The 224,902-nt window shown below is 71.8% G+C and carries 188 protein-coding genes and 38 pseudogenes (2 of these 226 running past the window's edge); 105 read left to right on the top strand and 121 right to left on the bottom strand.

Annotation, left to right across the window (positions count from 1 at the left end):
• Both ACEXOX_RS30695 and ACEXOX_RS30690 read left to right on the top strand, forming a co-directional pair.
• On the top strand, positions 1 to 1,774 hold the 3' portion of the coding sequence (locus tag ACEXOX_RS30695; RefSeq protein WP_406524319.1) for a SpoIIE family protein phosphatase. Its footprint begins 383 nt before the window's first position; 1,774 of the gene's 2,157 nt are visible here — the last part of the coding sequence; its start codon lies off the left edge, out of view; its stop codon occupies positions 1,772 to 1,774.
• A gap of 162 nt (positions 1,775 to 1,936) precedes the next feature.
• Positions 1,937 to 3,400: a catalase gene (locus ACEXOX_RS30690; RefSeq protein WP_406524318.1), complete on the top strand. Its 1,464-nt coding sequence runs from the start codon at positions 1,937 to 1,939 to the stop codon at positions 3,398 to 3,400.
• Between the two features lie 84 nt (positions 3,401 to 3,484).
• On the opposite strand, the gene ACEXOX_RS30685 is transcribed toward ACEXOX_RS30690, so the two are convergent.
• The gene (locus ACEXOX_RS30685) at positions 3,485 to 5,734 is read right to left on the bottom strand and encodes a transglycosylase domain-containing protein (protein WP_406524317.1); all 2,250 of its coding nucleotides are present in this window, start codon (positions 5,732 to 5,734) and stop codon (positions 3,485 to 3,487) included.
• Between the two features lie 291 nt (positions 5,735 to 6,025).
• Between ACEXOX_RS30685 and ACEXOX_RS30680 the strand changes: the two genes are divergently transcribed.
• The 8 genes and pseudogenes from ACEXOX_RS30680 to ACEXOX_RS30645 all read left to right on the top strand — a co-directional run bounded on the left by ACEXOX_RS30680 (position 6,026) and on the right by ACEXOX_RS30645 (position 16,997).
• A complete protein-coding gene (locus ACEXOX_RS30680; RefSeq protein WP_406524316.1) occupies positions 6,026 to 7,003 on the top strand; it encodes an SPFH domain-containing protein in 978 nt (325 codons plus the stop codon).
• 143 nt (positions 7,004 to 7,146) lie between these two features.
• Positions 7,147 to 7,398 carry a hypothetical protein gene (locus ACEXOX_RS30675; RefSeq protein ID WP_406526517.1) on the top strand — a complete coding sequence of 84 codons (252 nt, stop codon included), beginning with the start codon at positions 7,147 to 7,149 and terminating at the stop codon, positions 7,396 to 7,398.
• A 219-nt stretch (positions 7,399 to 7,617) separates the two neighbouring features.
• Complete coding sequence (locus tag ACEXOX_RS30670; RefSeq protein WP_406524315.1) at positions 7,618 to 8,304, top strand: ABC transporter ATP-binding protein; 687 nt, start codon at positions 7,618 to 7,620, stop codon at positions 8,302 to 8,304.
• Positions 8,301 to 10,713, top strand: a pseudogene (locus ACEXOX_RS30665) (FtsX-like permease family protein). Before ACEXOX_RS30670 ends, ACEXOX_RS30665 begins: the two are co-directional and overlap by 4 nt.
• A gap of 105 nt (positions 10,714 to 10,818) precedes the next feature.
• Entirely contained in the window at positions 10,819 to 11,343 is a 525-nt protein-coding gene (locus tag ACEXOX_RS30660; RefSeq protein WP_406524314.1) for a PadR family transcriptional regulator, read from the top strand.
• Positions 11,340 to 12,029, top strand: coding sequence for an ABC transporter ATP-binding protein (locus ACEXOX_RS30655; RefSeq protein ID WP_406524313.1), 690 nt, complete (start codon positions 11,340 to 11,342; stop codon positions 12,027 to 12,029). The genes ACEXOX_RS30660 and ACEXOX_RS30655 overlap by 4 nt, the downstream gene beginning before the upstream one ends.
• An 82-nt stretch (positions 12,030 to 12,111) precedes the next feature.
• Positions 12,112 to 14,549: pseudogene (locus ACEXOX_RS30650) on the top strand (ABC transporter permease).
• Positions 14,550 to 14,555: 6 nt separating this feature from the next.
• Positions 14,556 to 16,997: an FtsX-like permease family protein gene (locus tag ACEXOX_RS30645; protein ID WP_406524312.1), complete on the top strand. Its 2,442-nt coding sequence runs from the start codon at positions 14,556 to 14,558 to the stop codon at positions 16,995 to 16,997.
• 105 nt (positions 16,998 to 17,102) lie between these two features.
• Here the strand turns inward: ACEXOX_RS30645 and ACEXOX_RS30640 are convergent, their stop codons facing one another.
• Together ACEXOX_RS30640 and ACEXOX_RS30635 are read right to left on the bottom strand one after the other, a co-directional pair.
• Positions 17,103 to 18,059 (bottom strand): LysR substrate-binding domain-containing protein, encoded by a 957-nt coding sequence (locus ACEXOX_RS30640; protein WP_406524311.1) that lies wholly within the window; start codon positions 18,057 to 18,059, stop codon positions 17,103 to 17,105.
• A 564-nt stretch (positions 18,060 to 18,623) separates the two neighbouring features.
• Entirely contained in the window at positions 18,624 to 18,974 is a 351-nt protein-coding gene (locus ACEXOX_RS30635) for an Lsr2 family protein (RefSeq protein ID WP_030020694.1), read from the bottom strand.
• A gap of 360 nt (positions 18,975 to 19,334) precedes the next feature.
• Between ACEXOX_RS30635 and ACEXOX_RS30630 the strand changes: the two genes are divergently transcribed.
• From ACEXOX_RS30630 to ACEXOX_RS30620, 3 genes are all read left to right on the top strand, one after another.
• Positions 19,335 to 19,889: a peroxiredoxin gene (locus ACEXOX_RS30630; protein WP_030020693.1), complete on the top strand. Its 555-nt coding sequence runs from the start codon at positions 19,335 to 19,337 to the stop codon at positions 19,887 to 19,889.
• A gap of 35 nt (positions 19,890 to 19,924) precedes the next feature.
• A complete protein-coding gene (locus tag ACEXOX_RS30625; protein WP_406524310.1) occupies positions 19,925 to 20,458 on the top strand; it encodes an alkyl hydroperoxide reductase in 534 nt (177 codons plus the stop codon).
• 93 nt (positions 20,459 to 20,551) lie between these two features.
• Entirely contained in the window at positions 20,552 to 22,267 is a 1,716-nt protein-coding gene (locus ACEXOX_RS30620; protein WP_406524309.1) for an alpha/beta hydrolase, read from the top strand.
• A 79-nt stretch (positions 22,268 to 22,346) separates the two neighbouring features.
• Here the strand turns inward: ACEXOX_RS30620 and ACEXOX_RS30615 are convergent, their stop codons facing one another.
• The 4 genes and pseudogenes from ACEXOX_RS30615 to ACEXOX_RS30600 form a co-directional block, all read right to left on the bottom strand.
• Entirely contained in the window at positions 22,347 to 23,831 is a 1,485-nt protein-coding gene (locus tag ACEXOX_RS30615; protein WP_406524308.1) for an AI-2E family transporter, read from the bottom strand.
• Between the two features lie 207 nt (positions 23,832 to 24,038).
• The gene (locus ACEXOX_RS30610; protein WP_031000815.1) at positions 24,039 to 24,740 is read right to left on the bottom strand and encodes a transglycosylase SLT domain-containing protein; all 702 of its coding nucleotides are present in this window, start codon (positions 24,738 to 24,740) and stop codon (positions 24,039 to 24,041) included.
• Positions 24,741 to 25,144: 404 nt separating this feature from the next.
• Positions 25,145 to 26,466 (bottom strand): annotated as a pseudogene (locus tag ACEXOX_RS30605) (PhoH family protein).
• 369 nt (positions 26,467 to 26,835) lie between these two features.
• Positions 26,836 to 27,633, bottom strand: coding sequence for an isoprenyl transferase (locus tag ACEXOX_RS30600; RefSeq protein WP_406526516.1), 798 nt, complete (start codon positions 27,631 to 27,633; stop codon positions 26,836 to 26,838).
• A gap of 170 nt (positions 27,634 to 27,803) precedes the next feature.
• Between ACEXOX_RS30600 and mgrA the strand changes: the two are divergent.
• A pseudogene (gene mgrA / locus ACEXOX_RS30595) lies at positions 27,804 to 28,792 on the top strand (L-glyceraldehyde 3-phosphate reductase).
• A gap of 235 nt (positions 28,793 to 29,027) precedes the next feature.
• Here mgrA and ACEXOX_RS30590 read toward each other — a convergent pair.
• On the bottom strand, positions 29,028 to 29,555 hold the full coding sequence (locus ACEXOX_RS30590) for a prepilin peptidase (protein ID WP_406524307.1): 528 nt from the start codon (positions 29,553 to 29,555) through the stop codon (positions 29,028 to 29,030).
• Between the two features lie 371 nt (positions 29,556 to 29,926).
• Here ACEXOX_RS30590 and ACEXOX_RS30585 point away from each other — a divergent pair.
• A pseudogene (locus tag ACEXOX_RS30585) lies at positions 29,927 to 30,240 on the top strand (DUF192 domain-containing protein).
• Positions 30,241 to 30,627: 387 nt separating this feature from the next.
• On the opposite strand, the gene ACEXOX_RS30580 reads toward ACEXOX_RS30585, so the two are convergent.
• The 3 genes and pseudogenes from ACEXOX_RS30580 to ACEXOX_RS30570 form a co-directional block, all read right to left on the bottom strand.
• Positions 30,628 to 30,816, bottom strand: coding sequence for a DUF397 domain-containing protein (locus ACEXOX_RS30580; RefSeq protein WP_406526515.1), 189 nt, complete (start codon positions 30,814 to 30,816; stop codon positions 30,628 to 30,630).
• A 9-nt stretch (positions 30,817 to 30,825) separates the two neighbouring features.
• Positions 30,826 to 30,984 (bottom strand): annotated as a pseudogene (locus ACEXOX_RS30575) (DUF397 domain-containing protein); the annotation flags it as partial.
• Between the two features lie 42 nt (positions 30,985 to 31,026).
• Complete coding sequence (locus ACEXOX_RS30570) at positions 31,027 to 31,839, bottom strand: helix-turn-helix domain-containing protein (protein WP_406524306.1); 813 nt, start codon at positions 31,837 to 31,839, stop codon at positions 31,027 to 31,029.
• A gap of 10 nt (positions 31,840 to 31,849) precedes the next feature.
• Here ACEXOX_RS30570 and ACEXOX_RS30565 point away from each other — a divergent pair, with 10 nt between their 5' ends.
• Positions 31,850 to 31,981, top strand: coding sequence for a hypothetical protein (locus ACEXOX_RS30565; protein WP_406524305.1), 132 nt, complete (start codon positions 31,850 to 31,852; stop codon positions 31,979 to 31,981).
• Between the two features lie 9 nt (positions 31,982 to 31,990).
• On the opposite strand, the gene ACEXOX_RS30560 is transcribed toward ACEXOX_RS30565, so the two are convergent.
• The 15 genes and pseudogenes from ACEXOX_RS30560 to ACEXOX_RS30490 form a co-directional block, all read right to left on the bottom strand.
• Positions 31,991 to 33,223, bottom strand: coding sequence for a Cmx/CmrA family chloramphenicol efflux MFS transporter (locus ACEXOX_RS30560; RefSeq protein WP_406524304.1), 1,233 nt, complete (start codon positions 33,221 to 33,223; stop codon positions 31,991 to 31,993).
• A 105-nt stretch (positions 33,224 to 33,328) separates the two neighbouring features.
• Positions 33,329 to 33,910, bottom strand: a complete 582-nt coding sequence (locus ACEXOX_RS30555) for a TetR/AcrR family transcriptional regulator (RefSeq protein WP_406524303.1) — start codon at positions 33,908 to 33,910, stop codon at positions 33,329 to 33,331.
• A 105-nt stretch (positions 33,911 to 34,015) separates the two neighbouring features.
• Positions 34,016 to 34,645, bottom strand: coding sequence for an OmpA family protein (locus ACEXOX_RS30550; protein ID WP_406524302.1), 630 nt, complete (start codon positions 34,643 to 34,645; stop codon positions 34,016 to 34,018).
• Positions 34,646 to 34,648: 3 nt separating this feature from the next.
• Positions 34,649 to 35,230: a hypothetical protein gene (locus ACEXOX_RS30545; protein ID WP_406524301.1), complete on the bottom strand. Its 582-nt coding sequence runs from the start codon at positions 35,228 to 35,230 to the stop codon at positions 34,649 to 34,651.
• Positions 35,231 to 35,363: 133 nt separating this feature from the next.
• Complete coding sequence (locus ACEXOX_RS30540; RefSeq protein WP_406524300.1) at positions 35,364 to 35,918, bottom strand: pilus assembly protein TadG-related protein; 555 nt, start codon at positions 35,916 to 35,918, stop codon at positions 35,364 to 35,366.
• Between the two features lie 65 nt (positions 35,919 to 35,983).
• Entirely contained in the window at positions 35,984 to 36,154 is a 171-nt protein-coding gene (locus ACEXOX_RS30535) for a membrane protein (protein ID WP_030020674.1), read from the bottom strand.
• A gap of 703 nt (positions 36,155 to 36,857) precedes the next feature.
• Positions 36,858 to 37,759 (bottom strand): annotated as a pseudogene (locus ACEXOX_RS30530) (DUF5936 domain-containing protein).
• A 56-nt stretch (positions 37,760 to 37,815) separates the two neighbouring features.
• On the bottom strand, positions 37,816 to 38,760 hold the full coding sequence (locus ACEXOX_RS30525) for a type II secretion system F family protein (protein WP_406524299.1): 945 nt from the start codon (positions 38,758 to 38,760) through the stop codon (positions 37,816 to 37,818).
• 51 nt (positions 38,761 to 38,811) lie between these two features.
• The gene (locus tag ACEXOX_RS30520) at positions 38,812 to 40,149 is read right to left on the bottom strand and encodes a CpaF family protein (protein WP_406524298.1); all 1,338 of its coding nucleotides are present in this window, start codon (positions 40,147 to 40,149) and stop codon (positions 38,812 to 38,814) included.
• Positions 40,146 to 40,571, bottom strand: coding sequence for a TadE/TadG family type IV pilus assembly protein (locus ACEXOX_RS30515; RefSeq protein WP_406524297.1), 426 nt, complete (start codon positions 40,569 to 40,571; stop codon positions 40,146 to 40,148). The genes ACEXOX_RS30520 and ACEXOX_RS30515 overlap by 4 nt, the downstream gene beginning before the upstream one ends.
• On the bottom strand, positions 40,568 to 40,984 hold the full coding sequence (locus tag ACEXOX_RS30510) for a TadE/TadG family type IV pilus assembly protein (RefSeq protein ID WP_406526514.1): 417 nt from the start codon (positions 40,982 to 40,984) through the stop codon (positions 40,568 to 40,570). The genes ACEXOX_RS30515 and ACEXOX_RS30510 overlap by 4 nt, the downstream gene beginning before the upstream one ends.
• Positions 40,985 to 41,020: 36 nt before the next feature.
• Positions 41,021 to 41,554, bottom strand: a complete 534-nt coding sequence (locus ACEXOX_RS30505) for a hypothetical protein (protein ID WP_406524296.1) — start codon at positions 41,552 to 41,554, stop codon at positions 41,021 to 41,023.
• Entirely contained in the window at positions 41,500 to 42,405 is a 906-nt protein-coding gene (locus tag ACEXOX_RS30500; RefSeq protein ID WP_406524295.1) for a P-loop NTPase, read from the bottom strand. Before ACEXOX_RS30500 ends, ACEXOX_RS30505 begins: the two co-directional genes overlap by 55 nt.
• Positions 42,406 to 42,418: 13 nt before the next feature.
• Positions 42,419 to 43,141, bottom strand: a complete 723-nt coding sequence (gene cpaB / locus ACEXOX_RS30495; RefSeq protein WP_406524294.1) for a Flp pilus assembly protein CpaB — start codon at positions 43,139 to 43,141, stop codon at positions 42,419 to 42,421.
• Between the two features lie 181 nt (positions 43,142 to 43,322).
• A complete protein-coding gene (locus tag ACEXOX_RS30490; RefSeq protein ID WP_406524293.1) occupies positions 43,323 to 44,354 on the bottom strand; it encodes a hypothetical protein in 1,032 nt (343 codons plus the stop codon).
• Positions 44,355 to 44,678: 324 nt separating this feature from the next.
• Between ACEXOX_RS30490 and ACEXOX_RS30485 the strand changes: the two genes are divergently transcribed.
• A complete protein-coding gene (locus ACEXOX_RS30485; protein ID WP_406524292.1) occupies positions 44,679 to 45,716 on the top strand; it encodes a chitinase in 1,038 nt (345 codons plus the stop codon).
• A gap of 149 nt (positions 45,717 to 45,865) precedes the next feature.
• On the opposite strand, the gene ACEXOX_RS30480 is transcribed toward ACEXOX_RS30485, so the two are convergent.
• Complete coding sequence (locus ACEXOX_RS30480) at positions 45,866 to 46,795, bottom strand: serine protease (protein WP_406524291.1); 930 nt, start codon at positions 46,793 to 46,795, stop codon at positions 45,866 to 45,868.
• A 204-nt stretch (positions 46,796 to 46,999) separates the two neighbouring features.
• On the opposite strand from ACEXOX_RS30480, the pseudogene ACEXOX_RS30475 reads away from it, so the two are divergent.
• Positions 47,000 to 48,351: pseudogene (locus tag ACEXOX_RS30475) on the top strand (M14 family metallopeptidase).
• Positions 48,352 to 48,399: 48 nt separating this feature from the next.
• Here ACEXOX_RS30475 and ACEXOX_RS30470 read toward each other — a convergent pair.
• Both ACEXOX_RS30470 and ACEXOX_RS30465 read right to left on the bottom strand, forming a co-directional pair.
• A complete protein-coding gene (locus ACEXOX_RS30470; RefSeq protein WP_406524290.1) occupies positions 48,400 to 48,966 on the bottom strand; it encodes a class IV adenylate cyclase in 567 nt (188 codons plus the stop codon).
• Positions 48,967 to 48,983: 17 nt separating this feature from the next.
• Positions 48,984 to 49,832 carry a helix-turn-helix domain-containing protein gene (locus tag ACEXOX_RS30465; RefSeq protein ID WP_406524289.1) on the bottom strand — a complete coding sequence of 283 codons (849 nt, stop codon included), beginning with the start codon at positions 49,830 to 49,832 and terminating at the stop codon, positions 48,984 to 48,986.
• A gap of 98 nt (positions 49,833 to 49,930) precedes the next feature.
• Between ACEXOX_RS30465 and ACEXOX_RS30460 the strand changes: the two genes are divergently transcribed.
• The gene (locus ACEXOX_RS30460; RefSeq protein WP_406524288.1) at positions 49,931 to 50,326 is read left to right on the top strand and encodes a recombinase family protein; all 396 of its coding nucleotides are present in this window, start codon (positions 49,931 to 49,933) and stop codon (positions 50,324 to 50,326) included.
• A gap of 1 nt (position 50,327) precedes the next feature.
• Here ACEXOX_RS30460 and ACEXOX_RS30455 read toward each other — a convergent pair.
• The 4 genes and pseudogenes from ACEXOX_RS30455 to ACEXOX_RS30440 all read right to left on the bottom strand — a co-directional run bounded on the left by ACEXOX_RS30455 (position 50,328) and on the right by ACEXOX_RS30440 (position 54,218).
• A pseudogene (locus ACEXOX_RS30455) lies at positions 50,328 to 51,855 on the bottom strand (GntP family permease).
• A gap of 124 nt (positions 51,856 to 51,979) precedes the next feature.
• Positions 51,980 to 52,390: a RidA family protein gene (locus tag ACEXOX_RS30450; protein WP_406524287.1), complete on the bottom strand. Its 411-nt coding sequence runs from the start codon at positions 52,388 to 52,390 to the stop codon at positions 51,980 to 51,982.
• Positions 52,387 to 53,169 (bottom strand): IclR family transcriptional regulator, encoded by a 783-nt coding sequence (locus ACEXOX_RS30445; protein ID WP_030020659.1) that lies wholly within the window; start codon positions 53,167 to 53,169, stop codon positions 52,387 to 52,389. The genes ACEXOX_RS30450 and ACEXOX_RS30445 overlap by 4 nt, the downstream gene beginning before the upstream one ends.
• Entirely contained in the window at positions 53,166 to 54,218 is a 1,053-nt protein-coding gene (locus ACEXOX_RS30440; RefSeq protein ID WP_406524286.1) for a sugar kinase, read from the bottom strand. Before ACEXOX_RS30440 ends, ACEXOX_RS30445 begins: the two co-directional genes overlap by 4 nt.
• Before the next feature lie 339 nt (positions 54,219 to 54,557).
• Here ACEXOX_RS30440 and ACEXOX_RS30435 point away from each other — a divergent pair.
• Positions 54,558 to 55,897 (top strand): annotated as a pseudogene (locus ACEXOX_RS30435) (amino acid deaminase).
• 234 nt (positions 55,898 to 56,131) lie between these two features.
• On the top strand, positions 56,132 to 57,748 hold the full coding sequence (locus ACEXOX_RS30430; protein ID WP_406524285.1) for an amidohydrolase family protein: 1,617 nt from the start codon (positions 56,132 to 56,134) through the stop codon (positions 57,746 to 57,748).
• Here the strand turns inward: ACEXOX_RS30430 and ACEXOX_RS30425 are convergent.
• Positions 57,684 to 59,516, bottom strand: coding sequence for a P-loop NTPase fold protein (locus ACEXOX_RS30425; RefSeq protein WP_406524284.1), 1,833 nt, complete (start codon positions 59,514 to 59,516; stop codon positions 57,684 to 57,686). The two genes, ACEXOX_RS30430 and ACEXOX_RS30425, sit on opposite strands and share 65 nt — an antisense overlap.
• Positions 59,517 to 59,715: 199 nt before the next feature.
• Between ACEXOX_RS30425 and ACEXOX_RS30420 the strand changes: the two genes are divergently transcribed.
• Together ACEXOX_RS30420 and ACEXOX_RS30415 are read left to right on the top strand one after the other, a co-directional pair.
• Positions 59,716 to 60,927, top strand: coding sequence for a pyridoxal phosphate-dependent aminotransferase (locus tag ACEXOX_RS30420; protein WP_030020654.1), 1,212 nt, complete (start codon positions 59,716 to 59,718; stop codon positions 60,925 to 60,927).
• A gap of 166 nt (positions 60,928 to 61,093) precedes the next feature.
• Complete coding sequence (locus ACEXOX_RS30415) at positions 61,094 to 61,510, top strand: hypothetical protein (RefSeq protein WP_406524283.1); 417 nt, start codon at positions 61,094 to 61,096, stop codon at positions 61,508 to 61,510.
• A 208-nt stretch (positions 61,511 to 61,718) separates the two neighbouring features.
• On the opposite strand, the gene ACEXOX_RS30410 is transcribed toward ACEXOX_RS30415, so the two are convergent.
• Entirely contained in the window at positions 61,719 to 63,542 is a 1,824-nt protein-coding gene (locus ACEXOX_RS30410; RefSeq protein ID WP_406524282.1) for a phosphoenolpyruvate carboxykinase (GTP), read from the bottom strand.
• A gap of 243 nt (positions 63,543 to 63,785) precedes the next feature.
• Here ACEXOX_RS30410 and ACEXOX_RS30405 point away from each other — a divergent pair, with 243 nt between their 5' ends.
• Complete coding sequence (locus ACEXOX_RS30405; protein ID WP_406524281.1) at positions 63,786 to 64,514, top strand: hemolysin III family protein; 729 nt, start codon at positions 63,786 to 63,788, stop codon at positions 64,512 to 64,514.
• Here ACEXOX_RS30405 and ACEXOX_RS30400 read toward each other — a convergent pair.
• Complete coding sequence (locus tag ACEXOX_RS30400) at positions 64,499 to 64,765, bottom strand: hypothetical protein (RefSeq protein WP_406524280.1); 267 nt, start codon at positions 64,763 to 64,765, stop codon at positions 64,499 to 64,501. The genes ACEXOX_RS30405 and ACEXOX_RS30400 overlap by 16 nt on opposite strands.
• 155 nt (positions 64,766 to 64,920) lie before the next feature.
• On the opposite strand from ACEXOX_RS30400, the gene ACEXOX_RS30395 reads away from it, so the two are divergent.
• Positions 64,921 to 65,544 (top strand): TetR/AcrR family transcriptional regulator, encoded by a 624-nt coding sequence (locus ACEXOX_RS30395; RefSeq protein WP_406524279.1) that lies wholly within the window; start codon positions 64,921 to 64,923, stop codon positions 65,542 to 65,544.
• 48 nt (positions 65,545 to 65,592) lie between these two features.
• On the opposite strand, the gene ACEXOX_RS30390 is transcribed toward ACEXOX_RS30395, so the two are convergent.
• The 3 genes from ACEXOX_RS30390 to ACEXOX_RS30380 form a co-directional block, all read right to left on the bottom strand.
• Complete coding sequence (locus tag ACEXOX_RS30390) at positions 65,593 to 66,036, bottom strand: MerR family transcriptional regulator (RefSeq protein WP_406526513.1); 444 nt, start codon at positions 66,034 to 66,036, stop codon at positions 65,593 to 65,595.
• Positions 66,037 to 66,187: 151 nt separating this feature from the next.
• Positions 66,188 to 67,222, bottom strand: coding sequence for an MDR family NADP-dependent oxidoreductase (locus ACEXOX_RS30385; RefSeq protein WP_406524278.1), 1,035 nt, complete (start codon positions 67,220 to 67,222; stop codon positions 66,188 to 66,190).
• Between the two features lie 107 nt (positions 67,223 to 67,329).
• Complete coding sequence (locus ACEXOX_RS30380) at positions 67,330 to 69,369, bottom strand: thioredoxin domain-containing protein (RefSeq protein ID WP_406524277.1); 2,040 nt, start codon at positions 69,367 to 69,369, stop codon at positions 67,330 to 67,332.
• Positions 69,370 to 69,722: 353 nt separating this feature from the next.
• On the opposite strand from ACEXOX_RS30380, the pseudogene ACEXOX_RS30375 reads away from it, so the two are divergent.
• A pseudogene (locus tag ACEXOX_RS30375) lies at positions 69,723 to 70,288 on the top strand (Uma2 family endonuclease).
• A gap of 45 nt (positions 70,289 to 70,333) precedes the next feature.
• Positions 70,334 to 70,561 carry a hypothetical protein gene (locus tag ACEXOX_RS30370; RefSeq protein WP_406524276.1) on the top strand — a complete coding sequence of 76 codons (228 nt, stop codon included), beginning with the start codon at positions 70,334 to 70,336 and terminating at the stop codon, positions 70,559 to 70,561.
• Here ACEXOX_RS30370 and ACEXOX_RS30365 read toward each other — a convergent pair.
• Positions 70,525 to 70,683, bottom strand: coding sequence for a hypothetical protein (locus ACEXOX_RS30365; protein WP_406524275.1), 159 nt, complete (start codon positions 70,681 to 70,683; stop codon positions 70,525 to 70,527). The genes ACEXOX_RS30370 and ACEXOX_RS30365 overlap by 37 nt on opposite strands.
• A gap of 239 nt (positions 70,684 to 70,922) precedes the next feature.
• Between ACEXOX_RS30365 and ACEXOX_RS30360 the strand changes: the two genes are divergently transcribed.
• Positions 70,923 to 74,210 carry a tetratricopeptide repeat protein gene (locus ACEXOX_RS30360; protein WP_406524274.1) on the top strand — a complete coding sequence of 1,096 codons (3,288 nt, stop codon included), beginning with the start codon at positions 70,923 to 70,925 and terminating at the stop codon, positions 74,208 to 74,210.
• Positions 74,211 to 74,321: 111 nt separating this feature from the next.
• On the opposite strand, the gene ACEXOX_RS30355 is transcribed toward ACEXOX_RS30360, so the two are convergent.
• Positions 74,322 to 74,678 (bottom strand): hypothetical protein, encoded by a 357-nt coding sequence (locus tag ACEXOX_RS30355; protein WP_406524273.1) that lies wholly within the window; start codon positions 74,676 to 74,678, stop codon positions 74,322 to 74,324.
• Positions 74,679 to 74,682: 4 nt separating this feature from the next.
• Positions 74,683 to 75,555, bottom strand: coding sequence for a mycothiol conjugate amidase Mca (gene mca, locus ACEXOX_RS30350; protein ID WP_406524272.1), 873 nt, complete (start codon positions 75,553 to 75,555; stop codon positions 74,683 to 74,685).
• Positions 75,556 to 75,649: 94 nt separating this feature from the next.
• On the opposite strand from mca, the gene ACEXOX_RS30345 reads away from it, so the two are divergent.
• Both ACEXOX_RS30345 and greA read left to right on the top strand, forming a co-directional pair.
• Entirely contained in the window at positions 75,650 to 76,057 is a 408-nt protein-coding gene (locus ACEXOX_RS30345; RefSeq protein ID WP_361160184.1) for a DUF4307 domain-containing protein, read from the top strand.
• Positions 76,058 to 76,296: 239 nt separating this feature from the next.
• Positions 76,297 to 76,794: a transcription elongation factor GreA gene (gene greA / locus ACEXOX_RS30340; RefSeq protein ID WP_406524271.1), complete on the top strand. Its 498-nt coding sequence runs from the start codon at positions 76,297 to 76,299 to the stop codon at positions 76,792 to 76,794.
• 98 nt (positions 76,795 to 76,892) lie between these two features.
• Here the strand turns inward: greA and ACEXOX_RS30335 are convergent, their stop codons facing one another.
• The 3 genes and pseudogenes from ACEXOX_RS30335 to ilvA all read right to left on the bottom strand — a co-directional run bounded on the left by ACEXOX_RS30335 (position 76,893) and on the right by ilvA (position 80,549).
• Positions 76,893 to 77,693, bottom strand: a complete 801-nt coding sequence (locus ACEXOX_RS30335) for an ABC transporter permease (RefSeq protein ID WP_406524270.1) — start codon at positions 77,691 to 77,693, stop codon at positions 76,893 to 76,895.
• A 73-nt stretch (positions 77,694 to 77,766) separates the two neighbouring features.
• Entirely contained in the window at positions 77,767 to 78,930 is a 1,164-nt protein-coding gene (locus ACEXOX_RS30330; protein ID WP_406524269.1) for an ATP-binding cassette domain-containing protein, read from the bottom strand.
• Between the two features lie 213 nt (positions 78,931 to 79,143).
• Positions 79,144 to 80,549: pseudogene (ilvA, locus tag ACEXOX_RS30325) on the bottom strand (threonine ammonia-lyase).
• 156 nt (positions 80,550 to 80,705) lie between these two features.
• On the opposite strand from ilvA, the gene ACEXOX_RS30320 reads away from it, so the two are divergent.
• The 3 genes and pseudogenes from ACEXOX_RS30320 to ACEXOX_RS30310 all read left to right on the top strand — a co-directional run bounded on the left by ACEXOX_RS30320 (position 80,706) and on the right by ACEXOX_RS30310 (position 82,411).
• Entirely contained in the window at positions 80,706 to 81,206 is a 501-nt protein-coding gene (locus ACEXOX_RS30320) for a MarR family winged helix-turn-helix transcriptional regulator (protein ID WP_406524268.1), read from the top strand.
• Positions 81,207 to 81,482: 276 nt separating this feature from the next.
• Positions 81,483 to 81,992 (top strand): annotated as a pseudogene (locus ACEXOX_RS30315) (sigma factor-like helix-turn-helix DNA-binding protein); the annotation flags it as partial.
• A 167-nt stretch (positions 81,993 to 82,159) separates the two neighbouring features.
• Positions 82,160 to 82,411, top strand: coding sequence for a hypothetical protein (locus ACEXOX_RS30310; RefSeq protein ID WP_406524267.1), 252 nt, complete (start codon positions 82,160 to 82,162; stop codon positions 82,409 to 82,411).
• Between the two features lie 108 nt (positions 82,412 to 82,519).
• On the opposite strand, the gene ACEXOX_RS30305 is transcribed toward ACEXOX_RS30310, so the two are convergent.
• Positions 82,520 to 83,680, bottom strand: coding sequence for a cystathionine gamma-synthase (locus ACEXOX_RS30305; protein WP_030020633.1), 1,161 nt, complete (start codon positions 83,678 to 83,680; stop codon positions 82,520 to 82,522).
• Positions 83,681 to 83,854: 174 nt separating this feature from the next.
• Here ACEXOX_RS30305 and ACEXOX_RS30300 point away from each other — a divergent pair, with 174 nt between their 5' ends.
• From ACEXOX_RS30300 to ACEXOX_RS30290, 3 genes are all read left to right on the top strand, one after another.
• The gene (locus ACEXOX_RS30300) at positions 83,855 to 84,961 is read left to right on the top strand and encodes a hypothetical protein (protein WP_406524266.1); all 1,107 of its coding nucleotides are present in this window, start codon (positions 83,855 to 83,857) and stop codon (positions 84,959 to 84,961) included.
• 139 nt (positions 84,962 to 85,100) lie between these two features.
• Complete coding sequence (msrA, locus tag ACEXOX_RS30295; protein WP_406524265.1) at positions 85,101 to 85,766, top strand: peptide-methionine (S)-S-oxide reductase MsrA; 666 nt, start codon at positions 85,101 to 85,103, stop codon at positions 85,764 to 85,766.
• Between the two features lie 146 nt (positions 85,767 to 85,912).
• Positions 85,913 to 86,329 carry a hypothetical protein gene (locus ACEXOX_RS30290; RefSeq protein WP_406524264.1) on the top strand — a complete coding sequence of 139 codons (417 nt, stop codon included), beginning with the start codon at positions 85,913 to 85,915 and terminating at the stop codon, positions 86,327 to 86,329.
• On the opposite strand, the gene ACEXOX_RS30285 is transcribed toward ACEXOX_RS30290, so the two are convergent.
• Positions 86,323 to 86,679 (bottom strand): DUF1330 domain-containing protein, encoded by a 357-nt coding sequence (locus ACEXOX_RS30285; protein ID WP_406524263.1) that lies wholly within the window; start codon positions 86,677 to 86,679, stop codon positions 86,323 to 86,325. The two genes, ACEXOX_RS30290 and ACEXOX_RS30285, sit on opposite strands and share 7 nt — an antisense overlap.
• 140 nt (positions 86,680 to 86,819) lie before the next feature.
• Between ACEXOX_RS30285 and ACEXOX_RS30280 the strand changes: the two are divergent.
• A pseudogene (locus tag ACEXOX_RS30280) lies at positions 86,820 to 86,981 on the top strand (acyl-CoA thioesterase); the annotation flags it as partial.
• A gap of 88 nt (positions 86,982 to 87,069) precedes the next feature.
• On the opposite strand, the gene ACEXOX_RS30275 reads toward ACEXOX_RS30280, so the two are convergent.
• On the bottom strand, positions 87,070 to 87,987 hold the full coding sequence (locus ACEXOX_RS30275; protein WP_406524262.1) for an NAD(P)-dependent oxidoreductase: 918 nt from the start codon (positions 87,985 to 87,987) through the stop codon (positions 87,070 to 87,072).
• A gap of 59 nt (positions 87,988 to 88,046) precedes the next feature.
• On the opposite strand from ACEXOX_RS30275, the gene ACEXOX_RS30270 reads away from it, so the two are divergent.
• A complete protein-coding gene (locus tag ACEXOX_RS30270) occupies positions 88,047 to 88,517 on the top strand; it encodes a MerR family transcriptional regulator (RefSeq protein ID WP_406524261.1) in 471 nt (156 codons plus the stop codon).
• A 60-nt stretch (positions 88,518 to 88,577) separates the two neighbouring features.
• Here the strand turns inward: ACEXOX_RS30270 and ACEXOX_RS30265 are convergent, their stop codons facing one another.
• The 3 genes from ACEXOX_RS30265 to ACEXOX_RS30255 all read right to left on the bottom strand — a co-directional run bounded on the left by ACEXOX_RS30265 (position 88,578) and on the right by ACEXOX_RS30255 (position 91,821).
• Positions 88,578 to 89,849: a DUF2786 domain-containing protein gene (locus tag ACEXOX_RS30265; protein ID WP_406524260.1), complete on the bottom strand. Its 1,272-nt coding sequence runs from the start codon at positions 89,847 to 89,849 to the stop codon at positions 88,578 to 88,580.
• 77 nt (positions 89,850 to 89,926) lie between these two features.
• Positions 89,927 to 91,171: an Ig-like domain-containing protein gene (locus ACEXOX_RS30260; protein WP_406524259.1), complete on the bottom strand. Its 1,245-nt coding sequence runs from the start codon at positions 91,169 to 91,171 to the stop codon at positions 89,927 to 89,929.
• 248 nt (positions 91,172 to 91,419) lie between these two features.
• Complete coding sequence (locus ACEXOX_RS30255) at positions 91,420 to 91,821, bottom strand: hypothetical protein (protein WP_406524258.1); 402 nt, start codon at positions 91,819 to 91,821, stop codon at positions 91,420 to 91,422.
• A 115-nt stretch (positions 91,822 to 91,936) separates the two neighbouring features.
• Between ACEXOX_RS30255 and ACEXOX_RS30250 the strand changes: the two are divergent.
• Positions 91,937 to 92,271 (top strand): annotated as a pseudogene (locus ACEXOX_RS30250) (hypothetical protein).
• Between the two features lie 160 nt (positions 92,272 to 92,431).
• Here ACEXOX_RS30250 and hutH read toward each other — a convergent pair.
• From hutH to ACEXOX_RS30225, 5 genes and pseudogenes are all read right to left on the bottom strand, one after another.
• Positions 92,432 to 93,975: pseudogene (gene hutH, locus ACEXOX_RS30245) on the bottom strand (histidine ammonia-lyase).
• Positions 93,976 to 94,186: 211 nt separating this feature from the next.
• Positions 94,187 to 95,344: a diguanylate cyclase domain-containing protein gene (locus ACEXOX_RS30240; RefSeq protein WP_406524257.1), complete on the bottom strand. Its 1,158-nt coding sequence runs from the start codon at positions 95,342 to 95,344 to the stop codon at positions 94,187 to 94,189.
• Positions 95,345 to 95,462: 118 nt separating this feature from the next.
• Complete coding sequence (locus ACEXOX_RS30235) at positions 95,463 to 96,257, bottom strand: enoyl-CoA hydratase/isomerase family protein (RefSeq protein WP_406524256.1); 795 nt, start codon at positions 96,255 to 96,257, stop codon at positions 95,463 to 95,465.
• Between the two features lie 127 nt (positions 96,258 to 96,384).
• Positions 96,385 to 97,481: pseudogene (locus ACEXOX_RS30230) on the bottom strand (adenylate/guanylate cyclase domain-containing protein).
• Between the two features lie 487 nt (positions 97,482 to 97,968).
• Complete coding sequence (locus ACEXOX_RS30225) at positions 97,969 to 98,898, bottom strand: biotin--[acetyl-CoA-carboxylase] ligase (protein WP_406524255.1); 930 nt, start codon at positions 98,896 to 98,898, stop codon at positions 97,969 to 97,971.
• A 141-nt stretch (positions 98,899 to 99,039) separates the two neighbouring features.
• Here ACEXOX_RS30225 and ACEXOX_RS30220 point away from each other — a divergent pair, with 141 nt between their 5' ends.
• The 7 genes from ACEXOX_RS30220 to ACEXOX_RS30190 all read left to right on the top strand — a co-directional run bounded on the left by ACEXOX_RS30220 (position 99,040) and on the right by ACEXOX_RS30190 (position 104,694).
• A complete protein-coding gene (locus ACEXOX_RS30220; RefSeq protein ID WP_406524254.1) occupies positions 99,040 to 100,629 on the top strand; it encodes an acyl-CoA carboxylase subunit beta in 1,590 nt (529 codons plus the stop codon).
• Positions 100,630 to 100,709: 80 nt separating this feature from the next.
• Positions 100,710 to 100,925: an acyl-CoA carboxylase subunit epsilon gene (locus ACEXOX_RS30215; protein ID WP_030020617.1), complete on the top strand. Its 216-nt coding sequence runs from the start codon at positions 100,710 to 100,712 to the stop codon at positions 100,923 to 100,925.
• Positions 100,926 to 101,070: 145 nt separating this feature from the next.
• Positions 101,071 to 101,202, top strand: coding sequence for a morphogenic membrane protein MmpB (mmpB, locus tag ACEXOX_RS30210; protein ID WP_406524253.1), 132 nt, complete (start codon positions 101,071 to 101,073; stop codon positions 101,200 to 101,202).
• 254 nt (positions 101,203 to 101,456) lie between these two features.
• Positions 101,457 to 102,926, top strand: coding sequence for a peptidoglycan D,D-transpeptidase FtsI family protein (locus ACEXOX_RS30205; RefSeq protein ID WP_406524252.1), 1,470 nt, complete (start codon positions 101,457 to 101,459; stop codon positions 102,924 to 102,926).
• 96 nt (positions 102,927 to 103,022) lie between these two features.
• Complete coding sequence (locus ACEXOX_RS30200) at positions 103,023 to 103,643, top strand: Maf family protein (protein WP_406524251.1); 621 nt, start codon at positions 103,023 to 103,025, stop codon at positions 103,641 to 103,643.
• A 56-nt stretch (positions 103,644 to 103,699) separates the two neighbouring features.
• Positions 103,700 to 104,395, top strand: a complete 696-nt coding sequence (locus ACEXOX_RS30195; RefSeq protein WP_406524250.1) for a TetR/AcrR family transcriptional regulator — start codon at positions 103,700 to 103,702, stop codon at positions 104,393 to 104,395.
• Between the two features lie 11 nt (positions 104,396 to 104,406).
• Positions 104,407 to 104,694: an antibiotic biosynthesis monooxygenase gene (locus ACEXOX_RS30190; protein WP_406524249.1), complete on the top strand. Its 288-nt coding sequence runs from the start codon at positions 104,407 to 104,409 to the stop codon at positions 104,692 to 104,694.
• A 124-nt stretch (positions 104,695 to 104,818) separates the two neighbouring features.
• Here the strand turns inward: ACEXOX_RS30190 and ACEXOX_RS30185 are convergent, their stop codons facing one another.
• Positions 104,819 to 105,028, bottom strand: coding sequence for a DUF2180 family protein (locus tag ACEXOX_RS30185; protein ID WP_361160271.1), 210 nt, complete (start codon positions 105,026 to 105,028; stop codon positions 104,819 to 104,821).
• Between the two features lie 258 nt (positions 105,029 to 105,286).
• A complete protein-coding gene (locus ACEXOX_RS30180; RefSeq protein WP_406524248.1) occupies positions 105,287 to 106,141 on the bottom strand; it encodes a helix-turn-helix domain-containing protein in 855 nt (284 codons plus the stop codon).
• 311 nt (positions 106,142 to 106,452) lie between these two features.
• Between ACEXOX_RS30180 and ACEXOX_RS30175 the strand changes: the two genes are divergently transcribed.
• Positions 106,453 to 107,208, top strand: coding sequence for an IclR family transcriptional regulator (locus tag ACEXOX_RS30175; protein ID WP_406524247.1), 756 nt, complete (start codon positions 106,453 to 106,455; stop codon positions 107,206 to 107,208).
• A 134-nt stretch (positions 107,209 to 107,342) separates the two neighbouring features.
• A complete protein-coding gene (locus ACEXOX_RS30170) occupies positions 107,343 to 108,179 on the top strand; it encodes an MOSC domain-containing protein (protein ID WP_406524246.1) in 837 nt (278 codons plus the stop codon).
• Here the strand turns inward: ACEXOX_RS30170 and ACEXOX_RS30165 are convergent.
• Positions 108,151 to 108,627 (bottom strand): hypothetical protein, encoded by a 477-nt coding sequence (locus tag ACEXOX_RS30165; RefSeq protein ID WP_406526512.1) that lies wholly within the window; start codon positions 108,625 to 108,627, stop codon positions 108,151 to 108,153. The two genes, ACEXOX_RS30170 and ACEXOX_RS30165, sit on opposite strands and share 29 nt — an antisense overlap.
• Positions 108,628 to 109,116: 489 nt before the next feature.
• On the opposite strand from ACEXOX_RS30165, the pseudogene ACEXOX_RS30160 reads away from it, so the two are divergent.
• Together ACEXOX_RS30160 and ACEXOX_RS30155 are read left to right on the top strand one after the other, a co-directional pair.
• Positions 109,117 to 110,884: pseudogene (locus ACEXOX_RS30160) on the top strand (acetyl/propionyl/methylcrotonyl-CoA carboxylase subunit alpha).
• A gap of 96 nt (positions 110,885 to 110,980) precedes the next feature.
• Positions 110,981 to 111,316 carry a hypothetical protein gene (locus ACEXOX_RS30155; RefSeq protein WP_406524245.1) on the top strand — a complete coding sequence of 112 codons (336 nt, stop codon included), beginning with the start codon at positions 110,981 to 110,983 and terminating at the stop codon, positions 111,314 to 111,316.
• Positions 111,317 to 111,339: 23 nt separating this feature from the next.
• On the opposite strand, the gene ACEXOX_RS30150 is transcribed toward ACEXOX_RS30155, so the two are convergent.
• Positions 111,340 to 112,521, bottom strand: a complete 1,182-nt coding sequence (locus ACEXOX_RS30150; protein ID WP_406524244.1) for an alpha/beta hydrolase — start codon at positions 112,519 to 112,521, stop codon at positions 111,340 to 111,342.
• Positions 112,522 to 112,856: 335 nt separating this feature from the next.
• Here ACEXOX_RS30150 and ACEXOX_RS30145 point away from each other — a divergent pair, with 335 nt between their 5' ends.
• Positions 112,857 to 113,411 (top strand): TetR/AcrR family transcriptional regulator, encoded by a 555-nt coding sequence (locus ACEXOX_RS30145; protein WP_406524243.1) that lies wholly within the window; start codon positions 112,857 to 112,859, stop codon positions 113,409 to 113,411.
• Between the two features lie 193 nt (positions 113,412 to 113,604).
• Here ACEXOX_RS30145 and ACEXOX_RS30140 read toward each other — a convergent pair whose 3' ends face one another.
• Both ACEXOX_RS30140 and ACEXOX_RS30135 read right to left on the bottom strand, forming a co-directional pair.
• Complete coding sequence (locus tag ACEXOX_RS30140) at positions 113,605 to 114,585, bottom strand: DeoR/GlpR family DNA-binding transcription regulator (protein ID WP_078623926.1); 981 nt, start codon at positions 114,583 to 114,585, stop codon at positions 113,605 to 113,607.
• Between the two features lie 285 nt (positions 114,586 to 114,870).
• Positions 114,871 to 116,316 carry an NAD(P)H-quinone dehydrogenase gene (locus ACEXOX_RS30135; protein WP_406524242.1) on the bottom strand — a complete coding sequence of 482 codons (1,446 nt, stop codon included), beginning with the start codon at positions 116,314 to 116,316 and terminating at the stop codon, positions 114,871 to 114,873.
• A 96-nt stretch (positions 116,317 to 116,412) separates the two neighbouring features.
• Between ACEXOX_RS30135 and ACEXOX_RS30130 the strand changes: the two are divergent.
• The 4 genes and pseudogenes from ACEXOX_RS30130 to ACEXOX_RS30115 form a co-directional block, all read left to right on the top strand.
• Positions 116,413 to 116,849 (top strand): annotated as a pseudogene (locus ACEXOX_RS30130) (gamma-glutamylcyclotransferase).
• Between the two features lie 228 nt (positions 116,850 to 117,077).
• Positions 117,078 to 117,899, top strand: a complete 822-nt coding sequence (locus ACEXOX_RS30125; protein WP_406524241.1) for a purine-nucleoside phosphorylase — start codon at positions 117,078 to 117,080, stop codon at positions 117,897 to 117,899.
• 321 nt (positions 117,900 to 118,220) lie between these two features.
• Positions 118,221 to 119,894, top strand: a complete 1,674-nt coding sequence (locus ACEXOX_RS30120) for a phospho-sugar mutase (protein ID WP_406524240.1) — start codon at positions 118,221 to 118,223, stop codon at positions 119,892 to 119,894.
• A gap of 187 nt (positions 119,895 to 120,081) precedes the next feature.
• Positions 120,082 to 120,834: pseudogene (locus ACEXOX_RS30115) on the top strand (hypothetical protein); the annotation flags it as partial.
• Positions 120,835 to 121,704: 870 nt separating this feature from the next.
• On the opposite strand, the gene ACEXOX_RS30110 reads toward ACEXOX_RS30115, so the two are convergent.
• The 3 genes from ACEXOX_RS30110 to ACEXOX_RS30100 all read right to left on the bottom strand — a co-directional run bounded on the left by ACEXOX_RS30110 (position 121,705) and on the right by ACEXOX_RS30100 (position 124,243).
• Positions 121,705 to 122,346 (bottom strand): PH domain-containing protein, encoded by a 642-nt coding sequence (locus ACEXOX_RS30110; protein WP_406524239.1) that lies wholly within the window; start codon positions 122,344 to 122,346, stop codon positions 121,705 to 121,707.
• A 110-nt stretch (positions 122,347 to 122,456) separates the two neighbouring features.
• Positions 122,457 to 123,104 carry a class F sortase gene (locus ACEXOX_RS30105; RefSeq protein WP_406526511.1) on the bottom strand — a complete coding sequence of 216 codons (648 nt, stop codon included), beginning with the start codon at positions 123,102 to 123,104 and terminating at the stop codon, positions 122,457 to 122,459.
• Positions 123,101 to 124,243: a hypothetical protein gene (locus tag ACEXOX_RS30100; RefSeq protein ID WP_406524238.1), complete on the bottom strand. Its 1,143-nt coding sequence runs from the start codon at positions 124,241 to 124,243 to the stop codon at positions 123,101 to 123,103. The genes ACEXOX_RS30105 and ACEXOX_RS30100 overlap by 4 nt, the downstream gene beginning before the upstream one ends.
• A gap of 436 nt (positions 124,244 to 124,679) precedes the next feature.
• On the opposite strand from ACEXOX_RS30100, the gene deoC reads away from it, so the two are divergent.
• The 3 genes and pseudogenes from deoC (at position 124,680) to ACEXOX_RS30085 (ending at position 127,989) form a co-directional block, all read left to right on the top strand.
• Entirely contained in the window at positions 124,680 to 125,675 is a 996-nt protein-coding gene (gene deoC, locus ACEXOX_RS30095; protein WP_406526510.1) for a deoxyribose-phosphate aldolase, read from the top strand.
• 4 nt (positions 125,676 to 125,679) lie between these two features.
• Positions 125,680 to 127,115: pseudogene (locus ACEXOX_RS30090) on the top strand (aldehyde dehydrogenase family protein).
• Positions 127,108 to 127,989: pseudogene (locus ACEXOX_RS30085) on the top strand (aldehyde dehydrogenase family protein). Before ACEXOX_RS30090 ends, ACEXOX_RS30085 begins: the two co-directional pseudogenes overlap by 8 nt.
• A gap of 76 nt (positions 127,990 to 128,065) precedes the next feature.
• Here ACEXOX_RS30085 and ACEXOX_RS30080 read toward each other — a convergent pair.
• Positions 128,066 to 128,284: a hypothetical protein gene (locus ACEXOX_RS30080; protein ID WP_406524237.1), complete on the bottom strand. Its 219-nt coding sequence runs from the start codon at positions 128,282 to 128,284 to the stop codon at positions 128,066 to 128,068.
• Between the two features lie 319 nt (positions 128,285 to 128,603).
• Between ACEXOX_RS30080 and ACEXOX_RS30075 the strand changes: the two genes are divergently transcribed.
• On the top strand, positions 128,604 to 129,284 hold the full coding sequence (locus tag ACEXOX_RS30075; protein WP_406524236.1) for a uridine kinase: 681 nt from the start codon (positions 128,604 to 128,606) through the stop codon (positions 129,282 to 129,284).
• Between the two features lie 156 nt (positions 129,285 to 129,440).
• On the opposite strand, the gene ACEXOX_RS30070 is transcribed toward ACEXOX_RS30075, so the two are convergent.
• The gene (locus ACEXOX_RS30070; RefSeq protein WP_406524235.1) at positions 129,441 to 130,241 is read right to left on the bottom strand and encodes a SigE family RNA polymerase sigma factor; all 801 of its coding nucleotides are present in this window, start codon (positions 130,239 to 130,241) and stop codon (positions 129,441 to 129,443) included.
• Between the two features lie 218 nt (positions 130,242 to 130,459).
• On the opposite strand from ACEXOX_RS30070, the gene afsQ1 reads away from it, so the two are divergent.
• The 5 genes from afsQ1 to ACEXOX_RS30045 all read left to right on the top strand — a co-directional run bounded on the left by afsQ1 (position 130,460) and on the right by ACEXOX_RS30045 (position 134,540).
• A complete protein-coding gene (afsQ1, locus tag ACEXOX_RS30065) occupies positions 130,460 to 131,137 on the top strand; it encodes a two-component system response regulator AfsQ1 (RefSeq protein WP_004571966.1) in 678 nt (225 codons plus the stop codon).
• Positions 131,134 to 132,918: an ATP-binding protein gene (locus tag ACEXOX_RS30060; protein ID WP_406524234.1), complete on the top strand. Its 1,785-nt coding sequence runs from the start codon at positions 131,134 to 131,136 to the stop codon at positions 132,916 to 132,918. The genes afsQ1 and ACEXOX_RS30060 overlap by 4 nt, the downstream gene beginning before the upstream one ends.
• A 62-nt stretch (positions 132,919 to 132,980) precedes the next feature.
• Positions 132,981 to 133,598, top strand: a complete 618-nt coding sequence (locus ACEXOX_RS30055) for a hypothetical protein (protein ID WP_406524233.1) — start codon at positions 132,981 to 132,983, stop codon at positions 133,596 to 133,598.
• Between the two features lie 173 nt (positions 133,599 to 133,771).
• A complete protein-coding gene (locus ACEXOX_RS30050; protein WP_406524232.1) occupies positions 133,772 to 134,284 on the top strand; it encodes a VanZ family protein in 513 nt (170 codons plus the stop codon).
• Between the two features lie 49 nt (positions 134,285 to 134,333).
• Positions 134,334 to 134,540: a PspC domain-containing protein gene (locus tag ACEXOX_RS30045; protein WP_030017495.1), complete on the top strand. Its 207-nt coding sequence runs from the start codon at positions 134,334 to 134,336 to the stop codon at positions 134,538 to 134,540.
• Positions 134,541 to 134,690: 150 nt separating this feature from the next.
• Here the strand turns inward: ACEXOX_RS30045 and ACEXOX_RS30040 are convergent, their stop codons facing one another.
• Both ACEXOX_RS30040 and ACEXOX_RS30035 read right to left on the bottom strand, forming a co-directional pair.
• Positions 134,691 to 134,960 carry a hypothetical protein gene (locus tag ACEXOX_RS30040; protein ID WP_030017496.1) on the bottom strand — a complete coding sequence of 90 codons (270 nt, stop codon included), beginning with the start codon at positions 134,958 to 134,960 and terminating at the stop codon, positions 134,691 to 134,693.
• Positions 134,961 to 135,099: 139 nt separating this feature from the next.
• Entirely contained in the window at positions 135,100 to 136,260 is a 1,161-nt protein-coding gene (locus tag ACEXOX_RS30035; protein ID WP_406524231.1) for an adenosine deaminase, read from the bottom strand.
• Positions 136,261 to 136,363: 103 nt separating this feature from the next.
• On the opposite strand from ACEXOX_RS30035, the pseudogene ACEXOX_RS30030 reads away from it, so the two are divergent.
• A pseudogene (locus ACEXOX_RS30030) lies at positions 136,364 to 137,130 on the top strand (alpha/beta hydrolase).
• Positions 137,131 to 137,247: 117 nt separating this feature from the next.
• Positions 137,248 to 137,658, top strand: coding sequence for a VOC family protein (locus ACEXOX_RS30025; RefSeq protein WP_406524230.1), 411 nt, complete (start codon positions 137,248 to 137,250; stop codon positions 137,656 to 137,658).
• A 21-nt stretch (positions 137,659 to 137,679) separates the two neighbouring features.
• Here the strand turns inward: ACEXOX_RS30025 and ACEXOX_RS30020 are convergent.
• Positions 137,680 to 138,713 (bottom strand): annotated as a pseudogene (locus ACEXOX_RS30020) (LysR family transcriptional regulator).
• Positions 138,714 to 138,748: 35 nt separating this feature from the next.
• Here ACEXOX_RS30020 and ACEXOX_RS30015 point away from each other — a divergent pair.
• Positions 138,749 to 140,082: pseudogene (locus tag ACEXOX_RS30015) on the top strand (MFS transporter).
• A gap of 78 nt (positions 140,083 to 140,160) precedes the next feature.
• Here the strand turns inward: ACEXOX_RS30015 and ACEXOX_RS30010 are convergent.
• The 15 genes and pseudogenes from ACEXOX_RS30010 to ACEXOX_RS29940 all read right to left on the bottom strand — a co-directional run bounded on the left by ACEXOX_RS30010 (position 140,161) and on the right by ACEXOX_RS29940 (position 156,288).
• On the bottom strand, positions 140,161 to 140,748 hold the full coding sequence (locus ACEXOX_RS30010) for a Uma2 family endonuclease (protein ID WP_406524229.1): 588 nt from the start codon (positions 140,746 to 140,748) through the stop codon (positions 140,161 to 140,163).
• A gap of 144 nt (positions 140,749 to 140,892) precedes the next feature.
• Positions 140,893 to 141,387, bottom strand: a complete 495-nt coding sequence (locus ACEXOX_RS30005; protein ID WP_406524228.1) for a Uma2 family endonuclease — start codon at positions 141,385 to 141,387, stop codon at positions 140,893 to 140,895.
• A gap of 27 nt (positions 141,388 to 141,414) precedes the next feature.
• On the bottom strand, positions 141,415 to 141,756 hold the full coding sequence (locus ACEXOX_RS30000; RefSeq protein WP_406524227.1) for a DUF3140 domain-containing protein: 342 nt from the start codon (positions 141,754 to 141,756) through the stop codon (positions 141,415 to 141,417).
• Positions 141,757 to 141,761: 5 nt separating this feature from the next.
• Positions 141,762 to 141,986, bottom strand: coding sequence for a DUF2945 domain-containing protein (locus tag ACEXOX_RS29995; protein ID WP_406524226.1), 225 nt, complete (start codon positions 141,984 to 141,986; stop codon positions 141,762 to 141,764).
• Positions 141,987 to 142,095: 109 nt separating this feature from the next.
• Positions 142,096 to 143,373, bottom strand: a complete 1,278-nt coding sequence (locus ACEXOX_RS29990) for a thymidine phosphorylase (RefSeq protein WP_406524225.1) — start codon at positions 143,371 to 143,373, stop codon at positions 142,096 to 142,098.
• Positions 143,374 to 143,520: 147 nt separating this feature from the next.
• Positions 143,521 to 143,958 carry a cytidine deaminase gene (locus tag ACEXOX_RS29985; protein ID WP_406524224.1) on the bottom strand — a complete coding sequence of 146 codons (438 nt, stop codon included), beginning with the start codon at positions 143,956 to 143,958 and terminating at the stop codon, positions 143,521 to 143,523.
• Between the two features lie 14 nt (positions 143,959 to 143,972).
• Positions 143,973 to 145,256: an ABC transporter permease gene (locus ACEXOX_RS29980; RefSeq protein ID WP_406524223.1), complete on the bottom strand. Its 1,284-nt coding sequence runs from the start codon at positions 145,254 to 145,256 to the stop codon at positions 143,973 to 143,975.
• Complete coding sequence (locus ACEXOX_RS29975) at positions 145,253 to 146,383, bottom strand: ABC transporter permease (RefSeq protein ID WP_406524222.1); 1,131 nt, start codon at positions 146,381 to 146,383, stop codon at positions 145,253 to 145,255. Before ACEXOX_RS29975 ends, ACEXOX_RS29980 begins: the two co-directional genes overlap by 4 nt.
• On the bottom strand, positions 146,380 to 147,891 hold the full coding sequence (locus tag ACEXOX_RS29970) for an ABC transporter ATP-binding protein (protein ID WP_406524221.1): 1,512 nt from the start codon (positions 147,889 to 147,891) through the stop codon (positions 146,380 to 146,382). Before ACEXOX_RS29970 ends, ACEXOX_RS29975 begins: the two co-directional genes overlap by 4 nt.
• A gap of 311 nt (positions 147,892 to 148,202) precedes the next feature.
• Entirely contained in the window at positions 148,203 to 149,234 is a 1,032-nt protein-coding gene (locus ACEXOX_RS29965; RefSeq protein WP_406524220.1) for a BMP family protein, read from the bottom strand.
• Positions 149,235 to 149,977: 743 nt separating this feature from the next.
• The gene (locus ACEXOX_RS29960; protein WP_406526509.1) at positions 149,978 to 151,201 is read right to left on the bottom strand and encodes an amidohydrolase; all 1,224 of its coding nucleotides are present in this window, start codon (positions 151,199 to 151,201) and stop codon (positions 149,978 to 149,980) included.
• Positions 151,202 to 151,328: 127 nt separating this feature from the next.
• Positions 151,329 to 152,630 (bottom strand): annotated as a pseudogene (locus tag ACEXOX_RS29955) (hypothetical protein).
• 83 nt (positions 152,631 to 152,713) lie between these two features.
• A pseudogene (locus ACEXOX_RS29950) lies at positions 152,714 to 153,645 on the bottom strand (N-acetylneuraminate synthase family protein).
• Between the two features lie 21 nt (positions 153,646 to 153,666).
• Complete coding sequence (locus ACEXOX_RS29945) at positions 153,667 to 154,911, bottom strand: cytidylyltransferase domain-containing protein (protein WP_406524219.1); 1,245 nt, start codon at positions 154,909 to 154,911, stop codon at positions 153,667 to 153,669.
• 52 nt (positions 154,912 to 154,963) lie between these two features.
• A pseudogene (locus ACEXOX_RS29940) lies at positions 154,964 to 156,288 on the bottom strand (DUF6716 putative glycosyltransferase).
• Positions 156,289 to 156,475: 187 nt separating this feature from the next.
• Here ACEXOX_RS29940 and ACEXOX_RS29935 point away from each other — a divergent pair.
• From ACEXOX_RS29935 to ACEXOX_RS29925, 3 genes are read left to right on the top strand one after another with little or no spacing between them, the layout of a single operon-like run.
• Entirely contained in the window at positions 156,476 to 157,453 is a 978-nt protein-coding gene (locus ACEXOX_RS29935; RefSeq protein WP_406524218.1) for a glycosyltransferase family 2 protein, read from the top strand.
• A gap of 49 nt (positions 157,454 to 157,502) precedes the next feature.
• Positions 157,503 to 158,834: an alpha-2,8-polysialyltransferase family protein gene (locus ACEXOX_RS29930; protein WP_406526508.1), complete on the top strand. Its 1,332-nt coding sequence runs from the start codon at positions 157,503 to 157,505 to the stop codon at positions 158,832 to 158,834.
• Positions 158,831 to 160,069: an acyltransferase family protein gene (locus ACEXOX_RS29925; RefSeq protein WP_406524217.1), complete on the top strand. Its 1,239-nt coding sequence runs from the start codon at positions 158,831 to 158,833 to the stop codon at positions 160,067 to 160,069. The genes ACEXOX_RS29930 and ACEXOX_RS29925 overlap by 4 nt, the downstream gene beginning before the upstream one ends.
• Positions 160,070 to 160,108: 39 nt before the next feature.
• Here the strand turns inward: ACEXOX_RS29925 and ACEXOX_RS29920 are convergent, their stop codons facing one another.
• Complete coding sequence (locus tag ACEXOX_RS29920; RefSeq protein ID WP_406524216.1) at positions 160,109 to 160,771, bottom strand: TetR/AcrR family transcriptional regulator C-terminal domain-containing protein; 663 nt, start codon at positions 160,769 to 160,771, stop codon at positions 160,109 to 160,111.
• Between the two features lie 68 nt (positions 160,772 to 160,839).
• Here ACEXOX_RS29920 and ACEXOX_RS29915 point away from each other — a divergent pair.
• Positions 160,840 to 162,355, top strand: a pseudogene (locus tag ACEXOX_RS29915) (FAD-dependent monooxygenase).
• Here ACEXOX_RS29915 and ACEXOX_RS29910 read toward each other — a convergent pair.
• Positions 162,336 to 163,550 (bottom strand): MFS transporter, encoded by a 1,215-nt coding sequence (locus ACEXOX_RS29910; protein ID WP_406524215.1) that lies wholly within the window; start codon positions 163,548 to 163,550, stop codon positions 162,336 to 162,338. The pseudogene ACEXOX_RS29915 and the gene ACEXOX_RS29910 sit on opposite strands and share 20 nt — an antisense overlap.
• A 54-nt stretch (positions 163,551 to 163,604) precedes the next feature.
• Between ACEXOX_RS29910 and ACEXOX_RS29905 the strand changes: the two genes are divergently transcribed.
• A complete protein-coding gene (locus ACEXOX_RS29905; RefSeq protein WP_406524214.1) occupies positions 163,605 to 164,432 on the top strand; it encodes an AraC family transcriptional regulator in 828 nt (275 codons plus the stop codon).
• On the opposite strand, the gene ACEXOX_RS29900 is transcribed toward ACEXOX_RS29905, so the two are convergent.
• Positions 164,368 to 165,765 carry a gluconate:H+ symporter gene (locus tag ACEXOX_RS29900; RefSeq protein ID WP_406524213.1) on the bottom strand — a complete coding sequence of 466 codons (1,398 nt, stop codon included), beginning with the start codon at positions 165,763 to 165,765 and terminating at the stop codon, positions 164,368 to 164,370. The two genes, ACEXOX_RS29905 and ACEXOX_RS29900, sit on opposite strands and share 65 nt — an antisense overlap.
• 141 nt (positions 165,766 to 165,906) lie before the next feature.
• Positions 165,907 to 166,406, bottom strand: a pseudogene (locus tag ACEXOX_RS29895) (gluconokinase).
• Positions 166,407 to 166,567: 161 nt separating this feature from the next.
• Here ACEXOX_RS29895 and ACEXOX_RS29890 point away from each other — a divergent pair.
• Positions 166,568 to 167,275, top strand: a complete 708-nt coding sequence (locus tag ACEXOX_RS29890; protein ID WP_406524212.1) for a FadR/GntR family transcriptional regulator — start codon at positions 166,568 to 166,570, stop codon at positions 167,273 to 167,275.
• A gap of 130 nt (positions 167,276 to 167,405) precedes the next feature.
• On the opposite strand, the gene ACEXOX_RS29885 is transcribed toward ACEXOX_RS29890, so the two are convergent.
• Positions 167,406 to 169,133, bottom strand: a complete 1,728-nt coding sequence (locus ACEXOX_RS29885; RefSeq protein ID WP_406524211.1) for an alpha-keto acid decarboxylase family protein — start codon at positions 169,131 to 169,133, stop codon at positions 167,406 to 167,408.
• A 93-nt stretch (positions 169,134 to 169,226) separates the two neighbouring features.
• Here ACEXOX_RS29885 and ACEXOX_RS29880 point away from each other — a divergent pair, with 93 nt between their 5' ends.
• Both ACEXOX_RS29880 and ACEXOX_RS29875 read left to right on the top strand, forming a co-directional pair.
• Positions 169,227 to 169,388, top strand: a complete 162-nt coding sequence (locus ACEXOX_RS29880) for a hypothetical protein (protein ID WP_406524210.1) — start codon at positions 169,227 to 169,229, stop codon at positions 169,386 to 169,388.
• Positions 169,385 to 169,717, top strand: coding sequence for a hypothetical protein (locus tag ACEXOX_RS29875; RefSeq protein ID WP_406524209.1), 333 nt, complete (start codon positions 169,385 to 169,387; stop codon positions 169,715 to 169,717). Before ACEXOX_RS29880 ends, ACEXOX_RS29875 begins: the two co-directional genes overlap by 4 nt.
• Before the next feature lie 26 nt (positions 169,718 to 169,743).
• Here the strand turns inward: ACEXOX_RS29875 and ACEXOX_RS29870 are convergent, their stop codons facing one another.
• On the bottom strand, positions 169,744 to 169,953 hold the full coding sequence (locus tag ACEXOX_RS29870; protein WP_030024141.1) for a hypothetical protein: 210 nt from the start codon (positions 169,951 to 169,953) through the stop codon (positions 169,744 to 169,746).
• A 249-nt stretch (positions 169,954 to 170,202) separates the two neighbouring features.
• On the opposite strand from ACEXOX_RS29870, the gene ACEXOX_RS29865 reads away from it, so the two are divergent.
• Positions 170,203 to 171,081 carry a L,D-transpeptidase family protein gene (locus tag ACEXOX_RS29865; RefSeq protein WP_406524208.1) on the top strand — a complete coding sequence of 293 codons (879 nt, stop codon included), beginning with the start codon at positions 170,203 to 170,205 and terminating at the stop codon, positions 171,079 to 171,081.
• A 311-nt stretch (positions 171,082 to 171,392) separates the two neighbouring features.
• On the opposite strand, the gene ACEXOX_RS29860 is transcribed toward ACEXOX_RS29865, so the two are convergent.
• Both ACEXOX_RS29860 and ACEXOX_RS29855 read right to left on the bottom strand, forming a co-directional pair.
• The gene (locus tag ACEXOX_RS29860; RefSeq protein WP_406524207.1) at positions 171,393 to 172,532 is read right to left on the bottom strand and encodes a hypothetical protein; all 1,140 of its coding nucleotides are present in this window, start codon (positions 172,530 to 172,532) and stop codon (positions 171,393 to 171,395) included.
• Positions 172,532 to 173,245 (bottom strand): RNA polymerase sigma factor, encoded by a 714-nt coding sequence (locus ACEXOX_RS29855; protein ID WP_406524206.1) that lies wholly within the window; start codon positions 173,243 to 173,245, stop codon positions 172,532 to 172,534. Before ACEXOX_RS29855 ends, ACEXOX_RS29860 begins: the two co-directional genes overlap by 1 nt.
• Before the next feature lie 581 nt (positions 173,246 to 173,826).
• Here ACEXOX_RS29855 and ACEXOX_RS29850 point away from each other — a divergent pair.
• Positions 173,827 to 174,114: pseudogene (locus tag ACEXOX_RS29850) on the top strand (Uma2 family endonuclease); the annotation flags it as partial.
• Positions 174,115 to 174,246: 132 nt separating this feature from the next.
• Here ACEXOX_RS29850 and ACEXOX_RS29845 read toward each other — a convergent pair.
• Positions 174,247 to 175,875, bottom strand: a complete 1,629-nt coding sequence (locus ACEXOX_RS29845; protein ID WP_406524205.1) for a beta-N-acetylhexosaminidase — start codon at positions 175,873 to 175,875, stop codon at positions 174,247 to 174,249.
• 284 nt (positions 175,876 to 176,159) lie between these two features.
• Here ACEXOX_RS29845 and ACEXOX_RS29840 point away from each other — a divergent pair, with 284 nt between their 5' ends.
• The 5 genes from ACEXOX_RS29840 to ACEXOX_RS29820 all read left to right on the top strand — a co-directional run bounded on the left by ACEXOX_RS29840 (position 176,160) and on the right by ACEXOX_RS29820 (position 180,460).
• Positions 176,160 to 176,762 (top strand): 2-oxo-4-hydroxy-4-carboxy-5-ureidoimidazoline decarboxylase, encoded by a 603-nt coding sequence (locus tag ACEXOX_RS29840; protein ID WP_406524204.1) that lies wholly within the window; start codon positions 176,160 to 176,162, stop codon positions 176,760 to 176,762.
• Positions 176,763 to 177,046: 284 nt separating this feature from the next.
• Positions 177,047 to 177,427 carry a succinate dehydrogenase, cytochrome b556 subunit gene (gene sdhC / locus ACEXOX_RS29835; RefSeq protein WP_030024133.1) on the top strand — a complete coding sequence of 127 codons (381 nt, stop codon included), beginning with the start codon at positions 177,047 to 177,049 and terminating at the stop codon, positions 177,425 to 177,427.
• 9 nt (positions 177,428 to 177,436) lie between these two features.
• Entirely contained in the window at positions 177,437 to 177,907 is a 471-nt protein-coding gene (locus tag ACEXOX_RS29830) for a succinate dehydrogenase hydrophobic membrane anchor subunit (protein ID WP_360136365.1), read from the top strand.
• A gap of 25 nt (positions 177,908 to 177,932) precedes the next feature.
• The gene (sdhA, locus tag ACEXOX_RS29825; protein ID WP_406524203.1) at positions 177,933 to 179,687 is read left to right on the top strand and encodes a succinate dehydrogenase flavoprotein subunit; all 1,755 of its coding nucleotides are present in this window, start codon (positions 177,933 to 177,935) and stop codon (positions 179,685 to 179,687) included.
• Positions 179,687 to 180,460 (top strand): succinate dehydrogenase iron-sulfur subunit, encoded by a 774-nt coding sequence (locus ACEXOX_RS29820; protein ID WP_030024128.1) that lies wholly within the window; start codon positions 179,687 to 179,689, stop codon positions 180,458 to 180,460. The genes sdhA and ACEXOX_RS29820 overlap by 1 nt, the downstream gene beginning before the upstream one ends.
• Here ACEXOX_RS29820 and ACEXOX_RS29815 read toward each other — a convergent pair.
• Together ACEXOX_RS29815 and ACEXOX_RS29810 are read right to left on the bottom strand one after the other, a co-directional pair.
• The gene (locus tag ACEXOX_RS29815) at positions 180,444 to 181,340 is read right to left on the bottom strand and encodes a hypothetical protein (protein WP_406524202.1); all 897 of its coding nucleotides are present in this window, start codon (positions 181,338 to 181,340) and stop codon (positions 180,444 to 180,446) included. The genes ACEXOX_RS29820 and ACEXOX_RS29815 overlap by 17 nt on opposite strands.
• A 208-nt stretch (positions 181,341 to 181,548) precedes the next feature.
• Positions 181,549 to 181,989: a MerR family transcriptional regulator gene (locus ACEXOX_RS29810; protein WP_406524201.1), complete on the bottom strand. Its 441-nt coding sequence runs from the start codon at positions 181,987 to 181,989 to the stop codon at positions 181,549 to 181,551.
• 205 nt (positions 181,990 to 182,194) lie between these two features.
• On the opposite strand from ACEXOX_RS29810, the gene ACEXOX_RS29805 reads away from it, so the two are divergent.
• Both ACEXOX_RS29805 and ACEXOX_RS29800 read left to right on the top strand, forming a co-directional pair.
• A complete protein-coding gene (locus ACEXOX_RS29805) occupies positions 182,195 to 183,025 on the top strand; it encodes an alpha/beta fold hydrolase (protein ID WP_406524200.1) in 831 nt (276 codons plus the stop codon).
• 253 nt (positions 183,026 to 183,278) lie between these two features.
• Positions 183,279 to 184,079, top strand: coding sequence for a TetR family transcriptional regulator (locus tag ACEXOX_RS29800; RefSeq protein ID WP_406524199.1), 801 nt, complete (start codon positions 183,279 to 183,281; stop codon positions 184,077 to 184,079).
• A gap of 307 nt (positions 184,080 to 184,386) precedes the next feature.
• Here the strand turns inward: ACEXOX_RS29800 and ACEXOX_RS29795 are convergent, their stop codons facing one another.
• The 3 genes from ACEXOX_RS29795 to ACEXOX_RS29785 all read right to left on the bottom strand — a co-directional run bounded on the left by ACEXOX_RS29795 (position 184,387) and on the right by ACEXOX_RS29785 (position 186,110).
• Positions 184,387 to 184,890: an FBP domain-containing protein gene (locus tag ACEXOX_RS29795; protein WP_406524198.1), complete on the bottom strand. Its 504-nt coding sequence runs from the start codon at positions 184,888 to 184,890 to the stop codon at positions 184,387 to 184,389.
• Positions 184,891 to 185,031: 141 nt separating this feature from the next.
• Positions 185,032 to 185,388 (bottom strand): S8 family serine peptidase, encoded by a 357-nt coding sequence (locus tag ACEXOX_RS29790; RefSeq protein WP_406524197.1) that lies wholly within the window; start codon positions 185,386 to 185,388, stop codon positions 185,032 to 185,034.
• Positions 185,298 to 186,110, bottom strand: a complete 813-nt coding sequence (locus ACEXOX_RS29785) for a S8 family peptidase (RefSeq protein ID WP_406524196.1) — start codon at positions 186,108 to 186,110, stop codon at positions 185,298 to 185,300. Before ACEXOX_RS29785 ends, ACEXOX_RS29790 begins: the two co-directional genes overlap by 91 nt.
• A gap of 121 nt (positions 186,111 to 186,231) precedes the next feature.
• Between ACEXOX_RS29785 and ACEXOX_RS29780 the strand changes: the two are divergent.
• A pseudogene (locus ACEXOX_RS29780) lies at positions 186,232 to 186,351 on the top strand (TetR/AcrR family transcriptional regulator); the annotation flags it as partial.
• Between the two features lie 39 nt (positions 186,352 to 186,390).
• Here the strand turns inward: ACEXOX_RS29780 and ACEXOX_RS29775 are convergent.
• From ACEXOX_RS29775 to ACEXOX_RS29765, 3 genes are all read right to left on the bottom strand, one after another.
• A complete protein-coding gene (locus ACEXOX_RS29775) occupies positions 186,391 to 187,593 on the bottom strand; it encodes a S8 family serine peptidase (RefSeq protein ID WP_406524195.1) in 1,203 nt (400 codons plus the stop codon).
• Between the two features lie 167 nt (positions 187,594 to 187,760).
• The gene (locus ACEXOX_RS29770) at positions 187,761 to 189,224 is read right to left on the bottom strand and encodes a WXG100 family type VII secretion target (protein ID WP_406524194.1); all 1,464 of its coding nucleotides are present in this window, start codon (positions 189,222 to 189,224) and stop codon (positions 187,761 to 187,763) included.
• Positions 189,225 to 189,272: 48 nt separating this feature from the next.
• Entirely contained in the window at positions 189,273 to 189,584 is a 312-nt protein-coding gene (locus ACEXOX_RS29765) for a hypothetical protein (RefSeq protein ID WP_406524193.1), read from the bottom strand.
• 424 nt (positions 189,585 to 190,008) lie between these two features.
• On the opposite strand from ACEXOX_RS29765, the gene ACEXOX_RS29760 reads away from it, so the two are divergent.
• The 4 genes from ACEXOX_RS29760 to ACEXOX_RS29745 all read left to right on the top strand — a co-directional run bounded on the left by ACEXOX_RS29760 (position 190,009) and on the right by ACEXOX_RS29745 (position 193,554).
• A complete protein-coding gene (locus ACEXOX_RS29760; protein WP_406524192.1) occupies positions 190,009 to 190,692 on the top strand; it encodes a hypothetical protein in 684 nt (227 codons plus the stop codon).
• A gap of 210 nt (positions 190,693 to 190,902) precedes the next feature.
• Positions 190,903 to 191,160, top strand: a complete 258-nt coding sequence (locus ACEXOX_RS29755) for a WXG100 family type VII secretion target (RefSeq protein ID WP_406524191.1) — start codon at positions 190,903 to 190,905, stop codon at positions 191,158 to 191,160.
• A 13-nt stretch (positions 191,161 to 191,173) separates the two neighbouring features.
• Positions 191,174 to 192,385 (top strand): putative T7SS-secreted protein, encoded by a 1,212-nt coding sequence (locus tag ACEXOX_RS29750; protein WP_406524190.1) that lies wholly within the window; start codon positions 191,174 to 191,176, stop codon positions 192,383 to 192,385.
• A gap of 68 nt (positions 192,386 to 192,453) precedes the next feature.
• A complete protein-coding gene (locus tag ACEXOX_RS29745; protein ID WP_406524189.1) occupies positions 192,454 to 193,554 on the top strand; it encodes a hypothetical protein in 1,101 nt (366 codons plus the stop codon).
• 116 nt (positions 193,555 to 193,670) lie between these two features.
• Here the strand turns inward: ACEXOX_RS29745 and ACEXOX_RS29740 are convergent, their stop codons facing one another.
• Positions 193,671 to 193,949: an SCO4848 family membrane protein gene (locus ACEXOX_RS29740; protein ID WP_406524188.1), complete on the bottom strand. Its 279-nt coding sequence runs from the start codon at positions 193,947 to 193,949 to the stop codon at positions 193,671 to 193,673.
• Here ACEXOX_RS29740 and ACEXOX_RS29735 point away from each other — a divergent pair.
• Positions 193,948 to 195,351, top strand: a complete 1,404-nt coding sequence (locus ACEXOX_RS29735; protein WP_406524187.1) for a D-alanyl-D-alanine carboxypeptidase family protein — start codon at positions 193,948 to 193,950, stop codon at positions 195,349 to 195,351. The two genes, ACEXOX_RS29740 and ACEXOX_RS29735, sit on opposite strands and share 2 nt — an antisense overlap.
• A gap of 86 nt (positions 195,352 to 195,437) precedes the next feature.
• On the opposite strand, the gene ACEXOX_RS29730 is transcribed toward ACEXOX_RS29735, so the two are convergent.
• The 4 genes and pseudogenes from ACEXOX_RS29730 to ACEXOX_RS29715 all read right to left on the bottom strand — a co-directional run.
• The gene (locus ACEXOX_RS29730; RefSeq protein WP_406524186.1) at positions 195,438 to 196,349 is read right to left on the bottom strand and encodes a YihY/virulence factor BrkB family protein; all 912 of its coding nucleotides are present in this window, start codon (positions 196,347 to 196,349) and stop codon (positions 195,438 to 195,440) included.
• A gap of 9 nt (positions 196,350 to 196,358) precedes the next feature.
• Positions 196,359 to 196,970 (bottom strand): GtrA family protein, encoded by a 612-nt coding sequence (locus ACEXOX_RS29725; RefSeq protein WP_406524185.1) that lies wholly within the window; start codon positions 196,968 to 196,970, stop codon positions 196,359 to 196,361.
• 21 nt (positions 196,971 to 196,991) lie between these two features.
• Positions 196,992 to 197,909, bottom strand: a pseudogene (locus tag ACEXOX_RS29720) (decaprenyl-phosphate phosphoribosyltransferase); the annotation flags it as partial.
• A 103-nt stretch (positions 197,910 to 198,012) separates the two neighbouring features.
• Positions 198,013 to 198,353 (bottom strand): annotated as a pseudogene (locus ACEXOX_RS29715) (phosphatase PAP2 family protein); the annotation flags it as partial.
• 240 nt (positions 198,354 to 198,593) lie between these two features.
• Between ACEXOX_RS29715 and ACEXOX_RS29710 the strand changes: the two are divergent.
• Both ACEXOX_RS29710 and ACEXOX_RS29705 read left to right on the top strand, forming a co-directional pair.
• The gene (locus ACEXOX_RS29710) at positions 198,594 to 200,036 is read left to right on the top strand and encodes an FAD-binding protein (protein WP_406524184.1); all 1,443 of its coding nucleotides are present in this window, start codon (positions 198,594 to 198,596) and stop codon (positions 200,034 to 200,036) included.
• A 31-nt stretch (positions 200,037 to 200,067) separates the two neighbouring features.
• A pseudogene (locus ACEXOX_RS29705) lies at positions 200,068 to 200,822 on the top strand (decaprenylphospho-beta-D-erythro-pentofuranosid-2-ulose 2-reductase).
• A gap of 102 nt (positions 200,823 to 200,924) precedes the next feature.
• On the opposite strand, the gene ACEXOX_RS29700 reads toward ACEXOX_RS29705, so the two are convergent.
• A complete protein-coding gene (locus ACEXOX_RS29700; protein ID WP_406524183.1) occupies positions 200,925 to 201,506 on the bottom strand; it encodes a 2'-5' RNA ligase family protein in 582 nt (193 codons plus the stop codon).
• A gap of 151 nt (positions 201,507 to 201,657) precedes the next feature.
• Positions 201,658 to 202,671, bottom strand: a complete 1,014-nt coding sequence (gene trpS / locus ACEXOX_RS29695) for a tryptophan--tRNA ligase (protein ID WP_406524182.1) — start codon at positions 202,669 to 202,671, stop codon at positions 201,658 to 201,660.
• 333 nt (positions 202,672 to 203,004) lie between these two features.
• Here trpS and ACEXOX_RS29690 point away from each other — a divergent pair.
• A pseudogene (locus tag ACEXOX_RS29690) lies at positions 203,005 to 204,137 on the top strand (cytochrome P450); the annotation flags it as partial.
• 71 nt (positions 204,138 to 204,208) lie between these two features.
• Here the strand turns inward: ACEXOX_RS29690 and glyA are convergent.
• Positions 204,209 to 205,533 (bottom strand): annotated as a pseudogene (glyA, locus tag ACEXOX_RS29685) (serine hydroxymethyltransferase).
• Between the two features lie 248 nt (positions 205,534 to 205,781).
• Between glyA and rocD the strand changes: the two are divergent.
• A complete protein-coding gene (gene rocD, locus ACEXOX_RS29680; RefSeq protein WP_406524181.1) occupies positions 205,782 to 206,999 on the top strand; it encodes an ornithine--oxo-acid transaminase in 1,218 nt (405 codons plus the stop codon).
• A gap of 72 nt (positions 207,000 to 207,071) precedes the next feature.
• Here the strand turns inward: rocD and ACEXOX_RS29675 are convergent, their stop codons facing one another.
• On the bottom strand, positions 207,072 to 208,265 hold the full coding sequence (locus ACEXOX_RS29675; RefSeq protein WP_406524180.1) for a glutathionylspermidine synthase family protein: 1,194 nt from the start codon (positions 208,263 to 208,265) through the stop codon (positions 207,072 to 207,074).
• A gap of 40 nt (positions 208,266 to 208,305) precedes the next feature.
• Complete coding sequence (locus tag ACEXOX_RS29670) at positions 208,306 to 208,731, bottom strand: hypothetical protein (protein WP_406524179.1); 426 nt, start codon at positions 208,729 to 208,731, stop codon at positions 208,306 to 208,308.
• A 126-nt stretch (positions 208,732 to 208,857) separates the two neighbouring features.
• On the opposite strand from ACEXOX_RS29670, the gene ACEXOX_RS29665 reads away from it, so the two are divergent.
• Positions 208,858 to 209,751 (top strand): hypothetical protein, encoded by an 894-nt coding sequence (locus tag ACEXOX_RS29665; protein WP_406526507.1) that lies wholly within the window; start codon positions 208,858 to 208,860, stop codon positions 209,749 to 209,751.
• Here the strand turns inward: ACEXOX_RS29665 and ACEXOX_RS29660 are convergent.
• A pseudogene (locus ACEXOX_RS29660) lies at positions 209,725 to 211,160 on the bottom strand (PLP-dependent aminotransferase family protein). The gene ACEXOX_RS29665 and the pseudogene ACEXOX_RS29660 sit on opposite strands and share 27 nt — an antisense overlap.
• 47 nt (positions 211,161 to 211,207) lie before the next feature.
• On the opposite strand from ACEXOX_RS29660, the gene ACEXOX_RS29655 reads away from it, so the two are divergent.
• The 3 genes from ACEXOX_RS29655 to ACEXOX_RS29645 are packed head-to-tail and all read left to right on the top strand — an operon-like array spanning position 211,208 to position 212,918.
• Entirely contained in the window at positions 211,208 to 211,678 is a 471-nt protein-coding gene (locus ACEXOX_RS29655; protein ID WP_406524178.1) for a carboxymuconolactone decarboxylase family protein, read from the top strand.
• Positions 211,678 to 212,166: a carboxymuconolactone decarboxylase family protein gene (locus tag ACEXOX_RS29650; protein ID WP_406524177.1), complete on the top strand. Its 489-nt coding sequence runs from the start codon at positions 211,678 to 211,680 to the stop codon at positions 212,164 to 212,166. The genes ACEXOX_RS29655 and ACEXOX_RS29650 overlap by 1 nt, the downstream gene beginning before the upstream one ends.
• Positions 212,163 to 212,918, top strand: coding sequence for an isocitrate lyase/phosphoenolpyruvate mutase family protein (locus ACEXOX_RS29645; RefSeq protein WP_406524176.1), 756 nt, complete (start codon positions 212,163 to 212,165; stop codon positions 212,916 to 212,918). Before ACEXOX_RS29650 ends, ACEXOX_RS29645 begins: the two co-directional genes overlap by 4 nt.
• Positions 212,919 to 212,972: 54 nt before the next feature.
• On the opposite strand, the gene ACEXOX_RS29640 is transcribed toward ACEXOX_RS29645, so the two are convergent.
• Entirely contained in the window at positions 212,973 to 213,755 is a 783-nt protein-coding gene (locus ACEXOX_RS29640) for a Clp protease N-terminal domain-containing protein (protein ID WP_406524175.1), read from the bottom strand.
• Between the two features lie 97 nt (positions 213,756 to 213,852).
• Here ACEXOX_RS29640 and ACEXOX_RS29635 point away from each other — a divergent pair, with 97 nt between their 5' ends.
• From ACEXOX_RS29635 to ACEXOX_RS29625, 3 genes are all read left to right on the top strand, one after another.
• Complete coding sequence (locus ACEXOX_RS29635) at positions 213,853 to 214,539, top strand: TetR/AcrR family transcriptional regulator (RefSeq protein ID WP_406524174.1); 687 nt, start codon at positions 213,853 to 213,855, stop codon at positions 214,537 to 214,539.
• Positions 214,536 to 215,300, top strand: a complete 765-nt coding sequence (locus tag ACEXOX_RS29630; protein WP_406524173.1) for a hypothetical protein — start codon at positions 214,536 to 214,538, stop codon at positions 215,298 to 215,300. The genes ACEXOX_RS29635 and ACEXOX_RS29630 overlap by 4 nt, the downstream gene beginning before the upstream one ends.
• A 619-nt stretch (positions 215,301 to 215,919) precedes the next feature.
• Positions 215,920 to 217,380, top strand: a complete 1,461-nt coding sequence (locus tag ACEXOX_RS29625) for a mycolysin (protein WP_406524172.1) — start codon at positions 215,920 to 215,922, stop codon at positions 217,378 to 217,380.
• An 80-nt stretch (positions 217,381 to 217,460) separates the two neighbouring features.
• Here ACEXOX_RS29625 and ACEXOX_RS29620 read toward each other — a convergent pair whose 3' ends face one another.
• Entirely contained in the window at positions 217,461 to 217,874 is a 414-nt protein-coding gene (locus ACEXOX_RS29620) for a hypothetical protein (protein WP_406524171.1), read from the bottom strand.
• A gap of 89 nt (positions 217,875 to 217,963) precedes the next feature.
• On the opposite strand from ACEXOX_RS29620, the gene ACEXOX_RS29615 reads away from it, so the two are divergent.
• The 3 genes from ACEXOX_RS29615 to ACEXOX_RS29605 all read left to right on the top strand — a co-directional run bounded on the left by ACEXOX_RS29615 (position 217,964) and on the right by ACEXOX_RS29605 (position 219,333).
• Positions 217,964 to 218,800 carry a Scr1 family TA system antitoxin-like transcriptional regulator gene (locus ACEXOX_RS29615; RefSeq protein ID WP_406524170.1) on the top strand — a complete coding sequence of 279 codons (837 nt, stop codon included), beginning with the start codon at positions 217,964 to 217,966 and terminating at the stop codon, positions 218,798 to 218,800.
• Positions 218,797 to 218,997 carry a DUF397 domain-containing protein gene (locus tag ACEXOX_RS29610; RefSeq protein WP_406524169.1) on the top strand — a complete coding sequence of 67 codons (201 nt, stop codon included), beginning with the start codon at positions 218,797 to 218,799 and terminating at the stop codon, positions 218,995 to 218,997. Before ACEXOX_RS29615 ends, ACEXOX_RS29610 begins: the two co-directional genes overlap by 4 nt.
• Positions 218,998 to 219,135: 138 nt before the next feature.
• Positions 219,136 to 219,333 (top strand): DUF397 domain-containing protein, encoded by a 198-nt coding sequence (locus tag ACEXOX_RS29605; RefSeq protein WP_406524168.1) that lies wholly within the window; start codon positions 219,136 to 219,138, stop codon positions 219,331 to 219,333.
• Between the two features lie 273 nt (positions 219,334 to 219,606).
• On the opposite strand, the gene ACEXOX_RS29600 is transcribed toward ACEXOX_RS29605, so the two are convergent.
• Together ACEXOX_RS29600 and ACEXOX_RS29595 are read right to left on the bottom strand one after the other, a co-directional pair.
• Positions 219,607 to 220,221 carry a TetR/AcrR family transcriptional regulator gene (locus tag ACEXOX_RS29600; RefSeq protein WP_406524167.1) on the bottom strand — a complete coding sequence of 205 codons (615 nt, stop codon included), beginning with the start codon at positions 220,219 to 220,221 and terminating at the stop codon, positions 219,607 to 219,609.
• On the bottom strand, positions 220,221 to 221,069 hold the full coding sequence (locus tag ACEXOX_RS29595) for an oxidoreductase (RefSeq protein ID WP_406524166.1): 849 nt from the start codon (positions 221,067 to 221,069) through the stop codon (positions 220,221 to 220,223). Before ACEXOX_RS29595 ends, ACEXOX_RS29600 begins: the two co-directional genes overlap by 1 nt.
• Positions 221,070 to 221,538: 469 nt before the next feature.
• Between ACEXOX_RS29595 and ACEXOX_RS29590 the strand changes: the two genes are divergently transcribed.
• Complete coding sequence (locus ACEXOX_RS29590; protein ID WP_406524165.1) at positions 221,539 to 222,204, top strand: class I SAM-dependent methyltransferase; 666 nt, start codon at positions 221,539 to 221,541, stop codon at positions 222,202 to 222,204.
• An 86-nt stretch (positions 222,205 to 222,290) separates the two neighbouring features.
• On the opposite strand, the gene ACEXOX_RS29585 is transcribed toward ACEXOX_RS29590, so the two are convergent.
• The 4 genes from ACEXOX_RS29585 to ACEXOX_RS29570 all read right to left on the bottom strand — a co-directional run.
• Positions 222,291 to 223,457, bottom strand: coding sequence for a trypsin-like serine peptidase (locus tag ACEXOX_RS29585; protein WP_406524164.1), 1,167 nt, complete (start codon positions 223,455 to 223,457; stop codon positions 222,291 to 222,293).
• Positions 223,458 to 223,624: 167 nt separating this feature from the next.
• On the bottom strand, positions 223,625 to 224,323 hold the full coding sequence (locus ACEXOX_RS29580; protein WP_406524163.1) for a response regulator: 699 nt from the start codon (positions 224,321 to 224,323) through the stop codon (positions 223,625 to 223,627).
• Between the two features lie 60 nt (positions 224,324 to 224,383).
• The gene (locus ACEXOX_RS29575; RefSeq protein ID WP_406524162.1) at positions 224,384 to 224,866 is read right to left on the bottom strand and encodes a hypothetical protein; all 483 of its coding nucleotides are present in this window, start codon (positions 224,864 to 224,866) and stop codon (positions 224,384 to 224,386) included.
• Positions 224,836 to 224,902, bottom strand: partial view of a histidine kinase gene (locus ACEXOX_RS29570; RefSeq protein WP_406524161.1) — the 3' portion only. Its footprint extends 1,862 nt past the window's final position; 67 of the gene's 1,929 nt are visible here — the last part of the coding sequence; its start codon lies off the right edge, out of view; it ends in the stop codon at positions 224,836 to 224,838. The genes ACEXOX_RS29575 and ACEXOX_RS29570 overlap by 31 nt, the downstream gene beginning before the upstream one ends.

Below are 224,902 nucleotides of genomic sequence, written 5' to 3'. Positions count from 1 at the left end.
CGCCCGTTCCGCGCACCCCGCGCAGGCCGCCGAGAGCGGCGAGCTGCTGGCGGCGCGTCAGGCGGGCGGTGACCGGCTGCGGTTCATCGGCGCGGCGACCCGGCGGATCGCCCGCGGCATAGACCTCGACGAGATCGTGCTGGGGCTGTGCCGGGCGACGGTGCCGACGTTCGCCGACGCGATCCTGGTCTATCTGCGCGACCCGCTGCCGGTGGGTGACGAGCGCCCGACCGGCCCGGTGGTGCTGCGGCTGCGCCGTACCGACCGGATTCCGGAGGAGCCGGACACCAACGGCGGGCGGCTGCCGATGCTGCCCGCGCAGCCGGATCTGAGCCCGGCGATGGGCGGCAGCGCGGCGGAGCTGTCCGAGGTGCTGCCGGGCGGGCCGCTGGCGGAGGTGCTGCGCGGCGTACGGCCGCTGTTCGGCGAGGTGCAGGCGGCGCGCGCCGCGCTGCCGGAGCTGCTCGGCCCGCTCACCCACCTGCCCGCCGGGCACCGGGTGATCCTGGCGCCGTTGCGCGGCCGCCGGGTGATCGGCGCCGCGGTGTTCCTGCGCCGCCCGGACCGTCCGGCCTTCGAGGCGGACGACCTGCTGGTGGCGGCGCAGTTGGCGACGCACACGGCGCTGGGTGTCGACAAGGCGGTGCTGTACGGGCGCGAGGCGTACATCGCCGACGCGCTCCAGCGCACGATGCTGCCGGACTCGCTGCCGCAGCCCACCGGCGTACGGCTGGCCAGCCGCTATCTGCCCGCCGCCGAGACGGCGCGGGTGGGTGGCGACTGGTACGACGCGATCCCGCTGCCCGGCAGCCGGGTGGCGCTGGTCGTCGGCGACGTGATGGGCCACTCCATGACCTCCGCGGCGATCATGGGCCAGCTGCGCACCACCGCGCAGACCCTCGCGGGGCTGGACCTGCCGCCGCAGGAGGTGCTGCACCATCTCGACGAGCAGGCGCAGCGGCTCGGTTCGGACCGGATGGCGACCTGCCTGTACGCGGTCTACGACCCGGTGGCGCACCGCATCATGGTCGCCAACGCCGGGCATCCGCCGCCCGTGATGCTGCACCGCGGCGGGCGCGCGGAGGTGCTGCGGGTGCCGCCGGGCGCGCCGATCGGCGTGGGCGGGGTGGACTTCGAGGCGGTCGAGCTGGACGCGCCCGCGGGCGCCACGCTCGTGCTGTACACGGACGGTCTGGTGGAGTCCCGTATCCGGGACGTGTGGACCGGCATCGAGCAGTTGCGGGAGCGGCTGATGGAGACGGCCCGGCTGACCGGGCCCAACCCGCCGCCTCTGGAGCCGCTGTGCGACGAGGTGCTGGACATGCTCGGCCCCGGTGACCGGGACGACGACATCGCGCTGCTCGCGGCCCGGTTCGACGGCATCGCGCCGAGCGACGTCGCGTACTGGTACCTGGACCCGAAGGCGCAGACGGCCGGGCAGGCCCGCCGGCTGGCCCGCCGGGCGCTGTCCCGGTGGGGCCTTGAGGAGCTGACCGATCAGCTGGAGCTGCTGGTCAGCGAGGTGGTCACGAACGCGGTGCGGTACGCGGAGCGGCCGATCACGCTGCGCCTGCTGCGGACGGACGTGCTGCGCTGCGAGGTCGGCGACGACGTGCCGCAGTTGCCCAGGCTGCGCCAGGCCCGGCCGTCCGACGAGGGCGGGCGCGGTCTGTACCTGGTCAACCGGATGGCCCGGCGCTGGGGCGCGACGCGGCTGAGCACCGGCAAGGTGGTGTGGTTCGAGCTGTCGATGCCGTTCGGGGGCGCCCCGTAAGCGGTGGTTTCCGGACGCGGCCGCCGGGGCGCCAGGGGGCGCGCCGGCGGCCGGACTTCGTCTCGAACCGGACGGCGTCCAACGGTTGCCGACACCGCGTCGGCGGAGTTGACTTCTGGGGTGCGAAGGGACTGACGACCCACCCCCGGGAGGCGCTCCGCCATGACCAGCTCCGCGCACGACGTCCCGCGTACGACGACCAACGCCGGCGTCCCGGTCGAGAGCGACGAGCACTCGCTCTCGGTGGGGTCCGACGGACCGCTGCTGCTCCAGGACCACTACCTGATCGAGAAGATGGCCCAGTTCAACCGGGAACGGGTGCCCGAGCGGGTGGTGCACGCCAAGGGCAGCGGCGCGTACGGCTTCTTCGAGGTGACCAACGACGTCAGCCAGTTCACCAAGGCGGACCTGTTCCAGCCGGGCCGGCGCACCGGGATGCTGGCCCGCTTCTCGACGGTCGCGGGCGAGCAGGGTTCGCCGGACACCTGGCGGGACCCGCGCGGCTTCGCGCTGAAGTTCTACACCGAGTACGGCAACTACGACCTGGTCGGGAACAACACGCCGGTCTTCTTCGTGCGCGACCCCAGCAAGTTCCAGGACTTCATCCGGTCGCAGAAGCGCCGCCCGGACAGCGGGGTGCGCGACCACGACATGCAGTGGGACTTCTGGACGCTGTCGCCCGAGTCGGCGCACATGGTCACCTGGCTGATGGGCGACCGCGGCATCCCGAAGACGTACCGGCACATGAACGGCTACGGCTCGCACACCTACATGTGGGTCAACGGCGGCGGCGAGCGTTTCTGGATCAAGTACCACATCAAGACCGACCAGGGCATCGACTTCCTCACGCAGGAGGAGGCCGACCGGCTGGCGGGCGAGGACGGCGACCTGCACCGCCGCGACCTGTACGAGTCGATCGCGGCCGGTGACGCGCCCTCGTGGACCCTGTACGTCCAGGTGATGCCGTTCGACGACGCGCCGGACTACCGCTTCAACCCGTTCGACCTGACCAAGGTGTGGCCGCACGGTGACTACCCGCTGACCGAGGTCGGCCGGATGACGCTGGACCGCAACCCCGAGGACTTCTTCGTCCACATCGAGCAGGCGGCCTTCGAGCCGTCCAACATGGTGCCGGGCATCGGCCCGTCGCCGGACAAGATGCTGCTGGGCCGGCTGTTCTCGTACCCGGACACCCACCGCTACCGCATCGGCCCGAACTACGCGCAGCTGCCGCCCAACCGCCCGCACTCGACGGTCAGCTCGTACGCGAAGGACGGCCCGATGCGCTACGAACCGGCGCACACGGCGGCGGTGTACGCGCCGAACTCGTACGGCGGTCCGGCGGCCGACACGCAGAACTTCGGCGACCCGGCGGGCTGGCACGCGGCGGGCGAGATGGTGCGCGAGGCGTACAAGCTGCGCCGCGATGACGACGACTGGGGCCAGGCGGGCACCCAGGTGCGTCAGGTGCTGGACGACGCGGCGCGTGGACGGCTGGTGGACAACGTCGCCGGGCACCTGTCGAAGGGCGTGAGCCGCCCGGTGCTGCTGCGCGCCCTCCAGTACTGGCGCAACGTGGACAAGGCGCTCGGAGACCGGATCGCCGCGCGGTTCAACGGCGGCTGAGCCGGAGCGCGGACAGCGGAACGGAAACGGCCGTGACCCCCACCTGCGCGGTGGGGGCCACGGCCCTCGGCGCGGGGCGCCGGATCAGCCCAGGTCGTCGAGGCCGGGCGGGCGGCCGTTGCTGCCGTTGCCGCCGCTGCCGGTGGTCGGGGTGGCGGGCGGTGTCTCCGGGGGCGTGGGCGTCCGGGACGGCGTGTGCGACGGGGTGCGCGACGGCGTCTGGGACGGCGTGTGCGACGGGGTGTTGCTCGGCGTGTGCGACGGGGTCTGGCTCGGCGTCTGGGACGGCGTGTGCGACGGGGCCTGGCTCGGCGGCGGGGCGTTGGTCGGTGCGACCCCGGCGCCGAGGTCGGTCTCCAGGTCGAACTTGGCCCCGGCGTCGTCGCCGATCGCCGCCGCGGTGTAGGCGGCCCAGACCTCGGCCGGGTAGCCGCCGCCGTTGACGCGGCCGCCGCCCCCGGTGCCCTTGAGCGAGACCTGCTTGCCGCCCTTGGCCTCCTCGCCGAACATGCCGACCGCGGTGACCAGCTTCGGCGTGTAGCCGACGAACCACGCCGACTTGTTGTCGTCGGAGGTACCGGTCTTGCCGGCCGCCTGGTAGTCGGCGCCGCCCATCGCCTTCTTGGCCGTACCGTCGTTGACCACACCGCGCAGTACGGAGGTGACGGTGTCGGCGGTCCCGCGGGTCAGCACCTGGGAACCGACCGGGTCGGGCAGCTCGACCTCCTGCGCGCCGTGCTGCGCCTTGGCGACCAGGGACGGTTCGACCTTCTTGCCGTGGTTGTCGAGCGTGGCGTAGGCGGCGGCCATCTGGAGCGGGCTGGCGCCCATGCTGCCGAGCGTCATCGCGGGCTGGACGTCCATCCGGCTGCCGTCCATGCCGAGGCTGACCGCGGTCTTCTTGACCGCGTCCAGGCCCACGTCGGCGCCCATCTGCGCGAAGACGGAGTTGACGGAGTTGTTGGTGGCCTGCTGGACGCTGATCCGGCCGTAGTTGACCTCGTCCTCGTTCGGCGGGGCGAACGGCTTGGAGCTGTTGACCACCGGGCGGCGGTTGCGGCCGTCGTAGACCGTGTCGGGGGTGATGGGCACCCCGGACTGGGTCTTGGCGTGGTTCTCCAGGGCGGAGGCGAAGATCAGCGGCTTGAACGTGGAGGCGGGCTGGAAGTCGGCCCGGGTGGCGTTGTTCGTGTAGTGCTTGGTGTAGCCCGCGCCGCCGTACATCGCCACGACATGGCCGGACGCGGGGTCGACCGAGACGGCACCGAGCTGGGCGTCCCGGTCCGCCTTGCGCTGGGACGGGTCGAGGTCGTCGGTCAGCTTCGTCTTGACGGCCTTCTCCAGGTCCTGCTGCTTCTTCTTGTCGATGGCCAGGGTGATGGTCCAGCCGCCGGCCATCAGCTCCTTCTCGTCGACGCCCTTGCGGATCAGCTCGTCGTTGGCGGCGTTGATGAAGTACCCGACCTGGCCGGCCACACCGGGCAGCGGCTTGGGCTTGATGGGCTTCTGGAACGTCTGCTTCTGCCGGTCGGCCTCGTCGAGCCACTTCATCTCGACCATGTTGTTGAGCGTGTACGCCCAGCGCTCCTGCACCCGCTTCTTGCCGGCGTCGGAGGCGATGGCCCAGTCGTACTGGCTGGGGGCCTGGAGCAGGGAGGCCAGGTAGGCGCCCTGACTGACGGTCAGCTTGTCGACGTCCACGCCGTAGTACGCCTGGGCGGCCGCCTGGATGCCGTACGCGCCGCGGCCGTAGTAGCTGGTGTTCATGTACCCGGCGAGGATCTCGTCCTTGTCGAGCTTGTTGTCCACCTTGAGGGAGATGACGATCTCCTGGAGCTTGCGGCTGACCGTCTGCTCCTGGCTCAGGTAGTAGTTCTTGACGTACTGCTGGGTGATGGTCGAGCCGCCCTGCTTGCCCTGACCCTTGAGGGTGTTGAGGATGCCGCGCAGGGTGCCCTTCAGGTCGACGCCGGAGTCCTGGTAGAAGGTCTTGTTCTCGGCCGCGACGAAGGCGTGCTGGACGTGCTTGGGGATCTGGTCGATCTTGACGGTCTCGCGGTTCACCGCCTTGTCCGCGCCCTTGCGGGCCATGACCGAGCCGTCGGCGTACTTGTAGACGTTGCTCTGGCTGGTGGCCTGGAAGTTCCCCTCGTCGGGGACGTCCACGTACAGGTACAGCCCGAGGAAGCCGAGGATGCCCAGCAGGCACACGCCGAGGAAGGCCCCGAGGAGCTTCTTCCAGGTGAAGAAGCGGCGCATGCCGCCCTTCTCGCCCTTCGGCTTCGCCCGGCGCTTACGCCCTTGAGCCGCTCGCCTCGCGTCCGCTCGCCCCATCGCTCCCGCAACTCCAGTCGTTCCGCCCCCAATAACTCAACTCACGAAGCTAACACCGCATCTGTCAGCAAATGCTCATCGATCAAGGCTTTTCCCGACGTGACAAAGAGCACCCGGGCCGGGGGAACCGTCCCGTGAGGATGCCGTACCTCTCTGAGAGGCTTCTTAAAGTGCTATCACTTTGCTAGTCTGGCGAAAGCACAGTCGGCCCGTACGGATCCGGCCACCGCACCGACCACGCGGCGGCCCGGCGCGGGCTCCGAGGAATGTCACGAGAAACGGGGAGACGACATGTCCGACCAGACACCGCCCGGCGGCAGCGACAGGACGGGCGGCGGCGCGCAGCTCGCGGCCGACGCCCCGCCGATGCCCCGCCCGCAGGTCCGCGAGACGGTGGCGCACAGCATCCCGGGCGGCCTGGGCCTGCTGCTCACCGTCCTCGGCGTGTTCGCCGGGCTGGGCCTGATCATCGGTGGTGGGCTGCTCGCCGCCGACGGGACCAAGGCGGCGGGCGTGCCGCTGATCATCCTCGGCGTGCTGCTGCTGGTGGGCTCGCTCTTCTGCATGACGGGCGTGAAGATGGTCGCCCCCGGCGAGGCCCGGGTCATCCAGCTCTTCGGGCGCTACGTCGGCACCATCCGCGAGGACGGCCTGCGCTGGGTGAACCCGCTGACCGCCGACCGCAAGATCTCCACCCGTGTCCGCAACCACGAGACCGCGGTCCTGAAGGTCAACGACGCGTACGGCAACCCGATCGAGCTGGCCTCCATCGTGGTGTGGCAGGTCGAGGACACCGCGCAGGCGCTGTTCGAGGTCGACGACTTCCTGGAGTTCGTCGCCACCCAGACCGAGGCGGCGGTACGGCACATCGCCATCGAGTACCCGTACGACGCGCACGACGAGGACGCGCTGTCGCTGCGCGGCAACGCCGAGGAGATCACCGAGAAGCTGGCCGTCGAACTGACCGCCCGGGTGCAGGCCGCGGGCGTGCGGATCATCGAGTCCCGCTTCAGCCACCTCGCGTACGCGCCCGAGATCGCCTCGGCGATGCTCCAGCGGCAGCAGGCCGGCGCGGTCGTGGCGGCCCGCCAGCAGATCGTCGAGGGCGCGGTCGGCATGGTCGAGATGGCGCTGGCCCGCATCAGCGAGCAGGACATCGTGGAACTGGACGAGGAGCGCAAGGCGGCCATGGTCAGCAACCTGATGGTGGTGCTGTGCGGCGACCGGGCCGCCCAGCCCGTACTGAACACCGGGTCCCTCTACCAGTGAGCGAGGGCGGCTCCCAGGACGCACCCCGGGACGCTTCCGGGGCCGCCGGGCCTGATCCCGGGACTGCCGGGCCTGAACCCGGGGCCGCCGGGCCCGCGGACGGCGGCCAGGCGCCGAAGCGGCGGGCGCAGCGGCGCAAGCAGATGCTGCTGCGGCTCGACCCGCTGGTCCACGACGCGCTCGCCCGCTGGGCCGACGACGAGCTGCGCAGCGCCAACGCCCAGGTGGAGTTCCTGCTGCGGAAGGCCCTGGCGGACGCGGGTCGGCTGCCGAAGGGCGCGGGCGGGCTGCCGCGCCGGGGGCGGCCGCCGAAGGCCGCCGGGCCGGAGGGCGCGGAGGGCACGGCGGGCGACAGGGAGCCGGAGCCGCCGGAAGCGGCCGGTCCGGGCGAGTGAACACGAGGGGTGCCGGAGGGCCGGTCCGAACACGGGCCGGGCCTCCGGCCGCTTCCGGCGTGGGTATACACCACAGGTATACACACCATGTAGAGTGGCGGACACGTCCTGCCGGGAAGCTTTCCGGGCGCCGCACACGGCCCCCGCACCGCTCCCGCCGGCGGAGCCCCGTCCCCGCCGCCCGGACCCGTCCCTGCCCGCACTTCCGGAGGCCCTCGTATGACCCCGGCCGGTTCCCTGCTCAAGGCCAGCGCGCTGCACAAGGCGTACGGCTCGACCAACGCGCTCGACGGCGCCGAGTTCTCCATCCACCCCGGCGAGGTCGTCGCCGTCATGGGCCCGTCCGGCTCCGGCAAGTCGACCCTGCTGCACTGCCTGGCCGGGATCGTCCGCCCGGACTCCGGCAGCGTCCTGTACGGCTCGCGCGACCTGACGCAGATGAGCGACGCCCAGCGCAGCGCCCTGCGCCGCGCCGACTTCGGCTTCGTCTTCCAGTTCGGGCAGCTCGTCCCCGAACTGACCTGCGTGGAGAACGTGGCCCTGCCGCTGCGCCTGAACGGCGTCAAGCGCAAGGAGGCCGAACAGCGCTCCCAGGAGTGGCTGGAGCGGCTGGAGGTCGGCGCGGTGGCGGCCAAGCGGCCCGGCGAGGTCTCCGGCGGGCAGGGCCAGCGCGTCGCGGTGGCCCGCGCCCTCGCCGCACGCCCCCGCGTGATCTTCGCGGACGAGCCCACCGGCGCCCTCGACAGCCTCAACGGCGAGCGCGTGATGACCCTGCTGACCGAGGCGGCCCGGGACACCAACGCCGCCGTCGTCCTGGTCACCCACGAGGCCCGGGTCGCCGCCTACTCCGACCGCGAGATCGTCGTCCGCGACGGGCAGGCCCGGGAAATGGCGGGCACCGTATGACCGCCGTCGAGAACCGCCCCGGCCCCACCGACCAGGAGGAGTCCCGGGCCAAGGCCCCGGCCGGGATCGCCGTCTGGTTCCGCGACCTCGTCATGGGGATGCGCTTCGCGGTCGGCAGTGGCCGCGAGGGCTGGACCCGTACGCTGCTGACCGCCGTCGGCGTCGGCCTGGGTGTGGCGCTGCTGCTGGGCGCCTCCTCCGTACCGAGCCTGCTGGGCAACCGTTCCGAGCGGAGCAACGCGCGCAACATCGAATTCGGGGAGCAGGCGCAGCGCTCCGACAGCTCCTTCCTCTTCCAGCGCGTGGGCTCCCAGTTCCGCGGCGACAGCGTGGACGGCGTCCTGCTGCGTCCGGAGGGCGGCAACCCCGCGCTGCCGCCCGGCGTGGACACGATGCCCGGTCCGGGCGAGGCGGTCGTCTCCCCTCGCTGAAGAAGCTGCTGGACTCCCCGGACGGCAAGCTGCTGCACGACCGGCTCCCGTACCGCGTGGTCGGCACCATCGGCCAGGCGGGGCTGATCGGCCCCGCCGAGAACTACTACTACGCGGGCAGCGACCAGCTCTCCCTGAAGAACAGCGGCACCAACCGCGCCTCCGAATTCGGGTGGAAGATCCAGTCTTCCGACATGGACCCCGTCCTGCTGGTCCTGATCCTGATCGGCTGCGTCGTCCTGCTGATGCCGGTGGCCATCTTCATCGCCACCGCCGTCCGCTTCGGCGGCGAGCGCCGCGACCGGCGGCTGGCCGCGCTGCGGCTGGTGGGCGCGGACAACCACATGGTGCGCCGGATCGCCGCCGGGGAGGCCCTGCTCGGCTCGCTGTTCGGGCTGGCCGTCGGCGCCGGGCTGTTCCTGTTCGGCCGGCAGTTCATCGGCGCGGTCGACATCAGCAGCCTCAACGCCTTCCCCACCGACCTGTCGCCCGTGCCCGCCCTGGCCGTCCTGATCCTGCTGGCCGTCCCGGCGTCGGCCGTCGTCGTGACGCTCCTGGCGCTGCGCGGCATCGCCATCGAGCCGCTGGGCGTCGTCCGCAGCGCGGTACCGCGCCGTCGGCGCCTGTGGTGGCGGCTGCCGATCCCGGTCGTCGGGCTGGTGCTGCTGGCGATGTTCGGGACGGTCGACAAGAAGTCGGGGTCCGTCAACACGTACGCGATCGCCGGCGGCGCGGCGCTGACGCTGCTGGGCCTGACCATGCTGCTGCCGTGGCTGGTGGAGGCGGTCGTGGCGCGCTTCAAGGGCGGCCCGGTCCCCTGGCAGCTGGCCGCCCGCCGGCTCCAGCTGAGCAGCAGCAGCGCGGCCCGCGCGGTCAGCGGCATCACGGTCGCCGTGGCCGGTGCCATCGCCCTCCAGATGCTCTTCTCCGCGGTCGGGGACGACTTCACCAAGGACACCGGACAGGACACGTCCCGTGCGCAGATGCAGGTGATGCTGCCTGCCCGGGACGGCGCCACGACGCAGAAGATGATCGACGCGTTCGAGCACACCCAGGGCGTCAGCGGCGTCATCGCGACCATCGCGTCGCGGGTCTCCTCCCCGGCCCGGAGCGCGGCGAGGGCGGCTACCCGCTGAGCACCTCGGTCACGGTCGGCACCTGCGAGACGCTGCAGGAGGTCAGCCGGCCCGGCCCGTGCAAGGACGGCGACGTCTTCGTGATCAAGGGCAGCGGTCCCGGCGCGTTCGTGGACGAGGACCTGCCCAAGGTCGTCCGTCCCGGCGCCCAGGTGCTGCTCAACGGCTTCGACGACGACGGCAAGATCGTGGGCCCGCCCAGCCGGTGGACCCTGCCCCGGACGATCCGCCCCGTACAGGGCCGGCCCGACCCGACCGGCGAGCACGCCACCGGCCTGTACGCCACCATGGGCGCGGTCGACATCAAGAAGCTGGACGTCCCCACGACCAAGGCCATGGTGCGGCTGGACCCGTCCGTCCCGGACGCCGCCGAGCACGCGCGCAACACCGCGGCCCGTTTCGACCTGACGGCCAGCGTCTTCCAGCTCACGGACACCACCGACGACCGGCGCTTCGTCAGCGTGCGCAACGGCCTGCTGATCGCTTCCGTCGCCACCATGACGCTGATCGCCGCCAGCATGCTGGTCACCACCCTGGAGCAGCTGCGCGAACGCCGCCGCCTGCTGTCGGTCCTGGTGGCCTTCGGCACCCGGCGCGGCACCCTCGCCTGGTCCGTGCTGTGGCAGACCGCCGTCCCGATGGTCCTCGGCCTGACGCTCGCGGTGGCCGGCGGCCTGGGCCTCGGCCGGGTGCTGCTGGGCCTGGCGGACAAGAGCGGCGTCGCGTGGTCGGTGGTCTGGCCGCTGCCGCTGTTCGGCGCGGGTCTGATCCTGCTCGTGACGCTGCTCAGCATGCCGCCGCTGTGGCGGATGATGCGCGCGGACGGGCTGCGTTCGGAGTGATCCGGCGCCGCCGTGCCCCGGGGTCCGCCCCGGGTCCCGGGGCACGGCGGCGCTCTGCACGACGCGTATACACCACGGCTGTAGCGACGAAGTAAGGTGGTCGGCATGTCAATCGGTCATACGCTTCTGGGCCTCCTGGAATCCGGGCCCCGCCATGGCTACGACCTGAAGCGGGCGTTCGACGAGCACTTCGGCCACGACCGCCCGCTGCACTACGGACAGGTCTACTCGACCATGTCCCGCCTGCTGAAGAACGGCCTCGTCGAGGTGGACGGCGTCGAGGCGGGCGCGGGTCCCGAGCGCAAGCGTTACGCCATCACGGACGCCGGCGTCACCGACGTCGCCCATTGGCTGGCCCGCCCCGAGAAGCCCGAACCGTACCTCCAGTCCACGCTCTACACGAAGGTGGTCCTGGCCCTGCTCACCGAGCGGGACGCCGCCGAGCTGCTCGACACCCAGCGCACCGAGCACCTGCGCCTGATGCGCGGCCTGACCGAGCGCAAGCGCAAGGGCGACCTCGCCGACCAGCTCATCTGCGACCACGCCCTGTTCCACCTGGAAGCCGACCTGCGCTGGCTGGAGCTGACCGCCGCCCGTCTGGACAAACTGGCCGCGGTGATCGGCCGGTGACGCCCGCGGGTTCGCTGCTGGTCGCCGAGGCCCTGCACAAGTCGTTCGGACAGACGCACGCGCTGGACGGGGTGGACTTCTCCATCCACCCCGGCGAGGTCGTCGCCGTCATGGGCCCCTCCGGCTCCGGCAAGTCGACCCTGCTGCACTGCCTGGCGGGCATCGTCCTGCCGGACTCCGGCACGGTCCGCTACGGCGACCACGAGGTGACGGGGATGAACGACGCCCAGCGCAGTGCCCTGCGCCGCGCCGACTTCGGCTTCGTCTTCCAGTTCGGTCAGCTCGTCCCCGAACTGACCTGCCTGGAGAACGTCGCCCTCCCGCTGCGCCTGAACGGCGTCAAGCGCAAGGAGGCGCAGCGGCACGCCCGTGAGTGGCTGGAGCGGCTGGAGGTCGAGGACACCGGAGCCAAGCGGCCGGGTGAGGTCTCCGGCGGGCAGGGCCAGCGCGTCGCGGTGGCCCGCGCCCTCGCCGCACGCCCCCGCGTGATCTTCGCCGACGAGCCCACCGGCGCCCTCGACTCCCTCAACGGCGAACGCGTGATGACCCTGCTCACGGACGCCGCCCGGGACACCAACGCCGCCGTCGTCCTGGTCACCCACGAGGCCCGGGTCGCCGCCTACTCCGACCGCGAGATCGTCGTCCGCGACGGCAAGGTGAAGGACATGCTGGCGGGCCTGCGGTGACTTCGCCCGCCGCCCCCGCCCCGCCCGGCACCCCCGTCCCGCCCGTTCCGGGCAGGACCGCTGCCCCGTTCGGCACCGCCGGATGACGCTGCTCGGCCCGCGTACCAAGAACGGCGCCGCAGGCTCCGGCGGCCCGCCCGCAGCCCCCGGGGAGGCGGCCGTACCCGGCTCCCCTCCCGCCGGGCCCGCCGTCTGGGCCCGCGATCTCGCCACCGGGCTGCGCTTCGCCGCGGGCGGCGGCCGGGAGGGCTGGATCCGTACGGCGCTGACCGCCGTCGGCGTCGGTCTCGGCGTCGCCGTCCTGCTGCTCGGCTCGTCCGTGCCGTCCCTGATCGACTCCTGGCACGGCCGGGAGAAGGCCCGCGAGAACCTGGGCCAGGCGAACCCGCCGCGCCCCGCCGACGACACACTGCTGTACGCCCACGCCGACACCCGTTACCACCACCAGAACATCCGCGGCCGGCTCGTCGAGCCCGACGGCAAACACCCGCCGAAGCCGCCGGGCGTCGCCGCGCTCCCCGCCCCGGGGACCATGCTGGTCTCCCCCGCCTCAAGGAGCTGCTGGACTCGCCCGACGGCACGGCGCTGCGCGAACGGCTCCCGTACCGCGTCGTGGGCACCATCGGCGACGCCGGGCTCCAGGGGCCGGCCGAACTGACCTTCCTCGCGGGCAGCTCCGCGCTGGACGAACGGCTCGGCGCCGACCGCATCGACCACTTCGGGCTGGAGTTCGTCCAGCGCCCGCTGCGGGCCCCCGCGGTGGTGCTGGTCATCATGACGTGCGTGGCGCTGCTGACGCCGGTCATGGTCTTCATCGGCACCTCCGTACGGTTCGGCAACGAACGCCGCGAACTGCGGCTCGCCGCGCTGCGCCTGGTCGGTGCCGACATCCGCACGACCCGGCGGATCGCCGCCGGGGAGACGCTGCTCGGCTCGCTGGCGGGCCTGGTGCTGGGCGCCGGGTTCTTCCTCGGCGGGCGGCAGTTCGCCTCGCTGGTGACCCTGTGGGACATCAACGTCTTCCCGTCGGACATCACCCCGGACCCGGTGCTGGCCGCGCTGATCGCGGTGCTGGTGCCGTCCGCCGCCGTCCTGGTGACGCTGTTCGCGCAGCGCGGGGTGACGGTCGAGCCGCTGGGTGTCGTACGCAGCCGGCCGCCCGTCCGGCGCCGGCTGTGGTGGCGGCCGCTGGTGCCGCTGGCCGGGGCCGGGCTGCTGGTGACCGTCTCCCGGGACGCCGGCCAGGTGGACAGCGCGCTGAACACCACCCGGCTCGCCGTCGGCGCGACCCTGCTGCTGCTCGGCGTCACGGCGCTGCTGCCATGGCTGGTCGACGCGGTGGTGCGGCGGCTGCACGGCGGCCCGGTGCCCTGGCAGCTGGCCACCCGGCGGCTCCAGTCGCACAGCGGGGCGGCCACCCGCGCGGTCGCCGGCATCACCGTCGCGGTCGCCGGGGCCATCGCCGTCCACATGACCTTCACCGGGATGCAGGCCGGGTTCGCCGAGAGCTACGCCCGCAACGGCCGCCCGGTGGTCGAGATGACCGGGGGCACGGAGGGCTGGGAGCAGACCCGGCAGGCGCTCGCGGTGCTGCGCGGCACCGAAGGGGTCAGCCGGGCGGACGGCGCGCTCGAATCCTCGGTGTCGGCCGCGGGCGACCGGGGCCGGCTGATGGGGGGCAGCGACTTCCGCATGGTGGACGGCGTGTTCGCCACCGTCGCCGACTGCGCCGGACTGTCCCGGCTCGCCGAGATCGGCTCCTGCCGGGACGGTGACGTCTTCCGTACCGACAACCTGCCGGACGACACCTTCGCCACACCGGGCGCCCGGCTCAACCTCGACCCGCCCGAGGGCTTCGGCCCCACCCGCCCGCCGCAGGTGTGGACGCTGCCCGCCACGACCCGTACCGTCCGCGCGAAGACCGCCGACGACGGCCTGCCCGCCCGCGGCATCCTGATCACCCCGTCCGCGGTGGACGTGCACCGGATGCACCGCCCCCTGCTGCACCTGACGGTCCGCTACGACCCCGCCGCCCCGGACGCGGTGGAGCGCATCCGTACCGCGGCGGCGCGCATCAACCCGTCGATGGCCGTGGTCTCGCTGGCCGAGAACCGGCACGACGGGCAGTACGACAGCCTGCGCACCGGCCTGTTCCTCGGCGCGGTGGTCACCCTGCTGCTGATCGGCGCGGGCCTGGTGATCTCCACCGTGGAGCAGTTGTACGAGCACCGGCGGCTGCTGTCGGTGCTGGACGCGTTCGGCACCCGGCGCCGCACGCTGGGCTGGTCCGTCCTGTGGCAGACCGCGATCCCCGTCGCGCTGGGCCTGCTGCTCGCTGTCGGGAGCGGGCTGGCGCTGGGCACGCTGCTGCTGTGGCTGATCGACAGCGCGGCGTTCGTGGACTGGCCGGTGGTGGCGGCGATGGCGGGCGCCGGGGCCGGGGTCATCCTGCTGGTGACGGTGGCCAGTCTGCCGCCGCTGTGGCGCATGATGCGGCCGGACGGCCTACGGACGGAGTGAACGCAGGTGGAGAAGGACCGACGGCACCTGGTCGGGAGCTGGTGCCGTGATCTCGGCATGGGCGTACGGTTCGCGGCCGGTGGCCGGGAGGGCTGGATCCGTACGGCGCTGACCGCGCTCGGCGTGGGGCTGGGCGTCGCGGTCCTGCTGGTCGCCGCCGCCGTCCCGCACGCCGTGTCCACCGCCGTCGCCCGCGACCAGGCCCGCTCCGACACGTTCAGCCCCCGCTCGACCACCGCCACCGACCGCACGCTGCTGGTCGCCCAGACCGACACCGCCTACCGGGACCGGCCCGTCCGCGGGCGCCTGGTGCGCCCGGACGGGGACCGGCCCGCCACCCCGCCCGGTGTGCCGCGCCTGCCGGGGCCCGGCGAGATGGTCGTCTCGCCCGCTCTCGCGGACCTGCTGGCCTCCTCGGACGGCGCGGACCTGCGCGACCGTTTCCGGGGCGTCCGTACGGTGGGACGGATCGGCGCCGAGGGACTGACCGGCCCGGACGAACTGGCGTACTACCAGGGGTCGGACCGGCTCACCGGCGTCCGGGCGGGCACCACGCGGATCGCCTCCTTCGGCGGCGGCCCCGACGCCGCCTTCCCCACCGACCAACCGCAACTGCTGCTGGCGATCCTCGTCGGCAGTGTGGCCCTGCTGGTGCCCGTGGCCGTGTTCATCGCCGCCGCCGTGCGCTTCGGCGGGGAGCGCCGGGACCGGCGGCTGGCGGCGCTGCGGCTGGTGGGCACCGACCGCGCCACCACCCGGCGGATCGCGGCCGGCGAGGCGCTGGCCGGGGCGCTGCTGGGCCTGCTCACCGGTGCCGCCGTGTTTCTGGCCGCCCGGTGTCCGCTGTCGGGGATACGGGTGCTGGACTTCGGAGTCTTCCCCACCGACGTCGTACCGGACTGGCGGCCGGCCGCCCTCGTCGCACTGGCCGTACCCGCGTGCTCGGTGGGTGTCGCCCTGCTGACGATGCGCCGGATCACGGTCGAACCGCTCGGGGTGACGCGCTCGGCACCGCCGGTGCGCCGGCGCCTGTGGTGGCGGCTGCTGCTGCCCGTCGTGGGTGCCGCGCTGCTGTGGCCGGTGACGGTCGGCGACACGGCGATGGTGGGCACCAGGGTCGCGGCCCAGGTGGTCGCGGGCACCTCGCTGCTCCTGCTGGGGGTCGCGGCGCTGCTGCCGTGGCTGCTGGACGCGGTGGTCTCCCGGATCGGCTCGGGCGGCGGGCCGTCGTGGCAACTGGCCGTGCGGCGGCTCCAGTTGAGCACCACCACGGCGGCGCGCTCGGTCAGCGGCATCACCGTGGCGGTCGCCGGTGTCGTCGCCGTGCAGCTGCTGCTGGCCGGCGTCCGGACCAACGAGCTGCCGGACCCGCTCCCGGTACCCCGCGAGCACCAGATGGTGGTCGCGGACCGGGGCGGGGAGCTGCCGGTGGCCGGCGCTCCCGGGATGTTCGACCGGCTGCGGGGGACCAGGGGCGTGCGGAGCGTGTACGGCGCGCTGCTCAGCGAGGCGGGCCCGCTGCCGTCCGCAGGCCACCGGGCCGCCGCGGCGGACGGCCGGGAGGAGATCGCCGATCCCGCGCCCTACCGGCTGGCCGTCGCCGACTGCGACGCGCTGCGCCGGATGGTCCGTACCGACCGGTGTGCCGACGGTGACGTGTTCTACACCCCTCCCCGGGCCTTCCGGGAGGACGGCACGGAAACGGTTCTGCCCGCCGCCGACGCACCCCCGGTCCCCCGGCCCGGCACCCGGCTGGCCATCTCCCCGGACGCCGGAAGCCGTCCGGCCGCCTGGACGGTCCCGCACACCGTACGCACCGTCGACACGCTCCCCAGCTTCTTCTCGCTGCACGAGGCCAACATCCTCGCGACACCCGGCGCCCTGGATCCCGCGCTGCTGCGGTCCCCGTCCGCCGAGTTCGAGGTCCACCTCGACCCTGACCGGCCGGAAGCCGTCGAGTACGTACGCAACACGGCGGCGCAGATCGACCCGCGCCTGGACGCCATGCCCCTGTGGGACACCTCCACCAGGAGCAGCGAGCGGCAACCCGAGCTGTACGACATCGTCCGCGCGGCGCTCCAGGCCGGTGCGGTGGGGGTGCTGTGCCTCATCGGGGCGGGCCTGCTCATCTCCGTACTGGAGCAACTGCGCGAGCGACGGCTGTTGTTGTCGGCCCTGGACGCCTTCGGCACGCCGCGCCGCACGCTCGGCCGGTCGGTGCTGTGGCAGACCGCCATACCCGTCGTCCTCGGCCTGGCCCTCGCGGTCGGCTGCGGCCTGTCGGTCGGCCTCCTGCTGCTGCACCTGGTGCACAAGCCGATGCTGCCGGACTGGCCGGGCATCGCCGCCCTCGCCGGTACGGCCGGGGCGGTGGTCCTCGCGGTGACCGCGCTCAGCCTGCCGCTGCTGTGGCGGCTGATGCGGCCGGACGGGCTGCGTACGGAGTAGGCGGGGCGCCGGGGCGGGGCGGGTACGTGAGCCGGGGCTGAACCGCAGGCCGGGGCAAGGCATCAGGCCGGGGTGGGCCGCCGTACGCCCGGTCCGCGGCCCGGCTCACTCGGCGATCCGTACCGGAAGGCCCTTCATCGCCTCGCGCAGCGCCGCCGCGAACTCCTCGAACTCGCCTTGGCGCGCCGCACCCGACCGCATGGCCAGCGCGATCCGCCGGGACGGCGCCGGGTCGGCGAAGTACCCGGTCGTGAGCTGGTCGTTGCGGGCCGTCTCGACACGCAGCGCGGTGCGCGGCAGCAGCGTGACGCCCAGGCCGCCCGCGACCAGCTGGACCAGGGTCGACAGCCCGGCCGCGCTGGTGGTCACCGGCGCGCCCTCGTCGCGGCCCGCCTCCCGGCAGATGTCCAGCGCCTGGTCGCGCAGGCAGTGTCCCTCGTCCAGCAGCAGCAGGTCCATGTCCTTGAGCGCCTCGCGCGGGATGTCGCCGCGCCCGCCCAGCCAGTGGTCCGTCGGTGCGACCAGCACGAAGTCCTCGTCGAACAGCGGGAGTTCGGTGATGGTCGGGGCGCCCAGCGGCACGGCGAGCAGCAGCAGGTCCAGCCGCCCCTGCTGAAGGCCGTCCAGCAGCGACCCGGTCTGTTCCTCGTGGACCTGGAGCTCCAGGTCGGGGTACGTGTCGCGCACCAGCCGCAGGACGGTCGGCAGCAGGTACGGGGCGACGGTCGGGATCACCCCGAGCCGCAGCACGCCGGTGAACGGCGCACGGGCCGCCTCCGCCTCCTCCATCAGGTCACCCACCGCTTCCAGTACGGTACGGGCGCGGGCGGCGACCCGCTCCCCGGCGGGCGAGAGCAGCACCTTACGGGTGGTCCGCTCCAGCAGCTGCACCCCGAGCGTCTCCTCCAGGGCCGACACGGCGCCGGACAGGGCGGGCTGGCTCATGCCGATCTCCGCCGCGGCCTCCCGGAAGTGCAGGTGCTCGGCCACCGCGGCAAAGGCCCGCAGCTGCGCCAGGCTGGGCTGCCGCGGCCGGGCCCCGGGATTCGTGGGGGATGCCACCGATAGCCACCTCCGATCAGAGTGATCCAGTCTAATCGCGGGGCAGGCTCGTCCCCGGGGAAGGACTTTTCGGCGCAAGGGTCCGGAGCGCGGTGGCCGGGGTAATGCCCCTCCGCGTTACCGACGGGTTTCGGCGCGGGCGCCGGCGGGCACCTTCCAGCAGGCACGCGGCGCGCATTTGAGGGCCGGGAATCCCGTCACCCTATTTCGACGGTCGCCCGCGGGATTGCGGACCGGACGCCCGGTCGGATTCTCCCGGCCCGACAGCGTTTTCCCGCGCAGGGCACCGCAGGTGCCACACGGGCACCCGCCGCCGACGGGATCGGGGATACGGCTTCGCGGGGATACCGCCGGAAGGGATACGGCCGCAGCGGGATACCCCCTGTTCCCGGCAGCCGTGCCGCCGGATTTCCGGCAGCCGCGATCAGCCGCCGTCCGGAGGGCGGCAGCCGACGCCGAAAATCCGGCGCACCGGCCGCCACCAGCACCGTTCTCCAGGCCGGGGGCCTGGACCGGCCGAAATCCGTCCGCCGTCACGACGTCTTCGGCCGGCTCGGGCAACGCCTACTTGGTGGCGTTCTGGTACGCCTCACGGATATCGGCGGACACCCGGCCGCGCTCGTTCACCTCGTAGCCGTTCTCCTTGGCCCAGGCGCGGATCTTCGCGGTCTCACCCGAACCCGAAGCCGCGGCGGAGCCGCTCGCCTTGCGTGCCCCGGCGCCCGCCTTCACCCGTCCGGTACGGCGTCCGGCCTTCAGGAAGGGACCGATCGCCTCCAGCAGCTTGTCGTAGCTGTCCGGGGCGAGGTCGACCTCGTATGCAATACCGTCGACCGCGAGTGCGTGCGTGGCGACCTCCGTGGATTCTTCCCCGGTGAGGTCATCCGTGTAAATAGTGACGATCTTCTGTGCCATGCGGGTGATTGTACGTCTCGCGGCTCGCGCTGGGGCCATTCTTTGGCGAGGTGCGTGAACCGGGGAACATCGTTTCGGAGATAGCCGGTGGATTCCCCGGAATCCCGCCCCTTTTCGACCGATCCGGCATTGTTGTGCACGGCCGCGCATACCCCACGACGGCCCGGCCCGCCAGAGGAGCAGATCGCTCCCGGCCGGATCGCCGCCGCCGGACACACCCCGCCCACTGATAGCCAGCACCGATCAACACTTCTTGATCTGGCTATTTCCCCGATCAATGACCCCTGTGGCAGTGTAGGGAACCGTCCAACCCCTCGCGTAAGCCCTGTATCAGGACTTACGGCACACGAAGGAGAGCCTGTGCTCACTGTCGGTGACAAGTTCCCCGAGTTCGATCTGACCGCCTGCGTGTCGCTGGAGAGCGGCAAGGAGTTCGACCAGATCAACCACAAGACCTACGAAGGCAAGTGGAAGATCGTCTTCGCCTGGCCCAAGGACTTCACCTTCGTGTGCCCCACGGAGATCGCCGCCTTCGGCAAGCTGAACGACGAGTTCGCCGACCGCGACGCCCAGATCCTCGGCTTCTCCGGTGACTCCGAGTTCGTGCACCACGCCTGGCGCAAGGACCACCCGGACCTGACCGACCTGCCCTTCCCGATGCTGGCCGACTCCAAGCACGAGCTGATGCGCGCGCTCGGCATCGAGGGCGAGGACGGCTTCGCGCAGCGTGCCGTCTTCATCGTGGACCAGAACAACGAGATCCAGTTCACCATGGTGACCGCCGGTTCCGTCGGCCGTAACCCCAAGGAGGTCCTGCGGGTCCTCGACGCGCTGCAGACCGACGAGCTGTGCCCCTGCAACTGGAGCAAGGGCGACGAGACCCTCGACCCGGTCGCGCTGCTCTCGGGCGAGTGAAGCGCGGCTAGCAGCGAACCGGAAGGAGATCCGTCATGGCTCTCGATGAACTGAAGTCCGCCGTCCCGGACTTCGCCAAGGACCTGAAGCTGAACCTCGGTTCGGTGATCGGCAACAGCGAGCTGCCCCAGCAGCAGCTCTGGGGCACCGTCCTGGCCTGCGCGATCGCCTCGCGCTCGCCGAAGGTGCTGCGCGAGCTGGAGCCGGAGGCCAAGGCCAACCTCTCCGCCGAGGCGTACGCCGCGGCCAAGTCCGCCGCCGCCATCATGGCGATGAACAACGTGTTCTACCGGACCCGGCACCTGCTGTCGGACCCGGAGTACGGCACGATGCGCGCCGGCCTGCGGATGAACGTCATCGGCAACCCGGGCGTGGAGAAGGTCGACTTCGAGCTGTGGTCGCTGGCCGTCTCGGCCATCAACGGCTGCGGCATGTGCCTGGACTCGCACGAGCAGGTGCTGCGCAAGGCGGGCGTGGACCGCGAGACGATCCTTGAGGCCATCAAGATCGCTTCCGTCCTCCAGGCCGTCGGCGCGACCCTCGACTCCGAGGCCACCCTCGCCGAATAGGTGAACCGGAGGCGTCCCCGCCGGGGCGCCCGGCCGGTACGACAGAGCCCCGTGGACCACGCGTCCGCGGGGCTCTGCGCATAATGAGAGCACATGTCCGTTCTGCACCTCGTCGTCCGGTGGCTCAGACGTCCGTACTGGGACGCCCCGGACCCCGCCCGGGTCGTCCGCCGCTGGCCCGACCTCACCGCCTGCTGCGTCGCGGCGCTCTTCTTCTGGCTCTCCCTCACCCCGTCGCTGCTCCCCCGCCCCTGGTACCTCCAGGGCCTGATCGGCGGCATCACCGCCGCCGTCGGCTACACCGCCGGAGCTGCGGCGAGCGCCCTCTTCCGCGCGCTGTGCCGGTACCGCCCCGCCGAACGCACCCGCGCCCGCTGCTGGCTTGCCTTCCACGTCCTGGGGCTCGTGCTGTCCACGGCGGCCGTCTCCTGGAGCGCCCACGCCCAGCGCCGGCTGCGCCGCCTCCAGGAGGTCGAACCCTCCCTGGTCTGGCACACCCCGATGATCATCCTGATCGCGGTGGCGGTCTGCGTCCTGTTCGTGCTGCTCGCCCGCTGCGTACGGCTGGTGGCCCGGCGGCTCGCCCGGTTCTTCGGCCGCTGGGTGCCGCGCCCCGCCGCGTACGTGATCGGTGCGGCGCTGACCGCGCTGCTGGTCGCGGTCGGCTCCAAGGACGTCCTGTACGAGCGCGGCTTCATCGACCTCGTCGACCGGATCTCCAAGGCCGCGAACCTGAGCACCGCCGACGGCATCACCCAGCCCGCCTCCGCGTACGTCTCCGGCGGCCCCACCTCCGTCGTCGACTGGGAAGAACTCGGGGCCGAGGGCCGCAACTTCATCGGCTCGGTGCCCCGCAAGCAGGACATCACCGCCTTCACCGGCCGCCCGGCCAAGGACCCGGTCCGCGTGTACATCGGCGAACAGGAGGGCGGCGACGCGCACTTCCGGCGCACCGCCGACCTCGCCGTACAGGAGCTGGAGCGCACCGGCGGCTTCGACCGCAAGGTGCTGGCCCTGCTGGGCACCACGGGCAGCGGCTGGGTGGACCCGCGGATGCCGGAGCCGCTGGAGTACATGTACGGCGGTGACTCCGCGATCGTCGCGACCCAGTACTCGTACCTGCCGTCCTGGATCTCCTTCCTCGTCGACAAGGAAAAGGCGGCGCGGGACGCCCGCGCGGTGTTCGACGCGGTGTACGCGAAGTGGTCCGCGCTGCCCGCCGACGACCGCCCCAAGCTGGTCGTGGGCGGCGAAAGCCTCGGCACGTACGCGACCGAGGCGGGCTTCGGCAGTCTGGACGACATGCTCGGCAAGGTGGACGGCGCGCTGCTGGCCGGGCCGCCCAACGTCAGCCCGGTCTGGCGGGAGGTGACCGCCGGGCGCGACCGCGGCAGTCCGGTGTGGCGTCCGGAGTACGACCACGGGCGGCACGTCCGCTTCGCGCAGTACCCGCAACGCGATCTGCGGCGCCCCGACGGGCCGTGGGGGCACCCCCGGGTGGTCTATCTCCAGAACGCCTCGGACCCGGTGGTGTGGTGGTCCCCCGACCTGCTCTTCCACCGTCCCGCCTGGCTGAACCGCCCGCTCGGCCCGGACGTCACCGACGAGATGCGCTTCTGGCCGGTCATCACCTTCTGGCAGACCACCGTCGATCTGGCGGTCTCCTTCGGCGCGCCGCCGCCGCACGGCCACCGCTACGGAACGGGCGCGGTGGACGGCTGGGCGGCGGTCGTCCCGCCGCCTGGCTGGACCGACCGGGACACGGCCCGGCTGCGGGCGTACGAGGGCGCGAAGGACGCGCCGTACTGAGTCGCCCCGTGCTGGGCGGGCGGCCGGACGCCGTACTGAGCGGCCGCCCCGGCCCCGGGTGTCCGGGGCCGACGCCGGGTCAGTCCCGCGGGTCGCCGCCCTTCGGCGGGGACGGCGCGACGTCCAGCGCCGTGGCGCCGTGCGGGGGCGGCGCCATCCTCAGGGCCTGTTCCCGTGAGTACGAGCGCAGATAGCCGACGACCGTGTTGGTGACCGCGACCAGCGGGACCGCGACGACCGCGCCGCCGATGCCGGCCACCAGGCCGCCCGCGGCCACCGACAGGATGACGGCGAGCGGGTGGACCCGTACCGCGCGGCCCAGGATGAACGGCTGGAGGATGTGACCCTCGATCTGCTGCACCGCCAGGACGACCGCGAGCACCATCAGCGCGGCGAAGACGCCCTGGGTCACCAGCGCGACCACGCACGCCAGCGCGCCCGAGACGACCGCGCCCACCAGCGGGACGAAGGCGAACAGGAAGATGAAGACGGCGAGCGGCACGGCCAGCGGCACGTCGAGGAAGTAGAGGCCGATGCCGATGAAGATGGCGTCGATCAGCGCCACTATCACCGTCCCGCGCACATAGGCGGTCAGGGTGCGCCAGGCGCGCGGTCCGGCGCCCGCCACGCCCTCGCGCGCCGCGCTCGGTACCAGCTTGAGCACCCAGTTCCAGATGCGCCGGCCGTCGTACAGCAGGAAGAGCGTGGTGAACATCGCCAGCAGGATGCCGGTGAGCACCTCCAGGACGACCGTGACGCCCTCCAGGCCGGCCGAGGTGATCGCCTCCGTGTTGGCGCCGACGGCGTCCTGGAGGTTCTTGGCGATGTTGTTGATCTGGTCCTCGGTGACATGGAACGGGCTGTCGAGCAGCCAGCCCTTGAGTTCGGTGATGCCTTCCTGGATACGGCTGGACACCGAGTCAATATTGTCCTGAACCTGCCATACGACGAACCATCCGACCAGCCCCATGATGACGAACCCGGCGATGAACGTCAGCGCCGTGGCGAGCCCCCGCGGCACGCCACGGCGCTTGAGCCAGGCGACGGTCGGCTGGAGCAGCGCGGTGATCAGCAGCGCGGCGACGAACGCCAGCACGGCGAGCTGGACGGAGGTGATGACCTTGGCCAGCACCCAGATCGCCGCGGCCAGGATCAGCAGCCGCCAGCTCGCCTCGGCCGCGACCCGGACACCCCACGGCACCGCGGCCACCGGGTCGGGGCGGGGCGCGACGGCAGGCGCGTACGTCGGCGGGGCCGGCACCGAGTCCGGCGGCTGGTGCGCGTCCTCCGGCGCGTCGGGCGCGTCAGCTGCTTCGGGCGCGTGCGGCGCATGGGGCGCGTTGGTGCCGCCGGACGGCCCACCGTCGGGCTGCGCGCCGGTGTACGTACCGGCGTACGCGTCGTCGTGCGGCGCACGGGGCCCGGCCGCGCGCCCGGCAGGCCTCAGCTCCGGGTCGCTCTCTTCCTCCGCGGCCTCCGCGCGGCGGCGCTGGTCCTCCAGCCGCTGCGCGATCCGCGTCAGACCGGCACCGAGGCCACCGACCCACTGAGGCAATCTGGACATGTCGCTTCCTCTTCCCCTCCCGCCCCCGGTGCTGTCAGGACGACGTTACCGGTGCGGGACGCACGAAACCCCCGACGCCGTCGCGGCCGGGGGTTTCGCGTACGAAGCGGAGAGGCGGACCACCTTACGCGGTGGTCCTCCCTCACGTTCCGGTACCTGCGGCTGTTCTCCGGAACCAGCGGTTCATCGCCGGTGCCGGTGGCCGTTCTAGTACCAGTGGTTGTTCTGCCAGAAGCCCCAGGCACCACAGGGGCTGTTGTAGCGGCTGTTCATGTAGTTCAGCCCCCACTTGATCTGGGTGGCCGGGTTGGTACGCCAGTCGGAACCCGCGGAGGCCATCTTGGTGCCGGGCAGCGCCTGGACCAGGCCGTAGGCGCCGGAGGAGGCGTTGGTGGCGCGGTAGTTCCAGCCGGACTCGTGGTCCACGATGTTGCTGAAGCACTGGAACTGGTCGGCCGGCAGCATCTGCCGGGCGATGGCCTGCGTCTCGGCGATCGAGTACGACGCCTTGGCGGTGAAGGTGGACGCGTCGCGCGCGGCGGAGCGGGAGGCTTCCTTCTCCTTCTCGCGCTCCTTGGCGTCCTTCTCGGCCTTCGCCTTCTTGTCGGCCGCGTCCTTCTTGTCCTGCGCGTCCTGGGCGGCTGCCTTGCGGGCCGACTCCTGCGCGGACTTCAGCGCGGCGGCGTCCGCCTGGGTGGACGCGTCGTCCGCCTGCTGCGTAAGGGAGGCCGTCTGCACCTGGGCCTGGAGGCCCGCGGGTACGTCGGCGATCGTCGCGTCGGCCGCGGCGGCCTCGGTGTGGGCGACCGAGCCCTGCTCCTGGCCTGACGCGACGCCGACGACGGCGCCGACGGTGGTGACCGCGGTGGCGGAGGCCACGGCGAATCCCCGGACCGAGATCCGGCTCACACGCTTTCCTTCCAGCATCGTCCGCATAGGTGACCTCGCGGACGCAATCGTGCCCCTGACGCTGGCCTCCCCTTGTTCCGCCCCCGATTGAGCGGCGGGAACGGCTGGTCACGGGAGGCACGGGCCCGGTACGTCCCCCTCGGGGTCCGCGTGGTGCTCGGGCGGCATACGGCGACGCTATGCAGTTCTGGGGTTCCGCACCGCTGGGGGTGCTGGTGTGCCGTATGCGGGGCCTGACAGGACCCAGACTCTGCCCGAACCGGACGCGCGGAATCAATTCATCGTTGCGTGTGAAAGCTCACACCCCGTTTGCCGCGCGCGATCTGCGGAAAACCCCGCGCGACGCGGCGCCGCCCGGCTAAGCTCCTGCGCTTCTGCCGGGCGGCGCCGCGTTCGACAAACGGTCAGATCCTGCCGTCCTCCAGCATTTCGGTCACCAGGGCCGCGATCGGCGACCGCTCCGAGCGGGTGAGGGTGACGTGCGCGAACAGCGGATGGCCCTTCAGTTTCTCGACGACCGCCACCACCCCGTCGTACCGGCCGACCCGCAGGTTGTCGCGCTGCGCGACGTCATGGGTGAGCACGACACGCGAGTTGGCGCCGATCCGGGACAGCACCGTCAGCAGCACGTTGCGTTCCAGCGACTGCGCCTCGTCGACGATGACGAACGCGTCGTGCAGCGACCGGCCGCGGATGTGGGTCAGCGGCAGTACCTCCAGCATGCCGCGGCCCACCACCTCTTCGATCACGTCCGAGGTGGTCACCGCCGACAGCGTGTCGAAGACGGCCTGGGCCCACGGGCTCATCTTCTCCGCCTCGGTGCCCGGCAGATAGCCCAGCTCCTGCCCGCCGACCGCGTACAGCGGACGGAAGACCATCACCTTGCGGTGCTGCTGCCGCTCCAGCACCGCCTCCAGGCCCGCGCACAGCGCCAGCGCCGACTTGCCCGTACCGGCCCGCCCGCCCATCGAGACGATGCCGACCTCCGGGTCCATCAGCAGGTCGAGCGCGACCCGCTGTTCGGCGCTGCGGCCGTGGATGCCGAACGCCTCCCGGTCGCCGCGCACCAGCCGTACGCTGCCGTCCGCCGTGACCCGGCCGAGCGCCTTGCCGCGCTCGGACTGGAGCACCAGCCCGGTGTGCACGGGCAGCTCGGCGGCCTCGGGCAGGTACGCGGTCTCCTCGGCGAAGAGGCCGTCGATCTGCTCCGGCGTCGCGGTCAGCTCCGCCATGCCCGTCCAGCCGGAGTCCGTGATGGCCAGTTCGGCGCGGTACTCCTCCGCCAGCAGGCCCACCGCGGACGCCTTGATGCGCAGCGGCAGGTCCTTGGAGACGACCGTGACGTCGTAGCCCTCGGCCTGGAGGTTGCGGGCCACCGCGAGGATCCGCGAGTCGTTGTCGCCCAGGCGGAAGCCGGCGGGCAGTACGCCCGGGTCGGCGTGGTTCAGCTCGACCCGGAGGGATCCCCCAGGTCCCCGATGGGGATCGGGGCGTCCAGCCGTCCGTGCCGTACGCGGTACTCGTCCAGGAGGCGCAGGGCCTGCCGGGCGAAATAGCCGAGTTCGGGATGATGCCTCTTCGCCTCCAGTTCGGTGACCACGACGACCGGCAGCACGACTTCGTGCTCGTCGAAGCGGGACATGGAGCCTGGATCCGCCAGCAGCACGCTGGTGTCGAGGACATAGGTGCGCCGGCCGTTCTCACGGCGCTGCTTGCTGTTCACCACGGGTGGACGTACCCCTCGGATGAGGTCGGGGTGCGACGGCGTCGCGGAAGTGGAGCCGCCGCGCCGTCAGGCGGCGGGCGACAGGACCGGGCTCGGGCCACGCTGCACGGGCCGAACGCCGGCCCCCCGCGTCGTCCGTGCGGTCCGCACGGTCGTCCGTGATGTGCAAAGGGCCTCCCGGGCGGACGGCCCCGTGCCGTCCGCTGAGATACGGCATCCGATGACTGGTACTGCCGGATACCGACCTGGAAGGGATATTCCCGCGAACGTGCGCACCCATGCAATGGCATATGACGCACGGTCGGTGAACGCTTGGTTACGGATTTGGCGCGGGTGTGCTCCCGCGCCTGGAGGGGCGGCTCGGTTGGCCTAAAACCCGTAACGCCGGTGACGGGCGGCGTAGTCGCGCAGGGCGCGCAGGAAGTCCACCTTGCGGAAGGCCGGCCAGAAGACCTCGCAGAAGTAGTACTCCGAGTGGGCGCTCTGCCAGAGCATGAAGCCGGACAGCCGCTGCTCGCCGCTGGTGCGGATCACCAGGTCCGGGTCCGGCTGGCCGCGGGTGTAGAGGTGCTCGGAGATCAGGTCGATGTCGACGATGTCGGCCAGTTCCTCGAAGGAGGTACCGCGCTCGGCGTGCTCCAGGAGCAGCGAGCGCACCGCGTCCGCGATCTCCTGCCGGCCGCCGTAGCCGACGGCGACGTTGACCAGGATGCCGGTGTGGTCGGCGGTGGCCTGCTCGGCCTCCTTGAGCACCTTCTGCGTGCCGTCGGGCAGCAGGTCGCGGTTGCCGACGTGGTGGACCCGCCAGCGGCCGTCGGCGGCCAGGCCGCGCACGGTGTTCTCGATGATCCCCAGCAGCGGGTTCAGTTCCTTCTCGGACCGGTCGAGGTTGTCCGTGGACAGCATCCACAGCGTGACCACCTCGACGTCGGTCTCGGCGCACCAGCCCAGCAGCTCGCTGATCTTTTCGGCGCCGGCCTGGTGGCCCTGCACGGTGGTGCGGCCGTCGGCCCGCGCCCAGCGGCGGTTGCCGTCGAGGATGACGCCGATGTGCTTGGGGACCTGGTCGTGGTCGAGGCGGCCTTCGACCCGGCGGGCGTAGAGCCTGTAGACGAGGTTGCGCAAAGCGGGCGGGTACGGGATGCGCACCCCGGAAGATCGCAGCATTGTGGTCAAGCCCCTCCGTGCAAATGGCGGTCGCCCCCGTCGCCTCAAGTCGGCAACTTTACGTCGGGGACGACCCGGCGGCCCAATCAGGTGTGTCACAACTCCGTGATAAGGAGATGACCATGACTGATGCCTCTGTCCACATTGCCGCGAATACGCGCTACGACTCCATGGAGTACCGCCGCACCGGCCGCAGCGGTCTCAAACTCCCCGCCGTCTCCCTGGGCCTGTGGCACAACTTCGGTGACGACCGTGGCCTGGCGTCCCAGCGGGCGATCCTGCGCCGCGCCTTCGACCTGGGCGTGACCCACTTCGACCTGGCGAACAACTACGGGCCGCCGCCCGGCTCGGCCGAGCTGAACTTCGGAAAGATCTTCGCGCAGGACTTCCGGCCCTACCGCGACGAGATCGTCCTCTCCACCAAGGCCGGATATCTCATGCACCCCGGCCCGTACGGCGAATGGGGTTCGCGCAAATATCTCCTCTCGTCGCTGGATGCCTCACTGAAGCGGATGGGTGTCGATTACGTCGACATCTTCTATTCGCACCGTTTCGACCCGGACACCCCGCTGGAGGAGACGATGGGCGCCCTGGTGTCCGCCGTCCAGCAGGGCAAGGCGCTGTACGTGGGCGTCTCGTCCTACTCCGCCGAGCAGACCCGCGAAGCCGCCCGCATCCTGAAGGAGATGGGCGTCCGCCCGCTGATCCACCAGCCTTCCTACTCGATGATCAACCGGTGGACGGAGGAGGACGCCCTCCTCGACACCCTGGAGGCGGAAGGCATGGGCTGCATCTCCTTCGCCCCCTCGCCCAGGGCCTGCTCACCGACAAGTACCTGGACGGCATCCCGGAGGGCTCGCGCGCGTCGCAGGGCAAGTCGCTCGATCCGGGCCTGCTCTCGGACGACGTACGGCGGCGGCTGCGCGGCCTGAACGAGATCGCCGCGCGCCGCGGCCAGTCCCTGGCCCAGCTGGCGCTCTCCTGGGTGCTGCGGGACGAGCGGATGACCTCGGCGCTGATCGGGGCGAGCAGCGTGGCGCAGCTGGAGGCCAATGTGGCGGCGGTGGGCGCGCCGAAGATCACGGATGCGGAGCTGTCCGAGATCGAAGAGTTCGCGAAGTCGACCGACGGTGTGAACATCTGGGCCAAGCGCGGCTGATTCTGTTCGGTCCCTGACGCCTTCGCGGGGCGCTCCCCGCATCCCGCAGAGACGTTCGCACGATCCGTGTACGAAACCTGTCCGGTCATGATCATGGCGAGATCCGTACCCGGGCACAAAAAGCGGGCCGGTCCGTGGGGGGATACGGACCGGCCCGAGGGGGGGTTTCCACCATAACCCCGAAGAGGGGGTGCTCAGTGCAACTTCAGGCGGAACGGCGCGCCCGGTTTCTGGATCAAGGCGCCGCCGCGGCCCCGAGAAGCACCCCGAGCAGCGCCCCGATGATCATGAAAGGGCCGTACGGCATGGCCGGTTCAGGCCCATCATCACGGGCTTCCGCGCCCCTGGCGCGCCGCAGCAGCAAGCCGCACCCGTAGAGCGCGCCGAGCAGCAACCCCAGGAACGCGCCAGTGATCAGAATTGCCCAGCCGTACCACCCAAGAGTGACCCCCAGCCCGATCGCCAACTTGACGTCACCGAGCCCCATTCCCGCTGGATTGACCAAATATAGTACGAAATAAAATCCCCCAAGCCCCAGCCCTCCGAGCAGCGCCCCACCCCACACACCCGCCCCTCCCCCACTCAGCGCGACAAGCCCCAGCAGAAGCACGGCACCGGCCGCCAGCGGCAGGGTCAGCACATCGGGCAGCCGCCGCACCCGCCAGTCCACGACGGCGAGCAGCACCGCCACAGGGGCGGCCGCGAGCCAGACCACCAGCTCGGGCCGCGCGCCGGTGGCCCCGGCGAGCAGCGCGCCGGCCAACGCACCGACCAGGGCAGTCCCCACCGCCCCAGGCCCATACGGCCCGCACGCGCGACAACGCCCCAGCCCCACCCACCCCCGCAGAGGCCCAGCGACCGGCCGCCCACACGGGCAGCGGTCCCGCCACCTCTCCCCCGGCTCGACAGCCAGCCGATACGCGGGCCGCGGCACGAGCAACCCCACCGCGCCCCCGTACCCGGCAGCGAGAACCATCAGCATCACAGCCACCCGGTCGACCCTAAGCTGATAAAACGCTCCTCATGCCCCGCTGGCAGAACGGATCAGGAACGCTCCGCTTCGCACAGACCGACGCCGGAGAAACGACGCGCACGCAAGAAGCACCCCTCGAAACGGCTGCGCCGTCCGCCCCCATGACCGCCCTGGCCATCCCCCTGGAGATCGCCGCCTCCTACCGCGCCCGCACCCGCGGCCTGCTGGGCCGCGACGCCCTCGAAGGCGCCCTGCTGCTGACCCCGGCCGGCTCGGTACACACCTTCCGCATGCGCTTCCCCATCGACGTCGCGTACCTCACCCGCGACCTCACCGTCCTGGCCGTACGCACCATGAGGCCGGGGCGCCTCGGCCTCCCCGCCTCCGCGCCCGCCACGTACTGGAGGCGGAGGCCGGCGCGATGGCCCGCTGGGGCCTGCTTCCCGGCACCCGCCTCACGATCGACACCCCCTGACCCTCCAGGCCACCCTTCACCCGCCCGACAGTTCGGCACCGCCCGGACGCCGCATCAGCTGGTGGCTCGTCTCCCTGCCGCGGGCCGGCCTCTCCCAGGGCAGGAGCAGGCAGGCAGGCCCGCGCGATGCGCTTCCAGCTGATCGCGTGTGAGCGGTGCGAAAACGACCATAGGGCACATACCCGCATATGTACTATCTTCCAGCCCCAACCCACCTCGCTTCCCCCCGCAATTACCCCTTCCAGGCGCCACCCCCACCCCCCAACCCCGGAAACAACGCCCTCCCCCGTCAACACGGACATGACCGCGCCACTCCGACCCGCGGGGCGCACCCGCCGGTACGCCGGTACGACGATGTGCCCACCGTCCGTGCCGGCCACCGCGGCCTCACCGGCCGATCACGTCACTCCGCACGGACCGCACCAGCCCACCAAGCACGACGGGACTGACGGTGACGACCACGAAGGGATCGTCACTCTCCCGAAGAAGCACCGCATCTTCCAGGCCCACGGCCAGCTCAAGGCAGTTGTCGCCTTCACTGCTGTAGGTCGACTTCTGCCAGACGAGGGAGGACAGGTACGCACCTCACTTCCCCGCCGCACCGGTCCACACAAAGCGGATAAAGCGCATCAGCGCCGCCGGATTGGTTGCCACCTGCACCAGAGGCTCCTCACTCTCGCGGATGAGCACCGCCTCACCGGACGGCGCCGCTACTTCGACGCAGTTGCTCGCGTTGCCGCTGTACGAAGACTTCTGTCAGTTGGGTATGGACACGTTCTCGTCCTCTCAGAGGTCGTTGACGATGGTGTGGATGACGTCACGCGAAGCGGACTCGCCGAGCGCCATGCCCTCGAAGCGCCGCATAAGCGTGCGGTATCTGTCCAGTTGGGCATCGGCGTACTCGAACACCGCCCCGTGCTCGGTGTCGAGTTGCACCGTATCCAGCTGCGGCACCTGCCCCTCCGCGTAGGTCACCGTCTGCCCCGCACCCGGAAAGATCCCCGCCGAGAACGGAATCACCAGCACCGTGATCCGCTCCCGCTCGCTCATGGCGACGATGTGTTCGAGCTGCTTTCGCGTAAGGGAGTGCCCGCCGAACTCCATCCGCAACGCGGCCTCGTGAATGATTGCCGTGTACGGCACCGGAGAGTCCCGGTACAGGACCTCCTGCCGCTTGATCCGATGGGACACGAGATGCTCCACATGCGGCGGAGAGGGCTCGGGGACGTTCTGCAAGAAGGTCAGGCGAGCATAGTCAGCCGTCTGCAACAGGCCCGGCAGGTGCGAAACTTGCGCGGTGCGTACGGCAGTCGCATTGTGCTCCATCTCCGCGAGGTCGAGCAGGCCCGGAAGCAGCTTCTCCCGGTAGTCCTCCCACCAGCCACGCTTCCCACCGGCGGCCATGACGACAAGCGCCTCCACAAGTGCGGCGTCGGCACAACCGTAAGCTCGCGCCAGGGCTCGCACGCGCTGGGCACTCACACCGATGCGCGCCACTTCGATATTGCTGACTCGCGACTGCCCCAGCCCGGTCAAGGCGCCGGCCTCCGTGGCACTCAACCCGGCTCGCTCACGCAGCCCCGGCGTCGCTCGCGGCACCGTGCGACTCGTGCTGGACCGGTACTCGCTCGACGAGCTCCCAGTTCGTGGCGAGCTCCGAGGCCAGCAGTTGTGCGCGGTCCCCGAGCCGAACCGTCTCGGCGTGGACGGCAAGATCGTGTGGTGCGAGCTGTACCGCTGAACCCACCGCTCAGTCAGCCACCGTCAGCGCCTCCTGCCGGGCGTCCACCGCGTCCACCGCGTGCGGCGCCCGGTCCGTCGTCGTGCGGGCCTTCGCGCGGCGCTGGAGGGTCGCCGCCCAGAGCACGGCGCCCAGGGCCGCCGCGCCCACCGCCGCGCCCACCCAGGCCACCGACGTGAAGCCGAAGCCCGCGTCGATCGTCAGGCCGCCCAGCATCGGGGTGAGGGTGATGCCGACGTTGAAGGCGGAGGTGTTGACCGCGGGGGCCAGGGTCGGTGCGTCCGGGACGAGGGTGAAGACGCGGGACTGGACGACCGGGTTGGTGACGTAGCCGGTGAGGCCCAGGGCGAAGACGAGGGCGATGGTCACGGGCAGGTTCGCGGCCGTCAGGGCGAGCAGCGCGGAGGCCACGGCCAGTCCGCCGACGCCGAGGAAGAGGGTGCGGAGCGGGTGGCGGTCGGCAGTGCGGCCGCCGAGGGTCACGCCGAGGAGGCCGCCGATCCCGTACAGCGCGAGGACGGCCGGCACCAGGCTCTCCGGCAGGCCGCTCACCTCGGTCAGCAGGGGTGCGAGGTAGCTGGAGGTGACGATGGCGGCGCCGAAGCTCAGGGTGGTGACGAGGTAGGAGACCCACAGGGCGGGCTTGGTCATGGCCTTGAGTTCGCGGCGTACGGAGGGGAGTTCGCCCTGGTCCGGGCGGCCGGCGGGCAGTGCGGCCAGCAGGGAGGCCAGGCTGACGGCGGTCAGGGCGACCACGGCCCAGAAGGCCGCGCGCCACCCGGCGTGCTGGCTCAGGACCGTGCCGGCCGGTACGCCGACGATCGTGGCGAGGGTGAGCCCGGTGCCGACGACCGACAGCGCCTTGCCCTTGGCGTCGGCGGGCACCAGGCTCACCGCCGCCGCGGCGGCCACCGCCCAGAAGCCCGCGTACGCGAAGGCGCTGACGACCCGCGTCGCGAACAGCACTCCGTATCCCGGGGCCAGGGCGCCGACCACGTGCCCGGTTACGAAGACGAGCTGGAAGGCGATCAGCGCGGTGCGGCGCGGTATGCGCAGGGTGGCGATGGCGAGGGCGGGTGCGCCCACCACCATGCCGATGGCGAACGCGGACACCAGCATTCCGGCGTCGGGGATGGAGACGCCGAGGTCGGCGGCCACGTTGGGCAGCAGTCCGGCGAGCATGAACTCGGAGGTTCCCTGGGCGAAGATTCCGAGCCCGAGGAGGTAGACGGACAGGGGCATGAGGTGCGTACTCCCGAACGGTAGGTAGGGATGAGCGGTTATGTATTGGTCAGTCCAAAACGGAGCCAAGGAAAGCGCCCCGGTCGGGGCGCGTGGGGCGGCACGTCACAGCGCCGCCATGAAGCCCTCCACGACTCCTTCGAGCGCCGCCCGGCCGACCCCGCAGCGCGCCGACACCCGCAGGCCGCCGACGGCCGCGATGACCAGGTGGGCGAGGGCGCGCGCGTCCTTGCCCGCGTCGATGTCGCCGTCCCGCTGCCCGGCCGCGATCGCGGCGCGGATCGCCTCCAGCCGCAGCCGGTAGTCCCGCGCCAGCTCGCCTGCGACCTCCTCGTCGCGGGCCGCGATCTCGATGGCGGTGTTCACGACCAGACACCCGCGCCGGGTCTCCTCGCTGTCGCACTCCTCGTCCACGACGCGCCGCAGGTGCGTACGGATCTTCTCCCGCACCGGCAGATCGCTCTCCAGCAGCGCGAACAGCTCGCCGTTCCGTTCCGTCATGAAACGGTCCAGCGCCCGCCCGAAGAGGTCGTGCTTGCTCTTGAACGTGTTGTAGATGCTGCTGCGCCCGAGGCCGGTCGCCTCGCACAGGTCCTGCGTGGACGTGGCTTCGTAGCCGGCGGTCCGGAACGCGTCCATCGCGGCACCGACCGCCCGCTCCTCGTCGAACTTCCTGGGACGGGCCATGGGGAAGACGCTACATGTATTGGATCGATCAGTTCAATACCTGCCGGGCCTGCCGTGGCACGCCGGAAGCCGTCGGCCGGTGGCCGATGTCGCGCCACCGGGCCCCTACTGCCCCGTCCGCGGAAAGCTCACCTCGACCCGACGGTTCTTCTTGCGGCCGTCCTCCGTGGCGTTGTCGGCGATCGGGTACTGCTCTCCGTAACCCCGGATCTGGAAGGTGACCGACGCGCCGAGGCCGTCGGCCAGTTCGCGCTGGACCGCGTTGGCGCGTTCCTTGGAGAGGACCAGGCCGTGCGCGTCCGAGCCCAGGTTGTCGGTGAAGCCGAAGACGCGCAGGTTGGTGGCGTGCTGCTTTTTGATCTCGGTGGCGATGGTGGTGATGCGGGACAGCGCGTCGGGGGAGAGTTCGGCGCTGTCCTTGGCGAAGAGGACTTCGGCCTGGAGGGCGAAGGTCACGTTGGAGTTGGTGTCCTGCCGCCGCTCGGCGCCGTCGTCGGTCTCGACGATGGACTTGATGTTGAGCACCTTGGCGGGGGCGAGGGTGGCGCCCTGGACCATCCGGAGGTCGGGGTCCTTCGGGTCGATCTTCACCGGGGCGGTGGTGTCCTCGGAGACGCCGGGCGGGTCGTCGGCGTGGGCGGCCGGCGGGGACGGGGTGCAGGTGAGCAGGAGGGCGGCGGCCGCGGTGACGGCGGCGCGTGCCGTACGGGTTCCGGTCCCGGACGTGGTGGTCATGGGTCAGTCCGAGATCGAGACAGTGGCGGGCGGCATGGTCGGCAGCTGGAAGTCGACCTCGGTCACCTTCGCCGGCGGGGCCGGGAACTGCGCGAAGACGGGCCGGCTCTCGCCCGGTTTCAGGCCGCTCAGCCCGGTGGTGCACAGACACTCGCCCTCGGTGTCCCGCAGCACCAGGTAGCGCTTCTTGCCGGCCTTGTCGACCAGGGTGGCGCCGGAGACCGAGGAGCGGGAGCGCATGCCGGTCTCGTTGGAGCGCCAGTTGATCGCGTTGAAGATCTTGTCGCCGTTGTTGGTGACGGTGCCGCTGACCGTGACGAAGCCGCCGGTGTCCCGGACGGCGGAGTGCAGGGTGACGACCACCCCGTCCGCCCCTTTCACCTCGCCGATGGCCTGCTGGGAGTCGGCGGCCGGGGTGCCGCGCCCGGTGTCCTTCGGGGCGGAGGCCCGCGCGGACGGCTTGCCGTCGGCTGCGCCGCTGCCGCCTTCCTCCCCGCCGCAGCCGCCGACGACGAGAGCGAGGGCCGCGGCGATCGCCGCGGCGGCGACTCTCCTGGTGGCCTTCGAAGGGCGCCCAGTGTCCATGGATGCGATTCCCTCTGCTCGTCGTCGGCTGGTCATTCGGCAAGGCGTACGGAGAACAGGTCGGCGGCTTCGGGCAGGTCGCGGGGGTCGGCCGGATCGACGGTCCGCTCCTTGCCGTCCTCGCAGGTGAGGTTCACGGTCGGGGGACCGGGGGCGGGTCGTTGGTAGGCGGATCGCCGCCGGATGGGTCGTCGGTGGGCGGGTCGTCGGCGGGTGGATCGCTGCCGTCGCCCTGACCGGGCCCGTCGCCCTCCCCCGGTGCCGGTGTCGGCTCCGGCTCCGGCCCCGGTGTGCAGCGTGGTTCGACCACCGCCCTGGCCCGCGCCGAAGCGTGCCTGTTCTCGGTGCCGGGGATCACCGAACGGCCCACGGTCTTACGGGTGTCGGCCTCGACGGCGAACGACGTGGGGTACGACCCGGCCGTGCACGTCGCGTCGGCGTCGTTGCGGCCCGCGAACCACTGGGCACTGGCGCACGCCTCGGCCCCGGGGACGCCGCGGCCGCCCAGCAGGTCCTGCCAGGGCGCGCCCGTACGGATCGCGTCGAGGAGTTCCGTGCTCAGCTGGTCCCGGTACTTCTGCCCGGCGGCCAGCGCGGCCGCGTCGGCCGCGGTCTGCGCGGAGTTGCGCGTCGCGGCGGCCTGCCCGACCGCGAAGAACGCGAAGGCGAGCAGGAGCAGGCCGGCCACGGCCACGATGTAGAGGGGGAACGCCTGGCCGGCATCCCCGTTCCGGCGGCGGGAGGCCGCCCGGGTCAGATTCCCACGACCTCGGAGATCTTGTTGGAGATGGCCGTCGCGATCTGACTGCCGAAGTCCGTGGTCGACAGGACGAGCACGATCGCCACGACCACGGCGATGATGCCCAGGTACTCGATCGAGGTCTGTCCCCGGTCGTCGCCCTTTCCCCACAACCGCTTCGCCATCGTGTTCCCCTCCATGGGCGGCCGGGCCGCTCCGGTCCGGATGGTCTGCCCCCGTGGTGTCGCCCCGCGTGTACACGGCGTACGGCGCGGCACCGTACGGGCGAGAGCCGTACGGGCGCACACCGGACACGCGTACACCGGACGTGAGCACGCTACGCACACGCACGCTCGCGACACGAGAAAAGTACGCCGGAACACCGGTCCCGGAACAGGGCACCCGCCCGCTTTCCTTTCCCGTGGGGACGGGTTGAAGCGTCGGCCGGTGGCGGCGGGTGGCGGTATCGCCCGGTTCGGTCGGTAAGAGGGGTTTTACCGGTGCGGCCGAATCGCCCGATGTGGCTGGCTCGTTCGGCGCGACCGGCTCACCAGGAGTGGTCGGCTCATTCGGCGCGGCCGGATCGTCCGGTACGGCCGGACCCTCTGGTACGGCCGACTCCTCCGGTACGCCCGTCCCGTCCGACGGCATCCTTCCCACCCCCGCCCGTCCTCGCCGGCAGCGCCGTCGCCGCCCGTCCCGGTGTGCCCGGCGGTGCGGCCGGGGCCGGGGAACACATGGATGCCGACTGTGCCACATACCGTTGCGTACGCGAAGGGTGTTTGCCCAACAGGAGCCGTTTCGAGACGCGTAAGAGGGCGTGGCTGTACGGAAGTTGACCCGTACGCCGTACGAACCGCACGGACCGCCCGCCCCGCCCGGCGCGCGTCAGTCGCCCATCAGTGAGCCGAAGTCGGTGCCGGAGCCGAGGAAGAAGCCCGCGACGAGCAGGATCATCGTGGCGGGGACCATGAACGTGGTGACGACCATGGTCGCCTTGGGCACCGCCCGGGCCGCGCGGCGCCGGGCGTTCTGCGCGTCGGTGCGGCGCATGTCGTCGGCGATCTGGATGAGCGTGTCGACGATCGGCGAGCCGAGTTCCTCGCCCTGCTGGAGCGCGGTGACGAACTGGGCGACCTGCTCGGAGTCGTTGCGTCTGCGCAGTTCCTCGAACGCCTCGCGGCGGCTGACGCCCATGTCCAGCTGCCGCAGGGTGATGCGCAGTTCGTCGGCCCAGGGCCCTTCGTACTTGTCGGCGACCCGGTCCAGGGCCTGCCGGAAGCCCAGCCCGGCGCTGACCACGACGGCCAGGACGTCGAGGAAGTCGGGCAACGTGCGTTCGATGGTGTCCTTGCGTTGGCGAATCGCGGCCCAGATGCCGACCTCGTTCCAGAACAGGCCGAAGGCGACCAGGAGGAGGGCGAGCAGGTACTGGGAGCGCAGCAGCATGACGAGCGCGCCGCCGAAGCCGAGGAAGCCGTACACCGCGCGGCGGGCGGCGTAGCGGTCCACGGTCAGGCCGCCGGGGTTGCCCGCCCGATCGATCCGCCTGCGCACTTTGGCCACCCGCTTCTCGCCCATCAGGCGTAGGACGAGGGGCGCGTACCGCATGCCCGTCCGGTCCACCGCCGATCCGACTACGGTGGTACGGGTCGCACCGACCTCCAGGGCGACGGCGATGTCCGGGGGAGCCGGGCCTCGCGGCGGTAGAGGGCGACGCCGTAGCAGATGCCCGCGACGGAGAGGGCGAGCGCGAGGGCGAGGAGCAGCCCGGTCGTTCCGATTCCCATGGTGTTGTGCCTTCGAGGTGGGGGCCGGGGCGGGGGGCGGCGGCCGGCCGGGGCCGTCAGATGTCGATCTTGGAGATGCGGCGGATCACGAAGAACCCGGCGGCGTACAGCACGAAGGCGACGACCACCGCGGCCTGCCCCGGGAAGGTGGCCGTCATCCGGTCGATGGCCCCGGGCGCGATGCGGTTCATCAGCAGCAGCGTGCCCAGGCCGAGGAACGGCACGACGTACGCCGTGACGACGACCTGGGAGAGCTGGGTGCGCACCTCGCGCCGGGTCTCCTTGCGCTCCTCCAGGGTCTTGGTGAGGTTGCGCAGCGAGCCGACGACCGTGCCGCCCGCGCGGTTGGACAGCACCAGGGTGGTGACGAGCACGACGAGTTCGCGCGAGGGCAGGCGGTCGGCGAGCTCGTCCAGGGCCTCGTCGAGGGAGTGGCCGACGGCCAGCTTGTCGGAGACCTTGGCCAGTTCCTCCCCGGCGGGCGCCTCCAGTTCCTCGGCCGCCATCCCCAGGGCCGTCCGCAGCGCCAGCCCGGCCTGGGTGGCGTTGGCGAGGATGCGGGACAGCTCGGGCAGCTGGTTGATGAACCGCTCGATACGTTTCTGCCGCTGCCAGTTGAGGAAGGCGTACGCCGACCAGACGGCCGCCAGGGCCGCGATGGGGCCGAAGAAGGGCGCCAGTACCGCCTGCGCGACGATCCAGACCCCGGCGACCACGGCGAGCAGGCCGACGAAGAACTCGCCGGGGGTCACGTCCAGGCCGGTGGCGGCCAGCCGCCGTTCCAGGCCGCGCCCGAGCCGGGTGGCGCGCAGCCGGCGGTCGACGGCGGCGAAGCGGCGGCCGTGGCCGGGCCCGGTCAGGCCGTGGTCGTCGAAGAGCCGGTCGACGAGGGCCCGGTGCCGCTCGCGTCCGGTCGCGTACAGCCGCAGGCCCACGACGGCCAGCACCGCGCAGAGCAGGGTGACGCCGAGGGTGAGCAGGGCGATGTCGTCCAGGGGCATGGGCGCGGGTCCGTCCTCCGTGGGTGTGCCGCTACGAGGTGTGATGAGTGGTTACGTGGCTTCTCGGGTGGCGAGTCGGTCGTCGGCGGCCGCGACGCCGAAGGCCGGGGGGACGGGTTCGTCGGCGAGGTAGAGGCGTTCGGCGACGCGGCGCGGCAGCGGGTGGTAGCGGAACCGGCCGCGTACGGTGCGATCGGCGCCGCTCGGCTCGGCCACGAAGCGGCAGACGGTGGCGAGGCGGTAACCGGCGTGACCGTGCGAGTCGAGGATGGCGATCTCGCCGATGCGGCGGGAGCCGTCGGCGTGCCGGGTGATCTGGACGATGCAGTCCACGGCACTGTTGATCTGGTCGCGCAGCGCCTCGAAGGGCACTTTCACGTCGGACATGGAGGCGAGCGTCTGGAGGCGCATCAGGGCGTCCTCGGCGCTGTTGGCGTGCACGGTGGCGAGCGAACCGTCGTGGCCGGTGGACATCGCCTGGAGCATGTCGAGGGTCTCGCCGCCGCGGACCTCGCCGACGATGATGCGGTCGGGTCGCATGCGCAGGGAGTTGCGTACGAGGTCGCGGATGGTGATCCGGCCCTTGCCCTCCACGTTGGGCGGCCGGGACTCCAGCCGGATGACATGGGTCTGCTGGAGCTGGAGTTCGGCGGCGTCCTCGACGGTGATGATCCGCTCGCCCTCGGGGATGAGGCCGGACAGGGCGTTGAGCAGGGTGGTCTTGCCGGCGCCGGTGGGCCCGGAGACGACGACGTTGAACTTGGCCCGGACCAGCCCGGCGAGCAGCATCACCATCTGGTCGTCGAGCGTGCCCATGCCGATCAGTTCGGGCAGCGTGTAGGCGCGGGGGAAGCGGCGGATGGTGAGGGTGGCGCCGTTCAGGGCGAGCGGCGGGATGATGACGTTGACGCGCTCCCCGGAGGGCAGCCGCGCGTCGACCATCGGGTTGGACTCGTCCACCCGGCGGTTGACGGTGGAGACGATGCGTTCGATCGTCTGCATGAGCTGTTCGTGGGAGGCGAAGCGGACGGGGACCAGCTCCACCCGGCCGTGCCGCTCGACGTACACCTGGTCGGGCCCGTTGACCATGATCTCGGTGACCGAGGCGTCTTCGAGGAGCGGTTCCAGTACGCCGAGGCCGAGCGCCTCGTCCACCACGCGGCGGATGAGCTGGGCGCGTTCGGCGGTGGACAGGACCGGGCCCTCGCGGCTGATGATGTGGCCGAGGACGCGCTCCAGGCGGGTACGGCGCTCGGCCGCGGCGAGCGCCGACATCTCGGCGAGGTCGATCTCCTCCAGCAGCTTGGCGCGGTAGACCGCGACGAGGTGGCCGTCCTCCCGGCCCGCCGGAGGAGTCTCCGGCGCGGCGATACGGGCTTTGAGACTCATGGGGCGGTGCTTCCTCCGGGTTCGGCGGGCAGGGCCATGGCGGCGCGGCGGGTGGCGGACCCGAAGTCGACGCCGGGGACGACGGAGGGGATCTTGACCGTCGCGGTCGCCTCGACCTCGCCGCCGCCTTCGGACGCCTGGACGTCGGCGTCCGCGGCGACCCAGCCGCTCATGGCCGCCTTGCCCGCCGCCTCCGGGCTCGTCTTCCGGTCGGCCTCGTCGAGGGTGGCCGTACGGGCGGCGGCGCGCGCTCCCGTACCGGCCTGCTGGACGGCGTACGCGGCCAGGCCGAGCTGGACCACGGCGAGGGCGAGGACCAGCAGGATCGGCAGGAAGCCGAGGAATTCGACGGAGACCTGGCCGCGGTCGTCTCGCCAACGGCGCGGCCTTCGCCGTCCCCGGACGCACCCCGTCGTCGTCATGCTCCCTCCTCCTCCGCCGCGCCCGCCGTGCCCACGACGCGCCACGGGAAGTTCACCGCGCCGGGGAAGAGCAACGGCACCTGGAGGCCCACCCGGGCCTTCCACAGGCCGCCCTCGGGAGCGCACGAGATCTCGGCACCGCCCGCCCACGCGCCGGGCAGGTCCTTCCTGGCGGCCGCCTCGCACGCGTCCGGGCCGCCCGTCTCGGTCGCGGTGCCCGCCCGGGCGCCCTTGTCGGCCGAGTTGGCGGCGAGCGTGAACGTGTAGCCGACGAGCACGAACTGCCAGAGCAGGACGAGGACGGCCAGGATCAGCGGGGCCAGTCCGAGGAGTTCGACGGAGACCTGGCCGCGGTCGTCGGCCAATCGGGAGCGGCGCGTCCTTGGGCCGTCACCCAGCCGGAAGCGGCGCATCCCTCGGCCGTCACCCACCCGGAAGCGGCGCACCCCTCAGCCCTCCTCGTACGGGCCGGCCGGCCCGAAGGCCCCCGCGGCCCCCTGGGCGCCCGGCACCCCCGGCGCCCCCGGCTCCCCGGCGGCGGGACCGGCCGTCAGCGCCTTGCGCCGCCGGCCGCTCAGCGGCGTACGGGCGCGGTGGCTGCCCCGCCCCTGCCGTGCCGCGGCCGGCGCGTCGACCAGGCCCAGTTCCCCGGCCAGCGCCCACAGCGCCTGCCGGACCGCGGACCGGGCGTCCAGATCCTGCATCCGGCCGGCGTCGACGTACGGCTGGAGTTCCTTGAAGGCGGCCGGTACGGATGTGCGGGCTACCCGGGTGCCGGTGGCCTTGCCGACCAGCGGCGGCTGGATCTCGGTGTTGCGGGTGAGGCGGTTGACGACGGTTGTGGTGTCCTCCGCCTTGCGGATCTGGAGCCGGTCCCACAGCCGTACGAGGCGCTTGGCGGCCCGTACACAGATCACGTCCGGTGTCGTCACGAGCAGGGCGGTGTCGGAGAGCTCGACGGCGGCGGCGTTGGCGGACTGCATCTGGGAGCCGCAGTCCACCACCACCAGCTCGTAGCGCGAGCGCAGCGCCGCCAGGACCGTACGGGCGGCCCGGTCGTCCACCTCCTCGCCGCGCTCCCCTCCTCCGGCGCCAGCAGCAGGCCCAGGCCGGTGTGGTGGGCGTGCACGGCGTCCTGGAGAACGCGTACGGAGATGTCCTGGATACCGGCGAGGTCGACGATCGAACGGCGGAACTGGACGTCCAGGTAGGAGGCCACGTCGCCGGACTGGAGGTCCATGTCGACCAGCGCGACGCTGCGCCCGGCAGCGCGCGCGGCGAGCGCGAGCTGCACGGCGGTGACCGTCGTACCGACACCGCCCTTGGCGCCGGTGACGGTGACGAGCGTGCCCGCCGGGCCGAACGCTGCTTCCTGCCCGCCGCCCAGGTGCACCCGTACCCCGGCGGCCCACTGGGCCGCGGCCTGCACCCGGGCCGCCAGTTCGTCGTAGCCGAGCGGCAGGCCGATGATGCCGCGCGCGCCCGCGTCCATGGCGGCGGCGAACAGGGCCGGGCCCGCGTCGGTGGTGATCAGTACGACGCCGACGGCGGGGAAGCGCAGCGCGATGTCGCGGATCAGCTCCAGTGCGGGCACCGGGCCGATGCGCTCGTGGACGAGGACGACCTCCGGCAGTTCGTCCACCGCTGACGGCGGCCCCGGCCGGTCCGGGGAGCCGGCGGCGGCCCGGGAAATGGCCTGGTCGAGCGCGTTGAGCAGGGCGGTGGAGTCGGTGACCGGCGGCCCGGGCTCGGCGCCCGGCAACTGGCTGAGCAGCGACGACACGGCACGGGCTGCGTCGGGTTCGCCGACCGCCGGGAGGATGCGGATGGTCACCAGGGCCTCCGGGTCATTTGTCGCCGTCGAGCGTGTAGGTGCGCTCCGCGGGCGGGATGTCGGCCTCGGTGCCGGGGGCGACGAGGGCGAGCCGTACGTGGGTGGCGAAGGACTCCGCGTAGGCGACGCGCTGGGCGTCCTGGGTGCTCAGCGCGAAGGTGATCGGTACGGCGTCGGTGGCGCGGCGGGTGCTGGAGGAACGGGTGTCGCCGGGGTCCTTGTGCTCCAGCGGGGTGAGCTTGCCCCGGTCGATGACCTGGGCGTTCGCCACGATCACCTTGGAGACGGGCCGGTCCTGGGAGCGTTTGCCCTCGAAGGTGGCGTAGATGTTCACCCGGGCCCCGGGGTTGATCTTCCCGGCCACGCCGGTGGCCGCGTCGATCATGATGGCGATCTCCTGCTGCCCCGGCTTGAGCGCGGGGCGGTCGACGACCATGTCGTCCTGGAGGAGCGAGCCCTTGTGCAGCGGTGTCACGGCGATCTTCCCGCGGACCCGGGCCAGGTCCCTGACGGCGGTGGACGGCAGCCAGCGCTCCGGTATCTCCACCTTCTCGAACTGGCCGGGATCGAGCGTCTGGTAGGCGGCCACGTCCGCTTTCAGCCGGTACGCGGTGCGCTCGGGGCCGACCTTGGACTCCACGGTGCGTATCACCGACAGCACGCCGACGAACGCGCCGAGCGCGCAGAGGACCGACAGGAGCAGCAAGATCACTCCGCGGCGCTGGCGTGAGTTCATGGGTGCGGGACCTCGTCGGAATCGGTGCGGGCGGGGGCGGAGGCGGGAAGGGGGAGGGGGACGGTAGAGGGGGCGGGGCGGCCAGGGCCGGGCGGGTCGGTGTCCGGTGGGGCCGTCTCGCACGGGGCGGTCCGCACCGGCGGGACGGAGCCGGTACGGGACAGGGCCGGTACGGAGCGGATCAGCGTGCCCGTACGGCCGCCCGCCGCCCTGGCTCGGGCCCGGGGACCCCGCCCGGCGACACCGGCGCCAGGCCCCGTCGCCGCAGCAGGGACGAAGCGGGCGCGGCGGAGTCCTCCGGTGCCGGGCCCGGCCCGATTCCGGTGCGGGACCGCGCGGACCCGCCCGTAAGGCGCCCGGCGTCCGCCGCCGCATCCGGGGCGGCGGTCGGCGCGCAGCAGAACGCGCACCGGTCGCCGATGAGTTCGAGACCGCACCAGCGGCACTCCTCTCTCCGTACGGACGCCACGAGCTGGTAGAGCACCGAAAGATCCGGAATGGCCGCCGCGAACTCGGCGGCCTTGTGCGTGCCCCACCACACCGCCGACTCGGCGGGCAGCGGCACCTCGTACGTCCCCTGCACCTGCCACGAGCGCGCCAGGACACCGCCGACCCACTCGCCGGACAACTGGCCGCGCGCCCAGACGAGGCGGGTGGCGAAGCCGGGTGCGCGCAGGCCGGCTTCGGCGGCCCGTTCGGCGTGCCGTTCGAGGTGGACCAGCTGCGGCTCCGGGTTGGCGAGCACCGCGAAGTGCGCGCCGGGCACCCAGGAGCGCAGGTGGGAACGGAGGTCCGTCGCCACCCTGTCGAGGCGGGCGACACTGCCCAGCAGGGCGCCCGCGTGCACGTAGTGCGCCAGCAGGCGGGCGGCACAGGCGAGCAGCCCGGGGCTGAAATCGCACAGGGACAACTGCCGGAGCTGGTGGGCCAGCACGGCCAGGCCGAGCGGCGGCAGGTCCACCGGCAGGATCGCGAACCGGTCGCTCTCCAGGACCGCGCGCAGGGTGTGCAGCCGGCGGACGTGGTCCGGCGGGCAGGCGGTGGAGTAGAGCGCCACGAGGTGGCCGTGGTGCTCCAGTACCGCGCCCAGTTCGTTGAGCGCCTCGTCCAGCGGCTGGGCGTGCGGGGGCCGGACGACGACGGCGGCCGGGGTCTGCCGGTCGGTGGCGGGCAGCGCGAGATCGGCGCTGGTGACTGCAATCGCGGTCGGCACGTCGCGTCCCCCACTGCGCTGCTGGCGCTGTCGGCACTGTTGGCGCTGTCGGCACTGCTGTTGGCTCAGCACCTTATCCACGAGTTCCGCCCGGGAGAACACGTTCTGGGGTACTGGCCGCCCGTCTTGGCGTCCGCCCGCCCCCGACGGGCCCCGCCGCCCGGGGAATTCCCGGTTCCGCTCACCCCCTTGACACGCACATTGGTCTGGACCACCTTGTACGCCAGTACGACGCACCACCCGCAACATCAGCACCACAGCAGCTCAGGGGCCCCTGAACGCGCAGCAGCACCACCCTGCCCAACTCCCCCCACGGAGGCACCAGTGGTACGCGCACGATCAGGAAGAGCAGCACACACGGGATGCCCCGCACGGCGCACCGTCAGGGCCCTGGCGGGACTGGCCGCCGCGGCACTGGCCTCGGCCGGCCTCGTCGCGGCGGGCGCCCCGCCCCGCCTCACCGTCCCGCCCCGCGCCACCGCCGTACCGGAGCACGCCGTCACCGGCTACTGGCAGAACTTCGACAACGGCGCCACGGTCCAGAAGCTCAAGGACGTCCCGGACGCCTACGACATCATCGCCGTCTCCTTCGCCGAGGCGACGAGCACGCCCGGCGGCCTGGACTTCCACCTCGATCCGGCGGTCGGCTACGGTTCCGCCGACGACTTCAAGGCGGACATCAAGGCCAAGCAGGCGGCCGGCAAGTCGGTGATCATCTCGGTCGGCGGCGAGAAGGGCGCGGTGTCCGTCGGCGACGACGCCTCCGCGAAGAACTTCGCCGACTCCCTCGGCAGGCTCATGGACGAGTACGGCTTCGACGGCGTCGACATCGACCTGGAGAACGGCCTCGACTCGACCTACATGACCAAGGCGCTCAAGGCCGTACACGCCAAGCACAGCGACGTGGTCGTCACCATGGCACCGCAGACGATCGACATGCAGTCGCCGCAGAACGAGTACTTCAAGACGGCCCTGAACATCAAGGACTTCCTGACGGTCGTCAACATGCAGTACTACAACAGCGGCTCGATGAACGGCTGCGACGGCAAGGTGTACGCCCAGGGCACGGTCGACTTCCTCACCTCGCTCGCCTGTGTCCAGCTGGAGGGCGGGCTCGCCCCGTCGCAGGTCGGCATCGGCGTCCCGGCGTCGTCCCGGGCGGCGGGCGGCGGGTACGCGCCGCCGTCCGTGGTGAACGCGGCGCTGGACTGTCTGACGCAGGGCGAGAACTGCGGTTCGTTCAAGCCGTCGAAGACCTATCCGGGGCTGCGGGGCGCGATGGCCTGGTCCACGAACTGGGACGCGGCGAACGGCGACGCGTTCGCGGGCCAGGTGGGGGCGCACGTGCACGGCCTGCCGTAACCGACCGTACGTATCCGGAAGACGGCCGGCCGCGCGGTGCCCGGAGCACCGCGCGGCCGGCTCACGTCTCAAGGACTGTGCGTGTCAAGGACTGTGCGAGTCAAGGACTGTGCTGGACAAGGACTGTGCGGGCCCTCACCCTTCGGCCGTCACGGCTTCGGCAGGACGCAGCCCGCGCGCCCCAGGTCCAGCTTGTTGCCGGTCCCGAAGCACTTGGGGATGGTGTAGATCTGCTGGGCGTAGTTGATGCCCTTGCGGACGGTGACCTTGCCGTTCTCGTCGATCTCGCACGGGTTGTTCATCGTGCAGCGGCCGCCGCTCTCGTTGCCCGTGTTGTTGATCGCGGTGACCTTGCCGGTGGCGGTGTCGATGACCGGCGAGCCGGACGTACCGCCGATCGTCTTGCAGGCCGGGGTGTAGCGGACCGAGTCCTTCATCAGGTACCCGCCCTCCTTCAACCGCGGGACGAACCCGTCGATGTTGCAGGAGTACGTCTTCTTCCAGTATCCGGACACGACGGTGATACCGGCGCCCTTGGCCGGGTGGCTGGTGGCGATGTCCAGCGCCTTGATGCCGTAGCGCTGCTTTATCTGGGCGTAGGTGGAGGAAAGTTCGTAGAAGGACACGTCGGTGTCGGTCATCGTGCCGTAGACGACCTTGGTGGCGCGTACGGTGCCGAGGTTGCCGGCCGAGGCGTTCAGCACGGTGAAGCTGCGGCTGGAGGGCTGGTCGACGACGACCTCGCCCGGGTCGGGCATGCCGCTCTCCAGGCAGTGGCCGTTGGACATGACCAGGGCCGGGTCGTTGTCGGTCGAGGTGGGCATCCGGACGATCGAACCCGAGCAGTTGCTGAGCGCGACCGTACCCGCGAAGTTCACGGCCTTGGGCTTGGCCTGCGCCCCGGCCTGGGCGGTCCGCACCGGCTGGAGCCGCGGCGCCGTCACGGTCCGGGCCGCGCCCCGGTCCGCCGTGGCCGTCGCGTCCGCCGTCGTGGCGGCGCCTGCCGTGCCGGTGGCGCCCATGAGCGCCGTGGCGCTCAGGACGGCCGTGGCCAGGGCGCCGACGAGAGGTCTGTTCATGTGGGGGTCCTCTCACACTGGTGAGTCCGGCGTGACGCCGGACTTGTCGTGCGCATTGTTGGTGCGGCACAGGCCGCTGGCAAGAATCTTCCGGAAACCCGCGCGAAATTGGCGTGTTTGTGTCAACGCAAAGCATTGACCGAGCCATGCCAAGGCAAAACACTGGCGCCGTCGCCAGCCTCACACCCCCACGGAGGTCACACCATGCGACCACGGTTACGCGGCAGACGGACCACCGTCCTCACCGCGCTCGTCTCCCTCGCACTGGCCGCACCCCTCGCCGCCCGTGCGGAGGACTCCCCTCCGCAGTCCCCGTCCACCAGGACCACCGCGGCCGGCACCGCGGCGGCCGACACCGGCACACCCCGCCAGTACGAGATCACCGGCCTCGCCACCGCGGCCCAGCGCAGCGCCCTCGCCTCGACGGGCGTGTCCATCGACGAGGTGCACGGCCGCACCGTCGTCATCACCGCCGACACCGCGCAGGCCGCCCTCGTACTCAAGCTCGGCCACCGGCTGCGGGCCCTGCCCGCGCCCCCTCGGGAACCGGCGACCGGGTCAAGGACTTCCCCTCCGGCTACGGCAAGTACCACAACAACGCCGAGGCCACCGCCGAGATCAACGCGCTCGTCGCCAAGTACCCGGCCATCCTCGCCAAGCGCGTCATCGGCAAGACCTACGAGGGCCGCGACATCCTCGCCCTCAAGCTCAGCAAGAACGTCGCCCAGGACGAGAACGAACCCGAGGTCCTGTTCACCGCCCACCAGCACGCGCGCGAACACCTCACCGTCGAGATGGCCCTCTACCTGCTCAACGACTACACGTCCAAGTACGGCAGCGACCCGCGCGTCACCAAGATGCTCGACTCCCGCGAGATCTGGGTCGTCCCGGACGTGAACCCGGACGGCGGCGCCTACGACATCGCCACCGGCAACTTCCGCAGCTGGCGCAAGAACCGCCAGCCCAACAGCGGCTCCGCGAACGTCGGCACCGACCTGAACCGCAACTGGGACTACAAGTGGGGCTGCTGCGGCGGCTCCTCGGGCAGCACCGGCTCCGAGACCTACCGCGGCCGGGCCCCGGCCTCCGCGCCGGAGGTCAAGGTCGTCGCCGACTTCGTCCGCAGCCGGATCGTCGGCGGCGTCCAGCAGATCAAGACCGCCATCGACTTCCACACGTACAGCGAACTGGTCCTGTGGCCGTTCGGCTGGACCTACAACGACACCGCCCCCGGCATGACCCAGGACGACCGCGACGCCTTCGCCGCCGTCGGCAAGTCCATGGCGGCCAGCAACGGCTACACCCCCGAGCAGTCCAGCGATCTCTACATCACCGACGGCTCCATCGACGACTGGCTCTGGGGCAACCAGAAGATCTTCGGCTACACCTTCGAGATGTACCCCTCCTCGGCGGGCCAGGGCGGTTTCTACCCCCGCGACTCGGTCATCGCCCGCGAAACCTCCCGCAACCGCGACGCGGTCCTGCAACTCCTGGAGAACAGCGACTGCATGTACCGGTCGATCGGCAAGGAGGCGCAGTACTGCAAGACGGGGTGAGGTGATCCTCCTAGTGGCCGAGGGCCGTCGCACAGCGGCCCCCGGCCGTCAGGATTCCCCGGCTCGCCGGGCCCGTACGGCATCGGTGTACAACTCGGCAGTCAGATCACCTTCTCCGATGCCCAATCCAGCGAGCACCGCCCGCACGTCCCCCAGAGCGTCACACAATTCTCCTCGACCCGCCACTTTCGTCTCCAACTCGACATAGGCCCCGTCGATTTCCGGGACTCGGACGAGAGTGGCGAGCATCGGTCGCTCGTGCGCGGTGAATTCATAGTTCCGGCAGTGCTTCGCAAAGGTGATCGCCTCGATGTATCCGAGACCGTTGAGCATGGCCCGGACGGCTGCCGGATCGCCGATACCCGTCTCGTACTCCGGCTTCGACCCCGACGCTTCGTCGACCCGCGCTTCTTTGTACGTCAGCAGGGACCGCGTCCCGTCCGGTCCGTCCACTGTACGGAGCCTCAACTCCCGGTCAGCCGCCTCCAAATGCGCGCCCGGAGTGTCGAAATACGTGTCCCGATACACCTCGTCACGCCCGGCGGCCAACCGGTCCAAACGCTCCCGCATCACCGCAGGGTCGCGCACATGCGCTTTCAGTTCGGCTTCGATCACGTCCCTGCCCCCAGTCGTCATACCGTACGTTCACCGTCGGCCACGGCCGTTTCCACCATGCGCCGGAAGCCGCGGAACAATGGACCGTACGGCGTCTCCATCACCTTGTATGTCGCGGACTCGTGTCCTTCCCATCCGGAGTCGAAAGCAGACACGAACATGGTGGAGTCCAGTCGGATGATCCGCCACGTGGGCAAGGTTTTGTACCGGTACACCGCTACGTCACCGCCGTCGGCAAGTTCTCGTAGTCGCGCCTCTGCGAGTCGTACCCCGCCGGCCAATGATTGCGCCGACTCACCGATTTCGGCCGCCCGGCGTGCCAGTGCAGGTGACGCAGGGTCCAGCAGGAGAACCCGCACGCGCGGTGACGCTTCCTGCGGCCAGGGCAGGCAAGGGCGCAGTAGCGAGTCCTTCAAACCGATGAGGCCAAGTCCGCGTACGGCCAGTACGTCCCACTCCGACGCGGTACGCGCCTGCTCACGGATGTCCTGGGCCGCTGCCGACTGTGTCTGGTAGACGCGGACCACTTCGGGGTACGACACCAGGTCGAAGGCCGGGCCACCAGTACGGCGTTCCCGGCCTGGCGCCAAGCCGAGCAGGTGGCGTGCGTCATCCGGCAAGTTCAGCCCGTCGGCGATCCGCTCGAACACGTCGAGACGTACGACTTCACGGCGCCCGTTGATGACCTCGTTGACGCGTGCCTGCGTCATGCCCACTGCCATGGCGATACGGGCCTGGCTGGCGCCGCCGTACTGCTGCACGTGCCGGAACACGGCACCGATGTCCCGTGATCTCAACGCCTGGCGTACCTCCGCGTGCTGCCAGGCACAGTCCGGCAACTCGACCGGCATCATCGCCGTCGCCATCGGCGCCCCTCGTGCTCACGGTGGAATGGAAAGTCATCCCACCGTGAGATGACCGGCCGGGTATCGAGATCCGAGTCACAAAGCACGAATCTGACGGGGTGAACACAGCTACCCCGTCACCACTCGTCTTCATCTACGACCGCAACGCGACGCGATCCAGCGCCATCCTGGATCTACGTCTTTCCGGCTGCGTGAACTACGCCGACCGCCATGGCTGGCAGATCGCAGGGCTGTGGGTCGACCGAGGGGACAATGCCCTCAGCACCACCCGGCCGCAGTTCTCAGCGCTCGTCGAGTCGATGGGCGCCCAAGCAGGGCGCCGGGCCACGATCTGCCTCGTGCACCACTGGTGCAGGCTCGCTCATGACGACGCACTGCGCCGTACGCTTCAGCAGCGCGTCGCCCGGGCCCGCGGCTGTACGGCCACGACTTTCGGTGACTCCGACGAGCAGGCGCACGCGGCACTGGCGGGCCTCGGTCGTGGGAGAGGCTGAACTACACCACCAAACTCACCACCGCCGCCACCACGAACCCCACCACCGACAACACCGTCTCCAGCACCGTCCACGACTTCAGTGTGTCGCGTTCGGAGATGCCGAAGTACTTGGCGACCATCCAGAAGCCGCCGTCGTTGACGTGGGAGGCGAAGATCGAGCCGGCCGAGATGGCCATGATGATCAGGGCGAGGTGGGCCTGCGGCAGACCCTGGCCGTCCACCAGGGGGAGGACGATGCCCGCGGTCGTCACGATGGCGACGGTTGCCGAGCCCTGGGCGACGCGGAGGACGACGGAGACCAGCCAGGCGAGCAGGATGACGGGGAGGCCGACGTTGTGGAAGGTGTCGGAGAGGGCGTCGGCGACGCCGCTGCCCTTGAGGACGGCGCCGAAGATGCCGCCCGCGCCGACCACCAGCAGGATGTTGCCGACCGGCTTGAGGGAGGCGGTGGAGACGGTTTCCAGGGACTTGCGGGACCAGCCGCGGCGGATGCCGAGGAGGTAGTAGGCGAGGAGGAGGGCGATCGTCAGGGCCACGAAGGGGTTGCCGAAGAACTCGACGACCGAGCGGAGGGTGGAGGGGGCCAGGGCGATGGAGGAGAAGGTGGCGAGGAGGATGAGGACGAGGGGGTGCCGATGATGGTGAGGACGGTGCCGAGGGCGACCGGCTTCTCGTGGGGCTGGACGCCTGCCGCGGACTGTTCGGCGATCACTGCCGCGCGGGCCTCCTCCGCGGCCTCGACCATGTCCTGCGGTACGGGGACGAAGAGGCGCTTGCCGATCCACGCGGCGTAGGCCCAGGCGGCCAGGACGGCGGGGATGCCGCAGACGAGGCCCATGAGGATGATCCAGCCGAGGTCCACCTTGAACAGACCGGCGGCGGCGACCGGGCCGGGGTGCGGCGGGAGGAAGGCGTGGGTCATGGAGAGGCCGGCGAGCAGCGGCATGCAGTAGAGGAGGATCGATTTGCCGGCGGGGGTCCCCCCTGCACCAAGCTTGTCGGGTGCTTGGGGGAGCTTGGCTGCCGCGTAGACGATGGGGGCCAGGACGAAGATGCCTACGTCGAAGAAGACCGGGATGCCGAAGATCAGGCCGGTCAGGCCCATCGCCAGGGGGCGCGGCGTTCGCCGAAGAGGCCCAGCAGGCGCGCGCTCAGGACTTCCGCGCCGCCGGAGACTTCGAGAATCGCGCCGAGCATGGTGCCCAGGCCGATGATGATGGCGACGTGGCCCAGGATGCCGCCCATGCCGCTCTCGATGAGGGAGGGGAGCGATGACTTCTGGACCGTACCGAAGAGTTCGGTGACCGAGAGGCCGGCTGCCAGGCCTACGGCTATGGAGACGCCCAGCAGCGCCACGAAGGGCTGGAGGCGGACTTTGATGATGAGGAAGAGGAGAAGGAGGATTCCCAGGGCGGCCACCGTGAGGAGGCCGGGGGTGCCCGGTATGAGGGCTAGCAGGCCGCCGGTGTGGGGTGGGGTCGGTGGTGTGGCGGGGGCCGCGATAGCGGTGAGGGCAGCATGGATCATGTGACGACTCCGTTGTCGGACAGGGAAGTTCCAGGCAGGGGGACCGCGGCACGGCGCCCCGGGCGGGTGGGGCGCCGTGCCGTGCGGCGGGTTCAGCGGCGGTAACGGCAAGGGGAGGTCCTGGTCAGCCCAGTACCGCGAGGGCGTCGATCTCGATGAGGAGGCCCTTGGGGAGACCGACGTACACCGTCGTACGGGCGGCCGGCGCCTCCTTGAGGCCCTCGGCCTCGAAGTAGGCGTTGTAGATCTCGTTCATCTCGGCGAAGTGGTCGACGTCGGTGAGGTAGACGCGCATCATCATCACGTCGTCCCAGCGCGCGCCGCCCTCTTCGAGGATCGCCTTGACGTTGGCGAAGGTCTGGAGGGTCTGCTCGCGCAGGGTCGGGCCGGCCGGGGTGGGGGCCTGGCCCTCGACGGCGGGCAGGAAGCCGACCTGGCCGGCGACCTGGAGGATGTTGCCCTTCTTGACGCCGTGGGAGAACTTGGCGGGCGGGGTGGTGTGGGTGGCCGGGGTGAGGGCGGTCTTCTCGGTCATGGGCGGGCTTCCTTCTGGTCTTGCGTGTCGGGTACGCGGGTGTTTCCGGAGTACTCCCGGCTGATGGCGTCCGCGGTGCGGCGTACCAGCGGGAGCAGGGTGAGGAGTTCCTCGGCCGTGACGACGACGTTCGGCGCGGAGACCGACATGGCGGCGACGAGCCGGCCGTCCGCGCCGCGGACGGGGGCCCCGACGCAGTTGATGGACTCCTCATGGCCACCGAGGTCGGTGGCCCAGCCCTGTTCGCGCACCTTGGCCAGCTCGGCCAGGAAGGCCTGGGCGTGGGGTGTCGAACGGGACGTGTAGAGGGGGTAGTCGAGCTTTTCGGCGAGCGCGCGGCGCTCGGGTTCGGGCAGGTCGGCGAGGAGCAGCTTGGCGACGGCGGCGACGGTGATGGCGACGGGTTTGCCGATGCGCGAGTACATCCGTACCGGGTAGCGGCTCTCGACCTTGTCGATGTAGAGGACCTCGTTCTCCTCGTACACCGCGAGGTGCACCGTGTGTCCGCACTTCTCGTTCAGTTCGACGAGGTGCGGATGGGCGATCTCGCGGACGTCGAGGTTCTCCACGGCTTGCTGGGCGAGGGCGAAGAGCCGGGCGCCGAGGCGGTAGCGCTGGTCGCTCTGGCGGTAGACCATGCCGTGCTCGTGGAGCGTGCGCAGCAGGCGCAGGGCGGTGGACTTGTGCACGCCGAGCCGGCCCGCCACCTGTTCGAGGTTGGCCGGGCCTTCCGCCAGCAGGGGCAGGATGCTCAGTGCGCGGTCGACTGTCTGACTCATGGGGTACGGACCTCCACCCGTGGGTTGTGCACCCCGTGGCTGGTGGTGCCGCTGCTGCGGTCAGTGGGTGCGTCACCGTCGGTGGTCCAGCCGGGGCCGAGTCGCAGTCTCCCCCAGGCGGCGGGGTCGAGGCCCGCAAGGTGGTCGGCGAGGTCGCGGGACGGGGGTGTGCCGAGGTCGCCGGGGACGGTGAGGGAGGCGGCGGCCATCAGGTGGCCGTGCCGGAGGCGGGTGAAGACGGGCAGGTCGCGGAGGGTGGCGGAGAGGAATCCGGCGGCGAAGGCGTCGCCCGCGCCGACGGGGGCGACGACGTCGACGGCGAGGGCGGGCGCGGTGGTGACCGTGTCGCTGCCGTCGGCCTGGCGGGCGTACGCGGTGGCTCCGTCGGCGCCCTGTTTGACGACGAGGACGGCGGGCTCGGGGAGGGCGTCGCGTACGGCGTCGGGTCCGTGCAGGTCCCAGGCGGCCGCGGCCTCGTCCTCGCCGACGAAGACCAGGTCGCAGTGGCGGGCGAGGTCGAGGAGGAGTCCGGGGCCGCGTACGGTGCGGTCGCGCCAGAGGCCGACGCGGTAGTTCACGTCGAAGGAGACGAGGGGCCGGCCGGGGGCCGGGGCGGTGAGGGTGCGCAGCACGTCGAGGCAGCTGTCGGAGAGGGCTGCCGTGATGCCGGTGAGGTGCAGGACGCGGGTGTCGTGGAGGGCGTCGGCGTCGAGCAGTTCGGGGGACATGGCGGAGGCGGCGGACCCGGCGCGGTAGTACGCCACCTCGGCCTCGCCCGCCTCGGTCTCCGTACCGGTGGCGCGTTCGCCGGCGGTACGGAAGTAGACGCCGGTGGGGCGGGCCGGGTCGCGCTGGACGTGGGAGACGTCCACGCCGCAGGCGGCGACGGCGTCGCGGACGTGGTCGCCGAAGGCGTCGGCGCCGAGGCGGGAGATCCAGCGGGTGCGGTGGCCGGTACGGGCGAGGGCGCAGGCGACGTTGGACTCGGCGCCGCCGATGCCACGCTCGAAGGAGGATACGTCGGCGAGTCGCCCGGGCCCGGTGGGCATGAAGGTGACCATGGTTTCGCCGAGGCAGACGACATCGACGGCGCCGGCTCGCGGCCGGGCGGGCGGCGGGCCGTCCGTGGTCCCGTCGCGGGCGGGGGCGGGCCGTCCGTCGCGTCGTCGCGGGCGGGCGCGCTGCCGTCCGCCGCGTCGTTGCCGCCGGCGCTGACGTTGCTGGACGTGGTCACGATTACCTGCACTCCTTTGCGTACGGGCCGTGTTGAGCCGTTCCGCGACGTGTTACGCACCATTGACCCGGCGATGGCTCGGATGTTAGACAGCAGTAAGCGATATGCGCAATGGGTGTTGCACAGAGTGCAACAAGAACTTGAGGAGGCCCCCATGGCCGCCGCGCCCCACGCCGACCGCAGCGCCACCGGCGCCGCACCCGGCGCCGACGCAGCCACCGCCGAGCGGCGTGCGACGACCCTCGCGGACGAGCGGGTCGACCACCGCTTCAAGGGGCTTCCCCGGATGCCGAGGGCCGTACCGTCGGCGAGCTGGCGGCCGACCGCCGGAACCTGTTCACCGGCGGCTTCACCACCCCCGTCCTCGCCCTGTCCGCCGAGTCGCTGGAACACAACCTGGCGCTGATGGAGACCTACGCCGACCGGCACGGCCTGGCCTTCGCCCCGCACGGCAAGACCTCGATGGCCCCGCAGCTCTTCGCCCGCCAGCTCGCGCACGGCGCCTGGGGCATCACCGCCGCCGTCCCCCACCAGGCCCGCGTCTACCGCGCCTACGGCATCCAGCGGATCTTCCTCGCCAACGAGGTCGTCGACGCCGCCGCGCTGCGCTGGCTCGCCGCCGAACTGGACGCCGACCCCGGCTTCCACTGCGTCTGCTACGTCGACTCGCTGCGCGGCATCGAGCTGATGGACGCCGCCCTGCGCGCGGCGGGCGCCACCCGCCCGGTGGACGTGGTCATCGAGCTGGCCGCGGGCGAGGGCGCCCGTACCGGCGTGCGGACCGACGAGGAGTGCGTCGAACTGGCCGACGCCGTGGCGGGGGTGGACACCCTGCGCCTGGCCGGCGTCGCCGGGTACGAGGGCGAGGTGCCCGACGCGACGCACGAGCGGGTGACCGCCTGGCTGCGCCGCCTCCTCGCGCTCACCGTCGCCTTCGACCGTTCCGGGCGCTTCGCCGACCTGGACGAGATCGTGCTCAGCGCGGGCGGCAGCGCCTGGTTCGACGCGGTCGCCGAGGTCTTCGACGAGGCGCCCGAGCTGTCCCGGCCGCTGCTGAAGCTGCTGCGCTCCGGCGCGTACGTCTCGCACGACGACGGCCACTACCGCCGCCTGACCCCGTTCAACCGGGTCCCGGACGAGGGCGCCCTGCAGTCCGCCTTCCGGCTCTGGTCCCAGGTCGTCTCCCGCCCGACGCCGGAGCAGGCGTTCCTGAACGCGGGCAAGCGCGACGCGGCGTACGACCTCGACCTGCCGCAGGCCCAGGTCGTACGCTCCGGCCGGGACGGTTCCGTACGGCCCGCGGACGGCGTCACCGTCACCAAGCTGTCCGACCAGCACGCCTGGGTCAGCACGGAGCGGGCCGGTGACCTGGAGGTCGGCGACTGGGTCGGGCTGGGCCTGTCGCACCCGTGCACGATCTTCGACAAGTGGCAGCTGATCCCGGTGGCCGAGGCGGACGGCACGGTCGTGGACTACGTCCGGACGTTCTTCTGACGGAACCCGTACGACGGCCCTCCCCTGAAGGCCGCGAGACTTCGGCGCGGGGCACCACCCCCGAGTCCCGTGCCGAACACCGGGGGCACCCCCGCCCCCGGCCGGCGCGTCCCACCCCGGGGCGCGCCCGGGTCCCGCTCCGGCTCATCCCCCCGACGCCGGAGCGGGGCCCGTACGCCATGGCCGCGCGGCGCGGCCCGGCTCGAAGCCTTCGACAGGAAAGGCAGTTCGGTTATGGACACCGTGGTCCGCGACGTACGCGTCATCGACGGCACCGGCACCCCCTCCTACCGGGCGGACGTCGCCCTCGACGGCGGCCGGATCGCCGAGATCCGCCGGGAGACGGACTCCGGTCCGCGGCCCGGCGCCGCCCGGGTGGTGGACGGCGCGGGCCTGGCCCTCTCCCCCGGCTTCATCGACATGCACGCGCACAGCGACCTGGCGCTGCTGCGCGACCCGTCGCACGAGGCGAAGGCGGCGCAGGGCGTCACCCTCGAAGTGATCGGGCAGGACGGCCTGTCGTACGCGCCGGTCGACGACCGTACGCTCGCCGAGGTCCGCGCCCAGATCACCGGCTGGAACGGGGACGGCTCGGACATCGACTTCAGCTGGCGCACGGTCGGCGAGTACCTGGACCGCCTCGACCACAGCTTCGACGGCCAGGGCATCGCCGTCAACGCGGCGTACCTGATCCCGCAGGGCACGGTCCGGATGCTCGCCCTCGGCTGGGACGACCGCCCGGCCACGCCCGACGAGATCGCCCGGATGCGGCAGCTCGTCGCCGAGGGCCTGGAGCAGGGCGCCGTCGGCCTGTCCTCCGGCCTCACCTACACCCCCGGCATGTACGCGGACGACGCCGAACTCACCGAGCTGTGCCGGGTCGTGGCCCGCTACGGCGGCTACTACTGCCCGCACCACCGCTCGTACGGAGCGGGCGCGCTGGGCGCGTACGAGGAGATGGTCGGCCTGACCCGCCAGGCGGGCTGCGCCCTGCACCTCGCCCACGCCACCATGAACTTCGGCGTGAACAAGGGCCGCGCGCCCGAACTCCTCGCCCTCCTGGACCGAGCCCTGGAGTCCGGCGCCGACATCACCCTCGACACCTACCCGTACACGCCCGGCTGCACGACCCTGGTCGCCATGCTGCCGAGCTGGGCGAGCGAGGGCGGCCCCGACGCGATCATGGAACGGCTGCGGGACGACGCGGCGGCCGAGCGCATCCGGCACGTCATGGAGGTGGAGGGCGCGGACGGCTGCCACGGCGTGCCGATCGCGTGGGACACCATCGAGATCTCCGGCGTCTCGCACCCGGAGCTGGCGGGGTACGTCGGCCGGACGGTGGCCGAGTCGGCGCGGGAGCGCGGCGAGGAGCCGTGGACGACGGCCCGGCGGCTGCTGGTCGAGGACCGGCTCGGCCCGACGATCCTCCAGCACGTCGGCCACGAGGAGAACGTCCGCGCGATCATGCGCCACCGGGTGCACACCGGGGGCAGCGACGGCATCCTCCAGGGCCACAAGCCGCACCCGCGGGCGTACGGCACGTTCCCGAAGTACCTGGGGACGTACGTACGGGAGCTGGGCGTGCTGTCGCTGGAGGAGTGCGTCGCACATCTGACCTCGCGCGCCGCCGCCCGGCTGCGGCTGCCCGACCGCGGCCTGGTCCGCGAGGGTTACCGCGCCGACCTGGTGCTCTTCGACCCGGAGACGGTCGGCGCCGGGTCCACCTTCGAGACGCCGCGGGTCCTGCCGACGGGCATTCCGCACGTGCTGATCGACGGGCGGTTCGTCATCGAGGACGGTCGGCGGACGGATGTGCTGGCGGGGCGGGCGGTGCGGCGAGCGCGCGTCTGACCAGGCGTATCAGCTCGTCGCCGTCGGCTGCCACGCCCAGTGCGCCGAGGTGTTCGGCGGTGCCCAGGCGTACGGGGGTGACCCGGCCCGCGTAGAAGACGACCGGGCCGGTGTACCGCTCGTCCCTGCGCAGCGCCTCCACGTGGGTGAATCCGGCCCTGCCGTCCGAGCCCCGGGCGATGTCGGAGATGATCAGGGACGGCGTCCGGGCGGCGATGGCGGCGTCGGCGGACCGGGAGTCGACGGCGGTCTCCACCGTCGCTCCCTGCTCCCGGAGCCAGACGGCCAGGCCGGTGTTGTTCTCGGGGTGGTCGTCCACCCAGAGGATGGTGTGGCCGACGAGGGTCCCGGCGGGGCGCGGGAAGCGGTCACCGGGCCTGGTGACCACGCCGGTCGGCGCGTCCGGTATCACCCCGCCGGTGATGTCCGGCACCTCCCGCTGCGGCAGCGTCACCAGCGCCCGCGCGCCCTCCCGCAGCCTGCGCACCAGTTCCTCGGAGCGGGGCAGGGCGAGCAGCCCGTCGAGCAGCGAGTTGAACGCGGAGTCGGTGACCATACCTGGGAAGACGGTGGGCAGTTCGCTCTCCAAGCTCTCCAGCGCCGCGCGCCAGTTGCCCGGACCGTGCACGATGTCCCGGGGCTCCAGAAAGGTTTCGACCAGCCGCTTTTCTTCGTCGGTCCAGTCTGCCGACGTCCGCTCCCGCCGGTACGTACAGAAGTCCGCGATCACATCCCCGCTGTCGGCCCCCGGCGGGCTGGTCATCATCCAGTAGAAGTCGGCGTAGAAGTACTGGATCAGTAACGTACGGAGGACGGCCTCCGGCGGGTGGTCCGCCCACATCGGGTTGAGGGTGGCCTCCAGGACGAAGCCGTTGACCAGCCGTTTGATGCGGCGCGGGTTGCGGGCCGAGCGTTCGGCGAGCAGTTCGACCAGGGGCGCGTCGAGCAGCCGCTCGATACCGGCGGTGCGCGCGCACCACCCGATGTACTCCTGCACGCCCTGGCCGTCGGCCACCGGGATGCGGTAGCTGGTCTGGAAGATCTTCTCCATGAAGGCGGCACCGGCCGGGGTCAGGTCGCGCAGCAGGCCGCTCGGCCCCATCGCCGAACGGTCACAGCCGATGACGAACGCCAGCCCCGGCACGTCCAGATAGACCTTGACCGCCTCGCACACCGCGAGCACCGTCTCCTCGGAGCAGCGGTCCAGATCGTCGATGAAGACGACGAGCATCCGGCGCGGTGAGTAGTCCGCGGTCTCGGCCCACTCCTGGGCCAGATCGCGGATCGCGTCGCGCATCTCGTTGCGCGCCTGGGAGTTGACGGACAGGTTGCTCCACAGCTCGTCGACCAGCCCGGCGGCGCCCAGCGGCCCGGCCACGAGAGCTGCCAGCGCGCGCAGGGCCCGCAGCAGGGCCCGCTGTTCGGAGACCCGGTGCAGCGCCCGCCGCAGCAGCCTGCGGTCGAAGCGCATCAGCACCGACTTGATGAGCCCTTCCAGGGCGTCGGCGCCGGACGAGGTCCAGGCGTTGTACCAGACGGTGTGCACCTCGGGCGCGTTCGCCAGCTCGCCGCGCACCAGCTGCATCAGGCTGCTCTTGCCCATCCCCCACCCGGCGTCGACGGCGAGGGTGAACGGGGTGGAGGCCCGGGAGGCGACCAGCAGGCCCGCGAGCTGCCGGGCGGCCTGCCCCGCGCCGAGCAGGTCGGTGCCGGCGGTGTCCACCGGCTCGTCGTTGAGCAGAGCGAGCCGTCGCTCCGATGACACCATGCCGCCGCCCCCATGATCGTCCGATCACCGCCCCGGAGCGTACCGCCGGTGCGCCGGGCGCGGGGGCCGTTCGCGCACGCCCCCGCCGGCACTCGGGGCGCCGCTCCGTCACGGCGGGTGAGCAACCCCACACCACCGGGCGTCCAGGGTGAACCAAAACACCAGGCGGGGGGTGTTACGCGCCCGTATGGTGGCTGGCATGCAGGTGATCCAGTCAACGAAGCTCGCCAACGTCTGCTACGAGATCCGGGGCCCGGTCCTTGAGGAGGCGATGCGGCTCGAAGCAGCGGGACACCGCATCCTCAAGCTCAACACCGGCAATCCGGCGGCGTTCGGATTCGAGTGCCCGCCGGAAATCCTGGAGGACATCCTCCGTACGGTCGGCACCGCCCACGGCTACGGCGACGCGAAGGGGCTGCTCTCCGCCCGGCGCGCGGTGATGCAGCACTACCAGACCAAGGGCATCGAGCTGTCGGTCGACGACGTCTACCTCGGCAACGGCGTCTCCGAGCTGATCCAGATGTCGATGCAGGCGCTGCTGGACGACGGCGACGAGGTGCTCGTACCGGCCCCGGACTACCCGCTGTGGACCGCCTCGGTCTCGCTGTCCGGCGGTACGGCGGTGCACTACCGCTGCGACGAGCAGGCGGACTGGATGCCGGACCTCGCCGACATCGAGCGCAAGGTCACCGACCGCACCAAGGCCATCGTCGTCATCAACCCGAACAACCCGACGGGCGCGGTGTACGACGACGAGCTGCTGCGCGGCATCGCCGAGATCGCCCGCCGGCACAACCTGATCGTCTGTGCCGACGAGATCTACGACAAGATCCTCTACGACGGCGTCACCCACACCCCGTTCGCCTCGCTCGCGCCCGACCTGCTGACCCTGACGTTCAACGGGCTCTCCAAGTCCTACCGGGTGGCGGGCTACCGCAGCGGCTGGATGGCGGTCTGCGGCCCGAAGGCGCACGCGGCCTCGTACATCGAGGGGCTGACGATCCTCGCCAACATGCGGCTGTGCGCCAACATGCCCGCGCAGCACGCCGTGGCCACCGCCCTCGGCGGGCACCAGTCGATCAACGACCTGGTGCTGCCGGGCGGGCGCCTGCTGGAGCAGCGGGACACCGCGTACGACCTGCTCACCCAGATCCCGGGCATCACCTGCACCAAGCCGAAGGGCGCGCTGTACGCCTTCCCGCGGCTGGACCCGAAGGTCTACAAGATCAAGGACGACCGGCAGATGGTGCTGGACCTGCTGCGCGCCGAGAAGATCATGATCGTGCACGGTACGGGCTTCAACTGGCCGGAGCCGGACCACTTCCGCCTGGTCACGCTGCCGAACAAGGACGATCTGACGGACGCGGTGACCCGGATCGGCAGGTTCCTGGACGGGTACGGGCAGTACTGAGCGGGGCCCGGCCGGGAGTCGGCCGGGGCCCAGGCGGAGCCCGGCCAGGGGGCACGCCTCGCCTCCGGCGAATGTCACCCGTACGTGGACTGTACGGATCACAACTTTAGACAGTGTCTAAGCTAGGATGGTCTCCTAGCCTTGAGCGTTGCCAGGAGGCCGTCCCATGTACGAACCGATCCGCACCAAGTCGGTCCACTCCATGGCCGCCGACCAGGAGGTCCCTCACCGGTCCCGTACCGAGGAACTGGACATCCGGCTCGCCGGTCATCTGACCGCGCTGCTCACCGTCACCGACGAGCTGCGCGCCACCGTCACCGATCCCGCACTGGACGAGGCCGCCGAGCGCATCGCCGAGCAGGTGACGCGGCTGCGCGGCGGGGCGTACCCGCTGCGTGCCGCGCCGACCGGCGGCGGCGACCCGGCCCGCGCGCCCCGGCTGCACCGGCGCGCCCGGATGCTGGCCGGGAGCGCCCTTGCCGTCGCCACCTCGCGGTCCGACGCCGCGGCCGCCGCGCTCGCGGCGGAGCGCATGGAGGCGCACGAGGCCGACGGGGCGGTGCAGGAGCTGGCCACGGCTTGATCCGGGCCGAGCCGACTCGATCCGAGCCGGGTAGGGGCGGGACGACCGCGAGCCGCCGGCCCGGCTGACCGCTGACCGCTGACCGCTGACCGCTGACCGCTGACCGCTGACCGCTGACCGCTGAAACGAGACGGCCGGGGCCACGTGTTCGTGCACGTGACCCCGGCCGTCGGCCGTGGGGCCCGGTCCGTACCGGGCCGTTCCCGTACTACCCCAGTCGGCGTACGAGCGCGTGGTACTCGTCCCACAGTTCCTTCGGTGTGTGGTCACCGAAGGTGTTCAGGTGGTCGGGGATGAGCGCCGCCTCCTCGCGCCACACGTCCTTGTCGACGGTGAGCAGGAAGTCCAGCCCGGCGTCGTCCAGGCCGAGGCCGTCGGTGTCCAGTGCCTCCTTCGTCGGCAGCACGCCGATGGGCGTCTCGACACCCTCGGCCTTGCCGTCCAGGCGCTCGACGATCCACTTCAGCACCCGGCTGTTCTCGCCGAAGCCCGGCCACACGAAGCGGCCCGACGCGTCCTTGCGGAACCAGTTGACGTAGTAGATCTTCGGCAGCTTCGCCTGGTCCTTGTCGGCGCCGACCTTGATCCAGTGGCCCATGTAGTCGCCCATGTTGTAGCCGCAGAACGGCAGCATGGCGAACGGGTCGCGGCGCAGCTCGCCGACCTTGCCCTCGGCCGCGGCGGTCTTCTCGCTCGCCACGTTCGCGCCGAGGAAGACACCGTGCTGCCAGGTCAGCGACTCGGTCACCAGCGGTACGGCGCTGGCGCGGCGGCCACCGAAGAGGATGGCCGAGATCGGCACGCCCTTGGGGTCCTCCCACTCGGGCGCGATGATCGGGCACTGGCCGGCCGGGACGGTGAAGCGGGCGTTGGGGTGGGCCGCCGGGGTACCGGACTCCGGCGTCCAGTCGTTGCCCTTCCAGTCCGTCAGGTGGGCGGGCGCCTCCTCGGTCATGCCCTCCCACCACACGTCGCCGTCGTCGGTCAGCGCGACGTTGGTGAAGACGGAGTTGCCCCACATCGTCTTCATGGCGTTGGCGTTGGTGTGCTCGCCGGTGCCGGGCGCGACACCGAAGAAACCGGCCTCCGGGTTGATCGCGTACAGGCGGCCGTCCTCGCCGAACCGCATCCAGGCGATGTCGTCACCGATGGTCTCGACCGTCCAGCCGGAGATCGTGGGCTCCAGCATCGCGAGGTTGGTCTTGCCGCAGGCGCTCGGGAAGGCCGCGGCGACGTACTTGGCCTCACCCTGCGGCGGGGTGAGCTTGAGGATGAGCATGTGCTCGGCGAGCCAGCCCTCGTCGCGCGCCATGACGGAGGCGATGCGCAGCGCGTAACACTTCTTGCCCAGCAGGGCGTTGCCGCCGTAACCGGAGCCGAACGACCAGATCTCGCGGTCCTCGGGGAAGTGCGAGATGTACTTCGTGGGGTTGCACGGCCACGGCACGTCGGCCTCACCGGCGGCCAGCGGGGCGCCGAGGGTGTGCACGGCCTTGACGAAGAAGCCGTCCTCGCCCAGCTCGTCCAGGACGGCCTGGCCCATCCGGGTCATGGTGCGCATCGAGACGGCGACGTACGCCGAGTCGGTGATCTCCACGCCGAGCGCGGAGAGCGGCGAGCCGAGCGGGCCCATGCAGAACGGGACGACGTACATCGTCCGGCCGCGCATCGCGCCGCGGAAGACGCCCTGCTCACCGGTGAAGATGTCGCGCATCTCCGCCGGGGCCTTCCAGTGGTTGGTCGGGCCGGCGTCCTCCTCCTTCTCGGAGCAGATGAAGGTGCGGTCCTCGACCCGGGCGACGTCGGAGGGGTCGGAAGCGGCGTAGTAGGAGTTGGGGCGCTTGACCGGGTCCAGCTTCGTGAAGGTGCCCTTCGCGACGAGCTCCTCGCACAGGCGCTCGTACTCCGCCTCCGAACCGTCGCACCACACGACGCGGTCCGGCTCGGTGACGGCTGCGATCTCGTCGACCCAGGAGATCAGTTCCTGGTGGTTGGTCGGTACGGGGGAGGGAGCCGCGTTGTCGCGCGCCACGATCGCTCCTAGATGAGGGTTTGGGACGGACCACTGTCCGCGTACACGCCGGCAGAGCCCGCTTCTGAAGATGCCTGCCCCTTGGGGGCTGCGACCCGGATGCTTCGCGACCGCTCATCCGGTGCCGACCGCACTCATTTGATCATCCGATCCTCATGGGCATCTGTCCAGAGGAGGTTCTCGTGACCGTCACCACTTCCGGACCGATCTGTAACCTACGGTTGCGTAGGTAGCATTGCGCCCATGACTTCCGCGCCCGACGCCGCCGAAAGCCGCTCTTCCTCCGTCACCAGCGCGGCCGCCGACGCAGCATCCGCGGTCGCCGCGAAGGCCGCGCCGCTCAAGCCCAAGCTGCGGGGCTGGCTGCACGCGGGGATGTTCCCCGCCGCCCTCGTCTCCGGAGTGGTGCTCACGGCCCTGGCCGACAGCACCCGCGGCCGGATCGCCTGTGCCGTCTACACCCTCTCCGCGTGCCTGCTCTTCGGGATCAGCGCCCTGTACCACCGCGGTAATTGGGGCCCACGTGCCGAAGCCGTGCTACGGCGACTGGATCACGCCAATATTTTCCTGATCATCGCGGGCACCTACACCCCGCTGACCATGCTGCTGGTCCCTGGCGGCCGCGGCCAGGCACTCCTGTGGGCCGTGTGGGCGGCCGCCCTCGCCGGCATCGCCTTCCGCGTCTTCTGGGTGGGCGCGCCGCGCTGGCTCTACACACCCTGCTACATCGCGATGGGCTGGGCGGCCGTCTTCTTCCTGCCCGACTTCGCGCGCAAGGGCGGCATCGCCGTACTCGTCCTGGTCGTCGTCGGCGGCATCCTCTACAGCGCGGGCGGCATCATCTACGGCATCAAGCGCCCCAACCCCTCACCGCGGTGGTTCGGTTTCCACGAGGTCTTCCACTCCCTGACACTGGCGGCGTTCGTGGTGCACTACGTCGGCATCTCACTGGTGGCCTATTCGCACGCCTGAGGCACCCGGCGCGACATCCACGCCGCCGACGACACCCGCACCGCCGCCCTCCGCGCCGTCCTCACCGCCCCGTCGGCGCGCGCCCCCGCACCCTGACGTGGCCGCGGCCTCGACGCCGCGGCCACCTGCCATGCCAGGGCCGTCACCCCGGCCAGCACCAGCGCGACCACCGCGGTCGTGCCGCCGACGAGGAACCCTCCGACGCACAGCGCTGCCGCGAACACGGCGAACACATCGATCGCAGTACGCATACCCGCAACACCCCCTCCAAGCATCACTGACAGTGATCTTGCCCTCGCTGAAGCGTTACACACACCACTGACAGACAAGGGCATATCAAGGAACACCGACGGTCCGACACCCTCCTGCGTGCGGAAGCGGCCCGGACCGCCGGACAATGACGCTCATGGCCCGCGCACAGAACTCCGCCACTCAGCCCGGCACTCCCAAGGTCGGGCTGCGGGAGCGGAAGAAGATCCAGACCCGGCAGGCGATCCGCCGGGCCGCCTACCGGCTCTTCGCGGAGTACGGCTACGAGGCGACCTCCGTCGACCGGATCGCCGAGGCCGCCGAGGTCTCCCCCAGCACGGTCTTCCGCTACTTCCCCACGCGGGAGGACATCGTGCTCACCGACGAGTACGACCCGCTCCTGGAGGCGGGGCTGCGGGCCAGACCCGCCGGCGAGCCGATGACCGAGTCGATGCGGCACGTGGCCGTCGAGGCGCTGCGGCGCCTGTCGGCCGAGGAGCGCGCCGAACTGGTCCAGCGCGCCCGGCTCATCCGCGAGGTGCCCGCGATCCGGGGCCGTACGGCGGAGAACACCGCGCGGGACAGCGCCATGATCAGCGCCGTACTGGCGGAGCGGACCGGCCGCTCCGCCGACGACCTGGAGGTCCGGGTGATCTCCACGGCCCTTCTGGCCGGGCTCCAGGAGGCGCTGCTGCACTGGGTCGCGGACGGGCAGCGGGACGATCTCGGCACCCTCATCGACCGCGCGATGAACGTACTCGGCCGGGGACTGACGCTGTGAGCGCGCGCCGCGCCCGCACCGCCTCACTCCCGTAAGGCCCTCCCTCCCTCACTCCCGTAAAGCCCTCCCGTACGGCGCCACCCGCCCCGGCTCCCTGGCCGGTTCCCCCAGCCGCCGGGCCAGCCGCCCGCGCAGCCGCGTCAGCCGCACGATCCGGGCGTCCAGGTCGGCCAGCCGACGGCGGGCCACCTCCGCCGCCGTACGGGAGTGCTGCGTCGGCCCGAGGTCCGCCACGCCGCCCTGGGTGAAGAACAACTCCGGAATGCCCTCGGGCGGCAGCGCGTCGAGCAGCGGCGCGAAGGACCGGATGTCGCCCACCGTCAGCCCGGCGTCCAGCAGTTCACGCACCGTACGCAGCTTCCGTACGTCCTCCGGCTCGTACACCCGGTGCCCCGACGGCGTACGCCGGGCGATCACCAGCCCGTGCTCCTCGTAGTAGCGCAGCGCCCTGGCCGTCATGCCCGCCGCGGCCGCGGCGTCCCCGATCCGCATCCGGTCCTCCCCCGCCGGGGCCCGGTCGGTGGTGCCCCGCTGCGTACGTCGTCTCACTCAGACCGTACGTCGTCGGCCGGAGCACACCGACGGACCCGCGCCACGGGAAGCCCCCTCACCTCTGCCCTCAGCTCCTCCCTCGCCACTCCCCTCACAACTCCACGAGCACAGCTCCCAGATGCCGCCCCTCGATCAGCTCCCGCAGGGCGCGCGGCGCCTCCTGGATGCCGTGCAGCCGCGCGTGCGGGAAGGTGAGGGTGCCGTCCCGGAGGCTGCGCCCGAAGACCTCGTTCCACTCGGGGATCAGGTCGGGGTGGTCGTAGAGCGCGATGCCGCGCAGGGTGACGCCGCGCGCCACCAGGGACAGCGTGTCGATCTCCGTGGTGTGCGTGCCGGCGTCGGAGAGCTGGTTGGAGAGCGCGCCGACGAGTGCGATACGGGCACCGCGGTTGGCGAGCGTGATGGCGGCCTGCAACTGCTCGCCGCCCACGTTGTCGAAGACCGCGTCGACGCCCTCCGGAGCGGCCTTGCGCAACTGCTCCTCGATCGGGCCGGCACCGCGGATCACCGCCGCGTCGTACCCCAGCTCGTCGACCAGGCGGTCGGCCTTGCGCTGCGATCCCGTACTGCCGATGACCCGCCCGGCACCACGCAACCGGGCGATCTGGCCCGCCAGCGACCCGACCCCGCCGGCCGCGCCCGACACGAACACCGTGTCCCCCGGGCGCACCTCGGCGCCCCGGACGACGCCCATGTAGGCGGTCGGGCCCTGCGACAGGTAGGCGGCCGGGTCGGGCAGCAGGTCACGGTCCCTGCGGTGCACCTCGGCGGCGTCGACCAGGGCGTACTCCCGCCAGCCGAAGTGGTGTTCCACCAGGTCACCGGGGGTGAAGTCGGTGCCGGGCGCGTCCACCACCTCACCGACGGCCGACCCGTACAGCGGCTCGCCCGGTACGAAGGACGGCATCGGGACCGTGGTGTCCTCGTCCATGAGCGTCCGCATGACGGCGGCGACGGCCATGGTGGTGTTGCGTACAAGCACCTGCCCGGCCGCCGGCTCGGGCACCGGCACCTCGACGACCTCGAACAGGTCGTCGGTGAGCGGGCCCCGCGGGCGGCCTGCGAGGCGGACTTCGTGGTGGGTGGCGGGGAGGCCGCCACCGGTGCGGTGCGTGCGGTTCGTCATGCCGTCACGCTAAAAGTTGACGCCCGCGTGAAGTTCAAGCCCGCTTTGCGGCCTAGGACTTCGGACGGAGGAGGTCGGCGGGACCGGGGGCATGCCGGCGCCCCCTCTCAGCCGCCGCTCAGCTTCTCCCCCAGTTCCCCGGGGTCGGTCGCCGGCCGCTCGCACGTGAAGTGGCGGCAGACGTACGCGGCGGCCCGGCCGTCGGCCAGCGGGCGGTCCTTCAGCAGCGGCACCTCGTCCGACCCCGGCTCCCCGAAGGCGACCACCGCACCGGGCGCGGTGCCCAGCAGGGCGGCGCGGTGCAGCGCCCGGGTGGCCGGGTCACCGTCCGGACCGACCACCGCGACCTCGCGCGGCCCGTCCAGCGCGGCCTCGGCGACGGCCAGCCCCCACCCGATGAAGCGCGGCGCCCGGCCGCTCAGCGCCTTGACGACGCCGAGGGCGCGCTCGGCGGCGTCCCGGTGCGGGCTGCTGCCGGTCAGCGCCGCGTACGACAGGAGCGCGCCGGCGGCCGCGGTCCACCCGGAGGGCGTGGCGTTGTCGGTGGGGTCCTGCGGGCGGCGGATCAGCTGCTCGGCGTCGTCGGCGGTGTCGTAGAGCGTGCCGTCCTCGGCGGTGAAGTGGACGAGCACGGTGTCCAGGAAGAGGCCGGCGAACTCCACCCAGACGCCCTCCCCGGTGACCGAGGAGAGCGCGACGAAGCCCTCGGCGACGTCCGCGTAGTCCTCCAGGACGCCGGTGTTGGCGCCCGCGACGCCGTCCCGCGAGGTGCGGTGCAGCCGTGCCTGCCAGTCCATGTGGACGCGGACGAGCAGGTCGGCGGCGTCCGTGGCGGCCTGCACCAGGTCCGGCCGGTCGAAGTAGGCGCCGGTCTCGGCGAGGGCCGCGACGGCCAGGCCGTTCCAGGCGGCGACGACCTTGTCGTCCCGCCCGGGGCGCGGCCGGGAGTCGCGAGCCGCGCGCAGTCGCTCCTTGATGCTCGCGATCCGTGCCGCGTCCACCAGGTCGTCGGTGTCGGGGAGTTGCAGGACGGAGGCGCCCTCCTCGAAGGTGCCCTCCTGCGTCACGCCGAAGTGGTGCGCGGCGATCCCGGCGTCCTTCTCCCCCAGGACGTCGCGCAACTGCTCCGGCGTCCACACGTAGTACGCGCCTTCGACGTGCCGGCCGCTGCCGTCGTCGGAGTCGGCGTCCAGCGCGGAGGCGAAACCGCCCTGTTCCGTACGGAGTTCCCGCACCATGAACTCGGCGGTCTCGACGGCGACACGACGGGCCAGGTCCGACCCGGTGGCGCGCCACAGGTGCGCGTACGTACGGCAGAGCAGCGCGTTGTCGTACAGCATCTTCTCGAAGTGCGGCACCGTCCAGGTCTCGTCCACCGCGTAGCGCGCGAAACCGCCGCCGAGCTGGTCGTAGATGCCGCCGCGGGCCATCGCCTCCGCGGTCGCCTGCACCATTTGCAGGGCGGCCTCGGACTGCGTACGGGCGTGGTGGCGCAGCAGGAATTCCAGCGCCATGGACGGCGGGAACTTCGGCGCGCCGCCGAATCCGCCGTGTACGGCGTCGAAGTCGCGGGTCAGCGTGAGCAGCGCGTTCGCCAGGTCCTCCGGGCCCGGCGGCACCGGTTCACCGTTGGCCAGCGACGCGGAGAGCGACCGCGCTGACAGGTCGGCGACGATCCGCCCGGCGACCTCGCCCACCTCGTCCCGGCGGTCCGTCCACGCGCTCCGCACCCCCTGGAGCACCTGCGGGAAGGAGGGCATGCCGTGACGCGGCTGCGGCGGGAAGTACGTACCGAAGTAGAACGGCTCACCCTCGGGCGTCAGAAAGACGGTCATCGGCCAGCCGCCCTGCCCGGTGGCGGCCTGCACGGCCTCCATGTACACGGCGTCCACGTCGGGCCGCTCCTCGCGGTCCACCTTCACCGGCACGAAGTGCTCGTTGATCAGCGCCGCGATCCCCGCGTCCTCGAAGCTCTCGTGCGCCATCACGTGGCACCAGTGGCACGCGGAGTAGCCGACCGACAGCAGCACGGGCACATCGCGCCGTCGCGCTTCCTCGAAAGCCTCCGGCGTCCAGGGCCACCAGTCGACCGGATTGTCCGCGTGCTGAAGCAAATAAGGCGAGGTCACGCCAGCCAGCCGGTTCATGCGGTCCAGCCTCTCACAGTGCCCGATCCGGCCGGTGAAGCGCGCACGGGCGCTGCCTCGCTCGGCTGAATCGCGCTCATGGGCTGTCGCGGGGTGAGCGACAGCCTCCTCATCCGCCACAACTCGCCCGGGACGAGGGCGTCAGGGCGGCTCACCGGGCCCACCTGGCGGACGTCGACGCGTCCAGGGAGAACCGCCGGCCTCAGGGCTGCCGGTGAGCCGGGGCAGGGACGGAACGGAGCGAAGCGGAAGGACGATCGCGCTCTCGCCGTATCAGGCACCTCGACGGCACAGGGCAGTAGGCTGATCCCAGCAGCGCCCGAACTGTTGAGGCTCCTCGGAGGAGGTACACCATGTCCGCCGAGATGGTGGCACCCGCGTGGATGCACACCCAGATCACCGCGGAGCAGTACGACTCCTGGTCCGAAGAACAGTGTGCCGGCATTGAGATCGTGGACGGGATGGTCGTCGTGAGCCCCAGCGCCTCCAAGCGGCACAACCGTCTGGCCCGGATACTCGCCAATGCCCTGGACGCCGCCGCAGGCCGGACTGGAACGCCGACACGGGCTTCGACGTCCGGCTGCAGGACGTTCCCCTCACCAACCGCCGCCCGGATGTCACCGTCTACCGGGCGGAGACCATCGACCTCACACCCACCCGCCCCGACCACGTACTCCTGGTCGTCGAGGTCGTGTCGCCCGGTTCGGAGACCACCGACCGGGTCGTGAAGGTGAACCAGTACGCCAAGGCCGGAATCCCCTTCTACTGGCGGGTCGAGCAGGCCGCCACCGGCGTCCCCGTCATCTACACCTACGTCCTCGACCCCGCCACCAGGGCCTACCGGGACGGCGAGGTGTTCACCGGCGTGATCAAGGCTGCCGCGCCCTTCTCCGTCGCCGTGGATCTGGGAACCGTCTGATCGAGCTGCAAGGCCATCACTGAAGCTGTCCGCCACCGGCTCGCGATGGACGGGCTCGCCGAGATCGTCGCCTCCCGCGAGGCCGAACACGGCGCGCTCACCGAGCAGGAGATCGAAGCGGCACACCAAGAGCTGTTCGGCGACGAGGGCGCGCGGGACACGGCCAGGGCGCCGCGCGAAGGAGCCGCGCGCCCGCTTCGTGGCGATTCGCGGCCCCGGGCGTGCGTGTCGCGGGCTCAGGCGATCGCCGCGATGTCCCCGTCGCCGAAGTAGCCGGCCTGGTGCAGCCGGTCGCCCAGCACGACGGCGAAGCGGGCGAGGATGCCCTGGTCGGAGATGTGCCCTCGCTCGATCTGTGACACCCGTCCCTTGGTGACGCCCATGGGGTCGGCCACGTCCTGCCGGGTCGGCCCACCCAGCCCGAAAGCCCCTCGGTGGATAGCCCACGGCCAACGCGGGGAGTTATCCACAGGCCTGCCGGATTTCGCGCGGAAGCGGAACACTGTGGGTACGGGAACCGATCACCGCGGGCCGGGGCGGGGCGCTGCTCCGGCCGTCGGGGAGCGGTGGGAGGCCGGGGAGTCCGGGAGTGCCGGGACCTGCCGGGACGCTGGGAACTGCAGGAGGGGAAGGCATGGCGGGCTCACTGGCTGTGCTGCGCGACCGTCATCGGGCGGAAGCGGACGGGCTGTTGTCGCGGGCCGTCGAGGAGGAGGTCCGGCGTTCGGGCGGGACACTGGACCGGGGTGTGCTGCTGGCCCGGGCGCGGGCGGTGCTGGACGAACTGGCCGGTGCGGCGTCCGAGGAGTACGGCGCGTACGTGCACGCGCTGGACGAGTCGGCGGCCGGGCAGCGCCCGCTGTCCGAGCGGCTGACGCGCAAGGAGTTGAGCACGCCCGCGGTGGCCACGGCGGTCGCGGCGGTCGCCGCCTTCGGCACGGACCTCGCGTTCGGGACGGGGCCCGGCACGGCGTTCGGCGTCGGTGTCTCGGTGGTGGCCGCGGGCGCCGCGGCCACGGTCGTGAAGCTGACGGCGGGACACTGGCCCGCGGCCCACCGGCAGGCGGGGATGCGCGGGCAGCCGGGCGGGCCCGAGCAGTTGCGGTTGCAATGGCTGACGGCCCTGGAGGTACGCGGTATCCGGCCGTTCCTGGACCAGCAGCGGATGCTCACGGCGACGGCGCGCGGCAGTTCCTCCGGTACGCCCGCGGCCTCCCGCGGCAGCCGGGTGCCGCAGCTGCGCGGCGCGGACCGCAGCGCGGCGGCCCGCCAGCGGTCCGTGCTGGAGCAGTCCTTCTCCCATCTGCCGCAGCCGGAGCAGCTGTTCGCGGGGCGGCGGGCCCATCTGGCGCAGATCGCGCAGTGGGTGCACGCGGCCCGCGCGAGTACGGAGACCCGGCCGACGGTCGTGGTGCTGCACGGCGAGCCCGGCTCGGGGCGTACGGCGCTGGCGGTGCGGGCCGCGCACCAGCTGCGGGACCAGTTCCGCGGCGCGTGCGTGGTGGATCTGCGCGGGGACACCCCGGGCGAGACGCCGCTGCCGACCAGGGACGCGCTGCTGCATCTGCTCAACCGGCTCGGCGCGCCGCGCGAGCAGCTCCTCTTCCGCGAGCGCCCCTCCCAGGAGCAGCACGTCAAGCGGCTCACGGAGCTGTACCACAAGCATCTGACGGGCCTGCCCGTCACGGTTCTGCTGGACGACGCCTCGGACCCGGAGCAGGTGCGCCTGCTGGTGCCGGACCGTTCCGACAGCCTGGTGCTGGTGACGACCCGCGAGCCGATGGACCTGCCCGGCGATCTCCAGGCGTGGGTGCATCAGCTGCCGGTGGGCGCGCTGGACTCGGCGGGCACCGAGGAGCTGCTGCGGGCGGCGGCCGACGAGTCCGTGGGCGAGACCGGTCCGTACGACCATCAGTCCGTCGAGCGGATCGCGCAGCTGTGTGCGGGGCTGCCGCTGGCGCTGCGGGTGGCCGGTTCGTCGCTGGGGCCCCGGTCGCCCGCCACGCTGGCGGCGGACCTCGCGGAGAGCGCCGCGCGCTCTCCGGCCGCCGAGGACCGGGCGACCCCGGCCGAGGCGGCACTGTGGCTGCGCTACGGCGACCAGCCGGAGGCGTCCCGCCGGCTGCTGCGCCGGCTGGCGCTGGTGGGGCGGGCCAGCCTGGGGGCGGCCGCCGCGGCGGCGCTGCTGGGCGTGGACGTGCCGGAGGCCGAGCGGCGGCTGTCGGCGCTGGCCGCCGCGGGCCTGATCGAGCACGTGCGCGGCGACCGCTACCGTCTGCACGCCCTGGTGCACCATTTCGCGCACGCCCGCCTGGTGGACGAGGAGGACCCGGCCGAGCGTGCCACGGCCCAGGAGCGGCTGATCCGCAGCTACGCGGAGCTGGCGGACTCGGTGATCCGCCTGGTGGACGGCCGTACGTCCACCCGTGCCGACCGCTTCGGCTCGCACGGCTTCACCTCGCTGGACGCCGCGCTCCAGTGGCTGGACGACGAGACCAGCTTCATCACCGCCGCGCTGCGCCACGCCGACCAGGACGTGGACCAGGCGACCGTCTCGCACCTGCTGGGCGCCCTGGCCGACTACTGCCTGCTGCGCGGCGACCTGTACCGCCTCGGGGAGCTGAGCGAGCTGACCAAGGCCGCCGACCGGGGGCTGCTCGTACGGTCCGTGCAGTGGCGCACCGGCATCGCCGCCCGGCAGCTCGGTGAGCTGGACAAGGCCCGTACGACCCTGACGTCGGTGGTCAACCTGTATTTCGAGGCGCAGCACCCGGTCGGTGCCGCGCGCGCCCTGCGCGACCTGGGGATCACGCTCCAGCAGCAGGGCAATCTGACGGAGGCCGCGGCGAAGCTGCGCGAGGCCCTGGAGATGCAGTCCGGCCCGGAGGTGCGCGGTGACCGGGCCTGGACGCTGCACGCCCTGGCGGCCGTGGAGCGCGACCGCGCGCAGGTGGCCGAGGCGCTGGCGCTGCTGCGCGAGTCCCTGGAGCTGCACCGGGAGAGCGAGAGCCTGCACGGCCAGGCGTGGGCGCACTTCCAGCTCGGCCAGGTGTATCTGCGGATGGGCGAGGTCCCGGAGGCGGAGCGCGAGTTCCACGCGGCCATGGATCTGTACGGCCGTACGCACGACGACCGCGGCGAGGCGTGGGCGATGACCCAGCTGGCGCGGGCCCGGCTGGTGGACGCCGACCCGGCCCCGGCGGTGGACCGGCTGCGCCAGGCCCTGCCCCTGCACCGCCGCCACGAGGACGCCCGCGGCGAGGCGTGGACGCTGTACTACCTCGGCCAGTCGCTGGAGGAGGAGGGCGACCTGGACGCGGCACTGCGGCACCTGGAGCGGTCCCGGACGATGTTCAGCCGGATGCAGGACGGCTACGGCCTCGCCTGCGCCCGGCACCACTCGGGGCGCGTCACCCGTGACCTGCGGGCCGCGCAGACCGGCTCACTGCGCAACAGCGGCTTCGCCCGGCAGCTCCTCCAGGACGCCCGCAAGGACTTCCAGCGGATCGGCGTGCCGCACGGGGAGGCGTGGTCCTGCCTGGAGTTGGTGATCATCGACGCGGGCAACGGGCGCGCGGCGCAGGCGCTGGAGCTGGCCGACGAGGCGGCGCGGACGTTCGCCGGCTACGGCGACCGGCGCGGCGAGGACTGGGCCCGTTTCCTGCGCTGCACGCTGCTGCCGTTCGCCTCACCGGGCGGCTCGGTGGTCGGCGCGGCGGTCGCGCAGGAGGAGCTGGCCCGGCTCGCGCAGGAAAGGCACCCGACCCGGGACTCGAAGCTGGAGGACTGCGCGGAGACGTTCGCGCTGCTGCTGGAGCGCGGCGTCGAGCCGGAAACGGGGTGGGAGGCATGGCGGCTCGGCATGGTGCCGAACCGCCACGCGCGCGAGGTCATGGGGGTGACCGTTCCCTCGTCGCAGTGACCTGGGGCGCTCCCCGGCGGGGTGGCCGGAGGCGATCCCTCAGTGGGGTGACCGGGGTGGCCTGGGCGGCCGGAGGTGTCCCCCGGCACAGCAAGACGTCCGGGGACGCGCTCAGCCCGCCTCGGGCCGTGCCTTCCCCGAGGGCTGCCCCTTCGCCTGGTTCTTCGGCGCCTGGCTCTTCGGCGCCTGGCTCTTCGGCGCCTGATTCTTCGGCGCCTGATTCTTCGCCTGCCCCTTCACGGCGCCGGGCGTCTCCGTGCCGCCGGAGGTGCCGGGCGCCTCCGGAGCCTCCTCGAAGTCGACCTTCTTCATCCGCTTGTTCATGGACTTCATCAGCAGCCACACGGCGCCGCCGATGACCGCGAACACGATGAAGCCGAGGACGCCCGGGGTCACCTTGTCCTTGTCGAAGCTGTCGGCAAGGGTGACGAAGGGCGTCACGGCGAGGGTGCTAGTCGCGCTCATCATGGAGTCAATTGTTGCGGATGCCCGCGAAGAGGTCGTCCTCGGGGAGGGACGTGTCGACGAGCGACTTGGCGAGCTCGTACTCCTCCGTGGGCCAGACCTCCTTCTGGATGTCCATCGGCACCCGGAACCAGCCGCCGTCGGGGTCGATCTGCGTCGCGTGCGCGATCAGCGCCTTGTCGCGGATCTCGAAGAATTCGGCGCAGGGCACGTACGTGGTCAGCGTGCGCTCACGGCGCTCGAACTCCTTCCAGCGCTCCAGCCACTCCCCGTACGGAGAGTCCAGGCCGCGCTCCAGCAGCGCCTCGTGCAGCGCGACGGTGCGCGGCCGGTTGAAGCCCTGGTTGTAGTAGAGCTTCTGCGGCTGCCAGGGCTCGCCGGCCTCCGGGTACTTCTCCGGGTCGCCGGCCGCCTCGAAGGCCACCATCGTGATCTTGTGGGTCATGATGTGGTCGGGGTGCGGGTAGCCGCCGTTCTCGTCGTAGGTCGTGATGACCTGCGGCTTGAACTCGCGGATCAGCTTCACCAGCGGCTCGGCCGCGGCGTCGACGTCCTGGAGGGCGAAGCAGCCGTCGGGCAGCGGCGGCAGCGGGTCGCCCTCGGGCAGCCCTGAGTCGACGAATCCCAGCCACTCCTGCTTGACGCCCAGGATCTCCCGGGCCTCGTCCATCTCCTTCTTGCGCACCTCGTGGATGTGCTCCTCGATGTACGGGTCGCCCTGGAGCTTGGGGTTGAGGATGGAGCCGCGCTCCCCGCCCGTGCAGGTGGCGACCAGCACGTCCACCCCCTCGGACACGTACTTGGCCATGGTGGCCGCGCCCTTGCTCGACTCGTCGTCGGGATGGGCGTGGACTGCCATCAGTCGCAGCTGCTCAGTCAAGACTCGATCCTCAGTGAAAGGCCGGAGAAGATGTTTCCTATAGTGACCGAAGCACGGGGCGATTAATTCCGGAGCCCCCGGCAGGAGGACGATCATGAGCGCGGTGCGCGAAGGGCTGCCCGACGGACGCTATGGCCGCTCCGCCGACCAGCGCGCCGACCGCAAGCTGAAGATCGTCGGCGCCGTGCTGGGCGTGGCGCTGCTCGGTGTGGTCGGCTGGTCCGGTTTCTCCTACATCTCCGGGCAGGACCTCAGCGGCCGGGTGATCACCTGGGACCGGGTTTCGGACAGCGCGGTCAAGGTGCATCTGGAGGTCGTCAAGGGCAAGGACGACACCGGTACGTGCACGCTGCGCTCGCAGGCCGACAGCGGCGCCGAGGTGGGGCGCAAGGACGTCACCGTGGACGCTCCGAAGGAGCAGGTGGACGTCGAGGTCACGATCCGTACGACGGCGCGGGCGACCAACGCCGTCCTGGTCGGCTGCACGTCCTCCGGCGGCTGATCCGGCGCACCCCGGCGGCCGCCCCGCGGCCCCCGCGCCCCGCACCGCCCGGTGTGTCGCCGGGCCCGCTCCGGGCCGGCGCGCTGACCGGGCACGATCCGGCCGGATGACGTTCCCGGCGAAATTCCCCTTCCCCGTTTTGTGCCGGAATTGTTAGGCTCGTGGTTTCGCCCACCCGTGGAGGCGCAGCCTTCCTGGTAGGGCGTTTGATTTATCCCCAGCACCGACGAGGAGCACCTGTGACCCAGACCAGCGACAACGTCACCTGGCTGACCCAGGAGGCGTATGACCAGCTCAAGGCCGAGCTGGAGTACCTGTCTGGTCCCGCACGCGCCGAGATCACCGAAAAGATCGCGGCGGCCCGCGAGGAAGGTGACCTGAAGGAGAACGCCGGGTACCACGCGGCCAAGGAAGAGCAGGGCAAGCAGGACCTTCGGATGCGCCAGCTCAAGCAGCTGCTGGAGTCGGCGAAGGTCGGCGAGGCGCCCGCCGCCACTGGTGTCGTGGCCCCCGGCACGGTCGTCACCATCGCGTTCGACGGAGACCCGGACGACACCCTGACGTTCCTGCTGGCCTCGCGGGAGTACGCGAGCTCGGAGATCGAGACCTACTCCCCGCAGTCCCCGCTGGGCTCCGGAGTGAACGGCAAGAAGATCGGCGAGACGGCTCGGTACGAGCTCCCCAGCGGCAAGACGGCCTCGGTGAAGATCCTCGAAGCCAAGCCGTACAACGGCTGACCACCGGGCCGCGTCCGCCCGTGGCCCGACGACGACCGGCCCGGAGCCCCAGCGGCTCCGGGCCGGTCGCGTCCGTGTGCGCCCCGTCCGGTCTCCGGTCAGCCGGCCGCCTTGCGGTACTTGCGGACCGCGAGCGTACGGAAGAAGACGAGGATCAGCACCGACCACAGCACCGAGGCGACGACCGGGTGCTGCATGGGCCAGGCGTCCGGGGTCTTGAAGCCGGGCGGCAGGTTGCCGAACAGCTCACGGGCGGCCTGGACCGTGGTGCTGAACGGGTTCCACTCCGCGATGTGCCGGAAGACCGTCGGCAGCTTGTTGGAGTCCACGAAGGCGTTGGAGATGAACGTCAGCGGGAACAGCCAGATCAGCCCGCCCGAGGTGGCGGCCTCCGGCGTGCGTACGGACAGGCCGATCAGCGCGCCGATCCAGGAGAACGCGTAACCGAGCAGGAGCAGCAGGGCGAAGCCCGCGAGGACGCTGCCGATGTCCGTGTGCGTACGCCAGCCGATGAGGAGCGCGACGAGGGCGAGCACGACCATCGTCAGCGCGGTCTGCACCAGGTCGGCGAGCGTCCGGCCGGTGAGGACGGCGCCGCGCGCCATGGGCAGCGAGCGGAACCGGTCGATCAGGCCCTTGTGCATGTCGTCGGCGATGCCCGCGCCCGCCCCGGCGGTGGCGAAGGTGACGGTCTGCGCGAAGATGCCCGCCATCAGGAACTCGCGGTAGGTCTGCTGCGAGACCGAGCCGCCGACCTGGATCGAGCCGCCGAACACGTACGTGAACAGGACCACGAACATGATCGGCTGCACCAGCCCGAACAGGATCATCTCGGGGATCCGCTTCATACGGATCAGGTTCCGCCGGGCGAGGACCAGGGAGTCGGACGCGCTGCTCATGACGGCTGCTCCTGCCCGGCGGCGGGCCGTCGTCCCGGCGCTCCGGCCGGCGGCGCGGTGTGCGTGACGGTACTCATTCGGCACCCTCCTCGGTGTCCCGGGCCCGCTTCGCCGCCCGGCGCGCCGGGCGCCCCGCGAGCGCGCCGCTGTCCATGGCGTCCACGGTCGCGCCGCCTCCGTTCTCGTCGCCTCCGTTCGCGCCGTACCCGCCCGCGCCGTTCCCGCTCTCGCCGTCCACGGTCGCGCCGTTCCGGCTCCCGCCGCTCCCGTCCCCGCCCTCGCCGTTCCCCTCCGCAGCCTCCGCCGCGTGGCCGGTCAGCGAGATGAACACGTCGTCCAGGGTCGGCCGGCGCAGCCCTATGTCGTCGATCTCGACACCGCGTACGTCGAGTTCGCGGATGATCTCGGCGAGCAGCTTGGCGCCGCCCGACACCGGCACCGTGATCTTGCGGGTGTGCCGCTCGATCTTGCTCGCGCCCTTGCCGAAGCCGCGCAGCACCTCGTCGGTGGTGCCGATGTCTTCGGCGGCGTGCACGACGACCTCCACCCGCTCGCCGCCCGTACGCGCCTTGAGCTCGTCGGAGGTGCCGCGGGCGATGACCCGGCCGTGGTCGACCACGCAGATGTCGTGCGCGAGGTGGTCGGCCTCTTCCAGGTACTGGGTGGTGAGGAGCAGCGTCGTGCCGCCGGCGACCAGTTCCTCGATGACTTCCCACAGCTGCTGGCGGTTGCGCGGGTCCAGGCCGGTGGTGGGCTCGTCCATGAACATCACGGGCGGGCTGACGACCAGCGCGGCCGCCAGGTCGAGCCGGCGCCGCATGCCGCCGGAGTAGGTCTTGGCCGGCCGGTCGCCGGCGTCGGTGAGGCGGAATCGTTCCAGCAGCTCGGTGGCCCGGGCCTTCGCCGCGCGCCCGCTCATCTGGTAGAGCCGGCCGACCATGGTCAGGTTCTCGCGGCCCGTCAGGTACTCGTCGACGGCGGCGAACTGGCCGGACAGACCGATCGAGCGGCGTACCTCGTCGGGGTGCTCGAGCACGTCGATGCCGGCGACGACCGCGGTGCCGCGGTCCGGCTGGAGCAGGGTGGTCAGGACTCGTACGGCGGTGGTCTTGCCCGCACCGTTCGGGCCGAGCAGTCCGAGGACGGTTCCTTCGGGGACGTCGAGGTCGACGCCGTCCAGAGCCCTCACCTTGCCGAAGGTCTTCACCAGACCCTCGGCGTAAATGGCGCCTGGCATGTGGGTTCTCCCAAGGTATGGGTTGACTCCGGGAAGAAGTTACTTTCACCGGATATGAGCCGCTCTACGGTCATATACCCGGCACCGAGGGTGCCCTGAAACACGGCGCAGCGCCCCCGCGACCCGGACCATACTGCACTCGCGATACATCGCGATATACGTCAGACGGCGTTCGTGGACGCACGGCCGGCCGGCCGTGCGCCGCGGCGCACCTCAGCCCATGACGGTGTAACCCGCCGCCCGCAGGGCCGAGCTGACCTCCGTGCAGTGCTCCGGGCCCTTGGTCTCCAGATGCAGCTCCACCTCCGCTTCCGTGAGCCCGAGCCGCGGATCGGTCCGCACATGGCTCACGTCCAGCACGTTCGCGTCGACCTCCGACAGCACTCCGAGCAGCGTCGCGAGAGCCCCCGGCCGGTCCGTCAGCCGCAGGCGCAGCGACAGGTAGCGCCCCGCGGCGGCCATGCCGTGCCGCAGGATGCGCTGCATCAGCAGCGGATCGACATTCCCCCGGACAGCACCGCGACCACCGGCCCCTCGAAGGACTCGGGCCGCGACAGCAGCGCCGCCACCGGACTCGCCCCCGCCGGCTCCACGACCAGCTTGGCCCGCTCCAGGCAGAGCAGCAGAGCGCTGGAGAGCTCGTCCTCGGACACGGTACGGACCTCGTCGACGAGATCGCCGACAATTTTGAACGGTACGTCGCCCGGCCGCCCGACCTTGATGCCGTCCGCCATCGTCGCCGGCGCCTCGATCGACACCGGCCGCCCGGCCGCCAGTGACGGCGGGTAGGCCGCCGCGCCCGCCGCCTGCACCCCGACGATCCGCACGTCCGGCCGCAGCGCCTTGACCGCCAGGGCGATGCCCGCGACGAGCCCGCCGCCGCCGATGCCCACGACGATCGTGCGCACCTCCGGGCACTGTTCGAGGATCTCCAGGCCGACCGTGCCCTGGCCCGCGATGATGTCCCGGTGGTCGAAGGGGTGGATGAAGACCGCGCCCGTCGCCTCGGCGTACTCCTGGGCGGCGGCCAGCGTCTCGTCCACCACCTGGCCGTGCAGCCGCACCTCGGCGCCGTACTCACGGGTCGCGGCGACCTTCGGCAGCGGCGCGCCGACCGGCATGAACACCGTCGAACGCACCCCGAGCAGCGAGGCCGCCAGCGCCACGCCCTGCGCGTGGTTCCCGGCGCTGGCGGCGACCACCCCGGCCGCCCGCTCCCGCGGGGAGAGCGCCGCGATCCGCACGTACGCGCCACGTATCTTGAAGGAGCCGGTGCGTTGCAGGTTCTCGCACTTCAGATGCACCGGCGCCCCCACCAAACCGGACAGGTACCGGCTCCCCTCCAAGGCGGTGGACCGCGAGACGCCGGACAGTATCTTCTGCGCCTCCCGTACGTCCTCGACGCCGAGCCCGGCGGAGGCGGCGGCCGCCGGGCCCGCGCCCGGCCCGGAAACGGAGGCGGAACCGGAATTCGACGCCGGTTGCGCACCGGTACCGGGCACCTCCGCACGTGCCGGGACCGATGCCGGGCCGGGTCGCTGACCGGCGGCAGAAGCGGAAGCGGAATCCGAAGAGGAACCGGGGGCGGGAGTGTGCTCGTGCGGCGTGTGATCGGCCATGAAGCCCAGTCTTACAGTTCGGTCCGCGGCGGGGGCCCGGGGCCGCCGGACCGGCGCCGCCGAGGCACGTCTTTGGACAGCGCCGGTACGGTCCGCGCCGGGGCCGCGTACTCTGTCCCCCAATCCGTACGCATCCCATGAAGCGAGCTCCCGGCCATGCCCACCTCTTCGGACATGACGACCCACACCGACCCCGCTCTTCTCGACGCGCTGCAACACCAAGTCGCCGTTTTCGCCCGCCGCGCCGAACAGAGCCGGCTCGGCGGCGTCGGCCAGGCACGCAATTCCATGGACCGTGCCGCCTACCTGCTCCTCAACCGGCTGGACAAAGAGGGCCCGATGGGTGTCAAGGCGCTGGCCGCCGGCATGGGCATCGACTCCTCGACCGTCACCCGGCAGGTCGCCCCACTGGTCGACTCCGGCCTGGTCAACCGCGCCTCGCACCCCGAGGACGGCCGTGCGGTCGTACTCCAGCTCTCCGAGCGCGGCCGGTCCCGGCTGGAAGAGGTACGGGCCTCCCGCCGCGCCCTGATGGCGCTGGTCACCGAGGAGTGGACGGAGGAGGAGCGGGACTCGTTCTGCAGCCTGCTGACGCGCTTCAACACCTCCCTGTCCACGGTCACCGCGACGCTGCCGCCGGTGGCGTCCAGCTCCTGAGCGGTCGGGCCCTGGTCCGTCGGTTCCTCGGCGGCGGATACTGATCCGTCGGTTCCTCAGCGGACGCGCCCCGGACCGTCGATTCCTCAGCGGGCCCGCCCCGGACCGTCGGTCCCTCAGCAGCCGGATCCCGGCCCGTCCGCTCCTCGGCGGCCGGCGGCCCGGCCGCCGCGCAGCAGGGAGAGCGAGGGGAACAAGCGCGGCCCGCCCTGCCACGCCCCCGGTTTTTCCCTGCCGCCTCTTGACCCCGTGCCGGGCCTGCCGTGCCATGGAGCTGTGCGAGAGCGGCGAGCAGCCCAGGAACGCCGTCGTGCCCGGGAGTTCGAGGCGTTCGTCGCGGGCGCGGCCGGCCGTCTGCTGCGCGCCGCCACACTCCTGACCGCCGAGCCGGAGGACCGGCCCGCACCCGCCGCCGAACGCCTGCTCACTCTGGCGCTGGCCCGTACGTACGCCGCCTGGGACCGGCTGCGCGGCGAGGACCCGTACGACCGCGCGCGCCAGGAGATGGCCGCCCACTTCGCGCACTCCGCCTGGCGGGAACGGCTCCCCCGCGCCCTGGGACACGGCAGGCGACCGCCGCCCGGCGGCCTCCTGGGGCGGCTGCCGCCGCAGGAGCGGCTGGTACTCGTACTGCGTCTCTACGAGGGTGTCGCCGAGGAGCAGACCGCCGCGCAGCTGGGCCTGCCCGCCGAACGCGTCCACACGCTGTGCCTGCGGGCCGTGGGGCGCATGCGCAGCGCCCCTCCCGCCGGGTACGCGGGGCCGCCGGTACAGGTCGGAGCACCGGCAGCGGAACCTGTCGGCGTACCGGACACGCCAGCCCCACCGGCCCCACCGGCGCCACCAACCACGCCAGCCGCGTCAACCACACCAATCTCACCGACCGCGCCACCAGCACCCACCGCACCGGATTCGCTGCCGCCGCCTGCCCCGCGCCCGGAAGCGGCCACGCCATGAGCCTGCCGGACCGCAAGGAGACCGAGGTCCGGCGGATGCTGGACGGACCGCACCCGCCGGTCCCGCCCGACCTGGCGCTGCGCGCCGCCGCGAGCGGCCGACGGCTGCTGGTCCACCGGCGGCTGGCGCGCCGGCTGCTGTGGCTGCTGGCCGTGGCGGCGCTGGCAGCACTCCTGGCCTGGGCGGCCGTCGACCAGCCGTGGCTGCCGCCGCCGGCGCACACCACCCCTCCGCTGGAAGGGTGGTGAGCAGGGGCCGGGGCACTCCGGGCGCCGCTGTCCCAGCGCCTGAAGCACCTCTCAAGCCCAGCGCCTGAGTCGAGTGCTTCCTGACCCGGCGCCTGAGTCGAGTGCTTCCTAGCCCAGCGCCTGCGTGAGGTCCGCGACCAGGTCGTCGATCGACTCGATGCCGACCGAGAGCCGTACGAGGTCGTTCGGGACCTCCAGCAGCGAGCCCGCCGTCGAGGCGTGCGTCATCCGGCCCGGGTGCTCGATCAGCGACTCCACGCCGCCCAGCGACTCGCCCAGGGTGAACAGCTTGGCGCGGTTGCACACCTCCACCGCGGCCTGCTCGCCGTCCGCCACACGGAACGACACCATGCCGCCGAAAGAACGCATCTGCTTGGCGGCGATCTCGTGGCCGGGGTGGTCCTTCAGGCCCGGGTAGCAGACCTGCGACACCTTGTCGTGCGCGGCGAGCAGCTCCGCGATCCGGGCCGCGTTGGCGCTGTGCCGGTCCATCCGTACGGCCAGCGTCTTCAGCCCGCGCATCACCAGCCACGCGTCGAACGGACCGGCGACCGCGCCCATCGCGTTCTGGTGGTAGGCCAGCTCCTCGCCCAGCTCGGCGTCGTTGACGACGAGCGCGCCGCCGACCACGTCCGAGTGTCCGCCCATGTACTTGGTCGTGGAGTAGACCACCACGTCCGCGCCGAGGGCCAGCGGCTGCTGGAGGTAAGGGCTGGCGAAGGTGTTGTCCACGACCAGGCGGACCCCGGCGTCGCGCGCCACGGCCGCGAGCGCGGCGATGTCCGTGATGCCGAGGAGCGGGTTGCTGGGCGTCTCCACCCAGATCGCCTTGGTACGGGGGCGCAGCGCGTCCCGTACGGCCTGCGGGTCGGAGGTGTCGGCGACCGACCACTCCACGCCCCACCGCTCGACGACCTTCGAAATGAGGCGGAACGTGCCGCCGTACGCGTCATTGGGGATCACGACGTGGTCACCGGGGACCAGGAGGGTACGCAGCAGGCAGTCCTCGGCCGCGAGCCCGGAGGCGAAGGCCAGACCGCGGCGGCCGCCGTCGAGGGCGGCCAGGTTCTCCTCCAGGGCGGTACGGGTCGGGTTCGCGCTGCGGCTGTACTCGTAGCCGCCGCGCAGCCCGCCCACGCCGTCCTGCTTGTAGGTGGACACCTGGTAGATGGGCGGTACCACCGCGCCGGTCGCCTCGTCGGGCTCCTGACCTGCGTGGATGGCAAGGGTCTCGAAATTCTGGGGGCGCTCCTCGCGCTGATCGCTCATGTCTGCCGAGGGTAGTCGTCCACACCCGCGAACTTTTCGGAACTTTCTGCTTCGCTGGATAGTGGATACATACAAGACACCTTCGCGCTCCACCCCTGCCGCACCACCACGACGCCACACCCACCCCATCCCCTCCCCATCCGCATCCCAAGACCGGAATCCGAGACTGACCACATGGACGTTCTGCTGGTTCTCTTCGCCGCTGCCGCGCTCGGCGGGCTCGTCCTGCTGCCCTGGCTGCGGCGCCGCCAGGCCACGCAGCAGGCCCAGCAGGGGCTGACGCTGGCCGCCGACCCCATGGCCGGCTACGGATTCGTCCCGGCCCAGGAGCTCGACGTACGGCTGCCCGGACCCGACCGGGAGCTGGAGGACACCCTCGACGAGATCCGGCGCACGCACGACTGGCGCCCGGCCGCACAGTTGCTGAGCGCCACCGGCGAGGACTGGGAACGCCGCTGGCAGCGGGTGCAGACGCTCGCCGGGGCCGCGGCGTTCGAGCTGGCGGAGCGGCCCGGACAGGGCGGCATCTGGCTGCGGACGTGGCGCTCCGAGGCGCCCAAGGACCCGGGCGGCGCCCAGACCCACGCCCAGTTCCTCGTCATCCAGGCGCTGCGCGACCCCGCCTCGCAGGACTTCCGCATGATCCTGGAGGAGGCCCGGACGGTCTGCCACGAGGCGGCCCTGCTGGCCCCCGGCAGCCCCGTCCCGTACATCACCGAGCTGGCCGTCGCCCGCGGCCTCGGCGACCGCCGCGCGGACTACGACGCCCTGTGGTCGAAGGTCGCCCAGCGCGCCCCGCACCACATGGGCGCGCACCTCGCCGCCCTGCCCTACTGGTCGCAGAAGTGGCACGGCTCCAAGGAGGAGGCCGCCGCGTTCACCGAGAGCGCCGCCTCGGCCGCCCCCGCCAAGAGCCTGCTCCCGGCCCTCCCGCTCTTCGCCGTCTACGACCACCTGCCCGAGGCCAACATGGTCAGCAGCCTCTTCCAGAGCGCCGTCGTCGAACGCGCGATCGAGGGCGCACACTTCGCCCTGCGCGAGGCCCCGGCGGACCACCCCATGGCCCCGCACGTCCGGCACCTGCTCATCTGGTTCCTCGTGCACGCCGAGCGCTACGCGGAGGCCGTGGAGCAGCTGCGCCTGGTCGACGGCCATGTCGGCGCCGTCCCGTGGTCGTACGGCAGCAGCCCCGCCGCCGAGTACGCCGCGTTCCGCGCCCTGGCCGTGGCCGGCTGGGAACGCGGCGGCGGCACCTCGTCCGAATTCCGCCCGCACCCGTGACCCCTCCCCGCCCCGGCGACGGCTCCATCCCGGTTCCCGCCCCCGTCCCCGTCCCCCTCCCCGGAATGCGTCTCCCCCGTCCGGCGTTGTCCCGGCAGCCGGCCACCGTCCTCTTCCCTCACCCACGGAGCGAGACGTCATGCTCTTCAACCGCTTCAAGAACGCCCTGCCCACCCCGGAGGAAGCCCTGAAGGGCCGCCCCGAACGCGACTTCCCCGTCCCCGACCGGCACACGGTCCTCGGCAACCCGCTCCTCGGCCCCTACCCCGAGCACCTGCGGATCGCCGACTTCGGCCTGGGCTGCTTCTGGGGCGCCGAGCGCAAGTTCTGGCAGACCGAGGGCGTCTGGACGACCCTGGCCGGCTACCAGGGCGGCCACACCCCGAACCCGGCTTACGAAGAGGTGTGCAGCGGCCTGACGGGCCACACCGAAGCCGTCCGCGTCGTCTACGACCCCGCCAAGGTCTCCTACGCCGCCCTCCTGAAGCTCTTCTGGGAGTCCCACGACCCCACCCAGGGCTTCCGCCAGGGCAACGACACCGGCACCCAGTACCGCTCCGCGATCTACACCCACTCCCCCGCCGACCAACAGGCGGCCGAGGCCTCCCGCACCGCCTACCAGTCCGTCCTGCACTCCGCGGGCCACGGCGACATCACCACCGAAATACTCCCGGCCACGGACCGCCCCTTCTACCCGGCCGAGGACTATCACCAGCAGTACTTGGACAAGCACCCGGCCGGGTACTGCGGGATCGGGGGGACGGGGGTGAGCTGCCCGGTGGGGGTGGCGCAGGCCGACGGGTGAGTCGGGGCTGATGTGCCGGGCCGCCCGCCGAGACGGCCCGGGCCCGGCGGAGCAGTGGTGGCCCCTGGGCGGAAGACGCAGTCTCACATTCAGACGGACAGCTCCCGCCGGGCGTCATCACCCCCTTGAGCCGCCACCCTTTTCTCATGGCGACTTCGGGGGCACGTGGCGGGCGTCTCGGCGGGCTGCGGCAGTGGTGGGGTGTGCTGGCCGGTGTTTTGCTGATTGCGGCGTGGGTTCATGCCGCCGCGGGGCCGGCCCTGGTGATCGCCCTGTCCGCCGCCGTGTTCCTGTGGAGTTTCTTCCAGGCTCCGATGCCGTGCGGCGCCCCGGTACGTGGGCGCCCGGACGGTTGTCGCAACAACGCCTACGGGCTGCTGCTGGGGTGCCACATCCGCCAGCACCGGTGGCAGAAGCTGAAGATGCTGATCGTCCGGCGGCAGGTGCGCGCGTTCTGCGCGGGGCTGTTCTCGGACGGCAAGGCCGTGGTCATCACGCTGGCCGGGGTGGGGAGCTTCGTCTCCGGGCTCGTCGCCCTCGTTCCCGGGGTCGTCGTTCACTGAGCCGGCGTGCGTGCCGCGGCCGCCTTCAGGGCTTCGGCGCGGGTGGTGGGGTCGTAGTCGGCAGGGAGGCCGGGGAAGAGGATGACGTCGCCCGCTATGTGGCGGGTGCGCAGGGGGAGAATTTCCTGGTAGGCGTCGGAGTCGTACCAGGCGCGGGCCTCGGCGAGCCCGGGGAACTCCAGCAGGACGAGGCTGCCCGGCCATGCGCCCTCCCGGACCTCCAGCTTGTCCCCGTGGGCGAGGAAGCGCCCGGAGTACGGCGTGAGCGTGGCCTGGATGCGCTCCAGGTACACGTACACCTCGGGGTGGGGCGTGCGGTCGCGGAGGCGGGCGAAGGCGTAGGCGGGCACGGGTCCTCCGTAAGTCGCTTGTGGGGTAGGGACGTTGTTGTCACTGTGACGGCAGAGGGTGGCCGAAGGCCATTACCCCGGAGGTAGGGCAGCGGTCCTGGCGGCAGACCGGAGGAGGACGCGTGGGTGGGGAACGGGATGTGTTCGCTGTGCGGGTTTCGGTACGGGGGTACGAGACGGACGCGCAGGGGCACCTGAACAGCCGCGTGAATCTCCAGTACGCGGAGCACGCCAGGTGGCCGATGTTGCAGGCAGCCGGAATCCGGCAGAGCGATTTGCTGGCCAAGGGCGTCGGGCCGGTCGTGTGATGGACCTGGAGGCACGGAAGCTGGTCGGCGGGCCGGCGGAGTACTTTCGGGCACTGGCGGGGGATGAAGAGGTGCTGGGGGTTTAGCTGGGTCGGCGGGACTGGCTCGGCTGCTTGAAGACCTCGTGCACGGCCAGGTAGTTCTTGCCGCCGTGGCCTTGGGCGATCGCCTGCTCGGCGATCGCCTTCATGAGTTGCGGCTGGTCGGCGTGGATGCCCTGCTCCACGCAGGTGCGGGTGAGGTGGTCGAGCGCGTGGAGGTTCATCTTTATGGTGCCCGCGTCGCCGGGGTAGTCCCCCCTGTCCAGGGCGGGGGCGTGCTCGGTGAGGGTTGCGTTCACCACTGTGGGCATGAACCAGTCGAGGGCGAGACCGGCGAACTCGGCCGCCGGGACGTTCGCCGATCCGACCAGCGCTGTGGCGTGCAGGAAGCCGTTCATGGTGGCGTACATCAGGTCGAGCAGCGCGGTGTTGTACAGCACCGCCAGGGTGGGGTCGGGGCCGAGGTACCGGGGGTCGCCCAGGCTCGCCAGCGTCGTCCGGTGCTCGTCGAAGACATGCTGTGCACCGCTGTAGAGGGAGACGGACTCGGGGTGCCCGACGAGCGGCGGCGGCACCATGATCGCGCCGTCCAGGTAGGTGACGTCTCGCCCGGCCGCCCAACGGGACGCCGCTCGCGCGTCGTTCGGTGTGCCGGAGTTGAGGTTCACCAGTGCACGGCCCTTCAAGGCGTCGCCGGCGGAGTCGAACACCGCGTACATGGTCGCGTAGTCCTTGAGACAGACGACCGTGACAGCGCTCGCGGAGATCGCTTCGGCGGCCGTCTCCGCGCGGCGGGCCCCCTTGGCCACGAGGCTGTCGGCCTTCTCCGGGCTGCGGTTCCAGACGGTCGTGGGGTGGCCGTTCCGCAGGAGCGTTTCGGCGAGCGCGAGGCCCATGGGGCCGAGGCCGATGACGGTAACGGATGCGTGCGGCGAGGTTTCTGATCGGTTGTCAGCCATGCGGAATAGACTGCTGTCTCACATCGGTGTGAGAGTCAACTGAACGTGGTGGTCGTCACATGCGTATGGGGGAGTTCTCCCGGCGGACCGGGGTCAGCCAGCGTCTGCTGCGTTACTACGAGGAGCAGGGGCTGCTCAAGCCGTCGCGGCGGGCCAGCGGGTACCGCGAGTTCGCCGAAGAGGACATAGCCACCGTCCGGGGCATCCGCATGCTGCTCGGCGCCGGTCTCGGCACCGCCACGATCGCCGAGCTGATGCCCTGCATGACCGACGACGGGCAGACCCTGGCGCCTGCCTGTTCCGGCATGCTGCCCGACCTGCACCGGGAGCGTGAACGCATCAACGAGGCGGTGGCCGGCCTGCTGGCCGCACGGGAGACGCTGGACGCCCTCATCGCCGCCACGGCGCCCACCGGGGGTGACGATCCGGAGGCCTGCTACGCGGCCGGTGGGGCGCAGCGGCCGGGCGGCGCGGGGCGGTCCGGCGGCGCCGCTGCGGCGCCGGTCGGCGCACCGTCCGACTGGCGCTGACGCGAGGGGGCAAAACGAGGGGCGGATCTGGGGGATCGGCTCAAGGGCCCGCCGCCGGGGTCAGGTCTTTCGGTGGTGGAGATGGGCGCGGTCGGCTGCCGCGGCGCCCTGTTCCCAGCCGGCGGCGTCGCGTACGCCCCGCATCCGGATGGCTGCGGTGTCGGGGAACAGTTCGCCGGTGGTCTCCGCCACGGCGACCTCGCGGGCGGCCAGGACCGGCAGGAGGTCCGGGGTGCCGCCCGCGGCCTCGGCGGTCGCCTCCTGTGTGGCCGCGGTCAGGCGGGCACGGATGCGGTCGGCGTACGCGACGAGGAAGGTCTGGCGGAAGTCGCGGGTACGGCGGGACCGGCCGCGGCTGTGGTGGGCGTCGCCCGCGCGGTGCATGGCGGTGGTGGCCTGGAGGAGCAGCGAGGTGTAGAGGAGTTCGGTGGCCTCCAGGTCGGCTTCGAAGCCGATGAGGGTGGAGAAGGCCACGTCGCCGGACCAGACGGCCTGGCAGCGGTTGGCGGTGGCGACCGCGTCGAGCAACAGGGCCTTCGCCTGCTCGTACGGGCCCTCGATGCCGATGCGGATGGCGGAGGGGGCGGCTCCCCGGCCGCCGTCGGTGCCGGTGCCGGTGCCGGCGTGGTCGAGGAGTGCTTCGTCGATGCTGTGGCGCGCCATCAGCTCCTGGGCTTTGGCCGACAGCGCCTCCGCCTCCTCCGGGTAGTCCGTCGCCTCGGCCTTGGCGAGCAGGCCGCGGATACGGCCCAGGGTCCGGGACTCGGCGGGCGCGTGCGCGCGTACCGGACGGGCCGCCGGGAGGGGTGTGATGCGGGGCAGGCGCGCCAGGACGCGCAGCGCTGCCAGTACGTCGTACGTCGTCTCGAAACGTGAGCTGCGGCGGCGGTGCGCCAGCTCGTGGATGTAGCGGGCGTCCGACTGCCACCAGAGCTCGGCTCCCAGGTCGCGCAGCTGGGCCGCCCAGCGGGGCCCGCGGGCGCGTTCCGCGGCCCGGCCCGCGCGCTGGGCTTCGGCGGCCATCGCGTCCACGATCACGGCGGTACGCGGGCCGCCGCCCGTCTCGCGCCGTACGATCCGCTCCAGGTCGGCGGGCTGCCAGCCGCCCTGCCAGCAGCGCCGTACGCCGTCCTCCGCCGCGGCCAGCAGCGCGGCGCTGACGGCTTCCGGGCCCGCGGGCGCCGCTGCCAGCATGGAGGCGCCGGCCTCCAGGGCGTCCTCGGCGGGCGTCCCGTCCTCGGCGTACCGGACGGTGCCGAGCACGGTGCCGACCAGTTCACCGGCCGCCGCCCGGCCGCCCCGTTGCCGCTGTCCGTCGTCGCGCTTGCTCACGTGGTCACGATACGGAGGGCGGGCCCCCGCCTGTGCACGGCGGGGGCCCGCCCTCCGAGCCGAGGGGCGAAGGCGCGCTACTTCACGGCGCTGCCCGCCACCCACTCGTTCCAGTCCATGTTCCAGCCGTTGAGACCGTTGTCCGGCTTGATCGTCTTGTCCGGGGAGTTGATCATGTGGACGACGTCACCGACCAGGGAGTTCTGGTAGAACCAGGCGCCGTCCGTGCCGGGGTCGCCGGCGCCCTGGACGTCCTCCAGGCCGATGCAGCCGTGGCTGGTGTTGGCGTTGCCGAAGATGCCCTTGCCCCAGTAGTTGCCGTGCAGGAACGTGCCGGAGCTGGACAGGCGCATGGCGTGCGGGACATCGGGGATGTCGTACTCGCCCTTGCCGTCGTTGTTGGTGAAGCCGACGGTGGAGCCGTCCATCCGGGTCTGCTGGTACTTCTCCGAGACGACCATCTTGCCGTTGTACGTCGGGTGGTCCTTGCTGCCCGCCGAGATCGGGATGGTCTTGATCGTCTTGCCGTCGCGCACCACCGTCATCTGGTGGGTCTTGGCGTCGACCGTGCTGACCTGCGACCGGCCGATCTGGAAGTTCACCGTCTTGTTCTGGACGCCCTTGACGCCGGGTGCGGCCTCGACGCCGTCCAGCTTCAGGTCGACGGTGACCTTGGAGTTGGGCTTCCAGTAGTCCTTGGGGCGGAAGTCCAGGCGCTGGTCGCCGAACCAGTGGCCGACGATCTCCTGGTTGCTGCTGGACGCCACCTTGATCGCGGACTGGACGTCCTTCTTGTTCTTCACCGGCTTGTCGAAGTTGACCGACACGGGCATGCCGACACCGACGGTCGAGCCGTCCTCCGGTGTGTAGTTGCCTATGAAGCTGTTCTTCGGGGAGACCGTGGTGAAGGTCGAGTGCTCCACCGCCTTGCGGCCCTCGCCGTCGGCGGCGTGCGCGGTGATCGTGTACTTGGTCGAGCGCTCCAGCTGCTTCTTCGGCTGCCAGGAGCTGCCGTCGGCGGCGAGCGTGCCCTCGACCGGCTTCTTGTTCTCACCGGCGGTCATCGTGACGTCGGTGAGCTTGCCGCCGGCGACGGTGACCTTGGCGGCGCTGTTGATGCCCGCGTCGGTGGATCCGTTCTTCGGTTCGATCTTGATCTTGGCTTCCGAGGCGTCCTTCGCCGCCGCCTCGTCGACCTTCTTCGTGTTGTCCTGGCCGCCCCCGTCACCGCCGTCACCGCCACCGCACGCCCCGAGTGTCAGCACACCCCCGAGCAGCGCGGCAGTGGCTATCAGGCCTTTGCGACGCTTGCTGTCCGTCATCACACGACTCTCCATTGCCTTGCTGCCGAACCCGGAAACCCCCGAGCCGGGCGCCGCGCCGCGTACTGCCGGCCGACACCATCATGAACGTCTGTTCCGTTTCGTCCGTTCCATGCGTACGGCAGCTGTGGGAAACGCCACGCGACCTCCGGACGGCGACGGGTGTCGTACGGAGATCGCGTGGCGGTCGTACGGATGTCGTACGGAGGCCGTACGAAGATCGCCTGGCGTCGGCTGCGGACGGCTCCTCAGAAGCGGGCGCGCACCCCGTCCGCGGACACCTCGGCCGCCCCGGCGGCCCCGGCCGTCTCGGGTTCCTCGTCCTCCGGGAAGTCGTCGTCCTCGGCGTCGTGCCCGAGGACCCACTCCGCGTCGGCGTCGTAGTCGATCTCCTCGCTGCTCCAGGACGCCTGCGTCAGCTCCACCCCCGGGACGCCCTCGACCAGGTCGAAGGGGTCCACGAGGTACGCCAGCGCCTCCGCCGGATCGGTCTGGACCGTTTCCCGCGCATGGTCGCGCTCCTCCGCGGGTAGAGAAGGGTCACCGTTGATGTGGTCGAGTGCCGCGCCGGTCAGCCGGCCCGAGTCGGCGACCTCCATGACGAGTTCGACATGGAGCCGGACAAACCGTGATGTCTCGTCGTTGCTCATGTCAGGGAGCGTAAGCACCACCGGCTCCTGACTTCCCCACGACCCGCGGCTGTCACTAACATCTGTTGTCAACGGTCAATTTGCCGAGCCCACAAGGGGGATCGTTTCTGTGCCCGTGACCGCACGTCGACCACTGCTGACCGCCGCAGCCGCGGGATCGGTACTGCTCGCCCTGTGGTTCGTACCGTCCGCGAACGCCACCGTCGAACACGGCGAACGGACGCCGCACGACACCCCCGGTCGGCCCAGCAGGCGCCGAAGACGCAGCCGCACGCCGCCACGCAGACCAGTACGGACCAGCAGGATTCCACGACCGGGCAGGGAACGCTGCTCGCCGACACCGGCGCGTTCGACACCACGCCGTACGTCGTCGGGGGCGCCGCCTTCCTCGGCATCGGCGCCGGGCTGGTCGGCTTCTCCGTCCGCCGCAGCCGCGGCGACGTGGCCTGACCGACCCGGGGCCTGGCTCCGACCTGGCAAAGAAGCGCGGAGAACCGCGCGGATCTCCGGACGGCGGCCGGGCGGGGCGGAAACGCCTACCGGAAGCGCGGAGCGGGCGGAGCGAACCGCGCCCGCCCCGCCCGGCACCGGATCGCCACCGCCCCGGCCGTCAGGCCAGCTCCCCCGTGACCTTCTCGACCGCCTCGACCAGCCGGCCGTCGCGGACGAAGTCGTACGCCGCCTCCAGGTCCGGCGCGAGGAAACGGTCCTCCCCGGCCCCTGGACGCCCGCGGCCCGTACGGCGTCCAGCACCGCACGGGTGGCCGGCGCCGGGGTCAGGCCCGTACGCATCTCCACCGCCCGGGTCGCCGCGTACAGCTCGACGGCGAGCACCCGGGTCAGGTTGTCCACCGCGGTCCGCAGCTTGCGCGCCGCCGACCAGCCCATGGAGACGTGGTCCTCCTGCATCGCGGAGGACGGGATGGAGTCCACCGAGGCGGGCGCTGCCAGCCGCTTCAGCTCGCTGACCAGCGCGGCCTGCGTGTACTGGGCGATCATCAGGCCCGAGTCGACGCCCGGGTCACCGGCCAGGAAGGCGGGCAGGCCGTGCGAGCGGTTCTTGTCCAGCAGGCGGTCCGTACGGCGCTCCGCGATGGAGCCGAGGTCGGCCGCGGCGACGGCGAGGAAGTCCAGTACGTACGCGACCGGCGCGCCGTGGAAGTTGCCGTTCGACTCGACCCGGCCGTCCTCCAGCACCACCGGGTTGTCGACGGCGGCGGCCAGCTCCCGGCTCGCGACCAGACGGGCGTGGTCCAGCGTGTCCCGGCCCGCGCCCGCGACCTGCGGGGCGCAGCGGATGGAGTAGGCGTCCTGGACGCGCGGCGCGTCGTCCTGGTGGTGGCCGGTGAGCCCCGAACCGGCCAGGACCTTGAGCATGTTGGCGGCCGAGGCCGCCTGCCCGGGATGCGGACGGATGGCGTGCAGTTCCGGCGCGAGCACCTTGTCCGTGCCGAGCAGCGCCTCCAGGGAGAGCGCCGCGGTGATGTCCGCGGTGGTGAAGAGGCGGGCCAGGTCGGCGCAGGCCATGACCAGCATGCCGAGCATGCCGTCGGTGCCGTTCAGGAGGGCCAGGCCCTCCTTCTCGCGCAGTTCGACCGGCGCGATGCCGTGCTCGGCGAGCAGTTCGCCGGCCGGGCGCACGACGCCGTCCGGGCCTTCCGCCTCGCCCTCGCCCATGAGCGTCAGGGCGCAGTGCGACAGCGGCGCGAGGTCGCCGGAGCAGCCGAGCGAGCCGTACTCGTGCACGACCGGGATGATCCCGGCGTTGAGGATCTCCGCCATCGTGCCGACGACGAGCGGCCGGACGCCCGTACGTCCGGAGGCCAGCGTCTTCAGGCGCAGGAACATCAGCGCGCGCACCACCTCGCGCTCCACCCGCGGGCCCATGCCGGCGGCGTGCGAGCGCACGATGTTGCGCTGGAGCTGGGCGCGCAGCTCCGGGCTGATGTGGCGTACGGCCAGGGCACCGAAGCCCGTGGAGACGCCGTACACCGGGTCCGGCTTGGCGGCGAGGTCGTCGATGACCGCGCGGGCGGCGGCGACGGCCGCCATGGCCTCCTCGGACAGCTCGATACGGGCGGCGCCGCGGGCGACGGCGATGACGTCCTGTGCGGTCGTGCCGGACGTCCCCAACACCACAGTGTGCATATCCATATTCAGGCACCCTAGAGACTGAATCCCTGGATGTCACCACTGGATCTCCCGCTCGGCGGCCGCCGTGCGGTACGCCGCGCCGGACACCGTACGCGGACGGGTCCGACAGCGTGCACGAGCGGGCCGGAGACCACGGACAGGCCTAAGACCGCGGACAGGCCGGAGACCACGGGCGGTCCGGACACCGCGGGCGGGCGGGCCGCGGGTCAGCTCACCGCCGGAAGCGGCGGCGTTCCCTCGACGAGGTGCGTTCCGGGGCGTCTGCCAGGCGGATCACCGGGTCGTCCGTACCGCCGTCCCGGCCCGCGACCACCGGGCCGCGCGAGCCGGAGCCCTTCGCCCGGTACTGGGCGGCGTCCGCCAGCCGGAACAGGCGGCGGGCCGAGCGCACCGGCCCGATCGGGTCGCCGGTCGACGCGACGCCGACCGCCACCCCCTCGCCGAGCTCCAGCTCCGCCGCCCGGTCGCACAGCTCGCCGGCCACCTTGGCCACCTCGTCGGCCGACGGACCCACCGTGAGCAGGCAGAACTCGTCGCCGCCGAGCCGGGCGGCGAGGGCGCCCGGCAGTATGGCGCCGCACAGGGACAGCACCGAGCCGAAACGTTCCAGCAACCGGTCGCCGACGGCGTGCCCGCACGAGTCGTTCACCCGCTTCAGCCCGTTCAGATCGCACACCACCAGGCTCACCACCGCACCGTCCCGCCGGTTCCGCTCCAGGGCCTCGTCGAGCCGCATGTCCACCGCGCGCCGGTTGGCGAGGCCGGTCAGCGCGTCCGTGAACGCCAGCCGGCGCGCCTCCGCCAGCCGCTCGGTCTGCGCGATCCCGGCCGCCGCCACCGCGGCCAGTACGGTGGCGAAGTCCGCGTCCGCGCGCGTGAACGCCGGCTCCCCGGCCGAGCGGGCCACGTACACCTCGCCCCATGCCCGCCCGTGCAGCACGATCGGCGCGACCACGCAGCAGCCGCGGCCCCGGCGGCGCAGCGCGGCCACCCGCTGGTGGTTGTACCGGCCGTCGTGCGACGGCTCGTCCGCGACAGTCTCCACCCAGGCGTTGGGCTGGCCGCCTTCGGCCCACCGCTCGTGCAGAAACCCGACGATCTCCGGGAACTCGTGCACCGGGTAGGACTCGTCCTCGGGGAACGTCACCTCCCCGTCGGCCAGCTCACCGACGTTGACCAGCACCTTCAGCCGGCCCAGCTCACGCTCCCAGGCCGAGATCGCCGCGAACGACCCCCCGAGGGCGGCCCGCACCCCGTCCGCGGCGGCCCGCACCGAAGCGCGCGGGGTGTGCGCCGCCGCCATCGCCTGCGCCAGTGCCACCACGGCCCGGAGCCTGTCATCGCCGTCGCCCGTCACCGGACCTCGCATTCCGTCACCGTGAGCACTACGTGTCACTACAGCGTAGGAATGTTCCAGAGCGTTCGCCCTTTCCGACCTGTTCGGACCCGTCCCGACCGGGCGAGGACGGGATGAGCCGGGTACCCCTCTACTCCCCCGGCCACTCCGGGCCGCGCTTCTCGACGAAGGCGGCCACGCCCTCCGCCCGGTCCGCCGAGAAGGCGACGCTGCGCCAGGCACCGTCCTCCAGGTCGAGGCCGGTGCGCAGGTCGAGGCCGTGGCCCAGGCGCAGGGCGCGCTTGGCGGCGCGCAGGCCGACCGGGGAGTTGCGGGCGATGCGCCCGGCGAGCTCCAGGGCCTCCCGCGTGTCCTGGGCCTCGTCCACCAGGTGGTCGATCAGGCCCAGCTCCCGCGCCTCCGCCGCCTCCACCCGCCGCCCCGTGAAGATCAGCTCGGCCGCGCGGGCCGCTCCCACCCGCCGCGGGAGCAGCTGCGTGCCGCCGCCCCCGGGGATGACGCCGACCGACACCTCGGGCAGCCCGACCACCGCCGTACGGTCCGCCACGATCAGGTCGCAGGACAGCGCCAGCTCGAAGCCGCCGCCGAGGGCGAAGCCGTGCACGGCCGCGACGGTGGGCATCGGCAGTTCCAGGACGCCGGTGTAGGCGGCCCGGGTGCGCGGGCGCTGCCGCATCAGGTCGGCGTCGCTGAAGGAGTTACGTTCCTTCAGGTCGGCGCCCACGCAGAAGGCCCGCTCGTGGGTGGAGGTGAGGACGGTGACGCGGACGTCCCGGTCGGCGGCGAGCGCGGCGCAGGCGGCGCTGATGCCGTCCGCCATGGCCGTGGACACGGCGTTCATCGCCTTGGGCCGGTCGAGCCGCAGTTCGGCCACGTGCCCGTGCCGGTGTACGCCGACGAAGTCCCCGAAGCGTTGCGTGTCCATGCGGCACCCTCCCTGGTTGACGACCATCCCTGGTTAACGATCGTTCCGTCACTCTAGTCAGGGACGCAACAGGCACCGGGGCAGCGGGCGACGGCGTACGCCTGCGGCAGGCGGCGGCGTACCGGGATCAGCCGCGGCGGCTGAGGAGCCAGGGCTCGACGACGCCCAGTCCGCGCACCGGCCGCTGCCACATCGGCTGGAGCGCGAAGCGGTACTCGGGCAGCGGCCCGGCCCCGGCCGCGGCCGCCGCGGCGGCGGCCTTCGCGTCGGCCTCGGAGACGGGCGCCTCACCCATGCGGCTGAGCTCCTCCGCGAACGCCTCGTCCACCAGCACCGTGTCCTTCGGAGCTATCGACGTCAGGCGGCTGGCCAGGTTCACGGTCGTACCGAAGACGTCGCCCATCCGCGTCGTGACCGTGCCGAACGCGATGCCGACGCGCAGCTCCGGCATCGTCTCGTCGTTGGCCATGGTCTCGATGAGGCGGAGCCCGATCTCGGCCGCCGTGCCCGCGTCGTCGGCGGCGAACAGGACCTCGTCGCCGAGCGTCTTGATGAGCCGGCCGCCGTGCGCGGCGACCAGGTCGGCGGCGGTGGTCTCGAACGCCTCGACCAGCTCGCCCAGTTCCTCCTCCTCCAGGCGGCGGGTCAGCCGGGTGAAGCCGACGAGGTCGGCGAAGCCCACCGCGAGGCGCCGGTCGACCATCTCCGCGTCGTCCTGGGCCTGCACGACGCGGCCGGTCGCGGCGGCGAGCTGGCGGCGCCAGACGTAGACCAGGAACTCCTCCAGCTCGGGCAGCAGGAGCTCGACGAGGGGGTAGGTGATCTCCGTACGGGTCAGACCGGAGTCCTGCGGTTCGGTCAGGCCCTCCAGGAAGGAGTCGATCTGCCAGTCGGCGAGGCGCGCCGTGGTCTGCCCGGTGGAGCGGGCCACCTGCACCGCCATCGCCTCGCTGAGCAGTCCGGCCTCCACCAGGCCCGCCAGCCGGCGCAGCGCCAGTACGTCGGCCTCGGTGAGCGCCTTGACCTGGCCGATGTCGGCGAAGCCCATGGCGCGCCAGAAGCGGGAGGCCAGCTCCATGGAGACGCCGGCGCTGCGGGCCGCCTGGAAGGGGTGTAGCGGCGGTCGGAGCCGAGGATCAGCTGTTCCAGGCGGATGGCGATGGTGTCGTCGTCGGGGTCGTCCCCCGCGCTGTCGGCGCTCGCCCCGTTCACCGTGCCGGGCATGGGGCCGGTCCGGTCGGCGCCACCGGTCCGGTCGCTCCCGTGGGCACCGGCCGGCTCGGGCGTGCCGTCGGCGCGCGCCGCGCCGTCCGCAGGCACCGAGTCCCCCTCACGTGGAGCGGCCCCCGTCTCACGAGGAGCGATGTCCGCTTCGCGCGGGCCGGCGCCCGAGTCGTCGGCGGTCACCGCTCGCTCCCTGTCCGTTCCCTGCGCACTGCCCTTCCGATCACTTCTCGCTCGTTCGCCCGCTCCACGGCGGACGGCCTCAACGATACGGCAGGTGTGCTCTGGCTCACTCTCACACCTCGGCGCTATCGCCCCTATCGGCAGATAAGTGCGATTGCTCCCGAGGTTTCTTGACCAGGATCTGATCATTTCTGATCACGATGCGGACCGGAGGCGGATCGGCGGTGCGTTCAGGGGCTCAGCCCGGCCTCGCCTGACACAGCCGCCCCGTGCCGACCCGCACCGCCGTCCCGCCAACCGCCCCCTACTCCTGCGCCGCCGACCGCACGTGCACGATGTCCCCCGCCGCGACCGGCCGCTGCATGCCCTCCTCCGTGGCGAGCACCAGCCGCCCGTCACCGTCGATGGCCACCGCCTCACCGAGCAGCGCCCGGTCGCCGGGCAGTTCGGCGCGTACCGAGCGGCCGAGCGTGGCGCACCCGGCCGCGTACGCGTCCTGGAGGCGGCAGGCCGCCGCGTCGCCGTCCGCCGCGGTCCACTGCCCGTACCAGTCCTCGACCGACCGCAGTACGGCCCGCAGCACCGGGTCCCGGTCGGTCACCTTGGCGCCGGCCAGGGCGAGCGAACCGGCACCGGGTACGGGCAGTTCCTCGGCGCGCAGCGTGACGTTGAGGCCGATGCCGACGACCACGCCGTCGCCGGCGCGTTCCGCGAGGATGCCGCCGGCCTTGCGCTCCTCGTCACCGACGGTCACCAGCAGGTCGTTGGGCCACTTCAGGGCGGTGTCCACGCCCGCGACGCGGGCCACCGCGCCGGCGGTCGCCACCCCGGCGAGCAGCGGCAGCCAGCCCCAGCGCTCCGGCGGGACCCGCGGGGTGAGGTAGAAGGAGAAGAAGAGGCCGGAGCGCGGCGGCGCCGACCACCTGCGGTCCAGCCGGCCGCGCGCGGCCGACTGCTCCTCGGCGACGAGGACGGCCCCCTCGGTCAGTCCTCCGGCGGCCCGTGCGACGAGGTCGGTGTTGGTCGAGCCGGTCGCGGGCACGACGTCGAGGCCGGTCCAGAGCGAGCCGGGACGCAGCAGGGCGCGCCGCAGTGCCGTCCCGTTCAGCGGCGGCCGGTCCAGGTCGGACCAGTGCCCGCCGGAGCCCGCCCCCGGGCCCGATCCGGCGCGCGCCACGTCGCCGTCGCCGCCCGAGCGGTCTTTGTCCTGGTTTTCCGGTGGTTGAGACGTCATGGCCCCAGCCTAGGTGTGGTCAACGACGCAGTGCCGCTGAGCAGTCCCGCCGATACGCTACGAAGCGGTAGCCCATCCCGTTCAACCCCCGTACCACCCTCGTACGAGCACCAGTCCAGGACGAGCAGGAGCCGCATCCCGATGTCCGAGCCGGAAGCACACATCACCACGACCGCGGGCAAACTGGCCGATCTTCAGCGCAGGATCGAGGAGGCCACCCACGCCGGGTCCGCGCGGGCCGTGGAAAAGCAGCACGCGAAGGGCAAGCTGACGGCGCGTGAGCGCGTGGAGCTGCTCCTCGACGAGGGTTCGTTCGTCGAGCTGGACGAGTTCGCGCGGCACCGTTCGACCAACTTCGGGCTGGAGAAGAACCGGCCTTACGGCGACGGCGTGGTGACCGGTTACGGCACCGTCGACGGGCGCACGGTCTGCGTGTACTCGCAGGACTTCACCATCTTCGGCGGTTCGCTGGGCGAGGTCTACGGCGAGAAGATCGTCAAGGTGATGGACTTCGCCCTGAAGAACGGCTGCCCGGTCGTCGGCATCAACGACGGCGGCGGCGCCCGTATCCAGGAGGGGGTCGCGGCCCTCGGCCTGTTCGCGGAGATCTTCCGCCGCAATGTGCACGCCTCCGGCGTGATCCCGCAGATCTCGCTGATCGTCGGCCCGTGCGCGGGCGGCGCGGTCTACTCCCCCGCCATCACCGACTTCACGGTCATGGTCGACCAGACCTCGCACATGTTCATCACCGGACCCGACGTCATCAAGACCGTCACCGGCGAGGACGTGGGCTTCGAGGAGCTGGGCGGCGCCCGGACGCACAACAGCACCTCGGGCGTCGCGCACCACATGGCGGGCGACGAGAAGGACGCCATCGAGTACGTCAAGGCGCTGCTGTCCTACCTGCCGTCCAACAACCTCTCCGAGCCGCCCGCCTTCCCCGAGGAGGCGGACCTGGAGACCTCGGAGTACGACCGCGAGCTGGACACGCTGATCCCGGACTCGGCGAACCAGCCGTACGACATGCACACCGCCATCGAGCACGTCCTCGACGACGGCGAGTTCCTGGAGACGCAGGCGCTCTTCGCGCCGAACATGGTCACCGGCTTCGGCCGGGTGGAGGGCCACGCGGTCGGCATCGTCGCCAACCAGCCGATGCAGTACGCGGGCACGCTGGACATCGACGCGAGCGAGAAGGCCGCGCGGTTCGTGCGCACCTGCGACGCGTTCAACGTCCCCGTGCTGACGTTCGTGGACGTACCGGGCTTCCTGCCGGGTACGGACCAGGAATGGGACGGCATCATCCGGCGCGGCGCCAAGCTGATCTACGCCTACGCGGAGGCGACGGTTCCGCTGATCACCGTGATCACCCGCAAGGCGTTCGGCGGCGCGTACGACGTCATGGGCTCCAAGCACCTGGGCGCGGACCTGAACCTGGCCTGGCCGACCGCGCAGATCGCGGTGATGGGCGCGCAGGGCGCGGTCAACATCCTGCACCGCCGCGCGCTCGCCGCGATCGAGGACCAGGACGCGCAGGACGCCCGCCGCCAGGAGCTGATCCAGGAGTACGAGGACGCGCTGCTCAACCCCTACGTGGCGGCCGAGCGCGGCTACGTCGACGCGGTGATCATGCCCTCGGAGACCCGCCGGCACATCGTCCGCGGGCTGCGCACGCTGCGCAACAAGCGCGAGTCGCTGCCCCCGAAGAAGCACGGCAACATCCCGCTGTAGGGACGCCCGTGCCCGTCGGCGGCACCGTCCGCCGTCCGCCGTCCGCCGCAAGTCCGTCAGAGCCAGGAGGTCGGTTGACCATGATCAAGGTCGTCCGGGGCAACCCCACACCCGAGGAGCTGGCCGCCGCACTGGCGGTGGTTCGCACCCGCGCGGCGGCGGCCGCTGCCGCCGCCTCCGCCGCGCCCGGCACGGAACGTACGGACGAATGGGCCGACCCGGCGTCCACGATCCCGCGCCGCCGGCTGCCGCACCCGGGCCCGCGGGCCTGGCGTACGAGCTACTGGCCGCGGTGACGTCCGCCGCCCGGGCCCTCCGCCGGCCCCTCGTCCGCCGGTCCGTCCGCTAGTCCTCGCCGGTCCGTCCGCTAGTCCTTCCGCCCGACGGCGCTTGAGTACGCGTACTCAGGCGCCGTCGGCGTTCCCGGCGCAGGATCGAAGGATGCTGTGGTCCGATCCGTCCGACGAGCCTCCCGAGGAGCTGCGCCAGGTGCAGGCGATGCTCCGCCGGATGGGCATCGTGCTGGCCGTGGCCGCGGTCGTGCTCATGGTGATGCTGGTCGGCGGGGCCTGAGAGGTCCGGCGGCCGGGCCGTGGACGGTCTCCGCGGCGCGGCGTCCGGGCACCGTCCGCGGTCACCCGCGGACTCCACGGTGACAGGTCCGGGCACGTGTCTCTCGCATTCGGACGAAGAGGACCAGCTCACACACCCCGCCTGCAACCGCCACCCCCAGTTGGGACATCCTTTACCCCTGAAGGACGCAATCCGGGCGCCCGTACGGCCGGTGCGCGCGGCACCGGGCCGTACGGCATGGGGAGTGGAGAGCGATGAACAGGCCGCTGAGACACATAGCCGTCTTCTGCGGAGTGCTGGTGCTGGCGCTGCTGGTGCGCGCCACCTGGGTCCAGTTCGTCCAGGCGGACTCACTGGCGAACGACGACAACAACCGCCGGGTGAAGATCGAGGCGTTCTCGTATCCGCGCGGCAACATCATCGTCGGCGGCAAGCCGATCACCGACTCGGTCGAGACGACCGGCGACTTCAAGTACAAGCGGGTCTACAAGGACGGCCCGATGTACGCCCCGATCACCGGCTACGCCTCGCAGTCGCAGGGCAGCACGTTCCTGGAGGGCGTCTACAAGGACATCCTCAGCGGCAAGGACGACAAGCTCTTCCTCAAGCGCGCCAAGGACATCCTCACCGGAGAGAAGCCGCGCGGCGGCGACGTGCTGACGACCATCAACGAGAAGGCGCAGCGGGCCGCGTACAAGAGCCTGACCGACCTCAAGGCCAAGGGCGCGGTGGTCGCCCTCGAACCGGGCACCGGCAAGATCCTCGCCATGGCGAGCACGCCGTCCTACGACCCGTCCGTCTTCGCGGGCAGCTCCTTCAAGGAGGGCGACAGGTACACCGCCCTCATCAAGGACAAGAGCAAGCCGATGAACAACCGGGCGTCCCTGGAGATCTACCCGCCCGGCTCCACGTTCAAGATCCTCACCGCCGCCGCGGCCCTGGAGCACGGCGTGGTCCCGGACATCGACACCCCGGTGCAGGCCCCGGTGCCGTACACCCTGCCGAACACCACCACCAAGGTCGGCAACGACATCGCCTCCGCGCCGTGCGCGAACGCGTCCCTCAAGGTCGGTATGCAGTGGTCCTGCAACAACACCTACCTGGAGGCGGCGAACCGGCTCGGCAAGGACAAGATGCGCGAGACGGCGGAGAAGTTCGGCTTCAACCAGAAGCTCTTCACCCCGGTCCGTACGGCCACCAGCGGCTACCCCGAGAAGCTGGACAAGCCGCAGACCGCGCTGACCGGCATGGGCCAGGGCAGCCTGACCAGCACCCCGCTGCAGATGGCCATGGTCGTCGCCGGGCTCGCCAACAACGGCAAGGTCATGCAGCCGTACCTGGTCGAGGAGACCCGCGGCCCCGACCTGTCGACGATCGAGACGTTCAAGCCCAAGGAGCTGAACCAGGCCGTGTCCGAGGACACCGCCAAGAAGGTGCAGCAGATGATGGAGAACACCGCGGAGAACGGCACGGCGAAGAAGGCGCTGATCGACGGCGTCAAGGTCGGCGCCAAGACCGGTACCGCCCAGCACGGCGCGGACGTCCGCGACGAGCGCCCGTACGCCTGGTTCGTCTCGTACGCCAAGCAGGACAACGGCTCGCCGGTCGCGGTCGCGGTCTTCGTGGACCCGTCCGACATGGACATCCCGCGCTCGGAGATCGCCGGCGGCAAGCTGGGCGGCCCGATCGCCAAGAAGGTCATGGAGGCCGTGCTCAACAAGTGAGCGGGCGGCCGGGCGAGGCCGGGTGAGTACGGAGAGGGCGGGTGCCGGACGGCGCCCGCCCTCTCCGTGTCCGCCCCGCTCCGTACGATGGCGGGCATGACCGTTCAGCCCGGCACCGCCGCCCGCCGTCTCGTCCTCGCCTCCCAGTCCCCCGCCCGGCTCGGCCTGCTGCGCCAGGCCGGGCTCGCGCCCGAGGTCGTCGTCAGCGGCGTCGACGAGGACGCGATCACCGCGGACTCCCCCGCCGAGCTGGCCCGGGTGCTCGCCGAGGCGAAGGCCGCCGCGGTGGCCGCGCGGCCCGAGACCGCCGGTGCCCTCGTCATCGGCTGCGACTCGGTGCTGGAGCTGGACGGCCGGGCGCTCGGCAAGCCCGCCGACGCCGAGGACGCGACCGCCCGCTGGAAGGCGATGCGCGGCCGTTCCGGGGTCCTGCGGACCGGGCACTGCGTGATCGACACGGCGGCCGGGAACCGCCGGGTGTCGGCCACCGCGTCCACCACCGTCCGCTTCGGCGAGCCGAGCGACGCGGAGATCGCCGCTTACGTGGCCTCCGGCGAGCCGCTGTACGTGGCGGGCGCCTTCACGCTCGACGGCCGGTCGGCGCCGTTCATCGACGGCATCGACGGCGACCCCGGCAACGTCATCGGGCTGTCGCTGCCGCTGCTGCGGCGTCTCCTGGCCGATCTGGACGTCGCGATCACGGATCTCTGGGTGTGAGAACGCGCGGGCCGCGGCCCCTGGTGCCGCGCCTCCGGCGCACGTAACATACATACATGGATGTACGTAAGGGTGAAGCGGGGCTGGCGGCCGAACCGACCGCCAAGCCGCCCCGCACCACCCAGGCCGACCGCAGGGCGCGCACCCGCGCCGCCCTCCTGGAAGCGGCCGCCCGGGGGCTGTCCCGCTACGGCTACGGCAACCTCCGGCTCGAACAGGTCGCCCAGGACGCCGGCTACACCCGCGGCGCGCTCTACCACCAGTTCACGGGCAAGCAGGACCTGGCGCTGGCGGTGACCGAATGGGTCCTGGACACCTGGTGGCAGGAGGTCGGCCGGCACGTCGAGCAGGAACGGGACCCGGTCGCGGCGCTGCTCACCCTGGCGCGCGGGCACGCCGTGTACTGCCGACGGGACTTCGCGCGCGTGGCGATCGCGCTGCGGCTGGAGTTCGCCGGGCAGGACCACCCGGTGGGGCGCGAGATCGAGAAGGGCTACCGGGCGCTCGTCGAACGCTGCACCGGTCTGGTCACCGCCGCCCGCGAGGCGGGCTCGCTGCCGGACGGCCCGCCGCCCCGCACCCTCGCGCTCGCCTTCGTCGGCGCGGTCGAGGGCACGTCGATCGCCCTGTCCGGCCAGGCCCCGTACGACGAGTCGCTGGTGGCCGGGGCCGCGGCCGGCGCGCTCGGGCTCCCGTACGGGTCCGGCGACCACGCGGGCACGGCCCGCACCCCGCACTCACCGGCAACGTGAAGGAGAGCGTCATGAAGGTCGGCATGGTGGCACACCACTACCCGCACGCGGCGCACCGCGCGGAGTTCGTCGAGCGCGTACGCCGCGTCGCCGAGGAGTTCCGGCGCACCCCCGGGTGCCTGTCGGCGGACTGCTGGCTGGCCGCGGACGGCGACGCGGTGGTCTCGATCGTGCAGTGGGAGTCCGAGGAGGCGTCGGCCGCGTCGCTCGCCGCCGTGCAGGCGGCGTCCGGACTCGACCTCGCCTACGACGGGCGGGAGTCCCGGCCGCGCGAGATCGTGCGGCTCGCGGCGCCCTGAGCGCCGGCATCGCGGGGCCTCACCGGCCACGGCCCGCCCGGGTCGCCGACCCTCGCCGGTCACCGGCCCTCCCCGCTCGCGGCCGCCCGGGCCACCGGCCCTCCCCGGCCGCGGCCGTCCGGCGTCAGGCCGCCGCTGTCGCGGCGTGCCGGCAGTGCGTGCACAGCAGGCGGCGGCCCGCCGAGTGGGCCGTGCTGCGGCCCAGGCCCGCCGTACGGTGGACCGTCCGCGGAACGGCGGCGGCGTGCGCGGCGCAGGCCGCCGCGCCGCAGTCCGCGCAGACGGCCAGCGCGGCGGTCTCGCTGCCGAGTTCCGCACAGTCGAAGCACTGCATTCAACAACTCCTGGTGAGCTTGGTTCCGTGATCGCCGGAAGGGTGACCGTTCTGAGTGAACGGCATCCGCCCTCCGCGCATTCCGGGAATTCACGCGCGGTGACCACCGTCACGGTGCCGCGGAATTCGGCGGCCGCCCAGGCCCCTTTTCTCCCGGGAACCCCATTCCTGGTAATGCCACTGCCACCCGGGAATCCGGCCCGCCGGACCCGCCCGACGCCTGGCCCGCCCGACGTCTGATCCGCCCGAATCGCCCGTTCAGCCTTCCGCCACCAGCCGGCGCAGCTCCCGGTCCGCCGCCGAACCCGGCTCGGCCAGGTACACCACCACGGCCTGGTCCGGCTCGTCCGGCAGCCGCAGCGTCTCGAAGGACAGGTCCAGAGCGCCCGCGCGCGGGTGGTGCAGCGGCTTGCTGCCGTACGTCTTGTCGCGGACGTTGTGGTCGGACCACAGGCGGCGGAAGTCCTCGCTGTGCTCGGTGAGTTCGGCGATCAGCGCGGCCAGCTTCGGGTCGTCCGGGTGCCGCCCGGTGTCCAGCCGCAGGAACGCCACCGTGTCGTCGGCCTTCTGCTGCCAGTGGACGTACCGCCGGCGCGCGGACCGGTCGAGGAAGGTGAGGCGGGCGAGGTTGCGCTCCCCGGGCGGCAGGGCCGGGAAGTCGGCGATCAGGATGCGGGCCAGCTCGTTCCAGGCCAGCACCTCCTGGCGGCGGCCGACCACGTAGGCCGGCGAGTGCTCGAACGTCCGCAGCAGCCGCAGCACGCCGGGCCGCACTTCCTGGCCCTGCCCGGCGGCCGGCTGCCGGGCGTCGTCGTGGCGGCCCTCCTCGCCCCGCACCAGCGCGTACAGGTGCGCCCGCTCGTGCGCGTCGAGCCGCAGGACGTGCGCGATGGCGTCCAGCACCTCGGCCGAGGCGTGGCCGCCGCGGCCCTGCTCCAGGCGTACGTAGTAGTCGACGCTGACCCCGGAGAGCTGGGCGAGCTCCTCGCGGCGCAGCCCCGGCACCCGGCGGCGGCCGCTGAAGCCGGTGCCCGGCCGCAGGCCCGCCTCCTCGGGGCGTACCCGGGCCCGCCGCGATCGGAGGAATTCCCGTAGTTCTGCCCGCCGGTCCATCGTTCTCACCTTCGACACCGTGGGCCGCGCACTCTTCGCCACGGAACCCGTACTTTCCTGCATCCCTGCTTCTTCGCCGCTTTCCCGCTCGCTCCGCCGCCCCGCTTTCCGCATTCCCCATTCTCGCGCGACCGCTTTCCGGCCGCGGAGGAAGCGGAACCGCCCAGCGTACTTCCGTGCACCCGGCAAAGCTGTGCGAGGCTGGAAGCCCGTACCCGCGCGCCGCCCACCCGCGTACCGCTCCGCCCCACACCCCGCACACGCCGCCCACCCCGCGCCCGTGCCGCACCCCGTCCCGGAGGAAGACCGCCATGCCGCAGTCCGTCGACCGTGCCCTGGACCTGCTCGACGCGGTCGCCGCGGCGGACGGCCCGGTGACGGCGAAGGCACTGGCCCGGCACCTGGACTGCGGCCTCTCCACGGTCTACGACCTGCTCGGCTCCCTGACCGAACGCGGCCACCTGGCTCGTACGGCCGCCGGCTACACCCTCGGTTACCGCGTTCCGGCCCTGCACCAGGCCTTCCAGCGGCAGTTGCGGGTCGACGAACGGGTGCACGAGGTGCTGCTGCGGCTGCGCCGCTCCTCCGGCGCCGACGTCTTCTTCAGCACGTACCGGGACGGCGAGATCGCCGTACTGGACGGCGCCGCCGGCCCGGACTCCGCCTTCACGGTCGGCCAGGACACCGCCGCACACGCCACGGCACACGGCCGCGCCCTGCTGGCCTCCCTCCCCGCCGCCACCCGGCGCCAGTACCTGACCACCGGCGGAATGCGCGCCCGGACCGCGCGCACCATCACCGCCCCCGAGCGACTGGAACGGGAGCTGCGCCGGGTCCGCCGCGACGGAATCGCCGTGGAACGGGAGGAGGCCGCGTCCGGCATGGCATGCGTCGCCGTCCCCGTACCGGTACGCCCCGGCGGCCCCGGCACCCCCACCACCCTGACCGCCGTCTCGGCCGCCCTCCCGGTAGAAGACTTCGCCCGCCTGCGCGCCCCACTCACCGAGGCGCTGCGGCGGAGGTGGCGGCGCTGGCCTGAACGCCCTGACCTGCGCGCCCGGACCTGAGGGCGTCCGCCGGCCCGCGGCCGCGCGGCGCTACATTGATGCCGTCACCGTGCGGGGAGCACGGTGCGTACGGGTGTCATGGGCTGAACGAGCCGCGAAAGGCCATGGCGGCCCGCGGGACCAGGGGGAACGAGATGACCGGTGCGGCCACAGTCGCCGAACTGACGTACTACCCGCTCAAAGGCTGCGCCGGGGTCTCGGTCCCCGCGGCGGAGGTGACGCCCGCCGGGCTCGCTCATGACCGCAGCTTCATGGTGACCGACGCTGAAGGCGTCTTCCGCAGCCAGCGGCGTGATCCACGGCTCGCCCTGATCCGGCCGGAGATCGGCGCCGGCGGCGGGCGTCTGACGCTGCGTGCGCCGGGTGTCGAGGCGCTGGAGCTGGACGTGGACACCTCCTCCGCGCGCCGGGACGTGCTGCTGTTCAAGAGCGCCTACCGGGGCATCGACCAGGGGGACACCGTCGCCGAGTGGCTGACGGAGGCGCTCGGCGTGCCGAGCAGGCTCGTACGGGTGCCGCCGGAGCACGACCGTGTGACGGACGGGCTGACCCCGGGCACCTCCGGATACGCCGACAGCTGTGCGCTGCACGTGCTGTCCCGGTCCACGCTGGAGCTGCTGGGCGAGCGGCTGGCGGAGCAGGGCGCGGCGCCGCTGCCGATGGACCGGTTCCGGCCCAACATCGTGGTCGACGGCTGGGACGCGCCGCACACCGAGGACCGGGCACGCCGGATCGCCGTCGGTGACGTCGAGTTGGGGTACGCCAAGCTCGCCGTGCGGTGTGCCGTCACCACCGTCGACCAGGGGGCCGGCGCACGGGGCGGCCCGGAGCCGCTGCGGACGCTGGCCGGGTATCGGCGCGCGGCCTCGGGCGGTGTCGTGTTCGGTGCGAAGTTCGCCGTGCTGCGGCCGGGCAAGCTGTCGGTGGGGGACGCGGTGGCCGTCAGTTCGTGGGGCGAGCCGGAGCGGTAGCCGGGGTGCCGCTGGAACCGCCGCTGCCGGAGCCCTCGCCCTTCGGGACGGTGTACGACGTGCCGTATGCCGTCAGTGTCAGGACCAGCAGCGCCAGAACGGCCATCAGCATCGCGAACGCCGCCCAGCCGACCAGCCCGACCGCGAAGGCGCCGATGACGGCGTGCACCACGGCGCAGCTGACGAGGGCGATGCGCCCGAACGTGCCGGGCGGGCGGTCGCGCAGGCCGATGCGGGCCAGGAGAACGGCGCAGCACACCAGGTGGAGCGCGAAGACGGCGCCCAGCACCCAGGCCCCGGTGGACATCGCGCCGGGGTCGACGCCCGCCATGGACATCTGCTGCTTGTCCACGACGATGCTCAGCACCCAGTTCAGGAAGAGGATGCCGAGCGCCTCCAGTACCAGCACCACCGCCGCCGTCCACGCCACCGGTCTGCGTGCCGCCATCCCGTCCACCCACTTCCCAGTCACGCGCTGCGCTGTTACCGCGAGTACGAAAGAACACCGGGCACGCTACTCCTGAGTACCCCCGCTCTACAAGGACCCGGAGCCGGGTATGAGCAGGGAAGTGGAACGGGCCGCGGGGGCAGTGGCGACCGCGAGGGCGCGCGGACACGCCCGGGATCGGCAGGGGCCGGACCCGGACACACCGGCGCGCAAAGATTCCTTCGCCCATTCGTAGGGACTCCACAAAGAAACGGGGTTCCGGTGAACGGACGGGAAGCGAGACCTTGCCCACATCTTGATCACCCCACGGCCCCCGGAATACGGGCCTACCCTGGGATACCGGGGGCCTCCGGTCCCGTATCCGCACCGGGCACACGCTCCGTGTGGGCAAGCTCACTACCGGGAACGGGTCGGCACGCGGTGTCGCCAGTCCCTAAACTCGCGACGTCCTGAATTTTGTTGCGGCGAAGCGCCAAGGAGGAACCGATCGTGCGCAAGGTGCTCATCGCCAACCGAGGCGAAATCGCTGTCCGCGTTGCCCGGGCGTGCCGGGACGCCGGCATCGGGAGTGTGGCCGTCTACGCCGACCCCGACCGCGACGCCCTGCACGTACGCGCGGCGGACGAGGCCTACGCACTGGGCGGTGACACCCCGGCCACCAGCTACCTCGACATCACCAAGGTCCTGACCGCCGCCGCCGACTCCGGCGCCGACGCCGTCCACCCCGGCTACGGCTTCCTGTCCGAGAACGCCGAATTCGCCCAGGCCGTCCTGGACGCCGGACTCACCTGGATCGGCCCCCGCCCCAGGCCATCCGCGACCTCGGCGACAAGGTCGCCGCCCGCCACATCGCCCAGCGCGCCGGCGCCCCCTGGTCGCCGGCACCCCCGACCCCGTCTCCGGCGCCGAGGAGGTCGTGGCCTTCGCCGAAGAGCACGGCCTGCCCATCGCCATCAAGGCCGCCTTCGGCGGCGGCGGACGCGGCCTCAAAGTCGCCCGCACCCTCGAAGAAGTCCCGGAGCTGTACGACTCCGCCGTCCGCGAGGCCGTCGCCGCCTTCGGCCGTGGGGAGTGCTTCGTCGAGCGCTACCTCGACCGCCCCCGCCACGTGGAGACCCAGTGCCTGGCCGACAAGCACGGCAACGTCGTCGTGGTCTCCACCCGTGACTGCTCGCTCCAGCGCCGCCACCAGAAACTGGTCGAGGAAGCCCCCGCACCGTTCCTGAGCCAGGCACAGAACGCCGAGCTCTACCGCGCCTCCAAGGCCATCCTCAAGGAAGCCGGCTACCAGGGCGCGGGCACCTGCGAGTTCCTCGTCGGCCAGGACGGCACCATCTCCTTCCTGGAGGTCAACACCCGCCTCCAGGTCGAACACCCGGTCACCGAAGAAGTCACCGGCCTGGACCTGGTCCGCGAGATGTTCCGCATCGCCGACGGCGAAGAACTCGGCTACGACGACCCGCCGGTACGCGGCCACTCCTTCGAATTCCGCATCAACGGCGAAGACCCCGGCCGCAACTTCCTCCCGGCCCCCGGCACCGTCACCACCTTCGAAGCCCCCGCCGGCCCGGGCGTGCGGCTGGACGCCGGCGTGGAGTCCGGCTCGGTCATCGGCCCGGCCTGGGACTCCCTGCTCGCCAAACTCATCGTCACCGGCGCCACCCGCCAGCAGGCCCTCCAGCGCGCCGCCCGCGCACTGAACGAGTTCACCGTCGAAGGCATGGCCACCGCCATCCCCTTCCACCGCACCGTCGTCACCGACCCGGCCTTCGCGCCCGAACTGACCGGCTCCACCGCACCGTTCCAGGTCCACACCCGCTGGATCGAGACCGAGTTCGTCAACACCATCAAGCCCTTCGCCGCGCCCGGCACCGACGAAGCCGAGGCCGACACCCGCGAGACGGTCGTCGTCGAGGTCGGCGGCAAACGCCTGGAAGTCTCCCTGCCGTCCTCCCTGGGCATGCCGCTGGCCCGCGCCGCGGTCGCCGGCGGCGCCAAGCCCAAGCGCAAGGCCGCCAAGAAGACCGGCTCCGCCGCCTCCGGCGACACCCTCGCCTCCCCCATGCAGGGCACCATCGTCAAAATCGCCGTCGAAGAAGGCCAGCAGGTCGCCGAAGGCGACCTGGTCGTCGTCCTCGAAGCCATGAAGATGGAGCAGCCGCTGAACGCGCACCGCTCCGGCACCGTCAAGGGCCTGACCGCCGAGGTCGGCGCCTCGCTCTCGTCCGGCGCGGTGATCTGCGAGATCAAGGACTGACGGCCGGTACGGGACGGTCGCTACGGCCGTCCGGTCCGCCCGCGCGGGGGCCCGTGGCGCTGGAGTGCCACGGGCCCCGCGCTTTTCATGGGACGCATGGATGCGCACCTCGCGGCCCTCGCGGCGACCGCCGCCCAGCAGCTGTTCATCCGGGCGCGGACGGACCGGTGGCACCGGTCGCGGGACGAACTGACCGGCCTGCTCGCCCGGTTCAGCCCCGGCGGTGTCGACCGCGAGGCGCTCACCGACGAACTGGAGGACTCCCGCGAGGAGTTCCTGACCGCCTGGCTGGAGGGCGATCCCGCGGCGGCCGCCGACGTGGAGGCCGGGTGGCGGGCGCGGCTGCGCCGCCTGCTGCGCGCGTCGCCCGCCCTGGCGGGCCCGTTGCGGGGCCTGCTGGCCCGTTGGGGCGCGGCGGACGAACGGTATTGACGGTCGCCGTCCCCTACCCGGCGTCAGGAGGCGTTGACCACGTCCTCCGGGAACGTCAGCTGCCGGCTCATCCACTGGAGCGCGGCGGGCAGTTCGCGCCGCCAGGTCGCGAAGTTGTGGCTGCCCTGGTCGAGGATGATCGACTCGGCCTTCATCGGCGGCTTCACCGCGTTCAGGAACTCCTTCGCCGCCGGGTAGTTCTTCTCGCCCTCCCGGCTCGTGCCGATCAGCACCGAGACCTGCGGTGCGGGCAGGTGCGCCAGCCGCCACATCAGGTCGTGCTCCCGCTTGCGCGCGGCGCGCTCCTTGCCGTCGCCGAAGAGGTTGCCGGTGGTGGGGTCGCTGGTGACCTTGTAGTCGGGCGAGAGGGCCGCCGCCGAGGTGTACGTACGGGGGTGCCGCATGGTCAGCTGGAGGGCGCAGCTGCCGCCGGACGAGTAGCCGAGCAGCCCCCAGCCGCTGGCGGCGTGGCCGACCCGGTAGTGCTCCTTCAGCGCGGTGGGCAGGTCGCTCGCGAAGAACGTCTCCGCCTGCGGGCCGTCCGGCACGTCCACGCACTGGGTGTCGCGCGGCGGCGCGATGGTGGGCCGCAGCATGACGATGACGGTGGGCTGCATCTTCCCCTTGCCGATCAGGCCGCCCGCGGTCTGCGGCACCCGCAGGTGCTGGCCGAGCAGGAAATGGCCGCCGGGGTAGCCGCTGATGGCGACGATGACGGGGAAGCGCTGGCGTTCGTACTGCTTCTGGAAGTACTGCGGCGGCAGGTAAACGTACGCGGGGTCGACGGCCTTGGTGCGCTTGCCGACGATCCGTACGGACTCCACCCGGCCCACCTTGTCGGGCGGCCCCTCGGGCAGGCCGTGCACCTTGTCCAGGTCCTCCGCGCCGGCGGGCTGCACCAGGCCCTTCGACGGGTCGCCAACCGGGCCCGCTCCCCCGTCGCCCCACTTGGCGACCGCGCCCGGGGCGTCGTCGTACAGGCCGAGCAGTTCGTGCCAGGAACCGTAGAACTGGAAGTTGGCGTTCACCACGAGGCCGAGCGCGGCGACGATGGACAGCTGGGTGGCGAGGACGGACCCGATGCGGCCCAGCCAGGCCAGCGGGCCGCGCCTGGCGAAGCGCGGCCACTGCCAGAGCGTGAGTCCCACGCACACCACGGCGACCGCGATCATGGTGTACAGCAGCGATCGGCTGGTCAGTTCCATTGCTTCCCCAGGTGTTCCCGCACGCGTCCGGACGGCCTCTGCCGACCCCATTGCGCCTGGTTTGATGCCTCCCGGAAGCGCTCCGTTGCCACCTTCGCCACTTGTTCGCCGAGGCGCCCGCGCCGCCTTCCCTCCCCGTCACCCGCGGTCCGCCTGCCGTCCACCCCGCGCGCCGGGCGGCCCCAGGACGGGTGGGGCGCCGCCCCGGTCCGAGGGCTGGTGCGCCGGGGGCAGTGGCATCCTGGGGGCACCGGTCCGCTGGAGGGCCGCGCTCAGGGAGGACGGCGAGGACGGCGATGGTGACCGAGACGGCAGGGCAGGAATCCGTACGACCCATGCGTGCCGACGCGCGCCGCAACTACGAGCGGCTGCTGGCAGTGGCCCGTACGGCCTTCACGGACCACGGGACCGACACCTCGCTGGAGGACATCGCACGGCGCGCGGGCGTGGGGATCGGCACGCTCTACCGGCACTTCCCCAACCGGACGGCGCTGATGGGCGCCGTGTTCCAGGGCGAGGTGGACGCGCTGCTGGCGCACGCCCGGGAGCTGAGCGACGCGCCGCAGCCGTGTGCGGCGCTCGTGGAGTGGCTGCGGGCGATCATCACGCACGCCAGCACCTACCGCGGGCTGTCGCGGGCGCTGATGGCCGCGCCCGGCGACGCCAGTTCGGGGCTGTCCCGGTGCAGCGTCCCGATGCGCGAGGCGGGCGGCGAACTGCTCAGCCGCGCGCAGCGGGCCGGTGCCGTACGGTCCGATGTGAGCATCGGTGATCTGATGCAGCTGACCAACGGCATCGCCCTGGCCGCGGAGGAGTCACCGGACGACCCCAGGCTGGCCGACCGGCTGCTCACGCTGACGCTGACCGGGCTGCGCGCCGAGCAGAGGTGAGCGGGGCCGGGCGCCGCCGTCCGTCCGGCCACGCGCCGTACGGGGCCGGGTGCCGCCGTCCGGCCAGTCGTGCGCCGTACGGTGCCGGGTACGGACGCCCGTCCGGCCTCGCGCCGTACCGAGCCAGGTGCCGCCGTCCGTCCGACCGTTCACCGTGCGGTGCCGGCGCGGCCGTACGCGCGCCGGCACCTGCTCAGCGACGGCGCGGCGCCAGATCGGCGACCCGGCCGCCCGGCGGCTCCGCGAGCGGAGCGGCCGTACGCAGCTGGGGCCCGGAACCGCCGCCGCCCGGTGCCAGATTGCGCCGCTGTCCGGGCAGCGGCACGTCCCGGCGTGGACCGCGGCGGTCGGCCGCCACCACCTCCGGTGCCTGCTGGGCGGCGCCCGCACCGGGCCCGCCGGCCACCGCGATCTGCACACCCTGGTCGGCCAGGGCCTGTAGCTCGGTCGCGGCCCGGTCGTCGTGGCCCGGCGGCTCGTCGGTCACCAGCCGGGTGATCACGTCGGTGGGCACCGTCTGGAACATGGTGTCCGTACCGAGCTTGGTGTGGTCGGCGAGGACCACGACCTCCGCCGCCGCCTGCACCAGCGCCCGGTCCACGCTCGCGGAGAGCATGTTGGACGTGGACAGGCCGCGCTCGGCGGTCAGGCCGCTGCCCGAGAGGAAGGCGCGGGAGACCCGCAGCCCCTGGAGCGACTGTTCGGCCCCGCTGCCGACCAGTGCGTAGTTCGACCCGCGCAGGGTGCCGCCGGTCATCACGACCTCGACACGATTGGCGTGGGCCAATGCCTGGGCGACCAGGAGGGAGTTGGTGACCACGGTCAGACCGGGCACCCGCGCGAGCCGGCGGGCCAGCTCCTGCGTGGTGGTCCCGGCGCCGACCACGATGGCCTCGCCTTCTTCGACGAAGCCGGCGGCGAGATCGGCGATGGCCGTCTTCTCCGCGGTCGCTAGATGGGATTTCTGAGGGAAGCCGGACTCCCGGGCGAAACCGCCCGGCAAGACCGCACCGCCGTGCCGGCGGTCGAGCAGTCCTTCTGCCTCCAGCGCCCGCACGTCCCGCCGTACGGTTACTTCGGAGGTCTGGACGACGCGGGCGAGCTCACGGAGCGACACCGCTCCGTTCGCTCGCACCATTTCGAGGATCAGTTGGCGACGTTCTGCAGCGAACACGAAACTGACAGTAACGCCAACGACCGTCTGCTTTCAGCAGGTTGCACCAATTAACGGAAGTTGTTCGTTCCCGACCCTCGCACGTGGTATATGCCGCTGGCCGGTCACTCAGGGACACCAGCCTGCCACGAACCGGCCCCCGCCGCCTGCCTTCCGCGGCAGGACGGCACCGGAAGCGGTACGGGGGACGTACGGGGAACGGCCCGCCGCGCGGGCGGGCGCACCCCGGTCCCGCGGGATGCCGCGCCGCGCGCCGGGCGGACCGTTCATCCGGCTGGCCGCGGTCTATTCGCTGGACATCTTGCGCGTGTGCAGCTGCCGCGCGACCTCGGCGATCGAGCCGGACAGCGACGGGTAGACCGTGAACGCGCTGGCGATCTGCTCCACCGTGAGGTTGTTGTCCACCGCGATCGAGATCGGGTGGATCAGCTCGCTGGCGCGCGGCGAGACGACCACACCGCCCACCACGATGCCCGTGCCGGGACGGCAGAACAGCTTCACGAAACCGTCCCGGATGCCCTGCATCTTCGCGCGCGGGTTGCGCAGCAGCGGCAGCTTGACGACCCGGGCGTCTATCCGGCCCGCGTCCACGTCCGCCTGGCTGTAACCGACGGTGGCGATCTCCGGGTCGGTGAAGACGTTCGCGGAGACGGTCTTGAGGTTGAGCGGCGTCACCGCGTCACCCAGGAAGTGGTACATCGCGATCCGGCCCTGCATCGCGGCGACCGAGGCCAGCGCGAACACGCCGGTGCAGTCGCCCGCCGCGTAGACACCGGGGGCCGAGGTCCGCGAGACCTTGTCCGTCCAGATGTGGCCGGACTCCTGCATCCGTACGCCGGCCTCTTCGAGCCCGATGCCCGCGGTGTTCGGGATGGAGCCCACCGCCATCAGGCAGTGCGTGCCGGTGATCGTACGACCGTCCGACAGAGTGACCTCGACGCGGTCGCCCACCCTCTTGGCGGAGGCGGCCCGCGAGCGCGCCATCACGTTCATGCCGCGGCGGCGGAAGACGTCCTCCAGGACGGCGGCGGCGTCCGGGTCCTCGCCCGGGAGCACCCGGTCGCGGGAGGAGACGAGGGTGACGCGGGAGCCGAGCGCCTGGTAGGCGCCCGCGAACTCGGCGCCGGTGACGCCGGAACCGACCACGATCAGCTCTTCCGGCAGCTCGTCCAGGTCGTAGACCTGCGTCCAGTTCAGGATGCGCTCGCCGTCGGGCTGCGCGTCCGGGATCTCGCGCGGGTGCGCGCCGGTCGAGACGAGGACCGCGTCGGCGGTCAGCGTCTCCTCCGTACCGTCCGCGGCGGTGACCGTGACCGTGCGCGAGCCGTCCGGCGACTGCCCCGGCTCCAGACGGCCGCGGCCGCGCATCACCCGGCCACCCGCGCGGGTGACGGAGGCGGTGATGTCGTGCGACTGGGCGAGCGCGAGGCGCTTCACCCGGCGGTTGACCTTGCCGAGGTCCACCCCGACGACGCGCGCGGGGCGGTCGACCGGCGGCGTGTCGTCCGCGACGATGATGCCCAGCTCGTCGTACGACGAGTCGAAGGTCGTCATCACCTCGGCCGTCGCGATGAGGGTCTTGGACGGGACGCAGTCGGTCAGCACCGACGCCCCGCCCAGTCCGTCGCAGTCGACGACGGTCACCTCCGCGCCGAGAGAGGCGCCCACCAGGGCCGCCTCGTATCCGCCGGGTCCGCCACCGATGATCACGATCCGAGTCACGTACTCCATTGTCCCGTACGCCCGCGCCGGGTTACCCCCCGGGGGCCGCCGTTCGAACCTCACGTACCACGAGCGCACCCCCTGACCTCCCGTACCCTCGGAACCATGTCGCTCTACGCCGCGTACGCCGGCAACCTCGACGCGCGGCTGATGACCCGCCGCGCTCCGCACTCGCCGCTGCGCGGCACCGGCTGGCTCAACGGCTGGCGACTCACGTTCGGCGGGGAACAGATGGGCTGGGAGGGAGCGCTCCCGACGATCGTCGAGGCCCCCGCTCGCAGGTCTTCGTCGCCCTCTACGACATCGCCCCCATGGACGAGGAGTCCATGGACCGCTGGGAGGGCGTGGGCATGGACATCTACCGCCGTATGCGCGTACGGGTCCACACCCTCGACGGCGACGAGGCCGCCTGGCTGTACGTCCTCAACGGCTACGAGGGCGGCCTGCCCGCGGCCCGCTACCTCGGCGAGATCGCCGACGCGGCGGAGTCGGCCGGGGCGCCGCACGACTATGTGATGGAGCTGCGGAAGCGTCCCTGCTGAAGGGGCGGCGGCCGAAGCGGGCGGTGTCGCGGACGCCGCCCGGCGCCTGCCTCCGGGGGCGTGAGCCGAGGGCGTGATTCGGGGCCGCGCGCCGGGGCGGTGGGACCGGCGCGGCCGGGCCTGTCGGTGTAACACCCACGCTTTTGTAGGGAGCTACGAAGAGATCGGCGGGATGCCGTCGGCGCGGACATCTACGCGCGTAGGCATTTACCGGCTACCCTCGTCCGCGTGAACGCATCTGTTACCCCGGACATCGCGCGCGACCCGCAGGGCGCCGCTGCCGACGCCGCCGCCCGCCTGCGCGAGCTGACCGGCGCCGAGACCCACGACGTCGCCCTGGTGATGGGCTCCGGCTGGGCCCCGGCCGCCGAGGAGCTGGGCGCGCCCGAGCACGAATTCCCGGTCACCGAGCTGCCCGGCTTCCCGGCGCCGGCCGTCGAGGGCCACGGCGGCAAGATCCGCTCGTACCGGATCGGCGAGAAGCGGGCCCTGGTCTTCCTGGGCCGTACGCACTACTACGAGGGCCGCGGTGTGGCCCCCGTCGCGCACGGTGTGCGGACCGCCGTCGCCGCCGGCTGCAAGACCGTGGTGCTCACCAACGGGTGCGGCGGTCTGCGCGACGGCATGCGCCCCGGCCAGCCGGTCCTCATCAGCGACCACCTGAACATGACCGCCACCTCCCCGATCGTCGGCGCGCGCTTCGTCGACCTGACCGACCTCTACTCGCAGCGGCTGCGCGCGCTGTGCAAGGAGGTCGACGCGACGCTGGAGGAGGGCGTGTACGCCCAGCTCCCCGGCCCGCACTACGAGACCCCGGCCGAGATCAAGATGCTCCGCACGCTGGGCGCGGACCTGGTCGGCATGTCCACCGTCCTGGAGGCCATCGCCGCCCGCGAGGCCGGCGCCGAGGTGCTCGGACTGTCGCTGGTGACGAACCTCGCCGCGGGCATGACGGGCGAGCCGCTCAACCACGAAGAGGTCCTTCAGGCCGGGCGCGACTCCGCGACCCGCATGGGCAGCCTGCTGGCGCAGGTGCTCGGCAAGCTCTGAGCAGCGCGCGGCAGAGCAGCGGTACGGGGCGTTCTCGGACGCCCCGTACGGCGTTCGGGGTGCCTGCCGGGTGCTCCGTAAGCGTTCGGGTGCCCGCGGGCGTTCCGTACGCGTTCGGAGTGCCCGCGGGCGTTCCGTACGGCAGTCGGGGTGCCCACGGGCGCCCCGTGGCAAGAAGCCGGCAAGGAGCCGGGGTGTCCCGGTGGCGCGGCGCGCGCGGCCGGTGTCCGCGCGCCCGCCGGTCGAACCATCGCGCGGAGTGGGTAAGCGTTAACGCGCCGAGCGCTTCCCCACCACCGCAACCAGAGGCAGGAGCATCACGTGGCAACCGATTCCGCGGAGCTGATCAGCCGGGCGAAGGCATGGCTGGCCGAGGACCCCGACCTCGAAACCCGCGAAGAGCTGGGCAAGCTGATCGACACCGAGGACCTGGACGAGCTGACGGCCCGGTTCGCGGGCACCTTGCAGTTCGGCACCGCCGGGCTCCGCGGGGAGCTGGGCGCCGGCCCGATGCGGATGAACCGCGCCGTCGTCATCCGCGCTGCGGCCGGCCTGGCCGCGTATCTCAAGGACCAGGGCCAGGCCGGGGGCCTGGTCGTCATCGGGTACGACGCCCGCTACAAGAGCGCGGACTTCGCGCGGGACACCGCGGCCGTGATGGTGGGTGCCGGGCTGCGCGCCGCGGTGCTGCCGCGCCCGCTGCCCACCCCCGTGCTCGCCTTCGCCATACGGCACCTGGGCGCCGTCGCGGGCGTCGAGGTCACCGCCAGCCACAACCCGCCGCGCGACAACGGCTACAAGGTCTACCTCGGCGACGGCTCGCAGATCGTGCCGCCCGCCGACGGGCTGATCGCGGAGCGGATCGCGGCGGTGGCGTCGCTGGACGACGTGCCGCGGCCCGAGGAAGGCTGGGAGGTGCTGGGCGAGGACGTGCTCCAGGCCTACCTGGAGCGCACGGACGCGGTGCTCACGCCGGGCTCGCCGCGCAACACCCGCGTGGTCTACACGCCGATGCACGGCGTCGGCCGTGACGTGCTGGTGGCCGCCTTCGCGCGGGCCGGTTTCCCGGCGCCCACCGTGGTCGCCGAGCAGGCCGAGCCGGACCCGGACTTCCCGACCGTGGCCTTCCCCAACCCGGAGGAGCCGGGCGCGATGGACCTGTCCTTCGCGACCGCGCGCTCCGTCGGCCCGGACATCGTCATCGCCAACGACCCGGACGCGGACCGCTGCGCCGTCGCCGTACCGGCCCCCGGTACCGAGGACGGGTGGCGCATGCTGCGCGGTGACGAGGTGGGCGCGCTGCTGGCCGCGCACCTGGTCGGCAAGCAGGCGTCGGGCAGCTTCGCCACCACGATCGTGTCGTCCTCGCTGATGTCGCGGATCGCCGCCGCGGCCTCGCTGCCGTACGAGGAGACGCTGACCGGCTTCAAGTGGCTGGCCCGGGTGGACGGCCTGCGGTACGCCTACGAGGAGGCGCTGGGCTACTGCGTCGACCCCGAGGGCGTACGGGACAAGGACGGCATCACCGCCGCCCTGCTGATCACCGAGCTGGCGGCCGAACTGAAGCAGTCCGGCCGCACGCTGACGGACCTGCTGGACGAGCTGGCGCTGAAGTTCGGCCTGCACGCCACCGACCAGCTGTCGGTCCGCGTCGAGGACCTGTCGCTGATCGCCGCGGCCATGCGGCGGCTGCGCGAGCAGCCGCCGGCCGCGCTGGCGGGCCTGGCCGTGTCGTCCTCCGACGACCTCTCCCGGGGGACGGACACCCTGCCGCCCACCGACGGCCTGCGCTACTACCTCGCGGGGTCGGAGCAGGACGGCGTGGAGGCCGGCCGGGTGGTGGTCCGGCCCAGCGGTACCGAGCCCAAGCTGAAGTGCTACCTGGAGGTCGTGGTGCCGGTCGCGGACGCCCAGGGGCTGGGCGCGGCGCGCGCCAAGGCCGACGCGGTGCTCGGCGCCGTCAAGGCGGATCTGTCGGCGGCGGCCGGCATCTGACCTGACCGCGCACACGGCTGTCACGTAGGACGGGCCCCGGGACCGCAGCGTTCCGGGGCCCGTTCCGTTTCCCCGTACGGGTGACAGCCGTACTGCACCTGCCGCAGCGCGCCCGTCCGGCGTGCGGCGCTCCGGGACACCCTGGTCTGGTCCGACAACCCGCCCGGCCCACCCAGGAGTTGCCGCAGTGCTCCCGACCGCGTCCGGCCCGGCCGCGCCCGCTCCGACCGCGCCCGACCCGGCCGGCGTCTCCGCACCGGTGGCAGACCCCTCCGCTCCGGTGGCGGGCGCCGCTCCCCGCGGCCCCGCCGCGCGGGCGGCCGGGGACCTGCTGCGCCGCGCCGGGCCCGCGCTGCTCGGCTACACCGCCGTACGGCTGCTGGGCACCCTCGTCCTGATGAAGTGGGCGCACCTCCGGCACCGCGGTCTGTGGCCGCTGCTGGCCGACCGGTGGGATTCCCGCTGGTACCTGGGCATCGCGGACCACGGTTACGCGTACGCGTTCGACGAGAGCGGCCTCAACGAGAGCGATCTCGCGTTCTTCCCGCTGTACCCGGTGGTGGTGAAGGCCGTCGCGGGGGTGACACCCGGCTCGCGCGCCTCGGTCGGGGTGGCCGTCGCGGTCGGCTGCGCGCTGCTGGCCGCCTGGGGGATCTTCGCGGTGGGCGACCGGCTGTACGGGGCCCGGGTGGGCACCGTGCTGGCCGTGCTGTGGGGAGCCACGCCGGTCGCCGCCATCCAGTGGATGGGCTACACGGAGTCGCTGTTCACGGCGCTGGTGGCGTGGTCCCTGTACGCCGTGCTGGCCGGCCGCTGGGTCGCGGCCGGTGTGCTCTGCCTGCTCGCCGGTCTCACCCGCCCCACCGGTCTCGCACTGGTCGCGGCGGTCTGTGCCAGCGCCGCCGTCGCCCTGTGGCGCCCGCGCCGGGCAGCCACCGGTCCGGAGCCCGCGCCCGCGCCCGCGCCTGCGCCCGGGGCGACGCCAGCACCGGAGCGCACGCCGGAGTTCGTGCGGGAGCCCGTGCCGGAGCCTGTGCCGGAGCCCGCGCCGGAACGCGTCCCGGCTCCCGCGCCGCCCCTCGCCGCCGCGGACCGCGGCCGGGTGCGCCGGATCGTCCTCGGCGCGCTGCTGGCGCCGCTCGGCTGGCTCGCGTACGTCGGGTGGGTGGGCCTGCGGCTGGGGCGCGCCGACGGTTATTTCGCGGTCCAGCGGCAGTGGGAGAACGAGTGGGACGGCGGCGCGGAGACGCTGCGTACACTGCGCGACCTCCTGATCTACCCGTCGCGCCCGGAGTTCTTCCTGGTCGTGGTGGCGCTGGTGCTGATCGCGTCGGTGGCGCTGTTCGTCCTGTGCGTGGGCGACCGGCAGCCGCTGCCGCTGCTGGTGTTCAGCGCCGTCCTGCTGCTGATCGTCCTGGGCAGCGGCGGCGTCTTCTTCCCCGGGCCCGCTTCCTGCTGCCCGGTTTCCCGCTGCTGCTCCCCTGGCCCTGGCGATCGCCCGGGCGCACCGCCGCGTCGCCGTACTGGCGCTGTCGGCGGCGGCGCTGGGCTCGGCGTACTTCGGGGCGTACATGTCGCTGGTGTACGGCGGTCCGCCGTGACGTTCTTCTCGTTGGGGGCGGCCCAGGCGAACAAACCGTGCGCGTCCGCCACGTACCCGTCGAGCGACGCGATGGCCGAACAGATCAGCTTGCCCACCGCGGTACCCTCCCGCCGTCCGCAGCCTGCCCGCTCGCCGTACCGCCGGAGCCCCACCCGCGACTACGCCGTACCGTCGGAGCCCGTCGCACGTGGCGCCCCGGCGCCGCGCCTACACGACGACGAGCACCACCAGTGCCACCGCGCCCACCACGCACGGCGCCAGGATCTCGTACGCCCACTTCACCACCGGAGCGCCCTGCGCGCCCTCCCGCGCGGCGCCCCGTTCCTGGAGTTCCCGCAGTTCGTCGAGCGTCCGGTCGGCGGCGGCCCTCGGCACACCGGCCTCCGTGCCGGGGTCGAGGTGCGCGCCGCGGCCGCGCACCGGGCGCCCGGCCGCGGCGCGCTGCGCCTGCCGGTTCGCCTTCTTGCGCTGCCGCAGTGACACCGGGATCGACCAGAGCTGGTACTTCGTACCGTCCGCGGTGAAGACCTCGCTGGAGAACGACGCCCGCAGGTCCGCGACCGCCGCCCAGGGCAGCGTGATCGTACGGAACGGGTTGCGCACCAGCAGCCGGTCCGCGCCGGCCCGCACCTGCGGGCGCAGCGTGAAGGCGACCACCAGCGGCACCACGAACAGCAGTCCGGCCACCGCCGTCAGCCTGGTGTGCGCCGCGCCGCGCACCAGCGCGTCACCGCCCAGCCAGGCGGCCAGCGCCAGCAGCAGCACCCCGCCGACGAGGGCCGCGGGCGAGCGGTAGCTGCGGTCCGCGTACTGCTCCCGCGGCGTGGAGGACTGTTCCGGGCTCGTCATGCCTGCGATTCTGCCTGAGCGTCCGGAACCCGGACATTGCGGTACGGCATCATTCGTACGCCGCCGAGACCGCGGGTCGCCGCCTCAGCCCGTAGCCGCAGTCCGTCGCCTCAGTCCGCCACCAGATCCGCGTAGACCACGATGTTGTCCGGCCGGTGGCCGTCCACCAGGCCGCCGCCGCAGGTCACCAGGCGCAGCTCGGGCCGGCCGGTGTCGCCGTAGACCTGCCGGGTGGGGAACGCCTTCTTGTCGACCTGCTGGAGCGCCCGGACGGCGAAGACCGCGGTGCGCCCGTCCGCCCGGTCGACGTAGATCTTGTCGCCGGGCCCGATGCGGCCGACGTTCCGCAGGACGGCGGGGCCGTCGACGGTGTCGTAGTGGCCTATGAGGACGGCGGGTCCGGTCTCGCCGGGGGTGACGCCCTGGTCGTACCAGCCGATCCGGTCGGCCTGCGCCACGGACGGCACCTGCACCGTGCCGTCGGCCGCGAGTCCCAGGCCGAGGACCGGGCCGGTGTTCACCCCGGCGGCCGGTATACGGACGCGTACGGGCCGGGAGGCGGGCAGGGCGGCCGGTGCCGAGGCGCGCGGGGCCGCGGCGGGGGCGCCGACGTTCGCGACGTGCACGGGCGGCGCCGTGCCGGAGGCGCCGCTGTCCAGGACGCCCCGGGCGATCAGTACGCCGCCCGCCACGAGGAGGAGCAGACTGGCCGCCGTCAGCAGACGGCCCGGCAGGCGCCGGTCAGGGCCCCGGCTCAGCACCCCGTTCCCTCGGACTGACGTCGGCGGCGCACCGCGAAGACGACGCCCGCGGCACCGGCCGAGGCGAACAGGCCGCCCGCGGCGAACAGCGGGGTGGTGTCCGGCTGCTCCAGGTCCTCGTATCCGGCGGCCACGGCGCCCTTGGGCAGCACCTTGGTCTGGCTGCCGGTCGGCGTGGCCTGGGCGCCGACCGCGCCCGGGTTCTTGCTGCCCGCGGGCTTGGCGCCGGGCGCGCTGCTCTTGGCGGGCTCGGCGGGCTTGGGGGCCGAAGCGCAGCCCTGGGGCAGGGCGGGGAAGTTGGCGGTGCCGGTCGGGTAGTCCGCGCCCTGCATCTTGAAGCGGAGCTTGGGACGGGCGCCGTACGGGTCGACGATCTTCGCGCCGAAGCGGGCGAGGGTCGGGTGCGCGCGGTCGAGGCGGGCGCCCGGTACGGCGTCGCCCGGACCGTCCTCGAAGGTCGCCGAGGGCCCCTGCGGGCCGCGGGTCAGGACGGCGAGGGTGCCGCCGCCGATGGCCACCCGGCGGGTGACGGTGCAGCTCTTGCGGCCGCCGGGGGCCGTACCGCTGCCGGTCCGGTGCGCGGTGGGCCGGCTCTGCTGGTGCGCGGTGGCCTGGCCCGCCTGGTGTCTGCCGACCTCGTGGGCCGACGTGCCGCCCGTCGACGTGCCGCCCGCGGCGGGCGCCGCCGACGTCGGCAGCGCGAAGCTCTTCGTGCCGCCGGGGCCGCCGCTGACGTGCAGCTTCGGCGACGGGCCCGAGAGGCCGGTCAGCCGCAGGGACAGGCCCTTGAGCTGCGCGCTCGGGTGCTCGCGGTCGAGCAGGCCGAGCACCCGGACCAGGTACCAGTCGCCCGGCTTCCACTGCGGACCGACGTAACGGATCCACGCCTCCGGGCCGCCCGCGGCGGGCACGTTGCGCAGCACGGCCACCATGCCGTTGCCGATGGCGACCGGCTTGCCCTCGTAGCGGGCGGTGGGGTCGGCGGCGGACGGCGCGGCAGCGGCCGCCGTGACGGGTGTGGCGGTTGTGGCGGACGTGGCGGCGAAGGCACCGGAGGCGGAGCCGAGGACGGCGGCCCCCAGGGCGGCGGAAGCGACGGCGGCGCGCAGCGTGCGGCGGGCGGACTGTGCGGTCATGCGGACCCCCGGGGGATGGTCGGTCGTTGGCGACGTGACCACATCCGCCGCCCTTCGTGCGGAAGGCCGGAAAGTGCTGCGGTGCGGTGCGGCACTAATGAAGGTAGGGGACTGCCGTGACGACCCGTCCGCTGTTGTGTAACGGTCGCCGCACAGAAGCCCATCACTCCCCCGTGCGTCTGTTACAGAACGCCTGCGCAGAGCGGTTGTGGGGCCCCTGCGCACGTTGTTACAGAGCACTCGCGCGAAAGGGCCGCACGCGCCCCCGCGACCCCGTCGCGCACGGCACCGGCGACCGTGCCGGTCGGCCGCCACGCCACCCCGCGTACCCTCGTCGCGCACGGCGCCCGCGCACCCGTTCGTACACCCGCCGCGCCCGTATCCGTCCGCGGGGGTGACATGCAGCTACGCGCGTAGATATGCTCCCCTCGTGACCATGCCCACCACTGTTCCCGCATACGGCAAGGAAGCCGCGGGGCGTCTGGCGTCGATGGCGGACGTGACCGCCTCCGACGGTGCGCTGCGCCGCTTCCTGCACGGCCTCCCGGGCGTCGACGCGGTCGGCCTCCAGGCCCGCGCCGCGACCCTCGGCACCCGCTCGATCAAGACCACGGCGAAGGCGTACGCCATCGATCTCGCCATCTCGATGATCGACCTGACGACGCTCGAAGGAGCGGACACCCCGGGCAAGGTCCGGGCCCTGTGCGCCAAGGGGGTCAACCCCGATCCCACCGACCGCGGCACCCCCAAGGTCGCCGCGATCTGCGTCTACCCCGACATGGTGGCGACCGCCAAGGAGGCCCTGACCGGCTCCGGCATCCACGTCGCCTCCGTCGCCACCGCCTTCCCGGCGGGACGGGCCGCGCTGCCCGTCAAGCTGGCCGACACCCGTGACGCGGTCGCGGCCGGCGCCGACGAGATCGACATGGTGATCGACCGCGGCGCGTTCCTGTCCGGCCGGTACCTGTCCGTCTTCGAGGAGATCAAGCAGGTCAAGGAGGCGTGCCGCCGCGAGGACGGCTCGTACGCCCACCTGAAGGTCATCTTCGAGACCGGCGAACTCCAGACGTACGACAACGTGCGCCGGGTCTCCTGGCTCGCGATGCTGGCGGGCGCCGACTTCATCAAGACCTCGACCGGCAAGGTCGCGGTCAACGCCACCCCGCCGGTGACCCTGCTGATGCTGGAGGCCGTCCGCGACTTCCACGCCACGACCGGCGTGCAGGTCGGCGTGAAGCCGGCCGGCGGCATCCGTACGACCAAGGACGCGATGAAGTACCTGGTCATGGTCAACGAGACGCTGGGCGATCAGTGGCTGACCGCGGACTGGTTCCGCTTCGGCGCCTCCAGCCTGCTCAACGACCTGCTGATGCAGCGCCAGAAGCTCAGCACCGGCCGCTACTCCGGCCCCGACTACGTCACGGTGGACTGAACCGATGAGCTCAGCATTCGCATACGCACCGGCGCCCGAGTCGCGCGCCGTCGTCGACATCGCGCCGTCGTACGGCCTGTTCATCGACGGCGAGTTCACCGAGGCGGCCGGCGGCAAGGTCTTCAAGACCGTCTCGCCCGCGAACGAGGAGGTCCTCTCCGAGGTCGCGCAGGCCGGCTCCGAGGACGTGGACCGTGCCGTCAAGGCCGCCCGCAAGGCGTTCGAGAAGTGGTCGGCGCTGCCCGGCGCCGAGCGCGCCAAGTACCTCTTCCGTATCGCCCGTCTGATCCAGGAGCGCTCCCGCGAGCTGGCCGTCCTGGAGTCGCTGGACAACGGCAAGCCGATCCGCGAGTCCCGCGACTCGGACCTGCCGCTGGTCGCCGCGCACTTCTTCTACTACGCGGGCTGGGCGGACAAGCTGGGCCACGCCGGTTACGGCGCGAACCCCCGTCCGCTGGGCGTGGCCGGCCAGGTCATCCCGTGGAACTTCCCGCTGCTGATGCTGGCGTGGAAGATCGCCCCGGCGCTGGCCTGCGGCAACACCGTCGTCCTCAAGCCCGCCGAGACCACGCCGCTGTCCGCGCTGTTCTTCGCGGACATCTGCCGCCGGGCGGGCCTGCCGAAGGGTGTCGTCAACATCCTGACCGGTGACGGTTCGGCCGGTGCCGCGCTGGTCGCGCACCCGGACGTCAACAAGGTGGCGTTCACCGGCTCGACCGAGGTCGGCAAGGCCATCGCCCGTACCGTCGCCGGTACGGACAAGAAGCTCACCCTGGAGCTGGGCGGCAAGGCCGCGAACATCGTCTTCGACGACGCGCCGATCGACCAGGCCGTCGAGGGCATCGTCAACGGCATCTTCTTCAACCAGGGCCACGTCTGCTGCGCGGGCTCGCGCCTGCTGGTGCAGGAGTCCGTGCAGGACGAGCTGCTGGCGGCGCTCAAGCGCCGGATGAGCACGCTGCGCGTCGGCGACCCGCTGGACAAGAACACCGACATCGGCGCCGTCAACTCCGCCGAGCAGCTGGCCCGGATCACGGAGCTGGCCGACGCGGGCGAGGCCGAGGGCGCCGAGCGCTGGGCCCCGGCCTGCGAACTGCCCGACGCGGGGTACTGGTTCGCGCCGACGCTGTTCACCGGTGTCACCCAGGCCCACCGCATCGCCCAGGAGGAGATCTTCGGGCCGGTGCTGTCGGTGCTCACCTTCCGTACGCCGGAAGAGGCCGTCGCCAAGGCCAACAACACCCCGTACGGGCTGTCGGCGGGCGTCTGGACGGAGAAGGGCTCGCGCATCCTGTGGATGGCGAACAAGCTCCGGGCGGGCATCGTCTGGTCCAACACGTTCAACAAGTTCGACCCGGCCTCGCCGTTCGGCGGCTACAAGGAGTCGGGCTTCGGCCGCGAGGGCGGCGGCACGGTCTGGAGGCGTACCTCGATGTCTGATCGCTTGAGCGTTCTCAAGACCTACAAGCTGTACGTCGGGGGCAAGTTCCCCCGGTCCGAGAGCGGGCGGGTGTACGAGGTGTCGGACTCCAAGGGCAACTGGCTCGCCAACGCGCCCCTGTCCTCCCGTAAGGACGCCCGGGACGCGGTGGTCGCGGCCCGTAAGGCGTTCGGCGGCTGGTCCGGCGCGACCGCGTACAACCGCGGCCAGATCCTCTACCGCGTCGCGGAGATGCTGGAGGGCCGCCGCGAGCAGTTCGCCGCGGAGGTCGCCGACGCCGAGGGCCTGTCGAAGGCCAAGGCCGCGGCGCAGGTGGACGCGGCGATCGACCGCTGGGTCTGATACGCGGGCTGGTCCGACAAGGTCGCCCAGATCGCGGGCTCCGCGAACCCGGTCGCCGGGCCGTACTTCAACCTGTCCTCCCCGGAGCCGACCGGTGTCGTCGCCGTGCTGGCGCCGCAGGAGTCGTCGTTCCTCGGCCTGGTCTCGGTGATCGCCCCGGCGATCGTCACGGGCAACACGGCCGTGGTCGTCACCAGCGAGAAGTCGCCGCTGCCCGCGCTGTCGCTGGGCGAGGTGCTGGCCACCTCCGACCTGCCGGGCGGTGTGGTCAACATCCTGTCGGGCCGCGTCAACGAGCTGGGCGGGCCGCTGGCCGCGCACCAGGACGTCAACGCGATCGACCTGGCGGGCGCCGCGGGCGACGCGGAGCTGGTCAAGGCGCTGGAGACGGCCGCGGCCGACAACCTCAAGCGCGTGCTGCGTCCACAGGCTGTGGACGGTTCCGCCGTCGACTGGAGCGCCGATCCCGGTACGGAACGGATGCTGGCCTTCCTGGAGACGAAGACCGTCTGGCACCCGATGGGGGTCTGAGCCCCCGCACGCCGCCGCCCGCCCTCATCCGTCCATGAGGGCGGGCGGTCCGCGTTCCGCCACGTGACCGGCGGCCTCAGCCGGGCAGCAGCCCCACCGCGGCGCCCGTCAGCGGCAGATCCTCCAACGCGCCTCCCCGGGCGATCGGATCCGTCACGATGCCGGTGGTCAGCGGCTTGAAGTCGGCGACCTGGGTACCGATCTTGTTGGTCAGCGGATCGGCGGAGGTGCCCGCCAGCGGGTCCAGTTTGAGGCTCTTGACCGGCCCGACGCCGCCCGCGAGGGAGTGCTGCAACGCGCCGCCCAACGCCTTGCCGGCCGCCTGGACGTCCAGCTCGCTCTCATGGCCGCGCGCCGCGCCGCCGGTGCCGCACCGGCCGCCGCGAGCGCCGCACCGGCCACCGTGAGCGCCAGCCCCGCGCGCGTCAGGCCGCGCGGTACGCGGCGCCGGTGCCGGGGTCGTGCATGTGAGGCCATGTGCCACCTGCCTGTGCGTCGCCAAGTACATCATTGAGTAATCGAACGATTGCGAAGCGTAGTTGAGGGGCGGCGGGGCGTTCCAGCGACCGCGCTCCGGGTAACCCGCACGGCCCAATGCGCGACAATGGCTCCCCGTGAGCTCCCACACCGCCGCCCGGCCGCCCGCCGCCCGGGTCGTCCTGCTGACCGGTCCCTCCGGCTCCGGCAAGTCGTCCCTCGCCGCCCGCAGTGGCCTGCCCGTGCTCAACCTCGACGACTTCTACAAGGAGGGCACGGACCCGACGCTGCCGTCGCTGGCCGACGGCGGCGGCACCGACTGGGACTCGCCGCTGTCGTGGGACGCCGGTGCCGCCGTGGCCGCGATCGAGGCACTGTGCCGTACGGGACGCACGGCCGTGCCGGTGTACGACATCGCCACCAGCGCACGGGTCGGTGAAACGGTTCTGGAGCGGGGCGACGCGCCACTGTTCCTCGCCGAGGGCATCTTCGCGGCGGACATCGTCGAGCACTGCCGTACGGCGGGCCTGCTCGCCGACGCGCTGTGCCTGCGCGGCCGCCCCACCACGACCTTCCGGCGGCGGCTCGCCCGCGACCTGCGCGAAGCCCGTAAACCGGTACCGGTCCTGCTGCGCCGCGGGCTGCGCCTGCTGCGCGCCGAGCGCGCGATCGTCGCCCGGCACACCGCGCTGGGCGCCCACCCGTGCGCGAAGCCGGAGGCGCTGGCGCGGATAGCGGCGGCCCGGAACGCGGCGGACGGGGCCGGGCACATCGCCGCGGGCCCCGCGAATCCCGCGGCTGCGACGATCAGCGCCTGAACGACCGGGCGCCGCACGGGCCGTATGCCGCAGGCCCGAACGGCGCCCGAACGGCGAAGGAGCGGATTCGCGCCGTACCCCCGGCCGGCCGAACCCGCTCCTCATCCCCCCGTGCCCCCCGTGGTTCCCCCCTCGGGACCCCCGTCTTCCCCGCCCTCAGGCCACCAGCTCGCCGAAGGACTCCTGCTCGTCACGGCCGAAGCTGAGGACGTCGTCCTCGCGCAGCCGGCGCAGGGAGCGCCAGATGCTGGACTTCACCGTGCCGACACTGATGTGGAGAATGTCCGCGATCTCCGGGTCCGTACGGCCCTCGTAGTAGCGCAGCACCAGCATGGTGCGCTGCGTCTCGGGCAGCCGGGCCAGCGCCTGCCACAGCACCGCGCGCAGCTCCGTGCCGCGCATCGCGTCCGTGTCACCGGCCGTCTCCGGCAGTTCCTCAGTCGGGTACTCGTTCAGCTTGCGGCGGCGCCACGCGCTGATGTGCAGGTTGGTCATCGTGCGGCGCAGGTAGCCGCCCAGCGCCGCCTTGTCGCTGATCCGGTCCCACGCCCGGTAGGTCGAGAACAGCGCGCTCTGCAGCAGGTCCTCGGCCTCGAAGCGGTCGCCGGTCAGGTGGTACGCGGTGGCGTACAGGGAAGCGCGGCGCTCCTGGACGTAGGCGGTGAACGCCGCGGCGGCGTCCCCCGTTTCCTCCGCCTGCGACGCGGTGCGCCGTTCCCCCGTGCCTTCCCTGTACGCCGGTCCCGCGGCGGAACCGGTGGTGCCCCCGTCGGTCCCCCCGTGTCCCCCGTCGCGCTGTGTCATCGCGTCGATCGCGACCATGTACGGAACGCGATGACGCCCGGTGCCGCGAGCGCACCCCCGCCCGCCCACGGCACCGGACTTCTCGGCGGCCCGGCCGACATCGTGCAGACGCGTGATGACTGCGCTGGTCATGGTGCTGTGCAGTGTGTTCATCGCGCGCCCCCGTCGGTAGACCCTGCTTGCTTCGGTTCGTGATGGGGGAAACTCTGCCGAAGCAGTTTCATGACGCTGTCTGCCGTCTGTCACAGCCCTGTCACAGCGGGAGGGTCGCGGCCGGGACACCGTACGGACGCGGGGCGGGCCGGGGCACGGGCACCGCCGGACACCGCGCAGGTCGAAGTCCTGGTCCCCCATGGGCCAGAATGGCCGGTGTGCCTTTCCTGTTGCTGATCGAGGACGACGACGCCATCCGCACGGCCCTCGAACTCTCCCTGTCGCGCCAGGGTCACCGTGTGGTGACCGCGGCGACGGGCGAGGACGGCCTGAAGCTGCTGCGCGAGCAGCGCCCGGACCTGATCGTGCTGGACGTGATGCTGCCGGGCATCGACGGTTTCGAGGTGTGCCGGCGGATCAGGCGTACGGACCAGCTGCCCATCATCCTGCTGACCGCGCGCAACGACGACATCGACGTGGTGGTCGGGCTGGAGTCCGGCGCGGACGACTATGTGGTCAAGCCGGTGCAGGGGCGGGTGCTGGACGCCCGGATCCGGGCCGTGCTGCGGCGCGGGGAGCGGGAGTCCAACGACGCGGCGACGTTCGGTTCCCTGGTCATCGACCGCTCGGCCATGACGGTCACCAAGAACGGCGAGGACCTCCAGCTGACCCCGACCGAGCTGCGCCTGCTGCTGGAGCTGAGCCGCCGCCCCGGGCAGGCGCTGTCCCGGCAGCAGCTGCTGCGGCTGGTGTGGGAGCACGACTACCTCGGTGACTCGCGGCTGGTGGACGCGTGCGTGCAGCGCCTCCGGGCGAAGGTGGAGGACGTACCGTCCTCGCCGACCCTGATCCGTACGGTGCGCGGTGTCGGCTACCGGCTGGACACCCCGCAGTGACGGAGCGCTCGTCCGAGAGCCGTACGGATGCTGAGACGGCCGCCGAGGGCGAGGGCGTGCCGGAGCGGCCCGGCTTCCTCCGGCGGTGCGTACGGGCGCTCGGCCTGCTGCGCTGGACCAGCCTGCGGCTGCGGCTGGTGTTCGTCTTCGCGCTCGTCGCGCTGACCGCGGCGGTCTCCGCCTCCGGCATCGCGTACTGGCTCAACCGCAACACCGTGCTGGACCGCACCCAGAACTCCGCGCTCAACGACTTCCGCAAGTCGCTGGAGGACAGCACCCGTTCGCTGTCGCCGCGGCCGCGGTGCGCGGAGCTGGACGACGCGGCACGGCAGATGGCGGGCGGGCCGCAGAACTACGCCGTCCTGCTGGTCGCGCAGGGCAGCGACGGCAAGCAGTGCGTGGCGTCCACGGACAAGGACCTGTTCACGCTCAAGACGGTGCCCAAGCCGCTGCAGACGGCGGTCAACGAGAAGCGCGCGCTGGACGACGGCAACCGCGTCCCGTACCACATGTACTGGCAGCGCAAGGAGCTGCGGGACACCCCGTACCTCGTCGCCGGGGCCCGGATGAACGGCGGCGGCCCGACCGGCTACATGCTCAAGTCGCTGGCCACCGAGCGGCAGGACCTCAACTCGCTGGCCTGGTCGCTGGGGATCGCCACCGCGCTGGCCCTGGTCGGCTCGGCGCTGCTGGCGCAGGCCGCCGCGACGACCGTGCTGCGGCCCGTGCAGCGCCTGGGCCACGCGGCCCGGCAGCTGGGCGAGGGCCGGCTGGACACCCGGCTGCGGGTGACCGGCACCGACGAACTCGCCGACCTCTCGCGCACCTTCAACCGTACGGCCGAACGCCTGGAACAGCGGGTCGAGGAGCTGAGCGGCCGCGAGGCGTCCTCCCGCCGCTTCGTCGCCGACATGTCGCACGAGCTGCGCACGCCGCTGACGGCGATCACGGCGGTCACCGAGGTGCTGGAGGAAGAGGAGGACTCCCTCGACCCGATGATCGCGCCCGCGGTGAAGCTGGTGGTCAGCGAGACCCGGCGGCTGAACGACCTGGTGGAGAACCTGATGGAGGTCACCCGCTTCGACGCGGGGACGGCGCGGCTGGTGCAGGACGAGGTGGACGTCGCGGACCAGGTGACCGCGTGCGTCGACGCGCGGGCCTGGCTGGACGCGGTCGAGCTGGACGCCGAGCGCGGCATCGTGGCCCGGCTGGACCCGCGCCGCCTCGACGTCATCCTGGCCAACCTCATCGGCAACGCGCTCAAGCACGGCGGCTCGCCGGTCCGGGTCTCGGTACGCACCGAGGCCACGCCGGACGGCGAGGACCTGGTGATCCGGGTACGGGACCACGGCCCCGGCATTCCCCAGGAGGTCCTGCCGCACGTCTTCGACCGCTTCTACAAGGCGAGCGCGTCCCGGCCGCGGTCGGAGGGCAGCGGCCTGGGCCTGTCGATCGCACTGGAGAACGCCCACATCCACGGCGGCGAGATCACGGCCGCGAACTCGCCGGAGGGCGGCGCGGTCTTCACCCTGCGGCTGCCGGTGGGCGCCTCGGCCGCCGGAGCGGCCAATGAGGCGGACAGCGATACGGACGGGGACGGGGGCGGCGGTTCGGCCGTGGGGGCCGGTACGGAGACGGGCACCCGTACCGACGGGCGCGGCCGTAAGAACGCGCGCCCCGACGCTGATCCTGACGCGAACCCCGACGCGGACGCGGGCCCTGAAGGCACGGAGCGGCGCGGCACCGAGGCCCGCGGCACGGAAGGCGGTGACGGCCGATGACGTGGCGCACCCGTGAGCCGTCGTCCGGGCCCGGCCCCGGGCTTGGTCCCCGTACCCGGCCCTTGCCCCGCCCCCGGACCACGGTGCTGACCGCCCTCGCTCTGGGCGCCCTCGTACCGGCCCTGGCGAGCTGCGGCATCCGCGGTACGTCCGTGCCGGTCGACGCCGGGGGCGCGCCCTCCCGCGTCAGCTGCAAGGTTCCTGCGGACTCGGTACCCCCGGTCCCGCCCGACAGCTCGCGGGTCACCGTCTACCTGGAGTGCAGCTCGGCGCTGGCACCGGTGGAGCGGACCGTGTCCAACCCCAAGCAGCAGTCCACCGACCGTCTCCGGTCGGCCCGCGCGCTGCTGGGCGAACTCCGGGAGCAGCCGGGGACCGTCGAGGAGGAGGCCGGGTTCATCACGGCGGTGCCGGAGAACCTGGAGGTGTCCGGGCCGCGCGCGGGCGATCCCGCCGGCACGCTGCGGCTGAGCGCGCGGCCGGAGGACCTGCCGTCCTTCGCGCTCGCCCAGATCGTGTGCACGTTCGGCGAGAGCGCTGCTCTGGGCCGTACGCACGCGGCGGTGCTGGGCGGCCCCGGTGACGGCCATCCGCAGCGTTACCCCTGCTCGGACGAGGTGCGCACGCATCCGGACAGTGTGCTGGGCGCGGGGTCGGACGCTCCGGGGGCGTCGGGCTGAGACGGCAGGGGCGTCGGGCTGAGACGGCCGGGGCGTCGGGCTGAGGAGACCGCGAGAACATGCCGGGACGGCCACGGCGACCACGGCCCGGGCCTTACGGAACCACGGCCGCCGGTAGGCGCGTCCTGGCCTGTGTGCAGGGTCATGGCCGCGGCGGTACCGCCGCCCTCCGTATGCGCGCCGCGGGAGCCGTCCTCCTCGTGGCGCATCTGCTGATCGTCGGCTGGCTGTCGCTGCGCCCCCGTACGGTGCCCTGGGTGCCCGCCGCGAACCTCCGGCCGCTGGCGACGATCCGCGCGGAGCTGGCGCACGGGCCGTGGGAGGCCGTGCAGAGCCTCGGGGGCGCGGTGCTGCTGCTGGCGCCGCTGGGCATTCTGCTGCCGATGACAGCCGGCCGCTTGAACGTTTCTCCGCTGGGCTCCCTGACGCGTACGGTCTTCACCGGCGCGATGGTCTCGCTGGCGATCGGACTGCTCCAGGCCGGCATACCCGGCCGGGTGCCGGACGTGGACATGGTGCTGCTCAACACGGCCGGGGTCGTACTGGCGCACCTGCTGGTCGTACCAGGGTTCCGGTACCGGCTACGCCGCAAGGAGGACCGGCCCGCACGGCCGACCCCCACGCGGACCAGGGTTCACATCGCACCGCAGGCCGACGCCCTGTCGGGCTCCCGGACCTACCTTTGAGACATCGGGGCAGACAGTCCCGTACCCGGTCGAAAAGGAGTCGAGAACCATGGCCGCCGCACTGGTCCGTCCCCGCAACAACAGGATGATCGCCGGAGTGTGCGCGGGCCTGGCGCGGCGCTTCGGCACCACGCCCGGCACGATGCGCGTGCTCTTCCTTCTCTCGTGCCTGCTCCCGGGCCCGCAGTTCCTGATCTACCTGGCCCTGTGGCTGTTCCTGCCCTCCGAGGACAAGGCCCACCGGAGCGCCTGGTAGTTGTCATACGGACGCCTGGCAGTCCCGATACGGATGCCTGGCAGCCCGCCATGCGGATGCCTGGTAGTCCTCACACGGCCGTGCCCCGGCCCGTACACGAAGTACGGGCCGGGGCACGGCCGTGTCCGCTCCAGGACGCGTCCCGGAGCCTCAGCCGAGCGCCTTGGTGAGGCCCCCGGCAGGCAGGCCGCCCAGCAGGTTGCCCTTGTTGTTGGTCTTCAGGGCGTGCTCGGGGCCGTGGTCGCCGGTGACGCTCTTGGCGGTCTCCTGGACGGGCAGGCTGTTCTGGAGTGTGTCCGCGACGTCACCCGGTACGTTGGCGCCGGTCACCTCGGCGGCGGAAGCCGTACCGGCCGCCGCGGCGGCGAAGGCGACGCCGAGCGCGGCGGCACCGAGGGTCCTGATGGTTCCCTGCTTCATGGAAATACATCCTTGTGATGGGAGTTCGACCGGACCGGAAATCTAGTGACGCCGCCGACACGCCGCAAACACCCTTCGGGAACGGAAAACGGCCGGAGCTTGACACCCCGGCCGTCCGTAATTCTCGTATCCGCTCCGCTTACTCGGAGCGATACTCGCTGATCACCGCGGGCTCGGCATCCACCTGGCGGAACAGCCATTCGGACCGCAGCCCGGCGTAACCGGGCTTGATGACATCGTTGATCATCGCCAGGCGTTCATCGAAAGGAATGAACGCGCTCTTCATCGCATTGACGGTGAACCACTGCATGTCGTCGAGCGTGTATCGAAATGTCGAGACCAGGTGCTCGAATTCCCGGGACATGCTCGTACCGCTCATCAGCCGGTTGTCGGTGTTGACCGTCAGACGGAACTGGAGCCGGCGCAGCAGGCCGATCGGGTGCTCCGCGTACGAGGTGGCGGCGCCGGTCTGGAGGTTGGAGGTGGGGCACATCTCCAGCGGGATGCGCTTGTCCCGTACGTACGAGGCGAGCCGGCCCAGCTTGACCGAGCCGTCGTCGGCGACCTCCATGTCGTCGATGATGCGGACGCCGTGGCCGAGCCGGTCCGCGCCGCACCACTGGAGTGCCTGCCAGATCGACGGCAGGCCGAACGCCTCGCCCGCGTGGATCGTGAAGTGATTGTTCTCCCGCTTGAGGTACTCGAACGCGTCGAGGTGGCGGGTGGGCGGGAAGCCGGCCTCGGCGCCCGCGATGTCGAATCCGGCGACACCCAGGTCGCGGTAGCGGTTGGCCAGTTCGGCGATCTCCAGGGCCCGGGCCGCGTGCCGCATGGCGGTCAGCAGGGCGCCGACGCGGATGCGGTGGCCGGCCGCGCGGGCCCGCCGCTCGCCCTCGCGGAACCCGTCGTTGACCGCCTCGACGACCTCTTCGAGGGTGAGGCCCTTCTCCAGGTGCTGCTCGGGCGCGTACCGCACCTCGGCGTACACGACACCGTCCGCGGCCAGGTCCTCGGCGCACTCGGCCGCCACCCGCGTCAGGGCCTCGCGGGTCTGCATGACGGCACAGGTGTGCGCGAAGGTCTCCAGATAGCGTTCCAGCGAACCGGAGTCGGCGGCCTCGCGGAACCAGACGCCGAGCTTCTCCGGGTCGGTCTCGGGCAGGCCGTCGTACCCGGTCTCGCGGGCCAGGTCGACGATCGTGGCGGGGCGCAGGCCGCCGTCGAGGTGATCGTGCAGCAGCACCTTGGGCGCGCGGCGGATCTGGTCGACGGTCGGAAGAGTGGTGGTCTCGCTCGTCATCTCGGCACTGTAGCGCCTACGCGCGTAGAACTTCACGAACGATACGCAACGGTGACCCGTACACGGGGTGGCCCGCGCGCCGCCTTCTGCCATCGTTTCGGTCATGGCTCAGCAAGCGTTGCCGGTGCGCGGTGCCCGGCTGGGGAAACCGCGGGGAACGGACGGAGCGGCACGGGCGGTGTGCGGCGTCGCGCTGTTGCTGCCGGAGGGCGGCCCTTCGGGCACCCGGCGGCCCTCCCCCTGTCCACCCTGGCGGTCCGTCCGCTGGCCGCCCGGCTGGCCAGGGCGGGGCGTACGGAGGGTCTGGTGGTCCACGTCGTGCACTACCGCTGCCGCGGCTGGAACGGCCCGTCGGCCCACCCGGCGGCGGACGCCTCCTGGGCACTGGAGGAGGTGGCGCGGCGCTACGGGGACGTACCGGTCTGTCTGGCCGGTACGGGCATGGGCGCCCGCGCCGCACTGCACGCGGCGGGCCACCCGGCGGTCAACTCCGTGCTGGCACTGGCCCCGTGGATACCCGACCTGGGCCCGGAGGGCGCCGACTCCGTTCCCGTGAAACAGCTCGCCGGCCGGCAGGTGCTGCTCGTCCACGGCACGAACGACGAGCGGACCGACCCGGACCTGTCCTACCGCTACGCCGAGCGCGCCAAGAAGATCAACCGCGACGTCTGCCGCTTCGAGGTCCACTCCGACGGCCACTCCCTGCACCAGCACCGCTCCGAAGTCCTGGCGCTGGCCACCGACTTCGTCCTGGGCTCGCTCTTCGCCCACAACTACGCCCGCCCGGTCGCGGACGCGCTGGCGGCGCCGCCGCCGCTGGGCCTGCGGATGCCGTTGGCGTCGGGCTTCGGGGAGTCGCTGAAGCACTAGGAAGGGGCGCGCGGCAGCACCTTTCCGTGGCTTCCGACCACCGTCAGCTCCGTCGACCATCTTGACCGTCTCGACCATCTTGACCGTCTCGACCGTCTCGACCGCCAGGAGGCTCCCGTGCCGAACACGCTCGACCACGTGATCGTCCACTGCCACGACCAGAAGGCCACCGCCGCCTTCCTGAGCGACCTCATGGACGCTCCCGCACCCGCCGACTGGGGCCCGTTCACCCAGGTGCAGACCGCCAACGGTGTCGGCATCGACTTCCTCGACAGCCAGGTGGCACCGGACGCGATCAACGGCAGCCACGTCGCCTTCCTGGTCACCGACGAGGAGTTCGACGCGATCTTCGACCGTATCCGGAAGCAGTCGGTGCGCTACTGGGCCGACCCGTTCCGCGCGAAGGAGAACGAGATCAACCACCACTGGGGCGGCCGCGGGCTCTACGTCCTCGACCCGGGCGGCACGGTCGCCATCGAGTTCATGACCGTGACCTACGGAGCCCTGGAGGACATGGGCACGGAGTGACGCCGGCGGGACGTCCGCGTCTCACCGGGGAATCAGCTTCCCCCTCCGCCCCAGCAGGAACTTCTTGAACGCCGCCACCGGTGGCGTGTCGGGATGGCCGTCCATCCAGGCCAGCCCGATCTCGCGGACCGCGCGCGGGGCCGTGACCGTCAGCTCGGCGACGCCCGGGCGCGGCACGGCCGGCGGCGGCAGCAGCGCCACCCCGAGACCGGCGGCGACCAGGCCGCGCAGCGTCTCGGCCTCCTCCCCTCGAACGCGATCCTCGGCGTGAAGCCCGCCTCGGCGCACAGCGCGTCGGTGATCCGGCGCAGCCCGTACCCCGGCTCCAGGGTCACGAACAGCTCCCCCGCCGCCTCCGCCAGCCGGACCCGCTTACGGGCCGCCAGCGGATGGTCGTCCGGCACCACCAGCCGCAGCTTCTGCTCGTCCAGGCGGCGTGCGACCAGGTCCGGGTAGTCCGGCACCGGCGAGGTCAGACAGAGATCCAGGTCACCGGCGCGCAGCCGCTCGATCATCGCCTCGCCGTAGTTCTGGACGAGCTGGAAACGCACTCGCGGGTGATCGGCGCGGAAGGTGCGGATCAGGCCCGGTACGGTCTCCGAGCCCATGGTGTGCAGAAAGCCGAAGGCGACCTTGCCCGCCGTTGGGTCGGTGTCGGCCCGTACGGACTCCGTGGCACGCTCGACGTCCAGCAGCGCGCGCTCGGTGGAAGCGAGAAAAGCGCGACCGGCCGGAGTCAGCGAAAGGGTCCGGCCGCGGCGGGCGAAGAGCGCGACCCCGAGGTCGGCCTCCAGCCGGACGATGGCACGGCTGAGGGTGGACTGCGGCATGCCCAGCTCGTGCGCGGCGCGCGTGACGTGCTCGTGGCGCGCGACAGCGGCGAACTGCGCGAGGCGGGGCGTCAGGGCCAGCGCCCACGAGTCCACCCCGAGATCCGCGGTCTCCGCCGGTTCGCCCGCCCGCGTCCGGATGTCTTTCGTATTGCCAGGGTGCGACAGAGGCCGCCCTGAGCTGCTGTTATGCGCCACAGCATCGATTATGGCGTTTCTATGCATTGGACGCATGAAACCGCCAGGCATACGTTCGGATCATGCCTCCCGCCGATACCGGGGCGTCGGTAGCCGCGCGCGCCGACGCCTCCGCGCAGTCGTCCCCCGTCACCTCCTCCGCGCCCGCCGCCGACGCGCCCCCGGCGCCCGACCCCGAGGCCGCCAAGCTGCACCCGGGCGGCCCCGGTTACCGCCGGATGAGCTTCGCCCTCTTCGCGGCAGGCGTCGCCACCTTCGCGCTCCTGTACTCCACCCAGGCGCTGCTCCCCGCGATCTCCGCCGACCTCGCCGTGGCACCCGACCAGGCCAGCTGGACCGTGTCGGCCGCCACCTTCGGCCTGGCCCTCGCCGTCATCCCGCTGAGCGCGCTGTCCGAACGCTTCGGCCGCCGCACGATGATGACCGCCTCCCTGTCGGTCGCCGCGCTGATCGCGATGCTGGTGCCGTTCGCCCCCGACCTGGGCTGGCTGGTCGCGCTGCGCACCGTCCAGGGCGTGGCGCTGGCCGGGCTGCCGGCCTCCGCGATGGCGTTCCTCGCCGAAGAGGTACGGGCCAAGGCGCTGGTCGCCGCGATCGGCCTGTTCGTGGCGGGCAACAGCATCGGCGGCATGTCGGGCCGGATCGTCACCGGCTGGGTGGCCCAGGCCTGGGGCTGGCGGGCCGCGCTCGGCGCGGTCGGCGTGCTGGCCGTGCTCTGCGCCGTGGCCTTCCGCCTCCTGGTCCCCAAGGCCCGGCACTTCTCCCCCGCAAGGTCGGCCCGCGCGCCCTGGCCCGCACCCTGGGCGGCCACCTCTCCGACCCGCTCCTGCGCCGCCTGTACGGCATCGGCGCGCTCTTCATGACGGTCTTCGGCGCCGTCTACACCGTCATCGGCTACCGCCTGGTCGACGAGCCCTTCAACCTCCCGCAAGGCATAGTCGGCTCGATCTTCCTCATCTACCTGGTCGGCACGGTCTCCTCCGCCGCGGCGGGCCGCCTGGTAGGCCGCGTCGGCCGCCGCGGGGCCCTCTACCTCGCGGTCGGCACCACGGCGGCGGGCCTGCTGCTCACCCTCACCACGTCGCTCGCCGCCGTCCTGCTGGGCCTGGTCCTGATCACCGCGGGCTTCTTCGCGGGCCACGCTGTGGCGTCGTCCTCCGTCAGCCGCACCGCGAAGACGGCCCGCGCCCAGGCGTCGGCGCTGTACCAGTGCGCGTACTACATCGGCAGCAGCATCGGCGGCGCACTCGGCGCGGCGGCGTTCCACGCGGGCGGCTGGGAGGCCACCGTCGCCCTGGCCCTGGCCGCGATGGCCGGCGCCGCGTCGATCACGCTGTACGCGACGCGCAAGGCAATGGCGGAGCGGCGCGTCCTGCACATACGCCGCCCCGCGTAGACGGCTCCGCCGCCCGGAACCCGAAAGGCTCGCCCTGCCACCTGTCCTGGTGGGGTGGGCCTTTCGCTCGCGAGCTACCTACTCTTTGCCCGGGAATTCGATAGTTTCGACAACCATGTCGAACGGCTTCGGCAGACGGATTTCCTCGCCGAACTTCACCGCTTGCAACACCTGGTAGACATCATTCCGGGGCTCTCCGAACAAGGTGACCGCAGGCACTTCCGGAGCCCAGACATCTACCAACAGATACAGCGGCACACCGGCCCGCGCGTACCCAGCGGCCTTGCTGATCCGGTCTTGACAGGCGTTGGTGGGCGATGTGATCTCAACGATCAGCTCAGCCGCAGCGCCGGGGATGAAGTTGCCCGGTTCATCCAGCGCGACCTCAGGAGCTACTACCAGGTCGGGGATGTACAAGCCCCTGCGGGAAGGAACAGACACTCCGACCGTTTGGTACATCCCCCAGTCGTCAGGCAGGACACCGGTCAATGCGCGCTGCAGTTTCCACGCGATCTTGTTGTGCCGGTTCGCAGGAGCAGGTGACACGGTGACGATCCCCTCGATGATCTCCACCTTGCTGCCCTCGGGGCCCTCCGTCTCCTCCCAGAGCCGGAGGAGTGTCTCCCAGTCGTTTTCCGGCTCGTGGTCGACGGTGAGTGCGCTCATGGCGGTCTCCTCTATCGGTGCGTCACCGAATCCAGCATGCCGAACGCATGGCGGCTTGGTCCACCGACACCGTGCACCCGAACGAGGAGTCTTACCCCTTCAAAGGCCCACTTCGCCACCTGTCCTGGCGGGGTGGGCCTTTCGTCATCCGACGGGGAACAGCGCAGTGTCGACAGTGACGTCGAACGGCGCGGGCAGGCGCAGCTCGTCGCCGTACTTCACCATCTCCAGCCCCCGGTACGAGCCGCCTTCCGGTTCGCCGTGCAGGGTCGCGGTCGGCTTGCCGGAGTGCCAGGGGTCCAGGAGGAGGTAGAGGGGGACGCCGATGACGGCATAGCCGCGCAGCTTGTCGACGCGGTCGTGGCGCGCACCGCAGCGTGAGGTCACCTCGACGACGAACCGAGCCGCATCCTCCGCCCGCCGCTTCTTGGGAGCGACCGCGAGATCCGGGACGAACAGCCCCTGTCCGCCAGGAACCGTCAGTTCCAGAGCCTGGTAGGCCCCCCAGTCGCGAGGAATGGCGGTGTACAGCAGTCGCTGGAGTTCATCCACCGTGTCGTTGTGGGCGCTGTCCGGCGGGGGCTCCACGACGACGCGTCCGCCAACGATCTGCACCTTGCAGCCTTCGGGACATCCCATCGGCCTCGTCCACCCGAACGAGGATCGCTACCCCTTCAACGGATCATGCCCCCAGTTCATCAACGAATACCGCCACGTCGTCTCTTTCACGTCCCCCGACGGCTTCTGCGCGAGGTGGCGGTGCACATACCCCGTGACCTTGCGCATGTGCGCGTAGTCGTCGTCCGAGAGGTCCGCGCGCTTGGTGCGGAGCAGTGAAACGATCCGGCGGCCCGACTCGTGGCCCACCGACTCGCCGCCGTCCTTGTGCTGTCCCGACTCCTTGGACTCGTCCTTCTTCAGCCACGATTCCAGCTCGGACGGGGACATGTTCACCGCGTCCTTGAAGTCCTGCCAGACGGTGTCCCGGTCGTCGTCCGTCTTGGCCATGGCGGTCAGGAGTCCTCTTTCTTCAGGGCGCCGGGCTTGTGCACGGCCGAGCCGTCGGACTTGTCGCTGCGGACCTTGTACTGCGGGTCGTCCGGGGAAGCGTCCACCGTGCGTCCGGCCTCCTCCGTACGCTCCGTGATCTTCTTCTCCACCTTGCCGGCGGCCTTGCTGCCGTGACTCTTCCAGGTGACCTTGTCGCCCTTGCTCAAGTCGTCCTTCTTCTTCGCCATCGCCGGTCTCCTCGCGGTCAGGTGCTTCCAGGACAGCACCGGTCGGGGCGCGGCGCGCGTCGGGCGCGCTCCGAGGGGAGCGCGCCCGGCGGCCGTGAAGGGGGAAGGGTCAGCCGATGCGGTCCAGGATCACCGGGTTCGGGGTGAAGTCGGTGCCGGGCGGGGCGATGAGGACGCCGCCGTCGAGGGCTTCGAGGGCGTAGGGGAGCTTCTCGGGGGTGTCGGTGTGGAGGGTGAGGAGGGGCTGGCCCTCCTTGACCTCGTCGCCGGGCTTGGCGTGGAGTTCGATGCCCGCGCCGGCCTGGACCGGGTCCTCCTTGCGGGCGCGGCCGGCGCCCAGGCGCCAGGCGGAGACTCCCACCGCGTACGCGTCGAGGGTGGTCAGGACGCCGGAGGCGGAGGCGTTGACGGTGTGCTGTTCGCGGGCGACCGGGAGCGGGGCGTCGGGGTCGCCGCCCTGGGCCTGGATCATGCGGCGCCAGTGGTCCATGGCGGAGCCGTCGGCGAGGGCCTTGGCCGGGTCGGCGTCCTTCAGGCCGGCCGCGTCGAGCATTTCGCGGGCCAGCGCGAGGGTGAGTTCGACGACGTCGGCCGGGCCGCCGCCCGCCAGGACCTCCACCGACTCGCGGACTTCGAGGGCGTTGCCGGCGGTCAGGCCGAGCGGGGTGGACATGTCGGTGAGCAGCGCGGAGGTGCGTACGCCGTGGTCGGTGCCGAGTTCGACCATGGTGGCGGCGAGTTCGCGGGCGTCCTCGATGTTCTTCATGAAGGCGCCGGAGCCGACCTTGACGTCCAGGACGAGCGAGCCGGTGCCCTCGGCGATCTTCTTGGACATGATCGAGGAGGCGATCAGCGGGATGGCCTCGACGGTGCCGGTGACGTCGCGCAGCGCGTACAGCTTCTTGTCGGCGGGGGCCAGGCCGTCGCCCGCGGCGCAGATGACCGAGCCGACGCGGTCCAGTACGTCCATCATCTCGGCGTTGGACAGCAGCGCGCGCCAGCCGGGGATGGCCTCCAGCTTGTCGAGGGTGCCGCCGGTGTGGCCGAGGCCGCGGCCGGACGCCTGCGGCACGACCGCGCCGCAGGCGGCGACGAGGGGCGCGAGCGGCAGGGTGATCTTGTCGCCGACGCCGCCGGTGGAGTGCTTGTCGGCGGTCGGACGGGCCAGACCGGCGAAGTCCATCCGCTCGCCGGAGGCGATCATGGCGGCGGTCCAGCGGGCGATCTCCGTACGGTTCATGCCGTTGAGGAAGACGGCCATCGCCAGGGCCGACATCTGCTCGTGGGCGACCTCGCCGCGCGTGTAGGCGTCGATGACCCAGTCGATCTGCTCGGGGGTCAGCTCCTGCTTGTCGCGCTTGGCGCGGATGACCGAGATGACGTCCATCTGGGCTTCCTTTCGTGGAACGGCCGGCTCAGCCCGTCCCTGTACCCGGGAACGACGCGGCGAGCGGGCGTGAACAGTTCTACACGCATAGAGCCGGGAGATCGAGAGGCCCGCACCGCTGAGGTGCGGTGCGGGCCGGTGGTCCAGCTAGCGGCCCAGGTGCTGGGGGCCGAAGGCGTCCGGGAGGAGGTCGTCGAGGTGCCGGACGCCTGCCTCGCCTGCGTCGATCAGCAGGCCGGGGCCGCCGTGCTCGTACAACAGCTGGCGGCAGCGGCCGCACGGTACGAGCAGTTCGCCCTGGCCGTCCACACAGGTGAAAGCGGTCAGCCGGCCGCCGCCGGTGGCGGCCAGCGCGGAGACCAGGCCGCATTCGGCGCACAGGCCCAGTCCGTACGAGGCGTTCTCCACGTTGCAGCCGACGACCGTACGGCCGTCGTCCACCAGGGCCGCGGCGCCGACCGGGTAGCCGGAGTACGGGGCGTACGCCCGGGACATCGCGTCCCGGGCCGCCTCGCGGAGCTGTTCCCAGTCGACCGGCGCCTGTCCGTCGTCGCTCCGGCCCTCGCCGCTTCGGCCCTCGTTCATCCGGCCATCGTGCGTCATGTGCCCTGCCCCCGCCGGTACGGCTTGCCGTTGGCCTTCGGAGGCCGCAGCCGCTGCGCGAACAGTGCCAGCACCAGCAGCGTGGCGATGTACGGGCTGGCCTCGACCAGCTCCAGCGGCACCGCGTCCGTGAGGAAGTACCACAGGACGAGGAGCACCGCCGCGACGCCCGCGACCGCCGCCTGGGCGCGCTTGGCGGCGCGCAGCCGGAACAGCGCGAGGACGGCGAGCAGTGCCGCCAGGCCCAGCAGCAGCGCGTGTACGGTCGGGCCGCCGCTGCGCAGCTGCATGGCGTCCATGAAGCCGAACAGGCCCGCGCCCATCGCGACCCCGCCGGGCCGCCAGTTGCCGAAGATCATCGTGGCCAGGCCGATGTAGCCGCGGCCGCCGGTCTGCCCGTCCTGGAAGAAGTGCGTGCTGATGGACAGGAACGCGCCGCCGAGCCCGGCAAGCGCGCCGGAGACCAGCACCGCCGCGTACTTGTACGTGTAGACGTTGACGCCCAGCGACTCCGCCGAGACCGGCGCCTCGCCGCAGGACCGCAGCCGCAGGCCGAAGGAGGAGCGCCACAGCAGGTAGAAGGTACCGACGAAGAGCAGTACGGCCAGCACGGTGAGCCAGGAGACGTTGGTGACCAGGCCGCCGAGGATGCCGGCCACGTCGGAGACCAGGAACCAGTGGTGGCTTTCGAGGGACTGCAACGCGTCCGACAGGCCCGGGACCGTGAACGTCGGCATGTCGGCCATCGGCGGCGACTGCTTGTCGTTGCCGCCCGCCCGCATCGCCGCGCTGCCCTCCGCGCCGAACCACAGCGTGGCCAGGTACTGCGTCGCGCCCAGCGCCAGGATGTTGATCGCGACACCGGAGACGATGTGGTCGACACCGAAGCTGACGGTGGCGATCGCGTGCACCAGCCCGCCGAGCGCGCCGCCCAGGATGCCGATGGCCGCGGCGGCCCACGGGCCGTGCTGCCAGCCGATCCAGCCGGCCGCGAACGAGCCGAGCATCATCATGCCTTCGAGGCCGATGTTGACCACGCCGGCCCGCTCGGCCCACAGGCCGCCGAGGCCGGCCAGGCCGATCGAGGTGGCGGCGGCGAGCGCCGCGCTGAACTGTCCGGCGGAGGTCAGGTCATTGGTGCCGGTGACCGCGCGCAGCAGCGACACCGCGACGATCGCCCCGGCGACGATCAGCAGGATGACGGGGTAGGTCAGCCTGCGGCGACCGCCACCCCGCGCGCTGGCGCCGGGCCGGGCCGCGGGCTTGAGTTCCGTACTCACGCGGTCGCCTCCGCCTTGTCGTTCTCACCTGGGTTCGTACGGGCCTGGGCGGCCAGTTCCTCGCCGACCTTGCGCTGCTGGGCGCGCAGCCCGTACCGGCGCACGATCTCGTACGCGATGACCACGCACAGCACGATCACGCCCTGGATCACGCCGACGATCTCCTGCGCGTACCCCTCGAACTCCAGGCGGGAGCCGGTGCGGTCGAGGAACGCCCACAGCAGGGCGCCGAACGCCATGCCCACCGGGTGGTTGCGGCCCAGCAGCGCGATGGCGATGCCGGTGAAGCCGATGCCGGCCGGGAAGTCGGTGCCGTAGTTGAAGGACTCGTTGAGCAGCGTCGGCATGCCCACCAGGCCCGCGGCGGCGCCCGAGAGCAGCATGGAGATGACCACCATGCGCTTGACGCTGACGCCGCTCGCCTCGGCGGCCGGCTCGGAGGCGCCGACCGCGCGCAGGTCGAAGCCGAAGCGGGTGCGGTTGAGCACGAACCAGTAGACGAAGCCGGCCAGCGCCGCGATCACCACGAAGCCGTAGACCGGCTTGGGGTCGGTCGGGAAGCTGAAGAAGTGGCTGGACTCCGGCAGGAACTCGGTGTGCAGCAGGTTGCCGTCCTTGATCGCGAGACGGCCGTCCTGGAGGAAGTAGCCGATCACGGAGGCGGCGATGGCGTTCAGCATGATCGTGGTGATCACCTCGCTGACGCCGCGCGAGGTCTTCAGTACGCCCGCGATGCCCGCCCACACCGCGCCCACCAGCATGGCGATCACGATGAGCAGGATGATCTGGAGCGCGCCGGGCAGCGCGATCGCGCCGCCGGCCGCGGCGGCCGCGAAGGCCGCCAGCCGGTACTGCCCGTCCACACCGATGTTGAACAGGTTCATCCGGAAGCCGATGGCCACCGCCAGTGCCGACAGGTAGTACGGCACCGCCTTGTTGATGATCCAGACCTGGCTGTCGCTGTAGTGGCCGTAATCGACCATGATCCAGTAGGCGCGGAGCGGGTTCTCGCCCGACGCCAGGAAGACCAGCGAACTGATGACGAACGCGGCGGCGACGGCCAGCAGCGGCGCCGCGAGCGCCAGCAGCACCTTGTCCTTGGTGAGCGACCTGGTCAGCGTCTTCACTCCCGGTCACCGCCCTCGCGGGTGTCAGCGTCTTCAGCGGTGAGGTGACCGCTGGCGGCACCGGTCATGGCCGAGCCCAACTCCTCCGGGGTGATGGTCGCGGGGTCGGCGTCCGCGACCAGCCGGCCCCGGTACATCACCCGCAGGGTGTCGGAGAGCCCGATCAGCTCGTCCAGGTCGGCAGAGATCAGCAGGACCGCCAGCCCCTCCCGGCGCGCGGCGCGTATCTGCTCCCAGATCTGCGCCTGTGCGCCGACGTCCACGCCCCGCGTGGGGTGGGCGGCGATCAGCAGCTTGGGGTGATGGCTCATCTCGCGGCCGACGATCAGCTTCTGCTGGTTGCCGCCGGACAGCGAGGCCGCCGTCACCTCGACACCGGGCGTCCGTACGTCGTACTCGGCGACGATCCGCTCGGTGTCCTTGCGGGCCCCGGCCAGGTCGAGCAGCCGGCCCTTGCTGTTGGGGCGCTCGGTGACGTGCCCCAGGATGCGGTTCTCCCACAGGGGCGCTTCCAGGAGCAGGCCGTGCCGGTGGCGGTCCTCGGGTACGTAGCCGATGCCGTCCTCGCGGCGCTGGCGCGTGCTGGCGCCGGACAGGTCCTGCCCGTCCAGCGTCACGGTGCCGGCGTCCAGGGCGCGCGTGCCGATGATCGCCTCGACCAGTTCGGCCTGGCCGTTGCCCTCCACGCCGGCGACGCCGAGCACTTCGCCCCTGTGGATGGTGAAGGTGATGCCGTCCAGTACGGTCCGGACGACGCCGTCGGAGTCGGTGGCGCTCAGCCGGAGGTCCGCGACGCCCAGCATCGGGGTGTCCGTCACCGTCGACTCCCGCGTCTCCGGCGACGGCAGCTCGCTGCCCACCATCAGCTCGGCGAGCTGCTTGGGCGTGGTCTTCGACGGCTCCACCGACGCGACGGTGGTGCCCCGGCGGATGACGGTGATGTCGTCCGCGACGGACAGCACCTCGCCCAGCTTGTGCGAGATGAAGATGACGGTCAGGCCCTCGGACTTCAGCTCCCGCAGGTTGTCGAAGAGCGCGTCGACCTCCTGCGGGACCAGGACCGCGGTCGGCTCGTCGAGGATGAGCGTACGGGCGCCGCGGTAGAGGACCTTGAGGATCTCCACCCGCTGCCGGTCCGCGACGCCGAGGTCCTCTACGAGGACGTCGGGCCGGATGCTCAGCCCGTACGCGTCCGAGATCTCCATGATCTTGGCGCGGGCCTTGCCGGCGATGCCGTGCAGCTTTTCCGCGCCGAGGACCACGTTCTCCAGGACGGTGAGGTTGTCGGCCAGCATGAAATGCTGGTGCACCATGCCGATGCCACGGGCGATGGCGTCCGCGGGGGTGCCCAGCGCGGCCTGCTCGCCGTCGAGCGTGATGGTGCCCTCGTCCGGCTTCTGCATCCCGTAAAGGATCTTCATCAGCGTCGACTTGCCCGCGCCGTTCTCGCCGCACAGGGCGTGCACGGTGCCGCGGCGCACGGTCAGGTCGATGTCGTGGTTGGCCACGACACCGGGGAAACGCTTGGTGATACCGCGGAGTTCGACGGCTGCGGGGCCCGGCTTGGCCGGGCGGCTGATCGTGGGTGCTGCGTTGATGGCGCACTCCCCTCGGGGATGGTTGTCCTTGGCGGACGGCGTGTCCTTGGGCGACGTCCTTGGGCGACGTCCTTGGGCGGACGGCGGCAGCGGGTACCGGCCGTCGGGGGCGCGGGCGTGGGGTGGCCCGGCCGCGGGTGGTTCGGCCGTGGGGTGGTTCGGCCGCGGTGGGGCGGGCGGTACCGGGCCGCGGTGCGGCGGGATACCGTCCGGCGCCCTGGCTACGGCGTCTCCTTGACCTTCACCTTGCCCTCGACGATCTTCTGCCGGGCGGCGTCGATCTGCGGCTGGATGTCCTTGATGAAGCCGCCCGACGTGGCGAGCGTGACACCCTTCTTCTTCATGTCGTACGCGTGCACGCCCGTCAACGGCTTGCCGTCCTCGACGCTCTTGATCAGGTCGAACACCGCCACGTCCACGTTCTTGACCACCGACGTCAGGATGCAGTCCTTGTACTTCGCCAGGCCCGGCTGAAGATACTGGTCGGAGTCCACGCCGATCGCCCAGGCACCCTTGCGCTTGCTGATCGCCTCGATGGCGCCCGCGCCCGACTGGCCGGCCGCGGAGTAGATCACGTCGATGCCGCTGTCCAGCATGCCGCCGGCCTTGGCCTTCGCGGCGGCCGGGTCGTTGAACCCCTTGTCGTTGTTGGGGTACAGGTACTGCGACGTGACCTTGGTGTTCGGGTCGGTGTCCCGTACACCTTGCTCGAAGCCGGCCTGGAACTTCTGGATCAGCGCGTTGTTCACGCCGCCGATGAAGCCGACCTTGTGGTTCTTGCTCTTCAGCGCGGCGGCGACGCCCGCCAGGTACGAGCCCTCGTGCTCCGCGAAGACCATCGCGTCCACGTTCTTGCCCTGCGGCACCGCGTCCACGACGCCGAACGACGTCTCCGGGAAGTCCTTGGCGACGTTCTCGATGGACCGGCTGTAGGCGAAACCGACACCTATGACCGGATTGTAACCGGCCTCGGCGAACGACGTGAGCCGCTGCTCGCGGTCCGCCTCCGTCTCGCCGTTCTTCGCGGTCAGCATCTTGACGTTGACGCCCAGCTTCTCCTTGGCGTTCATGGTGCCGCGGGCGGCCGCCTCGTTGAAGGAGTGGTCGTCCCGCCCGCCGATGTCGAACGCGAGCCCGACACCGGCGTGGCTGGCCCGGTTCGCCTCGGCGAAGCTCTGACCGCAAGCGGTGGCGGTGACCGCGAGAAGCGCGGAGGCGCTGGCCGCGGCGGCAAACCTGGTGACCCGACGCAAGGGGCCTTTCCCTTCGCTGATAGCGCCCACGGCGGCGCTGGCTTGACGGGAGATTAACGCGCGTAGACCTGGCGCAAAACCCTTCACTGCGTGGCTGTTATCTGATTGTTCCTCCCCGTCGTGGGGGCGGGTCGCCGGGGCGCTGGCGCGGTGGGTGCGGGTGCGCGCTTCGCGCGGGGGTTTGCGCTGGCGCGCGGCTCGCATTGCGTTCGTTGTGGGGCGGGGGCGCGCAGGGGGCCAACTCCTCGGCACCGTGCACGACCACGTCAGGAACAAATGGGGACGCAGATACCCGGCTGCCTGCGGGGATGGCCCCCTACACGCCCCCTCCGGCCGGATTGGCGAGTCCGGGTCAGCTGGGGGGAAGGGTTCGATCACCCTGGTGCCCGCGCTCCTGGGGGTGAGGCGCACAAGGTGGAGGCGGTGAAGCGGGTCGCTGTACGGCGGTGAGTCGCGCGCCGGGCCATCGGGCGTGGGGCAGAGCCGCGCTGCGCGGCACCCGGCTTGTGAATGTGCCCAGCCCGATCGGTCCGATAGTCGCTGGACGGCCAGGGCTCGGGGACACGTAGGGGGCTCCCCGCAGGCAGCCGGGTATCTGCGTTCCCTTATGTTCCTGACGTGGACGTGCACGGTGCCGAGGAGTGACCCCTGCGGGGCCCCGAGCCCCCACCCACCGGGCCCAACGCGCAAGACGCGCGCACCCACCAGGCCGAAGCTGAAGGCGCGCACCCCCCACACGGCCCCTACCCCAACAACGCCGCCGCCGTGAACAGCTCCACCCCGGCGCGAATCGAACTCTCGTCCACGTCGAAATCGCCGCGGTGCAGGTCGAAGCGGGCCGTGCTGCCCGGAGGCCGCACCCCCAGGCGGGCCATCGCGCCGGGGACGTGTTCCAGGTACCAGGAGAAGTCCTCGCCGCCCAGGGACTGCTCGGTGCCTTCTACGGCGTGCGAGCCGCGGCGGGCAGCCATCGCGTCGTGCAGGAGTTGGGTGGAGACCGGTTCGTTCACCACTGGTGGGACTCCCCGTACGTACGTGACCTGGCACTTCGCCCCGTACAGCGCAGCGACCTCGTCGATCGCCGCGTGCACCATGTCGGGTGCGCCGCGCCACGCGTCCAGGTCCAGGCAGCGCACCGTGCCGGCCAGTTCCGCGTGCTGGGGGATGACGTTGCAGGCGTGGCCCACGTCCAGGCGGCCCCAGGTCACCGCGAGACCGGCGCGGGTGTCGACGCGCCGGGAGAGGAGTGCGGGTACGTCGACGACGATGCGGGCGGCGGCCGTGACGAGGTCGGTGGTCAGGTGGGGGCGGGCCGTGTGGCCGCCGGGGCCGTCGAGGGTGACCTCCAGACGGTCGCAGGCGGACGTGATCGCTCCGGTGCGCAGCCCGATGCGGCCGGCGTCGACGCGGGGGTCGCAGTGCACGGCGAGGATGCGTCCGACCCCGTCCAGCGCCCCGGTGCCGATCACGTCGGTGGCGCCGCCGGGCAGCGCTTCCTCGGCGGGCTGGAAGAGCAGGCGTACGGGGCGCGACAGCCGACCGTCGCGTGCCAGGTCGGCGAGGAGGAGGCCGGCGCCGAGGACGACGGTGGTGTGCACGTCGTGGCCGCAGGCGTGGGCGCGGTTGGGGACGGTCGAGCGGTAGGGCACCGTCTTCACGTCGGGAATCGGCAGCGCGTCGATGTCGGCGCGCAGGGCGAGCAGCGGCTGCCCGCCGTCCCAAGGGGTGAGACCGGGCGTGATGTCACAGATCAGGCCGGTGCCGATGGACAGGACGCGTGGTGTGAGGCCGGCCCGCTCAAGGCGCGCCTTGAGCGCGGCGGTGGTGCGGAACTCCTGGTTGCCGAGCTCGGGGTGCATGTGCAAGTCGCGGCGGAACGCGATCAGTTCGGCGCACAGCTCTTCCGGCAGCGCGCCGGGCAGCGGTTCCCCGGCAGGGGCGTCTTCGGTTGCGGCCTCGCGGGACATCAAGTGGTTCACCTGTTGAAGGTTACGGGGGCCGCTGGGGCAACTGTCCCTCGATCAACAAAAGTTCAGCCCGTTAGGGGAAGGAAATCTAGGCCGCCCGGCGCATGGAGCAGTCATCACGGGGGTATCAGTACGGGTTCCGCTTGTTTCCGGAATCAGGGGTGCCGGTCGCCTCGGGCGTCACGTGCGGCGGTTCCGCCTCCGGAGCCCCCGGCACCGAAGGCGGCGCCGGCGCTGTCGGTAGGCGTCGCACGCCCCGTGCCGTGCCGGTCACGCCGGACAGGAAACTCTCGGCGCGCGGGGACGCCTTGCTGGTCAGCCAGGTCGGGTCGATGTCGCAGACGGCGACGCCGACCTCGGTGCCGGCCAGCGCGAGCGGCAGGGTGTGGACCACGGTGGACGGGAAGCTGAGGACGAGGCGGCCTACGGGGCCGCGCCGGGCGATGAGTTCCAGTGGCAGGTCGGGGCGGACCACTTCGAGGCCGGTCTCGGTGGCGATGCGGTGGAGTTTGGTGGCGGATTCACGCCGGTGGGCGAAGTAACGGGTGGCGCCGTGGTCGCGGGCGAGTGCGGCGACGGCCGCCAGGTAGCGGTCGGGGTCGACGACGCCGGTCTCGACGAGGGAGGTGCCGACGATGTCCGCGCCGCGGGTCAGCCGGGGCGGCCCGAACCGCCGTGTGGTCCAGGCGAATTCGTTCGACAGGAGGGTGATGCCCGGTGGTGGTTCGACGGGCATGGCGGTGAAGAGGGCCACGGTGCGGCGGCCGCCGGGGTGAGCCGGCGGCGGGCGGCCGCCGCGCACGGTGCGAAGAGCAGGTCGCGCGGGCCGCGTCCGCCGTGGCGGTGCCAGCGTACGAGGCGTTCTCCGTTGGTCAGTTGGGTGATGAACTCCATCGTGGCGGTGCCGTCGTCGACCACGACGAGGTCGCGGGCGCCGGTGAGGGTGAGCAGGAGCTGGACGTAGCGGGAGAAGGGGTCGCCGATGACGACGCGGCCGGCGCGGCGCAGCCGGGGGTGAGGCCGCCGATGGTGCGCAGGGGGCGCTCGCTCCGCCGCGCGCCTCCTCCCATCGTACGGAGAAGCCTTCTTCGCGGGCGAGTTCGGCCATCCGGCGGAGCTGGCCGCGGGTCATCGGGTCGTGCGGGGCGAGGACGACGACCGTGAGGTCCGTGGCCTGTTCGCGGTAGGCCCATTCCAGGACGTTCAGCAGTTGTACGGGGCTCTCGACGAAGGCGAGGGTGCCCGCGGCCGCGCGCCGGGCGTCCCGTCGGGCCGCCCGCCCGGCCGCACGGGTGTGCTGGGCCGTCTCCCCGGCCTCGACGCGGCGCGCGGCGGGTCTGCGGCGCTGCCGGGGTACCCCCAGGAGGCGGTGGGCGGGAGTACCCGCCGTCTCCTGGGGCGGGCCACAGGCCCCGTCTGGTGAGCTCACGGTGTGTACGTCCCGTTCGTCAGGCGACTGGAGCTGTCGGGCGCGGGCGGGTGCGGCCGTACGGGGGTGAGTACGGGGACGGGTCAGGCCGAGACCGGCTCGCGGTCGGCGGCCTCCGTGTCGGCGACGACGCCGGCGACGCGGCGCAGCTTCCTCATCGGGCCGAGCTCGCTGTCGTAGACCTTCTTGACGCCGTCGCCGAGGGAGGCCTCGATGGTGCGGATGTCGCGGACCAGGCGGGTCAGGCCCTGGGGCTCGACGGAGGCGGCCTGGTCGGAGCCCCACATGGCGCGGTCGAGGGTGATGTGGCGTTCGACGAAGGCGGCGCCGAGGGCGACGGCGGCGAGGGTGGTCTGCAGGCCGGTCTCGTGGCCGCTGTAGCCGATCGGGACGTTGGGGTATTCGGCCTGGAGGGTGTGGATCATGCGGAGGTTCAGCTCTTCGGCCTTGGCGGGGTAGGTCGAAGTGGCGTGGCACAGGACGATGTTGTCGCTGCCGAGGACCTCGACGGCGTGCCGGATCTGCTTGGGGGTGGACATGCCGGTGGAGAGGATCACCGTACGGCCGGTGGCGCGCAGGGCGCGCAGCAGCTCGTCGTCGGTGAGGGAGGCGGAGGCGACCTTGTAGCAGGGGACGTCGAACTTCTCCAGGAAGGCGACGGACTCGACGTCCCAGGGGAGGCGAACCAGGCGATGGAGCGCTTCTTGGCGTACTCGTCGATGGCGCGGTAGCCGTCCTCGTCGAACTCCACGCGGTGGCGGTAGTCGATGTAGGTCATCCGGCCCCAGGGGGTGTCCCGCTCGATGTCCCACTGGTCGCGCGGGGTGCAGATCTCGGGGGTGCGCTTCTGGAACTTCACGGCGTCGCAGCCGGCGTCCGCGGCGGCGTCGATGAGCGCGAAGGCGTTCTCCAGGTCGCCGTTGTGGTTGATGCCGATCTCACCGGTGACGTAGACGGGGCGGCCGGGGCCGACGAGGCGGTCGCCGAGGGTGCGAAGGCGGGGGTTGCTGGTCATCTGGGTGAGTTCCTTACCTGGTCAGAGGGTCGGGCCGAGGATCCACGAGGCGATCTCGCGGATCGCGCCGCTGCCTCCGGGGGTGGAGGTGACGGCGCGGGCGGCGCCGCGTACGACGTCGTGGGCGCCGGCGACCGCCACGGGCCAGCCGACGAGGCCGAAGCACGGGAGGTCGTTGACGTCGTTGCCGACGTAGAGCACGCGCTCGGGCGCGATGCCCTGTTCCTCGCACCACTGCTTGAGGGCGAGGTCCTTGCGGTCGATGCCGTGGAGCACGGGCAGGCGCAGTTTCTTCGCCCGTGCGGCGACGACCGGGTTCACTTCCGTGGACAGGACGAGCAGCTTCAGCTCCGCCTTGCGCAGGGCGGCGATGCCGAGGCCGTCGCCGCGGTGCACGGCGACCATCTCGCGTCCGTCGGAGTCGACGAGCACCCGGTCGTCGGTCTGGGTGCCGTCGAAGTCGAGTACGACCGCGTCGATGTCGTCGCGGGTCGGGAGCGCGCCGGGGCGCGCGGTGTCCAGCAGGGGCGCGAGGGCGCGGGCGCGCGCCAGGTCGTGCGGGTCGTCGACCTCCAGCACGCGGGCCGGGTCGGTGCGCACCAGTTCCGTACGGCCGAAGAAGCGGTGGCCGGCGGCGCGGAAGCCGGCGGCGTCCATGGCGTAGGCGGCGCCGGTCTCCAGGAAGTCCTGGGGGCGGTCCTGGCGGCGGGGGCGGAAGGTCTTGTCGTGGTTGACGCCGGCGCCGCCGGAGGCGGTGGGGCCGGCGGGGTCGGCCTCCGCCTCGACCGCCGCGTCGGCGCCCTCGCGCCATACGAAGCCGTGGAACGGTGCCACGGTCAGCGCGCTGTCCGCCCCGGTCTCGACGACCGCGGCGGCGACCGCGTCGATGTCCTCGCTGATCAGGAAGGGGCTGGTGCACTGGACGAGCAGGACCGCGTCGACGGGCCTGCCGTGCTCGGCCTCGTAGGCGTCCATGGCGTGCAGGACCGCGGCCTCGCTGGTGGCCGTGTCGCCCGCGATGGTGCCGGGGCGGCGGACGACGACGGCGCCCGCGCCGCGCGCCGCGCCGGCGATCGCCGCGTCGTCCGTGGAGACCACGACGTCGGTGACCAGGCGGGCCGCGCGGCATTCGCGGACCGCGCGGGCGATCAGCGGGACGCCGCCGACGGCGGCGAGGTTCTTGGCGGGTACGCCCTTGGAGCCGCCGCGGGCGGGTATGACGGCCACGACGGTGGGTGCGGCCGTACGGCTCGGGGTGGTCGGCATTGCGGGCTCCTTCCGGGGGCCGTGCGGGCTCCGGGAGCGGGCGGGTGGGCACTCACAGCTGTCCCCAGCGGCGGATGGCGGGCGCGACGCGCTGGACGCCGTGGCGGTAGGCGCCGCGGGCGGCGTCGCGCACGGTGTCGCGGGCGAGCCGTCGCAGGCCGCCGGTCTCCGCGGGTTCGGCGCTCTGGCCTGGCAGGGGTTCGCCCTCGGGGCCGAGGCCGTGGCGGGCGAGGATGCCGGGGAGGTAGCCGGGGGCGGTGCGGGGTGTGTAGTACGGGGTGAGGGGCGGCAGGCGGTCGGCGGCGCGCAGGGCGGTGACGCGGGCGCGGGCGGCGTCGAAGGCGGTGGCGTAGCGGGAGCCGGGGGCCACGCCTTGGCGGGCCGGCCAGTGCGGGTCGGGGTCGGGGCGGTGTCCGGCGTCGAGTTCGTCCCAGGAGGCGAGGCAGCCGGAGCCGAGGAAGTGGTGGTTGCCGAGGACTTCGCGGATGCCGAGGTCGGTGAGGACGGCGGTGGGGATGCCGCGGTGCAGGGATTCCAGTGCGGCGGTCGAGCTGACGGTCACCAGGAGGTCGGTGCGGTCCAGGACGTCGCCCATGTTGCCGTACGCGAGGCGGCAGTTGGGGGCAGCCCGCCGGGGAGGCGGGCGGCCAGTTTCTGGTACGGGAGTTCCTCGATGTGCGTGGTGTGTTCGCCGGGTTTGCTGCGCAGCTTGATCAGCACCTCGCGGCCGGGGTGGCGGCGGGCGTGTGCGGCGGCGCGGCGCAGGAGGTACGTACGGTCCTCGCGGCGGTCCGGTACGGAGGGCTGGGCGGCGAAGACGACCGTGTACGGGCGGTCGTCGGCGGGTGCGTACGGGGCGCCGCCCAGGAAGGGCAGGGCGCACTCGACGACGCTGCGGCTGTCCGCGCCGACGCCCTCGTACACCGCGCGGAAACGTTCCGCGTCGTGACGGGAGTTGGCGAGGACGACATCCGCCCCGTGCCGCAGCAGCAGGCCGTCGGCCAGCTTCTCGTAGACGACGCCGACGTAACCGGTGACGACGACGGGCCGCCGGGCCGCGCCGCGCCAGGCCCGGGCGAGGCCGTGCAGCATCGCCTGTACGGCGCCGCCGACGCAGGCGAGGACGACCACGTCGTACCGCGTGGTGTCCTTCATCAGCTCCAGGAAGTCCGCGCCGCGGATTTCGCGCAGCGTCTCCGCACGGGCGCCGACCTCGTCGAGCTGGCGGACCGTGGGGGTGGCGCGGCCGCGGAGCAGATATCCGTCCAGACGGATGTCCGATTGCATACGGTGCGCTGTCGAAGCGCCCCATTTCCATCGGGTGTCGGAATCCGCGAGCACCGCGACACGCGGCGGGGAAGTGGTACGAGTGGGCACGACGAAAACGCTAGGAAGGCGTTCCGTTCGGCGGGCCAACTGTGCCGCAACAACGGGTTAACAGCGCGACGCGGGACAGCGAACCGGCCGGCCGCATTGCCCGGTTAACCATCCCGCCATTCTTCGTTCACCCCGGAGCCCGCGGCCCGTCAAGACGAATGCCGAGGCCGCGCCTAACGTCACCCGGGTGGTTAAGCTCTCCGTCGTCGTGCCGTTCTACAACGTGCAGACATATGCGCCCGACACCCTGCGAAGCCTGGCGGCCAACGCCCGCGAGGACTTCGAATTCCTGCTGGTGGACGACTGCTCGCGGGACGAGACGCCGCAGATCCTGGCGCGCGCCGAGGGCGAGCTGCCCGGCGCCCGGGTGCTGCGGCACGAGCGGAACGGCGGTCTGGCCACCGCCCGCAACACCGGCCTGGACGCGGCCAACGGCGAGTACGTGACCTTCCTGGACGGTGACGACTGGCTGGCGCCCGGGTACTACGATCAACTGCTGGCCACCATCGAGGGGTTGGGGTGCGATTTCGTCCGTACGGACCATGTGCAGTGCACCGCGCGCGCCCGTTCCGTGCACCGCGTGCCGCACGGCCGCCGGAACACCGTCCTGGACCCGCGCGCGCTGATCCTGCCCGCCGACCGCTCCACCTCCGTCGACTACGCCTTCGCCTGGGCCGGCGTCTACCACCGCCGGCTGCTGGACGACGGGCTGCTGCACTTCCGGCACGGTCTGCGCACCGCGGAGGACCGGCCGTGGATCTGGCGGCTGCACCGCGAGGCCCGGTCGATGGCGGTGTCCGGGCTGCTCGGTGTCTTCTACCGGCGCGGGGTGGCGTCCTCCCTCACCCAGATCGGTGATGTGCGGCAGCTCGATTTCCTCCGCGCATTCGATCAAGTCATCGAAGAAACGGCGCAGGACCGGGAAGCGGACCGGCTGCTGCCGAAAGCCGTCCGTACGTATTGCGCCATCATTGCCCACCACCTCGGTTCGATCGAACGATTCGAACCGCAGGTCGCCCGTCAATTGCGCGCGCTGAGCGCGGCGGCGCTGAGAAGAATGCCGCAGGACGTACTGAAGGAAGCACTGAATTCGATGGACACGCAGCGCGCCTCCCGTCTGCGACGGCTGCGCCGGCGCCCGGTTCCGGCGGAGGTGGCCGCCTGATGGCCCCCGTACCGACGCCGAGCGCCGGCCGGACCGGCCGCGTACGCAGATCTTCCTGGCGTCCACCCTGTACGGCGCCGCGACGCTGGCCGCCGCGCTGGACGCGGACCGCTTCACACCGGCCGCCCGCCGGCTGCTGCTGGTCAGCAACAACGCGGCGACCCCGGAGACCGCGACACCGGTGGACCGGATGCCCGGTTTCGAGCGGCTGCGCGGCCGCTTCGACCGGGTCCTGTCGTGGAACGAGACGATCAGCCCGTTCCACCCCGGCGGCTGGTCCCCGCGCCCGGACGACGTCCCGCTGTGGGAGCGGCATCTGCGGCTGCTGTGGGAGCTGGGCGAGGACGAGATCGAACTGGTCGTGGAGTCCATCCAGGTCCACCCGGCGCTGGCGCTGGCGCAGCTCTTCCCGGACGCGCCGGTCGAGGTGTACGCGGACGGGCTGATGAGCTACGGCCCGACGCGCAACAAGCTGGACCCGCTGGTCGGCACCCGGGTCCGCCGCCTGCTGCACCTGGACCTCGTACCCGGCCTGAAGCCGCTGCTGCTCACCGAGTTCGGGGTGGGCGCGGAGACCGTGCCGACCGACGCGTTCCTTGCGGTGCTCGCCGAGCTGGCCGCGGACTTCGGCGCCCCGGCGCTGCACGCCGTACCGGAAGGCGCCGCGCTGCTGCTCGGGCAGTACCTGTCGGCGCTCGGCATCCTCACCCCCGAGGAAGAGGAGGAGCTGCACGTCCGGATGCTGCGCGGCGTGGTCCGGCGCGGACACCGCGAGGTGGTGTTCAAGCCGCATCCGTCGGCGCCGGCCCGCTGGTCCCGGGCGCTGGAGCGGGAGGCGGAACGGCTCGGCGCGGAGCTGACCGTACTGGAGACGCCGGTCCTCGCCGAAGTGCTCTACCAGCGCAAACGGCCCGCACTCGTGGTCGGTTGCTTCTCCACCGCGCTGCTGACGGCGTCCGCCTTCTACGACGTGCCGACCGCCCGCGTCGGCACCGACCTGCTGCTGGAGCGCCTGACCCCGTACCAGAACAGCAACCGTGTGCCGGTCACGCTCGTGGACGCGCTGGTGCCCGACCTGGCGGACGAGCCGGGTACCAAACCGGCGCCGACCCACATCAACGGGCTGATCAGCGCGGTCGGTTACGCGATGCAGAACCAGATCTACCCGGACCTGCGCCCGGTCGCCGAGCGCTACCTCGCCGCCCACCTGAACGAGCGCACCTGGCGCTACTTCAAGCGCCGCCGCCTGACCGCGCTCGCGCTCCCCGGCGCGCTGCCGTCCCAGCTGGCGTTCATCCCGCGCAACGCGGCCGTCCGCAGGGTCGCGCGGCGCGCGCGGGCGATGCAGCGGCGCCTGAGGAAACGGGCCGCGTTCGGATGACCGCGCAGCTCCCGGCCGGGGCGCCGATACCCGCGGCGGCCCCAGGCCCGCCCACGTCGTCCGTGTCGCCCGTGTCCGCCTCGTCCGCGTCCGCACCGGCCGCCCGGCGCCTGCCCGCCGTACCGGACGTACGGCCCGGCGCAGCGCCCCCGCCCGCCAAGAAACCCCGTGGCGTGCCCCGCCTGCGCGCCCTCGACGGGCTGCGGCTCTGCGCCGCCCTGATGGTCGCCGCCTACCACCTCGGCGGCCGGGGCGGCGAGATGGCCAAGGCGTGGGGCAGCTCCCCGGCACACCAGTTCCCCACGCTGCACAGCGCGTTCGCGTACGGCTGCCTCGGCGTCCAGATCTTCTTCGTGATCAGCGGTTTCGTCATCTGCATGAGCGGCTGGGGGCGTTCGCTGCGCTCCTTCGTCGCCTCCCGCGTCGCGCGGCTGTATCCGGCGTACTGGGTGGCGATCCTGCTGGTCACGGCCGTCTTCGCGCTGCCGTGGGTGGCGTTCGAGGCGCTGGGTCCGAGCGACGTGCTGACCAACCTGACGATGCTCCAGCAGCCGTTGGGCGCCAAGCGGGTGCTGGGGGTGTGCTGGACGCTCTGGGCGGAGATGCGGTTCTACGCGCTGTTCGCGCTGTGCGTCGTACTGCCGGGCGCCACCCGCCGCCGGGTGGTGCTGTTCTGCGCCGGATGGACGCTGGCGGCGGCGCTGGCGCAGGCCGCGCACGTCCCCGCGCTGGATGTCGTACTGATGCCGCGGTACGCGCCGTTCTTCATCGGCGGCATCGGCTGCTACCTGCTGCACCGCTACGGCGGGCGCGACCCGGTGGCGTGGGCGGTGGTCGGCGTCAGCTGGCTGACCGGCCAGCACCACGCGGTGGCCGGGCTCTGGCACCCGCCGTCCGCCCACGCCTTCTCCTACCGCTCGGCGGTGGTCGTCATCGCGATCGTCACGGTGGGCTTCGCGCTGGTGGTGGCGATCGCGCTGGGCCGGATGCAGTGGGCGAACTGGCGCTGGCTGACCGTGGCCGGGGCGCTGACGTACCCGTTCTACCTCGTCCACGAGCACCTGGGCTGGGTGGCCGTGCAGGGCCTGCACGGCGGCCTGCGGCTGCCTTCGTACGCGACGCTCGCCCTGACGGTGGCGCTGATGCTGACGCTGGCGTGGGCGCTGCACCGGTGGGTGGAGCGGCCGCTCACGCCCGTACTGCGGCAGGCGATCGACCCGCGTCCGCGCCGCTAGGGACCGGGGCGCCGGGGGCGGCTCCCCCGGCGCCTCCCGTCACTCGCCGGGCAGCAGCGCGGCCTCGATCCCCGCCACGATCGCCCGCAGGCCGTCCTCGAAGCCGCGGGCGGTGTCGCCGAACATCTCCAGGCCGGCCGCGGCCGTGAGCGGGTAGTCGGCGCCCACGCTCCGCTCCCGTTCCCGCTGGTCGTACGCCGGGTCGCGGTGCGAGTCACCGGGCACCGGGAAGACGGACTGCTCCTCGATCACATAGCCGATGGTGTAGGCGTACGTGGTGAACCAGGCGCGCGCGGCCCGCTCCGTCGTGAACCCGGCGCTCCGCATGGTGGCCAGCAGGGACTCCATCGGCCGCAGCAGCGCCTGGTCGCGCAGCCGGGTGCCGCCGAAGACCTTGCCGCCGTCGCGGTAGCCGAGCAGCGTGTGCCGGGTCCGGCGGCACGCCTCGGTGAGCATGGCCCGCCAGTCGCCGCCCCCGGAGCCGTCGCCGGCCTCCGCGAGTGGCGCGGTCATCTGCCGGAGCAGCACGGTGGCCATCTCGTCCAGCAGCTCCTGCTTGTTCTTGAAGTGCCAGTAGAGCGCGGGTGCCTTGACGTCCAACTCCTTGGCGATACCGCGCAGGGTGAGCCCTTCGAGGCCGACGTCGTTCAGCAGGCCCAAGGCGGTCTCCGCCACCAGTTTCCGGTCGAGTCTCGTTGCCACGTTGACAATTTAACACCGTTAAGCGCATCCTCGGGAGCAGGCAACTTAACGACGTTAAGGGGACACCCATGGCCAGCACCGACACCCTGCCCGGACACGTGGACGTACTGATCTCCGGCGCCGGCCCCACCGGCCTGGCCCTCGGCCTCGACCTCGCCCGCCGCGGCGTGCGCGCCCTCGTCCTGGAACGCCAGGACCGGCTGGCGCCCGGCACCCGCGGCAGCGGCATCCAGCCCCGCACCCAGGAGGTGTACGAGGACTTCGGGGTGCTCGACGCCGTACGGGAGTCCGGCGGGACGTACCCGCCGCGGGGGAACTGGAAAGACGGCCGCATGGTCGACGAGCAGGTGATGGTCGAGTCCTCCGACCCGACGCCGGCCACTCCGTACGGCACCATGCTGATGCTCCCGCAGTGGCGCAACCTGGAGATCCAGTACGCGCGGCTGACCGAACTGGGCGGCACGGTGGCGTTCGGCACCGGCCTGGAGTCCTTCACCCAGGACACGGACGGCGTCGAGGCCCGCGTCGTACGCGCCGACGGCACCGCCCGTACGGTGCGCGCCTCCTACCTCGTCGCGGCCGACGGCGGGCGCAGCCCGGTCCGCAAGGCGCTCGGCGTCACCATGACCGGCCAGTCCGTCGCGCCGTACCCGATGCTCCTGGCCGACATCCGGCTCGACGGGCTGGACCGGAACCACTGGCACATGTGGGGCGAGTTCCGGGCCACCGACTACGTCTCGCTGCTCGCGCCGGCGAAGTACGACTACTTCCTGCTCATGGCGGGCTTCATGGACCCCGTCACCGTGCCCGACACCTCCCCCGACGGCGTGCGCAAGCTCATCGCCGAGCGCACCCACCTGACCCCCGGCCAGCTGGGCGAGGTGCTGTGGTCCTCCTCCTTCCGGCCGAACGCCGCCCTGGCGGACCGGATCCGGGTGGGCCGGGTCTTCCTCGCGGGCGACGCGGCGCACGTCCACTCCCCGCGGGCGGCCAGGGCCTGAACACCAGCGTCCAGGACGCCTACAACCTCGGCTGGAAGCTGGGCCAGGTCATCCGGCACGGCGCGCCGGACTCCTCCTCGACACTTACGAGGCCGAGCGGCTGCCGGTCGCCGCGAGCATCCTGGCCACCAGCACCCGGCTGCACCGGTCGGGCGACATGCGGCGCGGCAGCGACCTGCACCAGATCGACGTCGGCTACCCGGACGGGCCGCTCGCCACCGAGCGGCGCACCGGCCTCGCCGACGGCGGGCTGCGCGCCGGCAACCGGGCCCCCGACGCGCCGTGCACCACCCCCGACGGCACCCCGCGCCGCCTCTTCGACGTCTTCCGCGGCCCGCACTTCACGCTGCTGGCCGTCGGGGACGCCGAGGTCGCGGCGATCGACGGCGAGCTGGTCCGTACCTGCCGCGTCGGCGGCCCGGCCCCCGACCTGCTGGACTCCGAGGGGCACGTCCGCGACGCGTACGGCGAAGGCGTGTTCCTGATCCGCCCCGACGGCTACGTGGGATACGCCGCCGACGACGCCACCGGCCTGCCGGAGGAACTGGTCCGGTACGGCGTCCTCACCGCCGCGGCCCGCTGACGGCGGCCTGCCCGGCGCCCTCCTCCGAGGGCCGCCGGGCGTCCTCCCCCGGCTCGGTCAGCGTCCGCGCGACGAGCCAGGCCACGACGCACAGCGCGATCAGCGGCAGCAGCGCGGTGCGCAGGCCGGTGGCATCGGCGAGGGCGCCGATGGCCGGGCTGACGACGCCGCCGACGCTGACCGCCAGGCCCAGGGTGACGCCGCTCGCCGTACCCATGCGGTTCGGCAGCAGGTCCTGGCCGAGGGTGATGTGCAAGGAGAACGGCACGTACAGGGCCGTGGCGGTCAGGGCGGCGAAGACGTAGAGCGCGGGGCCGGGGACGAGGACCAGCCCGGCGACGGCCGGGACGCAGGCCGCGTAGGCGATCCGTACCGTACGGACCCGGCCCCACCGGGACGCCAGCCGGCCGCCCAGCACGGTGCCCACCGCACCGCCCGCGAACAGCACGAACAGGGCCACCGAGCCCGCGGTGGCGCCCCCGCCCACCCGTTGCTGCGCGTAGACGGCGATGAAGGCGCTCAGGCCGACGAAGACGACGGAACGGCAGACGATGACGGCCGTCAGGCGCAGGAACTCCGGCCAGTCGTCGCGGCCCGCCGACCGCGCCGCGGCCTTGGCGACGGCCGCCTTCGGCGCCAGGGTACGGATCGCCGCGGCGGTGAGCAGGACCCCGGCCACCGCGGGCACCGCCAGCCACGGCGACGCGCGGAGCGAGCCCGCGGAGAGCAGCGGGCCGACGGCGGCCGGGGCGAGGGCGAAGCCGATGTTGCCGCCGAGGGAGAACCAGCCCATGGCGACATGGCTGCCGCCGCTCGCGACACGGGCCAGCCGCGCGGCTTCCGGGTGGTAGGCGGCCACCCCGATGCCCGAGAGGGCAACCGCGAGGCACGTGAGGACGTACGAGTCACCGAGCCCCGACAGGGCGATGCCGAGCCCGGCGCACAGGGTGCTCACCGGGATCAGCCAGGGCAGCGTCCAGCGGTCGGTGAGCGAGCCGAACAGGGGCTGCACGAGGGAGGAGAGGAGGGTGGCGGCCAGCACGATGCCCGAGGCGGCGGCGTAACCGTAGTGGCGCTCGGCCACCAGGAAGGGCACCAGGGCCGGGACCGCGCCCTGGTAGAAGTCCACCGCCGCGTGTCCGACGGACATCATCGCGACCGGCCGCCGGGGAGCGGCCACGTGCTTCGTCGTCATGCGTCGATCCTGGCGACCGCACCCGGTGGCGGACTTCCCATAAGCTGCCACGTCATGCCGGTTTTCCGCCATCACCCGCCGCACGTCACGACCCTCACCCGTTTCCTGCCGCAGGGTGCCAAGGTGACGGCCCACCACCACGACGTCCACCAGATCGTCTACGCGGGGCGCGGCGTGCTCACCGTGACCACGGACGCCGGGAGCTGGGTCACCCCGGCCACCCGGGCGATCTGGATCCCGGCCGGAACGGTGCACGAGCACCGGGCGCACGGGGACACCGACCTGCACACCGTCGGCGTACCGCTCGACGCCGACCCGCTGGGGCTGGAGCGGCCCGCCGTCCTGGCGGTCGGCCCGCTGCTGCGCGAGCTGATCATCGCGTACAGCGGTACGGGCAGCCGCCGTACGCCGGAGGCGCGGCGCCTGCTGGCCGTACTCCTCGACCAGCTGCGCCACACCCCGCTCCAGGCCCTGCACCTGCCCAGGGCCCGCGACCCGCGGCTGGCGGCGGTCTGCGCGACCCTCCGCGCCGACCCGGCCGATCAGCGCCCGCTGGCCGCGCTCGGCGCGGCGGCCGGGGCGAGCGAGCGGACCCTGGCCCGCCTCTTCCGCGCCGAACTGGGCATGACCTTCCCCCAGTGGCGTACGCAGCTGCGCCTGCACCACGCGCTGGTGCTGCTGACGCAGGACGGCCCGGCGCTGTCCGTGACCGCGATCGCGCACCGCTGCGGCTGGGCCTCGGCCAGCGCCTTCATCGATGCCTTCCGCGGGTCGTTCGGACACACGCCGGGCGCCCACCGGGCTCTCGTGGGCCCGGCTACAACACCAGCGACAGCAGCAGCACGCACACGATCCCGACGACGGAGATCAGCGTCTCCATGAGCGACCAGGTCTTGAGCGTCTGGCCGACGTTCATGCCGAAGTACTCCTTCACCATCCAGAAGCCCGCGTCGTTGACGTGGCTGAAGAACAGCGAACCGGCGCCGACGGCGAGGACGAGCAGGGCGGTGTGGGTGGTGGACATGTCCGCGGTGAGCGGCGCCACCAGGCCCGCGGCGGAGATGGTGGCCACCGTCGCCGAGCCGGTCGCAAGCCGGATCGCGACCGCGATCAGCCAGGCCAGCAGCAGCGTGGAGATGTTCCAGTCCTTGGACAGCTCCAGGATCATCTGGCCGACGCCCGCGTCCACCAGGGTCTGCTTGAAGCCGCCGCCCGCGCCCACGATCAGCAGGACGCCGGCGATCGGGGCCAGGGACTTCTCGACGGTGGTGGCGATCCGGCCCTTGGTGAAACCGGCCGACCGGCCCAGCGTGAACATGCCGACGACGACGGCGGTGAGCAGCGCGATCAGCGGGGAGCCGACCACGTCGAAGACCCGCTGGACCGTCGTGCCCTTGTCGTCCACGACGACGTCCACCAGAGCCTTGGCCAGCATCATCACGACCGGCAGCAGCACCGTGGCCACGGTGATCCCGAAGCCGGGACGCTTGTCCAGCTCGCCGGAGGCCCTCTCCGGAACCATGTTCTCCGGCGGGCGGATGTCCACCCAGCGGGCGGCGTAACGGGAGAAGAGCGGACCGGCGACGATCGCCGTCGGAATCGCGACGACCACGCCGAGCGCCAGGGTGACACCCAGGTTGGCGTCGAGCGCGGCGATGGCGGCCAGCGGGCCGGGGTGCGGCGGGATCAGGCCGTGCATGACGGACAGGCCGGCCAGCGCCGGGATGCCGATGCGCATCAGGGAGAAGTTGCCGCGCTTGACGACCAGCAGCACCACCGGGATCAGCAGCACGATGCCGACCTCGAAGAAGATCGGCAGGCCGACGATGCCGGCGATCAGCACCATCGCCCAGGGCATCACACGCCCGCTCGCCTTCGCCAGGATCGTGTCGACGATCTGGTCGGCGCCCCCGGAGTCGGCGAGCAGTTTGCCGAGGATCGCGCCGAGCGCGATCAGGATGCCGGTGCCCGCGACCGTACTGCCCAGGCCCGACGAGAAGCTGGCGATGGCCTTGTCCAGCGGCGCGCCCGCCACCGCGCCCAGCACCAGCGAGCCGATGATCAGGGACAGGAAGGCGTGCAGCTTGAACTTGGTGATGAGCAGGACGATGACGGCGATGCCCGCGAGGACGGCGATGCCGAGCTGCGCGTGACCGGCCGAGGTGATCGGCTCGGTCGCGTCCGCTGCCAGCATCTCGACGCTGAGATGTGTCACGGCTGTTCCCTAGGGGGTGCAGTTTGCTGGTTGTGGTGGCCCCGGCGCGGTGGCACGGGGGCGTACGGGACGCTGTCCCCGCGCGGTGGCGGGGCGGCGGCCCGTGGTCAGGCGGGGCCCGTGGTCAAACGGGGTCCGTGGTCAGGCGGGGGTGGACCGACCGGTCTCGTAGCGGCGCAGCGCCTCGACGGCCCGCCCGGCGATCTCCTGCGGGGTGCCGGACACGTCCACGGCGACGCCCGCCTCGTCCGCGCCGAGCGGCTCCAGGGTGGCGAACTGGGAGTCCAGCAGCGCGGTGGGCATGAAGTGGCCCTTGCGCTCGGCCATCCGGGACTCGATCAGCGAACGGTCGCCGGTCAGGTGCAGGAAGACGGCGCCGGGCGCGGCGGCCCGCAGGCGGTCGCGGTAGGCACGCTTGAGGGCCGAGCTGCTGACGACACCGCCCTGACCCGCGCGGCCGTGGGCCCAGGCGCCGATGGCGTCGAGCCAGGGCCACCGGTCGGCGTCCTGGAGCGGGGTCCCGGCGGACATCTTGGCGATGTTGGCCGGGGGTGGAAGTCGTCGCCCTCGGCGTAGGGGACATCAAGGTCGGCGGCCACCAGCGGTCCGATCGTCGTCTTGCCGGTGCCGGCCACGCCCATCACGACGATGACGTGGGGGTGCTCATCCCGTGTACCTCGCTGTCCTCATTGACCTCGGTCTGTCGTCCCACTGAAACCCATGGGATACGACGTATTCAAGCCTCTGTGACGTAAAAGTCATACTTAAAAGTGGACCTCCCTCGGGAACGTAGGCTGATCCCATGGAGAACCAGGGGGCGGGGCAGGGGCTGCACGCGCGGGTACTGGAGTCCCTGGGACCCGCCATCACCGCGGGCGAGTACCCGCCGGGCACGATCTTGCGCACCGACGAGCTGGAGCAGCGCTTCGACGTGTCCCGCACGGTCATCCGCGAGGCGATACGGGTCCTGGAATCCATGCACCTGGTCGCCTCGCGCCGCCGGGTCGGCGTGACCGTGCGCCCCACCGAGGAGTGGAACGTCTACGACCCCCGCGTCATCGGCTGGCGGCTGGCCGGCCCGGACCGCCCCCGGCAGCTCCGCTCCCTGACCGTGCTGCGCTCCGCCGTCGAACCGGCCGCCGCGGGCCTGGCCGCCCGGCACGCCACCCCCGCACAGTGCGCCGAGCTGACCGAGCACGCCATGGGCATGGTCGCCACCTCGCGCGGCCAGCAGCTCGACGCGTACCTGGTGCACGACACGGCCTTCCACCGCATCGTGCTGACCGCCTCCGGCAACGAGATGTTCGCCCGCCTCGGCGACGTGGTGGCCGCCGTCCTCACCGGCCGCACCCACCACCACGTCATGTTCACCGACCCCGACCCGGCCGCGGTGACCCTGCACGTCCAGGTCGCCGAGGCGGTACGAATCGGCGACGCGGAACGCGCCGAGGCACTGACCCGCGAGATCACCGTGGGCGCGATGGCGGAACTGGACGTTCTGGCGCCGTAGGTGCGCTCGGCGGCCAGGGACCGCGGCCCCCGTACAGGAATTCGCGCCCCCGTACGGTGATGCACGGCCCCTGGGCGGGAATTCACGTGCCCGCTAAGGGAATTCGCGGCCCCCGTACACCGCCCGCCCCTCAGGCCCCGTAAGCGTTCTGCTCGGCGAACCGCTGCGCCAGGGCCGTCAGCAGCTCCGGCGCGTCCTCGCGCGGCAGGACCGCCTCGATCAGCACCAGTTCGTCCGGCGTACGAGCGGCCAGCGCGAGCGCGTCCGCCAGCTCGGCCGGGGTCTCGACCCGCACCGCGACCGTGCCGGGGCCCGCGCCAAAGGCGGCGGGCAGGGCGGTGTAGTCCCAGGCGGCGATGTCGTTGTACGGGGCGGTGGCGCCGTGGATGGCACGCTCGACCGTGTAGCCGTCGTTGTTGACGACGATGACCACCGGGGCCGCGCCGTACCGCGTCATGGTGCCCAGCTCCTGCGCGGTGAGCTGGAGGGAACCGTCCCCGATCACCAGCACCGAGCGCCGGTCCGGCGCGGCCAGCTCGGTACCGAGGGTGGCCGGCAGGGTGTATCCGATCGACCCCCACAACGGCTGACCGACGAACCGCCCGCCCGCGGGCAGCGGCACCTCCTGAGCACCGTAGAACGCGGTGCCCTGCTCAGCGACGAGCACACTCCCCACCGGCAGAAACTCCCCCACCGCGCCCCAGAGCTGACGTTGCGTCAGCCCAGAACGGATCCCACCTCCCGTCTCTTCCTCCTCCACCTCCGGGTACGCGAAGAGCTCCCCATACCCCTCGGGCTCCGGCAGCCCCAAGTCCCGCAGCAGCCCGGCCAGTCCACCGACGGCCTCCGCCATGGCCATCCCCTCGAACACCCCACGGCCCGCCGCGGCGCGCCCGGGACGCAGCTCGATGGTCCGCTCCGGGGTGAAGTGATGGCTGAAGCCGCCGGTCACACTGTCCGAGACCGGTGCGCCGACCAGGATCAGACAGTCCGCGTCCTCGACGGCCACCCGGGCCCGCTTGTCGCTGATCTCCCCGGTGTAGGCGCCGACGAACCCGGGCGCGGTCTCGTCCAGCACCCCCTTCCCGCTGGAGAACACGGCGGACCGGACCGGCGCGGCGGCGAGCAGGTCACCGAGCGGCCCGCGCAGCCCGAACCGCTCGGCCTCGTGCCCGGCCAGCACGGTGACACTGCGCGCCCCGTCCAGCATCCGCGCGCAGCCCGCGAGGAAGTCCCGCACCAGCCCCGGATCAGCCGGCGCGTCCGGCACGACCAGCGGTCCGGCAGGGGCGGGCACCTGAGCCAGTACGACATCCGTGGGCAGATTCAGATGGACCGGCTTGCGCTCGCGCCACATGGCACGCAGTACGCGGTCGATCTCCGCCGGGGCGTTCGTCGCGGTCAGGTCGGCGCGGGCCACCGTCACCTCGGCGAACATCCGGCCGAAGTGCCCGTACTCGCCGTCCATCAGGGTGTGGTGCACGGGGCGGCCGGCCGCGGCGACCTCGGTGGCGGGCATCCCGGTGACGGCGACGACCGGCACACCTTCGGCGTAAGCGCCGGCCACGCCGTTGACGGCCGACAGTTCACCGACACCGAAGGTCGTGACGAGGGCGGCGGCGCCGCGCAGCCGGGCGTAGCCGTCGGCGGCGTAGGCGGCGTCGAGCTCGTTGCAGGTACCGACCCAGGTGAGGCCGGGAAAGGCGGTCACCTGGTCGAGGAAGCCGAGGTTGTAGTCACCGGGGACACCGAAGAGGTGTTCGACGTCCAGCTCGCGCAGGCGGCGGAGCAGATAGTCGGCGACGGTGATACGAGAGGCCGCGGCCTGCGGTCCGACGTCCGAGGGGGTGTCCGACATGGCGGTAACCGGCTTTCTTCACGCTTGTACGGTTTAGGTCAAGGTTGTTGACCCAAGTCGCGAGCGTACGGAACCCCGGGATAAAATGTCAACATGCTTGACCCTTGTCGCCCGGACGCCTTCGACCGCGATTTCACCCTGTTCTACTTCGCCTACCGCGCCTTCACCGGAGCGGCCGACTCGGCCCTGACCGAACAGGGCATGGGCCGCGCCCACCACCGCATCCTGACGTTCCTCGCGTACTCCCCGGCATGAGCGTCGGCGAACTGTGCCAGGCGCTCCAGCTGACCAAGCAGGCCATCAACGGGCCGCTGCGCAAACTCGGCGACGAGCAACTGGTACGGATGACACCGGGCGAACGGGACCGCCGCCGCAAGGAACTCCACCTCACCGAACGCGGCGCGGACCTCGAACGCAAGCTCCACGAGCGTCAGCGCGCCCTGTTCGCCGCCGCACTGGAGGAAGCCGGCCCGGAGGCGGCGGAAGGCTGGCGCCGCATCCTGGCACCCCTGGCAGGCCGCGACTGGGAAACCTTCACCAGGTCGGTGGAAGCCCGCCAAGCGGAGGGCAAGCCTCAGCACTGACCTCTCAGAACATCAGCCTCGACCTCTCAGAACAACGGCTGCTGCCCGGGGAACGGCGGCTCCTCCGGGTCGAACAGACGCTCCGCCGGAGCCATCATGGGCGCGATGCGGCGGGAGCCGGGGCACGAGACGAGTTCCAGGACGGTGCGGCGGCCCGGCGGGTCGTGCCGGGCGAAGCGGCCGCCGACGACGGCGATCTCTCGGGTGCATACGGGGCACGGGCGACGCGGTGACATTTCCTCATTGTCCCCCGGAGCCCCGGTCACCCCTGCGCGCGGTCCCACCGAAGCCGCACCGGCCCCATCGAAGCAGCACCCGCCCCACCGAAGCGCCCAGGGGGCGCACGCCACAGCACACCTTCACACCCCCGCGCCCCTTCACCCCTGCGCGCGTCCAGGTTCGGTTCTCCACGGGCCTGGGAATCTAGGAGGGGCCGGTGTCGCCGCGGGGGTGACGCCGTGACACGGACGCGGAAGGGACACGGCGTGCGCAAGGGACGTGCGGTGGCCGCGGGGCTGCTGGTGCTGGCCGTGACGACCGGCTGCAAGACCATCACGATCACCCCGAACGGCGGACTCTCACCGACGACGGCCCCCTCGCCGTCCACGCCGGGACAGGCAGACGTGCTGCCCGCGCAATCGGCGGACAAAGAGCCCCCCAGACGCGCCCACGCCGCCAAAGCCCCCCGCCGCACGGCGAAGCCGGTGCTCGCGAAGGGCTCCCGTGGCTCCCGCGTACGGGAACTTCAGGCCCGTCTGGCCCAGTTGTCACTCTTCCGCCGTAAGCCCACCGGCTTCTACGGCCGGCAGACCGCAGCCTCCGTAACGGCGTTCCAGCGTCAGCGGGGCCTACCGCGCACGGGCACCCTGGACCGCGCCACCTGGCACGCCCTGCACTCCTGCACACGCCCGCCGACCCGCGCCGAGACCCACCCCCACACCAAGAAGACCGCCAAGAAGACCGCCAAGCGGCCGGCCGGGAAACCCGCTCCCCGCCGCGATCCCCGCTGCATGACAGGCCGCGTCCTGTGCATCAGCAAGCGGAGCAACACGCTCACCTGGATGGTGAACGGCAAGGCCCGCTCGACGATGGACGTCCGTTTCGGCGCGCAGTACACACCGACCCGGGAAGGCACGTTCCGCATCTCGTTCAAGAGCCGGAGCCACGTCTCGTCGATCTACCACACCCCCATGCCGTACGCGATGTTCTTCAGCGGCGGCCAGGCCGTCCACTACTCCGCCGACTTCGCCACCCACGGCTACCAGGGCGCCTCCCACGGCTGCGTAAACGTCCGCGACAAATCAAAGCTCGCGGACTTGTTCCATCAGGTAGCACCAGGCGACAAGGTGGTCATTTACAAATAGCCCAACCACCCGCACACAATTCTCAAACCCCACCCCCGCAGTAACCCCAACCAACAATTGAGCAACCCCCACAAACAGCAACCAGACCCGCGAAAGCGGCGCCGGTTTAGGCGCAAAAGGGAGCGGCGCCGGTTTAGGCGCAAAAGGGAGCGGCGCCGGTTTAGGCGCAAAATCCCAGCGCGGGCAGGGCCGGGGGAACGAGCCCCGCCCGCGCCGGGTGCGGCGAACCGTTGGTACGGGGGAACCCCGGCTCGCGCGCGAGCCGATGACCAGTCGGCTTCACTACGTACTGCGCCGGGGGCCGGAAAGTGTCACACCCGGGCGACGGGTGGTGCTCCGGGGATGCGCAGCGCGTCGGGTGCGGCGGGAGTGGTGGTGACGATGCCGGCGGGGTCGGGGCCGGCCGGAGCCGCCCCCGGGGTACCGGCGGACGGCGCATACCGGTGGTCGTGGTCGTCGCCCTCGTCGTCGCCCTCGTCGTCGCCCTTGCCGCCGTGATCCTTGCCGCGCCCGTTGTGGCCGCCTTGGCCATGGCTGCCGCGGCCGTCGCCGTCATAGCGGCTGTCGCCGCGGTGACCGCCCTGGGCGTGGGAGAGGTACTGGCGGCAGAAGGCGTGCACCTTGTCCGGGCCGCCTGCCGCGCGTTCGAGGCGGCGCAGGGTGTCCTGGCCGAGGAGGGAGCGCCTGCCGGATTCGTACGTACGGCAGAACGTGACGCCGAGCCGGTTCTTCTCCTTGGTGTCCGGCCGGTCCTGGGGGTCGTCGGGCCGATGGTCGCCGTCGCCGTTCCCGCTGCCGCCGGTCGCGTCCCGGCCGGGGGTGCTCCGGCCGGGGGCGGGAGACCGGCTGCCGCCGGTGCGGTCGTCCTTGCCGTCGTCGGTGATCAGGGGTTCGGGCCGGTCCGTGCCGGGGCCGGCCGGGTCCGGCATCCGGGTGGTGCCTTCGGTGGTCGTGCCGGTGTCGTCGGTGGCGAGCGGGCCGGGGGACTCGGCGGCCGAGACGCTGGTGGCGGGGGCCGGGCCGGTGCCGCTGCGGAAGGGGGTCGGCAGGACGCCCGCGCCGGCGGCCACGGCGACGCCGCCGAGCGCGCAGCCTGCCAGGGCCACCATGAAGCCGCGGCGCAAGGGACGTCCGAAGCGGCGGCGGGTGGCCGCACCGGCGCCGCGGGGAGCACGTACGGCTTCCACCGCGGCCCCGGCAGCCGTGACGTCGGCCGACGCCGCAGCCTGCCCCCGCGCCTGCCGGAAAGCAGCGACAGCGGCTTCCTCACCGGGCAGCGGCGCGCCTTGGCCCGTGTCACGGCCCGCCGTCCCACGCCCCGCCGCCGCGGCGGCGTTCAGCAGGGCGGTGAGTTCCGCGGCGCCGGTGCCGGCCGGGGAACCGGCGGGTTCGCCGCGCAGCAGTCGCTCCGCGGCCTCCTCGTCGAGCCAGTCGTACCGGTCGTCGGCCATCACATGTCCTTCTGCGTTCGTGCGGCCGTTTCCGTCACACCCGGTACGTACGATTCCGCCGCGCTCCCACCCCGTCCGCCGCCCTGTGCGGGCACTCCTCCTCCGGGTCCGCCGCCGGTGCCGGGCCCGGCGCCGCCGCCGTCCTCGGATCCGGCGCCGAGCAGGTCGGCCAGGCGGCGCAGGCCTCGGTGGGCGGCGGTCCGTACGGCGCCGGGCCGTTTGCCCAGCACTCCGGCCGCGCTCTTGGCGTCCAGGCCGACCACCACGCGCAGCACGACGGCTTCGGCCTGGTCCTGCGGGAGGCGGGAGATGAGGCGGAAGGTGTGGTGGGTGCCGAGGGCTTCCATGGCCTCGTCGGCGGTGTCCGAGGTGCCTGCTTTGTCGGCCAGTTCGGTCTCGTCGCCGCCGATCGCGGGGCGGCGGCCGCGCATCCGTATGTGGTCCAGGGCCCGGTTGCGGGCTATCCGCGCGGCCCAGCCCCGGAACCGGTCGGCGTCGCCGCTGAAGCGGGACAGGTCGCGGGTGATCTGGAGCCAGGCCTCGGAGGTCACGTCCTCGGCATCCGCTTCACCCACCAAGGTTCGTACATATCCGACAAGTCGGGGATGCACGGTGCGGTAGACGGTACGGAAAGCCGCCTCGTCGCCGCCCTGCGCCGCCTGTACGGCGACTGTCAGCCGACCGTCGTCCGGCTGAATGTCGTCCCCTCGCACGGGTCCATCCTGTCGCACGCGGAAAGTCCGCCGCCCGGTCCTCGCTGATTCGCCTGTTCCCGGACACCCCGAGTACCCCTGGTAACCCGCATGTCCCCGCTGACGGTAACCCGGCCGCCCACGCCCCGGGCACCCGGGCCGCCTGCTGACCTGCCGCTCCGCTCCGACGGAGGGCGCTCACGGCCACCGCGCCGGGCCGGCGCGGACCCGCACGCTACGGCCACGGCACCACCCACGTCCAGAGCTCCCGCGCACCGGAAAGGCGCCCGGCACGCGGCAGGTGCCGTACCCCGTCCACACCCCGTGTGACGCTTTCGCGGCGGATGGCGCTGTAAAGGTCAGGGGCTCGTCACCGGGCCTCCCTGGAACGACGGCCGGGGCCTCTCCTGTGGGGGGTGGCGGCCCCGGTCGTCCCCTTGTCGCCGCGTCCGGCCCTGGCCGCTCAGCCCTGGTTGGTCAGTTTTTCGAAGTCCGCCCAGGAAAGGGCCGGATCGCGGCGGTCCCAGACCTTTTGCGCCAGCGCGTCCGAGCGTCGCCCCGCCCGAGCGTCAACCCGACCTTGCCCGGAGGCGCGCGCCGAGCCGCAGCGCGCCCCGCACGGCTCGACGCCGACGACTTCGCCGCGTAGCCGCGTACCTGCGCGGCCCGGAGGCGCGTGCATGGCACAGGCGCCGGCCGGCGTCGAGGCCGAACGGGAAATGCCGATCCGCCTGGATGCCCGGAACCGCCCCGAGCCGGACCTCTTGCTGACGGATCTGCCCTACGACCCCGACCGCACCTGGTGCGCCCCCGAAGCCGTGCAGCTCGTCGTGGAAGTCGTCTCGCCCGAGTCGGCCCACCGCGACCGCACGGTCAAGCTCCGCAAATACGAGCTGAGGAGTCACGGCCAGGTCAGCACCGGGACAGAGCACGAGCCGGCCCCGGCCGGACGGGGATGACGGCCCCGCTCGTCCCCTTTATCCCCTTTTTCTCCCTTTCTCCCCGCGTCCGGCCCCGGCCCCTCAGACCTGATCGGCCAGTTTTTTGAAGTCCGCCCAGGAAAGAGCCGGATCGCGGCGGTCCCAGACCTTCTGTGCCAGCGCGCGCAGCGGCATCCGGATGCCGTCCGCCACCTGCTGCTGCGACTGTTGGTCCGCCAGGTCGCACCAGACCGCCAGGCGCGCGCCGAGCACCCGGTCGGGGCCGGACAGGGACTGCGGTACGGCCTTGGTGCCGCGCAGCACTCCGGGGGTCCACTGGGTGTAGATGCGTTCGCCGGTCGGGTACGGCATGTTGTTGGGTTCGCCGAGCACGTAGTACAGGTACTCGTCGTTGAGGTTGACGACCTTGCGGTTCTCGCGCAGGTACTCGTCCGGTTCGCGGGCGCCGATCTCCTTGCCCGTCCAGTAGGCGACGGTGCGGCCGGCGTCCGGTGCGACGTCCGTGTCGCGGAAGTAGCCGTCGTTCCAGGCCTCGACCTGTTTGGCCCCGGCGGCGCGCACGGTCTTGTCGCGGTCGTTGAGCCAGCCGGTGGCCAGGTCCTCGATCGTGGCGTTCTCCCCGTACTTGTCGCGGGCGGCGCGGGCCAGCTGCGGGTAGTTCTCGGCCGGGGACCGGTCGGCCAGCGCGCGGTACTCGTCGCCGCCCAGGTGCCAGTGCTTGCCGGGGAAGAGCGGGGCGTACTCGCGCAGCAGGTCGTCCACGATCTCGGCGGCCCCGGGCTGCGAGATGTCCATCGCGCCGCGCTCGGCCCGGCCGTCGGCGGAGCGCAGCTGGAGGTCCGGGTGGGCGCGCAGGACGGCGCCGAGGTGGCCGGGCGAGTCGATCTCCGGGATGACGGTGACGTGCAGGCCGCGGGCGAGGTCGACGAGGTGGCGCACCTGGTCCTTGGTGAGGTGGTCCTCGGACACGATCTCGGGGTGCCGCTCGCTCTCGATGCGGAACGCCTGGTCGTCGGAGAAGTGCAGCTGGAGCTGGTTGAGCTTGAGGCCGGCCAGGTCGCGGATGCGGTCCTCGATCCACTTCACGTCGAAGTGCTTGCGCGCGATGTCCAGCATGAAGCCGCGCTGGGCCCGGTCGGGCCGGTCCTCGACGGTGCCTTCCGGGACGCCGCCGGAGGCCCGTACGGACTGCAGGACGGTGCGGGTGGCGTTGAAGATCCCGGCGTCGGTGGGGGCGGTGAGGGTGAGGCGGGTGTCGCGTGCGGTGAGGGTGTACGCCTCCTCGGCGGTGTCGTACACGGGGGCGTTGTCCTCGCGCCGGGCGGCGTCCTTGCCGCCGGACAGCCGCAGCTCGACGTCTCCGGGTCGTACGGGCTGTTTGCCCCAGACTGTCCGCAGGCCGCCCAGTTCCTGGGCGAACCGCCGGGCTTCGTCGGCGACCGGGCTCTTCTCGCCCGCGGGTACGACCACGCGGGCCTTGTCGGTGGGCCGCCAGCCGCGCCCGTCGGCCGCGCCGAACTTCTGCACGGCGGGCACGGTGCGGAGCGGGCCCTGTACGGGTTTCCAGGTGGGGGTGGGCGCGGCGGAGGCGCTGCCGCCGTCACCCTTGGGCGGGGTGTCGCCGCTGTTCGAGCAGCCCGCGACGGACAGCGCCGTGAGGGCGGCCGTCACTCCTGCGGTGATGCTTGCGGCCAGTTTTCCGATCCTCATATACGCAAAACCTCCCTTTCCGGGGCGAAGGTATTGCCAGGTGACAGACGTTTGTGTCTACTACGCGCGCGAAAGCTCTCCCATACGGGTGAAATTCGTGCATCCGTCGGACAGTGACCGACAGACGTCGTTACGGTGGCGTCCCAACCTGCTCACCCCTCCCGGAGCCCCACGGCCTCCGCGCATCCGCCGCGGCCGCACCCGCTCCGGCCGCCCGACCCGACGTTCCCGCCCCGATCCGGCGCTCTCCGCCCCGATCCGGCGTTCTCCGCCCCGAGGAGCCCATGCAGCCCAGCGATATCCCGGCCGCTCCGCCGACACCGCTGCGCACTCCCCGGCCCGCCACACCCTCCCAGAAGCTCCCGCCGCTGCCGCCACCGCCTCCCGACGGCGCCGCACCGGCCGGTACACCCGGCCTGGACCGGCTGAACGGCGCCCCGCCGGACATCGCCGAGGCGCACCTGCTGCGTTGCTGCGGCAGCCGCCGCTGGGCCCGCCGCCTGGCCGCGCACCGCCCGTACCCCGACCTGGAGGCGCTGCTGGCCGCCGCCGACGAGGCGAGTTACGACCTGACCGCCGGTGACCTGGACGAGGCACTGGCCGGGGAGACCGTCTCGCCGCAGCCGCTCGTCGGCGCGCGCGGGCCGGGCACGCTCGCCGCGCACACCGCGCTGCGCGCCGCGCACGCCGAGTACGAGCGCCAGTTCCGGCACGTCTTCGTCATCTGCCTGGACGGCTTCCGCGACACCGAACTGCTCAACGTGGTGCTCACCGCCATCCACGGCCGGCTCGGCAACGAGCCCGAGGAGGAGCGCGCCGTCGCCGCGGAGGAGCTGCGCCGGATCGCCCGCGGGCGGCTCGCCCGGTTCGCGGCCTCCCCGGCCTGAGCGGCCCGGTCCGACCGTCCAACCAGTCCGTCCGTCTGCCCGCTCGCCCGTCCGTCCGACCATCCGTCCGGCCCGCCATTACCCCGTTCCCCCGCCCGGCGTACAGGGCCGGACCGCCCTCGGCGGATAGCCCGTACGTGCCTGTTTGATCACACCTGAGGACCCCGGCGGGAGGAACCGACAGTCCGTCGCTACGATGGCCGGGGCCGGTGGACCGTACCCGGCCGGGCCAGACCGACAGAGAAGCCGGCAGGCCCCGATCCCCGCTCCCGGAGGGTTTTTCCGTGCCGGCTGGAACGCTGTACCGCGGCCGGGAAGGCATGTGGTCCTGGGTGGCTCATCGAGTCACCGGCGTCCTCATTTTCTTCTTCCTGTTCGTGCACGTCCTCGACACCGCACTCGTCCGCGTCTCTCCCGAGGCCTATGACGACGTCGTTGCCACGTACAAGACGCCACTCGTCAACGTGATGGAGTACGGCCTCGTCGCCGCCATCCTCTTCCACGCGCTCAACGGCCTCCGTGTGATCGCCGTGGACTTCTGGTCCAAGGGACCGAAGTACCAGAAGCAGCTGCTGTGGACCGTTGTCGCCGTGTGGGCCGTCCTGATGGCCGGCGCTTTCTACCCCGTGCTGCAGCACACGCTGCGCACGCTGTTCGGGAGCTGATGACGCGCGATGTCTGCTGAAACGACACCTGCTGTGAACGACTCCGTCTCCCTGTACGACGTGGACAACCCGGCTCCCGTGATCGAGCCGCCCCGCAAGCGTACGAAGAAGACGCCCAAGTCGACCCGTACGAACTTCGAGATGTACGGCTGGCTCTTCATGCGCCTGTCCGGCATCGTGCTGGTCGTCCTGGTCCTCGGCCACCTGCTGCTCCAGCTGGTGCTGGACGGCGGCGTCTCCAAGATCGGCTTCGCCTTCGTGGCCGGCCGCTGGGCCTCGCCGTTCTGGCAGGTCTGGGACCTGGTGATGCTGTGGCTGGCGATGCTGCACGGCGCCAACGGCCTGCGCACGGTCATCAACGACTACGCGCAGCGGGACAACACCCGCTTCTGGCTGAAGATGCTCCTGTACACCGCCACGGTGTTCACCGTCCTTCTGGGCACGCTGGTGATCTTCACCTTCGACCCGAACATCCGCTAGGCCCCGGGGCTGAGGTAACCGACTCATGAAGATCCACAAGTACGACACGGTGATCGTCGGCGCCGGTGGCGCGGGCATGCGCGCGGCCATCGAGTCGACCAAGCGCAGCCGCACCGCGGTGCTGACGAAGCTCTACCCCACCCGGTCCCACACCGGCGCGGCGCAGGGCGGCATGGCCGCCGCCCTGGCCAACGTCGAGGAGGACAACTGGGAGTGGCACACCTTCGACACGATCAAGGGCGGCGACTACCTGGTCGACCAGGACGCCGCCGAGATCCTGGCGAAGGAGGCCATCGACTCGGTCCTGGACCTGGAGCGGATGGGCCTGCCGTTCAACCGCACCCCGAACGGCACCATCGACCAGCGCCGCTTCGGCGGTCACTCCCGTAACCACGGTGAGGCCCCGGTCCGCCGGTCCTGCTACGCCTCGGACCGCACCGGCCACATGATCCTCCAGACGCTGTACCAGAACTGCGTCAAGGAGGGCGTCGAGTTCTTCAACGAGTTCTACGTCCTGGACCTGCTGCTCCAGGACGTCGACGGCGTGAAGAAGTCGGCCGGCGTCGTCGCCTACGAGCTGGCCACCGGCGAGATCCACGTCTTCCAGGCGAAGGCCGTGATCTTCGCGTCCGGCGGCACCGGCAAGTTCTTCAAGGTGACCTCCAACGCGCACACCCTGACCGGTGACGGCCAGGCCGCCGCGTACCGGCGCGGGCTGCCGCTGGAGGACATGGAGTTCTTCCAGTTCCACCCGACCGGCATCTGGCGGATGGGCATCCTGCTGACGGAGGGCGCCCGCGGTGAGGGCGGCATCCTCCGCAACAAGGACGGCGAGCGCTTCATGGAGAAGTACGCGCCCGTCATGAAGGACCTCGCCTCGCGTGACGTCGTCTCGCGCTCCATCTACACGGAGATCCGCGAGGGCCGCGGCTGCGGTCCCGAGGGCGACCACGTCTACCTGGACCTCACCCACCTGCCGCCGGAGCAGCTGGACGCCAAGCTGCCCGACATCACCGAGTTCGCGCGTACGTACCTCGGTATCGAGCCCTACACGGACCCGATCCCGATCCAGCCGACCGCGCACTACGCCATGGGCGGCATCCCGACCAACGTCGAGGGCGAGGTGCTGGCCGACAACACCACCGTCGTACCGGGCCTGTACGCCGCCGGCGAGGTCGCCTGCGTGTCCGTGCACGGCGCCAACCGGCTGGGCACCAACTCGCTGCTGGACATCAACGTCTTCGGCCGCCGGGCCGGCATCGCGGCGGCGGAGTACGCGGCCGGCGCGGACTTCGTCGAGCTGCCGGAGGACCCGGCGAAGCTGGTCCAGGAGCAGGTCGAGCGGCTGCGCTCCGCCTCGGGCAACGAGCGGGTCACCGAGATCCGCAAGGAGCTCCAGGAGACCATGGACGCCAACGTGATGGTGTTCCGCACCGAGCAGACGATCAAGACCGCGGTCGAGAAGATCGGCGAGCTGCGCGAGCGCTACCTGAACGTGTCCATCCAGGACAAGGGCAAGCGGTTCAACACCGACCTGCTGGAGGCCGTCGAGCTGGGCAACCTGCTCGACCTGGCCGAGGTGATGGCCGTGTCGGCGCTGGCCCGCAAGGAGTCCCGCGGCGGTCACTACCGCGAGGACTACCCCAACCGCGACGACGTCAACTTCATGCGGCACACCATGGCGTACCGCGAGGTGGCGGCAGACGGCTCCGAGTCGATCCGCCTCGACTACAAGCCGGTCGTCCAGACCCGCTACCAGCCGATGGAGCGTAAGTACTGATGAGCACCTCCACCCTCGAAAAGCACTCCAAGGCCCTGGACGCGGCCGAGGACGGCGCCTCGCACAGCATCACGATCACCCTGAGGGTCCGCCGGTTCAACCCGGAGGTCTCCGAGGACGCGAGCTGGCAGGACTTCCAGCTGGAGATGGACCCGAAGGAGCGCGTCCTGGACGCCCTCCACAAGGTCAAGTGGGAGCAGGACGGCACGCTGACCTTCCGCCGTTCCTGCGCGCACGGCATCTGCGGCTCGGACGCCATGCGGATCAACGGCAAGAACCGCCTGGCGTGCAAGACGCTGCTCAAGGACATCAACCCGGAGAAGCCCATCACGGTCGAGGCCATCAAGGGCCTGACGGTCCTCAAGGACCTCGTGGTGGACATGGAGCCGTTCTTCCAGGCGTACCGGGACGTGATGCCGTTCCTGATCACCACCGGCAACCAGCCGACGCGTGAGCGCCTGCAGACCGCCGAGGACCGCGAGCGCTTCGACGACACCACCAAGTGCATCCTGTGCGCCGCGTGCACGTCCTCGTGCCCGGTGTTCTGGAACGACGGCCAGTACTTCGGCCCGGCGGCGATCGTCAACGCGCACCGCTTCATCTTCGACAGCCGTGACGAGGGCGGCGAGCAGCGGCTCGAAATCCTCAACGACAAGGACGGCGTCTGGCGCTGCCGTACGACCTTCAACTGCACGGACGCCTGCCCGCGCGGTATCGAGGTCACCAAGGCGATCCAGGAGGTCAAGCGCGCGCTGATCACGCGTCGCTTCTGATCCCCAGGCGTGATCCCTGGAACCTGGTTCCGGTCAGCGACCCGAACCGGGTCTGGAAGCCGCGAAGGGCTCCGCTCCCGTACGTACGGAGGCGGAGCCCTTCGGCATGTCCGGCCCCGGCCCGCGCACTGCACCCGGCTTCCGCCGCCCGTACCGGCGGCGCGGCGGGGTAGACGAGGACCGGCGGCAGCTCGGTGTCGACGAAGGTCACCGGACGGGTGCAGAAGTACGACGGCACGAGCAGCAGGCCCCGCCCCTCCAGGCGCAGGTCCCCGTCGCGCGGATAGGTGACCTCCAGGACCGGCCGCCGCCAGCGCATCTCCGGCCCGAACGTCCGCAGCATCGCCTCGGCACCGTCCTGGCGCAGCGCGTGCAGCCGCAGCGTACGGTCGGCCTCGACGCGCTGCCCGATCAGCGGCCAGCCCGGGCCGAGGGCGGTGTGGTGGTACGTACGCAGACTGCGGGCGAGGGTGCGCAGCGCGGCCGGTTCACCGTCGGACAGGGAACGCATCCAGGACGGCGGGGCGGCGTGCTGACCGTGCCCCGGCCGGTACGTCTGCCCCGCCAGCAGCCCGATCTCGCAACGCAGCCGGCGCCGGGGCGTCGTCATGACGGCCTCCAGGCCCGGCTCCACACCGGCCGCACCGGCCGCCGGGGTGAGGAAGTCGGGAAAGTAGCCGCGCGGCGGGACCAGCGGCAGCAGCAGCCGCAGCGGTCCGGGACCATGCCGCGCGGCGTGCTGCCGCCAGGCGGCCAAAGCCGGTTCGGTACGGCTCTCGCGCAGGCGGTGCAGGCTCAGGACGGTCTCCCACAGGGGGTCGGCCCCCTCGGCGATCCGCGTCCGGTGCAGATCCTGCGTCGTGAAGTGGACACGTAACACAACGATCCCCCGATGCGTGAGCACACCACTGTTCCCCCGAACAGCGGTGCACCCGAGGATCCGACCCCTGGGCCGCATTCCGCAACCCGTACACGCCATTGTCCCTGGATTTGTTCAATGAAAAATGAATGAGAACACATCTGTGCAGGTCACAGCGGTGCGTCTGACATGCCCCGGGGGCGACCCTCTACGGCCCGACGCCGCGAGGTCAAGCCGAACGCAGCGCCATGTCCGCCAACGCCCGGTCCTGGTCCCGACGTTGACGCATCACATGCGCGTACGCCGCCAACGCCTCCCGTTTGCGCGCCAGTTCGGCGATCTCCGCGTCCAGCCGCGCCATCTGCCGCTCCACCACCCCGCAGGAGTGGTCGCAGAAGACCAGCCCGGGGCCGCCCTGGGCGCACGGCAGCAGCTCCCGTACGGCGTCCGTACCCAGGCCGGTGGCGAGCAGCTCGCGGATCCGCCCGACGGTCTCCGGCGCGTCGGGGCCGTAGCGACGGTAGCCGTTGGCGTCCCGGTCCGCGCGCAGCAGGCCCTGCTGTTCGTAATAGCGCAGCGAACGGGCGCTGACTCCCGTGCGCTCGGCCAGCTCACCGATCCGCAGACCGCTCCCCGCCACGCGGATCGCGCACTCCCCCGACCGTGCCATCAACTGCCTCCCCTGGGCTACCGGACCCGCGGACCGGCGACGTGATCTTTCGAACCGGCGACGCGTCCCTGCGGACCGGCAACCGGACCCTTCGGACCGGCGACCGGACCCGCGAACCAGCGCCGTGACCTTCCGAACCAGTGCCGTGATCTTTCGAACCGGCGACTTGACCTTCACACCGGTGTCATGGGTCAACCTGATGCACATGACGAAGATTCCCGCGGCCACCGCCGCGCGCCTCCCCGCCCTGTCCACCACCGTCACCCCCGCCGAGCCGGGCACCGTCCCCGCCGCCCACGGCATCCTGCTCGCGCACGGCGCCACCGGTGACATCGCCGGCAACTACGGAGCGCTCGTCCCCGCCCTGGCCGCCACCGGCCACACCGTCGTCGCCCCCGACTACCCCGGCTCCGGCAGCACCCCGCGCGCCGACGGCCCCCTGGAACTCGACGCCCTCGCCGACGCCGTCGTGGCCGAGGCCGTCGCGGCGGGCGTCGAAACGTTCACTCTGATCGGCTTCTCCCTCGGCACGGCGGTGTCCGTACGGGCCGCCGCCCGCCACCCGGAGCGCGTACGCGGCCTCGTACTGACCGCCGGACTGGCCAAGCCCAACCACCGGGAGAACATCTGGCTCGACCTGTGGCTGCGCCTGCTGGACCACGGCGACTACGCGGGATTCGCACAGGCCCGCGCGCTCAGCGGCCTCTCCCCCGAAGCCCTGAACGCCCTGCCGCCCGCCGAGCTGGCCGCCGTCCTCGACGCCGACCCGGCCGGCCCGCCCGCCGGTTCGGCCGAGCAGGCCGCGCTGGTCAAGGAGGTGGACACCACCGGCGACCTGGCCGGCATCACCGTGCCGACGCTGGTCATCGCCACCACGCTGGACCAGCTGATCCACCCCTCCCACTCGCGCTACCTGGCCGAGCACATAACCGGCGCCGAGTACGCGGAGATCGCCACCGGGCACGTACCGATGGTGGAGCGGCCGGACGAGTGGAAGGGAATGATCACGAAGTTCCTGAGCGAGCGGGGGCTGTAGAGGCTGCGGGCGGCTGGGCCAGAGGGCGGGCAGGGAGCGGGGGCGGCTGCCAGGGAACGGGGGCGGTCAGCGAGCGGGGGCGGATGGCCCGGGGAAGGGACGGGCAGCCCGGGGGAAGGGGCGGAATCCGGGACCGGGCCGGGAGCGCATTAAGGTCGATGCCGTGGACGAAGCGACCAGGGCGGATACAGGTACGGGTACGGATACGGGCAGGGGCACAGACAGGGATACGGCTGCGACCAGGGCGCGGAACGTGACAGGCGACGACGGCGGCCCGGCCCAGGGCGCGGAATCCGCCCGCCCCGCCGAACCCACCTCCCGCGAACGGACCGCCCACGGCTCCCGCACCCGCACCCTCATCCTCGAAACCGCCCTGCGCCTCTTCCAGGAGCGCGGCTACGACAAGACCACCATGCGGGCCATCGCCCAGGAGGCCGGCGTCTCGGTCGGCAACGCGTACTACTACTTCGCCTCCAAGGAGCACCTGATCCAGGGCTTCTACGACCGCATCGCCACCGAGCACGCGGCCGCCGTCGCCGACGTCCTGGCCACCGAACGGGACCTCGCGGGACGACTGCGCGGCGTACTGCTCACCTGGCTCGACATCGCCGCGCCGTACCACCGCTTCGCCGCCCAGTTCTTCAAGAACGCCGCCGACCCGAACAGCCCGCTCAGCCCCTTCTCGGACGCCTCCGAAGGCCCGCGCGAGGCCGCCATCGCGCTCCAGCGGCAGGTACTGGCAGGCGCGGACACCAAAGCCGACCCGGAACTGGCGGCGGCGCTGCCCCGGTTGCTGTGGCTCCAGCAGATGGGCCTGGTCCTGTACTGGGTCCACGACCGCTCGGAGAACTGTGAGCGCAGCCGCCGCCTGGTCGAACGCACCTCTCCCCTGGTCGCCCGCGCGGTCGCCGCGTCCCGCTTCCGGGTACTGCGGCCACTGGTACGCGAAGTCACCGACGTCCTCAGCGAATTCGTCCTCCCGGCAGCAGCGAACGCCGCGTCCCGGCCCGCCACCCGCAAGGACAAGAAGCACCCACCGGCCGAACACGACTGACCACGTCACCGGCCCGTAGGCGATCGGACGGGACAGCCTCTGCCCTGCGCCGCCTGCGCGCAGCTGGACGCGATACCGTCCCCGGCTTCGGGAGAACCGTGGCGGGTCATCGTGACCAGCGGCCTCACCCGCAGCTACGTGAACGCCTTCTTCGAACAGCGCCTGCGCGGATCCCGCGCCCCCTGGTGAACGGCCCGAACCCCGACGACCTCGAAGTCGCCTTCAGACGCCTTGACGGCCCAAGGGGCCGGGCCGCTATGCCCTTCGCGCCCCGGCCCCTCACCTCCCCGCAAGCCCTCGCCCCCTCCTACTGCCCCTCGAAGACCTTCTCCACAAACGCATCGAGATTCATCACCAGCCGAGCAATACGGTCCGCCACCGGCAATGTCTCCTCATGCCGCCCGGCCAGCTGGGACTTCTTCTTTCCACGGATGTACAGCGAACACGCCAGATCCGCGCAGACATAAGCCCCGACGGTATTCCCCTGCCGCCCCAGCGGCCCGGCCTTCCGCGCGGCGAGCAGGCTCACCCCGGACCCGGGATGACCGGTGACACACAACGAACACACGGTCGTCTTGGTGAAACTCCGCCGCACTCCTTGCGGCACCCGCAGCGTCACCCCGACGACGCCGCCCTCCCGAGGCGCCACCAGATAACTCCGGTCCGGCGCCCCGGGATCCCGCCACCCGAGGAAATCCAGGTCACCCCACGGCATTGCGGAAAGCCCCACCGGCAGATTTATGCGGCTCGCCTCCCCCTTCGAGCAGTTGACGAAGGAGGCACGTATCTCTTTTTCACCCAACGGATCCATGACTGGTGAAACTAACAGCCGGCCGTGCGGGGCGTCGCTTGATTTTTTGAGTGGCTCCGGGGGGATGTCGTCAGCTCCAGGCCTGCGGGCCGGGCTTGTTGCGGCGGCGTACGAGGACGATGACCATCACGACGAGCCCGATCACCAGCAGCCCGCCCACGGCCATGCCTCCGTACTGCAACATCTTCTTCCCGCCGATCGGCGGATTGGGGTCCTTGCCCTTGTCCGCGCCCGCGACCACGCGCTCCTTCGACGCCTTGCCCTGCGGCATGGGCAGCGGGCCCTCGGGGGGCCGGCGGGGATGTCGCGGGTGAGTGCCGGCAGAGGCTGGATGTAGCCGTACCCGTAATGCTCGTCGGGCAGCTTGAGGTTCTTCGCCTTCACCGACTTGGCCAGGCCCGCCGTCTTCACCATGCGGTTGGCGATCTGGCCGGGGGTGAGGTCGGGGTACTTCTCCAGCAGAAGGGCGGCTGTGGCGGAGGCGTATGCGGTGGCCATCGAGGTGCCGTCGGACGTGAGGTAGCTCGTGTCGCTCCGGCCCCCGGGAACGGAATTTTCACACCAGGCGCCAGGACGTCGACCGACTTGTTGTAGTTGCTGCCGTCCCAGAACTTGCCGAACTCGTCCACGGCTCCGACGCCGATGGCACCAGGACAAGCGGCCGGAATGCGTTCTTCCGGCAGAGCATCGTTGCCGACACCGGCGAGAACGACGACGCCCTTCTCCACCGCGTAGTGGACAGACGCACACATGTCTGGAGTGCTGGGATCCGCGACGAACGACATGTTGATCACATCGGCGCCGTGATCCACCGCGTACCGGGTCGCCTCCGGAGTGTCCTTGTCGGCTGTCAGCGGAAGAATCTTCGCATCGGGTGCCAGTCCCTTGATGCCCTGGCTGCCCCCCGGACCGTGGCCACGTCCCGCGATGAGCCCCGCCATGCCGGTGCCGTGATCGCGGATGTCCATGCCCGATGGCGGAGCCTCCGGCTTGTCGATCGAGGGATTGGGGAAGTCCTTGCCAGGCAGGAAGGCTCCGGCCAAGTCCTGGTGAGTCGTGCGGAAGCCGGAGTCGATGACAGCGACGGTGACGCCCTTACCGGTCGCCTCCTTCCAGACGCTCTGCACGTCGAACGCCGGGAACGGCCACATCGCACTCCGCGTCTGGTCCGCCGAAGCCGTACCTGTCACGGTGAAAAGCAACGCTCCGGTCAGCGCCACGCCCGTACCGGCGCGGAGTGTTCGTGTGACCCTCATGCTTCGCTCCTCGTGTGCGTTCCGTGCGGTCCGGCACCGCCCGGACGAACGCCCCGCCGGGGAGTCGGGGCGACCGTCCGTGCCAGGCGTCTCGGTCGGCAATGCGTACTACTACTTCGTCTTTAAGGAGCACCTGATCCAGGGCTTCTACGACCGCATCGCCACCAAGCACGCGGCCGCCGCGTCCCGCCCCACCTCCCGCAAGGACACGAAACACCCGCCGACCGAACGCGACTGACCCACGTCACCGGCCCGTCCGCGTCAGTGCCAGGCCTGCGGGCCGGGCTTGTTGCGGCGGCGTACGAGGACGATGACCATCACGACGAGCGCGATCACCAGCAGCCCGCCCACGGCCATGCCTCCGTACTGCAACATCTTCTTCCCGCCGATCGGCGGATTGGGGTCCTTGCCCTTGGCGGCGCCCGCGACCACGGGATCCTTCGACGCCTTGCCCTGCGGCATGGGCAGCGGACCCTCGGGGGCCGGCGGGGATGTCGCGGGTGAGTGCCGCCCAGGGCTGGATGAAGCCGTATCCGTAGTGGACATCGGGCAGCTTCAGATTCTTGGCCTTCACCGACTTGGCCAGGCCCGCCGTCTTGACCATGCGGTTGGCGATCTGGCCGGGGGTGAGGTCGGGGTACTTTTCCAACAGTAGGGCTGCTGTGGCGGAGGCGTAGGCGGTGGCCGCCGAGGTGCCGTCACCCGTGAAGTAGCCCGTATCGCTCTGGCCATTCGGATACGGAATCTTCACGCCGGGCGCCAGGACGTCGACCGTCTTGTTGTAGTTGCCGCCTTCCCATGCCTTACCGAATTCGTCCACCGCACCGACACCGATGGCACCGGGGCAGGCAGCCGGGAACAGGGCCTCGGACAGGCCGTCGTTGCCGACACCGGCGAGGACGACGACGCCCTTCTCAACCGCATAGTGGATGGACGCGCACATGTCGGGGGTGTTGGCGTCCCCGATAAACGACAAGTTGATCACCTTGGCGTCGTGCTCCACCGCGTAGCGGATCGCCGCCGGAAAGTTCTTGTCGGCCGTCAGGGGCAGGATCTTCGCGTCCGGCGCCAGCCCCTTGACACCCTGGCTGCCGCCCGGGCCGTGACCGCGCCCCGCGATGAGCGCCGACATGCCGGTGCCGTGGTCACGGATGTCCGAGCCCGGCTCCTCGGTCCTGCCCTTGTCGATGGAGGGGTTGGGGAAGTCCTCGCCGGGCAGGAAGGCTCCGGCCAAGTCCTGGTGTGTCTTACGGAATCCGGTGTCGACGACGGCAACGGTGACGCCCTTGCCGGTCGCCTCCTTCCAGATGCTCTGCGCGTCGAACGCCTCGAACGGCCACTGCGCACTCCGCGTCTGGTCCGCCGAAGCCGTACCCGTCGCGGTGAGGAGCAGCGCTCCGGTCAGCGCGGCGCCGACGGCCGCGCGCAGAGTTCGGGTGACCTTCATGCTCTGATCCTCACTGCTTCCGTTCGGGCGGACAGGGCCGGGCGGTGGCCACTGGTCGGGACGCCCGGCCGAGCGAGCGCCCCGGTTTGCAGAAGTGCCCCGCACAGCGCGCGCGGGGCACTTCTTCGTACCACTTCATACAGCCGAAGCCGACGGCACGTACATCCCTACTCGATCACGCGAGGGGACACGTGGCGCTGCGGCGTCCACGTCTCCTCGTCCTCGACAAGGTAGTCGGGACGCTCCTTCTTGGTCCGCTCCTTGTCCTTGGGACGCCCGTTCGCCGCCGCGCCGCCCATCGCCTGGCTTCCGCCGGCGCTGCGGTGCAGCCCGGCCCCGCCCTGCTTGGCCCCAGCTCCCGGGCTGCCCGGGGCGCCGACCACTCCTCCGGGCTTACGGGCCTGGGCACCACCACGGCCCACCGCACCGCGTCCCGCGCCGCTGCCCACGGCACCGGCGCCGCCGCCGATGCCGCCGGGAATGCCGGTCCGCCCGGCGCCCGCGCCGCCGGACCGGCTGCCGCCCAGGACACCACCACGGCCGCCGGGGACCGAACGAGAGCCGCCGCCACCGGTGCCGCCCGTCTTGCCGAACGGCAGGGGCGCGATGAAACCACCCGTCGAACCGCCTCCGCCCGGACCACCACCCGATCCACCGGACGGCGGGTTGACGCCGCCACCGGTGATCCCGGGGCCCACCGGGGCGACGGTGCCGCCCTGGAGGCTGTCCAGGCCGGTCCGTACCGGCTCGTTGGACGGCTGGATGTTCACACCGCCGCCGAGGCCGTTGTAGCCGCTGCCGCCCTTGGACCCGTGCGGGGTCACGGAGGTGGGCTTGGGCCGGGTGCCACCGACGACCGGCATGGTCACGGGCGGCACCGGCGGATAGCTGCCCGGCTGACTCGGCCATTCGCGTCCGGGGCCGGGCGGCTCCCCGACATTCATGACCTTCCCGACCTGCTGTCGGTAGTTGTTGGCCAGCTCTTCCATGACAATGACCGCCTCGACCTGGCGCTCCTTGCTCAGGGAGAGCTTGTCGCGGTTGGCCTCCAGCGCCATCTTGGCGTCCATCTTCGGGTTCGCCATGTCCTTGTGGAACTGGGAGTCGTCACCCGAGGAGTTGAACGCGCTCTCGACCTTGCCCGGGTCCTCGATCCCGGCCATGGTCTTCTTGGCCTGGCGCAGGTTGTGCGCGATACCCGCCTCCGGCCCAGTGGACCGGGTGCCGATCAGCATCGACTCGACGTTGCGGGCGTGCCCGTACGTTTTGTCGATCTTCTTGAGGACCTCTGCCGCCTCACGCCGGAACGCATCGGCGGCCTTACCCTGCCAGTGGTTCGAGGCGTGCTCGACGGCGTCCATGAACGCCTTCCGGATACCGCCGGAGCCGTCCTGGCCGCCCAGCCGGTCGGCGGATGCGCGCCAGTGGTCGCCAGCCGTCTCCATCGCTTCCGGGTTGGCGTTCTCGATCATCGCTCGGAGCGCGTCGATCCCATGGTGGTGGAAGTCCGAGTCCGAGACCGGCACAGGATCGTGGTTCTTGAACTGCGCGAGGCTCTCTTTACGGTGCTTCTCGTCGATCGACTTGGCGTACGCCTTGTTGCCGTCGGCATCCATCGGGCCACCGGCCATGACCTTCCCCTTGGTCGTCGTTCTGTTCGTTGCCGTACTGCCGAAGCCTCAGCTCTTCATCGACGAACGGGCGTCCTGCTCCCGGTCCTCGTACGCCCCACGGCTGCGCTCGGCCTTCTCGCCGAAGTCCTTGATGAGGTCCTGGAGAGCGTCGACGACGTGCGACATGTAGTCCTGCATCTTGTCGTGCGCCGCAGCGACCGTCGCGGCCTCGTTGAAGTTGGACCCGAAGGCCGACTTCGGAATATTCGTGCTGTATTTGACCTTCTGGCTCGGCTCGTCCATGTCGCCCTGCAAGCTCTTGAGCTTGCGCACGACGCTGTCCAGCTCGTGCAGATCGACCCTGTACTGCTCGCCCATCGAAGTCCTTCCCCGTTACTCCGCACCGCCGCCGCGCGGACGACGGGGTCGGCGTCGTGAGACGGTCCGGCCCGCGCGCGCAGGCAACGCAAAGAGTGTAAAAAATAGGGGCTGCAGAGGGGGAAACGCAAGATCAGAAGTCATGATTTGCCCGATTTCGCACCAAACATCACCGCACTTTGCTAATGCGTCGCTGCAATGCCCCGCCCACCCCGTGGCACACCCCGACCCACCTGCACTTCATGCCCGTTCGCCACCCTCCCGACACCCGTGGGCACCGACCGTTTCAGCAGTCCCTGAACCGGCCAACCACCACATTGACCCAGATTCCGGGCGCACCGCCCTTCGCAATCGCCCAACCCCAGGACCGGGCACAATGCCCTCCGCAGCCCTTTCGACTGAGCGACCATGACGAGGTGGCACCGTGTCCAGGAACGTCTTCAATATCTCGCGGGCGCAGGATTGCCGGCAATTCGCCGCGCCGCCCGGGTACCAGGCCTGGGGCTCTCTGACCTCCGGGAAGTTTTCCGGGGAGCTCGCCGACGGGGAGGTACTGGCGCATATTCACCGATACGAAGCAGAAGTGCCCACAGGGCCACTGTTTCTCGTCACCCACCCTTCCGACTCCCCCTCCGGGCCTCCCCGGACGATCTGCACGATCAGCGCGCCGGCCGGTGGCGCCGGGCAGCAGGAGGAAAGGGAATACACCGTTCACGGACCCGCCGGTGACTACGCGGGGCATATTGTCCACGGGCGCTCGCCGCGCGGGATCCGTCAGGCGTGGCGCATGCACTCCCCAGCGGGCGACCGGGTTGTCGCCGGCTACAAGGGCAGCTTGCGCGGGTGGTTCGCCTACTGGATGACACTGCCGCTGTGGCCCCTCTTCGCCGTGATGGGCCTGCTTCACGACGGCGGCGGCCCTTCCACCTGGATGTGGGACAAGCCCGCGCGCGTCACGTGGCGGTCCAGGCCGAGAGGGCTGGGCGGCGTCCTGATGAGGTTCACCTACGGCTACAGCTTGTTCACCTGGGACACGGAGCGACTGGACGCATCACTGACCCACGCGCAAGCGGTCCTGTACTTCGCCTCCGTAACGAAGGACAGCTAACGCCTCAAAAAATGGCAAAATTCGCTGCCGCTCTTCCGTCGACGAGCATTGACATATGCCGAAGTTTCGGGCATTGCTCCAGGAGCTCCGCTAGTTATGTTCTTCTCTGCCCTTCACGGGGCCTTGACATGTCCAGCAGGGCTGACCAGCCGACCATGAACGGGGTGCAGCGAGTTGGGGAACTCGGACTTCCGGATCGATGTGACCCGGATGAAAGACATGCTGCGCAAGCTGGACGAATGCGACGACCGTATGCGTGGCGCGAGCAAGAAGCTCAAGAAAGTGGGCCCCAAAGGGCTGGGGACCGGCGGGCTCGACGGCGCCTGTGACGAGTTCCAGTCCGAATGGGGCGACGGCATCACACGCATCGCCGACGCGGCGAAGAAGATTCACGAACAGCTGTCGTTGACGCTGGAGGCCTACACGGCCACCGACGACGACAACGCCAAGGGCTTCGGCAAGAAGTAACGGGGGGACCGCCGTGGAGTGGAAAAGCAAATTCATCGCCGACGACTCGGACTGGCCGGGCCTGACCTTCAACCCGGCCAAGGGTGACCTCCACACCATCCAGTCCCTCGCCACGGACGTGAAGACGGTCGGCGACGAACTCGAAGAGCTGCACCAGCTGCTCAAGAGCGTCGGCAAGACCGACGGAGTGTGGGAGGGCGAGGCCGCCGAGAAGTTCCGTACGAAGCTCGGGGAACTGCCGAAATACCTCCAGCAGGGCACGGAGTCCATGCACGACTGCGCGAAGGCCCTGCGCACGTGGCACTCCCAGCTCGGCCCGATGCAGCAGCGCGCCAAGGCTTTCGAGGCCGAGGCTGTCGAAGCGCGCAAGCACGCCGAGCAGAAGCGGAACAGCTACAACGGCCTCATCGACAAGTACAACGGGCTGGCCGGCGTGCCGCTGGAGCAGTCCGAAGTCGATCGCATCAACAACGAGCTGGACACCGCGAAAGCCGCGGACGAAAAGGCCACGCACGCGCTCGAAGACATCATGAAGAAGGCGGAGGACCTGCGTTCCCAGTGGGACGACCGCGCGGGAGAGGCCGAGCGGGCGATCCTCAAGGCGTCGGAGAACCATCCGCCGGAACTGCACTGGTGGGACCGCGCGCTCGACGGCATGAAGAAGGCGTGGCGCGGATTCAAGGACTGGCTGGCCGAACACGCCGACCTGTTATCCAACATCAGCGCGGTGCTGTCGATCCTCTCGCTCGCCACGATGGCCATCCCGCCGGTCGGCGCCATCCTGGGCGGCCTGGCCATCGGAGCGAGCGCCCTCGCCCTGGCCGGTTACGGCATCAAAGCCTCCCGAGGGGGCAAGGTCGGGGTCATGGACTGGGTCGGCGCCGGTCTGGGCGTGATGCCGGGGCTCGGCGCCGTGAAGGGTCTCAGGGCTGCCGGAAAGTTGCGTGGCGTGGCAAAGGATGTGATGAAAGGCGGGAAGCTCACCCGCGTGGCCACTTCGGAGAGCGTCGCACGAGGGATGGCCGACGGCATCATGCATAGCGGAATCAAGAAGGCAGCGAGCCTTTTCCAGAAGTCAGGCGCCGCACCCCTCGACGTAGCCCACTGGGGCGCCCGCGGCACCCAGATGGGTGTGAAAGGCATCAGCGTCGGGCACCGTATCGAGTCCAACTGGCCCGAGGACAAGCCGCTGGGCAAGGCATTTCTGAGCGCGGCGGGAGCCTGACACCGGTGAGTACGTATACGCCTGAGGCGACCGGCACGACGGAGCCGGAGTTTCCGGTCACCTTCCGTGTGCCGCCCGCGTTCCATGAGATCCCGCTGATCGACGATGTCGACATCCTCGTGGAAGAGCTGCGCTTCCTCGCGATCGAGGTCTACCCCGAGGGCGGCAACGAACTGTGGTTCGCCTATGTCGCCATGCAACTCCAGGCCGTGGAGGACATGCTGGCGGCCGGGGTGAGTTATGCGGGGTTCTGCATCCTGGACATCGAGGGGCAGCGGAGCACCGCGTCGGTCACCGCCTCCTTGATCGACGGTGGGCCGCAGGTCCGGGCGGTGAACTGCAAGGAACTGGCGGCCCAGCTCGCGGAGGAGTCTCCGCGGAGCGAGGTGGAGGTCGTCAAGCTGGCGGCCGGGGAAGCGGCCGTGCGTATCACTCCGGAGGCGGTGGACCTGCCGGGGGAGATGACGGATTCCGGGCGGCCGGAGTCCGTGACGATCGGGAAGATCGCGGTCTTCTTCCCGGTTCCCGGGGAGCGGCAGGTCTGTCTGTTCGAGCTCAGTACGCCGTGCATGGACGACTGGAATCTGTATTCCGAGTTGTTCTTCAACATCGTGAACACGGTCGAGGTGACCGGCGCGCCGGGCGGCGGATCCGCGCCCGTTCCGGTTCACGACGGTGGCGTACAGCCCACTGTCGTATCGCCCGCTGCTGTACCGGAGAAGGCCTCGCCCGAGCCTCCGACCCTGGACCTCACGAAGAAGCTGTACTGGCATTCCAGCAGGCTTCTCGACGCTCTCACCCTGCGCGGGCGCATGGAGCAGAATGCCCAGCCTTTCACCGTCACCTGCGACGCGTGCACGGGAAAGGGGCTGCATTCCTCATGTTCGGCGCAACATGACTGGCGTATCGAGGAATGTGATCCCGCGTCGCTGCCGATGGCTCTTGCGCGGCTGGGGGCTTACTTGGGCGACGGTGGCTGGTCGGTGGAGGCGACGGCCGGAGAGACAGCACAGGCCCTCCGGGCCGCGGCCGAAGTCGACGCGCCCTCGGGGATCGCGGGCTATTCGGTCTCCGTGACGGGGCACCTCGCCGAGCGGCGGCTCGAAGTGCGGCTCGTTTCGCCGTGCGTTCGCAGTGCGCCGGCGCCCGAGGGTTCGACGTTCGGCTGAGCCGGGGGTCGACGATCGGCTGATCCCGGTCCGGTCCGTGCATACCGGTGGCCTCGTCCGAGCATGTGTGAGATGGCGCACTGACGACGGGGCGCCGGGGTGTGCGGGGGCCGGAGTCAGGGGGCTGTGGTGGAGGTCTCGGCGGTGGGCTCGGTGGTGGGCCTGCGCAGGGCGCGGACGCCGCGGAACCCGATCACTCCGATTGCCGTCCCCAAGAGAAAGGACGTCACCGCGAGCGCGAGGTGCACCCAGAAGTAGGCGGTCGGGTCACCCGCGTCGTCGAAGGCGAGGCCGCTCCCGTCCTTCCAGAGGTTTTTGGCGAAAGTGATCCAGATGAACCAGCTCCATACCCCGAACGCGAGCAGGAACCAGGAGACGGGGCGCGAGAGCTTCATGGAATCCAGTATGGGCAGCGGCTCCATCCGGCGGTCGGCGGGGGCACTCTTCCGTGGGGTGGTGTCCGGGGCACCTGCGCCGGCGGGTACGTTCACCGACGTGCCGACCCTTTCTGCCGTTCATCCGATCACCGCCGCGCCCGTACGGCGCCATCTGCTCACCCGTACGGGCGTCGCTCTGGCCGGCACCGCCGTCCTGCTGCCGCCGCTGCTGCTCGCGGCCCCCGCGCACGCCGACGAGAAGCCGAAGGACGGCAAGGGCGGGCAGCACGCGCCGAAGGCGCCGGCGCCGCCCGCCGAGATGTCGAAGGTCGGCGGCGGCCGGCTGGGGCAGGCCGGTACGCAGGTGCAGCTGAAGCCGGGGGCGCCGAAGCTGCCGGCCGACATCACGGCGCGTTCCTGGATCGTCTCGGACGCCGAGAGCGGCAAGGTGCTGGCCTCGCACAACGCGCACTGGCAACTGCCGCCGGCCAGCACGCTGAAGATGCTGTTCGCCGACACGGTGCTGCCGAAGTTCCCCAAGGACCAGAAGTACACGGTCAAGCCGGCCGACCTGGCGGGCATGGGTGACGGCAGCAGCCTGGTGGGGATAAAGGAGAATTTGAGTTATACCGTTCATGACCTTTGGCTGGGGGTCTTTCTGCGGTCGGGGAATGACGCTGTTCACACGCTGTCCGCGATGAACGGTGGTACGGCGAAGACCGTGCAGGAGATGCAGAAGCAGGCCGAGGCGCTGAACGCGACGGACACGCATGTGGTGACGCCGGACGGTTACGACGCTCCGGGGCAGGTCTCCAGTGCGTACGACCTGAGTCTGTTCGCCCGCGCGGGGCTGCAGAACGCGGACTTCCGGGAGTACTGCTCCACGGTGAGCACGCAGTTCCCCGGCGAGGTCAAGGACGGCAAGCGCGGGTCGTTCGGCATCCAGAACACCAACCGGCTGCTCAGCGGGGACTACGACGTCAAGCCGTACCCGGGCATCGCGGGGGTGAAGAACGGCTACACCACCAACGCCGGCTCGACCTTCACCGGGGTCGCCCAGCGGGGCGAGCGCAAGCTGCTCGTGACGGTCATGAACCCGGAGAAGAAGGAACACAACGAGGCGTACAAGGAGACGGCCAAGCTCTTCGACTGGGGGTTCGCGGCGGCGGACAAGGTCGAGCCGGTCGGCCGCCTGGTCGGCCCCCGGAGCGAGGAGGGCGACGCGCGGACGGGCGACGCCAAGCTGGACGGCGACCGGACGCGGGCCGGGCTGGAGGACTCCTCCGGCGGCTCCGGCGGCGCGTGGGCCGCGCTGGCGATCACCGGCGGAGCGCTGGTGGTACTGGGCGGCCTGGCGCTCCTGGTGCACCGCCGCTGGCCCCTCCCGGAGCTGATGCGGCGGCGCGGGGGCAGGCACTGACACGGAGCTGCCATGGCGCGGCGGCAAGCACGAGCACGGAGCTGCCATGGCGCGGGGCCGGCCTCAGCTGCTCCGCGGGGGCGGCGCTAGCCGTGGTGCGGCTCGGCGGTCTCCTCGTCGCAGTCCAGCGACTTGCGTGACGACTCCGGGTCGCAGGGCTGGGTCGCGGTCCAGGAGGCGCAGAAGACCACCAGTTTGGCCGTGAAGTTGATCCACAGCAGCAGCGCGATCGGTGTGCCGAAAGCGCCGTACATGCTCTTGGCGGCGACGCCCTGGAGGTAGCCGCTGAGGAGCAGCTTGAGGAGTTCGAAGCCGACGGCGCCGATGAAGCCGGCGACGACGACGGCGCGGCGGGGCGGGTGGACGCCGGGGAGCCGGGTCAGGACGTAGGCCAGCAGCAGGAAGTCGGCGAGTACGGCGATGCAGAAGCCGACGGCGGACAGCAGGACGCTGCCGATGCCGCCTTCCGCGAGGCCGAGGGCCTTCGCCGCTTTGCCGACCGCGGCGCTGGCGAAGCCGGAGCAGGCCAGGGAGGCCAGGGCGGTGCCGCCGAGGCCGAGGAGGAGGGCGATGTCCTTGAGCTTGGCGACGAAGAAGTTGGTGCCCTCGTCGTCCTTCTCCCAGACGGCGCGCAGGCAGTCGCGCAGCGACTCGACCCAGCCGGCGCCGGTGAAGAGCAGGGCGACGGCGGCGATCATGCCGACGGTGGCGGCGTTGTCGACGAGCGCGCCGAGGTCCAGCTGGCCGGAGATGCCGGGGATCTGTTCGGCGATCTTCGACTGCAGGTCGTGCAGCTGCCGCTCGTCGAGCAGGGCGGCGCCGAGCGCGGCGGCCACGGTCAGCAGCGGGAAGATCGCCACGAAGCTGGTGAAGGTGATCGCGGCGGCCAGCCGGGTCCAGTGGACGCGCTGCATCCGTTCGTACGCCCGCCACAGGTGGGTGGTCATCAGCCAGGACACGGCCGGGCCGACGACCGGCAGCTTGCTCAACCATTCCATGGGCCCCGTCTACCCTTCATCAGCCTTCGACACCATCTGTACAGGTATGTCGCCCGCGTGGCGGAAGACTAGCGTCCGCGTACCCCAGAAACGCAGGCATGTCGCCAGTGCCATGCCGACGCCCGCGCCCGCGACGGTGTCGGCGGTCGCCGAGGTCAGGCCGAGGGCGTGGTGCGAGATTCCGAGGCAGGCGAGCTGGACGAGGGCGCCGGCGAGGTTCACGGCGAGGAAGACGGCGTAGCGGCGGAGGCGTACGGGAGCGAGGGTGCGGACGCGTACGGGAGCGGGGGTGCGTACGGGAGCGGGAGCGGGGGCGCGGACGCGTACGGGAGCGGGGGCGCCGGGGCCGCCGTACGGGGGTGGTGCCGGGCGGGTACGGGCGCGGTACGTACCGAGGGCGTTCCCTGCGTACGCGACGGTGCAGCCCGCCAGGAACGACAGGGACTTGGCGGTGTACGGGTCCAGGCCGGCCGGGCCGCGCAGCCGGAGGAACAGGGCCAGGTCGGCGGCGTACGCGAAGCTCCCGGCGACGGCGAAGCCGAGCAGTTCGGGGGCGAGGGCGCGGAGGCGGTGGGCCGGTGGCGGCCGGTCCGGGGCGCTGCGGGTGGGACTTCTGGGCATGGTGGTGCGCCGCCCGTCCGTTCACACGTCCGCGACGGCCATCGCGTACAGCCCGGTCCAGGCCAGCCCGATGGCGGCCAGCGGGCGGTCCCGCAGGACGATGTCCTCCGGGGTGCCCGCGGTGCCCCGGTCGGCGAAGACCGCGTAGCGCAGGACGGCGAGGATGAAGGGGGCCATGGAGAGCTGGCGCCACGGCAGGACGCCCGCGGACGAGCCGCCGCTCTCCAGCGCCCACAGGCAGTACCCGAGGACGGCGCCGCCCGCCGCGAGCTGCCACACGAAGCGCAGGTAGCCGTCGCTGTACTCGCGCAGCAGGGGCCGGGTCGCGCCCTTGTCCGCCCGCTCCTCGCGCGTCGCCCGGAGCGCCTCGGAGTAGCGCTTGGCGGCGACCATGAACAGCGCGCCGAAGCCCGCGGTGATCAGGAACCAGCGGGACAGCGGGATGCCGAGCGCGGGGCCGCCGGTCATGGCGCGCAGCAGGAAGCCGGTGGTGACCACGGCCAGGTCGATGACCAGGACGTTCTTCAGGCTGACGCAGTAGGCGAGCTGCATGAGGAGGTAGGCGGCGAGCAGGGCGGCGGTGGCGGGGTTGCACAGGACGGCGGCGGCGACGGGTGCGAGGACGGCGAGCAGGGCGCCGGCCGCGTAGGCGACGGGTACGGGTACCTCGCCCGCGGCGACCGGGCGGCGGCACTTCTCGGGGTGGGCGCGGTCGGCCGTGGCGTCGCGTGCGTCGTTGACGAGGTAGACGGCGGACGCGGCGGCGGTGAAGAGGAGGAAGAGGAGCGGGAGTTGGAGGAGGGTCCGGTGGAGGAAGAGGTCACCGGCGGCGGCCGGGGCGGCGGCCACGAGGACGTTCTTCACCCATTGGCGGGGGCGGGCGGTGCGCAGCAGGCCGAGGGGAGGGCGCGGGGGCTGAGGCGGGGGCCGGGGTGCGCGGGGGTGGCCGCTCCGGGGCCGGGCGGTGGGTCCTCCAGGACGGCGGCGGTTCGTTCGGTCACGGCCGTCCTCCGTCCCACGGGCGCGCCCCGCCCCACGGCCGCAGCGCGCCCAGGGCCACGGGGGCGGCGGTGGCGGAAGCGGCATGGGCGCTGGGGAAGGAGTGCGGGCTCGCGGTCCGTACGAGGGGGCGTGGCCGGGCAGCAGGGGGCGCGGGCGGCGTACGACGCGTTCGAGACTGACGCTCAGCAGGTGGGCGCCGCAGCTCAGGGCCGTACCGCGGAGCCAGGCGGGGCGCCGGGACCGGTCGGCCGCGGCGCCCGCCAGCCCGGCGGCGAGCCAGAGCGCTCCGTGCTCGCCGCCGCGCGAGAGGGCGCGGGCCACGGCGGCCACCCGGGGGTCGGTTCCCCGGGTGCGCGGCGCCACGAGCAGGCGGTGATCCATCTCTTCGGGGGACAGCGGGGTCACCTCGATCCGGTTCGTGCCGGCTCCCGGGCGGACCGCCCGCTTCGTGCGGTCCGCCCGGCGCCTGTCCCTCAAGCCCTTGGGGGCTCCGCGTCCGACTCTTCCGGTGCGCCGCGCGCCGCGCCGTCGCGATTAGCCCATCCACCCCGTAAATCACTCTTTTCGTGCGGCCGGGGCGGATAGCTGAATCGGCGCGAGTGCCGCATTACGGTCGCTGGCATGTCGTCGCCCGCCGGCCCGCCCGGCTCCCGCACCGCCTCCGATCCCGCCCCAGCCACCGTCTCCGTCACCACCACCACGCCCGTCACCGCCACCACCCCCGTCCCCACCTCCGTCACCGGCTGGGGCCGTACCGCCCCCACCACCGCCCGGCTGGTCCGCCCGGGCACGTACGACGAGGCCGTGGCGGCGGTACGGGCGTGCGGGGCGCGCGGCGGCATCGCGCGGGGGCTCGGGCGCGCGTACGGGGACGCGGCGCAGAACGCGGGCGGCGCCGTCTGGGACATGACCGGCCTGGACCGGATCCGGGCCGTCGACGCCGAGGCGGGCACGGTGGTGTGCGACGCGGGGGTGAGCCTGCACCGGCTGATGGAGGTGCTGCTGCCGCGGGGCTGGTTCGTGCCGGTGTCGCCGGGCACCCGGTACGTGACGGTCGGCGGCGCGATCGGCGCGGACATCCACGGCAAGAACCACCACGTCGCGGGCTCCTTCACCCGGCACGTACGGTCCTTCGAACTCCTCACCGCGGATGGCGCGGTACGCACGGTGCGGCCGGGCACCGCCCTCTTCGACGCGACCGCCGGCGGCATGGGCCTGACCGGGGTGATCCTCGCCGCGACGGTCGCCCTGCTGCCCGTACGGACGTCGCTGATGACGGTGGACACCGAACGCGCCGCGGACCTGGACGACCTGCTGGCGCGGCTGTCCGCCACCGATCACCGCCACCGCTACTCCGTCGCCTGGATCGACCTCCTCGCCCGCGGCGCGGCGACCGGCCGCGCGGTGCTGACCCGCGGCGACCACGCCCCGCTGGACGCCCTGCCGGCCCGGGCCCGCCGCGCGCCGCTCGCCTTCCGGCCCGGGCGGCTGCCGCCCGCTCCGCGCGGTCTGCCGGACGGGCTGCTCGGGCGCCGGTCCGCCGGCCTGTTCAACGCGTTCTGGTACGGGAAGGCGCCCCGGCGCCGGACCGGTGAGCTGCAAAAGCTCTCCGCGTTCTTCCATCCGCTGGACGGGGTGCCGCACTGGAACCGTGTGTACGGGCGCGGCGGCTTCGTGCAGTACCAGTTCGTGGTCGGGCTCGGGGCGGAAGGGACGCTGCGGCGCATCGTGGAGCGGATCGCGGCGCGGCGGTGTCCGTCGTTCCTGGCGGTGCTCAAACGCTTCGGCGCGGGCGGCCCGGGGTGGCTGTCCTTCCCGTCCGAGGGCTGGACGCTGGCCCTGGACATCCCGGCCGGACTGCCCGGCCTCGGCCCGTTCCTCGACGGGCTGGACGAGACGGTGGCGGAGGCGGGCGGCCGGGTCTACCTGGCCAAGGACGCCCGGCTGCGGCCCGAGCTGGTCGACGTCATGTACCCCCGGGCCGACGCGTTCCGTGCCCTCCGCGCGCACACCGACCCGCGCGGCGTCTTCACCTCGGACCTCTCGCGGCGCCTGGCCTTGTGAAGCATCCCGCCCCCTCCCCCAAGGACTCCCCATGAAGGACGCCTTCGGCTCCCCCAGTCCCTCCTGATCCTCGGCGGCACCTCCGAGATCGCCCTCGCCACCGCTCGCCGCCTGGTCGCCCGCCGCGCCCGTACGGTCTGGCTGGCGGGCCGCCCGTCCCCCGCGCTCGAAGCAGCGGCCGGGCGGCTGCGCGCGCTGGGCGCCGACGTCCGTACGGTCGCGTTCGACGCGCTGGAAACCGACGGCCACGAGGAGGCGCTCGGCAAGGTCTTCGCCGAGGGTGACATCGACGTGGTGCTGCTGGCCTTCGGGGTACTGGGCGATCAGAAGCGCGCGGAGGCCGAGCCGGCCACGGCGGTCCAGGTCGCGCGGACCAACTACACCGGCGCCGTCTCCGCGGCTCTCGTCTGCGCCCGGTCGCTACGCGTCCAGGGGCACGGTTCGCTGGTCGTGCTGTCCTCGGTGGCGGGCGAGCGGGCGCGGCGCTCGAACTTCGTCTACGGCTCCAGCAAGGCCGGGCTGGACGCGTTCGCGCAGGGGCTGGGGGACGCGCTGTACGGGACGGGGGTGCACGTGATGGTGGTACGGCCCGGTTTCGTACGGACCCGGATGACGGCCGGCCTGGAGCCCGCTCCCCTGGCCACGACTCCGGCGGCGGTCGCCGTGGCGATCGAGGCGGGGCTGCGGCGGCGGAGCGAGACGGTGTGGGTGCCGGGGACGCTGCGGCCGGTGATGACCGTACTGCGGCATATGCCACGGGCACTCTTCCGGCGGCTGCCGGTGTGAGGCCGAGTCGCCGCGAAGCCGGGGCACCGCGAGGCCAAGGCATCGCGAAGCCGGGGCACCGCGAAGCCGAGGCCCCGGCCACTCGCGCCCAGGCCCGAAGCCCTACCGCGTAGGCGTGGGCGGCCGCGAAAGATCCGCCTGCCGCGGCACCCCGGAGGCGGGCGCCCCGAACGGATACTCCCGCTCCAGCCGCCACACGCCGTCCTCCCCCTGCTCGTACAGGGCGAATCCGCCGATCGTCCAGGCGGCCTCGAAGTCCTTCAGCGCCACGAACGCCTGGTCCATGGCCTCTTCCGAAATGCCGTGCGCGACGGTCACGTGCGGGTGATAGGGGAACTGCAGTTCGCGGGCGCAGGGGCCGGACGCGGCGCGTACCCGCGCCTGGAGCGCGGTGCACTCCGCCTCGCCCTCGGCCAGCTTGACGAACACCACCGGCGACAGCGGCCGGAAGCTGTCCGTGCCCTCCAGCCGCAGCCGGAAGGGGCCGAAGCCCGCGGCGACCTCGGCGAGGTGCTCCTCGATGGCGGGCAGGTCCTCCGTGCGGGCCTCGGTGGGCGGCAGGAGGGTGATGTGGGTGGGGATGCCGTGTGCGTGCGGGTCCCCGAAGCTTGCGCGCCGCTCCTGGAGGAAGCTGCCGTACGGCTCCGGGACCGCGATCGAAACGCCGAGCGTAACGGTCCCCACTGCGTTCTCCCTCCTGAAGCTGTCGTCGGCCCCGGATGCCAGTGTGCCGGGTGGGCCGTCCCCGCGGCGACCGTCCTTGGTCCTGCCGTGCCCGGGCCCGAAGGCCCTGTACGGCGGCGGGCCGGGGCACGCCGGGCCCCGGCCCGGCCGGTCAGTGCTTGGCGGGCAGGAACCCGATCCGCTCGTACGTGGAGGCCAGCGTCTCGGCGGCCACCGCGCGCGCCTTCTCGGCGCCCTTGGCCAGGACCGAGTCCAGCGTCTCGGGGTCGTCGAGATATTCCTGCGTACGGTCCCGGAAGGGTGTGACGAAGTCGACCATGATCTCCGCGAGGTCGGTCTTGAGGGCGCCGTACATCTTGCCCTCGTACTTCTTCTCCAGGTCGGCGACGGTCTCGCCGGTGAGGGTGGAGTAGATCGTCAGCAGGTTGGAGACGCCCGGCTTCGCCTCGGCGTCGTAGCGGATCACCGTGTCGGTGTCGGTGACCGCGCTCTTGATCTTCTTGGCGGAGGCCTTGGGCTCGTCCAGCAGGTTGATGATGCCCTTGGCCGACGAGGCCGACTTGCTCATCTTGACCGTCGGGTCCTGGAGGTCGTAGACCTTGCCGGTCTCCTTGAGGATGTACGGCGCCGGGACGGTGAAGGTGTCGCCGTAGCGGCCGTTGAACCGCTCGGCGAGGTCGCGGGTCAGCTCGATGTGCTGGCGCTGGTCCTCGCCCACCGGGACCTGGTGGGCCTGGTAGAGCAGGATGTCGGCGATCTGCAGGATCGGGTACGTGAACAGGCCGACGCTGGTGCGGTCGGCACCCTGCTTGGCCGACTTGTCCTTGAACTGCGTCATCCGGCTGGCCTCGCCGAAGCCGGTCAGGCAGTTCATGACCCAGGCGAGCTGGGCGTGCTCGGGGACATGGCTCTGGATGAAGAGGGTGCAGCGCTCCGGGTCGAGGCCGGCGGCCAGCAGCTGGGCGGCGGCCAGCCGGGTGTTCGCGCGAAGGGCCGTCGGGTCCTGCGGGACGGTGATCGCGTGCAGGTCCACCACCATGTAGAAGGCGTCGTGGGACTCCTGCAAGGCCACCCACTGGCGGACGGCGCCGAGGTAGTTGCCGAGGTGGAAGGAGCCGGCGGTGGGCTGAATCCCGGAGAGTACACGCGGACGATCGAGAGCCATGGGCTCATTCTCTCAGGTCCGCGGAGGGGACCGGCGCGCGGCCGGGCAGGGGCGGGGGCATCGGGGGTGACCGGGCGGGCGCACGGGGTGCCCGCCCGGGCCGGGTACGACCGCCAGGCCCGTCCGCACCCTGGCCCCCGCCCCCGGAGCTGGAACCGTGGAGCCATGACAGAAGCCGATGCCTCTCCGTCCGGTACGGCATCTTCGTCCGGTACGGCACCCGGATCAGCCCCGGCCACTCCCCCTCCCTCCCCGCCCTCCCCCTACCCCCTCGACCCCACCGGCGCCGGCCTGCGCGAGGCCGCCCAGGAGTTGCGGGCCCGCGGTCCCGCCGTGCCGGTGGTGCTCCCCGGCGGCGTCCTCGGCCACGCCGTCACCCGCCACCACGCCCTGCGCGATTTCCTCACCCACCCGGAAGTGGCCAAGAACGCCTGCCACTTCGCCGCGCTGCGCGAGGGCCGTATCCCGCCCGGCTGGCAGCTCTCCACCTTCGCGACCGTGGACGGGATGACCACGGCCGACGGCGCGGACCACCGGCGGCTGCGGGAGCCGGTCGTCAAGGCGCTCTCGCCCCGGCGGGTGGCCGCGCTGCGGCCGCGGGTGGAGCGGCTGACCGCCGAGCTGCTCGACGGCCTGCCCGCGCCGGCCGCGCAGGGCGGGGGGACGGTAGATCTCCGGTACGCCTTCGCCTATCCGCTGCCCATGCGGGTGATCTCCGAACTGATCGGGGTGGACGAGGAGTTCCGGGACCGGCTGCACGAGCTGTCCGGTCTGGTGGTGAACACGGTCATCGACCAGGAGACGGCGCTGGCGGCCAACCGGGAGCTGATCGCGGTTCTCGGGCAGGTCGTGGCGGCCCGCCGCGCGGCGCCGGGCGACGACCTGACCAGCGCGCTCATCGCGGCGTGCGACGCGGACGAGGCCCGGCTGAGCGAACGGGAGCTGGTCGGCACCCTGCTGCTGACGATCGCCGCCGGGCACCAGACCACCCTCGACCTGATCTGCAACGCCGTACGGGCCCTGTGTGCGGACCGCGAGCAGCTGGACCTGGTCCGTTCCGGGCGGGCGGACTGGGCGGACGTGGTGGAGGAGACGTTGCGCCACGACAGCCCGGTGGCCAATTTCCCGTTCCGCTATCCGACCCGTGACCTGGACATCGGCGGCACGGTCATTCCCCGGGGACGCCGGTGCTCGCCGCGTACGGGGCGGCCGGGCGCGACCCGGAGGCGTACGGGCCGGACGCGGACCGCTTCGACGTGACGCGGCGGCCCGCCGCCCGGCACCTGTCCTTCGGGCACGGGGCGCACGTGTGCCCGGGCGCGCCGCTGGCCCGCCTGGAGGCCGGCATCGCGCTGCGGGCGCTGTTCGACCGGTTCCCCGACCTGGCCCTGGCCGTGCCGGAGGCGGACCTGCGGCCGCTGCCCACCTTCGTGGGCAACAGCGTCATGGAGCTTCCGGTACGGCTGGGCCGGGACCTGGGGCCGGGCGTGCGGCCCGGGGACGGTCAGGACGGGTCACCCGTGCGGCCCGGGGACGGTCAGGACGGGTCGGCCACCGGTCCCGACGCCGGATCGGCCACCGGTCCCGACGCCGGATCGGCCACCAGCCCCGGCGCCGGATAGGCCGCCATCAGCTCGGCGACCTCGGCGCGGATCGTGGTGAGCGCGTCCTCGTCGCCCGCGCCCGCGGCCTCGACGCCCCGGGTGATCCAGTCGGCGACCTGCGGCATGTGCTCGGTGCCCAGGCCGCGCGAGGTCAGCGACGGGGTGCCGATGCGGATGCCGGACGGGTCGAACGGCTTGCGGGTGTCGAACGGGACGGTGTTGTAGTTGACGACGATCCCGGCCCGGTCCAGCGCCTTGGCGGCGATCTTGCCGGGCACCTCCTTGGGGGTGAGGTCCATCAGGATCAGGTGGTTGTCCGTACCGCCGGAGACCAGGTCGAAGCCGCGGGCCAGCAGCTGTTCGGCGAGGGCCTGGGCGTTGGCGACGACGGCGTGCGCGTAGGCGCGGAAGGATGGCTGCGCGGCCTCGTGGAGGGCGACCGCGACGGCGGCGGTGGTGTGGTTGTGCGGGCCGCCCTGAAGGCCGGGGAAGACGGCCTTGTCGAGGGGCTTCGCGTACTGCTCGCGGGACATCAGCATGGCGCCGCGCGGGCCGCGCAGCGTCTTGTGGGTGGTGGTGGAGATGACGTCGGCGTGCGGCACCGGTGAGGGTGGGCGCCGCCCGCGACCAGCCCGGCGATGTGCGCGATGTCGGCGACCAGGACGGCGTCCACCTCGCGGGCGATCTCGGCGAAGGCGGCGAAGTCGATGGTGCGCGGCACGGCCGTACCGCCGCAGAAGATCAGCTTCGGGCGCTCCTTGAGGGCCAGGTCGCACACCTCGTCGAAGTCGATACGGGCGGTGTCGGCCCGTACGCCGTACTGCACGCCGCGGAACCACTTGCCGGTGGCCGAGACGCCCCAGCCGTGCGTGAGGTGGCCGCCCATCGGCAGCGCCATGCCCATCACGGTGTCGCCGGGCTCGGCGAAGGCGAGGTAGACGGCGAGGTTGGCGGGCGAGCCGGAGTACGGCTGGACGTTGGCGTGCTCGACGCCGAAGACGGCCTTGGCGCGGTCGGCGGCCAGTCGTTCGACGAGATCGATGTTCTGCTGGCCTTCGTAGTAGCGACGGCCGGCGTATCCCTCGCTGTACTTGTTCTGCAGGACGGTGCCGGTGGCTTCGAGGACCGCGGTGGAGACGTAGTTCTCGGAGGGGATCAGGCGCAGCGTCTCGGCCTGGAGCCGTTCCTCGGCACCGATCAGGGCGGCCAGTTCGGGGTCGGCGGCGGCGAGGGCGGGGTGGGGCAGGGGATGACTCATGAGGTCCTCCGGGGCGATCGGTCCGTACGGCTTTCCGGTCGTGCTCCCGGGTGCCCAGGCGGGGCGACACCTCGTGGTGGGCCGTGGCGGGACGGCCGCGCGCCGCTTCCTCGGGGTCGCTTCCCCGTGCGCCAGTCGCGGTGCGCGGCGCCAGTCTATCGGGGGCTGTGCGGCGCAACCTTTCTTCGCATACCGTCCGCCCAACGGGATTTTTCCGCCCGGGATCGCCCGCATACCGAACGGAGTCAATGGTGACCTCCACGACGTCCACGGAACGCAGCATCGCCGTCGCCGAAGCCCACAGCGCGCACAACTACCACCCGCTTCCCGTCGTCGTGGCCTCCGCCGAAGGGGCCTGGATGACGGACGTCGAGGGCAGGCGCTATCTGGACATGCTCGCCGGGTACTCGGCGCTCAACTTCGGCCACGGCAACCGGCGGCTGATCGAGGCTGCCAAGCGGCAGCTGGACCGGGTGACGCTGACGTCGCGCGCCTTCCACCACGACCGGTTCGCCGAGTTCTGCACGCGGCTCGCCGAGTTCTGCGGCATGGAAATGGTGCTGCCGATGAACACCGGCGCGGAGGCCGTCGAGACGGCGGTCAAGACCGCCCGCAAGTGGGGGTACCGGGCCAAGGGCGTCCCGGACGGCCGGGCGAAGATCGTCGTGGCGGAGAACAACTTCCACGGCCGGACGACCACGATCGTCTCCTTCTCCACCGACCCGGAGGCGCGCGCCGACTACGGCCCGTACACCCCGGGCTTCGAGATCGTCCCGTACGGCGATCTCCAGGCGCTGGCGGACGCGGTGGACGAGGACACCGTGGCGGTGCTGATCGAGCCGATCCAGGGCGAGGCGGGCGTGCTGGTGCCGCCGTCCGGATACCTGCCGGGCGTACGGGAGTTGACCCGCGAGCGCAACGTGCTGTTCATCGCGGACGAGATCCAGTCCGGCCTGGGCCGCACGGGCGCGGACTTCGCCTGCCGGCACGAGGACGTGGTGCCGGACATGTACGTGCTCGGCAAGGCGCTGGGCGGCGGCATCGTGCCGGTGTCGGCGGTGGTCTCCTCGCGTGAGGTGCTGGGCCTGTTCCGGCCGGGCGAGCACGGGTCGACGTTCGGCGGCAACCCGCTCGCGTGCGCGGTGGCGCTGGAGGTCCTGGCGATGCTGCGGTCCGGCGAGTACCAGCAGCGCGCCACGGAACTGGGCGAGCACCTGCATCACGAGCTGGGGCTGCTGGTGGGCGGTGGCGCGGTGGACGCGGTGCGCGGGCGCGGGCTGTGGGCCGGGGTCGACATCAGCCCGGCCCTGGGGACGGGCCGGGAGATCTCGGAGCGGCTGATGAAGCTGGGCGTCCTGGTCAAGGACACCCACGGCAGCACCATCCGGCTGGCGCCCCCGCTGGTGATCTCCAAGGAGGACCTGGACTGGGGGCTGGACCAGCTGCGGACGGTGCTGGCCGGGTGACCGGAAGCCGCGCTCCGCTTCAGGCCGTGCGGCCGGGCCCCCTGCAAGCCGTACGGCCGCAGGGGCCGCGTCTCACAGGATCACATGCGGCAGGAACCGGGCGTACTCGTCCGTGACCAGCCCCGCCGACTCCCGGATGCCGAGCCCCGCCGACTCGTTCTCGACGACCCACGCGCCGAGCACCACCCGGTTGCCGTCGAAGTCGGGCAGCGGGGCCAACTCCTGGTAGCAGCACGGCTCGTCGCGTACGACGGGGGCCGCACCCGCCGCGTGGACGGTGACGCCGGCACCCTCACGGCCGAGCAGCGGCTTGGCCACGTACCCGGGCGTGCCCGGCCCGTCCGCCAGTTCGCGCGGCCCGTCGAGATGGGCGGGCAGCAGGTTCGGGTGGCCCGGGTACAGCTCCCAGAGGACGGCGAGGAGCGCCTTGTTGGAGAGGAGCATCTTCCAGGCGGGCTCGATCCACAGGGTGCTGCCGGTGCCGCCGCCGTTGTCGAGCGTGTCGAGCACGTGCGGCCCGAACTCGTCCGTGGCCAGCCACTCCCACGGGTAGAGCTTGAAGCAGGACCGGATGAAGCGCAGCCGCTGGTCGACGAAGCGGCCCGAGAGGTGGTCCCAGCCGATCTCCTCGACCGGTATCGCCACCGTCTCCAGCCCGGCCTGCTGGGCCGTCTCCTCCAGGTAGGCGACGGTCATCAGGTCCTCGCCCAGCTCGTCGCCGGCGGAGTGCGCGAAGTGCACCGGCGCGCCCGGCGGCAGCAGCCTGGCCTGTTTGCGCCAGGCGTCGACCAGCCGTTCGTGGAGCGAATTCCACTGGTCGGCGCCAGGGAAACGTTCCTCCATCCAGAACCACTGCGGGCCCGCCGCCTCGACCAGCGAGGTCGGCGTGTCCGCGTTGTACTCCAGCATCTTGGCGGGCCCGGTGCCGTCGTACCGCAGGTCGAACCGCCCGTAGAGGGTGGGCAGTTCGGCGCGCCGGTACCAGGACTCGGCGACCAGGTCCGCCAGCCGCCGGTCCTCGATGCCGAGGTCGGCGAAGCGCCGGTGCTCGACGATGTGCGCGGCGGCGGCCAGGCACATGGCGTGCAGTTCCTCGACGACCTCCTCCAGTGCCTCGACCTCGGGCAGCGAGAAGGAGTAGTACGCGCTCTCGTCCCAGTAGGGGCGCAGCGAGTCGTCCGGGTAGCGGGTCAGCGGGTAGATCAGGCCCTGCGCCTCGACGGTCTGCTGCCAGCCGGGGCGCGGTGGGATGGTGTGCCGCTTCATACGGGGCTCACCCCGGACGCTCCGTTCCGTCGCACCGCCGTCACCCGCCGCTGGAGCCGGAGCAGCCGAAGCCGCCGCGGTTGACGGCGGTGCTGTGGCTGAAGGTTCCGGAGTCGGCGTAGCGGCCGCTGACGTCGGAGCCGTAGTACCACTGGCCGTCGACCTTCTGGCCGCGCCCGGCGGTGCCGCCGGGGGCGCCCTTGCTCTTGCCGGTGTTCTTGCCGGACGACGAGCCCGCACTACCCGTGCCGCCCGTACTGCCGGTGCCGCTCGACCCGCTGCCGCTCTTGCAGGACTTGGAGTCGATGACGCGGTAGCCCTTGACCGCGTCGTAGCTGTTCCGGTCGACGCAGCGCTTGTCCGGTTCCGAGCCGCAGGACGTGAGCGCTGCCGCCAGCGCGCCCATGCTGCCCAGGACCACCGTGCTCGACCGCAGCCTCCGCCGGGCCTTCGTGTGCTCTGCCATCCCTTGCCTACCCCCGTACATCTGTGGCAACAGTTTTCAGCCACGCCAGCCTAAGGGCCGTGGCCCGTGTCACCGCAACGGGTCCAAGGGGACGGCCGGGCCTACAGTCGATGTGTGCTGCTTGGGATGATCTGTGCGCTCGGTTCGGCGGTCTGCTTCGGTACGGCGTCGGTCCTTCAGGCGGTGGCGGCCCGCGCCACCGCGCCGGGGACCGGCTCGGGCTCCGGGGTGGATCCCAGACTGCTGTTGCGGGTCCTGGGCCAGTGGCGCTATCTGCTCGGCCTCGCCCTGGACGGCTGCGGCTTCCTCCTCGAACTGGTGGCGCTGCGCTCGCTGCCGATCTACGCGGTGGGCGCGGCCCTCGCCGCCAGTCTCGCGGTGACCGCGGTCGTGGCCGTACCGCTGCTGCGGGTACGGCTCAGCCGGGCGGAGTGGGCCGCCGTACTGGTGGTCTGCGGCGGGCTGGCCCTGCTCGGACTGGCCTCGGGCGCGGAGGGGAAGGGTACGGGGTCCACCGCGCTGCGCTTCGGGACGCTGGCCGTCGCGCTGGCGATCCTGGCCTGGGGCGTGCCGGCCGGGCGGCTGCCCGGCCGGGCGCGGGCGGCGGCGCTGGGGCTCGGCGCCGGGTTCGGCTTCGGCGTCGTGGAGGTCGCCGTACGCCTGGTCCCCGACCTGTCACCCGGGTCCCTCCTGTCCAACCCCGCCACGTACGCCCTGCTCGTCGGCGGCGGCGCGGCCTTCCTGTTGCTGACCTCGGCCCTCCAGCGCGGCTCGGTGACGGCGGCCACGGCGGGCATGGTCATCGGCGAGACGCTCGGGCCCGCGCTGGTCGGCGTGGTCTGGCTCGGCGACCGGACCCGTGCCGGGCTGGCGCCGCTGGGCATCGCGGGGTTCGCGCTGGCGGTGCTGGGCGCGCTCGCGCTGGCCCGTTTCGGGGAGGCGCCGGAGGAGGCAGGGGTGGCGGAGGTGGCGGAGGAGCCCGCCACGCCCGGCCTACGGCGCGGGCGGCAGAACCCGTAGCAGCGCCTCCAGTACCCCCGCGAAAGCGTGATCGGGCGGCCTGCCGTACGTCACGACCAGCCCGTCCCGCGGCGCGGTCCCACCCGCTCCTTCCTGGCCCGCGGAGTGCGCGAACGTACTCAGCCCCTCCAGCGCCAGCCCCTGCCACCGGGCCGCCTGGACGACGGACTGCTCGGTGCCGGGCGGCAGTTCGAGGACGACGTGCAGCCCCGCCGCGATGCCGCTGACCCGGATGTGCGGGGCCTGTTCGGCCAGTGCGGTGACGAGCTGGTCGCGGCGGCGCCGGTAGCGCAGCCGCATGCCGCGTACGTGCCGGTCGTACGCGCCGGAGGCCATGAACTCGGCGAGCGTCAGCTGTTCCAGCGCGCTGGTCTGCCACTCCCCCGTGCTCTTGAGGGCCAGCACCGGGTCGACGAGGTGGTCGGGGAGCACCATCCAGGCCAGCCGCAGCGCGGGGCGAGGCTCTTGCTCGCGGTACCGAGGTAGGCGACGCGGTCCGGGTCGAGTCCTTGCAGAGCCCCGACCGGCTGCCGGTCGTACCGGAACTCGCCGTCGTAATCGTCCTCCAGCACCAGCCCGCCGCCGGCCCGCGCCCAGTCGATGACGGCGGCGCGGCGGTCGGGATGCAGCGGTACGCCGGTGGGGAACTGGTGCGCCGGGGTGAGCAGCGCCGCCCGTACGCCGGGCAGGTCCGCCAGCCGTCCGGTGTCCGCGCCGTGCGCGTCGACGGGCAGCGGGGTGGGGCGCAAGCCGGCGCGCGTCAGCACGTCGCGGTGGAAGTGGAGGCCGTACGCCTCGGTGCCGACTCCGCGCGCCCCCGAGTCCCGCAGGACGCGGGCGAGCAGGCCGAGGCCCTGCATGAAGCCGGTGCAGACGACGACGTGCTCGGGGTCGGTCCGCACGCCGCGGGCGCGCGCCAGGTAGTCGGCGAGCACGGTGCGCAGTTCCGGGCGGCCGAGGGACGGGCTGTAGCCGAACGCGTCGTTGGGGGCGGCGGTGAGCGCGCGGCGGGCGGCGGCGAGCCAGGCGGCGCGGGGGAAGCCGGAGACGTCCGGGGTGCCGGGGCGCAGGTCGTAGCGCGGGCGGTCGGGCATCGGGGGCCGGGCGGCGCGCCGGGCGGGCGGTGCGGAGCGGGACGGTTCGGCGCGCCGGGCGACCCGGGTGCCGGAGCCCTGCCGGGCGCTCAGCCAGCCCTCGGCGACCAGCTCGGCGTACGCGTCGGCGACGGTGTTGCGGGCGATGCCGAGGTCGGCGGCGAGCGTACGGGAGGACGGCAGCCGGGTGCCGGGCGTCAGGCGGCCCGTACGGACGGCCTCGCGCAGGGACCGCATCAGGCAGGCGCGCAGCCCGCCGGGACCGGAGAGGTCCAGGTGCAGGTCGCGCCCGAAAGTGGCCCAGGAATCGTCCATACGAATGGACCATACCCGTGTGCCAATGGCGGCATAGTGTCGCTGGCATGACGACGAACCCCCAGCACGGGCACCATCAGCCCCGCATCGCCATCGCGCGCAACGCACCCGAGGTGTACAAGGCGATGGTCGCCCTCGACGCGGCCGCCAAGAAGGGTCTGGACCCGGCGCTGGTCCACCTGGTGAAGATCCGCGCCTCGCAGGTCAACCACTGCGCCTTCTGCATCGACATGCACATCAAGGAGGCCCGCAAGGAGGGCGAGACCGAGGAGCGCGTGTACCTCCTCAACGCCTGGGAGGAGGCCGGCGCCCACTACACCCCGAAGGAGCAGGCCGCCCTCGCGCTGACCGAGGCGGTCACCGTCCTGACCGACGGTTTCGTGCCGGACGCGGTCTACGAACGGGCCGCCGCCCACTTCGAAGAGGCCGAACTGGCCCAGCTGATTGCCCTGATCACCACCATCAACGCGTGGAACCGCTTCGGTGTGACCACCCGTATGACCCCCGGACAGGCGTGATGACGAACACCACCGAAACCACCACCGACACGACCACCGACGCCGCCCGGCTCAACTTCTACAAGCTCGCTCCGGGCGTCTACCAGCCCCTGCTGAACGCGCACACCGCCGCCAAGAAAGGCCTGGGCGACGACGTCCTGGCCGAGCTGGTCCTGATCCGCGCCTCGCAGATCAACCACTGCGCCTTCTGCATCGACATGCACATCAAGGACGCGCAGAAGGCCGGGGTCTCCGAGGAACGCATCTACCTTCTCAACGCCTGGGAGGAGGCCGGCGCCCACTACACCCCGAAGGAGCAGGCCGCCCTCGCGCTGACCGAGGCGGTCACCGTCCTGACCGACGGTTTCGTGCCGGACGCGGTCTACGAGCGCGCCGCCGCCCATTTCGACGAGCCCGAACTCGCCCACCTGATCTCCCTGATCACCACCATCAACATGTGGAACCGCATCAACGTCGCGGTCCGCCAGCCCATCGGCGGCGGCGCGTGACCGCAGCCGCCCTGCGCGCCCTGCACCACGGCCGGGCGGCGGACGACCCGCTCGTCCTGCCCGGCCCGTGGGACGCGGAGAGCGCGCGGATCTTCGCGGCGGCCGGTTTCCCGGCCCTGGCGACGCCGAGCGCGGGCATCGCGGCGTCGCTGGGGTACGAGGACGGGAGCACACCGCCGGACGAGATGTTCGCGGCGGTGGGCCGGATCGTCCGGGCCGTGGACGTACCGGTGACGGCGGACCTGGAGGCCGGGTACGGGCTGCCCGCGCGGGACCTGGTGGAACGTATCGCCGCGACCGGCGCGGTGGGCTGCAACATCGAGGACAGCGACCAGGGGACCGGGCAGCTCACCGACGTGGAGCGGCAGGCGGACCGGCTGGCGGAGATCCGGGCGGCGGCCGGCGACGAGCTGGTGATCAACGCCCGTACGGACGTGTTCCTGCGGGCCGCGGGCGGGCCGGGCGGCGCCGAGGCGGACCTGACCGCCCAGGTCGAGGAGGCGGTGCGGCGCGGGCTTCGGTACGCCGCCGCGGGCGCCGACTGCGTGTATCCGATCCTCGCGCCGCCGCAGGTGCTGCGGGAGCTGGCGGACCGGATCGGGCTGCCGGTCAACGCCCTCGCCGTACCGGGCGGTCCGCCCCCGCGCGAACTCGGCACGCTGGGCGCGTCCCGGGTCACCTTCGGCGGCGGGTTGCACCGGCGGGCGATGGATGGGGTACGGGCGGTGGCGGAGGCGCTCCGTACCGGCTGATGAGCGACCTGATCCGCGGGGGTGACGGCGGCCTCCGCCATCACCCCCGCCCGATCACTTCTGCTTCTTCTGTGTGACGTCCTGCGTGGCGTTCTGTGTGACGTTCTGCGTGGCGGCGATGATCTCGGCCAGGGCCGCCACGACATCGGCCTCGGACGCCTCCTTGGTGATGCCGAGGCCGCTCAGCACCCCCTCGCCGTCCTCCAGTTCCAGCAGGGCGAGCAGGATGTGCTCGGTGCCGACGTAGTTGTGGCCCAGGCGCAGGGCCTCGCGGAAGGTGAGCTCCAGCGCCTTCTTCGCCTGCGCGTCGAAGGGAATCAGCGCGGGCATCTCCCCGGCCGCGTCCGGCAGCAGCTCGGTCACGCGCTGCCGTACGGCGTCCAGCGTCACGCCCTGCGCCACGATCGCGCGCGCCGCCAGGCCCTCCGGCTCGGCCAGCAGGCCGAGCACCAGGTGCAGCGGGCCGATCTCGGGGTTGCCCGCGGCGTGCGCCTCGTTCTGCGAGGTCACCACCACGTTCCGGGCGCGCTCCGTGTACCGGCTGAAGCCCTGGCTGGGATCGAGGTCGGACGCCTCACCGGGCGTCTTGGGCACGAACCGCTTCTGGGCGGCCTGCTTGGTGACGCCCATGCTCTTGCCGATGTCCGTCCAGGAGGCGCCCGAGCGGCGGGCCTGGTCCACGAAGTGGCCGATCAGGTGGTCGGCGACCTCGCCGAGGTGCTCGGCGGCGAGTACCGCGTCGGTCAGCTGGTCCAGCGCGTCGGGGTGGACCTTCTTGATGGTCTCGATCAGGTCGTCGAGACGGATCGGATGGGTGCTGCGACTGGGTTCCGTCATGCGTCAACCGTAAGTTGACGCACGTCGACCGTCAACCCCTGGTTGACGATCTCCGCTCGCCTCCCTTTTCTAGAGCGCCTGCTCTACTATTGCGCTGATGCGTACCGTCAATCCCGAAGAGCACGCCCGCAAGCGGGCCCACATCCTCGCCGCCGCGGCCGGTGAATTCGCCGCGTACGGCGTCGACGGCACCTCCACCGCGCGCATCTGCCGCGCCGCCGGGATCGGCTCCGGCACGCTCTTCCACTACTTCGCCACCAAGCGCGACATCTTCCACGCCCTGTTCAGCGACGACCTGCCGCGCAACGCCGAGGCGTGCGCCCGCGCGATCGCCCAGCGGCGGCCGGAGGACGGCATCCGCCTCCTCGTGGACCACCTGCTCACCGACCTCGCCGATCCGCTCGTACCGGGACTCGCCGCCGCGGTCGTCTTCCAGGTCAACCGGGACGAGGAGTTCGCCCGGCTGATCATGACCGACACCGCGCAGGTACGGTCCGCCCTGGAGACGCTGACGACCCGGCTCGCCAAGGAAGGGCGCCCGCTCCCCTTCCCGCCCGGACGGGTCGCCGCCTGGATCCAGGGCCTGCTGGACGCCGCGTATCTCTCCGCCGGGGAACCGGACTTCGACCCGGCGGCCCACACGACTGAACTGCGGCACATCGTCAGCTGGCTGACCGGCGGCCAAGCGCCCGGGGTGGCCCTCCCGCCCACCGCCGCTCCCCGCCGCCCGGCACCTGAAACCGCCCCGCACCGCACCGCTCCCAGAGGAGAACCGGCCCGATGACCTCCGACCACCCGCCACCCAAGGTTCCGCTGTCCAAGACCCCGGCGTCTCCCCCCGACCGGACCACCGTCGGCCCCACCACCAGCGAACGCGCCGTGCTGTGGGCAGGCTTCCCCATCCTGGGAGCGGTGGCATTGTGGCTGGCCGGCAGGGCGGCGGGCTGGGTGGCTTCGCTCCCGTGGGCCCCGTTCCAGGGGCTGTTCAAGCTGGTTGCGTCCGCGCCCGAACCGCTGCTGTCGATCGGTGCCGCGGTGGCCGGCGCCCTCGTCGGCCTGGCCATGGCCTTCTTCGCCGACCTTGAGTACGTGACGGCCGACATCGGGCCGGACGAGGCCGCCCTGACCGTCGACAGGGTCACCCGGACGGTGCCGCGGGCGGCGACCGCCGCGGTCTTCCAGGACGGCAAGAACCTGGTGCTCCTCGGCCACGACTCCGCCGAACTCGCCCGCCTGCACGGCGACTTCGACACGGAAAGGTTCGCGGCCGCCTTCGAGCTGCACGGCTACCCGTGGCGCCCGGACGGCGATCCGTACGCCGCCGACTTCCGCCGCTGGGTCGCGGCGCAGCCCGACCTGTCCAGCGAGGCCCACGCCTTGCTCAAGGCCCGCGCGCACGCCCTGAAGAAGGACCAGAAGAAGGACGCCGAACAGCTCAGGGAGGAACTGGCCCGGCTGGGCATCGTCGTACGGGACGACAAGAAGAAGGCGCAGCACTGGAGGCGCGTCCGGCCCGCTCGGGACACGGACACACCCGCCGGATGAGAGCGACGAGCTCCACCACACCCGTCACAGCGCGTAGCCGACCCGCACCCCTGACACCGCCCCCTGAAGCGAGTGATTCCTGACACCGGCCTTTTCCGTTATCCCACAACGTCACTGGTCAGGCGCATAGTTCGCGCCTGACCGACTTTTTCGGCTCGTCATGACATGTGCAGAGCATCGTGTAGGGTTTCGATCTCTGTCACCCAGGGTGTTGCTTTGGCCAGCGATCGGGCCCCTCCGTCGCACGTCCCGGCACCCCGGTGGGCAGCGCGCAACTCCCGCACAGCGGTGCCCTCGTGAACCTGATCCGGTCGGCCGGATCCTGGCCCTGGGCGCCGCGGAAAGGTTTGCCCATGTCCCGGAAACGGGCCTTGAAGAGACGCGTCCTGCGGCCTGTCCCGCTCGTCGCACTGGCGGGCGCCGGCGCCTGTCTGGCCGTCGTCGTCGTACCGTCCGCGTTCGGCACGACCAGCCCGGCCGCCCCCGCCGGCCCGGCCGCGAAGAGCGGCACCTGCACGATCCGCACCACCGGCCAGCACTCCGAAGCTCCCCCAGCTGCCTCGGTGTCACCGCCTCCCTCGACCACCTGCCCGCCGTCGGCGAACAGGCCACACTCACCGTGGACGTCAAGGCACAGGCCGACGTCAAGAACGCCGGCCTGGCCGTCCAGCTGCCGCCCTCGCTGCGAATAGCCGACAAGGACTCCGGTCTCACCGCCCCCACGACGGACGCTTTCGGCCAGCGCACCAGCCGGCAGCTCGCCCTCACGCCGGGCACCCGCTCCGTCGAAATCAAGGTCAAGGCCGTCGCCGCCGGACCCGCGCAGATCCAGGCGGACATCAGCGACATCGACCGCCCCGACCCGCGCCGCGCCGGGCACGACTCGGTGGAACTCACCGTCGGCACCGCCAAGGGCTCCACCGACGAGGGCCTGTCGGTCGTCAAGGGCCACGCGACCAAGGTCGACGGCCCCGGCCCCGGTCAGCGCAAGCCGCGCAAGGTCACGCCCAAGACGCCCGCCCCGGCCCGCGCCTCTGCTGCCGCCGCTCCGGCCGCACGCGCCCAGGTCTGCGTCGGCGGCACCTTCCGCAACCGCTTCCAGTCCGCCGAGGGCGGCAACTGGAACGCCAAGGCCAACCGGGACGAACCGGTCAGCAACGCGAATGTCACCCTGTGGGGCAAGGCGACCGCCAACGGCGCCACGCAGAAGCTCGCCACGGGCATGACCGGCAACGGCAACGGCCAGTTCAACCTCTGCTACACACCCAGCACCGCCGTCACCTCCGCCGCCTGGGTGGAGTTCCAGACGCAGGCCGGCGGCATGTGGTCGGTGGTCGACCGCAACGGCAGCCGCTACGCGACCACCTCGTACGCGCTGAACAACGTCTCGCGCAGCACCAGCCTCGGCAACGTGTACGCCAACCAGGGACAGAGCCGGGCCTGGCACGCGCTGGACACGCTCAACAAGCTCTGGTGGAACCGTGGTTCCACCACCAACTGCTGGGCGTCCAGCCAGCAGAACGGCCGTTGCACCCCGATCACCGTGCAGTGGTACCCCGGCTCCACCGACGGTACGTACTGGATGTCCGGCGAGGACAAGATCCACCTCGCGGACGACGACCCGGACTCCGAGCACACCACCGTCCACGAGGCGGGCCACGCGCTGATGGGCAAGCTTTACCGGGGCTGGTGGCCGCAGGTCACCAACTGCTCGCCCCACTACGTGAGCCGCACCTCCTCCGCCAGCTGCGGCTGGACCGAGGGCTTCGCCGACGCGGTGGCGTTCCACACGTTCGACGACACCACGTTCTACTGGGGCAACGGCGCCTCCCAGAACCTCGCCAACGACCGCTCCACCAGCGGAATCGACCCGGGCGACGCGTGTGAGGCCCGCGTCGCCACCGCGCTGGTCGACCTGTGGTCCCAGGTCGACGGCGACTGGACGAGGAGCAACACGATGATGGCCCGGGACCCGCAGTCCAGCTTCCGCGAGTACTTCACCACCGACCGGCCGGCGTACGGCCTGGACACGGGGCAGACCGCACGCAACATCATCTGGAAGCACACCATCTGGTACTGATGAGTACTGACGTGAGCTGACACCCATGGGCCGGGCCGACCACCAGTCGGCCCGGCCCATGCGCATGCGTCAGCGCACTCTCAACTCCGCTGCCGCTGACCCCCGGTGGGCGCGGTGAAGATGCTGACGGATTCCTCCATGTGCCGGGTGAAGCGTTTGTGCCCGGTCTCCGACCCGTGCGCGCGAATCCACGTGTTCGACTGCATGGGATTGTCCCAACAGGCAGAGCGCGCACCACACGCTTCCTCGTCGACTTCGGTGACGCACTCGGCGAAGTGGGAGCGAATGCCGGTGATCTGGATTTCGAGGCGGGTGGTTACGGGGGGCGTCGTCGGCGTCGTCATGGCCATGCCTTTCGGCTGGGGGAGGCTGAGGGCGGGGTCACTGTCGCCACTGGTGCGCAGAAACAACACGCCGTCACTTCCGCGCGAGCGCATGAGTCGGGTGAGGTGCTCCCGGCTGGAGAGCTGGTCAGGTTCACTCTTTCGGGACAAGGTTCGCTCCTTTCCGAAGAGGTTCAGCGTGTCCTACAGTCGAGACTCCATCAACGTGTCAATTGCGGCAGGAAAGTTGGCGGTTGCCCTTGAACCGCAAGGAGTTGAACCCGGACAGCAGTCCGCAGGCGGCCTTCGGGGCACGTCTGCGCAGCTCGCGCGAGAGCCATGGGTGGAAGCAGGAAGACCTGGCCGAGCACATGGGGTACTCCAGTACGCACATCTCAGCCGTTGAAACCGGTCGGAAGATTCCAACCTTGCGCTTTTCGCGCAGCGCCGACCGCGCCTTCGGCACCGAAGGGATAGCCGACACGTTCGAGCGGCAATGGCGCGAGATCAAGCACGGCGCACTGCTGGAGGGATTCCCGGAGTTCGTGGGGCACGAAGGCCGCGCAGCGGAGATCCGGCTGTACGAAGTCGGTGTCATGCCGGGACTTCTTCAAACGTCGGATTACGCATCCGCCCTCGCCGACAGCGCTGTTAGACGAGGCGCGATCACGGCAGAGCAGGCAAGCGAGCGAGTCTCACTCGTCTCCGAGCGTCAAGCCGTGTTGCGTCGGACGCCTCCGCCGTTGGTACTGGCGGTGCTGGATGAGAGCTGCCTGCGCCGCACCGTTGGCGAGCCTGCGGTGATGGAAGCCCAGTTTGCGCACCTGATCGACTTCGCCAAGCTCCCCAACACCATCCTTCACGTGGCCCCGTTCACCATGGGTGCGGATAGGCCGTTCGACTTGCCGATCACGGTGATCACACTGATGGACCGTTCTCTGATGTCGTACGCGGAGTCAGCCCAGCGAGGCCACCTCGAACGAGAATGCACCTCGGTAGTGCCCCTACTGACGGCCTACCATCAGTTACAGGCCGCAGCCCTCTCTCAGTCGGCTTCCGTGGCCATGATCGAACAGCTAAGAAAGGGCACACCGTGACCACCGAACCCCTCCACTGGTTCAAGTCCTCCTACAGCAACAACGGCGGCCAGTGCATAGAGGTCGCCACCAACCTCGCCGTCTCGCACGGCGTGGTCCCCGTCCGCGACTCCAAGAACCCCAACGGCTCGCACCTGACGCTCAGCGCGGACGCATGGTCCGGACTGGTCGAGTTCGCCCGGCACACCGCCATCTGATCTCAGCAGAGCGGCCACGGCCCCGCCACTCCCCAACGGAGCGGCGGGGCTCTCGCATGGTCACATGTTTCGCCCAAGCAGGCTGCGGGATAGACCCGTTGACGTGCTAGCCCCCGAGCGGCTACGAGAGGGCACCCCATGACCGCCGAGACCCCCCACTGGTTCAAGTCGCACAGCAGCAACGGCGGCGCTTGCGTAGAGGTCGCCACCAACCTCATCGCCTCACACGGCACGATCCCCGTCCGCGACTCCAAGAACCCCAACGGCCCACACCTGACGCTCAGCGCGGACGCCTGGTCCGGCCTGGTCGAGTTCGCCCGGCACGCCGCCATCTGACCTCAGCAGAGCGGCCACGGCCCCGGCACTCTCCAACGGAGCGGCGGGGCTTTCGCGTGATCACATGTTTCGCCCAAGCGAGCTGCTGGATGAGTCCGTTGACGTGCTAACCGCCCGAGCGGACACAAGTGAGCGCCCCATGACCGTCGCCCCCCACTGGCACAAGTCTTCGAACGTCAGCTGCTGGTGACCTGGGCAAGCGCGGTGGACGCGGTAGGGCTGGAAGCCACGGATCGGAGTGCGGTTACACGCCTGACCGTCACGTCAGATCCGTCAGGCGGTCAGGCCGGCGCTGGTCAGCCAGATGTGTTCGCAGGTCGCGGATGCGGCTTGCAGCGCCTCGCGGGACTCTTGTGAGGCGTGGTAGAAGGTCCGTTCGATCATCCAGCACAGGGCGCGTGCCATCGCTGGGGCTTGTTCTGGTTCGGTGCCGGCCTGGATGCCGGCCCGTTCCAGGACGGCGGTGATGGCCGCGATGAACAAGTCCGCTGTATGGCTCCACAGTTCGCCGATCTCCGGCACGGTCAACGACAGGTCGATCGCGGTGCGCATGACCAGGCCGTGTTCGTTCCACAGATCGACCGTCCGCCGCATGGCTTCTGTGATGGCCTGGCGGGGCTCGTCGGTCTGCGCGGTGGTCCGGGACCGTTCCCACAGATGCTCGACGGTCCGGGCCACAAGTGCCACGACTACTTCTTGCTTGGAGCCGAAGTAGAAGTACAGGGCGCCGCGTGTGATGCCGGCGCCCTGGGCGATGTCGCCGACGGTCATGGCGTTGTAGCCCTTGTGTGCGAGCAGGGTCTCGCAGGTGTCCAGGATGGTCCGCTCCCGCAGATCGCCCTTGCGTTCGGTGCTGCGTCGGCTCCGCGCGGGGTGGTGGCCGGGCATCAGAGCTGAGCGCCCTCGTCGAAGTCGGTCGTGCGGGAGAGCGTCTCCCATGTGCGGAGGTCCTCGTCCACGACCGCGCGTGCAGTGGTGACCATGCGCAGCGCGTCCGAGCCCAGGACCAGGTGGGCCGGCGGCTGCTCGACCGAGGTGATGTGCACGACCGCCTCCCCGGCCTTGGCCGGATTGCCCAGCTGATTGCCGCTGGCCTTCTGCCGCGCTTCGCGGATGGGGATGAACAGCTCGTCGTAGTCGTCGACGGTCCGCGCGGCGCGTGTCATGGACCGTCCGGCCCAGTCGGTGCGGAAGGAGCCGGGCTCGATCGCCGTCACGTGAATCCCGAACTGTGCGACCTCCTTGCCCAGTGCTTCGAGGATGCCTTCCAGGGCGAATTTACTGCCGCAATAAGCAGACATGCCGGGCACGGCCATGAGCCCGCCCATGGAGGTGACGGCCATCAGGTGTCCGCGCCGGCGCCGGCGCATGTGCGGCAGCGCCGCCTGCAGAGTGGCCACCGCCCCGAACACGTTCACCTCGAACTGCCGCCGCACCTCGGCCAGCGGGGTTTCCTCGAAGGTGCCCTCCAGGCCGTAGCCGGCGTTGGCGATGACGACATCCAAGGGACCGACGCCTCGCTCCACCTCCGTGATCACAACCGAGACGGCGTGGTCGTCCGTCACGTCCAGGATGCGGCCGTGGGCGTCACCGGGCTTGAGCCCCTCGAAGGCCCGCAGGTCCTCCTCGGAGCGGACCGTGCCGACAACGGTGTGACCGGCAGCCAGGGCGGCCTGGGCGAAGGCACGTCCCAGGCCCGTACTGACGCCGGTGATGAGCCAGTTCTGCTGCTGCATTGCTCCTCCAGGAAGGCATCGCGGGGAGCAGGACTACCCCCGTCCAGAAAGTCTACACAGCGTCGATTTTTATCCTCACTGTGTTGATTCCGGGTTGCTCAACGGCATCACGCTGGGCCAGGGGCGCCTCGGCCGCACCGAGACCGGGCCTGCCGGCGCACGTCGCTGCGCGCACTGGCTGGCGGGGGCTGCGGTGCCGTCCCTCGGCCCCGCCGCACTCACTCCGGAGGGGCTAGGCCTCTTCACGCGTCATGCATGCGCCAAGCGCCGCTCACAACATCAACGCGCAGTGGCGACGGCAGCCGACAACTCGCGGACTCCGGCCGCGCGTGGCTGGCGCTGGGCCAGGTCGGTGACGATGCGCCCGGCAGCGGGCCGATGGCTACTCGGGTGACTTCGCGGCGAACCCCCGCGAGGTGCAGGGCGGGCCGGTACGGTGCCAGGTCCCGTCGAACTCCCGAGGAGCCGTATGCCCCGCGCGCCACGCACCCCGGCCGAATACTGGGACACGTACAAGCCGCACCGGGGCGACGGACCTCAGTCGCGACCCGACACCGGCCGGTTCGAATGGACGCAGTACCCCGGCCACGGCCCCGGAGCCGAACTCCTCGGCTCCCCCCGCCGTGCTCTGGACCTCGGGCCGGCTGAAGGCAAGGAAGCCGCGCACCTGGCCGAACGCGGCGTACAGGTGACCGGCGTCGACCTCTCCGCCGTCCAGATCGCCCGTGCCCGCACCTGGTGGCAGGGCCTGCCGAACCTGGTCTTCGTCCACGGTGAGGCGTGCTCGCATCTCACCGAGGCCCCGGAGACGTACGACGCGATCTACTCGGTGTGGGGAGCTGTCTGGTTCACCGACCCCGATCAGCTCCTCCCGCTGATCGCCGCCCGTCTGGCTCCCGGCGGCGTGTTCGCGTTCTCCCAGGCCGAGCCGTCACCGCACGCGTACGGTCCGCAGGCCTTGCGGGGCAAGTGGCTGGAGGGCCGGGCGCGAGAGCTGACCGTACCGCGCTGGCAGTACCCGCCCGGGACCTGGGCCGATCACCTCAAGCGGGCCGGCTTCGCCCAGGTGGACGCACGCATCCTGCCGGCACCGGACGGAGAGCGGCCGGGCACGCTGTTGGTCGTTGCCCGCTGAGTTCGTTCTTGATGGTCTGCCCTGGACCCCGGCGGACTCGGGCGGGGGTGAGCCTGCCGGGCCCGGCCGGTTTCTCCCGAGGAACGTCACGCGAACTTGCGGCTGATCCCCTCGAAGACCCGCTTCGCCTCCGCGCCCAGGTGCGGGCCGGCCAGCCAGGTGTGGTTCAGGGAGCCGATGGAGCTGTTGGAGACCAGGTACGTGCGGCCGCCGTAGTTCGTGAACCAGCCGCCGCCGGACGTGCCGCCGGTCATCGTGCAGCCGATGCGGTACATCGTGGGAGTGCCCTGGGCCATCGTGAGGCGGCCGGGGCGGGCGGGGCAGTTCATCATGCGGGCGCCGTCGTACGGGGGCGCGGCCGGGTAGCCGAACGCCTGGAGGCCGCTGACGCGGTCCGCCGAGGGCGCGCCGAACCAGACCGGCAGGGCGGCGCCGACGGTCTCCTGGAGCGACTTGCCGCCGCCCCCTTCCGGCTGGACGTGCAGGACGGCGAAGTCGTACGCGCTGCCCGCGTTGCCGGACTTGGTGCTGCCCATGTCGATCCACTCACCGGACGTGGTGACCCAGTTCGCCCACCACACTCCGTACGGCGCGACCTCCTGCGCCGGAGCCCGGCCGACCTGGCTCATGGGCAGGCCCTCGTCGTTGTAGGACGGCACGAAGACGATGTTGCGCATCCAGCCGCCGCTCTTGCCGGTGTGCACGCAGTGGCCCGCGGTCCACACCAGGTTCGACTTGCCGGGGTGTGCCGGGTCCTCGACGACCGTGCCGGAGCAGACCATCGGGCCCTGCGGGCTGTCGAACATGATCTTGCCTATGGGGGCCATGTGCTGGTGGTACGGGCGGGCCACCTGCCGGGCCTGGACCGGGCGCGGTTCCGGGTCGCTGCCACCGGCGTCACCCGCGTTCTGGGTGGTGACGTCCGGCGTGTTCCTGGCCTCGGCCATCCGGGACGGGTTCCACAGGTCCTTGATGACGGGGTTGACGAACTCGGACGCCTTGCGGGCCCACTGGTCCCAGTCCTTCCAGCCGCCCCGCTGCCACTTCTTCACGTCGTCGAGGCTGGTGGGCATCCCGCTCGGCAGACCGGCGCCGCCCGCGTCCGCACCCGCCTCGCCGACGCCCTGGTGGTCCGCCGCCGCCGAACTGCCGGGGGCGGCGGCCTTGTCGCCCTGCGGGCCGCAGGCGGTCGCGGTGGCGAACAGGGCGACTGCCGCGGCGGCGGCCGTTGCGGTACGGCGTATGACAGGCATGGAGCGTGTTCCCCCTGGTTGGGCGTCCGGTGAGGTGTCATGTCGTCGACATGCCCCGGCCGGGGGCGCTTCTACTATGCCCGGGCTCCACGCGGGGACGGCGCCGAGGGGTCGCGCTGTACCCCAACCTTTTTACGGACCCTGACCTGCGGTCCGGACGCCGCGCCTCAGCCCGCCAGGCCCGCCTGGTGCGCCAGCAGCGCTGCCTGTACGCGGCTCTGGGTGCCGGTCTTGTCGAGGATGCGCCCGACGTGCGTCTTGACCGTGCCCAGGCCGATCTCCAGGCGGCTGCCGATGTCCAGGTTCGACAGGCCCTGGCCGAGCATCGCCAGTACCTCCCGTTCCCGGTCGGTCAGCGTGGCGAGCCGCTGGTCGGTGCCGTCCGTGCCGTTGGCGGTGCCGGTCCGGCCGCCGCCCTGGAGCATCCGTTTGACGACATGGCCGGTCACGCCGGGCGAGAGCACCGCGTCGCCGGCCGCCGCGGCCCGTACGGCGCTGATCAGTTCCTGCGGCCCCTCGTCCTTGAGCAGGAAGCCGCTGGCGCCGGCCTGGAGGGCGCGGGTGACGTTCTCCTCGTCGCCGAAGGTGGTGAGCATGACGACCTGCGGCTTGGGGTCGAGCCGGACCAGCTGCTCGATGGCGGCGAGGCCGTCGAGCACCGGCATCCGGATGTCGACGAGAGCGACGTCGACCGGGGTGCGGGCGGCCAGTTCGACCGCCTCGGCGCCGTTGGCGGCCTCCGCGACGACGTCGATGTCCTCGGCGTGCTTGAGGATGAGGCGGACACCGTGCCGGATCATTTCCTCGTCGTCGGCGAGGAGGACTCGTACGGGCTGTGCGGCACGCGCGGCGGGGAGATCGCTCATGCGCACAGGCTAACGGGGCGCCCGCGCGGGGCCGGGGCCGTCATCGGTCGGTGCTCTCGCTCACTCAAGGTCCATGGGCACCCCGAAGCTGTATTCGCCGCCGGGCTCCTCGCAGAGTGAATCGGGTACTCCGCCTACTCCGGCCAGCAGCGCTTCCGCCATGCCCCGCGTCAGCCGCGTGTCCGGCCGCGGTGTGGGGCCCGGGGCGGGCGGGTCGCCCTGGGTGGCCCGCCCGCTGCCCCGGGCCGTGAACCGGGGCGGCGCGGCGGCGCCGGTGCCCGGTCCCATGAAGGCGGTGGTGTCCGCGGCGACGACCACCCGGGCCCAGGTCTTGTCGCGTTCGGGGCCGTGCTCGCTGAAGACGGTCAGCCGCACCAGGCCGTTGCCGTCGTCCAGGCCCCAGGGCAGGGTCCATTCCAGTGCCCCCGGCACCGGGTTCGTCCAGGTCCCGGCGCGCTGTTCGCGCCGGTGCACGTCCCGGCACACCTCCAGCAACGGCTCCAGGTACCGGATCACGTACGCGTGCCAGGACTCCACGGCCATGTCGTCGCTCCCCTCGGCGGCCGGCGGGCGAGGGCG

The sequence above is a fragment of the Streptomyces sp. Ac-502 genome, from assembly GCF_045222935.1.
GTDB lineage: Bacteria > Actinomycetota > Actinomycetes > Streptomycetales > Streptomycetaceae > Streptomyces > Streptomyces monomycini.
Note: the sequence above shows the minus strand (reverse complement) of the source record. Positions and strands in the feature narration are given on the sequence as shown.

Bases quoted from the DNA above. Each gene is read 5' to 3' on its own strand.
- ACEXOX_RS30690 (WP_406524318.1), top strand. From the start codon at position 1,937: ATGACCAGCTCCGCGCACGACGTCCCGCGTACGACGACCAACGCCGGC.
- ACEXOX_RS30685 (WP_406524317.1), bottom strand. From the start codon at position 5,734: ATGGGGCGAGCGGACGCGAGGCGAGCGGCTCAAGGGCGTAAGCGCCGG.
- ACEXOX_RS30680 (WP_406524316.1), top strand. From the start codon at position 6,026: ATGTCCGACCAGACACCGCCCGGCGGCAGCGACAGGACGGGCGGCGGC.
- ACEXOX_RS30675 (WP_406526517.1), top strand. From the start codon at position 7,147: ATGCTGCTGCGGCTCGACCCGCTGGTCCACGACGCGCTCGCCCGCTGG.
- ACEXOX_RS30670 (WP_406524315.1), top strand. From the start codon at position 7,618: ATGACCCCGGCCGGTTCCCTGCTCAAGGCCAGCGCGCTGCACAAGGCG.
- ACEXOX_RS30660 (WP_406524314.1), top strand. From the start codon at position 10,819: ATGTCAATCGGTCATACGCTTCTGGGCCTCCTGGAATCCGGGCCCCGC.
- ACEXOX_RS30635 (WP_030020694.1), bottom strand. From the start codon at position 18,974: ATGGCACAGAAGATCGTCACTATTTACACGGATGACCTCACCGGGGAA.
- ACEXOX_RS30625 (WP_406524310.1), top strand. From the start codon at position 19,925: ATGGCTCTCGATGAACTGAAGTCCGCCGTCCCGGACTTCGCCAAGGAC.
- ACEXOX_RS30620 (WP_406524309.1), top strand. From the start codon at position 20,552: ATGTCCGTTCTGCACCTCGTCGTCCGGTGGCTCAGACGTCCGTACTGG.
- ACEXOX_RS30615 (WP_406524308.1), bottom strand. From the start codon at position 23,831: ATGTCCAGATTGCCTCAGTGGGTCGGTGGCCTCGGTGCCGGTCTGACG.
- ACEXOX_RS30600 (WP_406526516.1), bottom strand. From the start codon at position 27,633: ATGCTGCGATCTTCCGGGGTGCGCATCCCGTACCCGCCCGCTTTGCGC.
- ACEXOX_RS30560 (WP_406524304.1), bottom strand. From the start codon at position 33,223: ATGCCCCTGTCCGTCTACCTCCTCGGGCTCGGAATCTTCGCCCAGGGA.
- ACEXOX_RS30555 (WP_406524303.1), bottom strand. From the start codon at position 33,910: ATGGCCCGTCCCAGGAAGTTCGACGAGGAGCGGGCGGTCGGTGCCGCG.
- ACEXOX_RS30550 (WP_406524302.1), bottom strand. From the start codon at position 34,645: ATGACCACCACGTCCGGGACCGGAACCCGTACGGCACGCGCCGCCGTC.
- ACEXOX_RS30545 (WP_406524301.1), bottom strand. From the start codon at position 35,230: ATGGACACTGGGCGCCCTTCGAAGGCCACCAGGAGAGTCGCCGCCGCG.
- ACEXOX_RS30535 (WP_030020674.1), bottom strand. From the start codon at position 36,154: ATGGCGAAGCGGTTGTGGGGAAAGGGCGACGACCGGGGACAGACCTCG.
- ACEXOX_RS30525 (WP_406524299.1), bottom strand. From the start codon at position 38,760: ATGCCCCTGGACGACATCGCCCTGCTCACCCTCGGCGTCACCCTGCTC.
- ACEXOX_RS30520 (WP_406524298.1), bottom strand. From the start codon at position 40,149: ATGAGTCTCAAAGCCCGTATCGCCGCGCCGGAGACTCCTCCGGCGGGC.
- ACEXOX_RS30515 (WP_406524297.1), bottom strand. From the start codon at position 40,571: ATGACGACGACGGGGTGCGTCCGGGGACGGCGAAGGCCGCGCCGTTGG.
- ACEXOX_RS30510 (WP_406526514.1), bottom strand. From the start codon at position 40,984: ATGCGCCGCTTCCGGCTGGGTGACGGCCCAAGGACGCGCCGCTCCCGA.
- ACEXOX_RS30505 (WP_406524296.1), bottom strand. From the start codon at position 41,554: ATGCAGTCCGCCAACGCCGCCGCCGTCGAGCTCTCCGACACCGCCCTG.
- cpaB (WP_406524294.1), bottom strand. From the start codon at position 43,141: ATGAACTCACGCCAGCGCCGCGGAGTGATCTTGCTGCTCCTGTCGGTC.
- ACEXOX_RS30480 (WP_406524291.1), bottom strand. From the start codon at position 46,795: ATGAACAGACCTCTCGTCGGCGCCCTGGCCACGGCCGTCCTGAGCGCC.
- ACEXOX_RS30465 (WP_406524289.1), bottom strand. From the start codon at position 49,832: ATGGCGACGGCGATGATGCCGGTCGAGTTGCCGGACTGTGCCTGGCAG.
- ACEXOX_RS30450 (WP_406524287.1), bottom strand. From the start codon at position 52,390: ATGACCGAGAAGACCGCCCTCACCCCGGCCACCCACACCACCCCGCCC.
- ACEXOX_RS30445 (WP_030020659.1), bottom strand. From the start codon at position 53,169: ATGAGTCAGACAGTCGACCGCGCACTGAGCATCCTGCCCCTGCTGGCG.
- ACEXOX_RS30440 (WP_406524286.1), bottom strand. From the start codon at position 54,218: ATGCCCACCGGGCCCGGGCGACTCGCCGACGTATCCTCCTTCGAGCGT.
- ACEXOX_RS30430 (WP_406524285.1), top strand. From the start codon at position 56,132: ATGGACACCGTGGTCCGCGACGTACGCGTCATCGACGGCACCGGCACC.
- ACEXOX_RS30425 (WP_406524284.1), bottom strand. From the start codon at position 59,516: ATGGTGTCATCGGAGCGACGGCTCGCTCTGCTCAACGACGAGCCGGTG.
- ACEXOX_RS30420 (WP_030020654.1), top strand. From the start codon at position 59,716: ATGCAGGTGATCCAGTCAACGAAGCTCGCCAACGTCTGCTACGAGATC.
- ACEXOX_RS30415 (WP_406524283.1), top strand. From the start codon at position 61,094: ATGTACGAACCGATCCGCACCAAGTCGGTCCACTCCATGGCCGCCGAC.
- ACEXOX_RS30405 (WP_406524281.1), top strand. From the start codon at position 63,786: ATGACTTCCGCGCCCGACGCCGCCGAAAGCCGCTCTTCCTCCGTCACC.
- ACEXOX_RS30400 (WP_406524280.1), bottom strand. From the start codon at position 64,765: ATGCGTACTGCGATCGATGTGTTCGCCGTGTTCGCGGCAGCGCTGTGC.
- ACEXOX_RS30395 (WP_406524279.1), top strand. From the start codon at position 64,921: ATGGCCCGCGCACAGAACTCCGCCACTCAGCCCGGCACTCCCAAGGTC.
- ACEXOX_RS30390 (WP_406526513.1), bottom strand. From the start codon at position 66,036: ATGCGGATCGGGGACGCCGCGGCCGCGGCGGGCATGACGGCCAGGGCG.
- ACEXOX_RS30385 (WP_406524278.1), bottom strand. From the start codon at position 67,222: ATGACGAACCGCACGCACCGCACCGGTGGCGGCCTCCCCGCCACCCAC.
- ACEXOX_RS30380 (WP_406524277.1), bottom strand. From the start codon at position 69,369: ATGAACCGGCTGGCTGGCGTGACCTCGCCTTATTTGCTTCAGCACGCG.
- ACEXOX_RS30370 (WP_406524276.1), top strand. From the start codon at position 70,334: ATGGACGGGCTCGCCGAGATCGTCGCCTCCCGCGAGGCCGAACACGGC.
- ACEXOX_RS30360 (WP_406524274.1), top strand. From the start codon at position 70,923: ATGGCGGGCTCACTGGCTGTGCTGCGCGACCGTCATCGGGCGGAAGCG.
- ACEXOX_RS30355 (WP_406524273.1), bottom strand. From the start codon at position 74,678: ATGATGAGCGCGACTAGCACCCTCGCCGTGACGCCCTTCGTCACCCTT.
- ACEXOX_RS30345 (WP_361160184.1), top strand. From the start codon at position 75,650: ATGAGCGCGGTGCGCGAAGGGCTGCCCGACGGACGCTATGGCCGCTCC.
- ACEXOX_RS30335 (WP_406524270.1), bottom strand. From the start codon at position 77,693: ATGAGCAGCGCGTCCGACTCCCTGGTCCTCGCCCGGCGGAACCTGATC.
- ACEXOX_RS30330 (WP_406524269.1), bottom strand. From the start codon at position 78,930: ATGCCAGGCGCCATTTACGCCGAGGGTCTGGTGAAGACCTTCGGCAAG.
- ACEXOX_RS30320 (WP_406524268.1), top strand. From the start codon at position 80,706: ATGCCCACCTCTTCGGACATGACGACCCACACCGACCCCGCTCTTCTC.
- ACEXOX_RS30310 (WP_406524267.1), top strand. From the start codon at position 82,160: ATGAGCCTGCCGGACCGCAAGGAGACCGAGGTCCGGCGGATGCTGGAC.
- ACEXOX_RS30305 (WP_030020633.1), bottom strand. From the start codon at position 83,680: ATGAGCGATCAGCGCGAGGAGCGCCCCCAGAATTTCGAGACCCTTGCC.
- ACEXOX_RS30300 (WP_406524266.1), top strand. From the start codon at position 83,855: ATGGACGTTCTGCTGGTTCTCTTCGCCGCTGCCGCGCTCGGCGGGCTC.
- msrA (WP_406524265.1), top strand. From the start codon at position 85,101: ATGCTCTTCAACCGCTTCAAGAACGCCCTGCCCACCCCGGAGGAAGCC.
- ACEXOX_RS30290 (WP_406524264.1), top strand. From the start codon at position 85,913: ATGGCGACTTCGGGGGCACGTGGCGGGCGTCTCGGCGGGCTGCGGCAG.
- ACEXOX_RS30275 (WP_406524262.1), bottom strand. From the start codon at position 87,987: ATGGCTGACAACCGATCAGAAACCTCGCCGCACGCATCCGTTACCGTC.
- ACEXOX_RS30270 (WP_406524261.1), top strand. From the start codon at position 88,047: ATGCGTATGGGGGAGTTCTCCCGGCGGACCGGGGTCAGCCAGCGTCTG.
- ACEXOX_RS30260 (WP_406524259.1), bottom strand. From the start codon at position 91,171: ATGACGGACAGCAAGCGTCGCAAAGGCCTGATAGCCACTGCCGCGCTG.
- ACEXOX_RS30255 (WP_406524258.1), bottom strand. From the start codon at position 91,821: ATGAGCAACGACGAGACATCACGGTTTGTCCGGCTCCATGTCGAACTC.
- ACEXOX_RS30240 (WP_406524257.1), bottom strand. From the start codon at position 95,344: ATGCGAGGTCCGGTGACGGGCGACGGCGATGACAGGCTCCGGGCCGTG.
- ACEXOX_RS30235 (WP_406524256.1), bottom strand. From the start codon at position 96,257: ATGGACACGCAACGCTTCGGGGACTTCGTCGGCGTACACCGGCACGGG.
- ACEXOX_RS30225 (WP_406524255.1), bottom strand. From the start codon at position 98,898: ATGACGTCTCAACCACCGGAAAACCAGGACAAAGACCGCTCGGGCGGC.
- ACEXOX_RS30220 (WP_406524254.1), top strand. From the start codon at position 99,040: ATGTCCGAGCCGGAAGCACACATCACCACGACCGCGGGCAAACTGGCC.
- ACEXOX_RS30215 (WP_030020617.1), top strand. From the start codon at position 100,710: ATGATCAAGGTCGTCCGGGGCAACCCCACACCCGAGGAGCTGGCCGCC.
- mmpB (WP_406524253.1), top strand. From the start codon at position 101,071: ATGCTGTGGTCCGATCCGTCCGACGAGCCTCCCGAGGAGCTGCGCCAG.
- ACEXOX_RS30205 (WP_406524252.1), top strand. From the start codon at position 101,457: ATGAACAGGCCGCTGAGACACATAGCCGTCTTCTGCGGAGTGCTGGTG.
- ACEXOX_RS30200 (WP_406524251.1), top strand. From the start codon at position 103,023: ATGACCGTTCAGCCCGGCACCGCCGCCCGCCGTCTCGTCCTCGCCTCC.
- ACEXOX_RS30195 (WP_406524250.1), top strand. From the start codon at position 103,700: ATGGATGTACGTAAGGGTGAAGCGGGGCTGGCGGCCGAACCGACCGCC.
- ACEXOX_RS30190 (WP_406524249.1), top strand. From the start codon at position 104,407: ATGAAGGTCGGCATGGTGGCACACCACTACCCGCACGCGGCGCACCGC.
- ACEXOX_RS30185 (WP_361160271.1), bottom strand. From the start codon at position 105,028: ATGCAGTGCTTCGACTGTGCGGAACTCGGCAGCGAGACCGCCGCGCTG.
- ACEXOX_RS30180 (WP_406524248.1), bottom strand. From the start codon at position 106,141: ATGGACCGGCGGGCAGAACTACGGGAATTCCTCCGATCGCGGCGGGCC.
- ACEXOX_RS30175 (WP_406524247.1), top strand. From the start codon at position 106,453: ATGCCGCAGTCCGTCGACCGTGCCCTGGACCTGCTCGACGCGGTCGCC.
- ACEXOX_RS30170 (WP_406524246.1), top strand. From the start codon at position 107,343: ATGACCGGTGCGGCCACAGTCGCCGAACTGACGTACTACCCGCTCAAA.
- ACEXOX_RS30165 (WP_406526512.1), bottom strand. From the start codon at position 108,627: ATGGCGGCACGCAGACCGGTGGCGTGGACGGCGGCGGTGGTGCTGGTA.
- ACEXOX_RS30155 (WP_406524245.1), top strand. From the start codon at position 110,981: ATGGATGCGCACCTCGCGGCCCTCGCGGCGACCGCCGCCCAGCAGCTG.
- ACEXOX_RS30150 (WP_406524244.1), bottom strand. From the start codon at position 112,521: ATGGAACTGACCAGCCGATCGCTGCTGTACACCATGATCGCGGTCGCC.
- ACEXOX_RS30145 (WP_406524243.1), top strand. From the start codon at position 112,857: ATGCGTGCCGACGCGCGCCGCAACTACGAGCGGCTGCTGGCAGTGGCC.
- ACEXOX_RS30135 (WP_406524242.1), bottom strand. From the start codon at position 116,316: ATGGAGTACGTGACTCGGATCGTGATCATCGGTGGCGGACCCGGCGGA.
- ACEXOX_RS30110 (WP_406524239.1), bottom strand. From the start codon at position 122,346: ATGACGAGCCCGGAACAGTCCTCCACGCCGCGGGAGCAGTACGCGGAC.
- ACEXOX_RS30100 (WP_406524238.1), bottom strand. From the start codon at position 124,243: ATGACCGCACAGTCCGCCCGCCGCACGCTGCGCGCCGCCGTCGCTTCC.
- deoC (WP_406526510.1), top strand. From the start codon at position 124,680: ATGCCCACCACTGTTCCCGCATACGGCAAGGAAGCCGCGGGGCGTCTG.
- ACEXOX_RS30070 (WP_406524235.1), bottom strand. From the start codon at position 130,241: ATGAACACACTGCACAGCACCATGACCAGCGCAGTCATCACGCGTCTG.
- ACEXOX_RS30050 (WP_406524232.1), top strand. From the start codon at position 133,772: ATGCGCGCCGCGGGAGCCGTCCTCCTCGTGGCGCATCTGCTGATCGTC.
- ACEXOX_RS30045 (WP_030017495.1), top strand. From the start codon at position 134,334: ATGGCCGCCGCACTGGTCCGTCCCCGCAACAACAGGATGATCGCCGGA.
- ACEXOX_RS30040 (WP_030017496.1), bottom strand. From the start codon at position 134,960: ATGAAGCAGGGAACCATCAGGACCCTCGGTGCCGCCGCGCTCGGCGTC.
- ACEXOX_RS30035 (WP_406524231.1), bottom strand. From the start codon at position 136,260: ATGACGAGCGAGACCACCACTCTTCCGACCGTCGACCAGATCCGCCGC.
- ACEXOX_RS30010 (WP_406524229.1), bottom strand. From the start codon at position 140,748: ATGAGCGCACTCACCGTCGACCACGAGCCGGAAAACGACTGGGAGACA.
- ACEXOX_RS30005 (WP_406524228.1), bottom strand. From the start codon at position 141,387: ATGGGATGTCCCGAAGGCTGCAAGGTGCAGATCGTTGGCGGACGCGTC.
- ACEXOX_RS30000 (WP_406524227.1), bottom strand. From the start codon at position 141,756: ATGGCCAAGACGGACGACGACCGGGACACCGTCTGGCAGGACTTCAAG.
- ACEXOX_RS29995 (WP_406524226.1), bottom strand. From the start codon at position 141,986: ATGGCGAAGAAGAAGGACGACTTGAGCAAGGGCGACAAGGTCACCTGG.
- ACEXOX_RS29990 (WP_406524225.1), bottom strand. From the start codon at position 143,373: ATGGACGTCATCTCGGTCATCCGCGCCAAGCGCGACAAGCAGGAGCTG.
- ACEXOX_RS29985 (WP_406524224.1), bottom strand. From the start codon at position 143,958: ATGAACGAGGGCCGAAGCGGCGAGGGCCGGAGCGACGACGGACAGGCG.
- ACEXOX_RS29960 (WP_406526509.1), bottom strand. From the start codon at position 151,201: ATGTCCCGCGAGGCCGCAACCGAAGACGCCCCTGCCGGGGAACCGCTG.
- ACEXOX_RS29945 (WP_406524219.1), bottom strand. From the start codon at position 154,911: ATGCCGACCACCCCGAGCCGTACGGCCGCACCCACCGTCGTGGCCGTC.
- ACEXOX_RS29925 (WP_406524217.1), top strand. From the start codon at position 158,831: ATGACCGCGCAGCTCCCGGCCGGGGCGCCGATACCCGCGGCGGCCCCA.
- ACEXOX_RS29910 (WP_406524215.1), bottom strand. From the start codon at position 163,550: ATGACGACGAAGCACGTGGCCGCTCCCCGGCGGCCGGTCGCGATGATG.
- ACEXOX_RS29905 (WP_406524214.1), top strand. From the start codon at position 163,605: ATGCCGGTTTTCCGCCATCACCCGCCGCACGTCACGACCCTCACCCGT.
- ACEXOX_RS29890 (WP_406524212.1), top strand. From the start codon at position 166,568: ATGGAGAACCAGGGGGCGGGGCAGGGGCTGCACGCGCGGGTACTGGAG.
- ACEXOX_RS29885 (WP_406524211.1), bottom strand. From the start codon at position 169,133: ATGTCGGACACCCCCTCGGACGTCGGACCGCAGGCCGCGGCCTCTCGT.
- ACEXOX_RS29880 (WP_406524210.1), top strand. From the start codon at position 169,227: ATGCTTGACCCTTGTCGCCCGGACGCCTTCGACCGCGATTTCACCCTG.
- ACEXOX_RS29875 (WP_406524209.1), top strand. From the start codon at position 169,385: ATGAGCGTCGGCGAACTGTGCCAGGCGCTCCAGCTGACCAAGCAGGCC.
- ACEXOX_RS29870 (WP_030024141.1), bottom strand. From the start codon at position 169,953: ATGTCACCGCGTCGCCCGTGCCCCGTATGCACCCGAGAGATCGCCGTC.
- ACEXOX_RS29860 (WP_406524207.1), bottom strand. From the start codon at position 172,532: ATGGCCGACGACCGGTACGACTGGCTCGACGAGGAGGCCGCGGAGCGA.
- ACEXOX_RS29845 (WP_406524205.1), bottom strand. From the start codon at position 175,875: ATGAGGATCGGAAAACTGGCCGCAAGCATCACCGCAGGAGTGACGGCC.
- ACEXOX_RS29840 (WP_406524204.1), top strand. From the start codon at position 176,160: ATGCAGCCCAGCGATATCCCGGCCGCTCCGCCGACACCGCTGCGCACT.
- ACEXOX_RS29830 (WP_360136365.1), top strand. From the start codon at position 177,437: ATGTCTGCTGAAACGACACCTGCTGTGAACGACTCCGTCTCCCTGTAC.
- sdhA (WP_406524203.1), top strand. From the start codon at position 177,933: ATGAAGATCCACAAGTACGACACGGTGATCGTCGGCGCCGGTGGCGCG.
- ACEXOX_RS29820 (WP_030024128.1), top strand. From the start codon at position 179,687: ATGAGCACCTCCACCCTCGAAAAGCACTCCAAGGCCCTGGACGCGGCC.
- ACEXOX_RS29810 (WP_406524201.1), bottom strand. From the start codon at position 181,989: ATGGCACGGTCGGGGGAGTGCGCGATCCGCGTGGCGGGGAGCGGTCTG.
- ACEXOX_RS29805 (WP_406524200.1), top strand. From the start codon at position 182,195: ATGACGAAGATTCCCGCGGCCACCGCCGCGCGCCTCCCCGCCCTGTCC.
- ACEXOX_RS29795 (WP_406524198.1), bottom strand. From the start codon at position 184,890: ATGGATCCGTTGGGTGAAAAAGAGATACGTGCCTCCTTCGTCAACTGC.
- ACEXOX_RS29790 (WP_406524197.1), bottom strand. From the start codon at position 185,388: ATGGCCACCGCATACGCCTCCGCCACAGCCGCCCTTCTGCTGGAGAAG.
- ACEXOX_RS29775 (WP_406524195.1), bottom strand. From the start codon at position 187,593: ATGAAGGTCACCCGAACTCTGCGCGCGGCCGTCGGCGCCGCGCTGACC.
- ACEXOX_RS29770 (WP_406524194.1), bottom strand. From the start codon at position 189,224: ATGGCCGGTGGCCCGATGGATGCCGACGGCAACAAGGCGTACGCCAAG.
- ACEXOX_RS29765 (WP_406524193.1), bottom strand. From the start codon at position 189,584: ATGGGCGAGCAGTACAGGGTCGATCTGCACGAGCTGGACAGCGTCGTG.
- ACEXOX_RS29755 (WP_406524191.1), top strand. From the start codon at position 190,903: ATGAAAGACATGCTGCGCAAGCTGGACGAATGCGACGACCGTATGCGT.
- ACEXOX_RS29735 (WP_406524187.1), top strand. From the start codon at position 193,948: ATGGAATCCAGTATGGGCAGCGGCTCCATCCGGCGGTCGGCGGGGGCA.
- ACEXOX_RS29740 (WP_406524188.1), bottom strand. From the start codon at position 193,949: ATGAAGCTCTCGCGCCCCGTCTCCTGGTTCCTGCTCGCGTTCGGGGTA.
- ACEXOX_RS29730 (WP_406524186.1), bottom strand. From the start codon at position 196,349: ATGGAATGGTTGAGCAAGCTGCCGGTCGTCGGCCCGGCCGTGTCCTGG.
- ACEXOX_RS29725 (WP_406524185.1), bottom strand. From the start codon at position 196,970: ATGCCCAGAAGTCCCACCCGCAGCGCCCCGGACCGGCCGCCACCGGCC.
- ACEXOX_RS29710 (WP_406524184.1), top strand. From the start codon at position 198,594: ATGTCGTCGCCCGCCGGCCCGCCCGGCTCCCGCACCGCCTCCGATCCC.
- trpS (WP_406524182.1), bottom strand. From the start codon at position 202,671: ATGGCTCTCGATCGTCCGCGTGTACTCTCCGGGATTCAGCCCACCGCC.
- rocD (WP_406524181.1), top strand. From the start codon at position 205,782: ATGGTGACCTCCACGACGTCCACGGAACGCAGCATCGCCGTCGCCGAA.
- ACEXOX_RS29675 (WP_406524180.1), bottom strand. From the start codon at position 208,265: ATGAAGCGGCACACCATCCCACCGCGCCCCGGCTGGCAGCAGACCGTC.
- ACEXOX_RS29670 (WP_406524179.1), bottom strand. From the start codon at position 208,731: ATGGCAGAGCACACGAAGGCCCGGCGGAGGCTGCGGTCGAGCACGGTG.
- ACEXOX_RS29665 (WP_406526507.1), top strand. From the start codon at position 208,858: ATGATCTGTGCGCTCGGTTCGGCGGTCTGCTTCGGTACGGCGTCGGTC.
- ACEXOX_RS29655 (WP_406524178.1), top strand. From the start codon at position 211,208: ATGACGACGAACCCCCAGCACGGGCACCATCAGCCCCGCATCGCCATC.
- ACEXOX_RS29650 (WP_406524177.1), top strand. From the start codon at position 211,678: ATGACGAACACCACCGAAACCACCACCGACACGACCACCGACGCCGCC.
- ACEXOX_RS29640 (WP_406524175.1), bottom strand. From the start codon at position 213,755: ATGACGGAACCCAGTCGCAGCACCCATCCGATCCGTCTCGACGACCTG.
- ACEXOX_RS29635 (WP_406524174.1), top strand. From the start codon at position 213,853: ATGCGTACCGTCAATCCCGAAGAGCACGCCCGCAAGCGGGCCCACATC.
- ACEXOX_RS29630 (WP_406524173.1), top strand. From the start codon at position 214,536: ATGACCTCCGACCACCCGCCACCCAAGGTTCCGCTGTCCAAGACCCCG.
- ACEXOX_RS29605 (WP_406524168.1), top strand. From the start codon at position 219,136: ATGACCGCCGAGACCCCCCACTGGTTCAAGTCGCACAGCAGCAACGGC.
- ACEXOX_RS29600 (WP_406524167.1), bottom strand. From the start codon at position 220,221: ATGCCCGGCCACCACCCCGCGCGGAGCCGACGCAGCACCGAACGCAAG.
- ACEXOX_RS29595 (WP_406524166.1), bottom strand. From the start codon at position 221,069: ATGCAGCAGCAGAACTGGCTCATCACCGGCGTCAGTACGGGCCTGGGA.
- ACEXOX_RS29590 (WP_406524165.1), top strand. From the start codon at position 221,539: ATGCCCCGCGCGCCACGCACCCCGGCCGAATACTGGGACACGTACAAG.
- ACEXOX_RS29585 (WP_406524164.1), bottom strand. From the start codon at position 223,457: ATGCCTGTCATACGCCGTACCGCAACGGCCGCCGCCGCGGCAGTCGCC.
- ACEXOX_RS29580 (WP_406524163.1), bottom strand. From the start codon at position 224,323: ATGAGCGATCTCCCCGCCGCGCGTGCCGCACAGCCCGTACGAGTCCTC.
- ACEXOX_RS29575 (WP_406524162.1), bottom strand. From the start codon at position 224,866: ATGGCCGTGGAGTCCTGGCACGCGTACGTGATCCGGTACCTGGAGCCG.